199 protein-coding genes and 1 tRNA gene (1 of these 200 cut by a window edge) are annotated in these 230,686 nt (G+C 44.4%); 110 read left to right on the forward strand and 90 right to left on the reverse strand.

Features of this window, described 5'->3' with window-relative positions; all coding sequences use genetic code 11:
- The first annotated feature begins 319 nt into the window (after nt 1-319).
- Nucleotides 320-535 (forward strand): hypothetical protein, encoded by a 216-nt coding sequence (locus AC3WS5_RS00005; RefSeq protein ID WP_492465129.1) that lies wholly within the window; start codon nt 320-322, stop codon nt 533-535.
- A gap of 199 nt (nt 536-734) precedes the next feature.
- On the opposite strand, the gene AC3WS5_RS00010 is transcribed toward AC3WS5_RS00005, so the two are convergent.
- A complete protein-coding gene (locus tag AC3WS5_RS00010; RefSeq protein ID WP_492465130.1) occupies nt 735-929 on the reverse strand; it encodes a nucleotidyl transferase AbiEii/AbiGii toxin family protein in 195 nt (64 codons plus the stop codon).
- A 268-nt stretch (nt 930-1,197) separates the two neighbouring features.
- Here AC3WS5_RS00010 and AC3WS5_RS00015 point away from each other — a divergent pair, with 268 nt between their 5' ends.
- From AC3WS5_RS00015 to AC3WS5_RS00075, 13 genes are all read left to right on the forward strand, one after another.
- Nucleotides 1,198-1,785: an RNA polymerase sigma factor gene (locus tag AC3WS5_RS00015; RefSeq protein ID WP_492465131.1), complete on the forward strand. Its 588-nt coding sequence runs from the start codon at nt 1,198-1,200 to the stop codon at nt 1,783-1,785.
- A 248-nt stretch (nt 1,786-2,033) separates the two neighbouring features.
- The gene (locus AC3WS5_RS00020) at nt 2,034-3,071 is read left to right on the forward strand and encodes a FecR family protein (protein ID WP_492465132.1); all 1,038 of its coding nucleotides are present in this window, start codon (nt 2,034-2,036) and stop codon (nt 3,069-3,071) included.
- A gap of 230 nt (nt 3,072-3,301) precedes the next feature.
- Nucleotides 3,302-6,745, forward strand: a complete 3,444-nt coding sequence (locus AC3WS5_RS00025) for a TonB-dependent receptor (RefSeq protein WP_492465133.1) — start codon at nt 3,302-3,304, stop codon at nt 6,743-6,745.
- Nucleotides 6,746-6,757: 12 nt separating this feature from the next.
- Nucleotides 6,758-8,518 carry a RagB/SusD family nutrient uptake outer membrane protein gene (locus AC3WS5_RS00030; RefSeq protein ID WP_492465134.1) on the forward strand — a complete coding sequence of 587 codons (1,761 nt, stop codon included), beginning with the start codon at nt 6,758-6,760 and terminating at the stop codon, nt 8,516-8,518.
- Between the two features lie 40 nt (nt 8,519-8,558).
- Nucleotides 8,559-9,965, forward strand: coding sequence for a sulfatase-like hydrolase/transferase (locus AC3WS5_RS00035; protein ID WP_492465135.1), 1,407 nt, complete (start codon nt 8,559-8,561; stop codon nt 9,963-9,965).
- Between the two features lie 210 nt (nt 9,966-10,175).
- Nucleotides 10,176-11,585, forward strand: a complete 1,410-nt coding sequence (locus tag AC3WS5_RS00040) for a carbon-nitrogen hydrolase family protein (RefSeq protein ID WP_492465136.1) — start codon at nt 10,176-10,178, stop codon at nt 11,583-11,585.
- Between the two features lie 263 nt (nt 11,586-11,848).
- Nucleotides 11,849-14,140: an alpha-amylase family protein gene (locus AC3WS5_RS00045; RefSeq protein ID WP_492465137.1), complete on the forward strand. Its 2,292-nt coding sequence runs from the start codon at nt 11,849-11,851 to the stop codon at nt 14,138-14,140.
- Between the two features lie 171 nt (nt 14,141-14,311).
- Nucleotides 14,312-15,073 carry an SDR family NAD(P)-dependent oxidoreductase gene (locus tag AC3WS5_RS00050; protein ID WP_492465138.1) on the forward strand — a complete coding sequence of 254 codons (762 nt, stop codon included), beginning with the start codon at nt 14,312-14,314 and terminating at the stop codon, nt 15,071-15,073.
- Between the two features lie 185 nt (nt 15,074-15,258).
- Nucleotides 15,259-16,566, forward strand: a complete 1,308-nt coding sequence (locus AC3WS5_RS00055) for an MFS transporter (RefSeq protein ID WP_492465139.1) — start codon at nt 15,259-15,261, stop codon at nt 16,564-16,566.
- Between the two features lie 35 nt (nt 16,567-16,601).
- Complete coding sequence (locus tag AC3WS5_RS00060) at nt 16,602-18,035, forward strand: sulfatase family protein (RefSeq protein ID WP_492465140.1); 1,434 nt, start codon at nt 16,602-16,604, stop codon at nt 18,033-18,035.
- Between the two features lie 44 nt (nt 18,036-18,079).
- Nucleotides 18,080-18,772, forward strand: a complete 693-nt coding sequence (locus AC3WS5_RS00065; protein ID WP_492465141.1) for an RraA family protein — start codon at nt 18,080-18,082, stop codon at nt 18,770-18,772.
- Nucleotides 18,773-18,842: 70 nt separating this feature from the next.
- A complete protein-coding gene (locus tag AC3WS5_RS00070; protein WP_492465142.1) occupies nt 18,843-20,057 on the forward strand; it encodes a mandelate racemase/muconate lactonizing enzyme family protein in 1,215 nt (404 codons plus the stop codon).
- A gap of 42 nt (nt 20,058-20,099) precedes the next feature.
- Nucleotides 20,100-20,378, forward strand: a complete 279-nt coding sequence (locus AC3WS5_RS00075; protein WP_492465143.1) for a UBP-type zinc finger domain-containing protein — start codon at nt 20,100-20,102, stop codon at nt 20,376-20,378.
- 34 nt (nt 20,379-20,412) lie between these two features.
- Here the strand turns inward: AC3WS5_RS00075 and AC3WS5_RS00080 are convergent, their stop codons facing one another.
- Together AC3WS5_RS00080 and AC3WS5_RS00085 are read right to left on the reverse strand one after the other, a co-directional pair.
- A complete protein-coding gene (locus tag AC3WS5_RS00080) occupies nt 20,413-21,315 on the reverse strand; it encodes a DUF5996 family protein (RefSeq protein WP_492465144.1) in 903 nt (300 codons plus the stop codon).
- Nucleotides 21,316-21,502: 187 nt separating this feature from the next.
- Nucleotides 21,503-22,399: a helix-turn-helix domain-containing protein gene (locus AC3WS5_RS00085; protein ID WP_492465145.1), complete on the reverse strand. Its 897-nt coding sequence runs from the start codon at nt 22,397-22,399 to the stop codon at nt 21,503-21,505.
- A gap of 364 nt (nt 22,400-22,763) precedes the next feature.
- On the opposite strand from AC3WS5_RS00085, the gene AC3WS5_RS00090 reads away from it, so the two are divergent.
- From AC3WS5_RS00090 to AC3WS5_RS00100, 3 genes are all read left to right on the forward strand, one after another.
- Complete coding sequence (locus tag AC3WS5_RS00090) at nt 22,764-23,501, forward strand: carboxymuconolactone decarboxylase family protein (protein WP_492465146.1); 738 nt, start codon at nt 22,764-22,766, stop codon at nt 23,499-23,501.
- 18 nt (nt 23,502-23,519) lie between these two features.
- Complete coding sequence (locus AC3WS5_RS00095) at nt 23,520-24,566, forward strand: alpha/beta hydrolase (RefSeq protein ID WP_492465147.1); 1,047 nt, start codon at nt 23,520-23,522, stop codon at nt 24,564-24,566.
- Between the two features lie 83 nt (nt 24,567-24,649).
- Nucleotides 24,650-25,054 carry a cupin domain-containing protein gene (locus AC3WS5_RS00100; RefSeq protein ID WP_492465148.1) on the forward strand — a complete coding sequence of 135 codons (405 nt, stop codon included), beginning with the start codon at nt 24,650-24,652 and terminating at the stop codon, nt 25,052-25,054.
- Nucleotides 25,055-25,177: 123 nt separating this feature from the next.
- Here AC3WS5_RS00100 and AC3WS5_RS00105 read toward each other — a convergent pair.
- The 3 genes from AC3WS5_RS00105 to AC3WS5_RS00115 form a co-directional block, all read right to left on the reverse strand.
- Nucleotides 25,178-25,249 (reverse strand) — tRNA-Arg (locus AC3WS5_RS00105).
- A 353-nt stretch (nt 25,250-25,602) separates the two neighbouring features.
- Entirely contained in the window at nt 25,603-27,414 is a 1,812-nt protein-coding gene (locus tag AC3WS5_RS00110) for a hypothetical protein (RefSeq protein WP_492465149.1), read from the reverse strand.
- A gap of 193 nt (nt 27,415-27,607) precedes the next feature.
- Nucleotides 27,608-28,357 carry a LytR/AlgR family response regulator transcription factor gene (locus AC3WS5_RS00115; protein ID WP_492465150.1) on the reverse strand — a complete coding sequence of 250 codons (750 nt, stop codon included), beginning with the start codon at nt 28,355-28,357 and terminating at the stop codon, nt 27,608-27,610.
- A gap of 507 nt (nt 28,358-28,864) precedes the next feature.
- Here AC3WS5_RS00115 and AC3WS5_RS00120 point away from each other — a divergent pair.
- The 28 genes from AC3WS5_RS00120 (at nt 28,865) to AC3WS5_RS00255 (ending at nt 58,578) form a co-directional block, all read left to right on the forward strand.
- Nucleotides 28,865-29,347 (forward strand): UpxY family transcription antiterminator, encoded by a 483-nt coding sequence (locus tag AC3WS5_RS00120; protein WP_492465151.1) that lies wholly within the window; start codon nt 28,865-28,867, stop codon nt 29,345-29,347.
- 34 nt (nt 29,348-29,381) lie between these two features.
- Nucleotides 29,382-30,458 carry a dTDP-glucose 4,6-dehydratase gene (rfbB, locus tag AC3WS5_RS00125; protein WP_492465152.1) on the forward strand — a complete coding sequence of 359 codons (1,077 nt, stop codon included), beginning with the start codon at nt 29,382-29,384 and terminating at the stop codon, nt 30,456-30,458.
- Nucleotides 30,459-30,515: 57 nt separating this feature from the next.
- Nucleotides 30,516-31,379, forward strand: coding sequence for a glucose-1-phosphate thymidylyltransferase RfbA (gene rfbA, locus AC3WS5_RS00130; RefSeq protein ID WP_492465153.1), 864 nt, complete (start codon nt 30,516-30,518; stop codon nt 31,377-31,379).
- Nucleotides 31,380-31,535: 156 nt separating this feature from the next.
- Nucleotides 31,536-32,849 (forward strand): UDP-glucose dehydrogenase family protein, encoded by a 1,314-nt coding sequence (locus AC3WS5_RS00135; protein ID WP_492465154.1) that lies wholly within the window; start codon nt 31,536-31,538, stop codon nt 32,847-32,849.
- 38 nt (nt 32,850-32,887) lie between these two features.
- The gene (locus AC3WS5_RS00140) at nt 32,888-33,868 is read left to right on the forward strand and encodes a UDP-glucuronic acid decarboxylase family protein (protein ID WP_492465155.1); all 981 of its coding nucleotides are present in this window, start codon (nt 32,888-32,890) and stop codon (nt 33,866-33,868) included.
- A 343-nt stretch (nt 33,869-34,211) separates the two neighbouring features.
- A complete protein-coding gene (locus tag AC3WS5_RS00145) occupies nt 34,212-36,668 on the forward strand; it encodes an SLBB domain-containing protein (RefSeq protein ID WP_492465156.1) in 2,457 nt (818 codons plus the stop codon).
- A gap of 5 nt (nt 36,669-36,673) precedes the next feature.
- Nucleotides 36,674-37,819 (forward strand): Wzz/FepE/Etk N-terminal domain-containing protein, encoded by a 1,146-nt coding sequence (locus tag AC3WS5_RS00150; protein ID WP_492465157.1) that lies wholly within the window; start codon nt 36,674-36,676, stop codon nt 37,817-37,819.
- Between the two features lie 19 nt (nt 37,820-37,838).
- Complete coding sequence (locus tag AC3WS5_RS00155; RefSeq protein WP_492465158.1) at nt 37,839-38,876, forward strand: NAD-dependent epimerase; 1,038 nt, start codon at nt 37,839-37,841, stop codon at nt 38,874-38,876.
- Nucleotides 38,877-38,887: 11 nt separating this feature from the next.
- Complete coding sequence (locus tag AC3WS5_RS00160; protein ID WP_492465159.1) at nt 38,888-40,057, forward strand: glycosyl hydrolase family 28-related protein; 1,170 nt, start codon at nt 38,888-38,890, stop codon at nt 40,055-40,057.
- 10 nt (nt 40,058-40,067) lie between these two features.
- On the forward strand, nt 40,068-40,478 hold the full coding sequence (locus AC3WS5_RS00165) for a sugar 3,4-ketoisomerase (protein ID WP_492465160.1): 411 nt from the start codon (nt 40,068-40,070) through the stop codon (nt 40,476-40,478).
- Nucleotides 40,478-40,897, forward strand: a complete 420-nt coding sequence (locus AC3WS5_RS00170) for a sugar 3,4-ketoisomerase (protein WP_492465161.1) — start codon at nt 40,478-40,480, stop codon at nt 40,895-40,897. Before AC3WS5_RS00165 ends, AC3WS5_RS00170 begins: the two co-directional genes overlap by 1 nt.
- Nucleotides 40,878-41,453 carry an acyltransferase gene (locus AC3WS5_RS00175; RefSeq protein WP_492465162.1) on the forward strand — a complete coding sequence of 192 codons (576 nt, stop codon included), beginning with the start codon at nt 40,878-40,880 and terminating at the stop codon, nt 41,451-41,453. Before AC3WS5_RS00170 ends, AC3WS5_RS00175 begins: the two co-directional genes overlap by 20 nt.
- Nucleotides 41,453-42,556 carry a DegT/DnrJ/EryC1/StrS family aminotransferase gene (locus tag AC3WS5_RS00180; protein ID WP_492465163.1) on the forward strand — a complete coding sequence of 368 codons (1,104 nt, stop codon included), beginning with the start codon at nt 41,453-41,455 and terminating at the stop codon, nt 42,554-42,556. The genes AC3WS5_RS00175 and AC3WS5_RS00180 overlap by 1 nt, the downstream gene beginning before the upstream one ends.
- Nucleotides 42,553-43,134, forward strand: coding sequence for a DapH/DapD/GlmU-related protein (locus AC3WS5_RS00185; RefSeq protein WP_492465164.1), 582 nt, complete (start codon nt 42,553-42,555; stop codon nt 43,132-43,134). The genes AC3WS5_RS00180 and AC3WS5_RS00185 overlap by 4 nt, the downstream gene beginning before the upstream one ends.
- A 15-nt stretch (nt 43,135-43,149) precedes the next feature.
- On the forward strand, nt 43,150-44,466 hold the full coding sequence (locus AC3WS5_RS00190) for an O-antigen translocase (protein WP_492465165.1): 1,317 nt from the start codon (nt 43,150-43,152) through the stop codon (nt 44,464-44,466).
- Nucleotides 44,450-45,448, forward strand: coding sequence for a glycosyltransferase family 2 protein (locus AC3WS5_RS00195; protein WP_492465166.1), 999 nt, complete (start codon nt 44,450-44,452; stop codon nt 45,446-45,448). The genes AC3WS5_RS00190 and AC3WS5_RS00195 overlap by 17 nt, the downstream gene beginning before the upstream one ends.
- Nucleotides 45,449-45,698: 250 nt before the next feature.
- Nucleotides 45,699-46,214 (forward strand): FkbM family methyltransferase, encoded by a 516-nt coding sequence (locus AC3WS5_RS00200; RefSeq protein ID WP_492466458.1) that lies wholly within the window; start codon nt 45,699-45,701, stop codon nt 46,212-46,214.
- A complete protein-coding gene (gene asnB, locus AC3WS5_RS00205) occupies nt 46,215-48,062 on the forward strand; it encodes an asparagine synthase (glutamine-hydrolyzing) (protein ID WP_492465167.1) in 1,848 nt (615 codons plus the stop codon).
- A gap of 49 nt (nt 48,063-48,111) precedes the next feature.
- A complete protein-coding gene (locus AC3WS5_RS00210; RefSeq protein WP_492465168.1) occupies nt 48,112-48,933 on the forward strand; it encodes an FkbM family methyltransferase in 822 nt (273 codons plus the stop codon).
- A 31-nt stretch (nt 48,934-48,964) separates the two neighbouring features.
- The gene (locus tag AC3WS5_RS00215; RefSeq protein ID WP_492465169.1) at nt 48,965-49,993 is read left to right on the forward strand and encodes a glycosyltransferase family 2 protein; all 1,029 of its coding nucleotides are present in this window, start codon (nt 48,965-48,967) and stop codon (nt 49,991-49,993) included.
- Nucleotides 49,993-51,045, forward strand: coding sequence for a CgeB family protein (locus AC3WS5_RS00220; protein ID WP_492465170.1), 1,053 nt, complete (start codon nt 49,993-49,995; stop codon nt 51,043-51,045). Before AC3WS5_RS00215 ends, AC3WS5_RS00220 begins: the two co-directional genes overlap by 1 nt.
- Complete coding sequence (locus AC3WS5_RS00225) at nt 51,032-52,393, forward strand: hypothetical protein (protein WP_492465171.1); 1,362 nt, start codon at nt 51,032-51,034, stop codon at nt 52,391-52,393. Before AC3WS5_RS00220 ends, AC3WS5_RS00225 begins: the two co-directional genes overlap by 14 nt.
- Nucleotides 52,394-52,441: 48 nt before the next feature.
- Nucleotides 52,442-53,569, forward strand: coding sequence for a glycosyltransferase (locus AC3WS5_RS00230; RefSeq protein ID WP_492465172.1), 1,128 nt, complete (start codon nt 52,442-52,444; stop codon nt 53,567-53,569).
- Between the two features lie 23 nt (nt 53,570-53,592).
- Nucleotides 53,593-54,633, forward strand: coding sequence for a polysaccharide biosynthesis protein (locus tag AC3WS5_RS00235; protein WP_492465173.1), 1,041 nt, complete (start codon nt 53,593-53,595; stop codon nt 54,631-54,633).
- A gap of 1 nt (nt 54,634) precedes the next feature.
- Nucleotides 54,635-55,051, forward strand: a complete 417-nt coding sequence (locus AC3WS5_RS00240) for a WxcM-like domain-containing protein (protein WP_492465174.1) — start codon at nt 54,635-54,637, stop codon at nt 55,049-55,051.
- A gap of 42 nt (nt 55,052-55,093) precedes the next feature.
- A complete protein-coding gene (locus AC3WS5_RS00245; RefSeq protein WP_492465175.1) occupies nt 55,094-56,212 on the forward strand; it encodes a polysaccharide biosynthesis C-terminal domain-containing protein in 1,119 nt (372 codons plus the stop codon).
- Nucleotides 56,213-56,220: 8 nt separating this feature from the next.
- Nucleotides 56,221-57,354, forward strand: a complete 1,134-nt coding sequence (gene wecB / locus AC3WS5_RS00250; protein ID WP_492465176.1) for a non-hydrolyzing UDP-N-acetylglucosamine 2-epimerase — start codon at nt 56,221-56,223, stop codon at nt 57,352-57,354.
- 6 nt (nt 57,355-57,360) lie between these two features.
- Nucleotides 57,361-58,578 (forward strand): glycosyltransferase family 4 protein, encoded by a 1,218-nt coding sequence (locus tag AC3WS5_RS00255; protein WP_492465177.1) that lies wholly within the window; start codon nt 57,361-57,363, stop codon nt 58,576-58,578.
- A gap of 44 nt (nt 58,579-58,622) precedes the next feature.
- Here AC3WS5_RS00255 and AC3WS5_RS00260 read toward each other — a convergent pair whose 3' ends face one another.
- The 33 genes from AC3WS5_RS00260 to AC3WS5_RS00420 form a co-directional block, all read right to left on the reverse strand.
- Nucleotides 58,623-59,645, reverse strand: coding sequence for a Gfo/Idh/MocA family protein (locus AC3WS5_RS00260; RefSeq protein WP_492465178.1), 1,023 nt, complete (start codon nt 59,643-59,645; stop codon nt 58,623-58,625).
- A 76-nt stretch (nt 59,646-59,721) separates the two neighbouring features.
- Nucleotides 59,722-60,984 (reverse strand): MFS transporter, encoded by a 1,263-nt coding sequence (locus tag AC3WS5_RS00265; protein WP_492465179.1) that lies wholly within the window; start codon nt 60,982-60,984, stop codon nt 59,722-59,724.
- A gap of 174 nt (nt 60,985-61,158) precedes the next feature.
- Nucleotides 61,159-61,758, reverse strand: a complete 600-nt coding sequence (locus tag AC3WS5_RS00270) for a plastocyanin/azurin family copper-binding protein (RefSeq protein ID WP_492465180.1) — start codon at nt 61,756-61,758, stop codon at nt 61,159-61,161.
- 4 nt (nt 61,759-61,762) lie between these two features.
- Nucleotides 61,763-62,377, reverse strand: a complete 615-nt coding sequence (locus AC3WS5_RS00275) for a 3-keto-disaccharide hydrolase (RefSeq protein WP_492465181.1) — start codon at nt 62,375-62,377, stop codon at nt 61,763-61,765.
- Between the two features lie 78 nt (nt 62,378-62,455).
- Nucleotides 62,456-63,463 (reverse strand): formylglycine-generating enzyme family protein, encoded by a 1,008-nt coding sequence (locus tag AC3WS5_RS00280; RefSeq protein WP_492465182.1) that lies wholly within the window; start codon nt 63,461-63,463, stop codon nt 62,456-62,458.
- A 20-nt stretch (nt 63,464-63,483) separates the two neighbouring features.
- A complete protein-coding gene (locus AC3WS5_RS00285; protein WP_492465183.1) occupies nt 63,484-64,233 on the reverse strand; it encodes a 3-keto-disaccharide hydrolase in 750 nt (249 codons plus the stop codon).
- 17 nt (nt 64,234-64,250) lie between these two features.
- Complete coding sequence (locus AC3WS5_RS00290; protein ID WP_492465184.1) at nt 64,251-65,537, reverse strand: Gfo/Idh/MocA family oxidoreductase; 1,287 nt, start codon at nt 65,535-65,537, stop codon at nt 64,251-64,253.
- Nucleotides 65,538-65,641: 104 nt separating this feature from the next.
- Nucleotides 65,642-67,291: a RagB/SusD family nutrient uptake outer membrane protein gene (locus tag AC3WS5_RS00295; RefSeq protein ID WP_492465185.1), complete on the reverse strand. Its 1,650-nt coding sequence runs from the start codon at nt 67,289-67,291 to the stop codon at nt 65,642-65,644.
- 27 nt (nt 67,292-67,318) lie between these two features.
- Nucleotides 67,319-70,636, reverse strand: coding sequence for a TonB-dependent receptor (locus tag AC3WS5_RS00300; protein WP_492465186.1), 3,318 nt, complete (start codon nt 70,634-70,636; stop codon nt 67,319-67,321).
- A gap of 209 nt (nt 70,637-70,845) precedes the next feature.
- Nucleotides 70,846-72,021, reverse strand: coding sequence for a FecR family protein (locus AC3WS5_RS00305; protein WP_492465187.1), 1,176 nt, complete (start codon nt 72,019-72,021; stop codon nt 70,846-70,848).
- Nucleotides 72,022-72,278: 257 nt separating this feature from the next.
- Nucleotides 72,279-72,863: an RNA polymerase sigma factor gene (locus AC3WS5_RS00310; protein ID WP_492465188.1), complete on the reverse strand. Its 585-nt coding sequence runs from the start codon at nt 72,861-72,863 to the stop codon at nt 72,279-72,281.
- Nucleotides 72,864-73,041: 178 nt separating this feature from the next.
- Nucleotides 73,042-74,418 (reverse strand): sulfatase family protein, encoded by a 1,377-nt coding sequence (locus AC3WS5_RS00315; RefSeq protein WP_492465189.1) that lies wholly within the window; start codon nt 74,416-74,418, stop codon nt 73,042-73,044.
- 135 nt (nt 74,419-74,553) lie between these two features.
- Nucleotides 74,554-77,154: an alkaline phosphatase family protein gene (locus tag AC3WS5_RS00320; RefSeq protein ID WP_492465190.1), complete on the reverse strand. Its 2,601-nt coding sequence runs from the start codon at nt 77,152-77,154 to the stop codon at nt 74,554-74,556.
- Between the two features lie 39 nt (nt 77,155-77,193).
- Entirely contained in the window at nt 77,194-78,672 is a 1,479-nt protein-coding gene (locus AC3WS5_RS00325; protein ID WP_492465191.1) for a RagB/SusD family nutrient uptake outer membrane protein, read from the reverse strand.
- A gap of 15 nt (nt 78,673-78,687) precedes the next feature.
- Nucleotides 78,688-81,759, reverse strand: coding sequence for a SusC/RagA family TonB-linked outer membrane protein (locus AC3WS5_RS00330; protein ID WP_492465192.1), 3,072 nt, complete (start codon nt 81,757-81,759; stop codon nt 78,688-78,690).
- A gap of 10 nt (nt 81,760-81,769) precedes the next feature.
- On the reverse strand, nt 81,770-82,837 hold the full coding sequence (locus tag AC3WS5_RS00335; protein ID WP_492465193.1) for a FecR family protein: 1,068 nt from the start codon (nt 82,835-82,837) through the stop codon (nt 81,770-81,772).
- Nucleotides 82,838-82,882: 45 nt separating this feature from the next.
- Nucleotides 82,883-83,389 (reverse strand): RNA polymerase sigma factor, encoded by a 507-nt coding sequence (locus AC3WS5_RS00340; protein ID WP_492465194.1) that lies wholly within the window; start codon nt 83,387-83,389, stop codon nt 82,883-82,885.
- A gap of 287 nt (nt 83,390-83,676) precedes the next feature.
- Nucleotides 83,677-85,263 carry a sulfatase family protein gene (locus tag AC3WS5_RS00345; protein WP_492465195.1) on the reverse strand — a complete coding sequence of 529 codons (1,587 nt, stop codon included), beginning with the start codon at nt 85,261-85,263 and terminating at the stop codon, nt 83,677-83,679.
- A gap of 316 nt (nt 85,264-85,579) precedes the next feature.
- Nucleotides 85,580-85,732 carry a RagB/SusD family nutrient uptake outer membrane protein gene (locus tag AC3WS5_RS00350; protein WP_492466459.1) on the reverse strand — a complete coding sequence of 51 codons (153 nt, stop codon included), beginning with the start codon at nt 85,730-85,732 and terminating at the stop codon, nt 85,580-85,582.
- A gap of 31 nt (nt 85,733-85,763) precedes the next feature.
- Nucleotides 85,764-86,507: an SDR family NAD(P)-dependent oxidoreductase gene (locus AC3WS5_RS00355; protein WP_492465196.1), complete on the reverse strand. Its 744-nt coding sequence runs from the start codon at nt 86,505-86,507 to the stop codon at nt 85,764-85,766.
- An 83-nt stretch (nt 86,508-86,590) separates the two neighbouring features.
- On the reverse strand, nt 86,591-86,950 hold the full coding sequence (locus AC3WS5_RS00360; RefSeq protein WP_492465197.1) for a putative quinol monooxygenase: 360 nt from the start codon (nt 86,948-86,950) through the stop codon (nt 86,591-86,593).
- Nucleotides 86,951-87,171: 221 nt separating this feature from the next.
- Nucleotides 87,172-88,590: a DUF5689 domain-containing protein gene (locus tag AC3WS5_RS00365; protein ID WP_492465198.1), complete on the reverse strand. Its 1,419-nt coding sequence runs from the start codon at nt 88,588-88,590 to the stop codon at nt 87,172-87,174.
- Nucleotides 88,591-88,612: 22 nt separating this feature from the next.
- On the reverse strand, nt 88,613-89,530 hold the full coding sequence (locus AC3WS5_RS00370; RefSeq protein ID WP_492465199.1) for a hypothetical protein: 918 nt from the start codon (nt 89,528-89,530) through the stop codon (nt 88,613-88,615).
- Nucleotides 89,531-89,541: 11 nt separating this feature from the next.
- Nucleotides 89,542-91,044, reverse strand: coding sequence for a hypothetical protein (locus AC3WS5_RS00375; protein ID WP_492465200.1), 1,503 nt, complete (start codon nt 91,042-91,044; stop codon nt 89,542-89,544).
- A 47-nt stretch (nt 91,045-91,091) separates the two neighbouring features.
- The gene (locus tag AC3WS5_RS00380) at nt 91,092-94,589 is read right to left on the reverse strand and encodes a TonB-dependent receptor domain-containing protein (RefSeq protein WP_492465201.1); all 3,498 of its coding nucleotides are present in this window, start codon (nt 94,587-94,589) and stop codon (nt 91,092-91,094) included.
- 47 nt (nt 94,590-94,636) lie between these two features.
- Nucleotides 94,637-95,635, reverse strand: coding sequence for a FecR family protein (locus AC3WS5_RS00385; protein ID WP_492465202.1), 999 nt, complete (start codon nt 95,633-95,635; stop codon nt 94,637-94,639).
- Between the two features lie 192 nt (nt 95,636-95,827).
- Entirely contained in the window at nt 95,828-96,418 is a 591-nt protein-coding gene (locus AC3WS5_RS00390) for an RNA polymerase sigma factor (RefSeq protein ID WP_492465203.1), read from the reverse strand.
- 279 nt (nt 96,419-96,697) lie between these two features.
- Nucleotides 96,698-97,060 carry an RES family NAD+ phosphorylase gene (locus AC3WS5_RS00395; RefSeq protein WP_492465204.1) on the reverse strand — a complete coding sequence of 121 codons (363 nt, stop codon included), beginning with the start codon at nt 97,058-97,060 and terminating at the stop codon, nt 96,698-96,700.
- Between the two features lie 34 nt (nt 97,061-97,094).
- Nucleotides 97,095-97,454 carry a bleomycin resistance protein gene (locus AC3WS5_RS00400; RefSeq protein WP_492465205.1) on the reverse strand — a complete coding sequence of 120 codons (360 nt, stop codon included), beginning with the start codon at nt 97,452-97,454 and terminating at the stop codon, nt 97,095-97,097.
- Nucleotides 97,455-97,480: 26 nt separating this feature from the next.
- Entirely contained in the window at nt 97,481-98,386 is a 906-nt protein-coding gene (locus tag AC3WS5_RS00405; RefSeq protein WP_492465206.1) for a nucleotidyl transferase AbiEii/AbiGii toxin family protein, read from the reverse strand.
- Nucleotides 98,370-99,149, reverse strand: a complete 780-nt coding sequence (locus AC3WS5_RS00410) for a type IV toxin-antitoxin system AbiEi family antitoxin (protein ID WP_492465207.1) — start codon at nt 99,147-99,149, stop codon at nt 98,370-98,372. Before AC3WS5_RS00410 ends, AC3WS5_RS00405 begins: the two co-directional genes overlap by 17 nt.
- 238 nt (nt 99,150-99,387) lie before the next feature.
- Nucleotides 99,388-99,618, reverse strand: a complete 231-nt coding sequence (locus tag AC3WS5_RS00415; RefSeq protein WP_492465208.1) for an RES family NAD+ phosphorylase — start codon at nt 99,616-99,618, stop codon at nt 99,388-99,390.
- A 289-nt stretch (nt 99,619-99,907) separates the two neighbouring features.
- Nucleotides 99,908-100,438, reverse strand: coding sequence for a helix-turn-helix domain-containing protein (locus AC3WS5_RS00420; protein ID WP_492465209.1), 531 nt, complete (start codon nt 100,436-100,438; stop codon nt 99,908-99,910).
- A 562-nt stretch (nt 100,439-101,000) separates the two neighbouring features.
- Between AC3WS5_RS00420 and AC3WS5_RS00425 the strand changes: the two genes are divergently transcribed.
- From AC3WS5_RS00425 to AC3WS5_RS00435, 3 genes are all read left to right on the forward strand, one after another.
- Nucleotides 101,001-101,609, forward strand: a complete 609-nt coding sequence (locus AC3WS5_RS00425) for a TlpA family protein disulfide reductase (protein ID WP_492465210.1) — start codon at nt 101,001-101,003, stop codon at nt 101,607-101,609.
- Between the two features lie 78 nt (nt 101,610-101,687).
- Nucleotides 101,688-104,822, forward strand: coding sequence for a SusC/RagA family TonB-linked outer membrane protein (locus AC3WS5_RS00430; RefSeq protein WP_492465211.1), 3,135 nt, complete (start codon nt 101,688-101,690; stop codon nt 104,820-104,822).
- A gap of 56 nt (nt 104,823-104,878) precedes the next feature.
- Nucleotides 104,879-106,207: a RagB/SusD family nutrient uptake outer membrane protein gene (locus AC3WS5_RS00435; protein WP_492466460.1), complete on the forward strand. Its 1,329-nt coding sequence runs from the start codon at nt 104,879-104,881 to the stop codon at nt 106,205-106,207.
- Between the two features lie 39 nt (nt 106,208-106,246).
- Here the strand turns inward: AC3WS5_RS00435 and AC3WS5_RS00440 are convergent, their stop codons facing one another.
- From AC3WS5_RS00440 to AC3WS5_RS00450, 3 genes are all read right to left on the reverse strand, one after another.
- On the reverse strand, nt 106,247-106,633 hold the full coding sequence (locus AC3WS5_RS00440) for a hypothetical protein (RefSeq protein ID WP_492465212.1): 387 nt from the start codon (nt 106,631-106,633) through the stop codon (nt 106,247-106,249).
- 108 nt (nt 106,634-106,741) lie between these two features.
- Nucleotides 106,742-107,197, reverse strand: coding sequence for a MauE/DoxX family redox-associated membrane protein (locus AC3WS5_RS00445; RefSeq protein ID WP_492465213.1), 456 nt, complete (start codon nt 107,195-107,197; stop codon nt 106,742-106,744).
- Nucleotides 107,198-107,644: 447 nt separating this feature from the next.
- On the reverse strand, nt 107,645-108,637 hold the full coding sequence (locus AC3WS5_RS00450) for a helix-turn-helix domain-containing protein (protein ID WP_492465214.1): 993 nt from the start codon (nt 108,635-108,637) through the stop codon (nt 107,645-107,647).
- A gap of 766 nt (nt 108,638-109,403) precedes the next feature.
- Between AC3WS5_RS00450 and AC3WS5_RS00455 the strand changes: the two genes are divergently transcribed.
- Nucleotides 109,404-110,801, forward strand: coding sequence for a Fic family protein (locus AC3WS5_RS00455; protein WP_492465215.1), 1,398 nt, complete (start codon nt 109,404-109,406; stop codon nt 110,799-110,801).
- 113 nt (nt 110,802-110,914) lie between these two features.
- Here AC3WS5_RS00455 and AC3WS5_RS00460 read toward each other — a convergent pair whose 3' ends face one another.
- Both AC3WS5_RS00460 and AC3WS5_RS00465 read right to left on the reverse strand, forming a co-directional pair.
- Nucleotides 110,915-111,775 (reverse strand): aldo/keto reductase, encoded by an 861-nt coding sequence (locus AC3WS5_RS00460; protein WP_492465216.1) that lies wholly within the window; start codon nt 111,773-111,775, stop codon nt 110,915-110,917.
- An 89-nt stretch (nt 111,776-111,864) separates the two neighbouring features.
- Nucleotides 111,865-112,824 carry a Fic family protein gene (locus AC3WS5_RS00465; RefSeq protein WP_492465217.1) on the reverse strand — a complete coding sequence of 320 codons (960 nt, stop codon included), beginning with the start codon at nt 112,822-112,824 and terminating at the stop codon, nt 111,865-111,867.
- Between the two features lie 115 nt (nt 112,825-112,939).
- Between AC3WS5_RS00465 and AC3WS5_RS00470 the strand changes: the two genes are divergently transcribed.
- Together AC3WS5_RS00470 and AC3WS5_RS00475 are read left to right on the forward strand one after the other, a co-directional pair.
- Nucleotides 112,940-113,842 (forward strand): DUF488 domain-containing protein, encoded by a 903-nt coding sequence (locus AC3WS5_RS00470; RefSeq protein WP_492465218.1) that lies wholly within the window; start codon nt 112,940-112,942, stop codon nt 113,840-113,842.
- A gap of 2 nt (nt 113,843-113,844) precedes the next feature.
- A complete protein-coding gene (locus tag AC3WS5_RS00475) occupies nt 113,845-114,660 on the forward strand; it encodes a DUF8758 domain-containing protein (RefSeq protein WP_492465219.1) in 816 nt (271 codons plus the stop codon).
- A 76-nt stretch (nt 114,661-114,736) separates the two neighbouring features.
- On the opposite strand, the gene AC3WS5_RS00480 is transcribed toward AC3WS5_RS00475, so the two are convergent.
- The gene (locus AC3WS5_RS00480; protein WP_492465220.1) at nt 114,737-114,955 is read right to left on the reverse strand and encodes a hypothetical protein; all 219 of its coding nucleotides are present in this window, start codon (nt 114,953-114,955) and stop codon (nt 114,737-114,739) included.
- A 13-nt stretch (nt 114,956-114,968) separates the two neighbouring features.
- Complete coding sequence (locus AC3WS5_RS00485; RefSeq protein ID WP_492465221.1) at nt 114,969-115,136, reverse strand: hypothetical protein; 168 nt, start codon at nt 115,134-115,136, stop codon at nt 114,969-114,971.
- Between the two features lie 342 nt (nt 115,137-115,478).
- On the opposite strand from AC3WS5_RS00485, the gene AC3WS5_RS00490 reads away from it, so the two are divergent.
- Nucleotides 115,479-116,099, forward strand: a complete 621-nt coding sequence (locus tag AC3WS5_RS00490; protein WP_492465222.1) for a DUF4433 domain-containing protein — start codon at nt 115,479-115,481, stop codon at nt 116,097-116,099.
- Nucleotides 116,100-116,109: 10 nt separating this feature from the next.
- Nucleotides 116,110-117,141, forward strand: a complete 1,032-nt coding sequence (darG, locus tag AC3WS5_RS00495) for a type II toxin-antitoxin system antitoxin DNA ADP-ribosyl glycohydrolase DarG (protein WP_492465223.1) — start codon at nt 116,110-116,112, stop codon at nt 117,139-117,141.
- A gap of 3 nt (nt 117,142-117,144) precedes the next feature.
- Here the strand turns inward: darG and pdxA are convergent, their stop codons facing one another.
- Nucleotides 117,145-118,236 carry a 4-hydroxythreonine-4-phosphate dehydrogenase PdxA gene (gene pdxA / locus AC3WS5_RS00500; protein ID WP_492465224.1) on the reverse strand — a complete coding sequence of 364 codons (1,092 nt, stop codon included), beginning with the start codon at nt 118,234-118,236 and terminating at the stop codon, nt 117,145-117,147.
- 229 nt (nt 118,237-118,465) lie between these two features.
- On the opposite strand from pdxA, the gene rsmA reads away from it, so the two are divergent.
- From rsmA to AC3WS5_RS00525, 5 genes are all read left to right on the forward strand, one after another.
- A complete protein-coding gene (gene rsmA / locus AC3WS5_RS00505; protein WP_492465225.1) occupies nt 118,466-119,218 on the forward strand; it encodes a 16S rRNA (adenine(1518)-N(6)/adenine(1519)-N(6))-dimethyltransferase RsmA in 753 nt (250 codons plus the stop codon).
- Between the two features lies 1 nt (nt 119,219).
- Nucleotides 119,220-120,149 (forward strand): NAD(P)-dependent oxidoreductase, encoded by a 930-nt coding sequence (locus tag AC3WS5_RS00510; protein WP_492465226.1) that lies wholly within the window; start codon nt 119,220-119,222, stop codon nt 120,147-120,149.
- A 194-nt stretch (nt 120,150-120,343) separates the two neighbouring features.
- A complete protein-coding gene (gene greA, locus AC3WS5_RS00515) occupies nt 120,344-120,817 on the forward strand; it encodes a transcription elongation factor GreA (RefSeq protein ID WP_492465227.1) in 474 nt (157 codons plus the stop codon).
- Nucleotides 120,818-121,078: 261 nt separating this feature from the next.
- Nucleotides 121,079-122,413 carry an AAA family ATPase gene (locus AC3WS5_RS00520; RefSeq protein ID WP_492465228.1) on the forward strand — a complete coding sequence of 445 codons (1,335 nt, stop codon included), beginning with the start codon at nt 121,079-121,081 and terminating at the stop codon, nt 122,411-122,413.
- Nucleotides 122,388-123,083: an RloB family protein gene (locus AC3WS5_RS00525; protein ID WP_492465229.1), complete on the forward strand. Its 696-nt coding sequence runs from the start codon at nt 122,388-122,390 to the stop codon at nt 123,081-123,083. Before AC3WS5_RS00520 ends, AC3WS5_RS00525 begins: the two co-directional genes overlap by 26 nt.
- Nucleotides 123,084-123,101: 18 nt before the next feature.
- Here the strand turns inward: AC3WS5_RS00525 and AC3WS5_RS00530 are convergent, their stop codons facing one another.
- From AC3WS5_RS00530 to AC3WS5_RS00555, 6 genes are all read right to left on the reverse strand, one after another.
- Nucleotides 123,102-123,938, reverse strand: coding sequence for a ThuA domain-containing protein (locus AC3WS5_RS00530; RefSeq protein WP_492465230.1), 837 nt, complete (start codon nt 123,936-123,938; stop codon nt 123,102-123,104).
- The gene (locus AC3WS5_RS00535) at nt 123,935-125,290 is read right to left on the reverse strand and encodes a DUF6807 domain-containing protein (RefSeq protein ID WP_492465231.1); all 1,356 of its coding nucleotides are present in this window, start codon (nt 125,288-125,290) and stop codon (nt 123,935-123,937) included. Before AC3WS5_RS00535 ends, AC3WS5_RS00530 begins: the two co-directional genes overlap by 4 nt.
- A gap of 99 nt (nt 125,291-125,389) precedes the next feature.
- On the reverse strand, nt 125,390-126,823 hold the full coding sequence (locus AC3WS5_RS00540) for a Gfo/Idh/MocA family protein (protein WP_492465232.1): 1,434 nt from the start codon (nt 126,821-126,823) through the stop codon (nt 125,390-125,392).
- A 240-nt stretch (nt 126,824-127,063) separates the two neighbouring features.
- Nucleotides 127,064-128,935 (reverse strand): RagB/SusD family nutrient uptake outer membrane protein, encoded by a 1,872-nt coding sequence (locus tag AC3WS5_RS00545; RefSeq protein WP_492465233.1) that lies wholly within the window; start codon nt 128,933-128,935, stop codon nt 127,064-127,066.
- An 11-nt stretch (nt 128,936-128,946) separates the two neighbouring features.
- A complete protein-coding gene (locus tag AC3WS5_RS00550; protein ID WP_492465234.1) occupies nt 128,947-132,090 on the reverse strand; it encodes a SusC/RagA family TonB-linked outer membrane protein in 3,144 nt (1,047 codons plus the stop codon).
- A gap of 68 nt (nt 132,091-132,158) precedes the next feature.
- Nucleotides 132,159-132,977, reverse strand: a complete 819-nt coding sequence (locus AC3WS5_RS00555) for an SDR family oxidoreductase (RefSeq protein ID WP_492465235.1) — start codon at nt 132,975-132,977, stop codon at nt 132,159-132,161.
- A 273-nt stretch (nt 132,978-133,250) separates the two neighbouring features.
- Between AC3WS5_RS00555 and AC3WS5_RS00560 the strand changes: the two genes are divergently transcribed.
- On the forward strand, nt 133,251-134,261 hold the full coding sequence (locus AC3WS5_RS00560; RefSeq protein WP_492465236.1) for a LacI family DNA-binding transcriptional regulator: 1,011 nt from the start codon (nt 133,251-133,253) through the stop codon (nt 134,259-134,261).
- A gap of 50 nt (nt 134,262-134,311) precedes the next feature.
- Nucleotides 134,312-134,701 (forward strand): HIT family protein, encoded by a 390-nt coding sequence (locus AC3WS5_RS00565; RefSeq protein ID WP_492465237.1) that lies wholly within the window; start codon nt 134,312-134,314, stop codon nt 134,699-134,701.
- A gap of 35 nt (nt 134,702-134,736) precedes the next feature.
- On the opposite strand, the gene ruvC is transcribed toward AC3WS5_RS00565, so the two are convergent.
- A complete protein-coding gene (gene ruvC, locus AC3WS5_RS00570) occupies nt 134,737-135,300 on the reverse strand; it encodes a crossover junction endodeoxyribonuclease RuvC (protein WP_492465238.1) in 564 nt (187 codons plus the stop codon).
- A gap of 27 nt (nt 135,301-135,327) precedes the next feature.
- Between ruvC and AC3WS5_RS00575 the strand changes: the two genes are divergently transcribed.
- Entirely contained in the window at nt 135,328-136,329 is a 1,002-nt protein-coding gene (locus AC3WS5_RS00575) for a lysylphosphatidylglycerol synthase transmembrane domain-containing protein (RefSeq protein WP_492465239.1), read from the forward strand.
- Nucleotides 136,316-137,140, forward strand: a complete 825-nt coding sequence (locus AC3WS5_RS00580) for a DUF3108 domain-containing protein (protein ID WP_492465240.1) — start codon at nt 136,316-136,318, stop codon at nt 137,138-137,140. Before AC3WS5_RS00575 ends, AC3WS5_RS00580 begins: the two co-directional genes overlap by 14 nt.
- On the opposite strand, the gene AC3WS5_RS00585 is transcribed toward AC3WS5_RS00580, so the two are convergent.
- From AC3WS5_RS00585 to AC3WS5_RS00605, 5 genes are all read right to left on the reverse strand, one after another.
- Nucleotides 137,137-137,997: an MBL fold metallo-hydrolase gene (locus tag AC3WS5_RS00585; protein WP_492465241.1), complete on the reverse strand. Its 861-nt coding sequence runs from the start codon at nt 137,995-137,997 to the stop codon at nt 137,137-137,139. The two genes, AC3WS5_RS00580 and AC3WS5_RS00585, sit on opposite strands and share 4 nt — an antisense overlap.
- A gap of 87 nt (nt 137,998-138,084) precedes the next feature.
- On the reverse strand, nt 138,085-139,416 hold the full coding sequence (locus tag AC3WS5_RS00590; RefSeq protein ID WP_492465242.1) for an MFS transporter: 1,332 nt from the start codon (nt 139,414-139,416) through the stop codon (nt 138,085-138,087).
- A gap of 97 nt (nt 139,417-139,513) precedes the next feature.
- Entirely contained in the window at nt 139,514-140,335 is an 822-nt protein-coding gene (locus AC3WS5_RS00595) for an undecaprenyl-diphosphate phosphatase (RefSeq protein WP_492465243.1), read from the reverse strand.
- 83 nt (nt 140,336-140,418) lie between these two features.
- The gene (locus AC3WS5_RS00600; RefSeq protein WP_492465244.1) at nt 140,419-140,649 is read right to left on the reverse strand and encodes a DUF3098 domain-containing protein; all 231 of its coding nucleotides are present in this window, start codon (nt 140,647-140,649) and stop codon (nt 140,419-140,421) included.
- A gap of 108 nt (nt 140,650-140,757) precedes the next feature.
- A complete protein-coding gene (locus AC3WS5_RS00605; protein WP_492465245.1) occupies nt 140,758-141,630 on the reverse strand; it encodes a cell division protein FtsX in 873 nt (290 codons plus the stop codon).
- 72 nt (nt 141,631-141,702) lie between these two features.
- On the opposite strand from AC3WS5_RS00605, the gene AC3WS5_RS00610 reads away from it, so the two are divergent.
- Both AC3WS5_RS00610 and ruvB read left to right on the forward strand, forming a co-directional pair.
- Entirely contained in the window at nt 141,703-144,711 is a 3,009-nt protein-coding gene (locus AC3WS5_RS00610) for a leucine--tRNA ligase (protein ID WP_492465246.1), read from the forward strand.
- 223 nt (nt 144,712-144,934) lie between these two features.
- Nucleotides 144,935-145,969, forward strand: coding sequence for a Holliday junction branch migration DNA helicase RuvB (ruvB, locus tag AC3WS5_RS00615; RefSeq protein WP_492465247.1), 1,035 nt, complete (start codon nt 144,935-144,937; stop codon nt 145,967-145,969).
- 72 nt (nt 145,970-146,041) lie between these two features.
- On the opposite strand, the gene AC3WS5_RS00620 is transcribed toward ruvB, so the two are convergent.
- Complete coding sequence (locus AC3WS5_RS00620) at nt 146,042-146,740, reverse strand: response regulator transcription factor (protein WP_492465248.1); 699 nt, start codon at nt 146,738-146,740, stop codon at nt 146,042-146,044.
- Between the two features lie 414 nt (nt 146,741-147,154).
- Between AC3WS5_RS00620 and AC3WS5_RS00625 the strand changes: the two genes are divergently transcribed.
- From AC3WS5_RS00625 to murI, 7 genes are all read left to right on the forward strand, one after another.
- The gene (locus AC3WS5_RS00625) at nt 147,155-148,696 is read left to right on the forward strand and encodes a helicase HerA-like domain-containing protein (RefSeq protein WP_492465249.1); all 1,542 of its coding nucleotides are present in this window, start codon (nt 147,155-147,157) and stop codon (nt 148,694-148,696) included.
- A gap of 234 nt (nt 148,697-148,930) precedes the next feature.
- Nucleotides 148,931-150,139 carry a glycine C-acetyltransferase gene (kbl, locus tag AC3WS5_RS00630; protein WP_492465250.1) on the forward strand — a complete coding sequence of 403 codons (1,209 nt, stop codon included), beginning with the start codon at nt 148,931-148,933 and terminating at the stop codon, nt 150,137-150,139.
- 5 nt (nt 150,140-150,144) lie between these two features.
- A complete protein-coding gene (uppS, locus tag AC3WS5_RS00635; RefSeq protein WP_492465251.1) occupies nt 150,145-150,918 on the forward strand; it encodes an undecaprenyl pyrophosphate synthase in 774 nt (257 codons plus the stop codon).
- A 185-nt stretch (nt 150,919-151,103) separates the two neighbouring features.
- Entirely contained in the window at nt 151,104-153,842 is a 2,739-nt protein-coding gene (locus AC3WS5_RS00640) for a BamA/OMP85 family outer membrane protein (RefSeq protein ID WP_492465252.1), read from the forward strand.
- A 159-nt stretch (nt 153,843-154,001) separates the two neighbouring features.
- Nucleotides 154,002-154,511 carry an OmpH/Skp family outer membrane protein gene (locus tag AC3WS5_RS00645; RefSeq protein WP_492465253.1) on the forward strand — a complete coding sequence of 170 codons (510 nt, stop codon included), beginning with the start codon at nt 154,002-154,004 and terminating at the stop codon, nt 154,509-154,511.
- A gap of 56 nt (nt 154,512-154,567) precedes the next feature.
- On the forward strand, nt 154,568-155,134 hold the full coding sequence (locus tag AC3WS5_RS00650; RefSeq protein WP_492465254.1) for an OmpH/Skp family outer membrane protein: 567 nt from the start codon (nt 154,568-154,570) through the stop codon (nt 155,132-155,134).
- Between the two features lie 312 nt (nt 155,135-155,446).
- Nucleotides 155,447-156,274 carry a glutamate racemase gene (gene murI / locus AC3WS5_RS00655; RefSeq protein ID WP_492465255.1) on the forward strand — a complete coding sequence of 276 codons (828 nt, stop codon included), beginning with the start codon at nt 155,447-155,449 and terminating at the stop codon, nt 156,272-156,274.
- 30 nt (nt 156,275-156,304) lie between these two features.
- Here murI and AC3WS5_RS00660 read toward each other — a convergent pair whose 3' ends face one another.
- A complete protein-coding gene (locus tag AC3WS5_RS00660; RefSeq protein ID WP_492465256.1) occupies nt 156,305-157,420 on the reverse strand; it encodes an acyltransferase family protein in 1,116 nt (371 codons plus the stop codon).
- A gap of 506 nt (nt 157,421-157,926) precedes the next feature.
- Here AC3WS5_RS00660 and rpmH point away from each other — a divergent pair.
- Nucleotides 157,927-158,082: a 50S ribosomal protein L34 gene (rpmH, locus tag AC3WS5_RS00665; protein ID WP_492465257.1), complete on the forward strand. Its 156-nt coding sequence runs from the start codon at nt 157,927-157,929 to the stop codon at nt 158,080-158,082.
- 53 nt (nt 158,083-158,135) lie between these two features.
- Here rpmH and AC3WS5_RS00670 read toward each other — a convergent pair whose 3' ends face one another.
- The gene (locus AC3WS5_RS00670) at nt 158,136-159,710 is read right to left on the reverse strand and encodes a hypothetical protein (protein WP_492465258.1); all 1,575 of its coding nucleotides are present in this window, start codon (nt 159,708-159,710) and stop codon (nt 158,136-158,138) included.
- Between the two features lie 1,050 nt (nt 159,711-160,760).
- A complete protein-coding gene (locus AC3WS5_RS00675) occupies nt 160,761-161,702 on the reverse strand; it encodes a lipid A-modifier LpxR family protein (protein ID WP_492465259.1) in 942 nt (313 codons plus the stop codon).
- Between the two features lie 313 nt (nt 161,703-162,015).
- Here AC3WS5_RS00675 and rlmN point away from each other — a divergent pair, with 313 nt between their 5' ends.
- A complete protein-coding gene (gene rlmN / locus AC3WS5_RS00680) occupies nt 162,016-163,050 on the forward strand; it encodes a dual-specificity RNA methyltransferase RlmN (protein ID WP_492465260.1) in 1,035 nt (344 codons plus the stop codon).
- A 188-nt stretch (nt 163,051-163,238) separates the two neighbouring features.
- Here rlmN and proS read toward each other — a convergent pair whose 3' ends face one another.
- A complete protein-coding gene (gene proS, locus AC3WS5_RS00685) occupies nt 163,239-164,717 on the reverse strand; it encodes a proline--tRNA ligase (protein ID WP_492465261.1) in 1,479 nt (492 codons plus the stop codon).
- A 203-nt stretch (nt 164,718-164,920) separates the two neighbouring features.
- Here proS and AC3WS5_RS00690 point away from each other — a divergent pair, with 203 nt between their 5' ends.
- Nucleotides 164,921-165,868 (forward strand): hypothetical protein, encoded by a 948-nt coding sequence (locus tag AC3WS5_RS00690; RefSeq protein WP_492465262.1) that lies wholly within the window; start codon nt 164,921-164,923, stop codon nt 165,866-165,868.
- Between the two features lie 49 nt (nt 165,869-165,917).
- Nucleotides 165,918-167,429: an OmpP1/FadL family transporter gene (locus AC3WS5_RS00695; RefSeq protein WP_492465263.1), complete on the forward strand. Its 1,512-nt coding sequence runs from the start codon at nt 165,918-165,920 to the stop codon at nt 167,427-167,429.
- A 131-nt stretch (nt 167,430-167,560) separates the two neighbouring features.
- Here AC3WS5_RS00695 and AC3WS5_RS00700 read toward each other — a convergent pair whose 3' ends face one another.
- The 6 genes from AC3WS5_RS00700 to AC3WS5_RS00725 all read right to left on the reverse strand — a co-directional run bounded on the left by AC3WS5_RS00700 (nt 167,561) and on the right by AC3WS5_RS00725 (nt 172,036).
- Complete coding sequence (locus tag AC3WS5_RS00700; RefSeq protein WP_492465264.1) at nt 167,561-167,971, reverse strand: OsmC family protein; 411 nt, start codon at nt 167,969-167,971, stop codon at nt 167,561-167,563.
- A 10-nt stretch (nt 167,972-167,981) separates the two neighbouring features.
- Nucleotides 167,982-168,794 (reverse strand): segregation and condensation protein A, encoded by an 813-nt coding sequence (locus tag AC3WS5_RS00705; RefSeq protein ID WP_492465265.1) that lies wholly within the window; start codon nt 168,792-168,794, stop codon nt 167,982-167,984.
- A gap of 125 nt (nt 168,795-168,919) precedes the next feature.
- A complete protein-coding gene (gene mscL / locus AC3WS5_RS00710) occupies nt 168,920-169,342 on the reverse strand; it encodes a large conductance mechanosensitive channel protein MscL (RefSeq protein WP_492465266.1) in 423 nt (140 codons plus the stop codon).
- Nucleotides 169,343-169,408: 66 nt separating this feature from the next.
- Nucleotides 169,409-170,164, reverse strand: coding sequence for a PPK2 family polyphosphate kinase (locus AC3WS5_RS00715; RefSeq protein WP_492465267.1), 756 nt, complete (start codon nt 170,162-170,164; stop codon nt 169,409-169,411).
- Nucleotides 170,165-170,237: 73 nt separating this feature from the next.
- Nucleotides 170,238-170,801 (reverse strand): ribosome recycling factor, encoded by a 564-nt coding sequence (frr, locus tag AC3WS5_RS00720; RefSeq protein WP_492465268.1) that lies wholly within the window; start codon nt 170,799-170,801, stop codon nt 170,238-170,240.
- A gap of 89 nt (nt 170,802-170,890) precedes the next feature.
- A complete protein-coding gene (locus tag AC3WS5_RS00725; RefSeq protein WP_492465269.1) occupies nt 170,891-172,036 on the reverse strand; it encodes a glycosyltransferase family 4 protein in 1,146 nt (381 codons plus the stop codon).
- A gap of 199 nt (nt 172,037-172,235) precedes the next feature.
- On the opposite strand from AC3WS5_RS00725, the gene AC3WS5_RS00730 reads away from it, so the two are divergent.
- The 13 genes from AC3WS5_RS00730 to AC3WS5_RS00790 all read left to right on the forward strand — a co-directional run bounded on the left by AC3WS5_RS00730 (nt 172,236) and on the right by AC3WS5_RS00790 (nt 189,498).
- Nucleotides 172,236-172,613, forward strand: coding sequence for an START-like domain-containing protein (locus tag AC3WS5_RS00730; RefSeq protein ID WP_492465270.1), 378 nt, complete (start codon nt 172,236-172,238; stop codon nt 172,611-172,613).
- 61 nt (nt 172,614-172,674) lie between these two features.
- The gene (locus AC3WS5_RS00735) at nt 172,675-174,483 is read left to right on the forward strand and encodes an LptF/LptG family permease (protein ID WP_492465271.1); all 1,809 of its coding nucleotides are present in this window, start codon (nt 172,675-172,677) and stop codon (nt 174,481-174,483) included.
- A gap of 43 nt (nt 174,484-174,526) precedes the next feature.
- Nucleotides 174,527-175,540 carry a cation diffusion facilitator family transporter gene (locus tag AC3WS5_RS00740; protein ID WP_492465272.1) on the forward strand — a complete coding sequence of 338 codons (1,014 nt, stop codon included), beginning with the start codon at nt 174,527-174,529 and terminating at the stop codon, nt 175,538-175,540.
- Nucleotides 175,541-175,576: 36 nt separating this feature from the next.
- Entirely contained in the window at nt 175,577-175,984 is a 408-nt protein-coding gene (locus tag AC3WS5_RS00745; RefSeq protein WP_492465273.1) for an RrF2 family transcriptional regulator, read from the forward strand.
- Between the two features lie 507 nt (nt 175,985-176,491).
- Nucleotides 176,492-177,127, forward strand: coding sequence for a peroxiredoxin (locus AC3WS5_RS00750; protein WP_492465274.1), 636 nt, complete (start codon nt 176,492-176,494; stop codon nt 177,125-177,127).
- Between the two features lie 71 nt (nt 177,128-177,198).
- Entirely contained in the window at nt 177,199-177,900 is a 702-nt protein-coding gene (locus AC3WS5_RS00755) for a phosphoadenylyl-sulfate reductase (RefSeq protein ID WP_492465275.1), read from the forward strand.
- Nucleotides 177,901-178,116: 216 nt separating this feature from the next.
- The gene (gene cysD, locus AC3WS5_RS00760) at nt 178,117-179,022 is read left to right on the forward strand and encodes a sulfate adenylyltransferase subunit CysD (protein WP_492465276.1); all 906 of its coding nucleotides are present in this window, start codon (nt 178,117-178,119) and stop codon (nt 179,020-179,022) included.
- A gap of 59 nt (nt 179,023-179,081) precedes the next feature.
- Entirely contained in the window at nt 179,082-180,323 is a 1,242-nt protein-coding gene (locus AC3WS5_RS00765) for a sulfate adenylyltransferase subunit 1 (protein ID WP_492465277.1), read from the forward strand.
- A 74-nt stretch (nt 180,324-180,397) separates the two neighbouring features.
- The gene (gene cobA / locus AC3WS5_RS00770; RefSeq protein WP_492465278.1) at nt 180,398-181,276 is read left to right on the forward strand and encodes a uroporphyrinogen-III C-methyltransferase; all 879 of its coding nucleotides are present in this window, start codon (nt 180,398-180,400) and stop codon (nt 181,274-181,276) included.
- Complete coding sequence (locus AC3WS5_RS00775) at nt 181,266-182,993, forward strand: diflavin oxidoreductase (RefSeq protein WP_492465279.1); 1,728 nt, start codon at nt 181,266-181,268, stop codon at nt 182,991-182,993. Before cobA ends, AC3WS5_RS00775 begins: the two co-directional genes overlap by 11 nt.
- 88 nt (nt 182,994-183,081) lie before the next feature.
- Nucleotides 183,082-184,749: an NADPH-dependent assimilatory sulfite reductase hemoprotein subunit gene (locus tag AC3WS5_RS00780; protein ID WP_492465280.1), complete on the forward strand. Its 1,668-nt coding sequence runs from the start codon at nt 183,082-183,084 to the stop codon at nt 184,747-184,749.
- A gap of 49 nt (nt 184,750-184,798) precedes the next feature.
- Complete coding sequence (locus tag AC3WS5_RS00785; RefSeq protein WP_492465281.1) at nt 184,799-186,370, forward strand: TSUP family transporter; 1,572 nt, start codon at nt 184,799-184,801, stop codon at nt 186,368-186,370.
- A gap of 179 nt (nt 186,371-186,549) precedes the next feature.
- On the forward strand, nt 186,550-189,498 hold the full coding sequence (locus AC3WS5_RS00790; protein WP_492465282.1) for a carboxypeptidase-like regulatory domain-containing protein: 2,949 nt from the start codon (nt 186,550-186,552) through the stop codon (nt 189,496-189,498).
- Nucleotides 189,499-189,500: 2 nt separating this feature from the next.
- Here the strand turns inward: AC3WS5_RS00790 and prfA are convergent, their stop codons facing one another.
- Complete coding sequence (prfA, locus tag AC3WS5_RS00795; RefSeq protein ID WP_492465283.1) at nt 189,501-190,565, reverse strand: peptide chain release factor 1; 1,065 nt, start codon at nt 190,563-190,565, stop codon at nt 189,501-189,503.
- A 120-nt stretch (nt 190,566-190,685) separates the two neighbouring features.
- Here prfA and AC3WS5_RS00800 point away from each other — a divergent pair, with 120 nt between their 5' ends.
- Complete coding sequence (locus AC3WS5_RS00800; RefSeq protein ID WP_492465284.1) at nt 190,686-191,831, forward strand: amidohydrolase family protein; 1,146 nt, start codon at nt 190,686-190,688, stop codon at nt 191,829-191,831.
- 18 nt (nt 191,832-191,849) lie between these two features.
- Here the strand turns inward: AC3WS5_RS00800 and AC3WS5_RS00805 are convergent, their stop codons facing one another.
- Nucleotides 191,850-192,824, reverse strand: a complete 975-nt coding sequence (locus AC3WS5_RS00805; RefSeq protein WP_492465285.1) for a deoxyhypusine synthase family protein — start codon at nt 192,822-192,824, stop codon at nt 191,850-191,852.
- A gap of 194 nt (nt 192,825-193,018) precedes the next feature.
- Between AC3WS5_RS00805 and AC3WS5_RS00810 the strand changes: the two genes are divergently transcribed.
- Both AC3WS5_RS00810 and AC3WS5_RS00815 read left to right on the forward strand, forming a co-directional pair.
- On the forward strand, nt 193,019-193,684 hold the full coding sequence (locus AC3WS5_RS00810) for an acyl carrier protein phosphodiesterase (protein ID WP_492465286.1): 666 nt from the start codon (nt 193,019-193,021) through the stop codon (nt 193,682-193,684).
- Nucleotides 193,685-193,761: 77 nt separating this feature from the next.
- Nucleotides 193,762-194,391, forward strand: coding sequence for a DUF2911 domain-containing protein (locus AC3WS5_RS00815; RefSeq protein ID WP_492465287.1), 630 nt, complete (start codon nt 193,762-193,764; stop codon nt 194,389-194,391).
- Nucleotides 194,392-194,454: 63 nt separating this feature from the next.
- On the opposite strand, the gene AC3WS5_RS00820 is transcribed toward AC3WS5_RS00815, so the two are convergent.
- The 4 genes from AC3WS5_RS00820 to atpA form a co-directional block, all read right to left on the reverse strand.
- Nucleotides 194,455-195,057, reverse strand: a complete 603-nt coding sequence (locus AC3WS5_RS00820; protein ID WP_492465288.1) for a DUF937 domain-containing protein — start codon at nt 195,055-195,057, stop codon at nt 194,455-194,457.
- A gap of 456 nt (nt 195,058-195,513) precedes the next feature.
- A complete protein-coding gene (locus tag AC3WS5_RS00825; protein WP_492465289.1) occupies nt 195,514-197,679 on the reverse strand; it encodes a response regulator in 2,166 nt (721 codons plus the stop codon).
- A 21-nt stretch (nt 197,680-197,700) separates the two neighbouring features.
- Entirely contained in the window at nt 197,701-198,417 is a 717-nt protein-coding gene (locus AC3WS5_RS00830; RefSeq protein ID WP_492465290.1) for a LytR/AlgR family response regulator transcription factor, read from the reverse strand.
- 108 nt (nt 198,418-198,525) lie between these two features.
- Nucleotides 198,526-200,106: a F0F1 ATP synthase subunit alpha gene (atpA, locus tag AC3WS5_RS00835; RefSeq protein ID WP_492465291.1), complete on the reverse strand. Its 1,581-nt coding sequence runs from the start codon at nt 200,104-200,106 to the stop codon at nt 198,526-198,528.
- A gap of 283 nt (nt 200,107-200,389) precedes the next feature.
- Here atpA and AC3WS5_RS00840 point away from each other — a divergent pair, with 283 nt between their 5' ends.
- Nucleotides 200,390-200,971, forward strand: coding sequence for a DUF6580 family putative transport protein (locus AC3WS5_RS00840; RefSeq protein WP_492465292.1), 582 nt, complete (start codon nt 200,390-200,392; stop codon nt 200,969-200,971).
- Nucleotides 200,972-200,985: 14 nt separating this feature from the next.
- Here the strand turns inward: AC3WS5_RS00840 and AC3WS5_RS00845 are convergent, their stop codons facing one another.
- Nucleotides 200,986-201,921 (reverse strand): helix-turn-helix domain-containing protein, encoded by a 936-nt coding sequence (locus tag AC3WS5_RS00845; protein WP_492465293.1) that lies wholly within the window; start codon nt 201,919-201,921, stop codon nt 200,986-200,988.
- A 105-nt stretch (nt 201,922-202,026) separates the two neighbouring features.
- Here AC3WS5_RS00845 and lpxA point away from each other — a divergent pair, with 105 nt between their 5' ends.
- The 3 genes from lpxA (at nt 202,027) to AC3WS5_RS00860 (ending at nt 204,007) form a co-directional block, all read left to right on the forward strand.
- The gene (gene lpxA / locus AC3WS5_RS00850) at nt 202,027-202,893 is read left to right on the forward strand and encodes an acyl-ACP--UDP-N-acetylglucosamine O-acyltransferase (RefSeq protein ID WP_492465294.1); all 867 of its coding nucleotides are present in this window, start codon (nt 202,027-202,029) and stop codon (nt 202,891-202,893) included.
- A complete protein-coding gene (locus AC3WS5_RS00855) occupies nt 202,874-203,494 on the forward strand; it encodes an ABC transporter ATP-binding protein (RefSeq protein WP_492465295.1) in 621 nt (206 codons plus the stop codon). Before lpxA ends, AC3WS5_RS00855 begins: the two co-directional genes overlap by 20 nt.
- 102 nt (nt 203,495-203,596) lie before the next feature.
- Nucleotides 203,597-204,007 (forward strand): VanZ family protein, encoded by a 411-nt coding sequence (locus tag AC3WS5_RS00860; RefSeq protein WP_492465296.1) that lies wholly within the window; start codon nt 203,597-203,599, stop codon nt 204,005-204,007.
- A 361-nt stretch (nt 204,008-204,368) separates the two neighbouring features.
- Here the strand turns inward: AC3WS5_RS00860 and AC3WS5_RS00865 are convergent, their stop codons facing one another.
- The 6 genes from AC3WS5_RS00865 to gcvH form a co-directional block, all read right to left on the reverse strand.
- A complete protein-coding gene (locus AC3WS5_RS00865; protein ID WP_492465297.1) occupies nt 204,369-204,941 on the reverse strand; it encodes a hypothetical protein in 573 nt (190 codons plus the stop codon).
- 37 nt (nt 204,942-204,978) lie between these two features.
- Nucleotides 204,979-205,206 carry a hypothetical protein gene (locus AC3WS5_RS00870; RefSeq protein WP_492465298.1) on the reverse strand — a complete coding sequence of 76 codons (228 nt, stop codon included), beginning with the start codon at nt 205,204-205,206 and terminating at the stop codon, nt 204,979-204,981.
- Nucleotides 205,207-205,477: 271 nt separating this feature from the next.
- Nucleotides 205,478-207,286 (reverse strand): translational GTPase TypA, encoded by a 1,809-nt coding sequence (typA, locus tag AC3WS5_RS00875; protein WP_492465299.1) that lies wholly within the window; start codon nt 207,284-207,286, stop codon nt 205,478-205,480.
- A 175-nt stretch (nt 207,287-207,461) separates the two neighbouring features.
- The gene (locus AC3WS5_RS00880; RefSeq protein WP_492465300.1) at nt 207,462-208,097 is read right to left on the reverse strand and encodes a helix-hairpin-helix domain-containing protein; all 636 of its coding nucleotides are present in this window, start codon (nt 208,095-208,097) and stop codon (nt 207,462-207,464) included.
- Nucleotides 208,098-208,436: 339 nt separating this feature from the next.
- The gene (locus tag AC3WS5_RS00885; protein WP_492465301.1) at nt 208,437-209,486 is read right to left on the reverse strand and encodes a COX15/CtaA family protein; all 1,050 of its coding nucleotides are present in this window, start codon (nt 209,484-209,486) and stop codon (nt 208,437-208,439) included.
- Nucleotides 209,487-209,542: 56 nt separating this feature from the next.
- Nucleotides 209,543-209,920: a glycine cleavage system protein GcvH gene (gcvH, locus tag AC3WS5_RS00890; RefSeq protein WP_492465302.1), complete on the reverse strand. Its 378-nt coding sequence runs from the start codon at nt 209,918-209,920 to the stop codon at nt 209,543-209,545.
- A 221-nt stretch (nt 209,921-210,141) separates the two neighbouring features.
- Here gcvH and AC3WS5_RS00895 point away from each other — a divergent pair, with 221 nt between their 5' ends.
- Both AC3WS5_RS00895 and AC3WS5_RS00900 read left to right on the forward strand, forming a co-directional pair.
- Nucleotides 210,142-212,613 carry a TonB-dependent receptor gene (locus tag AC3WS5_RS00895; protein WP_492465303.1) on the forward strand — a complete coding sequence of 824 codons (2,472 nt, stop codon included), beginning with the start codon at nt 210,142-210,144 and terminating at the stop codon, nt 212,611-212,613.
- Nucleotides 212,614-212,874: 261 nt separating this feature from the next.
- On the forward strand, nt 212,875-213,309 hold the full coding sequence (locus tag AC3WS5_RS00900) for an Hsp20/alpha crystallin family protein (RefSeq protein WP_492465304.1): 435 nt from the start codon (nt 212,875-212,877) through the stop codon (nt 213,307-213,309).
- Nucleotides 213,310-213,610: 301 nt separating this feature from the next.
- On the opposite strand, the gene AC3WS5_RS00905 is transcribed toward AC3WS5_RS00900, so the two are convergent.
- Both AC3WS5_RS00905 and AC3WS5_RS00910 read right to left on the reverse strand, forming a co-directional pair.
- Nucleotides 213,611-214,306 carry a peptidylprolyl isomerase gene (locus tag AC3WS5_RS00905; RefSeq protein WP_492465305.1) on the reverse strand — a complete coding sequence of 232 codons (696 nt, stop codon included), beginning with the start codon at nt 214,304-214,306 and terminating at the stop codon, nt 213,611-213,613.
- Between the two features lie 3 nt (nt 214,307-214,309).
- Entirely contained in the window at nt 214,310-214,654 is a 345-nt protein-coding gene (locus AC3WS5_RS00910; RefSeq protein ID WP_492465306.1) for a hypothetical protein, read from the reverse strand.
- 51 nt (nt 214,655-214,705) lie between these two features.
- On the opposite strand from AC3WS5_RS00910, the gene serS reads away from it, so the two are divergent.
- Both serS and AC3WS5_RS00920 read left to right on the forward strand, forming a co-directional pair.
- Entirely contained in the window at nt 214,706-215,989 is a 1,284-nt protein-coding gene (gene serS / locus AC3WS5_RS00915) for a serine--tRNA ligase (protein WP_492465307.1), read from the forward strand.
- Between the two features lie 116 nt (nt 215,990-216,105).
- Complete coding sequence (locus AC3WS5_RS00920) at nt 216,106-216,417, forward strand: c-type cytochrome (RefSeq protein ID WP_492465308.1); 312 nt, start codon at nt 216,106-216,108, stop codon at nt 216,415-216,417.
- Between the two features lie 137 nt (nt 216,418-216,554).
- On the opposite strand, the gene AC3WS5_RS00925 is transcribed toward AC3WS5_RS00920, so the two are convergent.
- Both AC3WS5_RS00925 and AC3WS5_RS00930 read right to left on the reverse strand, forming a co-directional pair.
- Nucleotides 216,555-217,946: a BatD family protein gene (locus AC3WS5_RS00925; protein WP_492465309.1), complete on the reverse strand. Its 1,392-nt coding sequence runs from the start codon at nt 217,944-217,946 to the stop codon at nt 216,555-216,557.
- Between the two features lie 31 nt (nt 217,947-217,977).
- Nucleotides 217,978-218,676, reverse strand: coding sequence for an SDR family NAD(P)-dependent oxidoreductase (locus AC3WS5_RS00930; protein WP_492465310.1), 699 nt, complete (start codon nt 218,674-218,676; stop codon nt 217,978-217,980).
- A gap of 289 nt (nt 218,677-218,965) precedes the next feature.
- Between AC3WS5_RS00930 and AC3WS5_RS00935 the strand changes: the two genes are divergently transcribed.
- The 5 genes from AC3WS5_RS00935 (at nt 218,966) to AC3WS5_RS00955 (ending at nt 223,233) form a co-directional block, all read left to right on the forward strand.
- Nucleotides 218,966-219,661, forward strand: coding sequence for a YjjG family noncanonical pyrimidine nucleotidase (locus AC3WS5_RS00935; protein ID WP_492465311.1), 696 nt, complete (start codon nt 218,966-218,968; stop codon nt 219,659-219,661).
- A 386-nt stretch (nt 219,662-220,047) separates the two neighbouring features.
- Nucleotides 220,048-220,410, forward strand: a complete 363-nt coding sequence (locus tag AC3WS5_RS00940) for a hypothetical protein (RefSeq protein ID WP_492465312.1) — start codon at nt 220,048-220,050, stop codon at nt 220,408-220,410.
- 267 nt (nt 220,411-220,677) lie between these two features.
- Nucleotides 220,678-221,673, forward strand: a complete 996-nt coding sequence (locus AC3WS5_RS00945; protein WP_492465313.1) for a pseudouridine synthase — start codon at nt 220,678-220,680, stop codon at nt 221,671-221,673.
- Nucleotides 221,670-222,425, forward strand: a complete 756-nt coding sequence (locus AC3WS5_RS00950) for an RluA family pseudouridine synthase (RefSeq protein ID WP_492465314.1) — start codon at nt 221,670-221,672, stop codon at nt 222,423-222,425. The genes AC3WS5_RS00945 and AC3WS5_RS00950 overlap by 4 nt, the downstream gene beginning before the upstream one ends.
- 52 nt (nt 222,426-222,477) lie before the next feature.
- Entirely contained in the window at nt 222,478-223,233 is a 756-nt protein-coding gene (locus AC3WS5_RS00955; RefSeq protein ID WP_492465315.1) for a glycosyltransferase family 2 protein, read from the forward strand.
- Nucleotides 223,234-223,279: 46 nt separating this feature from the next.
- On the opposite strand, the gene meaB is transcribed toward AC3WS5_RS00955, so the two are convergent.
- Together meaB and AC3WS5_RS00965 are read right to left on the reverse strand one after the other, a co-directional pair.
- Entirely contained in the window at nt 223,280-224,191 is a 912-nt protein-coding gene (meaB, locus tag AC3WS5_RS00960) for a methylmalonyl Co-A mutase-associated GTPase MeaB (protein WP_492465316.1), read from the reverse strand.
- Between the two features lie 172 nt (nt 224,192-224,363).
- Nucleotides 224,364-225,242, reverse strand: coding sequence for a glycosyltransferase family protein (locus AC3WS5_RS00965; protein WP_492465317.1), 879 nt, complete (start codon nt 225,240-225,242; stop codon nt 224,364-224,366).
- Nucleotides 225,243-225,398: 156 nt separating this feature from the next.
- Between AC3WS5_RS00965 and AC3WS5_RS00970 the strand changes: the two genes are divergently transcribed.
- The 6 genes from AC3WS5_RS00970 (at nt 225,399) to AC3WS5_RS00995 (ending at nt 230,407) form a co-directional block, all read left to right on the forward strand.
- Complete coding sequence (locus AC3WS5_RS00970) at nt 225,399-226,046, forward strand: LON peptidase substrate-binding domain-containing protein (protein ID WP_492465318.1); 648 nt, start codon at nt 225,399-225,401, stop codon at nt 226,044-226,046.
- 81 nt (nt 226,047-226,127) lie between these two features.
- Nucleotides 226,128-226,856 carry a type III pantothenate kinase gene (locus tag AC3WS5_RS00975; protein ID WP_492465319.1) on the forward strand — a complete coding sequence of 243 codons (729 nt, stop codon included), beginning with the start codon at nt 226,128-226,130 and terminating at the stop codon, nt 226,854-226,856.
- The gene (locus tag AC3WS5_RS00980; protein ID WP_492465320.1) at nt 226,849-228,243 is read left to right on the forward strand and encodes a hypothetical protein; all 1,395 of its coding nucleotides are present in this window, start codon (nt 226,849-226,851) and stop codon (nt 228,241-228,243) included. Before AC3WS5_RS00975 ends, AC3WS5_RS00980 begins: the two co-directional genes overlap by 8 nt.
- 171 nt (nt 228,244-228,414) lie before the next feature.
- Entirely contained in the window at nt 228,415-228,975 is a 561-nt protein-coding gene (gene lptC / locus AC3WS5_RS00985) for an LPS export ABC transporter periplasmic protein LptC (RefSeq protein ID WP_492465321.1), read from the forward strand.
- A gap of 11 nt (nt 228,976-228,986) precedes the next feature.
- A complete protein-coding gene (locus tag AC3WS5_RS00990; protein ID WP_492465322.1) occupies nt 228,987-229,808 on the forward strand; it encodes an SDR family oxidoreductase in 822 nt (273 codons plus the stop codon).
- A 308-nt stretch (nt 229,809-230,116) separates the two neighbouring features.
- Nucleotides 230,117-230,407, forward strand: a complete 291-nt coding sequence (locus AC3WS5_RS00995; RefSeq protein ID WP_492465323.1) for a hypothetical protein — start codon at nt 230,117-230,119, stop codon at nt 230,405-230,407.
- 79 nt (nt 230,408-230,486) lie between these two features.
- On the opposite strand, the gene lptB is transcribed toward AC3WS5_RS00995, so the two are convergent.
- Nucleotides 230,487-230,686, reverse strand: the end of a protein-coding gene (gene lptB, locus AC3WS5_RS01000; RefSeq protein WP_492465324.1) for an LPS export ABC transporter ATP-binding protein. It continues 628 nt past the right edge of the window; 200 of the gene's 828 nt are visible here — the last part of the coding sequence; its start codon lies off the right edge, out of view — the gene reads right to left on this strand; its stop codon occupies nt 230,487-230,489.

Here is a 230,686-nt window from a genome sequence, read left to right on the forward strand (position 1 = left end):
GCCGCTTAGTGGATAAAGCATTTGAAAAGCTGAAAAACTCTAATTGACACTGGCCCAGTTTTAGGGGAAGCTTACAGACCCACTACAGAGTAGAAAATGGAGCGGCAAATATCAAAAGAAGATTATCGGTGCAAAAGAAGCAATTGAACAATATAAGCTTATCAAAAGCAGAATAGAAAAATCAATAATAAACTCTAACAGGAATCGATATTCTTTAGCTCTTATGTACCAGATCAATGAATTACAAATATATCCGGCCAAGTTGCTCCTTTCTTTAGAAGAATATGATTGTACTTCTCCATCAAATAAGCAAGCGGAAATGAACCATATCAGAAAATACGTTAACAGCTTTACCGATATCAGAAAGAATTTCGAGAAAGTATTTTCGGAAACCAGGATACTACCTAATACAGGGAATAATGATCTTATTTCTACTTTCCCACATCACCTGGCCAATGCTACGGTTAATGGCGATTGGATGTATCTCTTTGAACTTGCAATGAACCGTAAAATTTTGCAATGGATATCCCGATAGCCCCTAATAATCCGCTGTGTTTGCTCAAAAACAACTGGGAAAATCCGTGCCTTTCGGTATACAATCTACGGTACTTTCACACTTAACGCCTTCACTATGTCCGATAAGTTCCTTGTAATAAAGACGAATGCCACCACTATTACATTTTCGGGTATCATCAAATGCCGTGTAGCACTCGACACCGATGTGCCACCAATCTTTATTTCTGAAGCAAGCTGATCGTAGTACTTTTTTTGTTTTCAATATTGCCTGCCTTTTTGTTATTGGGTTTTTTATTGATACCCAATCCTTTGGGCGTATCAAAGTGTATATCAATATCCTCACTGATTCTGTCAATGATACCAAATCCATTAGACAAAGTTGTGCCGCCATTCAACTGAAATCCGTACCTCATCAGTGTGAGTCCATGAAGTGAATCATAACCCAACGGTCATCAAAAATATCCGTACTAAGAGGAAAAAACTCAACATAAATACAGAAGTCCTCATTTTGGAGAGGATTGTAAGCAACTCATTTTCATCGCGCCAGGAACGGTCAAATAGAATCTAAGGCAGGCTTTTCACCGAAACAATACCTGGGGGAATTGAAACAGGATTTGATACACTTGACATTTTTTTTATTATCTTTAGCTATTAAAGTATGGTGCCAAAAGATCAACGAATATGCCAAAAGATTTATCCTATATTACTCAATTGCTAAAGCAGTTGAGAGATGGAGATGAAAAAGTTTTTCGTCTAATCTTTGATTATTATAAAGCACCTTTCTACGCCGCGGCTTATAAAATGACGCGTTCTGCGGATATTGCTGAGGAGATTACTCAGGAAGTTTTCGTGAACCTTTGGTTAAAAAAGGAGCTGATAGCTGCGGCTGAAAAACCGAATGCCTATATATTTGCCATCCTCCATAACGGTATCTACTCCCATTTTAGAAAACTCGCTCAGGAACGTCAATTGAAATTAAAATTTGAGCAGGAAATAGAAAATAACGAAAACTCAATCGAAATCCTATTGGATGAAAAGGAAAACAGAGACAAGCTGGAAAATATAATCAACCGACTGCCACCTCAACAAAAACTGATCTACAAATTAGCCAAGCAGAAAAATATGAATAGAAATGAAATCGCCAGGCAACTAAATATTTCTCCTAATACCGTTAGAAACCACTTATCTTCTGCAGTCGAATTTGTTCGAACCTGTTTAAGAAAAGAGTTTCTAACCATAATATGGATTGCTATCCTGATACAACGATAACTTTTTTATCACTCTACTAGTACATTTTGACCTACTCTTTCATCTTTACTATGAGAGGGATAATAATTTAAAAAATCAACATAAGAACTTCAAAGAACAAACTATCCTATTTATTAGAGGTTTACTCTAATGGTAAAGCGACTACAGAGGAAGAGCAGGATCTTTTTAAATGGGTAGCGCGTGGGGGGAATGACGTACTCATAAAAAGGCATATTGAAGAACTAGTTTCTCTGTATAATTCCGAGGAAGTGCTTCCAACGGTCGATTGGGAGCATCTTTACCAGAATATTATTGAAGAAAAAAATAGCCGAAATTCTCAGCCGATAGTACATAAAATAGCATGGGCTCGTTGGGCGGCCGCAGCGGCCATAGCTCTGTTATTGGGAACAGGACTTTATTTTTTTACTACGACCCAGAAAGAGCAAAGAGATTTGGTGGATATAAAAAAATCAAGGCAGAATGACATCGCGCCGCCGAATAGGATCAAAACAGTACTCACTTTAAGTAATGGGCAAGAGGTCATTTTAGATAGTACCGGCAATGGGATGTTTGCGACGCAGGGATCAGTGAATGTAATTAAGCTGTCGGATGGTCAAATTGCCTATAGTGGGACTAATAAGGAAATACAGTATAATACGCTGACCAATCCAAAAGGGAGCAAGGTTGTTAGTCTGATGTTGACTGACGGTACCAAGGTCTGGCTGAATACCGCAAGTTCGATAAGGTACCCGACGGCTTTTGTAGGAAAGGAAAGAAAGGTTGAACTAACCGGAGAGGCTTATTTGGAAGTGGCACATAATCCGGCTATGCCTTTTATCGTAAGTAAAGGAAACACAAGCATAAGAGTATTGGGAACTCATTTTAATGTGAATGCTTATGATGATGAAAGTTCCTTGAATGTTACGTTGTTAGAAGGAAGCGTGAGCGTTACATCCAAAGGTAGCAAGCAAGGTATAGTAATAAAACCGGGTGAACAGGCGCAGGTAAGTAAAAACGGCTCAATTGGACTTCTCAATTCCGTTGACCTAAATGAGGCGACAGCGTGGAAGAATGAGGTATTTTCTTTCGATGGGGCTGACATTGAGAGTATTATGCGACAGATATCCCGATGGTATGATGTGGAAGTGGTTTTTGAAAAGAATATGCGCGTGTCAGAGAAATTTTATGCTGAAGTTTCAATGAGTACCAGTATCTCAAATATATTGAAAATGCTGGAAACAACGAAGGCTGTACGCTTTAAAATTGAAGGGAAAACGATTATTGTGATGCCGCCGATTTCGCCCTAAAATCCTTATTTATCAGAAAGGAAATTAAAACGATTATCAAGATTAGCTTAAGAAAAAAGCCAGATCCTCTGGAACAGGAACTGGCTGGGCGTTTGAGCTAACTCAATAGTTATAAAACAATTGGTACTGTCTTACTATTTCATCAACACAAACAAAACAAAGTTATGCTAAAAACTTTTTACCGATCGTTTTTTTTTCAAAGGCGATCTGTAACCAAAATTCTGGGGATTATGAATATCACGGCCATTCTCGTTCTCGTATGCTGCCTCCAGGTTAATGCACGCGTTAATTCCCAAGGAATAACACTTCATGTGAGGAATGTGCCCTTGCAAAAAGTTTTTCAGGAGATTAAAAAACAAACTGGTTATACATTTATGTACACTGAAACTATGCTGAAGAAGGCAAACAGAGTAAGTATAGCAGTAAAAAATTCTTCTCTTGATGAGACTTTGGCCATCTGTTTTACCGGCCAGCCATTTACTTACAAAATTATTAATCGGACTGTAGTGGTTCAGCCAACAGAGAAAGAAAAGGTCCATCAAGATATAAAGCATACAATTAATGTGACTCCATCGCCGCCCCCGCCAGTTAAAATTTCTGGGAAAGTAGTCAATTCACAGGGAATGCCTTTGCAAAATGCATCAGTAATTATATCAGAAACTAAAATAGGGACTACCACGGATAATGAAGGTCGTTTTACATTAACCGCCCCGGATAATAAGAATATTGTTCTGGAAATTTCCAGCGTTGGATATCAAACGGTTAAGGTGAATGTCGGAAAAGAGACAGAAATTAAAGTTACGTTAAACCAGGATATCTCAGGGTTGGAGGACATAGTGGTTGTTGGATATGGAACGCAGAAGAAAGAAAATCTTACTGGTTCAGTCACCCAAATTGATGTATCATCGCTGGGAAACAGACCCACGTCTGATGTGGCGACTCTTTTACAAGGTGTTGTTGCCGGGTTAAACATAAATTCCCCGATCGGGGGAGAGCTCGGGGCGGAACAAGCTATTAATATACGGGGAATAGGTTCTCTTTCTGGTAACAGCAGTCCTTATATATTAGTAGATGGAGTTCCGATGGATTTGAGTGCAATCGATCCGAATCAGGTTGAGAGTGTAACAGTATTAAAAGATGCAGCAGCATCTGCTATATACGGCTCAAGGGCGGCATTCGGAGTAATTCTAATTACCACTAAGAATGGAAAGAAAAATAAAAAGCCCGTAATAGAATATTCGGGGAACTATGGATGGCAGACACCTATCGACTTGCCCAAATCCCCAAACTCGCTAGACTTTGCGAATGCGATAAATTATTCTTCTCAAAATTCCGGAGCCAGCGCAGTTTTCCCACAAGAAACTATTGATAGAATAATTAAGTTTCAAAAGGACCCTACGAACACGCCAAATATGATACCTATTCCTGGTATGGATGTATGGCCGGGAACAGGTAATTTGGGGCAAGGTTATTCAAATGCAAATACCGATTGGAGCAAGGTCTTTTTTAAAAATCGTTCTGCCAGACAAAGTCATAACCTTGCCATAACGGGCGGAGGAGCACATTCGAGTTATTATATCGGCACAGGTATGCTGAAACAAGATGGACTTTTCAACTTTGTCAATACAGGATACACCAGATACAATTTCACTGCAAATATCGAGGTCAGTCCGACAACCTGGTTATCAACGGCAATAATGACCAAGTACATGCTCTCCGACTATGCATATCCTGTCGGAACCAGTACTAATCCACCAAGTCCGGGCGATATAAAGGGAGGAATTAACAATGGCAACGGCGCCTGGCCTACCTATCCTGTTTATAATCCAAGCGGAGATATAGCGTTCAATCGCCTCAAGGTGATGGTTCAAGGGGGAGAAGATTTAAGACGTAAGAACCAATTAATTATTTCCCCTGAGGTGAAAATCAAGTTTACAAAAAACTGGAAGCTAACTGCAAATTTTGATTATCATTCAACTAATGGCAGACAATTATATACAACCCGACAATTATTTGATATAGCGCCTAGTGGGAAATCAATTCCCATGACGTGGAGAAAGTTTTCTCAAGTATATCGATATTTATCAAATGACGAATATCTTTCAACTAATATTTTTTCTGACTTTACTAAACAGCTAGGCGACTTCTCTTTCAAGGCAATGGTCGGGTTCCAGGCTGAAAAATATAAGTCGGAAGCATTAAATGGGTGGAAAATGAATCTTATTTCACCCGACGTTACAGCCATCAACGCCGCAACGGGCAATTACGGAGTTGGCGACGCACTTTCTCAGTGGGCTACTGAAGGTTATTTCGGACGCATAAACTTTAGCTATAAAAATAAGTACCTTTTAGAGACTAATGGAAGGTACGATGGTTCTTCCCGGTTTGCGGCCGCCGACCGTTGGGGATTATTCCCATCGGCCTCATTAGGCTACATCATATCAAAAGAAAATTTTTGGAAGCCTTTACTGAATGTAGTTGATTTTCTTAAATTAAGAGTATCATACGGATCCTTGGGAAATCAGAATGTTCCGGGAAATTTAAGCTATATTTTAGTGCCGACGTATGCGAATCTAAACTACATTTTCGACGGCATGAGGCCAGCATATGCAACCGCACCAGGATTGGGTAGTTCGGGCCTGACATGGGAGTCTATTAGAACTAAAAACCTCGGAATTGATATTACAGCTTTACAAAGCCGACTCAGTTTAACCGCTGACATTTTTGACCGGAAAACACTAAATATGTTCGGACCCGGTGAAGCGATTCCAAATTTACTCGGAACCAGCGCCCCGCGAAAAAATAATGCTACTTTAGGCACCAAGGGTATAGAAATTTCAGCAGGATGGCGCCAAACATTAAATAATTTCAATTACGGTTTTACACTCAACTATTCAGATAATAAGTCAGTCGTTCTCGAATATAATAATCCTACCAAGATTCTGACTACATTTTATGAGGGTATGACAATAGGAGAATTATGGGGTTTTAAAAGTGTGGGCCTCTTCCAAAATGCTGAAGAAATTAATAATTCCGCGAGTCAAAAACAACTTTTCGGGAAATGGAGCGAGGGAGATGTCAGATATACCGACATAAATGGAGATGGCAAAATTACATATGGTAAAAATACCGCCACTGATCCTGGAGATCAGGTAATAATTGGCAATAGCCAACCCAGAAAGGCTATAGGACTAAGTGCATTTGCAGGCTATAAAGGATTTGATTTCAAAATTTTCTTTCAGGGAATACTTCAAAGAGATGTCTATTTGAACGATATTATACTCTTTGGATTTAGTTATCAAGGTATTAGTCATACAGGTTTAAGAGATTATCAGATGGATTATTGGACTCCAAATAACACGAATGCCTACTATCCAAAACCATATGAAACGAATGAAAATCTAAAGAATCAACTTGTTCAGACAAGATATCTTTTAAACGCCCATTATTTAAGATTAAAAAATCTCCAGATAGGATATAATCTTTCAGACAGGTTACTGAGTAAAATGCACTTCCAGAAATTAAGGCTGTATCTAAGTGGGGAAAACCTTCTAACCTTTTCAGGCCTCCCAAATGGAATTGATCCGGAAAGTACTTATACTCCCAGAACATCAGAGAAATCACCAGATCCCTTTTATAAATCAATAACGTTTGGTATTCAGATCTCACTTTAAATTAAAAAAGTTATGAAAAATATTATTTGTTTACTTGGGCTGGTTTTTATATTTGGTTGCAGTAAAGAATTCTTGAATAAACCACCCTTAGATCAAGTTACTGACGGAGCCTTTTTTACTGTACCTGAAAACCTCAAGACATACATGAATCACTTCTATCCTGTATTCTATTCTTATAAGGGTAGAGGTAGGGGAATATATAGTTTTGATTTTAATAGTGACAACATGGCCAGAGAGATACCCGATTCCAGATTAGCTGGATTGCTTGTACCCCCGAACGATGCCGGCAGAAGTCACTATGACGAAACATGGTACACGAAATTCGATGTAGCTTATAACTTTGATTGGATTAGGGACGTAAATATTTTTTTAGCTAAGTATACTTTGGCCAAAGGCTCGTGGGACGAAATAAAACAATATGTTGGAGAAGCCCGCTTTTTTAGAGCCTATTTATATTTTGATTTGCTAAAGTCTTATGGGGATGTGCCATGGATTAGTAAACCATTAACACCGGAATCTAAAGAATTATATTCCCCACGAATTTCCAGAAGTATTATTGCGGATTCAATCCTTAACGACTGCGATAGTGCTATCCAATACTTATACAAGAAAGGAAGTGTGAGTGCATCAAGACTAAACAAAGAGATAGCCCTGCTATTAAAATCACGCGTTGCTCTTTATGAAGGTACTTGGGAAAAATATCATAAAGGTTCGGCTTTTGGCGTTGAAAAATCCAGGGAGAATGAGTACTTGAGAATCGCTGCAGAAGCTGCAAAACAACTTATAGATATGCACAGTTACCGCATATACAATTCGGGACATCCAAATGAAGACTACCAAGTTCTATTTAATCAGATTGATTTTTCAGGTAATCCGGAGATAATGCTCTGGAAACGCTATTCGATCAGTTTAGACTTGTTAAATAATTCACAGATGGGATTAATAGCCCAGGACGCATGGCTAGGTTACGGTGGGGTCACTAAGTGGCTTACTGAAACTTATCTTTGTACAGATGGATTGCCGATTTCAGTTTCGTCCTTGTATCGTGGCGATCACACGTTGGAAAACGTAGTAACAAATAGGGATCCGAGGCTGGGACAAACAATATTTAAACCCGGAGATGCCATAGAAATCAAACCAGGCAACGATACTGCTCAAGTTTTTACAAAACCTACTTTTAATATTACTTTTAATAGCAGGACCGGATATAGATTAAAGAAAGGTCTGGACCCACATAATTCATTGCCCGGGAATAACAGAGGAGAATACGCCCAAGTATTATTTAGATACGCAGAATGTTTATTAAATTATGCGGAGGCAAAAGCCGAATTGGGGACTGTTACACAGAAGGATATTGATGAAACGATCAATGTGCTTCGAGATCGGGTCAACATGCCACATTTAGAAATAAATAATATTACCGCTGATCCCGATTGGAGGTTCCCTACCCTCTCTCCTATAATAAATGAAGTTAGAAGGGAACGAAGAGTAGAACTCGCATGTGAAGGTTTCCGTATGGATGATTTAATGAGGATGGCCGCTGCCGGTTTGTTTATCGGCAAAAAGCCCCAGGGAGTATTTTATCACCCATCGGATTATCCAACCGTCAAAGTGGGCAAAGATATATTTGTAGATAACCAGGGATATGTCGATATCTACCAGAAAATTCTACCCACTGGCTTTCGTTTTAACCCCGGACGCGACTATTTATTGCCCATTCCAATTAATGAGTTAACCTTGAATGCTGCGCTTAAGCAAAACCCGGGTTGGTAATTTGTATTTTGAATTCTGAGTTCTTTAATAAAGAATTAAAATGTTGAAATCGATTGTCAGTATTTTATTTGTAGGGCTTACCCTGTTGCCCACCAGCCTATTTAGTCAAGTGGCTGAAAAGGAACATATAAACATTATATTAATTGTGGCTGATGATTTGGGATATGGGGATTTGAGCTGTTATGGTTCTCGTGATATATCTACCCCGAATATTGATCAACTTGCAGGCGAGGGAGTACGTTTTACCAATTTTTACTCGAATAGTTCTGAATGTACTCCGACCAGAGCAGCTCTGCTTACCGGAAGATATCAGCAAAGAATAGGAGGACTTGAGTGTGCGATAGGACTTAACGGTATTGGGAGATATCCAGACGCAGCAAGGCTTAACAATCTTCATCAGCTTGGCCTACCAGTCAAATATAATGCCCTGCCGTCTATACTAACTTCAGCAGGATATAATAAGGCCATCATCGGGAAATGGCACTTAGGATATGAGCCTGAGTTTAGGCCTTTAGCCCAAGGGTTTGATTACGCAGTAGGCCCATTAGGTGGAGGAGTAGATTATTTTATGCATACTATTCCGGAAGGAATATTTATGGGGCACTGGGAAGCTGCGAAACACGACCTCTCCAGAAATGGCACTGAAATATATCCCGATGGGTATTATTTAACAGACTTTTTGACGGATAATGCTGTGAGCTGGCTAAACAATCAGAAAAAGGAAAGGCCTTTCTTTTTGTATCTCCCATATACGGCCCCTCATCAGCCGAACCAGGGCCCAGGCGACTTTACAGGTAAGAGCCTAACCGCCGAAATGTTTGGGGCAAAGGGGTTTTCAAAAGAAGGATATGTCGCCAATGTTGAAGAGTTGGACAGGGGAGTTGGCGAGATCGTGAAAAAAGTGAAACAGAAAAATATGGAAAATAATACTATAATTATATTTTTTTCCGATAACGGGCCTGCCCCCCCGGGAAGTGCGATGCCGTTTCGTGGCCACAAGGGGCAGATGTTTGAAGGAGGTATCCGGGTACCGTGTATTATAAAATGGCCCGGACATATCAAGGCGGGCACTGTAAGCGATCAAGTATCAATCAGTATGGATCTGACCGCGTCGATTGCAAGAATATCACATTCATCACCTCCAGAAGCCCTGCCGTTTGACGGTGTGGATATTATTAAAGATATAGAGAATAACAGACCCGTTTATCCCCGAACGTTATTTTGGAGACTGCAACGTTCACCAATGATAAGAAAAGCGGTTCGGGATAACTATATGAAATATGTTATCGACATCAACGAGAAAAATAAGACATCGGAAGAATATCTTTTTGATTTGAAGAAAGATCCAGGAGAGAAAGAAAATTTAAAAGACAAACTTCCTGAAGAATTATCAAAGATCAAAAGAAAGCTGATAGATTGGGAAGAAATGGTAAAACCGGTTAGATAAACAGCCGTTAATTTTCCTGGTCGTTTTAAAAAAGGTCGCAATTAGTCTTTTCTTACGCGCGTAAACATTATCGATAAAAAACCGGATCAGTTACTCTTAATCTTGGATTTGGACATTTGAGAGTGTTAATCACCATCGACGCGAACAAAATAACCAGATAATAGATGTAATAATGCTGTTAGGATTAATTATATACTAAAATAGATAATTATGCGGACAATAAACTTAGTAATTGGGATCCATATAATTGGATTTTTAATTCTGTTTGGATTGAGTTCTTGTACCAGTTCAAAAACAACCAAAGTTATATTACCTATAAATGATTCTATTGAGGGTTGGATGCCGGGTGCCATAAGACCCTCTTTGAGGCCCGAATTTTCGTATTCGTCTCGACAGGGGTATAAAAACGAAGGCAATTTTATCATTTCGATGGGGAATAAGTCCGGTTTACAGGGCTATTGGGCGAAAACTTTTAAAGTGAAAAGTGACCGGTACTATCGTTTTACGGCATTCAAAAAAACCAAGGATGTCAAAAACTCCGTTAAAAGCGCTTTTGTAACTATTGAATGGAGAGATAGCGAGGGTAAAAGCGTTGAAGTGGATAGCTCAGTACACCTTTTAGGCTCCTCCACTTTTGACGATGGGAAAGTATCCCGATGGGCAAGTATCATTAAATACGAATTTCCGAGCGATCAGGCGGATAAGGTAGATGGCTGGACAAAGGTTTCTAATGTTTATAAAGTTCCATCCAGGGCAACGCAAGCGGTTGTGCGACTATATTTAATGTGGGCTCCGCGTGGTTTAGTAAAATGGTCAGGTATAACATTCTCTGAGACCGACATGCCGCCGAAGAATATAGTCCGTATTGCCACTGTTCAATATGGACCCGTAGATACCATCGCAAAGACAACACAAGGTGCTATCTCTCTTTTTGAGCCAATGATTAAGGAGGCATCACAAAAAAAGGCAAAAATTATTTGTCTTCCTGAGTTCCTCACATCAAAGTTTTCCTCGGTAGGTTTCGTCCAGTCAGCGCATCCGATTCCGGGGCCGGATTCCAAATATTTGGGCGAGCTCGCAAAAAAATATAGCATTTATATCGTAGCGGGACTAATTGAATCTCAAGCGGAACAAATATTTAACACCGCTGTGTTAATTGGCCCAGACGGGACTTTAATAGGAAAATATAGGAAAGTAGCTATCCCTACAGATGAATATTTAACCCTAGGAATCTCTCCCGGGAATGAGTACCCTGTATTTCAGACTTCATTTGGGAAAATTGGAATGATGATATGTTGGGATGGGCAATACCCATCAATAGCACGAAGATTAAGAGACAAAGGGGCAGAAATTATCTTCCTACCCGTCGCAGGAATCAACCCGAAGCTTATCAGTGCAAGCGCAATAGTAAATCAGGTTTATATAGTATCAAGCACTTTTAGCACCATGAAAAACTGGATACGCTCCGGGATATTTGATTATGAGGGAAACATGATTGCATCGGGAAAATATAAAGGAGAAGTGGTTATCGCAGATGTGGATCTTAACTCCCCTAAACTCTGGGTACATATCGGTGATCTTAGGGAAAAAACTGTCCGACAACGACCAGACCCCGAGTGAGATGTATTATACATATAATACACACCTTATATATGATACCAGAGTTTGTTTAAAGGGGCCCCGGCTATTTTTCCAGACATTCTTATTCTTTATTAATACCTTATTTGAATACCTGAATTGTCTGATGTTATAGCGCTAAATTTTCTAAACTCTTTTCATATCAAATTCGCACCAGGACATGTAAAATATTCTGCAAGAATGTAACGAAATATTAATTCATAATAAAGATCAAAATAAATAAACAATTAGCCTAAGTATTCCAAATGAAAAAAAGAAATAATCCTTCACGACGCGACTTTCTAAGGACATCAATTCTTTCAGCCGGAGGTATAGCGACCTTTGGGGTCATTAAGATTCCAACAGAACTAACGGCGCGTGATGAGACTGTAACGGGCAAGACTACTTCTTTACGATTCCTGGGAAATATAGATAAAGGAAGCCAACAGGATTGGTTACAGACGGCACGCGTTTTTCTTTTGGATGCCTATCAACCCCCCATAGTACCCCATCTTCAATATGACGCACCCGCGTGGGCCGAAATGATGTCGGAGATGAATGTGAATGTGATTCGTTTTGGAACTATGGGCAAATATGCTACAGTACAGGGCGTTCGTTTTAGCACGGCCCCTGATCAGGGAAAACGTGATTTACTACAGGAAACGATAGACGCATGTCGGCCTAAAGGTATTGAAGTGCTTCCTTATATTTCGACGGGCCATAAGCTGGCCTGGTCCATGGTAACCAAGGATTATCCGGAATATGGGCAGAAAACTACGCCTGGTGGTCTTCCCGGTCGGGATCATATGTATGTCGGGGAAGATATGGGTACAGTTTGTTGGCAGACACCATACAAAGAAGCGTGGTTCGATTATGTGGCACATATAGTCAGGGATTATAATATTAACGGCATGTATTTTGACACTTTCTTTCCTTTTTATTTCTGGAAGGGTAAAAAGGTATGTTATTGTGACTGGTGCAAGAAAGGATTCTACGATGCCAGAGGACTTCACATTCCCTATAAGGAAAATGAAAGTGATTATTCAAAGGGAGAGCTTGAGATTATTGACAAATATCATGACTGGTACACCGAAAGATTTATGACCGAAGTTGTACAGAAAGTTCGACCATTAGTAAAGTCATACAAAGATGTTCCGCTGATGTCCAATATCAATGATCCGCAAAAAATGGCTTCAACCGACTCCCGGGTTCTGAAAGTTATGGATGCATTCTTATACGAGCGCGGAAAATCCATGTTGGAGCGCGCTGAAGCGATAGGAGTGCCTAGATCCACCGGGTTATATATTTGGCCCTACGTCGGGTCGTATCATAACTGGCCGCGGCTGGCCTTCCAGGGGTTTAACTACCAGCAGGAAATTTTTATCAATTTGATGTTTGGCGCAGGTTCTATAGTTGCCCAGCCCACAGGATATATTAACGATACCGAAAATAGAAAATACGTCAGCTACCCTTTTAGTATTATAAAAAAGTACAATGATGTTTTTAAAGGATTACGTAATTATCCGTATATAGGTGTTTTATTTTCATACAACAGCCCGACAGAATATGTGAGAAAGGGGTGGCACACCGGAGTTACCGATGCCCGTACTTCAGGATTGGGTGCATTTTCGGCTTACCTCCATAATCATCTTCAAGTAAGTTCGATTAGTGAATTTGTGCTGGATGATCCGGAAGAGCTTAAAAGGTATCCGGTACTATGTCTTGCAAACGTACCCTTTCTTAGTAGCGAAAGAATAAAAAACATTAAGAACTATGTAAAAAATGGAGGACACTTAATTTTAAGTGATGCGACTACTTTGTATAATGAGCAAGGAGAACGTCAATCAGCTTTCGGGCTGGAAGAATTAATGAGCGTCAAGCCCGTGGAACCAAAAGGAGAGTTATTGGAGATAATGAACAACTACACGTCAATGACGGGAGGTCCCAATGATCTGTATCTGTTACCTCGAACAAATAATACCAGTAAAAAAATCTTTAGCGAGAAATGGCAGGGTAAATTATTCCCCTTATGGTATTATCAACCTGTAAAGGCATTGGAAGGAGGAGAAACGATAATGGATATTGTTACCGGATATAATAGAAAGACAATTCTCCCGGGGGTTGTTTTATCAAGGTTTGGAAAGGGAAAAGTTCTCTACTGTGCTTCATCTTTGGAGGCTTTCTATAATCATGACAAACCTAAAATTATAGGCGAATTATTAGTAAAGTTTGTGAGAATCCTTTCTGATGAAACTCCGCCCTACACGTTAAATGCCCCAAATGGTTTATTCGTCAATCTTACCCATAAAAGAAATCTTTTAGTCTTGCATCTGACAAATTGGACGGGCAATAAGTATGAAGAGAGCTTAATGAACGAGTACTACCTCCCTCCAGTAGAAAATGTATCTCTAAAACTACGCATCCCGAAGGGGAAAGAAATTAAAAATATATCTACATTAATAGAAACCAACTATAATAAAAAGGTCTCTGGGAAAGACCTGGAAATATTTTTCCCCAGGATTGAATCTTATCAGGCGGTCGTTATTGAACTGTATTAGTATTAACAAGGTACTGTCAATTTTGTAAATGCGGCTATAGCCACAAAATGGCGAAAACTGAACCACCAAATTATTTTACACTTAATCCGAGAATTATGAATAAAAATACAGTTAAACTTTTGGGAACAACGTTAGATAATATACATAAAATTAACTTTTAATCAATAAAAAATGGGAAGTCTTAAGGGAAAAAATGCCTTGATAACAGGGACCTCACAGGGGATAGGCGAAGCTATATCAAAAGAACTTATTGAGAAAGGATGCAACGTTTGTCTGCACTATTTTAGTGCTCAGGAAAATCCAGAGAAACTTAAAAAGCTAGCAGAAGCGAAGGGAAGTAAGGCACTTTGTATTAAAGCCGATTTAACGGTTGAGGAAGAAGTAATAAAGTTCATTAAACAAGCAACAGCTTACCTCAGGTCCTTTGACATTCTTGTAAACAATGCCGGCTCTTTGGTCGAGCGTCGCTCAATTCGTGACATTGACACCAAATATTGGCAGAAAGTCGTAAATCTCAATATGACTACTTTAATGTTGGTTACAAGAGAACTTCTACCCTATTTGAATACGAATGAGGGTAGCAGTATTATAAATATTTCATCTTTGGCAGGGAGAAAGGGCGGTCACCCCGGATCACTTGCTTATTCATCAGCGAAGGGCGCAGTATTGACCTGGACCCGGCATCTTTCAAATGAACTGGCTCCTCAAGGTATTCGGGTAAATGCCGTTACCCCCGGCTTTATTGAAGGGACACGTTTCCACGAAAAATTCACTTCACAGGAATCTGCTCTTAAAACCATCCAGGGAATTCCTCTTGGACGTTCGGGTATGCCCGAAGACATAGCTCGTACTGTATCTTTTTTAGCATCGGAATATGACGGATTTATCACCGGTGCGACCATTGATGTAAATGGTGGAGTCTATTGCATGTAAACCCGGTATTTTAATCCCCACAAGTCAGCATCATTAAAATACCCTTCCAGTTGGGTTTATGGTTAGGCCCAAAAGATTGGTTATTGAATTTCGAAAGAATTTAAAGAATGAATTCCGAAAGGAAAGCTGTGGGCTCACTGCCAGCTTAAATATAGTATAATCCATTTTATTTTAGACTTATTTTAATGATACAAGATATCATCCGTTCAAGTAATAGAAACTCTCCAAAGACTCGCTGGTTAATGCTGTCATTTGCGTTGGTAGCTACAATACTGAACTATATTGACCGATTAGCATTTAATTACTTAAGCGCTGATGGCGCTCTTCGAAAGTTAATCTCTGATGAAGCTTTTGGCTATATTGGTACTGCCTTTTTTATGGGCTATATGATTTCCAATTTTGTTTCAGGCTTCGTAATCGATAAACTCGGCACAAGACTAGGGTATTCTTTAACGATGGCTTTCTGGACCACAGCATCCCTTTTACAAGCATTTGCAACTCTACCCTTACATTTTGGAATATTCAGAACTTTATTGGGCATTGGGGAAGCTGGAAACTGGCCCGCCGGCATAAAGCTAGCGACTGAATGGTTTCCCCCTGAAGAACGTTCCACAGCTACCGGGATATTTAATAGTGGTGCTGCAATGGGAGCTATAATCGCCCCCCCATTAGTAATCTGGCTTGGAAGTGCTTATGGCTGGCGGGAAGCTTTCATTGCCATTGGCGTCTTAGGCTATATTTGGCTAGCAATATTCTGGTTCATCTATTATACACCTGAGCATTCATTGAAAGAATCAAAGGCGAGGATTATAGCACCCTGGAAATTAATGAAAATACGTTTTGTATCCTGGTTCACACTCTCCAAAATATTTATCGACCCCATCTGGTATTTTATCTCATTTTGGATTGGCCGTTATCTTGTAGATGTCCATGGTTGGGGGCTGAAGGAAATAGGATGGTTTGTGATACTTCCATTCGTTGTAGCCGACATAGGAAACATATTAGGAGGATTGTTTACTCAATATATTATTAAAAAAGGAATGCCCGTGCCAAAGGCAAGAAAAGTATCTGTTGGCATATTTGGTTCATTAATGGGTCTCTCGCTAATTATAGGACCCTTACTGATTAGTTCTACAGCTTCTGCTCTTGTTGTTTTTTCCCTCGCAGGATTCGGATATGCAGCATATACATCAAATTCAATGGCCTTCCCGGGGGATGTTGTTCCACAAAGTGCAACCGCATCAGTTTGGGGAATTGCAAGCGCGGGAGCTGGCTTTGGAGGTATGATTTTTCAATCAATCTCCGGTATCACTGTCAAGAATCTTTCCGCCGCTTATAATTATTCGACAGCATATAATGCGATGTTTATTGGTTATGGGATTTCGGCGCTAATAGGGCTTGCAATTGTATTATTCTTAATGGGGCCGATTACCAAAAACAAGGAATTGCACGAATATGTAAACCATGAATTTTTGAAATCTGAGCCAGCTTAGTCACTTAAGCTTATAACCATATTAATAAAAACGTTATGAAAAAAAATGCAAATGTTACCGAGAATAAAAAGTCAATTTGTCTAATAATTATTTTATTAATTATTAGTTTTGAACAACCAGTATTCTCTGCGCCACTTAAAGATACTATTCCGCCAAATATTATTCTGATAATTTCTGATGACCAGGGCTGCAATGATTTAGGCGCTTATGGAAGAAAAGATATTCAGACACCTACGCTGGATAAATTGGCTGCGGATGGGGTGCGCTTAACCAGCTTTTATGTAACCGGTTCAACTTGTACCCCTTCCAGAAGTGGGCTACTCACTGGAAGATATCCTCAGAGGAATGGCACTTATGAACTTTTTCGGAACAATGAAGTCAATTATGGACACAGATATACCGAATATGAATATAGTGTTTCCCCGGAAAGAGTATTGGGTACTGATCTTAGGGAAGTCTTTATTTCTCAAGTATTGAAAAGCGCCGGGTACATAAATGGATACGTTGGCAAATGGGATTTAGGGCAATTAAAAAGGTTTCTGCCTTTACAACGAGGGTTTGATTATTATTACGGCTTTGCAACTACCGGGATTGACTATTTTACGCATGAGCGATATGGCGTACCACAAATGCTTGACGGGAATACGCCTACAACAAAGGATAAAGGAGTGTATTCCACATATTTGTTTGAAAGGGAAGCTATTAGTTTCTTAAATAAAAATAAGAATTCCAAGAAACCTTTCTTTCTTTATTTATCCTTCAATGCCCCACATGTTGCATCTACCCTTGATTCCATAGAAGTACAAGCGCCTGAGGAATATCTTCAAAAATATCCAAAAGGAACTACAAAAGCTGAAAATGATCGTAGAAAGTACATGGCTGCCGTAACCTGTATGGATGATGCCATTAAGAATATTTTGCAAGTATTAAAGGAAAGTGGTAAAGAAGATAATACGCTGGTGATCTTTCTATCCGATAATGGAGGATCTAAGGGCGCTAATAATTCTCCATACAGAGGCGGAAAAACTTACTTCTTCGAAGGCGGAACGAGGATGCCTTGTATCATTAAATGGCCTGGATATATTAAACCAGGAACAGTAAATGATGGTTTTTTAACCTCGCTCGAACTTTTCCCTACTATAGTCTCCGCAGCAGGGGCACAATTGCCACACTCAGTTATTTATGACGGATTTAATATGTTACCCTTTTTGGAAGGAAAGGTGGATCATTCAGCAAGACGAAAAATGTTTTGGGAAGCTCGTGGAGATCATGCCGCCAGAATCGATAATTGGAAATTAGTCGTATCAAAACGAGGTGGGGGACTATTTGATTTATCAAATGATATAAGTGAGAAGAATGACTTATCAAGTAAACACCCCAGAGTCTTAAAAATGGTCAAATCAGAATTTGAAAAATGGAAAAAGGAAATGGAAGATGCTTCGCCTCGTGGGCCATTTAAAAATTTTTAGCCATAAAGTAATCACCAAATATTTTTTATCTACAGCAACAAAATATGATACCTCAATGGAAAAATGACGACGAGCTTTTTTCAATGACTCGCAAAGAACTCTTTACAGCCGTAATTGGGGATGTTATGGATAAACTTGGCTTACAACATCAGTTTTTGTCACCTCAGTTACAAGCCTTGCGAAATGATATGTTTGTTGTGGGAAGGGCTATGACTGTCTTAGAAGCAGATGTTTTTGAAGAGTGTGGGAGTAATCATAACCCCCTATTGAAGCAGCCTTTTGGCTTAATGTTAGAAGCTTTAGACGATCTAAAGAAAAACGAAGTTTACATCTGTACCGGTTCTTCACCTAGATATGCACTTTGGGGTGAGCTCATGAGTACTCGTGCGTTAAAGTTAGGTGCAGTTGGTGCCGTTGTTGATGGATATTCAAGAGACACGAACGGAATTCTGCAACTGAATTTTCCAACTTTTTCGAGAGGCCGCTATGCGCAGGATCAGGGACCAAGAGGAAAAGTGCTTGATTTCAGGATCGCTATAGAAATGGAAGGGGTAAAAATCAGAACAGGTGATATTGTAGTAGGCGACATAGATGGTGTGTGTATAGTTCCTAAAGAAGCTGAACAGGATGTCTTTCGCTTAGCCATTGAAAAGGCAAGAGGCGAAAAGTTGGTGCAGCAAAAAATTTTAGAGGGCATGGGTGCGAAAAAAGCCTTTGATACGTATGGAATCATCTAATAGGATAATGCTCCCCTCTATCGGCTAATATAAAAATCAAGTCATTATTTGACGCAATGAGATCGACACAATGAAAATTACCAAAATAAGCACGGCAATTGTTGAAGCCAACTTTCAGTGGACATATGTTCGTATATACACCGATCTCCAGGGAGGACTTTATGGCACAGGGGAATGTTTTTTTGCACCAGGTATTCAATATATTATTCAGGAATTTTCGTCTATATTAATAGGGGAAGATTTTAGAAATATAGGTAAGTTGATTGAGAAAATGAGTTGGGCTGCTTCGGGGGCTGGGTCCACCGGCGGTATCATTATTAATGCAATTACGGGCATTGAAGCTGCACTTTTTGATTTAAATGGTAAATATGCCGGCATACCGGTATATCAATTCTTCGGCGGGAAATTCAGAGATGATGTTCGCATTTATCTTGACTGCCATGCAGGAAATTCTTTAGAGGCTTTAGACACCTTACTTCAACCCCATAAACCGAAATGGGACCGAAGCTCACACCATATCGCAGAGACCATGGAATCGATACTTGATTCAGCGCCGGAAAGAGCAGTAGCCATGGCGAACCTCGGATATGATGCCTTAAAATTTGATTTGGATATTCCAAGTTCTTCTTTCGATTCACCTACCGGATATTCCTTGTCAAAAAAAGAAATTGATTGGATGATTGAACTCATTCACCGGGTACGAGACGCCGTTGACGATAAAACTGACCTTGCTTTTGATGCTCATTGGAGATACAGAGCACATGAAATTATTGAAGTATCTAAAGCTGCAGAAAACTGTCATCTATTATGGCTGGAAGACCCGTGCCCGCCCTCTGATTTCGAAGGATTGAAGTATCTACGTAATCATAGTCATACTCCCATAGGCACAGGAGAGAATCTTCAGCTTATGAACGGTTTTCAGCAGCTTATCGAAAAAAATCTGGCTGATGTAATTACACCGGATTTACAAAAGGTAGGCGGATTGCTGGAAGGAAAAAAAATTGCGGATTTAGCTCATGCATATAATAAGCCATTTGCTCCGCACATGATTGGCAGCCCAATAGCATTGATGGCGAGTTGTCATTTATCCGTTGCCGTTTCTAACTTCCTGGTATGTGAGTTTCATGCGCATGATGTTCCATTTTTCCACGAACTGGTAAACGATAGCGCAGAATGGTTTAATAAGGGCAGAGTAACACCTTTGGAAAGGCCAGGCTTTGGCATTGAACTCAATGAAAAAATTGTAGCAAAATACTTATGCGATAATTCAAAATTATTCGCATAAAAAAATTCTGTACTAATTTTACAACAGTTAAATAAAATTTTTATGGAAGTACAACAGCCCGTTTGCGAACATATCAGGAAAATAAAGTCACTAAAACAACCCAAAGAATTGGTTTGTGAAGAATGTATCAAAACGCATAGCGAATGGGTTCATCTGCGAACCTGCCAGACTTGCGGGGTTACATTATGTTGCGATGCTTCGCCACATAAACACATGACGAAACATCACAATCATACGCAGCATCCGGTGATAATCTCCGCCGAACCGGGCGAAAAATGGCTTTGGTGTTATGTGGACAAGGTATTTTCGGAATATGAGTAAAGAAACTTTTAATGAAAATACCGGAAGAACTTAATCAATCTTCCAGCATTTCTCTGTCCCAGTTTGCCAAATCAGCACCTGCAACATATGTGCTCTGCAAAAATTCAAGCAATTTTGTTTCAGCATCTTTTGCTTGCTGCACAGCCGAATAAGGTAAAATAAACTCTCTGAAAGTAGCGTTGTAATATGCCTCCGAAGGCTGCACTTTTGCAATCCAATATCCTTCGGGTTCAGGATATAAATAACAGTAGAACACTGCCTCAGCAAGCCCTTCGCCTCCTGTCCAGAAACCACAACTACTTACTTCGCGGCAATAGGCCTCTTCCGCGACCCAGTCGGGCATGCCTGGAATTCCCCCCGGATGTTTTGGCGCTCTCCTCCCAGAAAAAAAAGATAACGCTAAATCAAAACCTCCCCAGAAAAAATGAATCGGGCTGCACTTTCCTTTAAATGTACTTCGAAACTTCATAAACACATCCTGTATTCTCAACAAGGCATTGTGAAAAGCAGCCACCTGCTCATTTACATAACTTTTATGAATCACATCTTTTTCAAAAAGGACCGGATCCGCTATTTCTGAAGGGATCGAATCTATTTTTACATCAATTTTTAAATCACCAAGCAATTTGAAAATCTTTCTATAAAAATCAGCAACAGAAATTCCGTGCAGGCCAAATTGACGAAGTTCGCCCTTGCTTGTTTTTATTTTTAATTGATGTTCGATAAAATTGAAATCAATTTGAAAATTCTGATCTTTGTAAGGCATGGTTTGGGTTGTCAAACCGTAAGGCACGATATGTAAAGTAACATGCCATGAATGATTGACCCATGGAAGGATTGCCAATTTTATTTTCCCCACAATCTGTGTAAACATGTGTAATGTGTCGTACGTTGCTTTGCCTTTTTGATAGGAAAGGACAGGCCATTGTTGTTGCATCTTTTTAGATTTAGATTTAGATTATTACACAATTAATTCAATTAAACAAAAGCAACATTCATTTATATCCGGGATAATAATTATCTGAGAGGACTTCTGGCAACTTCTTTTCTTTTAGCCGCTGTGCTTCTGCCGTGAACAATTTTGAGTAGTTATAAAACCGTTTGTTCATTTAAATCATGAAAGCTTAGTTTAAATTTCTGTATTCATTCGGCGACTGACCTACACGCTGCTTGAATAATCGGCTAAAATGCTGGGTATATTTGAAACCTAAATCATACGCAACTTCGCTGGCAGTTTTGCCGGGTTCAAAAAGTTTCTCTTTTGCTAAGTCAATTACTTTGTCTTGTATATGCTCCTGAGCCGATTTGCCTGTTTCTTTTTTAACCAAATCCCCAAAATAGTTTGCCGAAAGATGCAGTTCCTCTGCACAATAACTTACAGTTGGCAATCCGATAGTGTGTGGTTTATCTGTATAGAAATAGTTGTTTAGTAGTTGCTCAAATTGCTCAATCACACCTTTGTTCACCTTGTCTCTGGTAATGAATTGCCTGTCATAAAAACGAATGCAGTGATTTAAAAACAATTCAATAGTAGATACAATAAGCATTTTACTGTGTTTGTCCACCGCATGACTTAATTCAAATTCAACCTTTTTAAAAAGGTCTAAAACAATCTGCCGTTCATAGTCCGATAAATGAAGCGCCTCATTCACCTCATAAGAAAAAAAAGTGTAGTTGCTCATGTGTCTGCCAAGCGTTGTGCCGTGTATCAGGTCGGGATGAAAAACTAAGGCAAGACCTTGCGGTTGATAATATTTCCCGGGATCGTTAGAGCCAATCGCCTGTCCGGGTGCAAGAAATATCAGCGTTCCTTCTTCGTAGTCATAGTAGTCGCATCCGTACCGAAGATCACCACATTTTATCTCTTTCAAAAACACGGTATAAAAATTATAACTCATTCGCCGTGCTTCCCGTGGTTCTGCCTTTGAAAGGTCAACCACACTCACAAGCGGGTGCAACGTTTCATTTTTGTTAAAGGCGTTGTATTGACCAATGGCTGTAAACTTCAAGATCTCTTCCATGTGCCTGTCTTTTAAAAAGTTGATATACAAATTTACGGCTCCTCTGATAGGTAAAAAAATACCAGAAGGACAATCAGTGATTTTGGTACAGAATACCGTGATGCATATACATGTCAACATCTTTTTTGTGCTGAACTTTGCATGGTCAAATTAGATAAACAAAATCTTTAAATATGAGAAACGTGTTTCTTTATTTGGCGATTAGCCCTGCTCAAAAGGGAGGTACCGTATGGCTGTAAAAAGTAACCGATGAAGAATATTATGGCAAAAACCCATCCGATAAAAAAGATTAGTGTCAAAACAGCACGTAAAATGAATACTACCCGGCTTTATTAGAACAAGGCACTGATTGAAAAATGTTGTTATGAGAAAAATAAAATGGTTTGTTCTGTTATCGCTTTTCCTGGTTCAATTTGTTTTCGTAAGCAAAATAAACGCTCAAGATAGTATGCAAACCAATCAGGTATTAGATGCCAGGCAACTGGCCATCATCACTATTTCTGCCTACACGGCCAAAGGAGATTTGGTACAATTGCAAAAAGCATTCGAGCGTGGGTTGGATGCAGGGTTAACCATCAACCAAATCAAAGAAGCCCTTGTGCATCTCTATGCCTATTGCGGATTTCCCCGCAGCATCCGGGGCCTGCAAACTTTTATGGAAGTGTTAAACGAACGCAAAGCAAAAGGCATTGCTGATAATGCAGGCAAGGAAGCATCGGCCATAAAAGAAGATAAGAATAAATATGAGAGAGGCAAGAAGATTTTGGGTGAACTAACAAAAATCCCACAGCCCGATACGCTTACAGGCTATTCGGCATTTGCTCCTGTAATAGACACTTTTTTGAAAGAACATCTGTTTGCAGACATTTTTGAAAGGGATGTTTTAAACTATGCTGAAAGGGAATTGGTAACGGTTTCCGTAATCTGTGCAATTGGCAATGCAGAACCTATGCTTCGTTCACATCTGACCATTTGCCTCAATGTGGGTTTGACTCCGGAGCAATTACAACAATTCGTGAACATCATTAAATCATCTATAGGGAAAAAGGAAGCAATAGCAGCCCAAACCGTATTGGATGGAGTGCTTAAAAACAGAGGATAACATTAAAATTATAGTAAAATGAAGCAGATAACATTAATTCTAATAGCAATTTTTATGACAACAAGTATTATATCTTCAGCACAAACCAAAAATCCCTTTGGTTTGATCTATGGCGATGCCATTACGGAAAATGTAAAGGGGAAAGTGAATATCCACCCAGTAGCTTACAAGCTGAACGGGATTGATATAGCTGCGAATGTTTATACACCTGCGGATTATGACCCGTCAAAGAAATACCGGACAATTGTAGTAGCGCATCCCAATGGCGGTGTAAAAGAACAAGTAGCCGGTTTATACGCGCAGCGCTTGGCAGAAGCGGGTTATATAACCATTACTGCGGATGCAGCATATCAGGGAGCAAGCGGCGGACAGCCTCGCAATGTGGACAAGCCTCAAAACCGTGTTGAGGATATACATGGAATGGCTGATTTTATTTCCGGGTATAAAGGAGTTGATATGGCAAGGCTTGGGGTACTTGGTATTTGCGGTGGTGGTGGCTATACCTTAAAAGCGGCCCAATCTGATAAACGCTTTAAAGCCGTTGCCACATTAAGCATGTTTAACTCAGGAGAAGTAAGACGTAATGGATTTATGAACTCGCAGGTTGCAACTATCCAGGAAAGATTGAAAAAGGCCTCGGATGCACGTGCACAGGAAGCAGCAGGAGGTAAAGTTTTATATGCTTTCCCCGATGCACCGCCTTTGACGGATGAGCAAATTTCAAAAATGCCATTTGACTTATACAGGGAAGGTACTATCTATTACGGCAAAACACACAAGCACCCAAATTCAAGTGGAAATTATACTTTAAGCAGTCTGTTTGATTTAATGACTTGGGATGCAACCGACCAAATTGAACTGATTAACCAGCCACTACTAATGATTGCAGGCAGCAAAGCCGATTCAAAATATATGACTGATGAAGCATTTAGTAAGGCAACCAATGCAAAAAATAAGGAATTATTTCTAATTGAAGGAGCTACGCATATACAAACCTACTGGAAACCGGAATATGTATCGCAAGCTGTAAATAAATTGCTTGGATTTTATAAATCAAACCTATAAGCTCAAAGGTGATGAAAAATAATTTTTGGTATATCCTGCCACTTGTAGTTGTCTTTTTTACTGCGTGCAAAAACCATCAAAAAATGGAAAAAGCAAACCAGCAAAACAAGCTTGTGTTTCCGCAAGGAGAAAAAATTACCAATTCAAATTTCACAGGAACAGCCTACCTGCAATTGCTGATGGATGCTGATAGTCTGAACGCCATATCCGTTGGAAATGTAACTTTTGAACCGGGTGCCAGGAGCAAATGGCACACACATCCTGCAGGGCAAATACTATTGGTAATCGACGGCATAGGTTATTATCAAGAGAAAGGGAAACCCAAAAAAATATTGCGCAAAGGAGATGCTATCAAGTGTCCGCCCAATGTCCCACATTGGCATGGAGCGAGTGCCGAGACGGCTTTTGTACAGATAGCAATTACCGGAAGAGAAAAAGGTGAAACTGTTTGGCTGGATGCCGTAACTGATGAAGAATACAATAAATAAAAGTAACACCATTTATCTGTAAATGTTTCCCTTTAACGACGTGGGCTCAAAATAATTCCTGAACGTAGAAGTAATAATTTCCAACCAATAAAAAACCGGAAACATTAGCTGTTTCCGGTTGGGTAGTCCCGACAAGAATCGAACTTGTATCTAAAGTTTAGGAAACTTCTATTCTATCCATTGAACTACGGGACCAAAAAAAAATCTAATTAAAGATCTGAAAACTATTCTATCCCCGCCCGAACGTACCGTTCGGTACGCCCGCCCGGACGATGCGTCCGATTCGGACGGGGGCGGGCATTGAACTACGGGACCAAAAAAGAACTTTAACCACCGCCTAACGAGTTGCTGGTTATCGCTCCCAAAAGGGCGACAAAGATAATAAAATACCGCATTCCCCCCTCGTTTTTTAAGTGAATTTAAAAGGTGTACAGACAGCAAAGTCCCTCCAGTATTTGTTTAACCTCTCCCCTCTCCACTTATAACGAAACAAGCCGCCCAATGGGCGGCTTGTTATAATAAGCTTTAAAAAATGTTCTAAGAAACGCTTAGTTTACAGCTTTCAGATAATCCTTAGCCACGATGGTGTTAACCTGGCTGGAAGGAATCAACTGAATCTTCAGACGAAGCAGCTTGTCACCTTGAATAGCAGCCAAACCTCTCGCACTTGTAGCCTGATAACTACCAGTAAGCGTTTGAGCAGGACATGCCGTAGGAGGACCATAGAAAGTAGAAGTCCAGTTTGTTACTGCCGGAGGAGCCACGCTCGTTCCACCATCTGAAACAAAGTAGTTCACCTTGATCCAGCCATTCTTAAGGGTGATACCCTTATCAGGATAAGCGGTACTGGTTGTAGCTTTTGTTGGGTCATACGCGCTAAAAGCATTGAAGGTATAAACCGGAGGAGTCAGGTTATATTTAAATCCAACCAATGCTCCAGGGTTATAGTCATTCACCGGACCATTTCCATAGACAGTACCAACTGAAGAAGATGCCCCAATATCATTCAATGAAGTCCAACCCTTTTGTAAAAGTGAAAAATCAAAAGGTACAGAACTTGGAGCCCCAACACTGGCACCGAGCTGGTAATTACCAGTAATAGCTGCCGCACCAGCGATTGCAGGATATTGCATTTGCATGAAAATATTCCCGCTGTCTTTTACAGGCTGCCATCCAGGAATCAACGTATTCAGGTCTATCGTTTTTTGTAATGTATAATCCCATCCTGTTACACCATTAACACGAGGTGCTTTCATCATCAACGGATAGAAATTAACATAACCTCCAACTGTTGGAACACCAGTTTCCACACCAGCAGAATTTGCATAAACAGCTTCAGCATACATCCAGTAACAGAGTGGGTTGTATGTTACTCCTGATACATTAGATGCCAACCTCAGTGAATCTTCTGCTGAGAAAGTGAAAGACTGACCTGCAGGAACTGTAATTGCGTCAAACGCAACCAAGTTGGCGGCGGCAAGAGCTGTTCCGTAGGTCTTTCCACCAGCTGCCAGATAAGCTGTCATGAACGCTGCGTTCCTAGGATCCGCCGTATAAATAAACTGTGCACCAACCGTGCTAGTCAAGTCAGTGGCCAAAGCAGGAATCATACCTCTCTTGGCTCCGGAAATAAACAGCACTTCACGACCATTTCTGTTTTTCCAACCAGCATAATACTGAATCCTTTGAGCTACATCCGTATTATTCAGGGTGTAAGAAGAACGAATAACCGTTGAAGGATCTTTCATAGTAAGCGTATCCACGTATGCCTGAACAGAAGAACCGGCAACTGTAGCAACGCCTGACATAGAAATGTCAACGTAGTAAGTCCGCGGAGTAGCAGTTACGCCAATAGCGCTTCCGCTAGCAGGCCAGGCACCACCAGCTTTAGGCCCATATAACATGGACGCAGCCGTATCGAAATAGTAGTCTCCGTTAGCACCAACCGTAGCGGTAGGAGCGCCGGCTCCGGCCAGAAAGCTAGTACCATTAGTACCATTAGTACCGTTAGCACCGGCAGGACCAGTTGCACCAGTAGCACCAGTAGCACCTTTCAGGGAAATTTTAGTTGCACCAGACCAGGTAGCACCAGTCTTGGGACCATAAAGTTCGCCGGTTGCGGTGTTTAAATAAAAATCATTTACAGCACCGGTTGCATCTGCAGGAGCAGTTGCCCCGGAATAAATTTTGGTGCCATCAGCACCTTTGGCACCAGCAGGACCTGCAGGGCCAGCAGCACCGGCGGTACCCGTGGGACCAGCAGGACCAGCAGGACCAGCAGGACCGGTATCGCCCTTTTTACATGCATCTAAGACCATGATTGTGCTTAGAATCAGGATTGAGAAAAGAATTCGTCTCATAAAGTTAAAAGTTTAAAGATTAATGCCTACTCTCTTCACTGCTTTTCGGCTTTCGCATTGTTTTTGGTGACTGTTTTAAAATAAAGATTTACACACAAGATTACTGATTAAATTATTATATTTTTAACAGATAGGACATAAACTGTTAAATTAAGGACGAAGCTAATTTGATCAACATTTCGTCCTAAAATAATCAGGACTTTTGGGTTAATTTGTGGAGCCTTTCCACCCCTGTGTGCGTGAGCGATTTCGTAATTTCATCCCCGCTCATCAGCCGTAAACGGCAACTTTTATTGTAAATATCACTGTCCAGAAACACGATTCTGCCGAGGTGAAGTATGGTGCTTTTATCGATACGTACAAGCTGTTTAAGGGACAATCGCTGCTCTATCGAGCTGATGTTTTCATTGATGGTCTTGACCATGCCATCCTTTAAAGTGAGACTGCAGATATTCCGGCTGGATTCAATATAGACAATATCGTCCTGGTTGATCATCAACCGCGAACGGTTAGAACGCAGCGTGATGAATTGGCCCACGGGCCGATCTTTCAGACCTGCCTCTTCTACCCGGGATACCACCCTGGTTAAAGTCTTCTTCAGATCCTCGGCGCTCACAGGTTTAATAAGCAGTCCGGCAATGCCGATCTCGACGATCCGGCGGATCATGGGTAGCTGGTTTTCGGTGGCGATAATCACCATCTCCAGTTTTTGGGTGCCTGAGGACAACAGGCGTTCTACTACATCCAGGTGGTGGTTATCGAACATCTTGATATCCACCAGTACGATCCGGGGTTGGTGTATGAAAATAGAACCGATGGTTTCGGCTGGATTAGAGCAGGAAGCTACAATACTCAACTGACTGTCGAAAGCCGTTTCAATCTTGAATTTGATCAAGTCCCGGGATGATTTATTTTCATCAGCAATGATCAGGCTATAGCTCATCTGGGTGCGGTTAATTTTTACTACCGGCGAAAAATTCAACCATCTGGTGCCACACAAGTCTAATTTCCGGTTAATACGTAAAACTAATCAATACGAGTTAGTTAACAAAATTTTAATTAATTACGAATTACCGAACTACGAATTGCGAGGCTCGAGATAATTACAAATTGCAGAATTACGAGGCTTAGATGAACTAAAAATGAAAATGCGGGTCCCAAACTTCATCGAATACAACATTCTCAGACAAAATTTCCTTTGCTACGAATCCATTCGTAATTCGTCATTGAACATTCGTAATTAAATGAACAACTTCAATAGCATGTACTCGATCCAATTTTCCCCCTTCTATTTCAATAATACCCTCCCTGAATTTTTATTGTAACCTGACAGACTGCTATATTTGCAAGCCGATGCCGGAACTTCGCCACCCGGCACGGGTATGGGTTTGGTCCGCATTTTTTCAAAACAAATGGGACTGAGAGGGCGAAGCTGTAGAAAATAGATCCGATGAAATGGTATGTGATATATTGCCGGGCCAGGTGGGAAAAGAAAGTCCAGGGACTTTTGACCGAAAACGGCATGATCGCGTGGTGCCCCCTAAACCGTACATTCAGAAAATGGAGCGACCGCCTCAAACTGGTTGAAGTGCCATTATTTACCTCTTACGTCTTTGTTCGCATAACCGAAGCCGAAAAAACAAAGGTGAGAGAAACACCGGGAGTCGTCAATTTTGTGATGCACGAAGGTAAACCCGCCGTTGTCCGCGAAAAGGAGATTGAAAGGATCCAACGCTTTCTGGACGAATACGACGACGTGGAAGCCATTCATCACATCGAAAAAAATCAACGCGTGACCGTCCAAAAAGGACTGTTCGTGGAAAAAGAAGGTCGCGTCATCGATTTCCAAAACAGCAAAGTAAAAGTGGTCATCGACAGCCTCGGGTACACCCTGGTCGCACTTTTCGATAAATCCAAACTCACTTCCAAATAAACACTAAAAACAGGATCTCAGATCCCCTGACTAAATGACTAAAACCATTATTATTACGGGTGGCGCCGGTTTCATCGGCTCGCACGTGGTGAGGCTGTTTGTGACCAAATACCCCTCCTACCGCATTGTGAACCTGGATGCCCTTACCTACGCCGGCAACCTGGAAAACCTGAAGGATATCGAAAAGCTGCCAAACTACGTTTTTGAAAAAGCCGATATCGTAAATGCGGACCGGGTAAACGAAATCTTCTCCACTTACAACCCCGACGGGATCATCCACCTGGCGGCCGAAAGCCATGTGGACCGCTCTATTTTATCACCCCTGGATTTTGTGTACACCAACGTCATCGGGACGGTCAACCTGCTGAACGCGGCCAGGAATGCCTGGAAGGACCGCTTATCCGCGTCCGGTACCGGCGTTACAGGGCCTCGTTTTTATCATGTATCCACCGATGAAGTGTACGGCGCGCTGGGCGCGGAGGGCTTGTTTACCGAATCCACCCCCTACTCGCCCAATTCACCCTATTCCGCTTCCAAAGCCTCGTCGGACCATTTTGTACGGGCTTATGGCGAGACTTTCAACCTGCCTTATGTGATCAGCAATTGCTCTAATAACTACGGTCCCAATCATTTCCCGGAAAAGCTGATCCCTCTATTTATTAATAATATTATTCACAAGAAACCGTTGCCGGTTTATGGCGATGGCAAGTACACGCGCGACTGGCTGTATGTGAAAGACCATGCCGCCGCCATCGACCTGGTGTTTCACCAGGGAAAGAACCACGAGACCTACAACATCGGCGGGTTCAACGAATGGCAGAATATCGATCTGGTGAAACTGCTGGTGAAGAAAATGGATGAGAAGCTGGGCAATCCGCCCGGTACCAGCGAGTCGCTGATCACCTACGTGAAAGACCGTCCCGGCCACGACCTGCGTTACGCCATCGACGCCACCAAGATCAATAAAGAACTGGGCTGGCATCCTACCGTAACCTTCGAAGAGGGCCTCGCCCTCACTATCGACTGGTACCTGGGGAATGAGGAATGGCTGAAAAGTGTCACCAGTGGTGAATATCAGAAATACTATAAGAATCAGTACGGGGGACTCTAGCATCCCCGCCCGAACGTACCGTTCGGTACGGGCGGGTAATATCTAACGTCTAAACAAATGAAAGGTATCATTCTCGCCGGGGGTTCCGGCACACGATTGTTTCCCATTACCAAGGCGATCAGTAAGCAACTGATGCCGATTTACGACAAACCCATGATCTATTATCCGCTGTCGGTGCTGATGATGGCGGGCATCCGGGAAGTGCTGGTGATTACTACACCGGAAGACCAGGCAAGTTTCAAAAGACTGCTGGGTGACGGATCATCGGTGGGTTGCAGGTTTGAATTTGCCGTGCAGGAAGTGCCTAACGGACTGGCACAGGCCTTCGTGATCGGAGCAGATTTCGTGGGTAAAGATAAAGTGGCGCTGGTCCTGGGCGATAATATTTTCTACGGCACCGGTCTGAGCACCCGCCTCAAATCCCTGGCAGATGTAGATGGCGGATATGTTTTTGCCTACCGCGTCTCAGACCCGGAGCGATATGGTGTGGTTGAGTTTGACGAGAACATGATTGCCGTCTCCATTGAAGAGAAACCTCAGTCGCCCAAATCAAACTACGCGGTACCGGGACTCTACTTCTACGATAACGATGTGATCCGCATCGCCAAGGAACTAAAACCCTCACCGCGCGGTGAGTATGAGATCACCGATGTCAATAAAAAATATTTGGAGCAGAACCGGCTGCACGTCGCCGTCCTGGACCGTGGCACCGCCTGGCTGGATACCGGTACCTTCGACTCCCTCACCGACGCCTCAGAATTTGTGCGGGTGATCGAAAAAAGGCAGGGTTTGAAAATAGGCTGCATCGAGGAAGTCGCCTGGCGCAACGGATTCATCTCCACCGGGCAACTGGAAGTCTTAGCGAACGAACTGATCAAAAGCGGATATGGATCTTATTTGAAGAGACTGATAGCGGGCTAAGACGCTAGACACTAGACGCTAGATACTAGACACTGTTACACAATAGAATAAATATAGGGCAAACGGTTAAACCGCGCCATACACTTCAATGTCTAAATACTAAAATCTAACATCTAGTATCTAAATACTAGTATCTAGATACTAATATCTCAAAATATGAATATTACCGTAATAGGAACCGGATACGTGGGACTGGTGACAGGCACCTGCTTCGCGGAGAGCGGCAATACCGTTACCTGCGTGGATGTGGACGCCGCGAAAGTGGAAAAGCTGAGAAACGGTGCGCTTACCATCTATGAACCCGGACTTGAACACCTGTTCAACAGAAATATCAAGGAAAAAAGACTTTTCTTCACCACGGATATCAATGAATGGTTTGATGCGGCAGAACTGATCATCCTGGCCCTCCCTACCCCATCCGGGGAAGACGGCTCGGCAGACCTCAGCTACGTGCTGGCCGTGGCCGACCAGCTCGGCAAAATGCTGAAGGATTATAAAGTGATCGTGAACAAGAGCACCGTCCCGGTGGGAACAGCCGATAAGGTTACGGCAACGATCCGCAAGCACTACAGCGGCGAATTTGATGTGGTTTCCAATCCCGAATTCCTGCGCGAAGGCGTGGCCGTAGACGATTTCATGAAACCTGAACGCATTATCGTAGGAACCGGCTCCGAAAGAGCAAAGGCCGTGATGGAAGAATTGTACGCTCCATTCCTGCGTCAGGGGAACCCGCTGATCTTCATGGATGAAAGATCTTCCGAGCTCACCAAATACGCCGCCAATACCTTCCTCGCCATGAAGATCTCTTTCATGAACGAGATCGCCAACCTCTGCGAGCGGCTGGGAGCCGATGTGGACATGGTGCGCCGGGGTATCGGGGCCGATGAGCGGATAGGCAAACGTTTCCTGTTCGCCGGTATCGGCTTCGGGGGAAGTTGCTTCCCCAAAGACGTGAGAGCACTCGTGAAATCATCTGAGGATGCCGGGTACGATTTCCGGATCCTGAACGCCGTACTGGATGTGAATGAAGACCAGAAGCTTTCACTGCTCCCAAAAATCCTAAGCTATTTTAATAATGACTTAAAGGGTAAGAAGATCGCTCTCTGGGGACTGGCCTTCAAACCCAATACCGATGATATCCGTGAAGCGCCAGCCTTGGTGCTGGCGGATGCGCTGCTCAAAGCCGGCGCTGAAGTCACCGCCTTCGACCCGGAAGCCATGGGCAATGTGAAAAAGGAATGGGGCAACAGGATCCAATACGCCGCCGACCGCTACGAGTGCCTTAAGGGCGCCGATGCCCTGGTGATCGCGACCGAATGGAATGAATTCCGCACGCCGGATTTCGGGATCATGGCGAACAACCTGAAACATAAGGTCATCTTCGACGGCCGCAACCTCTTTACCCTGAAAGAAATGAAGAAATACGGTTTCCATTACGAAAGCATCGGCCGGGCCAGGGTGGAAGCGTGAAATAACTGACTGACACTGAAACTTTACTATCAAACGACATGAGTAAACGCGTTTTAATAACGGGGGCCGCCGGATTCCTGGGCTCCCACCTCTGTGACCGGTTTATCCGCGAGGGTTATGAGGTGATCGGGATGGATAACCTGATCACGGGCGATCTGAAAAACATCGAACACATATTTCCCCTAAGAGAATTTGAATTTTATCACCATGACGTGACAAAATTTATTCATATCTCGGGCAACCTGGACTATATCCTGCATTTCGCGTCGCCGGCATCGCCGATCGATTACCTGAAAATTCCTATTCAGACCCTGAAAGTGGGCGCCTTAGGTACTCATAACTGTTTAGGCCTGGCCAAGGCCAAGAAAGCCCGGATCCTGGTGGCGTCTACCAGCGAAGTGTATGGCGACCCGCTGGTGCATCCCCAGAACGAAGCGTACTGGGGCAATGTAAACCCCGTGGGACCCCGCGGCGTGTACGATGAAGCCAAACGATACCTGGAATCCATTACCATGGCCTATCACAATTTTCACCAGGTGGATACCCGCATCGTCCGTATTTTTAACACCTACGGTCCCCGGATGCGGCTGAACGACGGCCGCGCGCTGCCCGCTTTTATCGGTCAGGCCCTGCGCGGCGAGAACATCACCGTCTTTGGTGATGGCTCCCAGACCCGCAGCTTCTGTTACGTGAGCGACCTGGTGGAAGGCATCTACCGGCTGCTGATGAGCGATTACACTGACCCGGTGAACATCGGCAACCCCGATGAAATTTCGCTCAAAGAATTCGCTGAAGAGGTGCTGGCACTCACCGGGAGCAGCGTGCGTATCGTTTACGAGCCACTGCCCGCCGACGATCCCAAACAGCGCAAACCCGATATCACCCGGGCCCGCCAACTCCTGGGCTGGGAACCGCAGGTCTCCCGCGCCGACGGCCTCCGCATGACCTGGGAATACTTCAAAAATCTACCGAGTGAAGAATGGTATAAACAGCCGAAGGAGTTTGAAAGGAGACACTAAACGCCGGACAACAGACTTAACCTTCCCATCTAATAAAACAGCCCATCCCCGCCAGCTAACCTGCACATGCTTATTTCCCCGAAACCAGCCTGGCTTTATTTACCGGCAATCAAAGCACCTGCCTTTGTTTGCTGGAATTACCACAATCGGTTGTTTCGTTTTTTCTGAAACGGTCAACTACGTTTATATTTGCACCTCATTCAATGCAATGCAGGCCTTGAGTGATTTCTGAGTAGTCGTAGCCTGATCTGTGACTGAGTTGGCGAAGCTGTGATTTGCCGGTTCGATTTTCACCTTTCAGGCCGCATGACCTTTTTAATAAGATTTTTAATATATGCAATATATGAAAGTCAACATCATCCTTGTTTCTCTTCTGCTAGCTATTGTACTGGCTATACTGCCCGGTGGTCATGCCCAGGCGCAGACAGATTACAGTAAGGTAAAGGTGGACGAGATGTCAGATGCCCAGGTCAAACAGATGATGCAGCGGGCTTCTGAATCCGGATATTCAGACAAACAATTGGAGGAAATGGCGACAGCCCAGGGCATGAAGCCCGAGGAGGTGCAAAAGTTGAGGCAAAGAGTAGAGAAGATCAGGAAACAGCCTTCCGGGGCCGCCGAACCAGGATCTTCCGAAAAGACAGAGAGTACGGGCAGGGAGGTGTCTGGAGCTGGTGAAACAGGCAAACCTGGCGCCAGTACTCCAAAATCAAGGATTTTCGGGGCTGAACTGTTTAGTAACAAGGCTATCACTTTTGAGCCGGACCTGCGCATGGCCACACCGATGGGCTATGTAATCGGTCCGGATGACCAACTGTTGGTGGATCTCACCGGAGACAACGAAGCCGCCTATAAATTGAAGGTTAGTCCCGAAGGATTCATTCAAATGGAATATGTGGGAAGGATTTCGGTGGCCGGATTGACGATTGAGCAGGCTGCGTCCAAGATCAGGTCTGCGATGGCAGGCACCTATCCCGGTCTGCGTTCAGGAAGAACGAAACTGGCCGTTAACCTGGGTAATATCCGCAGCATCAAAGTCATTATTACCGGGGAGGTGAAAACGCCGGGGACCTACACGTTACCTTCTTTAGCCACTGTCTTCAACGCCTTGTATGCATCTGGCGGGCCTTCAGATAATGGGTCTTTCCGCAAAATCCAGCTCATCCGCAATAACCAGGTAGTCAGCACCATTGATGTATATAACTTCTTGCTAAATGGAGTGCAATCCGGCAACATGCGTTTACAGGATCAGGACGTGATCCAGGTGCCGGTATATGATACCCGTGTGGATGTGGTGGGAGAAGTGAAGCGATCAGCCATTTTTGAGGTATTGCCCCATGAAACCTTTAGTGATATTCTCCGGTTTGCCGGCGGATTTTCGGATATGGCCTACACCGCGAGGGTGAAGGTATTTCAGAATACACCCACGGAGCGCAGGATAGTGGATATAGCCGCCAATGATTTTGCATCGTACCATGCCAAAAATGGAGATAAAATCACCGTGGAGCCCATCCTGGAACGGTTCGAAAACAAAGTGGAGATCGAGGGCGCGGTTTTCCGCCCCGGTACTTTTGAGCTTACAAAAGGGTTGACGCTTTCCCAACTGATTAAGCAGGCGAGCGGTTTGAGGGAAGATGCCTTCATGAACCGTGGGTATATCATCCGGCTCAATGCGGATAATACAACCTCCATCGTACCCTTTGATGTGGCTGAGGTCTTAAAGAATTCTTCCGCCGACATAGCCTTGCTGCGGGAGGATGTGGTGCAGATCTCATCGATATTTGATCTGAGGGAAGAATATAAAGTCAGCGTTGGTGGTGAGGTTCGTGCTCCCGGAACTTTTGGGTACGCGGATAATATGACCGTAAAAGACCTGGTGCAAATGGCCGGCGGCTTTAAGGAAGGCGCAACGCCCAAACGGATTGAGGTATCACGCAGGATAAAGAGCGCGGACCTTTCACAGAAATCCGCTGCAACCGCAGAAGTGTTCACCGTAAATATAGACAGCGCGCTTGGTTTGGCGGGCAATGAATTTTTGCTGAAGCCTTTTGATATCGTTTCGGTTCGTTCAGAAGAAGGTTACACCCAGCAGCAGCAAGTGCGCGTTGAGGGAGAAGTGCTTTATCCGGGTATTTACACGGTGAATTATAAAAATGAGCGGATCTCTGATATCATCAAAAGAGCTGGTGGTCTTACGGCTTTCGCCTTCGCGGAAGGGGCTTCTTTGAAACGCCCGGGCGCTGACGCGGGTAAAAGCAAAAACATAGTCACCGATCAGGAAAAGAGTGAGTTAAACCGGTTGAACCTGAAAAGGCTGTCGCAGGCGGGGGCAAAAGATAGCATCAGGCAAATAGCGGAGAAAATAATTGAGTCGGACCTGGTGGGAATCGACCTGGAAAGGATCTTAAAACATCCGCAATCCAGGCGGGACCTGATCGTGGAAGACGGAGACATCATTCGGATCCCACGCTTATTGCAAACGGTGAAAGTCAGTGGCGAGGTATTGAGGCCTAACAGCGTGGTATATGTACCTGGCAGAACACTCGCCTATTACATCAACAGCGCCGGTGGCTTTACCCAGCGTGCGCTGAAGCGCCGTTCCTTTGTAACCTATGCCAACGGCGAGGTGCATGGTACAAGAATGTCTTTATTTGCCAGAAGCTATCCTAAGGTTCTGCCCGGATCGGAAATTTCAGTACCCCAAAGAGCGGAGCGTGAACGAATGAGTGCGCAGGGATGGGTCGGTATTGGCACCGCGGTGGCTACTTTAGCGGCGTTGGTGATCTCTATTATAAAGTAAATAGCATGCAGGAAAACACAAAGACTGCCACAGTACAAGCGAACCAGGATGAAATATCCTTAAGGGAGCTCATCCTGAACATACAGCAATGGTCTCGCTACCTCCTTTCGAAATGGTATATCATCCTGTTATTTGGATTATTGGGCGCAGCCATTGGATATTGGTATGCGGCCTCAAAGAAACCGGTTTATACGGCTACCACTACTTTTGTTTTGGAAACGGGCGATGGTAATGGATTAAGCCAATATGCTGGTATAGCTTCTATGGTGGGAGTTGATATTGGCGGGGGTGGTGGAGGTCTTTTCACGGGAGATAATATTATTGAGCTCTATAAATCCCGCAGCATGATCGAGCGCACCCTGCTTTCGTCTTTGGTTGACCAGAGAGATAATCAATTGCTGATTCACCGTTATATTGATTTTAATAAGCTCCGGGAAAAGTGGAAAAAGCCGGAATTGCGCAATATTCATTTTACGTCTGATAACAAATACAGCACCGGTAAAGAACAGTTGTTACATGATAGTATTGTAGGTACAGTTGTAAAAGATATTAGTAAAAACTATCTTATTGTTGCCAAGCCAGATAAAAAAATAAGTATTATTAAAGTGGACGTAAAAGCAAAAGACGAACTTTTTGCCAAAGCATTCAATGAGCAGTTGGTGGCGAGAGTGAATGATTTTTATGTGACTACCAAGACTAAAAAATCACTGGAGAACGTAGCCATCCTGCAGCATAAGGCAGATTCGGTACGGGGTGTAATGACGGGGGCTATTTACCGAGCGGCGAGAGTGGCGGATGCTACACCCAATCTGAACCCTACACGACAAACCCAAAGGGTGGCACCCATACAAAGCGCTAAAGTAAGCGCAGAAGTTAACCAGGCTGTTTTGCCGGAGTTGATTAAAAATTTGGAATTGAGCAAAATATCTCTGAGCAAGGAGACACCTTTGCTACAAGTGGTGGACAAGCCGGTATTGCCTCTTGACAGTACCAAAACTAGCAAGATGAGATCAGCCATCATCGGAACGTTGATTGGGCTACTACTGATATTGGCTTTTCTATTACTCCGCAGATTTGTACAAAGCATTATGAACAATGGGCCTGTTGGCAATCAGGGAGGCCAATCCGGATTAAAGACCCGTAACGCATAACCTAATTATTCAGCGTATTTTGAAAACTAAAATATTGATAACCGGGGCTGCCGGCTTTATCGGCATGCATCTGGTTTCGCGGTTGATCCAAGAAGGGCATAATATCGTTGGGTTGGATAACCTTAACGACTACTATGACCCGGGTTTGAAAAAGGCGAGACTTTCGGAACTGGGAATACAGGACGCCGATAAAGCAGGAGAAGTGATCAGTAGTAAGTATCCGAATTTCAGCTTTATAAAAGCGGATATTACAGACAAGGAAGGGCTTTTGAAAATATTCCGCCATGGTATTTTTGAACTTGTTATTCACCTGGCGGCCCAGGCAGGGGTAAGGTATAGCCTGTCAAACCCCGGATCCTATATTGAAAATAATTTGGTGGGGTTTTTTAATCTGCTTGAGGCTTGCAGGACTTTTCCGGTAAAGCACCTTCTTTTTGCCAGCAGCTCCAGCGTGTATGGTATGAATCAGAAGATACCCTTTTCAACACTGGATAAGGTTGATCATCCGGTGTCGCTGTATGCTGCCACCAAGAAAAGCAACGAACTAATGGCCTATACCTACAGCCATCTGTACCGTATTCCGGTAACCGGCATGCGCTTTTTTACTGTGTATGGCCCCTGGTACCGACCGGATATGGCGATGTTCCTGTTCGCCGATGCCATCTTTGCCGGGAGACCTATAAAAGTATTTAATAACGGGGAAATGAAACGGGATTTCACTTATATTGATGATATAACGGAAGCTGTTAAAAGATTGATCGATAAGATCCCTGGTGAGAATGAGAAGTATGTGGATGAACAGAATTCCAGTTACAGGGTGCTAAACATCGGCAATCATAGTCCGGTAAATCTGCTGGAAATGATAACCGTGCTTGAGGAAAAACTGGGACGGAAGGCCGTTAAGGAATTTCTTCCCATGCAGCCCGGGGATGTACCGGTAACTTACGCCGATATTGATGACCTTCATCAATTAACAGGTTTCAGACCGGAGACGGATTTAACGAAAGGTATTGCAGCGTTTGCCGATTGGTATAAGTCATACTTTCAGTTACATTAAACGTATTTTTTATGAAAGGATTACTTCGTTTCCTGTTATTAGCTTTGGCAATAAATGGTAGTTCTGTTTTTCCGGGAGTGTCGGCACAGAATGCACAGTATATTTCAGTAAAAGATTATGGCGCAAAAGGGGATGGCAAGACTGATGATACTAGAGCAATTCAGGCAGCGATTGATTTCGCCGAAAAAGAAGGGTTTAGCCGCCCGTCAATACCCGGCATTTATGAGAAAAATACAGTTTATTTTGGTGCAGCAAAAACCGTTTTTTTTCCAGTGGGTACATATTCAATTTCCAGATCTCTTAAAGGAGGGACATATCTCCGTTTCATAGGAGAAAAAGCGGTATTGATACCGGTAAGCAGCCAAGTGAATAAAATGGATGCTGTTCAGGCGGTGGGATGGCAGGCGTCAATTGAGGGACTACAGTTCATTGCCTTTAGAATTGCTCTGAAGCTTAATAATAATAATGTTGACGCAGGAAAGATATCAATTAGCGACTGTGATTTCATGAATAACTATACTGCCATTGAACTGAATTCCAAGTCTGCAGTTAATATTATTCGTGAAAACCGGTTTATTAACAATAGTAAAGTTTTGGATATTATTTACGGCGATAAAGTTGATATGTATGATAATTGGATTACTGCTGCACCTTTATCCGGACAGTATGGAGCCCAGATAATTAACAGAGGAGTGCTTCATTTCGATAAAAACTTACTGGTTCCTGTACCCCCTCAAACGGGGGCCAAAGAACCTGCATGGATTAACAATTATAACCTGGTAACCATTGACGGAGTTCGCCAGGGAGGAGAACCTGGCTCTTTCACCCTGGTTAATAACTTTGCGGAGGCAAACACTACATATCCGGTCTGGCCAAACGGGGTGGTGATTTCCAATAGTGATTGTTATGCTGTTTACGGTTCCTCAGGTTCCTATAAAGCGCCGGCGGCATTGCGGCTTATTAATATTCCCAATAATATGGTTTTACAGAATCTGAGAGGATTTGTTGATGCAAAACTTTTGGATTTTACCCAGGATAGAGATAAAAAGTTACAGATTGAAAAGAAAAACTATCCGAAGAATTCAGTAATGATGCGGGTGGAAAATATTCAGGTACCACCGTTTAAGCACCCTAATGGCAGCGATGTTCCTGAAGAGCTATTGAAATTTGTAGTAAAATGAGTATTATCAAATGTTGTTGAACACGGTAAAAGAAATTCAGCTTCCCAAAATTCTTGACGATCGGGGTAACCTTTCTTTTCTGGAAAACCCTGCGCATATCCCGTTTGAGATAGAAAGAATTTACTGGATCTATGATGTGCCGGGAGGTGAAATCAGGGGCGGCCATGCTTACAGAACTTTATATGAGTGCATCATCTGCCTTTCCGGAAGTTTTGATCTTGTATTAAATGATGGGTATTCAAAAAAAAAGTTTTTCTTAAACCGGTCATATAATGCCATATTGGTTCCGCCCATGATTTGGAAGCATATGGAAAATTTTTCAACCAATTCCCTGGCACTTGTATTGGCGAATCAGGTCTATGATGCTGATGATTATATTAGGAATTTTGATGAGTACAAACGCATACAAGTAGAATCATAATGACTGTTTTTGATTGTTCGATTTTAACTTTCCCCAGGCTGAAGAACCGTTCGGGAAACATTACACCAATCCATAACGGCATTGACATTCCTTTTGATGTTAAACGAATTTTTTATCTCTATGACATCCCTGCAGGGGAGTCGCGAGGGGCTCATGCACACAAATCATGTCATCAGGTACTTATTGCTGCCAGCGGAAGTTTTGAGGTATTACTCGATGATGGGAATACTAAGCGACAAATTCAGCTTAACAGGCCGTTTCATGGGTTACATGTTCCTCCCGGAATATGGGCAAGCGAAATAAATTTTTCGAGCGGCGCGATATGTCTGGTGCTTACCTCGCATGCGTATGATACCTCAGACTATATCAGGGAATACCAGGATTATCTCCACTATATAAATGATGAAAAGAGGAAATAAAGATTATATGATTCATCCCACAGCCGAAGTTCAAACTGAGAAAGTCGGGAAGGGAACGACTATTTGGCAATATTCTGTCATTTTAAAGAACGCCCGGATAGGGAATAATTGTAATATAAATTGTCATACTTTTATCGAGAACGACGTAGTTATCGGAAATAATGTTACCATCAAGAGTGGCGTGCATATCTGGGATGGTATTGAAATTGAAGATGATGTTTTCATCGGCCCATCAGTCGTTTTCACAAATGATCTCTTTCCGAGAAGTAAAAAAAGAGTAGAATTTGCAAAGACTAGAATTAAAAAAGGAGCATCTTTGGGAGCAGGGAGTATTATAAAGCCCGGTATTACTATCGGACAATTTTCTTTATCCGGTATTGGATCTGTTGTTACAAAAGATATTCCGGATTATGCCCTCGTTTATGGAAATCCTGCAAAGCAACATGGATGGGTGGATGAGGATGGGGTCAAGATGACAGCATTACAGAAGGGGAAGTGGCAATCAGCTTCAGGAGCAATATTTTTAGAGACGGAAGGGAAACTAAAAAAGATATAATGAAAGTTCCATTTTTGTCATTCGATAAAATTAGCGATACGATCCGGGAGGAAGTATCCGGAGTTTTTAACTCGTTTTTTGAAAGCAAATATTATGTTCTTGGTCCGCTGACCAGGCAATTTGAAAAGGATTATGCTGCATTTTCACAAGTGGCTTTTACTACCGGAATAAGCAATGGATTGGACGCTCTCCATTTAGCGTTACTTGCTTTAGGTATAGGGAAGGGTGATGAGGTAATCGTACCCTCAAATACGTATATTGCCACCGTTTTGGCGATATCTTATAGTGGTGCCACACCTGTATTTTGTGAACCGGATGAGGGAACCTTTAATATTGATCCTCAAAAAATTCCTCCTTTAATTACTCCGAAAACAAAAGCTGTAATGCCGGTTCATCTGTACGGTCAATGCTCGCAAATGGATGAAATAATGGCGTTGGCCAAGGAGTTTAATCTGTTTGTGATAGAAGATAATGCCCAATCCCAGGGCGCTGCCTACAATGGCAGGCTCGCCGGTTCTTTTGGACACCTTAATGCCACGAGTTTCTATCCGTCTAAGAATCTGGGTGCCCTGGGCGAAGCAGGCGCTATCACAACTGGCGATGAATTGCTTGACCAAAAAGTAAAGGTATTGCGCAATTACGGTTCTCAGAAGCGCTATTATAATGAAGTGAAGGGGTTTAATAACCGAATAGATGAATTACAGGCGGGAATTCTTTCCGTGAAACTTAAGTATCTGAACCAATGGAATCAGGAGCGGCAAATACTGGCCAAAAGGTATCACGATGAGCTTTCTGATATTAATGAACTGCGTTTACCTAGATTAGCACAAGGGGCTTCTCATGTATATCATATGTTTGTCATTAAAACAAACAAAAGAGACAAACTGCAATCATACTTACACGATCATGAAATCAGCACCCTGATACATTATCCTGTTCCTCCGCATTTGCAGGATGCCTATAAGGATTTAAACTATCATACCGGCGATTTCCCGATTGCGGAAAAGCTTGCCGCAGAATGTTTAAGTATTCCACTTTTTATTGGAATGAGGGAAGATCAACAACAATATATTATTAGTAAATTGCGATCTTTTTACAAATGAGTTCTAATACAAAGTTTAAAAACTATTATTGCTTTGGACTAAACAAGATCAGATCTTTCTTTTATTCTTTCGGTTCAAACAAAAAAATTGTAGACGGGAAACCTTTTTTTAATCAACCAACCATAGTGAGGGGTGAGGGAAAAATCGTTTTTGGAGCTGATGTTGCATTTGGCCAGATTGATAGTCCTTTTTTTTTATCAGGAACCAGTTATCTCGAAGCTCGTTCTTTGGGCTCTAAAATTATCTTTCATAACGATGTTTCCTGTAATAATAACCTGACAATAATTTGCGACAGAACTTGGGTTGAAATCGGTCCAAAAGTCAGAATCGGAACTGGCGTGCAGATAATTGAATCAGACTTTCATAATGTCGATCCATTAAAACGAAACGCTTCTGATTACTTGTGCGAACCTATCAAGATTGGGGCAAATGTGTGGATTGGGAATAATACAATTGTATTGAAAGGGGTAAAAATTGGTGATAATTGTGTAATCGCTGCTGGATCGGTCGTAACTAGTAGTTTTAAATCTAATCACCTGATTGGAGGAGTACCAGCCAAAATTATTAAATCCATTTAGCTTTAGGGAGTTACCATGTTTCATCAATTTATTAGAAATCTGAAAGCAAACAAGAAACTTCTGTTGGTTTTTAGCTGGACTTCAATTTCCACGGTATTGAAAGTTATCACAAGTTTTATTACAAACAAGGTTGCGGCCCTTTTTCTCGGTCCTTCCGGGATTGCCATAATGGGGCAAATGAATAATTTAATTGTAAGCTTTAATGCGTTGGGAACTGCCGCAACTGATACCGGGATTACTTCTTTAGTAGCCGAAAACGCAGACAATAGCGATAATCTTAAAGTTATTATTCATAATATTTTCAAGTATTGCCTGATTTTTTCGGTAGTTACTGGGATTTGCCTTATTTTATTCTCTGATCCTCTCAGTTTAATATTGTTTCAGGATAGTGGGTATAGAAAGTACTTTGTTGCACTTGGGACTTTTGTATTTTTTGGTTCGGCCGCCAATTTAACTGTATCTATCATCAATGGGTTGCGACAATTTAAGGATTTAATTATCCTCAATATAATTTCAAATGTTTTGGTGCTCATCGCAGTTACCGCATCTATTTTTTCTTTTGGCCTGAATGGTGTTTTATATGCTTTGATCTTTGCTCAACCTGCTTGTTTTTTTGGTGTTTACTACTTCATGCGAAAAAAATTTCCATTTTATAATAAAAATACTCTGTTTAAATCTCAACCAATTACAAAATCTTTGGTAAGAAAATTGACAAAATTCAGCGTAATGGGAATTATTTCTATTTTACTTATGCCATGGATTTCCGTCATCATCAGAACAATAATAATAAGAAATCAGAATTTAGAACAGGCAGGTTACTGGGATTCGATAACCAAGATCGGATCGATGTACACTATGGTAATTACGGCCGGGATTAGTTTTTACTATCTTCCAATTTTATCTGGTTTAAAGGAGTACTCAAAAATAAAGGCCGAAATATTTAATTTTTTGAAATTAGTAATGCCCGCCCTGGCCCTTGCAGGAATCCTGCTCTATTTATTTAGGTCTGAAGTTACCCTGATTTTGTATTCCCCGAGGTTTAGCGTTATTAATGAGTTTTATTCTGTCCAGATATTAGGTGAGCTGGTTAAAATAGTTACATGGTTGTTCGGTATGATTTTTTGGGCAAAGGCAAGGGTATTTGATTTCTTTTTAGCGCAGGTAGTATTTGCGATTACTTATATTGGTATCACCTTTTATTATGTTGGCAAACTTCAGGTTGGAAGCGCTGTTTGGGCTTATCTGTTTGCCAATTTGTTTACCTTAATCACTACAATCGTTTTATTGAATATCCGGGAAGGTGCAAACTTGAAACATGAAAGATTATCCTAAAGTTTCGGTCGCTATTGGCACTTGGAATCGTTTCGAAATGGTCAGCGAGGCCATACAGGCTGTGCTTGATCAAACGTACCCGGTGTACGAAGTGGTTGTTTTTGATGATTGCTCACCGGATAATTCATACGAAAGGTTAAAAGAGAAATATTGTAACGAGCCTCGCGTTAAAGTCTTTAAGCAAACGAAAAACACCGGTGGGGTGCCAAATTGGAACGCTGCCATTAATGCCTGTAGCGGAGAATATATAGCTTGGTGCAGTGATGACGACCGTTTCTTTTCTGACCATATTCAATACGCTGTGGGTTACCTGGAGGAACATCCGGATATTGGAATGGTTCACTCCGAGTTTGCAAGTGTTTTTGAGAATGGTTCTACCCGGAGAAAGTTTAATAAAATTGACGGGTCAATTTTGTCGCAGGTTCATATTGATTCAAGGAGGTTTAATGAGCCATACCAGATCAATGCTGACAATTTTTTCGAATATTATCTCAAATATTTCAACTGGCCTTTTCATCCTTCTACGATGGTTTTCAGAAAAACGATTTGGGCAGAGGTGGGGGAATTTGACCCTGATTATGAATTATCGGATTCAGATTGGTATATCAGGGTTGCTGGGAGTTTCAAAATCGTTTACCTTCCTCATTTTGGCGTTTTAAACCGCCGGCACGAGGGCAATTGGAGCTCGAGAATGGGTACGGCTAATATGCAGGACGAATTTTTCGATATGATCTATAAGTATCTTGATCGTCCCGCATACTTTTCAACCTTCGAGAAAAGAGCACTACTTAAAAAGCGATGGGAAAATTTTCACTTCAAATTAATGCTTAGAATTTACATTGCTAAGAAAAGGCGCGGAGAACATGGTGAAGCAATGAAGGTCTCTAAAATGGTGGAAAGTAATTTTTATGGGCCCAAGATTCTTATCTTTAGGATTATTTCCGCATTAATGAGTCCATTTAGTTTAATAAAGGGAAAATGACGTATAGGCAATTTTAAATTATCTTAAAGAGTATAATACGGTATGGCATTAAAAATGCATGGAGTATAATTAAAGTACTAATCAATGTAAAAGGTGTTCAAATGCAAGAGATCTTGTAAAATTCAGGATCAGTAAATATGATCTTGAAATTCGCTTAAGAAAGGGCACTTCGGATTGGCTGGTTTTTGTTGAAATATTTTTTGATGAAGTATATAAAATCGAACCTGGAAAAAGATCTGTAAATACTATCATAGATACCGGTGCAAATATTGGGCTTACCTCATTGTACTATTCTGTAAACTATCCGAACGCTAGAATAATTAATTTAGAACCTGAGTCAGGAAACTTTGAGTTATTGAGGATAAATTCTTCACAAAGACCTAATATTTCAGTTTTTAACTGGGTACTTTCTGGTGAGGATGGGGAAGTAACCATAGTTGATCAGGATTTTGGGGATTGGGGGTTCAGAATTGGTGAAGGCGAAAGCCAAAAAGTAAAAAATCGGGTTGATGGTTTTTCGATGTCCACGATCATGCGTAAGAATAGTATGGATGCCGTTGATATATTTAAGATAGATATTGAAGGCGCGGAGAGGTTCGTTTTTAATGCGGATATCTCATTTCTTGACCTAACTAGTGTTATAGTTATTGAATTACATCCTGACGTTGAAGATAGTGTGGCCTCTTATTCAAGATGTCTTGCAAAACACAACCCTTACTCCATTCATGGCAAAGGGGAAAATTTGATAATAAAATTCAGGAATTGAATGTGCGGGATACTTGGGGTACTAAAAAAAGGCAAGATTAATAAGGAAACGTTTCAGGAACAACTTGCCTTGATAAATCACAGAGGCCCTGATGATCGGGGGGTGTGGTTTAATGACGATAATAATATCGGATTAGGTAGCGTAAGGCTTGCGATACTGGATCTGTCGGACAATGGCCATATGCCGATGCATTCGCCAGATGGAAGATTCGTTATTGTCTTTAACGGGGAGGTTTATAATCACCAGGAGATTAGGAAAAATTTGATTCCGTTGGGCTATAAATTCATGTCCAGCTCTGATACAGAAACGGTTTTATATGCGTATCTGGCCTGGGGTCCGAAAGCTCTTACCCATTTTGTGGGAATGTTTGCTATAGCTATTTATGATAGGCGGGAACAAAAATTATTCCTGGCAAGGGACAGGGCGGGAGAGAAACCATTGCATTACTGGCAACATGCCGAGGGTTTCTCGTTTTCATCAGAGTTAAAACAATTGCTGCCCGACGAAAACCTGCCCCGAAAACTCAATAAACTCGCGCTTAAGCAGTACCTTGAGGATGGGTTTTTAAAATCGGGTGAAACATTTATTGAATCCGTCTTCAAACTTCAACCTGCCCACTACCTGATCTACGATGTACCAACCCATACTTGTACTATCCAATCCTACTGGGACTTGCCGGGAATGGAACGCGAAACGTCGGCCGGTGAGGAATTACTGGAAAAACTGGATAGTTTATTGTCTTCTGCTGTAAAACGGCAACTGATTTCTGATGTACCCCTAGGTATTCTATTGAGCGGTGGTGTGGATAGTTCGCTGGTGACTTCCTACGCAGTTGAACATGCTTCGGAAAAAGTAAAAACCTTTCATATTTCTTTCGAAGGGTTCGGTAAATACAATGAGGCAGCATATGCCCGTCAGGTAGCAGCATATTTTGGAACCGAGCATATTGAGCTCAGCGGCAATGAGATCGGCTATGAAATGATAGATGAGCTTCTCAATTATTATGACGAACCACTAGGTGACAGTTCCATGCTGCCCACCTACCTGGTTTCACAGCTTACTCGGAAGCACGTTACAGTAGCGCTGGGCGGGGATGGCGGCGATGAACTTTTTGGAGGATATACTACCTACAGAACTTTATTTGAACAGCACAACAGCTGGGGGCGAGTCCCCGATTTTATTAGAAAGGGAATGGCCGGGGGTGCATCCCTGTTGCCTGTCGGCTTTAAGGGAAGGAACTTCTTAAAGAATCTGCCGGGTGCCGGACTCGTGCGTTTCCATCATAACCGGTTGTTTGACGCAGACACCATCGCAAAAATGATTATTCAGGACTGGAGGCCAAAGATGAGGAAGCTATCATCCAAGCCAGCATTGGAGGATTCAGGGCTGTTGGCATACGACATGGGCCGTTGCGATTTCAAATATTATCTTCCAGAGGATATTTTGGTAAAGGTTGATCGCGCCAGTATGGCGCATTCCCTGGAGATGCGGGCGCCGTTTTTAGACAGGGACCTTGTTGAGTTTGCCTTTTCAGGAGTTCCGGATCACCTGAAAGTTACCAATACAGAGCTGAAAATACTTCCCAAGAAGCTTTTGAAAAAGCGAATGCCGGTTGATTTTGATGTGGACCGCAAGCAGGGCTTTTCACTTCCTTTGAATGATTGGATTGCCGATAAATGGTTTGATTTCTTTATGGACGATCTGCAAAATCATCTACCTGAATTTCTAAATAAGGACTTTGTGCTTACTTTGTGTAGGAATGTAAAAAAAGGTTACGCAAATTCCTCAAGACTTTTTGCTGTGCTAATATTAAGCAAGTGGGTCAAAAAGTATAACATTAAATATTAAGAATATGTCGATTGCTCTCGTAAAGTTGTATGCACGACTGCATGAATTCGTGCATGAGAAATTTAAAGTAAACATTCCGGGACTTGGATACTTATATAGGCGTGTTAATAAGGACTCTATTTTTAAGGTTAAAGGGAAGAAACTTTTTTTTAATCATAGAATTGCGGATAATTATGGCAACCTTATCAATGGCCATTTCAATGAAAAAGAGACGCACTTATTTTTAGATCTTGTTTTTGCCGGTGAAAACGGAAATAGCTACCATTTTGTGGATATTGGGGGGAATGTTGGCGAATTTGTTCTTGATTATGCATCAAATCCCGGTGTAAAGAAAGTGACTGCTTTTGAACCCCAGCCTGAGCAACAATCAGCTATTGAGAATACAATAGAATTGAACAACTTCCATCATGTCAAACTGATTAAATCCCCGGTTTCTGAAACGGCAAAAGACATTTTGTTTAATTTTAATACAATAAATTCGACTGCATCGGGTATAACAGAAGACATTTCCATTGGGAAAACACTTCGTGCCACAACCATTAATAATGAATTTGGTAGTACTCCCGAAAACGAAGTTTACGTTTTTCTTATTGATACTGAGGGGGCGGAATTGGGAATCATGAAGGGAGGAGCTGAGTTTATAAAAAGGAGAAAGCCTCTGATAATTTTTGAATTTAATCACGTAACCCGAAAGCATTTTAGTATTGATGATGTCAAGACTTTTTTAGGAGGTGATTATACTGTGTACCGACTTAGGATGGATGGAAGGCTGGATAAGGATTTCAGCAGGACCTGGAATCTTGTAGCGTTACCGGATAATATTGCTTTTGATCACCTCAGGAGTCTTATTGCAATTGATGGAACCAAATAAAACATCCAAAGAAATCGAAAGTTAATTAATAATGGCGGGACCGTTTTTATCTATTTGTGTGCCTTCATATAACAGGCCCGAGCAACTCATAAGGCTTCTAAAGAGCATTGATGCAAAAGATAGCGCTGAGATTGAAGTAGTAATATGTGAAGACAAAAGTCCTGCCAGGGCTGCTATTCAAAAGCAAGTGGACGCCTTCAGGGAAAACAGCCTCCTTCCCTGTCACTTATTCCTGAACGAAACGAATCTCGGCTATGATGAGAACCTGAAGGAACTGATAAAAAGGGCATCGGGGAAATATATGATGTATATGGGCGATGATGATATTTTTCAGCCCGGCAGGCTGGATGAGTACATCGGGTTCCTGAAAACATACCCAGATCCGGCTTATATTCTGAGGAGATATGCGGTCGTCCACCGAGATAACGGTTCTGAGGACTTTCGTTATTTCTCGGAGCATACTTTTTTTCAACCCGGTGAGGAAGCTTTTGCAACCTTATTTCGGAAATCAGTTTTTATTTCCGGCTTTTGTTTTCGCAGGGATTTTGTATTGCCCTGGTATAATACAGAACGGTTTAAGGGTACCTTATTATATCAGTTATTTCTGTGCGCAAAACTCGTATTGCATTATCCTTCTGCCTATTGCGATATTCCTATAACATTAATGGATGAAAGTGCACGCGGTATTCCCGAGTTTGGTTCATCGGAAAATGAGAAAGAAAAATATACGCCGGGAAGGATTAGTGTGGATAATTCCATCAATTTTATGAAATCTTTCCTAGTGGTAACCGGCTATTTTGACGAACACGAAGGCATTAGCGCAACAAACATATTTTTAACGGATTTATCAAAATATGCATATCCTGTGCTTTCCATTCAAAGGCCCAATGGGATAAGGAAATTCCTGGAGTATGATAAAAGACTGCGTAAAGAAATTGGCATGAATCGTACCTACCATTATTATCTGTACTATTATGCGCTTTTATTCCTGGGAAAGGAGAACTGTGACAAACTCATAAGGGGAATAAAAAAGATACTGGGTAAAACCCCGAAGTTGTGATGGATAAATTGAAATTTCTGGTCGTGGGCGATTTTATATCTTCCATACACGAGCAAGCTGTTTGTAATGCTCTGGAAACAATGGGAGTTGATGTAGAAAAATTTGTGCTTAGAAAATATTTTCAGAGGAAACAGTTGCTGTTCAGGAAGTTTTATAATTTCCAAAAGAAACGTTCATGGGGCCCATCAGTTTGGAAGATCAACAGGGATTTAAGGCGGTGGGTAAACAAAGAAAGTTTTGATTGTATTTTTTTTTACCGGCCTGTTTTTATCAAAAAGAAAACCCTCTCCGAATGCAGCGGAAAAAGCGTCGTTTATTTTTACAACAATGATGATCCTTTCAGCAGCCATTATCCAAAAAGATTTTGGAAGGACTTTTTCGCAGGATTACCGTACTGCACGCATATATTCTACTACCGGGAAAAGAACAGGCAGGATTATATAAATGCGGGTTACCATAACATTAGCCTATTACGGTCTTATTTTATCCGGACGTTGAACTTTAAGATGGATGTTCCCAAAAAATTTGATGTGATATTTATCGGGCACTATGAGAACGATGGACGCGATGAATGGATAAAATATTTACTAGAACAGGGAATTAGTTTGAAACTCTACGGGCCTGAATGGCACAGAAGTAATAGCTTCAATTACTTTACTAAAAAAATGGGACCTATTGCGGCGCTAGGAAAAGATTATAATAAAGTAATTAATGAAGCAAAAATTGCCCTGGTTTTTTTGTCTACCCTTAATTCGGACACGTATACCCGCCGGTGTTTTGAAATTCCGGCCACCGGAACATTTATGCTTTCACAGTACAGTGCGGACCTTGCGGGTATGTTCGAGGAAGGCAAAGATGCTGATTATTTTCGGTCAAAAGAAGAGCTAAAGGAGAAAATCAGATTTTATCTTGTAAATGAGAAGTTAAGAGAACAAATTGCGAGAAACGGGTATGATCGTGTAAACTATGATAAACATGAAGTAACCGATCGGGTCAAAATAGTTATGAATCAATTGGCCAAAGATCAAAAAGCGGGAATTGAAAGAGGTTAAACATATTCTATTTTATGCTATAAAAGGGCTGGCGGTAACTGTACTGGCCTTTTGTGTAATGGTATATTTTAATCTTGCACCGGTTCGCGCCCTTTCGGTCTTGCTGGTAATTTTGCAATTTCTTCTTATTCTTGAGTACAGAAAATTTAAGCCTTTTGCATTCTTTCTTATATTCATATTGCCTTATACACTTGTTGCTTATTGGCATTTTGCTAATCCAGAATTTCCGTTAAGCCTGGTTGAGGACCTGGATTTTGATAAGGAGGTTTACCACACTGGCGTTTTTATCATTTTATCGGTATTCTGGGCTGTTTTTGTATTGTTATTGCCAAAAATTCACCGCCCTGTCGTCTTAAGAAACTACATAAACTGCGATAACCGGCCAATGGTTTTTTATTTTATTCTGATTGCCCAAATTTTAATTTTGATTTTTGGCAGGACTGGTGGGACAATTTTCGAAGCTGGAGGTTATGCAACGGAAGCATCAACAACAAAAAATCTTGGTGGTACTGCAATTTTTGAGTATTTTTTGGTACTATATCCGATCGCTTTTTATTTTTCCGGAAGAAATCGTATAAGAATACTGTTATTAATCGCAATAGCTGCTCTTTATTGCCTGAAAGCAATATTATTGGGCGGCAGAATTGAGATGTTGCAATGCCTGATACTGGTTTTTATACTTCATTTTGATAACGCACGTACATCACTGTTTAAACTGATCTTGCTGGCATTACCATTTGTTGTTTTTTTTATTGCCTTCGGATTCTTCCGTAGCGCTCCCGACCTGAGCTTTCATGAACTTTACAATTTGGTTACGGAAAATTTGAAGGTTGCTGGTTACAGTTTTTTTGGTAACCAGATCGATGTATACTACAGCTCTTCCAGATTATATGGTTTCTGTACAGATGGTATTTTGAGTATCAGTGAAAGATTGTCCATATTTCTCTATAATATACTTGCAGTAGTTGTACCATACAGTTGGCTGCCACCCCAGGCCAACCTGGCGGCCTACCGCCAGGCCGATTATTTTTCGGGAGGAGGAGGGTTTATTCCTATATACTTCTTTGTATACCTATCCTATATTGGAGTACTTTTTTTGAGCATATTTATTGGGACAATTCTCAGAAGAATTATAAAATATCCGGATAGAGCATCAATTTACCTTCAGATTTATGTGGTGATGGTTTTGGCTACCTATCCGCGTTGGTATGCATATAGTGCCAATGTCATCTATAAATTCTGCGTATATTCTGTACTGTTACTTTTGATTATACGAGTATTAGTCCGGTTAACTAATAGATCAGGTGCAATTTCTAAGATCGAAAAGCCTTTAATGCCCTCAGAGTAACCCTGAAAATTCCTTAAAAAAATTATCGTTACTTTTAGAAGATTGCGTGTGAAGAAAAGGATAATCATCAATGTTTCAAATCTTCAGAAAGGGGGTGCACTTCAGGTGGCAGACTCCTTTGTACAGGAAGCCTCAGGGGTTAAAGATTTTGAGTTTTACGTGATTCTGGGAACGGCTTCTTCAAAAGTAATTTTTCCGGAGAAGTACAAGGGTGCTAGTCACATGCATTTTTTAAATGTAGATATTCATCCTTCCGAATCAATGACGAATTTTTTTCGATTCCGGAAACGGCTTTCTGAGTTTGAAAATAATATAATGCCGGATGCGGTTATAACCGTTTTCGGGCCATGCTACTGGAAACCAGAGGCTCCCCATATCATGGGTTTTGCAAATGGGTACCTTTTATACGAGGACACCTATTTCTTTAAAATCTGGAAAGGATGGAGGACCCTTAAGTACAGGATTAAGAAAAAGTTCCAACAGTATTTATTAAAAACAGAGGCATCAAAATACTGGACCGAAACAGAGGACAGCAGAAAAAGGCTTGCGCGGTTTTTGGGGAAGAAGGAAGAGTGCATTGTTGTTGCGTCCAATAATTGTAGTCATTTTTTCAGGGAAGTTTTTTTTGAAGAATTACCTGGTTTGCCGGAGAAAAAGTATCAGAGGCTGTTGTATATCTCAAGTTATTATCCTCACAAAGGTTTTGAATTAATACCACCCATGTTGCGCCTTTTGAAAGAAAAGGGTATTTTAGTGGAGTTGGTTGTTACCATACGCCAGGAAGACTTCTTGCGAATTTTTAATGGTATAGATAATGTAATTAACCTGGGCAATGTGGCTCCAAAATATTGTCCTTTTTTATACCGGGAATCAGATATTGCTTTTGCCCCAACTTTGCTGGAAACCTTCACAGCGGTTTATCCAGAAGCCATGTACTCAGGAAAGCCAATTCTTACGACAGATCTCCCGTTTGCAAGGGCTATCTGTAAAGACGCAGCGGTTTATTTTGACCCTGAATCACCCGAGGACGCGGCGGAAAAGCTGGTACGGATTCTTAATGACCAGAGTTTACAGGATAAGCTGGTAAAAAAAGGAAAAGAAAGGGTTCGGGAATTTGATCTTCCCCGAGAAAGGTTTGGAAAAATAATGAATTTCCTACTCGATTCAATTTTATAGTAAATACTTTACATAGATAAAACATGTTTCAAAATAAAACTTTATTAATTACCGGCGGTACTGGTTCTTTCGGGAACGCAGTGATGCAAAGATTCCTTAATACAGACCATTTCTCCGAAATTCGGATTTTCAGCCGGGATGAGAAAAAGCAGGATGACATGCGTAACCGGTTGAATAGTCCGAAACTTCGGTTTTATATAGGCGACGTGAGAGATTCGCGGAGTGTGGAATACGCCGTGAAAGGAGTGGACTATATTTTTCACGCCGCTGCTTTAAAACAAGTACCATCTTGCGAGTTTTTTCCGATTGAGGCAGTAAAGACCAATATACTGGGCACAGAGAATGTATTAACAGCCGCTGAAAAGTATGAGGTTAAAAGGGTGGTAGTTCTGAGCACAGACAAGGCTGCATATCCCATAAACGCCATGGGCATGAGCAAGGCATTGATGGAAAAAGTTACTATAGCCAAGTCCCGAAACCTGGATGATAGTAAAACCGTTTTTTGCGCAACCCGCTATGGCAATGTAATGGCTTCGCGCGGATCGGTCATTCCATTGTTTGTAGACCAGATAAAAGCTGGAAAGCCATTAACCATCACAGATCCGGGTATGACGCGTTTTATGATGACCCTGGAGGATGCCGTGGATCTGGTACTTTATGCTTTTGAACACGCCCGGCAGGGGGACCTCTATGTACAGAAAGCGCCAGGCGCTACAATAGAAACGCTTGCTAAAGCCTTGCTGGAATTATATAATAGTAATAGTGAGATCAAAATTATTGGAACCCGACACGGTGAAAAGCTATACGAAACCCTGGTGAATAAGGAAGATATGGTGAAGGCTGAAGATCTGGGTGATTACTACCGTATCCCCGCTGATAATCGTGATTTGAATTACGCACAGTTTTTTTCCGAGGGTGATACAAAAGTCGGTGCCATTGAAGAATATCATTCGCATAATACGCACCGCCTCGACCTGGAAGGGATGAAAAACCTGCTGAAGACACTCCCGCTGATACGTGAAGATGTTTTAGGAGAAACCAATGTAAATCATTATCCTGCTTAACATGGAACCCTATATTCTAAAAGGAGCTATCTCGAAAGACGAAAGAGGCTCAATCAAGCATAACAATACTTTTGATCTGTTAGGCGTTCGCCGTATGTACATCATACAAAACAGGGACACCGAATTTGTCCGAGGCTGGAAGGGCCATAAAGTTGAAAGCCGGTGGTTCGTTGCGCTGAGCGGGAGTTTCACCATACGCATGATTAAAATTGATCAATGGGAAAACCCTTCACCAGATTTAGAGCAATTAACCTTTCAGCTTTCTTATGATTTACCGGACGTTTTGTATACACCTCCTGGCTACGTTACAGCGATCGTCGCAAACGATGAGGGATCATTACTGTTAACCATGTCAGATTACCTCCTGGGTATTACAAATGACGATTGTATTTACCCGATTGATTATTTCAAAGATTGATAAATTATATTAATCAAAAAGAAGTTAAGGAACACTCCACTTATGATAAAAGTCGGCATAACCGGTCAGGAAGGATTTGTAGGGACCCATTTATTTAATACACTTGGGTTGTGTATCGGTGATTTTGAAAGAATTCCGTACAATATTTCTTTTTTTAACAAACCCCAATTGTTGGATAGATTTGTCAGTGATTGCGATGTGATCGTTCACCTGGCCGCATTGAACCGTCATCCGGACCCGCAGGTACTATATGATACCAATATTGAACTTGTTCAAAAATTGATTGGTGCCCTACAAAAAACGGGTTCTAAAGCCCACGTTTTATTCTCTTCTTCTTCCCAGGAAGAAAGAGACAATCTCTATGGCAAATCTAAGAAAGAAGGTCGGAGGATGCTGTCAAACTGGGCAAAAGATTCCGGCGGCACATTTACCGGCCTGGTGATACCAAATGTGTTCGGACCCTTTGGGATGCCGAATTATAATTCCTTTATTGCTACATTTTGTCATAAGCTTACCCATGGTGAAACGCCGGAGATACACCAGGACGCAGAAGTAGATTTGATTTACGTGGGGGAATTAGTGAATGAAATTATCGAGCAAATAAAAAAAGGAGAAACCCGGGAAGAATACAGAGTGCCTCATACCTCTACAAACAAAGTATCAGAAATATTAAGAAAACTAAATTATTTCAAAGAATTATATTTTGAAAAAGGGGAAATTCCGGTGCTGGAAAGTTCGTTCGACATGAATTTGTTTAACACGTTCAGGTGCTATTTTGATTTACAAAGTTATTTCCCGAGGAAGTTTACACAACATACTGATGCACGTGGTGCATTTGTGGAAGTCGTTCGCCTGGGTATAGGGGGGCAATGCTCCTTTTCGACAACGGTGCCCGGCATCACAAGAGGTAATCATTACCATACCCGTAAAATCGAGCGTTTTGCCGTTATAAAGGGGAAGGCCCTTATTCAGTTACGAAAAATAGGGACCGGCGAGGTACTGGACTTCAACTTAGACGGCGTAGAACCCGCTTATGTGGATATGCCGATCTGGTACACACACAATATCAAAAATACAGGCACCGAAGAGTTGTATACCATATTTTGGATCAATGAACCATATGATCCTGAAGATTCAGATACCTACTTTGAAGAAGTTTAAATACCAGCATGAAAAAGTTGAAAGTACTCACGGTTGTTGGCACCAGGCCAGAAATTATCAGGCTTTCGAGAGTCTTGGCTGCCCTGGATAAATCCGAAGCCATTGAACATACCGTAGTCCATACCGGCCAGAATTATGATTATGAGTTAAACCAGGTTTTCTTTGAGGACCTGGGACTACGTAAACCCGATTACTTTTTGGAGGCTGCCGGAAAAACGGCGACCGAAACAATTGGGAATATCCTGATTAAAATCGATCCGGTATTGGAGGAACTGAACCCTGATGCCTTTTTGGTATTGGGCGATACAAATAGTTGCTTGTGTGCGATTCCGGCAAAGAAAAGAAAGATTCCTATTTTCCATATGGAGGCGGGAAATCGTTGCTTTGACCAGCGTGTACCGGAAGAAACAAACCGGAAGATTGTGGATCACATCTCAGATGTCAATTTAACCTATAGTGATATTGCCCGGGAGTATTTGTTAAGGGAAGGGCTGCCTGCGGACAGGATTATAAAGACAGGCTCGCCGATGTTTGAAGTGCTGCATTATTATTTGCCTCAAATCAGGAAGTCGGATGTTTTAGCGCGACTGAATCTTGAAAAAGGAAAATACTTCGTGGTTTCTTCACATCGTGAAGAGAATATCAATTCAGAGAAAAATTTCGAGGGGCTGATTGATACGTTGAATGCGATAGCAGAAAAATATCAATACCCGGTTATTGTATCTACCCATCCACGCACCCGCAATATGATTGAGAAAAAACAGGTTGTGGTAAGACCGGAAGTGCAATTTCTAAAACCCTTGGGGTTTCATGATTACAACGCTTTGCAGATGAATGCGTTTGCGGTGCTGTCGGATAGTGGAACCATTTCTGAGGAGAGCTCCATATTAAATTTTCGGGCGCTGAATATTCGCGAGGCACATGAGCGCCCTGAGGCAATGGAGGAGGCTAGTGTGATGATGGTGGGCCTTTCCCCCGAAAGGGTCATGCAGGGGTTGGTACAGTTAGAATACCAAAAGACAGGAGATGAAAGAAATTTCCGGCAGGTATCAGATTATTCTATGCCGAATGTTTCTGAGAAAGTTGTGCGAATAATTTTGAGCTACACGGATTATATTAACCGCGTAGTATGGAGTAAATAGTTAAGAATGAAAGAAAGGATGTGGCTGATTTCGGAAGTATTTTATCCGGATACGGATATTGCTACCGGGAATATTGCCACTGAAATTGCCGTCAGGTTTTCGCAGCAGTATGAAGTGCATGTAATCTGTGGCCCGGCGGATTATGATGGGAAAAAAAATAGGGTTGAAAAGGACGGGTTGAACGGGCAGGTCATCCTGCACCGGGTTACTCACTTTAACTTCGATAAAAACCATCCGGTCAAAAGACTATTTCGCGTTGCAGGTATTTCCTCCGGATTATTTTTGAAAGGCTTCGGGATCAGAAAAGGGGAAAAGGTATTTGTTGTTTCTAACCCCGCCTTTATCATCCCGTTGTATTCGTTTCTAAGGGTTTTTAAACGTTTCAAATATATCGTTTTAATGCACGATGTATTTCCGGAAAACCTGGTTACGGGCGGATATATTAGGAAATGGAGTTTAGTATATAAAATTACCAGGAAGGTTTTCGAGTTATGCCGGAAAGTACCCGATCAGATAATTGTAATAGGAAGGGATATGAAGGACCTGTTATTAGAAACCTTTCCTTTATCCCGGGCCGGTGATATCACCATTATTCCTAATTGGGCGGACGTTGAAACGGTGAGGCCTGATCCATTACTTTTCAATGAGGCGGTTAAACAATATGGGCTGGAGGGTAAATTAATCATATTATTTGCCGGCAATCATGGGGTCTTGCAGAATCTGAAGGACTTTTTGGAGGTCCTCAAAAAAGTCAATAACCCATCGTTGCACTTTGTCTTTGCGGGGGGAGGTTCTGAAAAGCCGGTCCTGGAGGCGTTTGCCAAGGAGATGGATCTTAGCAACACAACGTTTTTGCCGGCCTTTCCAAGAAAAGAACTCAACAGAATGCAGAATTCCTGCCATATAGGGTTAGTTAGCCTCAAGGATTCGTTTTACGGTGTTGGTGTGCCTTCAAAATCCTATAATATTCTGGGTGCAGGCAAACCAATCCTTTTTATTGGTAATAAGGAGACCGAGATTGCTCAGTTCGTCGAAGAAAGTGATACCGGCTGGGCCTTTAATTACTCCGGCTCACAGGAGATTATTAACTTTTTAAACAGTTTATCCTTCGCCAGCGTTCCGATGATTACCGAAAAAGGCAACAGAGGGCGGCAGATCGTTGAGGACAGTTACAGTAAAGAAAAAGTACTTGAAGCGATCATGACGCTCGTTACTCATTCCTGATCAAATGCAGGGAGAATATAAAACAAATTGCGTACATGTCGACACTATAATCTAACCATCTTTCCGGTAGAAGCAGACCGGTCAGCAGCAAAAATGATTTCGTGTGTTTTGATCGCATCGTTTAAACCAGTTAAAGGCATTTCCGTCCCATCAAGGATTGCCTGAAAAAAAGTGTCAAACTGAAGGCGATACGGATGATCCGCAACGTCACCTGAATCCACCGCTTTCATTGACATTTCACTCCACTTAAATTTATCGGATTTGAGCTTTTCAGCATGAAGCTTATTATCTAATAAGCTACCTTCGCTCCCGATCAGGTGCGTATGAAAATAATACGGCTGGAGGCAATCAACACTTACCGCACATTTTGCTATTCTTCCACTTTCAAATTTTAGTATCGTTACACTTGTCGTTGCGTATTCGTACGGCTCAAAAATTTTACTTTTTGAGCGGGTGTCGTAACTGGTCACCTCAACTACATCACTCCCCATATACAAAAGAAGGGCATCTAATGCATGGCATCCTGCAGTCAATAACGAACTGCCACCGCCGCTTTTCTTTGCGTTCCAATAAAACTGCCCATACCACGGCCCTATTCCATGAAAATAATCAACCTCACCATAGTGTAAATCCCCAATCAACCCCTGATCAATAATCGCTTTTGTGGAAATAGCCTGATTTGAAAACCTTAATTCGAATCCGATACACAATTTCACATTTGCCTTTTCTACTTCATGTTTTATGGCAAGGCAATCATCCCAACTGAGAGCCATTGGTTTTTCCAATATGATGTGCTTGCCCGCTTTTGCTGCAGCAATTGCATGTTCTTTATGCTGATAAGAATAACTACAAATAGAAACAGCATCTAGTTCTTTATCACTGAGCATCTTGTTTAAATCAGTATAAGATTTAATCTCCGAGCCCCACTTCCCCCTTAGCTTTCGGTCATCTAACTCACGGGAAGAATATATCGCTCTCACTTGTCCAAGCCCTCCGCTATTGATCGTAGTAATGTGCGCCGTGGCCACCCATCCATACCCAATAATCCCAACATTTAATTTTTTCATAGTCTATTTCATTTTTTGAATGACTTATTTTATCTTTCGATTAACCAAAGTATTTTGAATGATCCTCACATTTTTTTTAAAGCAGTTCCGCGCCTTCTCCTTTTAGCTTTAAGCCCGCAGACGGTATAGCCTTGCTTTTGGGTTCACGAAATGAAACCATAAAAATAACCAGAACAATAACGGCCGCCAATGCCGGATAAATCCAGATTCCCCGCCAATCATGGGCAATACTACCACTTAATGACGTCAATGTATGCGAAGCTAAAAAAATTCCGGCTATATGAGTTCCCACAAATGCACCAACACCCCAAAGGATAAATGCTATCAACCCTTGAGCCGCACCCCGAATTCGCTCATTTGCTTCGCTATCCACATAAAGCTGCCCTGTAATAAAGAGAAAATCATAGCAGACTCCATGAAGTAAAATTGCGGCGTAAACAAACGTTGTCTGTAACGAACCTGCATCAACACTGCCCGTCAATAGAAAATATCGGGCGGCCCAGGCAACAATTCCAATAGCAACGGTCTTTTTATACCCAAAACATCTTAAGAATAATGGCAATAAGAGCAGAAAGACAAACTCAGACACCTGAGCCAGTGACATTTTTGCGACTGTATATTTCCAACCTAATTCCGTAACGTACAAGTTCATGTTGACAAAATAAAAGTAGAGAGGAATACAAATCAGAAACGTGCATGCAATAAAAATGGCAAAGGAAGGCTTTTTTAGAAGCGCCAGGGCATCCAGCCCCAATACATCGCGAAGCCTCACATCTTTGCCGGTTTTCTTAGGGGGCGTGTGTGGCAACACGAACGAAAATAAACCAAGAAATAAGGAGGCTGTTCCTGCAATATAAAATTGCGCAGCCGATTGCTCAGCGTCAAATACCACACTCAACGTTACCCCTCCCGCAATAAATCCCACCGCAGAGAATGCTTTAACGAGAGGTAGATCCCGCTTAGGGTTGGTAAGGTGGTGAAGAGATAACGAAGTGGCCAGGGCGAGTGTTGGAACATATGATCCACAATAGATGATCAGAACTGGATAAAATGAGGCAAATGCCGTGGCTTGAGGAAGAATAAACAAAAGCAAGCCACCGACAATTCCGAGTACAGCCAATATTTTTTCCGAGGCGAAATACCGATCTGCAATCAAGCCCACAAAAAATGGAGAAATCATAGCCCCAATTGCAAATGCCCCATAAGCCAGGCCAATTTGTTCACCTCCAAATTGCAGCGTTCGGCTTAAATAAGTCGCCATACTTACATACCACGAACCCCAGACGAAATATTGGAGAAACATGAAAAAGCCAAGCTTGGCCTTGAGTTGTGTTTGCATAAAAGTGAAGGCGGTTTTATTACGAATTAATCATTTTGAATCACAGTCCGGCATGATGCTATTTCATTAGCTTCAATTAGTGCCATAACTCACCTTTTATCAGGAAGCATTAATAGAACTGCGCAAATGAGTGGTAGCAAACCAAAATATATCAATAATATTGATTATACCAGACTAGTGATGCATTTTCATCCCCACAATAGGACCTTTTTTTCTTCGAATAAGAGGAATATTAACATCAGTTCCGATTTCGGGCATGTTTCCGTGTGATTGCACATACAGAGCTCCATACATAACTGATCCATGACCCGGCACAGTGCATACGTATGGATAAACCCCAGGCTGCTTTGGGGCGACAAACGTTACAGAATCCTTCTCACCAGGCGAAAGAAGGCGAATTGTCCATAAAACTTCACTTTTTTCAGGAATATAATTCATAGCCTTGCCCTTGGGTCCCAAGCGCAAAGCAGCATTAACTATAGATTGACGCGCTCCAGATGCGGTAACGATAAGGTTATGCTCCTCCTTACTTTTATTAGTCAGTATGATCTTAACTTTTGCCCCGGGTCTAACCTTGAACCGGACAAGGTCATACTGTAGTCCATCAACCGCACTCATGACCACCTTAACCGTAGATTTCGTATTATTTTTTTGTGCAATCGCTGTAGTCCAAATAGTTTGCGAGATAAAAAACAAAAGGGTCAGTTTAATATAAGTTCTATTAATAAATAATCTATTTACAGCTTCCTGTAGCCATGTATTTTTATACTTCATACGTTTAAAGCTCTTTGATTTGAATATTTTTCCATCTAACTTTGATACCACCTCCGCTATGAATCTGCAGCGAAATCTGCCCCTGCCCTTTCCCAAACTTCGCGTCCTTAAGATGAACCATTTTTACCCCGTTAAGCCAGGAGGTCAATTTATTCCCTTTTACTTTAATTCGCATATGGTTCCACTCGCCCTGTTTCAATACTTTTTCTTTTTCGGAGCTTGGTTTTATCAACCAACCCCGACCACCACGTCCTGATTCATACACCCCTCCTGTATGCAAGCCCGAAGGAGCTACTTCCACCTGCCATCCGGTAATATTTGGGCCATACTTGCCGGTGCCTTCGATAGAGGAACGGACAAACACCCCGCTGTTACCATTTGCTTCCTGTTTAAAATCAAGATCAAGTATAAAATTTTTATACACCTTATCTGTTCCGAGATAGCCGTACTTTTTTTCAGGCCCGCTCTCGCAAACCATATTGCCCTCATTATCCACATACCATTGTTCGGTTCCGTAGATATGCCAGCCCGACAAATCCTTCCCGTTAAATAAACTCGTATATTTTTGAGCATTAGCATTAAGACTCCAAAAGCAAACAACTAAAAAAATATATTTCATAGCCCTTTGATTATTTAAAAAATATGATTTAACATTTAAGATAAAGAACGACAAATCCAGTAGACCCAATATTTCACCCTAATAATCCTCCATTTTTACTGTCCAATATTTATTAATCTCATCTGCAGGAGGAGTCACTTTAGGCCTAACCAGTCTGAATCCTACAAAAGGCGCACTAGTTAACCACCAAAGACTTTTTGGAATCTGAGGATCAAGTTGTTTCCAGGCTGCGGACGATCCCACCCGACTGGCACAGCGTAAACTGTCAGCCCCATCCATCCAGGAGCCACCCCGCACCGACCGAGGATAGAGCTTTGTAGGCTTAACCCAGGGATTATCCGCAGGATTACCCTTCAATTGCTGAAAATAATTCTCGTCAAACTGATCCATCGTCCATTCCGACACATTTCCTAACATGTCATAAAGCCCAAATGCATTTGGTTTTTTCTGGCCTACCTTACTGTATCCATCTTTAGTATTATCTTTAAACCAGGCATAATCTTTTAGCTTACTGGCATCATTACCAAAATAATAGGCTGTGGTCGTTCCGGCACGGCAAGCATATTCCCACTCGGCTTCTGTTGGAAGCCGATAAAAATGTCCGGTCTGTACATATAACCATTTGGCAAACATAATGGCGGCATAATTAGTCATGTTTACCGCGGGGTAACCTCCTTCCCTACCCATTCCAAAACTCATGTCAATATACTCCGCAGTAGGCGATGTAACACCGTCTACCTCAACCTCTTTACCTTTAATTTTAAACTTTTTGTTTTTTAGATTAGCATTTATAAACTGCTGAAATTGATCCCAGGTGATCTCATAAGCGCCCATCCAGAATGAATCAACTTTTACCAGCCGCTGTGGCCCCTCATCGCTGTTTCTTTTCGGCTCATTATTTGGGCTACCCATCGTGAACGATCCTCCCGGAACAGGAATCATCTTTATGCTCTCTTTTGAGCCGGGAATCAGTTCAGCATAGGATGCAAAATCAGAATTATCCGGGGTGCTATGGGGAACCTGCGCCATTTGAAAAGACAAAAGAGAAAAACTGATGGCAATCCCAAAGATCAATATATACCTCATTTTAAAAATACGTTAATAAATTAAAGGATAGGAGCTGATTGTTCCGGGGAGGTTATTCCGGGTGGCAGTTCAATAATTTTAAAGTTGCGAAAATGAATTCTTCCACCTTCGGACTCTATACAAATGTATCCTTTCTTTTGAGAAGCCTTACTAATCCCATTAACAAATTTTCCGTTTACTGCGAGCTTAATAACGCCATCTACGCAAACGACGTCATAGACATTCCATATCCCATGGTCTTTGACCCTATACTCAAGCCCCTTACTTCTTTCACCCCTGGGGTTATCCGGAGTAGTTATTAAGCCATTTACGCCCCACATTTCACCACTGATATAAGCTTTCGTTTGAGGCTCACCGTCTTTAGTCTTGTGAATATTTATCCAATCAGGATCCAGTATCTGTACTTCTACACCATTAGGATAAGGATTCCCTTCTTTTACGGTAGCCCCATTACTCCACACAAAAACACCGGAATTTCCACCGGGATCCAGGTGCTTCCATTCAACATGTAGTATAAAGTTTTCATATTGTTTCTCAGATCTGACGACCCCTATTGGTTCACCGGAATCAATCAGCAAGCCGTCCTTCAAAGACCACGTATCTTTCCTGGTATTTACATTGATCCATTTTAAAGGTTCCCCTTTCTTATTGTTTTGTGAAAAAACAGACTCAAACTTCAGCGATTCGCCAAACACAAATTCAAAATTTGATTGGGCCCGGCATAATCCATCGCCAAACACCAGAAGCAGCACCATAAATAAAATCTTCATAAAAGGAATTTTAAATGTCAAATTAGTACATTAGTTACTCCGGGAACCGCAATGCCCGGCCCCACGTACTTTAAATCCCTGCTATACTCTTTGGGTCCGAGCACCTGGTCACTATTTATTGCTTCATCCCAGCTAATTGTCTTCCCACTATAACCAACCATTCTCTGTAATATAGCCATCATTGTGCTGTTGGCAGCCCTCTCCCCATCATTGATGCCCTTGCCATGCCGGATAGAATTAAAAAGCACGTTATGCTCTTCCTGATACATGTCATTCGCTTTCCCTTGAAAACTCCAGCTATTTTCGCCAGTTATTTTCTGTGCATTGCCAGTATAGTAAGCGTTCCCCTTGGTGCCAAAGACTTCTACGGAATTACGGCCGGAAGCGCCTTTTTGCTGTCTGGTATTAGCAAACGCCCTTATTCCATTTTCATATTCAAATTCGGTGGCAAAATGATCGTAAATATTACCATATTGCGCAGCAGTTCTCTCCTGCCTCCCGCCTGTTCCAATAGCACGTATAGGCACTTTATCCCCCAATACCCACGAAATCTGATCCAGACTATGCACAAACTGCTCTACGTTAAAATCACCTGAAAGCCAATTGTAATAATACCAATAGCGAATTTGATATTCCATATCGGTCCAACCAGCCTGCCGCACGGGTTCATGCCAGGGACCACCATAACGAATAGCAGAGACTACTTTAATATCTCCGATTGCCCCTCCCAATACTTTTTCGTAAATAGCCTGGTTTACAGAATTGTAACGAAAACATAATCCACAAACAAGTGAAAGATTTTTTTCTTTAGCCTTCTTCGCCGCCGCTTTTACCATCCGGACGCCGGGAGCATCAATGGCGACGGGCTTCTCATAAAAAACATGCTTACCCGCATTTACACTAGCGGCCAGTTCAACAGGCCTAAACGCAGGGGGAGTAGCTAAAAGAACAACGTCCACAGAATCTATAACCTTCTGATAAGCATCAAAACCGGTAAATCTCCGACTTTTATCAACCTGAACCTTCTTACCATGTATCTTTTCCAACGCAGTAAGAGAATCATTTATACGATCCTCAAATATATCAGCAACTGCATAAAGTACAACATTAGGATCCGCATTCAAGGCTTGATTAGCCGCACCGGTACCTCTTCCTCCACATCCCACCAGCCCGATTTTTAAGGTATTGTCACTTTTGGCAAATGCGAGATTAGGAAATCCGAAACCTAATGCGGCTGCGCTTCCTATTACGGTTGTCCCGGTTGATTTTAAGAAAGTTCTACGGTTTATACTACTCCGTTCCATGATATCGTTTTTTTACTATATTTTTTGAAATAAAATGTTTAATACTAAATTTCATCAATTCCCTGACAGCTCCCCAAACCATCCAATTTCAATTTGGGAGACAGCTAATATCCGGGGTTTTGTTCAAGATCAGTCTTCTCCATTTCACTCCTGGGTATCGGTAAATAATAGAAGTTAGGCTTGAACACCCTTTTTTGGAAAACATCAAAGCTGTAAGTCAATTGACCATTTGGAGCCAATTTGCCATTTTGATCTAACTTTTTCCAATTTATACCTACTGCCGGTTTGTTTTCGGTCTCCATAGCAATCATCCACCGGCGCACATCATAAAACCTGTAACCCTCAAAACACAATTCTATTCTCCGCTCATGCTGTATATCCTTAAAAAGCTGGTCACCAGAAGAACTGATATCAGGTAAATGAACTCTGTTACGCACCTTATTAACATATTTTCTAGCCTCGGCTTCATTTCCCAACTGATATTGAGCTTCAGCATAAACAAGGTAAATGGTTGCCAGTCTTAGCCGGGACCAAATAGCACTCATATTATTTATCAACAGTGTTTCATCGAGAAATTTCCTGACGGGATACCCAGTCGTCGTAAACTTTAGATTCACATCATACCCATCCGGATGTACAAGTTCCCATGCCACATTTTTCCATACACTTCCGCGATGATTAATATTTGCATCAAACCGTAAATCACGGTTGCTATAGATTGTTTCCGGAGACGGATCATAACCAGAGCCGGCATCAGAAATGCTTTTCCCGTTTGCCATTTCATAATCATCAACTAAACCCTGGAGAGCCTGAGTCTCCATCCAACCTCCTAACCTTGGGGGGCCATTCACCTCGTTGAGTCTACCACCTGCTTGAAATTCAGTCGAATAAACTCTGGCAAATATTATCTCGGAATTTGGACGAAGAAAAATATTCGCATAATCTTTCGATGTCTCAACTTTCTGAAGTTCATACATGGGCATGTCGATTACTGCTTTCGCTGCATCAGCACAATCCCGCCATGTATTCTTATCATAACTAAACAACTTACCCTTAGGATCTGAAGTTGGCTTATGAAGCTTACTGTTTGCGTGAAGCAGTACTTCCGCCTTTGTACCCAGGCATATCCCTTTAGTGATCCTGCCCCATTTATCTGCGGGCCTTGATAAAGGAACTAATCCCGTTGCTTCGTCTAATTCCTTAACAATCCAATCAACCAGTGGTTGATACCCATCCCTGGGTACCTGAAATTCGTCGTTCAACTTAAAGACTTTAGTAATAAGTGGAACTCCTCCGAAATTTTGTATTAAATCAAAATACATTTTTGCCCTGAGAAACTTTACCTCACCTTTCAATACATTCCTTTCTTCGGCGGAACCCAATTTTACTTCATCTATTTTCGATAAAAAGATATTAGCCATTCGGATATACTGATATCTCAGTGTCCAGATATTTCCGAATGCCCCCGTCGCATCCGGGGAAATATTCCCGACATTGATATTATAAGCGTCATTGAGATTTTCTGCGGACATCGCTTCATCACTGTAAGACGCCAACATAATATTACCAGCATCTCCCACACCCCATGAGCCCAAACCCTCGTAAATCCGGTTCTCAAACTGTTTTATGAGCCCAAAGTCATTCCAGACATCCGCTTCTGTGAAGAAATCTCTCGGGGGTTTGTCCAAAACTTGTTTTTGGCATCCGGCTCCAATTAGCAAAACAATAAGAAATAGTATATTGATTTGTTTCATTTCAATTAATTTTAATAGGTTACAATTTTACAGTGTGATGTTTACTCCTACGGAATACGTAACTAATTGAGGGTAATATCTTGCTCTACTGCCTCGCTCGTCCGGCGCAAGAGGGACTTCGGGGTCAAAAATCTTTACGTGATCCAAAGTCCACAGATTTCGTGCCCGTAAGAAAATACGGAACTCCTGGAACACTGTCTTTGACACTAAACCTGAAGACAAATTGTAGCCTAATTCCAGATTTTTCAGCCTGATATAAGAAGCATCTATAAAGTTAAAGGTTGATAAGAGATTCTGCGGAGAACGCCCCTGCATGGCCCGCGGCATTTTAGCATCTTTATTTTCTTCTGTCCATCTGTCGGTAAATAGTTCTACAGGCTTTGTTCCATCATCATTAAATCTTAGTACCGTTGTTGCGTTAGTCTGTCCCTGAAACAATGCAAACAGATCAAATCCCTTATAACTTAAAGAAGCATTTAATCCGGCCTGAATTTCAGGGGTTGAACTGTTATAGAACCTTTTTCGGTCAGCGTTGGTAATTTTGCCATCCCCATTTATATCCAAATACTTTATATCTCCCGGTAATGTACCACCCAGGTGCGGATAATTATCTACTTCTGCCTGAGATCTAAAAAGTCCCCCCGATTCATAAGCAAGGAAAGAATTGACCGGATGCCCCTCTTGTCTCTGGTACCATGGAACATTCTTTGGTTCGTCCATATAGACGATCTTGCTACGATTGAAAGTGAAATTGCCTCCAATTCGATAATTAAAATCTCCGGCATTATCTGCATAGTTCGCGCTAAATTCCACTCCCCAGTTATCCACTTTACCCAGATTCTCAGGAGGTAAAGCCATTGCCGTATAAAGTGGCACCGATAGAGAGCGCGTAATCAAAATTCCCCTTCTTTTTTCCTTAAAATAATCCATTGTGATACTTAATCTGTTGTTTAAGAAGGTTGCATCAAGACCAGAGTTCAACATATTTGATGTCTCCCACGTAATATTTGGATTCGGTATGTTTGCAATAGATATTGCCGGATTATAGGTACTCCCTGTACCAAAAATGGCAAAAGTACCCGTTGTATATTTGGATACGTATTGATAATTGGGTATCCGATCATTGCCCATTTTACCATAGGAAAATCTTAATTTTAAATTATTTACTGTCCTATTTATCTCAGCCATAAAGGGTTCCTTCGAAATATTCCACGCTGCGCTCATACCTGGGAATACGCCAAACCTGCGTTCTGGCGGGAAATTGAATGACCCATCATTTCTTATTGTAAAATCTACCAGATATTTTCTCTTGTAATCATAAGAGAAGGTTCCAAAATAATTTACCCTGCCACCTTCCGAGGTACTACCGCCAACAGTACGCCCATCTTCCTGTCCGGCAAATAATTCGATTTTATTCTCACTAAATAAATCTCTTCTGCCGGCGCTCGTTACCTGGTATCTCGTTTCATCTTGTTCATAAGCTGCAAAAGCACTGACACCATGATCGCCAAACCTTCTGCTATATGCTAACCTTGTATGATATAAGTAATCACTGGATACGCTGCTGGATTTGTTAAGGCTCACATGACCTCCTCCCGGGTATAAAGTCTGGTGTCCTACATATTCTCCGGTAGCAGGATTATATTTATAGGTCGTTACAGGCTTTTGGAAAAGAGTACTTTCGCCCAAATTATAATTAAAAGAAGCGTACCCGATAAGCTGCAACCCTTTAGTGATCCAATCCATATTTAAATCAAAAGACAATCGGGGTTGTACTATTCTCGCTATCTGTTCATCATAACCCGTTTCAAAGCTATTGATCACCGTAGTATTCCCGTCTTCATGAACAGTGCCAGGGAGGCCATTTGGGAAGCGAGCTACCTCTGTTGGATAGTTAAACCAGGCTCTATGAGTTATACCGACAATTCCAGCGGGAGGTTGACGGTTTGCCTCCATTCTAAGACTGATATCAGCTCCCAATTTCAAATATTTGTTGATCTGGGCATCCACATTGCTCCTTAACTGATATCTACGATAGTACCCATCATTTGACGAATAGTTTGTCCCTTCTTCATGATAGCTCCCGCTAAGAAAAAATCTGACTTTCTCACTTCCCCCTGAAACATTTATATTGTGATCGCTTGTATGGGCGTACTTTTTAAAAGCAGCGTCATACCAATTAGTATTTGGATGGGTTAACGGATCAGAACCACTCTTATATTTTTCCAGATCTTCTTTACTAAAAGGCAATGGTAATCCACGACGCGCAAACGCTTCATTTCGGTAGGTTGCGTATTGCCAGGAATCCATCAGTTTGGGATCCCGGGTTAAAGAATTAACACCATAACTTGAGTTAATTTGCAATCTGGTTTTCCCCTGACTGCCTCTTTTGGTTGTTACTATAATAACCCCATTTGCTGCCTGTGCCCCGTAAATGGCAGCAGAAGCGTCTTTCAACACACTGACTTCTTCAATGTCATACGGGGATAATTGCGTTATACTTTTTTGAGGGACACCATCAACAACAAATAACGGACTATTATCTCCCAGGGTGTGAGTCCCTCTGATAAGTATTGTTGCATCTTCTCTGCCAGGCGCTCCCCCGGCATCTTTTATAATTAAACCAGGCACCGTACCTTGTAAACCCTTTACCAAATTCGTAGTACGATTTTTTACGAGGTCATCATTGTTAATAGAAGCTATTGAGCCAGTAACTTCTCCTTTCTTTTTGGTTCCATATCCTACCACCACGATCTTGTCCAACGCAGATACTGTCTCCTCCAACACGACTAGTAGCGACGACCGGCCGTTAACCGGCATTTCTTTCGTTGCAAATCCCACATAAGAAAATACCAGCGTCCCATTCATGGGAACATCGATAGAATAATTTCCGTTTCCATCCGTTGATGTACCAATGTTCGATCCCTTGATGGTAACACTGACACCCACCAATGGCTCTCCCTTTGAATTGGTTACTCTCCCCTGAACAATATTGGCGACTACGATCGGAATGTCTATATGTGAAATCGTTTGAACCCTGCCAAACGATATCTCCCTAGCCCTAATCACTATCGTATTCCTCACCAGAGAATAAGTCAGACCCTGTCCATTCAAACATGCTGATAGTGCCTCGTCTAATGTTGCGCTTCTGATGGCAATATCAATGGGGCGGGTGTTTTTAAGCAGCACCTTGTCGTAAAAGAAATGATAGCCGGATTGTCGCTCGATTAACTTAAAAACCTCTGCTAAACGAACATTGCTTTTCACAATAGTAATTCTTTGAGCATAGCCATCGGCGTTCGCCTGGAGAGTAAAAAATAACAATAATGCAATTGTTAACTTCATAATCATCCCTATTTTGGCTTTTGGTGATCCCTCAGATCTAATTTGGCAACTTCTCGTTAAAACCATAATTTTGACTTGATTTTTAGGTGATAAATTTTGTTCAACAGACAATATTTAGCCTTTCAACCAGCGATGCCGCGAACATTGCTGGTTTTTTACTTTTCTGCTACAAGGCTTGATAGCATAGACTCGTTAACGGCCTGCGATCGTTATTCGACGATAATTTTCCTCCCTTCCAATCTGAATTTTACATTACTCAGTTCTAATATGCGCAGCACGTCCGATAATTGAGCATCCCGGCTTATCTTCCCTTCGAATCTCCTGACCGGCACGTCGCCTGAGTAGACGATAGTCACATCATACCAACGGCCGATCTGATTCATGATACTTTTTAAATCTGCCCCATCAAACTGAAACAACCCATTTTTCCATGCCATCACTTCTTCCAAATCCGCATCTTTTATCTCAACCTTCTCTTTGTTTTTTGCCAGGATTGCCTGCTGCCCCGGTCTTAATAATCCACTCACGCTTCCTCTTGTTATATTTACACTGCCTTCAAGCAAACTCGTCTTTATGGAACTCTCATCCGCGTAAGCGTTCACATTAAAATGCGTTCCCAGAACATTAATCGTCATCTCTCCTACCTTCACGTGAAATGGCTTTGCCTTATTCTTTGTTACTTCAAAATAGGCCTCACCCATCAGCTCCACCTCACGCTGATGACCCCGAAAGGCTGTGGGGAAGCGGAGTGAAGAAGATGCATTCAGCCAAACTTCGCTGCCATCAGGCAAAACCACTTTATAACTGCCACCTCTCGGCGTAGAGAGCGTGCTATAAGAAATTTCCGCTGCTGAAGCGGGCGTGTGTGCAAAAACCAGAAGTCCGTCTTCCTTAGTGATATTCAAATTACCTTCCCGAATTCTTCCATTGTCGACGCTATCTAAAATGATCCTGGTTCCATCACCCATAGTAAGAACCGCATGATTGCCGCCCGGCAAAATTTTCGCCTGCTTTTCCTGTACAATTTCGGTTGTTACACTTCTTGATTTGCCATCCTCATTCTTTGTGTTGACATACCAATAACCGGCGCCAGCAAGAAACAGGATCGCAACTGCGGCAATCTTCATCCACTGAGGCCTCCAGGATCGTTTGATTGGAACGATCCGGCCTTTTCCCGTATCCAGAATATCCCGTAAGATAGTAGCAGCCTTACCTTCCGGCATTTCCGTACCCGTTTCTTCATGAATAGCCTTGTCTATTAGAGAACGGACTATATCCTCATTTTCAGGTAAACTTATTAAGGCCATGAACTCCTTCTCTTCTACCAAAGAACATCTGCCAGCCACGAAACATTCAAACAAATATTCTACACGCGATTGATCCATATGTCTTATTATTTACACTACAAGCCAGCAGTTCATAAATAAGAGTGCCTAACCAGAGGCGATGGGTGAGTTAGTCGGAAAATTATTTTTTTGATCAGGGTTGAACATTTGCAAGGAGATAAGCGCATACTTCAAGGCAATTGTTTTACGGTTCTCCTGAACTGACAGCATCTTCCCTCTCCGGGAAATACGCCACCAATTTCCCGCGGGTGCTTCTGTCCTGTTATTCAAGGTTTTACATCAACCTCTAAAATAGGTCAGCTCAGAATGATCATCACTCCAATGACAATGTGTAAATGAAGCAAACAAAAATTCCGAACGTTTTTCATTGCCTGCGCAAGATGAGACTTAACGGTCTCAGGATGTAAATTCAGAAAAACTGCAGCTTCTTCCCGCTTCAATCCTTGCTCCTTTATGAGTGTATAAACCTGCTTTTGCTGATGTGGCAGCCGGTCAACTGCCTTGCGTAGCAAGGTGGAATATTCCTTTTCCATCACATATTGTTCAGAACTATTTTCAGTAAGAACTTCGTTTTCTTTATGTAAAACATGCTGATAGTTCCTGGCGATTTGTTTCATTACTCTGTAAACGTCATTGCGTGCGATGGTAAAGAGATAAGCCTGTAGATTTTCGACTTGCATCAGATCAGCCCGCTTCATCCATATTTTTAGAAACACATCCTGCACAATCTCTTCTGCAATCGAAGTCGAATGAGTGAGCTTAAGGGCAAGTCCATAAATCCTGTTTTTGTAATGATGATAGAATGTAGCAAAGGCATCCTCATCCCCCTGAATGACAAGGGCAATCACTTCCTCCTCCCGGTATATCTGATGATTAATCACAATACGGTCTAGAAAACGTTAATGTCTTTCAAAGTTAGGAACTTTTAAATACCAACCAATTCCATTTTTTCTCAACGGCACGCTCGATTTTCATCCGCTTCAGTCAAATACTTTACGGCTCAATTTCAAAAATGATAATGGCCTTTGCGCCATTTTCGCCTGTAATAATCAGATATAACTACTTAGGCAACCAAATCTTTTCTTCGGGTATCTGACCTTTGTCGCCGGTTTTTCTTATCCAATTATTTAAAATATCCCGCATCCTTTTCAGCTCCTTTGTGTATTGAGCTTTGCCGGCAAGGTTATTCAACTCAAAGGGGTCTTTCACAATATCGTATAATTCTTCAGCCGGTTTCGTGTCAGCCGTAAACAGAGCCTGCGCTGGAGTAAGCTCTCCATCTGCTTTTAGCTCTTTCAGCAAATTCCAAACGGGATACTCCGTCTCCTTATATTTATTGGGCTGCATGTAAGGCCTCTCAGGGTAGTAATTTTTTATGTATTTAAACCGGTCGTCCCTCACAGCCCGCATTTTATCTACCGTTTCATCCATACGATCGCGTGCGGCTATTATATATTGCCTCTTTCTTACTGCTTTTCCAATAAAGGGACGACCTTCTATATAAGACGGTACATCAACCCCCGCAATGGCTAAGACAGTCGCCGATATATCAATGGAACTGTGCAGATCATCGTCTATCGATCCCGGTTCCATTTTCCCGGGCCATCGAATAATACACGGGATCCTGATACCCCCGTCATACAAAAACTGCTTGTCCCGTACCATACAGCGACCATGGTCACTGTTAAAGATCAACACAGTATTTTGATCCAAGTTCTCGTCTTTCAGGCGTTTGACCAAACCGCCCACATAGCTGTCCATCAGTTGAATCGACTCCAGATAGTTCGCCCAGTCCCTCCTGGCTACCGGATGGTCGGGATAATAAGGCGGTAGTTTTAAGATATCCGGATTTATTTGAGGTTGGTGTTCCTGCACCTCCTTGTACCACACGGGACCACGATGGGTGACCTGAATCATCACCTCCGCGAAGAAGGGCTGTCCCGGTTTTCGGGTCGACCAGTCAACCCCGTCAAAAGGCTCCTTATCTAATACAAAGTTATAATCTGTTTTACCCTTCCCTTTAATCAATCCCCCCGCGTGCAATGTCCCGTTACTCGTGTAATAGCCGGCCTGCCTTAAATACTCCGTGATTGGCTTCACAGGAGCCGGAAGATGATAATTGTCGTCCCGGTGGCTACGATGATTATGAGCGCCTATGGTTGTCTGGTACATGGCCGTTATCATAGCCGAGCGACTTGGAGAACATACGGGAGCCGTTGAAAACATTTTTGTATAAAGACGACCTTCAGAAGCAAGCTTGTCGAGATTAGGCGTCTTAACATACGGATCCCCGTAACAACCGAGCTCAGGACTGATATCTTCCGTTATGACCCATATGATGTTTGGTTGATTGGTCTTAGTTTGTTGTGCCGTTGAAGAAAGAACTATCACCACACAACAAAAACAAGCCAGCGCAATTTTAATACTATTAAACATCCTGCATTCTTTTAAATCGCAAAAACATGATCAAGATAGGGAAAGTCCTCCCAACATCACGCATACAAGTCGATCACTTAGCCCAACAAAACTACCTGAAATACAAAAAATGATATGCCAATAAAATTAATTCATTTATTTGATTAACATTCGACCATATTCGTCGCTATGCGGGTAAGGTGTCTGATAACCTTTCGCATGATGCCACAGAATCTTATTCAGTGTAATTTCGTCTTTCTCACTTAAATCGTCATTTTCTTTTAAATTCAATTCCAACGACTTTTTTGCCCAATATAATTGTTTCCCTTTTAATGCCGATAACGGCGGATTCATTCTGTCAAGCGGAATATTATTGGGCACACTTTTATAAGGCGCAAAATTTGGATTGCTCGTAAAACAATCGGTCATTGGATTGGCCAACAGATCAAAATACGTCATCGGCGGCAATCCCAAAATTAACTGGATGGTACGGAGCAAACTGTTCTGATTGTAGTTCGTACTGACCACCGCGTTCCGTTTTGTATACGGACTTATGCACAATGAAATGGTACGATGGCCGTTTACGTGATCAAATCCGAACTGCGGATCGTCCTCAATAACTAAGATAGCCGTTTCTTTCCAGAATTTGCTGTTGCTAACCGCTTCCACAATCCGGCCAAGCGCCAAATCATTATCTGCAACCATTGCCTCCGGCGTAGGAAAGCCGGGCTGCGTACCAGAGGTATGATTATTGGGTAATGATACCATCATCAAATGAGGAAAAGAATCCGTTTTTTCAAACTGCCTTAACTCCTTGATGAAGACATCTGCCTTGTACTGATCGTTTATTTCTCTGGGGCCTCCGGTATATGATGGGCAATAATGGTTTTTGAGTGTATGGACCGTCGGTGTTGCAATGATTTTAATTTTATGAGCACCCGAAAGATAATCCTTGTAAATATCGGTCCAGGTCGAGTTTGCCGGCACAATCTCATCAAAAACAAACTCACCATAAGTCCTGAAGCGTAAACCGGCGGCCAGCACATAGTCCCATATGAATCCTGATGGCGAATAGTTAATGGCGTCCCCGCCGTTCCAGGGATAACTCCTGACAAAAGAAGGATACATTTTTTCCAGGTAGTCGGTAACGTACCCCTGGCTCGCCCAATTGTGCCCCTCTGCGCTTTTTAAACCATTACAGTATGTATTATCAAGCAGCACAAATTCTTCGGCTAACTTATGCTGGTTGGGTGTGATATTTCTCCCGTACATACAGAGACTGCTATCGCCATTACCCTGAGGCAGGTCTCCAAACACCTGGTCGTACGTTCTATTCTCTTTAATAATATATATAACGTGCTTAATGAATGATTTTTCTCCAGGCTGCGTCGGAACGGGAACCCATTTTTCTTTTACTTTCGATAAATTAAACGCTTCGTTGATCTTGGGTAACCTCAGGTTCTTCCCGGCACGAACCGTATAATCTTCAAGTGAGTCTTTGGAGAGATCGATGAATGAAACGGAACCTAACTGATCGAGCACGTTGTACCCCTTTTCTTTCTGATCAAACTTTTGGATACCCACACCCTTCATGTTTCCAACCACCATGCTTTGCCCGCGGCGCGATATTGCAACAGAACCGGGATACCATCCCGTTGGAATCAATCCGATCACCTGATGATTCAACAAATTAATCACGGCTATAAGATTATCACCCGCATTTGCTGAGTAAAGCGTCTTTCCATCCGGAGAGATAGCCAGCGCATCAGGCGCTGAACCAAACGGCAGCCCCTTCATCGGTTTTACACTAAAAGACCTCACTAATTTATCACCCCGGGTATCAATCTCTGAAATTGAATCGCTGTTAGCATTTGCAACATAGAGTAAAGACTGGTCTTTTGAGAATACCATTGGACCCGGATGAAGCCCTACTTCAATTTCCTTCACTTCTCTCCTATTAGCCAGATCCACAACCGACACCGTTCCTGAGGCGGCAACGCCGTTCTTTTTATTAATAGCCACCAATGAACCAGAACTGAGAGCCGACAAATCAGATCCTTTTGGATGCCTGCCCCCCCAATTTGAAACGTAGGCCTTGTGGCCTTTTACTAAAACAGCGTAAGGAGCTACCCCAACGGGAATCTGCGCTTCAATCTTTGACGTCTTTAGATTTACAATCATCAAAGTATTATTTCGATTTGACGCCACGTAAATCATCCCGTTTTTTTCATCGAGATGAAAGCCTGTCAAATATGAACTCTTCTTATCGAAACCACTTACAAAAATTTCGTCCTTCCATTTAAACAAACCATCTCCATCTTTTTCGGCCGATCGCAAATAACCATGAGCATCCGTAATCCAGATTTTCCTGTCTCCCGCCTCCCAGACAATGCCCATAAAGCTGGTCCCCAGTCCACCCCCCGAATTTTGTTTGGGTAAGTAGAGTTGTTGGATAACCTTCCTTTCTTTAGCACTAAAAAAGATGATCCCATCAGAATTCTTGACTGCCAGCACAGATTCATCAGAGTTGAATGCCATATCTTTTGGCCTACCGGGAAAATCGATGGTAGTACCAACCGGCTGAACAAACTGTGAAGTTGGGACAACATACGACCCATCCTTTTGCAAGCCTACATTTTGCCTCGTAAGACTTTTAGATACTTCTTTTGTTTTGATGGATTGCGCCTTTGAAACATTACCTGTGGTACAACCCACTATGAGCAGGAGTGAAAATATACTGAATTGAGAGCATTTCATCGACATGTCTTTTAGATCATTTAAACCATTGAATAATTCCTACGGGTTCTGCACTAGTGCAGGATTGAGATTAATTTCAGCTTCAGGTATAAACGGCACAATTAACGGGGAATTTGGCGACACTGACCTTGGACCAGACCATCCTTCACTTAACGTAAAGCTTCTATCCAACACCCTGTTATTTCTGAAAACATCAAAGGACCGCTGGCCTTCCCAGGCTAATTCAAGCCTTCTTTCATCCAGCACCGCATCCAAAACCGAAGTGTATCCTCTTAAATTATCTACCGAAAACAATTGATCGCTTAATCCCGCCCGCTGTCTGATGATGTTAACCATTTCAATGGCTTTAGCTTCCTGACCAGGCGTCTTTGCAAATGCTTCTGCCTTATTAAGATACATTTCCGCCAATCTGATAACCACTGGTGAATACAACAGTGGTGTATTGTCCTGTAAGGTATATTTCAGGCTATAGTACATCGGATAGTTTGACCTCTTGGCAACTTTATATCCTGACGGCTCAGCCGGATCAACAATCTTGTTCCCGGAAGCATCCAGTACATAATTCGGATCGATATACTTGATTCTGACATCCGCAGCGTTCTTATAAATCAATTTTTTCAATGTTTCCGAAACGTAAATCTCACCCCATCCTTCCCGACAGTATAAAGAACCAATTCCATTTTTCCCCAGATTTTCACTCGAAATATATTTTATCGCAAAAATCGTTTCAGGATTACTTTCGGGTGAAGACTTATAATAGTTCGGCAGTTGCTCCGTAGTCAGCAACTTAAACTTGTTAGATGACAAAACTTTATCAGCATATTCAATAGCTTTATCATTTTGCTCCATATAAAGATACATGCGCGATAACATGGCGAAGGCAGCTTCTTTGGATGCAAAGATATTAGACTTGGAAACAGTCATCAAGTTTGAAGCTTTTAATAAGTCCGAAACGATAAAATCGTAGGTTTGTTTTACCGTACTTCTTGCTATTAGTCCGGATTTCGCGGAACTATCCATCACTATAACACCTAAATTAGTCTGCGGAGACTGCGAGTATGGTCTTGCAAAAATGCGTACAAGATCATAATGCATCAAGGCCCTTAAAAAAAGCGCCTCCCCTTTTAATTGCAACTGGGCCTTCGGCGCATCATCCTTAATATTCTCAATAATCTTATTGGCCTGAAAAATTCCGTAATAAGCTTGTCTCCAAAACTGAACGCACGCAGTAGAATTCACCAGTCGGTTATAATTGTAGGCATTTTGGATGTTATCTCCGCTACTTTTACACCAGGCCAGATCATCACCCGGTAATTCCTGCAGGAAATGCCTGAGTCTTGAATAATTAGGATCTTTCAGGCGACTATATACGCCGATTGTTAAAGTGGAGAGAGACGACGGGGAGGTACTTATTTGTTCGTCTGATAATTCATCGGATGGAAAATATTGTTTTTTGCAACCCGCTGAAGATATCAGGCATATTAAAAGTAGGATCGTGATATATTTATTCGCTTTCATTGTAAATGTTTTGGATTAAAGATTAATATTCGCGCCCAGGATGAATTTTCTTGAGGCCCCATAATTAAGGGATCCTTTATCCTGCTGTGCAACCGCAGATTCTATATTAACATCCGGGTCTGACCCACTGTATTTAGTAAATACTGCCAGATTATCAACACGAAAGAAAAGAGATACACCCGACAATACTTTGGGGATTTTATAGCCAAGCGTGACGTTTTGAATCCTGATATAACTGGCATCTTCGAGGTATCGGGACGATGGTCTGTTTGAGTTAGCGTTGCCTCCGAGCAGTAAACGTGGATGGGTGGCAACGTCACCTGGCTTTTGCCAGCGAATCCAATCTTTGTAAGCGACCATTTGATTTTTGGATAGCACCGTTCCATCATCATCAATTGCCTCTCTCTGTCCAAAATAGATGGTCTGCCCAACTACAAAATTACACAATATACCCAGCGAGAAATTCTTGTAAAAAAAATCATTGGAAAGCCCTCCGGTGAATTTGGGATAAGCGGACTTTATAAATAAATTGCTGGCGTCATTATAACTGGAAGTCGTCGAAACTTTTGACGGATCCTTTCTATCTGCACCGTGAATAATTTTTCCGTTTTCATCCTCCCATCTTACCCACAATGGGGCGCCGGTTTGAACATCAACCCCTGCCCATTCTTTCATGTAAAAATATCGTAATGGTTTGCCAACACTAATGCGCATGGAACCACTTGTAATGTCCTGACTATTGTTTAACCCAAGTACGGTGTTTTTATTCAGGTTAACATTAAAATTGGTCTCCCATTTAAAAGCCCTGTTTATATTTAAGGTGGTCAGGTTTATATCCACTCCACGATTTCTGACTGAACCCACATTTCGTTGTTGGCTTGCAAAACCCGATGTAGCCTGCAGGGGCACACTTTGAAGCAAATTCTTATTGTCTCTGTTGTAAAAATCTAGTTCAAGCCTTACTCTCGATAACACGGACAGCTCCATGCCTAGGTTAGTGGTGTATGCCGTCTCCCAGGTCAGATCGGGGTTCCGCAACCTTGCAGGTCTTGCACCTGAGAGCCCGTTATAGGTATTAGTCCTGGAAAAACTATAGCTGCCGATTGACAGGTAGGGAGAAATATTTGCGTTCCCGGTCGTTCCATAACTTCCCCGTATTTTTAATAGATCAAGCCATTTGACATCCTTCAAAAAATTTTCTTTATTTACCAGCCAGGATGCCCCAATTGAATAAAACGTACCCCACTTATTATTAATCCCAAATAAAGACGATGCATCTCTGCGTAGTGACCCAACGACAAAATATTTATTAAGATAGCTATAATCTACCTGACCGAAATAAGACAAGAAATCAGTTTCATCCCTTGCGCCCGCAACGGATTTTGCACTTGCTGCGGCATTTAGCACGTCTAAACCCAGGGGCAAATCATTACCAACGGCCGTAACATTTGATGAGTAAAGGTAATTATATTCCTGACCCAAGATGGCGGCAAGATTACTATTGCCAATACCACGGCGCATCCTCAATAAATTTGAGGTAATAAATGAATAGTCCTTATTATTTGATTCTGTAAGCCTTCCATTTTCAAAACTTGCACCAAAATATAATTTATCCAGCAACTGACTTTGCTTTCTGTCAATCATTCCTCCCCTATTTGCGGTGGAGAACGACAGCCAATCCGTTATGTCAACGTTCAGGGTAATACTACTGTTGAGGTTTATCCGCCGCGTATTATCTGAATAATGCCGGCTATCGTAAAAATAGTTAGCCTTGTTGTTACCAAACCAGGGGCCTGAGGTATAGGGGTTGTAGGGCGTTACACCCTCTTTTTCATAGGCGGGATCCCATGGGACATTGATTACCGACTGAACCATCACGGCTTCCTGTGCCGATTGAGGATCATTGGGGTTTCGCTCAAGTCCGCCATTTATTCGCCAGGTCAGTCCGATTCTATCCGATATTTTATGGCTTATATTAGACGTTAAATTATAATCTGTAAATTTCTCACCTACCAGGGTTCCTTTTTCCTGAAAGAAGTTACCACTGAGATAGAAGTTCGTTTTTGCATCGCCTCCAGATACAGAAAGATAATGCTTATTAATATTGCCGGTTCGATTGAGTAGTGTTGGCCAATAGCTGTTTGTATTTAATACGGATGCCGGAATTACTGATTCGAGATACTGTTCAAAAGTCCTGTTCGTAAAAGACGGATTGTTGGCTTTAATTTGGTTATCATAATAGTTCTTTGCGGCTTCCTTTCTGTTTTCATACAGTTCCGCAGAATTCATCATTCTTAAGTTGCCCCGTTGATAATAGGAAAGCCCGGTTGAACCTGAATAGTTAACTTTTGTCTTCCCGCTTCTACCGCTTTTTGTTGTAATAATGATGACGCCGTTTGCTGCCCTTGATCCGTACAAGCCTGTCGCAGCGGCATCTTTAAGTACAGTAATCGATGCAATATCATTCGTTGCTGCGGTACCACCGATGATACCATCAACCACGTACAATGGCGCATAACCGGCACCAATTGAACCTACACCACGAATGACAATATTCGCGCTTCTTTCAGGATGTCCGCTACTATTTGACACGACTAATCCCGGCACTTTCCCCTGCAACATTGTTCCAAGATCTTCAGACATAACCCCATCCTGCAACTTTTGAGCGCTTACAACCGAAACGGATGAAGAAAGCTCGGATTGTCGCTTTTTATTATATCCCACAACGACCACTTCATCCATGGACGAGGACTTTTCCTTCTTAAGCCTCATTAGGACATTATTTATTTCGTTCCTATTAACGACGAAATTTATAATAGAGTCCCTTCCATAGGAAATGTGTGAAAAATACAGGTTATACCTGCGTCCCACATTGAGTTTGCGAAACTCAAAAATACCAGTCGAGTCGGTAGTTACGTTTAAGTCAATATTTTCTTCGATCGATTTAAGGTTAACGTTTGCTGAAACAACAGGTATGCCCTCTTCGGATAAAACTCTTCCCCGAACCGAGGACACATCCTGGGCTTTTGTTTTGAATGCTGTCGTCAGGAGTAATAAGAAGGTGAAATAAAATAAAACCCTTTTCATACTTTTATTATTATTTTGGTTTAACAAAAATTGAATCTCCTTTTTGAGTATAGTCGAGATTTGCGAGATTACAGAGCGTAGGGATAATGACATCCAATCTATCGCTATACATGATCTCTCCGGTAAACCGAACATCTCTGATACTCGCTGTATCAATTACAATCACTACTTTATACCTCTTCGATATCTTATTAAATACATCGATAAGAGAGGCCTTACTCGTAGTATATGATTCATTGGTCCAATCGTTAATGGCTTTTGTTTTTTGCTCGTTAAGAGCCGAACCCGAGAACTTGTTATCGTCTTTTTCAGCAACCGACAAACTGACTTCTTTGTTTTGCAATGCGTTGACTTTGGTCGTTCGGCCTTCAATTCCATAAATTAATTCTTCGCCCGCCTTCAGATACGTCTCTGATTGTTGAGCGGACCGGGGATGAAAAACAACGACTTTACCCTCCAGTAAAGTAACCCGTATTGTTTGGTCGGCATTTTGCATGGAGACTTTAAACTCGGTGCCCACTGCTTTGGTCTTAATAGCTCCGCTTTCAACGATGAACGGATGAACCGGATCTTTCGCAACCTTAAAAACTGCGTTACCCGTCAAAACAATGTAACGGTCATGCTTAAAATCTTGTCCAATGACCATTTTGGAAGATCCTGATAAAACAACCCTTGATCCATCGGGCAGGAGGAAGGAGGAATCTACTCCGCTGTTATTAGCAATGGTGAGCTTCCCGACTAAATTATTTGGGTCAGTTTTCGGCGCAGAAGGAGTTAGCCAAACAGAAACACCGAAAAATAAAATCACACTCGCGGCGGCTGCTATAGCGATGCTTATGATCGTAGTCGGGGTTCTTCTTTCTACCACCGACCTGATTTTTCCTCGGATGTTTCTACTTAATTTATCTGTATACAGATGAGACTCTTTGCCGACATATTCTTCAATATCCAGCAAAGAATCCAGGATTTCCGGGTGTTCAGCAAGAAACTCGGCAATTTCATTTGCTTCATTTACATCGACACACTGGTTGTCAAGGAATCGTTTGATCTTTTCTTTTGTTTCGCTATTTAGCTCCATCTAAAACTAATACCGTCTAAGAAGAAAAAATCCCTTAAAAAAAACTCAGCTTAACTTTTTGATAATCTTGAGGGCTGTGTATAGTCGGGAATCGACCGTTCGGATGGGGATATTAAGCATATCGGAAATCTCTTTATAAGATAACCCTTCAAAATAGTGCAGCAGGACTACTTTTTTGTGCTTCGTTGATAATTGTTGTGTAGCCCATTTAATTTTTTCGAGTTTGGCGGATGTCTCGTCATGCTCATCGGGACCTACTTGTCCTTCCGCATGCGCTATCAGTTTACTCCTTTTTACCACTTCCTTACGAAGCCAGTCGATATAAAGTTGTTTGGCCTTTTGAAATAATTGCGCTTTGATGGGGATGCTTTCTTTGAGGGTTTCCCTGTATTTCCAGATGCTTAAAAAGGTCTGTTGAGTAAGGTCTTTAGCTTCTTCAACAGATTTTGTTTTGTTGTAAAAAAAGCTGAAAATAGTCTTATCCCATTCAGTATAAAAGTCAGTAAAGGCTGAATGGTCTCCAACAATTATTTTCGAAGTGATCTTATCCATCACGGACTAAAATTACAAGTGGCAATAAAGTAAAGTTGTTGATCTCGTTTTGTTAATACTAAAATAATATCCAGACAAACATTGGCTTAAAGTTAGCGAAAAACTATATCTATTACAAAGACAGTTAAGACATTTATAATTTTACAATTTATAAATTATTTAGGATCAATATTTTATACCGAATTAACAAAAAAATGAGCAATCCTCTTTTTCATACCGGCTGTATCATCTCGTTTAAATGAAGCTGTCCCCCTAACCTATTTCTTCAAGGTATCTGCTTAGGCGCCTCATTCATCATCATTTAACCTGAGAACTTTTGGGTCGGTTTCATAATCTTCTTTATTCACCCATTTTGTGGGCGGCGCTTCACCGTTCAAAAACAGGTTATAAAAATTCAATCCTTCGGTCGGCGGATATATATCAAATACATATCCTTTGCCAAACATCCTGGGGTCGCCTTGTGCTTTTAGCGCAGTAAACAATTCCGTTTTCAGAGAAGTTTTTATTTGTTGATATTTTTTATTGGCTGCGAGGTTATTCAGACATAAATAATCGGTGGCAAGATGGTAGAGCTCTTCCTGGGGCCTCTTTCCAAAATTCATCTTCCAGTAGTAGGTTAAAGTCGGACTTTTCCGGTTCTGATTCAATATGACTGATTTCACAGGCCCACCGTCGGTATTCAAATACCCTGTTTCAGGGTTCCCCTGCGGCCATCGTCCGGGCTCGAAATTGTGGATATACATATACCCACCTTTGATAATGGACCTGATCGGATAACCCACTTCGTTTGGCCTGCCCACATCATGGCGCTCCTGTCCTAGCAAAACACGATCTCTTTTAGTCTCCACCCATCCCTGCTTTTCTGTTTTAAGCAAATTCAGTAAACTTTGACCCTGCGGTTTGTTGTATTTGTCGGTAGGAGAAGTGGTGGCGGAGACCTCAAAAAACGTGGGTGCGAAATCAATAAAACTCACGTAATCTTTTATTATGCGGCCCGGTTTGTTAATCCCATCTTTCCACATGATGGCCAGGGGCATGTGGTTTGATTGTTCGTATTGCTGACCTTTAACCCGTGGAAAGGCCATACCGTTGTCCGATGTAATAACTATAATCGTGTTATTTAGCAACCTTTTTTTCTCAAGTAAGCCGATCATTCGCCCCACAGTTTGGTCAAAATATTCCACTTCAACTGCATAATCGAGCAAATCATTGCGGACACTGTCCGTATCGGGCCAGTACTTAAAAACAGACGGTATGGAGCGGGTTTGTTTTCCACTTTTTAATCCAGAGCCGTATTCAAACTCCCGGTGGGGCTCATGGCTTCCAAACCAGAAAATAAACGGTTCATTATTTTTTCTGTCGTTCAAAAAATCTTCAAAATTGGCAGCATAGTCTGTGGTGCTGATGCCTGAAGTGGGCGCTATTAACTTTTTAGCGTGGTAGCCAGTACCTGTAAGAAGATGAGGTTTGCCGTTCACAGTCATCGCAACACCCGGAGCCCATCCCTTTCCTGTAAAACCTGCTTTATAACCATTGGCGGCGAGTCGCTCCCAGGCAGTAAGGTATCGTGCTGGCCAATAGGCAAGGTGGTTACCCAATTCCTCCAATTGCCATGAATTTCTGCCCATTAGAACGCTTGCGCGCGATGGGGCACATTTGGCATTAGGCGTGTAAGCATTTGTAAACAGCAAGCCTTCTTTCGCTACCCGGTCAAACTCAGGGGTTTTCACCCATTTGCTGCCGTTAGCCCCAAAATGTTCGTACGACGCATCATCAGCGATACAGAAAAGGATATTGGGACGCTGGGAAAACGAAGCAAACGAGACGAGGGCAAAAATGATTGTTAGCCGTATTTTAAATTTAGCAATTGCCATCTGATAAATTAATTTTTCCAAAATTATCTGATATTGTTCCGTTCACATCATCTCTTTTAAGAAAGGTCGTTTTTTTCCCACTGCTCAGCAGGCGAAAACATTTGTCTCCGGGATTTCATCTGATTGACATGACCACGAAAATAATTCGTCTGCATGGTAATAATAATATGGCTTTGTTGGTGGGATACTTAACAATGCTCATTCGGAGCTTATACTCCATCGCTTATAACTATCCCTGGCACGCCAAAAAATGCCCGGCATCAACTGCCGGGCGTAAATAATAATTAAAACTTTAAGGAAGGATGATCGAATACCGTCAATAACCGGGGTTTTGAATGAGCGCGGGCGCATTCCGGTCAATTTCTGTTTGGGGAATTGGCCAGTATTCGTACTTGTCCTCATATTTTAGTTTAACATTGGGGGCAAAAGCCGGATTTGGAACATAGCCATTTATTTTTTGAGTTTCAATCCCTTTCTAAATCAATAATCAACAAAGTCATCTATGATTGATGGTACATTTTTATTACCGGCTCTCTTAATGCAGCAGCCTTATCACCGGAATAAAAAGAAATGACACCGGCAATTTGCTCAGGCGTTACCCACGTGCTGAAATCTGCTTCCGGCATGGATTCCCGGTTCTGAGGCGTATCAATAATGCTGGGAACGATTACGCTTGTTACCACGTCTTTTCCCTTGGATTCTGCGTTTAATATTTCTGCCAAACGAAAGATCAGCGACTTTGATAAAGCATACGCAATAGTTCCTTTTCCTTTTGATACTTCTAAGCCTGCACGCGACCCAATTAAAAAAAGGCGACCGCTACCTTGTTTCATCATTTGGGTAAATATGGGCCTTGCCATATTGTAGGCGGTTTCAAAATTTAGCTGATATTGTTTGTAAATATCACTGGTTTTTGTTGAAGAAACGTTTCCCATTGTAAAACCTCCGGCAGTTAAAACTGCCACATTTATTGCACCCCGTTTTTCGACAACATCATGTACGAGCTTTTGAGCATTTTCTTCGTTCAATAAATCCAGTGACACTTCTTCAAAATCATTTTTCGTAAAATTAGTTGCGGCTGATTTCTTAAGGATGGTTCCTATCACATGGTATCCTTCATCAATAAATTTCTTTGCTACCGCTTGCCCCAGGTTGCCTGCAGCGCCTGTTATAATTGCTATCTTTTTCAAAATTATTTTTTCAAAATTTTTAGATGACGCAAAATTATTATATAATACCCCCAAATTTTAGTACCGTCAGGGTTGATTGCTAAGTTAAGATTTCTTTCTTTTTCATTAGGCAGCTTTTTGAATTGATTGCAGATATTTTACCTGTTTAGCTTTTTAAAGATCAGCGATGCCGTTTCCCAATCCAACACATCCATATCCACAAGCTTTAGCGATTTGACCATGCGCAGAGTTGTTGTTTTGTATTCCAGAAAATGGCTGGTTTTTAAATGAGACTGGTAGGCAGTTTTGTTTTGATAGATTTCCAGTATCCGCACCTGCGTCGGGTTTTCCTTTTGAAACATCGGGAAGATAGCGACAACGCCTTTTTCCAGTTTTACGGATGCGGCTGATTCCTGCTTTAGTATTGTTTTATATTCCTCCAGGTGTTGCGGGTATATCTCAATTTCCGAGATACGGGCCATCATTGCCCGTTGCTGGGCATGGATAGTATTGCTCATACAAAAAAAGAGGATAATTGCCAGCGCAGCCTTAAGAGACCGCCTGAAACAAAGTGGGTTTTGAAAAACAGATCCGGCCATGTTACTATGGTTTGTTTGTCAGTTAAATGTTCATGGATGGTTGATATGACTCCTTCCCGCACATTTGTTAGCCTTCACGCTAAACCATTTCCAGCTAATCGTTTAAAATTAGCCTAATAAAGGTAGTAAAACTACCCGTTCTAGAACAGATACTCCACCTTTGTAACCACAATTGGCGCAAATATGTTACCCCAACGTCCATTTGTCTGGAGGTCTTTATCACGGGTAGAAGCATTATACAGGGTAAAATTTGGCGTATTGAAATATTCGTCAGCCCATTTCTGTTCGTAATACGTAACCATGCCGTTAGGATACCTGATCTTTTTGATCCATTCGGCAGGAGTTAGGAGTTTAAATACAACGGTATGTTCTGTACCCGGCGCGTCATATTTTGGAGATACCAAACCTACATTGCCATAACCCAGGCGTAGTTGAAAATAATCCTTCACCGGATCAAAGGGATATACGGAGAAACTATATTTTCTTCCATTCCAGCTAACGTAAGACGCTATCTCCCCTTCTACTTTGCTACCGGCAAAACTAACCCTGATCTCTTTTACGCCTGCCATTTTACTACCGCCGAAGGTAGCGATAGTCGCAGGTCTCCAGCTTACACCGGAGAATGTATACAGAAACGGTTTTGTGCCTTTTGAGAAAGAAGTATCCGCGTCATAGGATGGACGGTATCCCCATAAACCATCACTTGCCCCATATTCCTGGAACGGGGTTACAAATCCACCGTTATAATAAATGTTTGGTGTAACAATTCCGGCATTATTTCCGCTAACAATTATTTTCATGTTGCTCCAGTCTTCTAACACCGAGCGGGTAATGGCTGCATTTAATACATCGGTGGTGTCACGCACGGCAATATAGGGTTCCGTACCATTCATTCTGAGGATACCGGTAATAATGCTTACACTATCCGGCGCTGGCCTGTTTTCAAAAGTTGCCCCGGGAAATACCTTCACCCCAATACCGGCTGTACTGTATTGTTCATTATAACGGATGGTGCCACTATATTTTTTATTGCTTAAAAAATCGCCGCCATAAAATCTCACCAAGGTGCCGGCATAAGCAGATGGATTGTTTAAAACTGTCTGCAGCGGCGGACTCATTGGTGTAACATTCAAGCCCGCTCCTTTTTTGGTAACCCTGCTTAATGACACCTGGCTCAGCGTAAGCTCTCCGTTTTTCTGCACCAGTTTCTGTCCACCTGCATTAATGGCAAGGGCATCCCCTGGCTTAAAATTATGTGGTGCATCAAAACTCACGATGATGCCTGCTGTATCTCCTTTGTTTCCCTGTAAAACCAGGGTATTGGCCTCTATATTTTTCGCCGCAGCGTCGGAAATTACAATCCCATTGATCTGAATGCTGTCAGGCAGCGCTATTTCCTGTGGGGTACTATACTGCCTTAATTTTTTGATGGCCGTGTTTTTCACATTGCTGATCAGAAGCGGGTCCTGGTTGGGCATTTCATCCTTCTTGCAGGCCGCAACAGCTACCAACATCATCAAAGCAAGAAAAAGAAAATTATATTTTTGTTTCGGGTTCATATATTTCTATCGTTTTTTATAATTACCAAATCTGCCTGATCTCGGCTCTTAAATCGGCCGTTACCCTGGCATTACCGTAAACCAATTTTTTATCCGCGCCTACACTCCTTGGCACACTGAAATTCCTTGTCTGTCCAAATCCCGTAACAGACAAAATATAAGAGTGACCGCTATTGGCGGGGATAGCTGTACGCAGATATTCCTTTCCTGAGCTTACCCCTGTAAACCGAAGGGCAATCAAACCTGCCCGTGCTTCTTTGGTATCCAGCAGTATTTTATCTGAAACCGAGGCATAGGAAAGTGACTGTGGCATTCCATTGGAAGCAAAACTGCCGTCCGCTTTGGAGTAGGCGACCTGCAGGGGTTCGGTACCCGGACTTTGATGAACAATTTTAACCAGCACCTTTCCACTGTCCAGCCGCAGGGAACGTTCCGCATCAATCGTGAGTAATTTAAAAACCGGTGCGGCGCTGTCTTTACCAAGTGGACCATCTATCAGATAGGTAAGTGTGGCACTACCGGCTGGCATATTGAGTGTGGTATCAATATACCCAACGGTAAATACCACGCCATACGAACGGGAAGCACTGTCCGGCGCCATATATCCCATTCTTAAGCGATGACTGCCGGCGTAAGCAGGCATATAATACAGTCCAGGCGATCCATAGATCAATGGAAATTCATTTCTGTTATTGCCATTCTCTGTTTGAAAATTTGGTATCGCAGAACTTGTTCCGGTAAATGTATTGTAGGGTTCTATGTCCATAAATATGCCAATGCCGCCAATTGAATAATTCTTTAACACATCCGACACCGCTTTAAAATTTATTCTGGCTGGTTCTCCGCCGGCCGGCACGTCAGACGAAATATCCTTGTTACAGGAAACGCCTAATGCAATGCCTGCGAATAAAAAAGTTCTAAACAAAATACATCTGTACATAACACTTAAGCTTATTTGTTAATGGTTTTTACAATTTTTCTTCTTCCGTTTGCGGTTGAATAAAGATTACCTTCTTCATCGCTGTTCAACAGCTCGTCTTTGAATATACTGCCACGTGAAAAAGAATAACTGGCAATATCCGCACGATCAGGCGAGTATTGATAACTGCGGCTTTCCATAAAATCGAAAAGCATCCATTTGGGTCCGCCTACCTGGCCGTTATAATTTCCCCAGTCCGAGCCTCCGATGTATTGATACAGCAAAAAGCTAAGGCGGTAATGCTTCATCGGCAACCACCCAAAGCACACCTCAGACGCGCTTGCAAGATCATATACCGGCAATTTGATGCTTTCCAGATCGCCATAATAATTCTTTGGGAGTACTCCATATTGCTCCTGTCTGATCTGCACTTTTTTGATCAGTGACCTCAGCAACAGGTCATATACATAAATCTGACTTCCCTGAAAAACATACAGCGCCTGCTCATCGGGTTGAATGCGTATGTAGCCTATATTTCCCAGTGCTGGAGCAATTGTCCCCGGGATATCGGCAGGAACATATTGGCCTCTGAACTGATAGCTGAGCGTTTTATCGTTGGAGTTATACCTGGCCAGCGCCACCATACCCTCATCATTGTAAGAATTGCCTTTAACCGCCATGTACACATTACCCGCGGAATCTGCATACATAAGGGTGGACTTAATGTTTACTCTGTCAATTTGTCCGGTATAGGGTTGTTTTGCAATAGAATCTTTTGGTGTACTGTTAAGAATAGTTGCTGCCTTGCTTGCCAGGTTGGCTTCTATAATGCTGAAACCGGAAGGGGTTTGTACAGAGATCCAGGCCCTGGTTCCCTGCGGATTTACCGTACCCGCGATATAACTGGTAATGGAAGTTTGTCCACCTGTAATCTGGCTGGCCGTGAGCAGGGTTTCCACTGCGCCACCTTTTTTAATATGTACAAGATTTCCTGTGGAGGCGTCTATATAATATAGATCTCCTTTACCATTCGGGCACTTCAGCATCAGGTTCTGGAAATCAAACTCAGCTATATAATCCGTTATTTTCAATGGTTTATCAACACCGCCCTTTCCTTTGGTGGAATAAATAGTAACTGCATGTCCAAATGTGGTAAACCCACCTGAAGTGATGCTCACCGGAATATTCTTACCGGAACCCATAGAGTCATTGATCAGGATTTTCACTCTGTCCATCCGCAACAGAGAGGTATCCTGGAAGCTGTCGTGGTACTTTTGTGAAAACGTATCACTGGCAACTATACGCGCAATGTAGTCCCCGATCTTTATCTGCAGGTTATTCTTTGGATTGAAGACGCCTGTGATTGTCATCGTATCCCCAACAGTGTAGGAGTTTTCGTAAGCATATTTTAACCCATTGTCTACCTGCGGCAGCGTACTCAGTTGCGCGTGAAAGTTTTCCGCTTTGTAACAACCGGCCAGTAACAACAGACCCAAACCGGCCGCAATAAATGGCTTTAATTTAAATAGTTTCATTTTATATATGATTTTCTCAATTTGAGGGTTTTTCGAACCAGATCCATTTAGAAGGAGTATAATAAGGACAGGATGAAGTGTCTCCCGTAACGGTACTGGTTATTGATCAGATCACCGGTAAACCGTTTGTTGATGACCTCATTGCTGTTGTATCCTGCCTTCTCATATTTATAGCTAAAATTTTCATCTTCCGCCATGCGTACCTGCTGATCGAGCAGGTTTTGCACACTGAATTTCAATTGCAGGCTTTTAATGATACGCTGCGTAACCGCCAGATCAAGTGTTTGCCTTTCCAGTTCAATGGTACTTCCCAGATCACCCGGCGTGGGATAGAACAATTTTTTTGCCGTATCTACTGCAGCGGCTGTTACTCCATTCGCGGCGGCATAGATGCGTGGCCCGATAACATTCCATGTCACGGCCACACGGGTACCCAAACCCGCATTGTCGTAGAAAAGTCCAAGGTTGGCAACATAAGGCGCCTGTCCCTGGAGTTGACGGGTGTAATGCGGGTTAACTTTCGGATCCGGATTTTTCAAAACGGAGGTATCAAGGGTTTTATTTACAGTACTATTGATGAATGAAACGTTACCAATAACCGAAAGCTTCTGAAAAAAAGAAACGGGTATAAATCCAAGATTCTTTCTTAAGTCTATCTCAAGCCCTCTTACGATCGCTTTATCTGCATTGGCATAGCTAATGACAATCGGACTGTTGCTGTATAACGACTGGGCGATGGTTCTTTCAATTGGAGATTTTAATTCCTTATAAAACGCTCCAATGCTGAATGTTTCTCCCTTGTTATTGTTTTTTGGATAGAGCTCTATTCGGGCATCGTAATTATCCACCCTGGCTGACTTAAGCAGATAGTTACCTTTTACATATTGGTTGTTGAGGTAATCTAATTCTGTGTAAGGAGATAATTCCCTGAACTCCGGACGGTTTACCGTTTTACCAAAAGCAAAGCGAAATACCAGTTGTTCTGATGGTCGATAACCGATGTTTACAGAAGGCAGATAATCAGTGGATTTATTGTCGGCCAGGACCGGACGATTTACACCCCCCTGATAGCTGGCAGGTACAGCGCTTGATACTCGCTGGCGATCATATTCTACCCGCAATCCGCCATAGATATCCAATTTGCCTTTAAAGGGAAGCAGACTTACAGCAGCATACCCGGTATTCAGTTGCTCCGTGGCGGTATAGGCATCGCTTCCACTGGTAGCATCAAATACTTTTAACGCGGAACCATCGTCTTTCAGGTAATCCGTGCTCCATACCCTATTAAGATCCTGCTGAAAGAAAAACACCTTGCTTATGTCCATATTCGGAGAAGTGGATCCAATTGCGGCATAGGCATTGTCTGCATAGCCCACACTGTTCAGGTCACCTTCATTCAACCTGTACACCCTTCTGAAAAGTATCCGCTGTTTCCATTGCTGGTACGTGCCGGCTTTAACGGTAACCCAGGGTTTCCATTTAAAGGTATAATCAGCCGAAGCATTATAAAGGTTCTCGCTGTTTTGTGTCCAGGTACGGGAAACAATCCCTCTCTCAACGCTGTTGTCAGCCGTTTCTTCATCCGGCGCTATTACATGGCGAAAGGCCGCTACCCAATTCAGGTTGGAATCGGTGGGAAGCTTTGCATACCCAATCTCTCTACCGCGGTTCTTACTTAAGCGGATCAGGCGCTGGTCTGGTATTTGCTGGCGGCTGTAGGTATAGCCGAGGTTCCAGTCGAGGTTCCCCTTGTTTTGTTGTAATGGATGGCTACCTGTAAGGTTGCCCGAGTACAGAAACCGCTGGGTATAACTCAGGATAATATTTCTTTCGTACGGACGGTAGCCTACCGCGTCATCCTCCCAGGGAAGGTTTCCCAGTTTAGAAAAATCATAGTCCTGATTTTTGCCATAAGGAAGCCGCTGTCCGGTTTTTGTGGTACGGAGTACAGTTCCGTTTTGTCCCTGTTGAAGCAAGTAATTCTTAAATGCGATGGAGCCTTTATTTCTTAACCTGTAGGTAAAATTTTGCAGTAATGTGATCTGTGCAGTTTGAGTTCCCTGCGTTTCGCTGGATGTGGAATGAAAACGTTCGCCATCCGTATTCTGACTTTTGGTCCGTTCTACATCCATTTGCTGGCTTTCGTTCTTATAGCTAAGTGAGGTCAGCGTATTTAATGTCCTCCCTCCTATTTTGATACCATTGTAATAGTTAACGGTAAGCTGCATGGTTGGCAACCCATGGGTATAACCGTAATTGAGGTTTGGATTAAAATGTTGCGCGTAAGATTTCTGAGATATCTGCGCCCTGGTGAAATCGCCATAGCCTGGTAAAACAGCAGGCAGTTTACGCAGGCCGTTGTCAAATCCAAGAAAATCGGTTCCGCTACCCTTATTGGTCAGGAACCTATCGTTGAAAGTTGTATTGGAGCGATACCCAAGCTGAAGCTCTACATCAAAATGTTTTACATTCACCGCGTCTTTGGTAAAGATCTTAACCGCACCGCCGGTCATATCCGCCATCAGGTCGGGCGCAGGTGATTTATACACCAATATGCGGTCGATGATCCGGCTGGGAAGCAGGTCAAGTGCGAATGCGCGGCTATACAACTCTGTTGAAGGTGCAATATTTCCATTAAGATAGGTAAGGTTATATCGCTCATTCATTCCGCGGATAACGATGAACTTATCATCCCTAACAGAAACCCCCGAAATTTTGCGAACGGCCTCTGAAGCATTACGGTCGGCGCTCTTGCTGATCTGTTCTGAGGAAATACCGCTTACCACACTGGCCATATTCTTAATGCTTGTCACAATCTGTTTGTCGGTGGTATGGGTAACCGTACGCACTTTTTTCCCGGCGGTAGTAATCAATACATCGGTGAGGGTTTGACCATTTCCCGCTTGCATTTTTACATCGAATGTTTCGTTTCCGTGAAGCTTCACGCTTTCCAGAAAATTGGCATACCCTGCGTAGGAAACGCTAATGGCTACCTCCTGCTTTCCCAGGTTAGAAAAACTATAGTAGCCCTTTTCATCTGTAAGGGTTGTTTTTCCTACACCCTGCAAATTAACGGTTGCTCCAACAAGCGGTTCGGAAGTTTCAAAATCCACGACACGGCCTTTGAGAGAAATTTTGCCGGTGGGTGCGGCCCTATTTACGGGAACCTGATCCATTTCATCCGCTGTTGTTCTTTTACGCACCGCAAACCCGGACTTTAGCGCTACAAATTCGAGGGGTAATTTTTTACAAAGCTGATCCAGGGCTTCTTTCACGGAAACCTTGTGTACGATAAATTCATTGAGCTTAAGGGTTTGTAATTCTTCGGGTGAATAGATAAGTTGAACGGAGGACTGTTTTTTTACCTCTTGCAGAATCGCTGCTGCATTGGTATTTTTTAGGGAAAGGCTAACTGTTTTCGTTTCTTTTTGAGCAAATAGGCTTGCCTGGCAAGCCAACAATAGCCACAGGAGCACGGGCTTTATAAATGAACGCAGTTTTACTTTTTGGATGATAACATCCAATTTGCTAATTTTATTTTCCATTTAAAAGAGATTTCTTTTAGGAGGATTGTTGACGCAATCCTCTTTTTTTATTTTAGAACGATTGTTTTTTGCTGAATAGTAAAGTCAATATGATTGATGTATAGGATGCCGGAGAGCATGTCTTCCGCGCTTTGGTCATTTTCAAAATGGATGGTAACCGGCCTGGCTTCATCCTCGGGGGACAAACTTCCCTGTAAAACATAGCCATGTTGACGACAGATGCGTTCCAGTACGATCTTCAGAGGTGTTTCCTTAAAATATGTTCTGCCATCGGTCCAGGAAGCATAGCCGGACACATCTTCCTGTCTGATATCAAAGGAATTGCTACCAGTGCGAAGGCTGCCGGTTTGTCCGGGCTGAAGTCCGCCTGGCCGGATATTTTTTGTTTCGCTGCTAAGTTCTACGCTGCCTTTTAACAGGGCTACCCTTACCTGGTTTTCCCAGGAATAGGCCTCCACATTAAATGCTGTGCCGGTCACCCTGGTAGTAACCGTTTTTGCTGTTACCAGGAAAGGATGCGCTGCATCTTTCATTACTTCAAAAAAGCCTTCGCCATCTAATGCAACCTGACGATATTTTTGACCGAATTCCTTTTTCCATCTAAGTGTTGAACGCGCATTCAGCCAAACGGTTGATCCATCGGGCAAGGTTATTTTTTTTGGAGACGAAGCATCATTATAAACTGTATATACGAAGGGTGTAAGCGTGGTTTTCTTTATTCTATCAGATAAGAATAGAAAACTACCCCCAGCGACTATCAGAAAAATAATGGCTGCAACAGCGGCTTTGTTCCGGAAAAGGTGAACCAGTTTAGATTTCGCTTTTTTAACCTGAAGTTTTTGGTCATCATAACCGGAATTTATGCGATGAAGTATGGCAGCTTCCAGCCTTTGTCTCAAGGCTTCGTTGTGCAACGGGTTACTGGTTCCGGAGGAAAGGTTTATTTGGTCATACCAGTTTCGGAGGATTGCTTTTTCCGCTTCCGTGCACTTTCCCCGTTGATACTTGTCGAGTAATTCTTTTGCTTTATTGATATCGCTGTGCATGTGTTCCAAACTAAATAGAATGTTTCTACTGATAAGTCGGCAAAAAGGAAGTTTTGTACTCCTGATTTTGCATTACCAAATTGTTATCAACCAGGAAACGAGCGAACTGTTCCGTGGCATGTCTTCACCCGGGAACGGGTAATGAGATCAAAATGATTTTACGCTTAGGGTGCTATTACTTGTTAAGCAGGATCAGTTGAGATAGCACAACAATAACGCAAGGGCCAGGTTTCCCGTTGCGTCATATAACATGGCAACTGCCTTGCTATATGCGTTGCGGGCAGATTGGGGTTTGATGTTCAGCAATTCGGCAATTTCTTCATAACTATAACCGGTACGAGCCCGCAATGTATATATCTCCCGAATCCTTTCCGGAAGTTCTTCCACCGCGGTCTCAAAAACCTGTTCCTTTAACTCCCGCTCTTTCAAATAATCCGGGGTTGATTCTTCTATTGCATCATTTTTGAGCAAATGACCCAGCCTCGCCAACAGGTCATCATGCTTTTGCGATGTCCTGTAAAAGTCAAATATTTTGTTTCTGGCTATCCGGCTGAGGTAAGCATTCACAGAAAGGATATTAACCAGCCTATGGCTATTTTCCCAAAAATGTACAAAGATTTCCTGCACAATATCCTCGGCTAGTGCGGCATCCCCTGTTTTTGATATGACAAGTTGGTACAGTGCATTGTAGTGTCTGCGAAACAACAATGTAAAGGATTGTTGGTCTCTAAATAAGTGTATATTCTCCAGCAATTCGGCATCACTAGTTTCCTCATTTACCATAGAGCCATGAAAAATTTGGAGCAAAAATAATGGTATTACAATGACATAAACAGCGGATTCAAACGGGATTTACTGAATTTAATTCAGGCTCACTTTGAAATACAATTGATTACCGCAAGAGAACCATTGGATTAATTTATTATTAAATCTGCGTTTCATTTTCCTTTTCACTTCATGCAAACAGATCAATGTCTATCGTTTTGGTTGCCATTAAATTAAATTTTATTTTCTTTCGTATGGGCTGTCGGCACCTCCCGACTTGCTAATTCGTTCATCAACTTACAACTTAAATTGCTGGTCAAATTCCATTTTTCTGGTGTGAATAACCCGGATGCGTTTGATGTCCTGATGAAGCGGGTTGATTAGATAATTGAATTCATCAGGAATAATACTGCTGGGGACTTTTAGAACGGCAGCTTCATTGTAATAGACAAACTCATCCCCCATGATCTGGGTGGAAGGCATAGGCGGCTTGGCGTTCCAGTTATCGGGGAGGTCTTCTATTGACACTTCCTGGATGAGGAGATCGTCGGGTATTTCTATTTCGACGTAATAGCAGTCGTGTGGTAAATCTTCACTGAGATCTAAATGAACAGCTATTTCCAACGTTGCCAGAGCCCTGCTTTCGGCACATATTGCCAAACAGCTTTTTGGGTGCTGCCGTTGTTTGTCGTTATTAGCTAGCACTCTGTCCGAAAGTCAATAAATTGCCGTCAGGGTCAAGCAATGCAAATTCTTTTTGCCCCCAAGGTTTTGTCTGTAATTTTCCGTTTGGGTGAATGTTTACTTTGTTGTCCAATAATGATTGATACAAATTGTCTATGTCGTCTGTTCGGATATAAACTTGTCCGTAGTTTTCTTTTGGGTCAAGTTCCTTGAACTCAAAAAAGTGAATTTGAATGTTGTCTTTTTCAACCATTAGATAGCCGTCAAAATCCGCACTTCCAAAGTTTCGGAAACCCAACTTATTCACATAAAAGTCTTTTGTTGCGCTCTTGTCCCGCATTGGTAATTTTGGGTTAATGTCTGTCAGCATACTTTTTAGTTTTTGTTTGTTAAAGTCTAATTGATTCTATTCAGTTTCTCTTTCAGCAACTCATATTGTTCTTTATGCTTGCCAGGGTTCTTGTCTTTTAGCTTTTGAAGGTTCTGCAATTTCCAGTTGATTGATGGGAACCGCTGAAAATCATAGATCTCCCAATCGGGCGCTAGATTCTTAATACTTAGCAGAAACTGCTTATCCGTATCCGTTAAATGCTCATGAATGGTTGAAATGAGCTTTTCTCGAATGTTTTCGTATTGTTCATAGCTAAACTTTTCATTCGTCATACCTGAGAATTGATTCGCAAGCGCAGATTGCTGATCAAGGCGGTTCGGCGCAATTAATTCGTTTATTGGTCTGTCACTGCATAGTAAACAAAGTAGAAAACCTTCTTTTATCTGTTTCGTGAAACCCTCCTTTTCTAAAAGATATTTTACATCGAACAAATCCCGGGGATGTTGACGATCAAGCGCTGCTACTATTTTTCCACCGAATAGTTGACCTAGTGGTACTACAGGTATGGAGCAAAAGGCTTCAAATTCTTTTTGGGCCTTCCCGCACAACGTCAGTGCTATTGGGTCTGATAAAACCCCCCGATTAACCAGATTGACTTCGAGCTTTATATCAGCTCTGTTTGCCGAAATTTGGAGCTTACCTGCATCAAATCGCGATGCAATCCGAACGCCTGGAATAATTTTTTCAACCCGTATTTTTAATCTTCCCAGCGCTCTGGCGATGTTATTTAACGAAGACTCTCTGTCCTCAATTGGGATATAAGTTAGATCAATATCAACTGACAATCGTGGCATATCACGAATAAAAAGATTAATGGCCGTACCACCGTGAAGTGCAAAACATTCTTCCCTGGCCACTTCAGGCAACACGTTCAGTAATAATGCAACCTGTTGTTTATATACTTTTTCCATGTTCTTCCAATTCTTTCGGAACTGTTATCCCGTACTTATCAATAAATACTCCATTTTTTACGATGCTACGTTTGCCCTTCCCCAAATCTACCTTTGTCAAATCAAGTTGTTTTAACCAACTGTGATCCGCTTTTTCGGCCAGGTAAAGAAATAAACGCTTTACTTTCACCGACTGGCAGTTTTCGAGCAATGTTTGAACTTGTTTTGGTGGAAGATTGTTTAATCCCTCCATAAGCTCGTAACACTCCGTGAGCTCCTGTTTTAACGGGGTCAAGTATAAACATTCCAGAAGCGCACGGGCTGCGCCTGAAACTTTTATCGAAAAACTTCTTATCTCAATTTCTGAAAGACCCAAATCTGGAGGAAGAAATGAGGTTTCGTAGTAGTCAATCTTCACACCCCAGTCATGCTTTTTAAACCAGGTCGGGAGTGTCTCGCCTGCGGTACCAAACAAAGTGACTCTCTTTGATGCTAATTCCAGATAGTGGGTTCTACCCAATAGAGAAAGGGCAGTCCTGCCTCCGGGATGTATGGTGAGTTTAGCTTGTCCTTGCAGGGCGTATATTGCCCCCTCGTAGCCAACCTTATCACCTGCTCTTATTTGGGCCCCCGTACCGACAGATTGAAGCCAGTTGGTTTTTCGGTAGTGCTTCTGCAAGTCGCTGCTGTATCCCCGCTTTGCAAGCCAAGAGGTCAGAAGTACAACCCCTGGTGGCTGTTCGTGTAGAAGCTTGTTTATTTTTGTCTTATTTTCAGTAGTCATACTTCCTTTTTGGCACTTATTTTAAACTAGCTTGACTTGATAGTTTATTTTTACCTAAATAAAGGTAGTATAACTACCGTATTTAAGCAAATTTTAAACTAGCATAGTACGCATTTGTATAAGCCACCCAAATATGGTAACAGCGACTATCTCTTGAAAGATCGCCAAAAAGGGAAAGAAGGAGCGACATAAAAAGGCATGGCAGGTCAACATAGATCAGAATCAATCGTCAATTTATCTACAACTTAAACCGCTGATCAAACTCTATTTTTCTGGTGTGAATAACCCGGATGCATTTGATATCCCGATGAAGCGGGTTGATTAGATAATTGAATTCATCAGGAACAATACTGCTGGGGACTTTTAGAACTGCAGCTTCGTTATAATAAACAAACTCATCCCCTACGCTCTGGGTGAAAGGCATAGGCGGCTTGGCGTTCCGGTTATCGGGGAGGTCTTCTATCGACACTTCCTGGATGAGGAGATCATCGTAGTTCCCGTTCTTATTATCAGGCCCCTGCTTGTATGTTCTTGTAGATCAAGTGTTGCTCCGGGCTTACTCATGCTGTTTATCGTGTATATCAAATCTACAGCTTTATTCTGATGCTTTCACCTTTCCGTTTGTTTCGGCGAGATACATGTGGAATCCGTCAAACATTTCGTCAGTTACTGTCAGTCGAAAGATCGCTGACCAGGTGAACGAGAGAACACATCTGGACAGAGGGCATAAATCTACATTTTTTTTACTGGCAAGGATCCTAAACTTTCTGATAATAAAATCTGTTGGTTCCCTTTATCGGCCTACGTTTTATCTGTTGCTTTTCTTCCCTCCGCTTTAGTATGTTGCCAATATCATCGCCTTTCAAAACGACAGAATATTCATGTTTACAATATTCCACGATCTCCTTCATTTCTTTGGGTTTATTAAGGAAATCAGTTTCCATGATTTTATCGACATAATAAGCTGTTCCTCGTTTCTTTTTAAAAAGCATCTTAAAATCAACGTCGAGTTTGTTTACTTTAATGTGCTTTTTAATGGCGTCCCTGAGTTGCGACTCCGTTGGTACCTCGAAGTTCTTGCTAACGAGGCCTTCAATCTGATAACCAAAAACCCGTGCAATTTTTTCCAGATTTTGAAATTCAAATGATTTTGCACCATTTTCCATCCGTGAGATTGTCGGTTCTGATACTGATGACAACATGGTGAGTTCTCTTTGAGACAAGTTGGAAGTCTCTCTCAAAGCGAGCAGCCGTGATCCAATATTTATATTTTCATGTTCCTCCAGCACTTTACAAAAGGAACATTTAAAAAAATTATTGCATTTTCTTTTGTGAAAAGAAAATAATCATTATATTCGCTTTGAATTAGCTTGATAACATTGCTATAATCAGATTGATTCTGGATATTATTCGAAGAGTCTCGTTTTCCGAAAACCGCCAGTTTTACCGGAACCACGAGATGGTAGGACACTAATCCTCATTTTGTATCTAAGATATGGAATGGGTTCCTATCAGTTTGTTGGTTTATGACTTCTGACGGTACTGTAGACAAAACAAAACGGAGTCTGTTTCATTTTTTTCTTGCCAAGAGACTCCTCAAAGCCCTGACGATGAGTGCCAAAACATCATATTATTTTATTCTTGTCCATGCAATTGCATACCGGGTTCTTTATGCCTGCAAGCCTCGTCTGCCGGAATGAACCTGCGCCGGGGTAACGGAGCTGTCCCGCCGACTTACATACTCCTTTATTTCGGCAGACCCAGGGGCAAGGCGTACCCTCTAAACCTAATCGGATACCTATGCCCCATTCTTAGCTAAATCACATTACAAAACGAATCAATTCTTTAAGTATGAAAAAATTAACGCTGCTGGGCGTAATGGCAGTGCTATGCCTTCTTGTGAACACAGCGCTCAGTCAGGGAAATGCTGTTGACCTTCGTACAGCCCCGTCCCCAGTCTATATAGGAGAGTGGATCAGTCAGGACATGCCTTTTGGAAAAGTAATAAACTATAAGAGAAATACCATTTCACTAGCACATTTCAAAAATAAAATGGTAATAATGGGGTTTTGGTTTCCCTCTTGTACGCCTTGCGTTGCACAATTCCCCAAAGAATTGGCCTTGCAGCAAAAGTTTAGCAATGAGATACAGTTACTGTTGGTTACTTATGAACCAGAACAAAAAATCAGGATGTTTATTAAAGATTGGGAGCAAAAAAACGGTATCAGTTTTACTCTCCCCCTTATCGTGGAAGATACGTTGTTAACAAAAGCTTTTCGTGTTCGCTACAATCCACATTACGTATGGTTTCTCCCCGGCGGCAAGGCAGTGGCACAAACGGAGCATTATATGGTTACTGAAGATGCGATAAAGAGTATGTTGCCAGCAATTAAGGAAATGAATACGCACCTGGAAAAGTGGAAATCAGAAAGTGTTGAAAAACAATTACCTAACCATTGAATTTACTATATGAAAATTAGCTTATTAATAACTATACTTCTATCCACGATGCATCTTAGCGCCCAAAATGAACGCATAATGCATGGCCGTGTCGCTGATTCAACGACCGGCAAAGAGATAATTGGCGCAACAATAAGTTCGTCTGGCGGACATACCGCGCAAAGCCAAGCCGGAGGTGTTTTCACAATTGTCGCAAAGGAGGCGGACTCTTTAACCATTACGCATATCCACTATGAGACAAAACGAGTATTAGCGAAAGAACTGGAAAAAGCCAGTTTAATTTGGATGCAGCCAAAAACTAATCTACTTGATGAAGTAACAATAAACACTGGTTACCAGTTACTCAAGCCAAATCAAGTAAACGGCGCAGTGACTGTCATTGACAACAAACTATTGAACCAGCAAATGGGGACTAATATACTAAAACGATTGAGCGGGGTAACAAGCGGTCTCGCATTTAACCAGGGATTTACAAACCGGAATTTTACCAATAAGACAGGCATCAACATACGTGGTATGGGCACCATAAATGGTCCATTGGACCCCCTGATAGTGCTGGACAATTTCATTTACGAAGGCGATATCAATAATATTGATCCAAATGATATAGAAAACATTACTGTGTTGAAAGATGCTGCAGCAGCCAGTATTTGGGGCGCTCGGGCAGGTAATGGCGTAATTGTATTAACAAGCAAAAAGGGCAGACTGAATCAAAAGCCCAGGTTAGAATTCAACACCAACCTGACCGTCACTGATAAGCCCAACCTCTATGCACTTAAATTTATGAGCAACGCTGATTATATTGGAGTGGAACAGTTTCTGTACAACAAGGGATATTTCAATTATGCCATCAGTACAAAATATATGCCTGTTCCGCCGGCTGTCGAAGTATTCCTGGCCCGCAAGACTGGCAGTATTTCAGCAGCGGATTCTGCAGCGCAAATTATGGCTCTGATCAACACAGATACCCGAGATCAATATATGAACCACATCTATCGAAAACCGATTGCTCAGCAATACAGCATCAATGCCAGTGGGGGCACAGCAGTACAGTCATGGCTACTTTCTGCTTCACTACAGCGCGATATAAGCGCATTGGATGCAACAGGTGATCGATTAAACCTGCGTTTTAATAACACGTATGAGCCATTTAAAAAGATGCGCATCAATTTAGGAGCATCTCTTACACGAAGTAATACGGTTTCCGGAAAGTATGACTATACAGCTGTAACCCGGATAGGTACCCGAAGCCTGCCATATGTCGCACTAATGGATGAGCAGGGTAATTCATTACCGACAGCTCAAAATCTGCGAAAGGCTTATACCGATACGGCGGGCGGCGGCCTACTTCTTGACTGGAATTATTATCCATTGGAAGATTATCAGTACAGCCGATCTAAGACCCTCATGGATCAACTTATCGGAAACCTTGGCCTATATTATCAATTGGCCAAACCCCTTTCCATCGAGTTCCAGTATCAATACCAGTTGCAACGCACAGGATCCAGAAAAACTGCGGAGTTGGAAAGCTTCAGTACCCGCAACTCTATTAACACTTACAGTCAACTAAACCGGAAGGCGGGCACAGTAAATTACATAATCCCTCCTGGTGCAATCGTAACTGTAGGAGACAATACGCTAAGTAGCTGGAACTTCAGAGGTCAGCTTAACTTCAATAAACGCTGGTTGGTCCATAAGGTTTCCATGATGGTTGGGGCCGAAGCCAGGGAGGTGAAAGGAGACGGAGAATCGAGGACACAATACGGTTATAAGGATAATCCGGTGACCTATGCCAACCTGGATCTTAAAAACAACTATCCAAATTTCATTACCGGAGCTTACCAACAAATTGGATTGAACCCATCACTCGTCAAAACCAACAACCGGTTCGTATCATTTTTTTCTAATTTCTTCTATGGTTTTAAAGAGCGGTATTCCTTTTTTGCAAGTGCCCGGAAAGATGGGTCAAATTTGTTGGGCGCTACATTCAACGACAAATGGAAGCCGCTCTGGTCGACGGGTTTAGGCTGGGAAATTTCAAAGGAGCATTTCTATTCACTTCAATACCTTGAATTCCTCAAAATACGCCTCACATACGGTTACAGTGGTAACGTGGATCTGACAAAGACAGCTCTGCCACTTGCTCAGTACTATACTGATGCCAATACTGGACTAACCGCAGGCTTGATCAATACCATTAATAACCCCGGGCTCAAATGGGAACAGGTAGGTCAGACTAACCTGGGTATCGATTTTCGAACTAGTGACGGTTTACTCTTCGGATCCTTGGATTACTACTTCAAAAAAGGCAGCAACCTGTACGCACCCACACCCATTGACTATACCGCTTGGGGGCTGGCCAACACCGTCGTTAAAAATGTAGCTGACATGAAAGGAAGAGGTATTGATTTCCTCCTGAACATTAAATGGTTAGACCGGGCAATAAAGGCAAGCACGCAACTTTTATTTAATCATGTAGATAACAAAACAACAGCCTATTACGGGGACGCAGCCTTGCGGCTTACCTCCATGTTGGGTAGCGGAACAATAGTTACTCCTGTAATTGGCAAGCCTCTTTACTCAATGGCAGCATACAAATGGGGCGGATTAAACAACCAGGGTAACCCGTTGGGTTACCTAAAAGATCAGCCAAGTACAGACTACAATGCGATAAGTCGGGAAGCCTCTTCGGGAGGTTTTGAAAGTACAAATATTGTGTACAAGGGAAGCGCAGCCCCTGTGTATTTTGGGTCGATAATCCCAAATTTCGAATATAAGGGATGGCTTGTCAATTTCAACGTGAGTTATAAGCTGGGCTACTATTTTCGTCGACAGGGAATACTCTACAATAACCTCGTAAGGGGAAATTTCATCGGCATGTCTGATTATCCGAAACGTTGGCAACAACCCGGCGATGAAATAATAACGGATGTACCTGGCTTTGTATATCCGGTGAATAACTCGCGCGATGCATTCTACAGCAGCTCGGAAATTAACGTTCTGCGGGCAGACCAGGTTCGTCTGCAATATATCAATTTATCGAAGCAGCTAAGAACCCCGGCCTTCCTACCCTTTAGAGATGTCTTGATTTACTTGAATGCAGCCAATCTTGGGTTGCTCTGGAGGAAAAATAAGGAAGGTCTCGACCCCGACTATGTAAACGTCGTACCTCCTTCAAAGTCATTCACATTCGGCATTCGTACTGCTTTCTAAATTTTAAAAACTTGGTTATGCACAATTTCAAATTTCAATATATATTGATATCACTAATGATAATAGGGCATTTTTCCTGTAAAAAGTTCCTTGATGAAATACCCGATCGCAACAAGAACGTACCACAATCTTTGGAAGACCTACAAGCTTTATTAGATAACACGTCAAGAATGAATGATAAAACGACTCCATCATTTGGAGAATCCTCCTCTGATGATTATTTTATGACGGGTTCCGACTTTGAATCGAGGGGTGTAGAGCAACAATCGATTTATATTTGGCAGCGGAGTGACTATTTTATCGGCAATGATTGGTCTGCAGGCTATCTTCCGGTATATCATTCAAATTACTGCCTGGAACGACTAAAGACGGTCGCAAAGAATGCATCTAATACAAAAGCTTGGAATAATGTGTACGGTTCGGCGTTATTTTTTAGGAGTTACAGTTTTTTGAACCTGCTCTGGAACTACGCGCTGGCTTACGATGAAAAAACGGCAGCCACCGATAAGGGCATCGTGCTGCGAGAAGGCACTGATTTGAACGTCCGCTCGGTCCGTTCAAGCGTGAAAGACTGCTATCAGAAAGTCATCAATGAAACACGCGAAGCTTTGCATTATCTTCCCGAAAGATCAGTAACTATAATGCGTCCATCCGCGGCTGGCGCTTACGGTCTACTTGCCCGGACATTCCTCTCTATGCGTATCTACGACAGTGCCTATAAATATGCAGATCTTTGTTTATCAATTAACGACAAGTTAATGGATCTGAATACGGATCCTTTTGTGAATTTGTCGGCTGGGTTTACTTTTCGGCGCTTCAATCGTGAAATTATCTTTTTCTCCGAGATGACCTCGTTCTTGGATGCACTATACAACCCCGGGTACTCATCGTATATTGATACTTTTTTATTGCGCAAGTATGATGAAAATGATCTGCGTAAACAAGCTTATTTTAACAGACAATCGGAGTTTTTCAAATTCAAAGGAAGTTATAGCGGCAGGTCGCAAAGTTTTTCTGGATTGGCAATAGACGAAATTTATCTAATTAGAGCCGAGTCTGCTGCGAGAATTGGCAAAAAGGCGGAGGCTATGCATGATTTAAACAAACTGCTTAGGAGTCGTTGGAACAGTGCTGTGCCGTTCATCGAAAGGCTCGCCAATACTGACAAGGAAGCATTGGAGCAAATTTTAATAGAACGGAGAAAGGAACTATTAATGAGGGGCTTGCGATGGATTGAAATTAAAAGACTCAACAAGGAGGGAGCAAATATAGTTCTAAAACGTGTAGTTGGAGGTGAGGTTTATACGCTTGAACCCAACTCAGCCTATTATGCGTTGCCTTTGCCGGCAGACGTTATCAGAGAATCAGGGATTGAACAGAACTAGCAAAGAACCGACCTTTCGAGGGCCGGTTCTTCCAAATACCTAGTTCAGCTTGTTGGAATAGGTCGGTAATGCACTCCCCGAAATTCCGGAAACATGGATATTTGGCGCGCTACCAAATTCCGTCACTGAAACCGTACTGGCGTTCAACACCGGGCTGGGGCCGCTAATATCTACGTCTGCCGATGCCGCAAAAATACGGCACGCTTTCACATCATCATTGCTGCATTGAGCCTGATCCATACCGATGTATTTCCAGTTGCTCAGATTCTGAACTTCACCGGCTATATATTGGCCCTGAAACTCAAAAGTGTACTGCCCAGCTAATTTTTGATTTGCCGGCTTTGTGCTAAAAGCAGCAGCCCCCAACAAAATCCCCAATGCTGCGACGGCCACCAGATTTCTCTTTAAAAATCGTGCGATTTTCATCTCATGGTCTTTTTTATAATTCAAAAAAAGATTACCAATAAAAAACTTTAAATTTAAATTCAGATTAATTGGTTTGCCTTTTGGCCGGCCAGCCTGTAGCGCCCACTGTCACTGACGGTGGACGTTGCTTTTTGTTATTTGTTTCAATCCATAGGCATTCAGAATTAGAAAAGAACAATTAAAAAGAAAATGTTGTCGCCAGCTCATACCGCTGATCACTGAACCGCAACTGCAGGGCACCTGCCCCCATACACCCAAGAGGGCCAGCCCTACGTAGACGGTGAATGATAGCAATAGTCCAAAGGATAGCCAATAGCCCACTTTGCGAGTTCGAAAAGGAATCAACAAAAGCACAGTAGATATTTCCAGGAATAACAAAAGGTACACGAGAACGCCAAGAAGCCATCCGGGTAATGGCTGTTGCATTATCCCTGCCTTAAAATTTGCAAATTTTGTGACTTTATCGAACACTACCGGAATCCACAACGTCAACAGCAAAATTGTGATTGCAGTAGTGACAAAATTTCGCCGAACAGGCATTGTTAAACTTATTCTGTTATTCATCTTAATTGCTTTAGCGGGCCGCTGACCCGGTTGCTTTCACTCCCGAGCCGCGCGGGCCATGATTACGATCAGTCTGTCGTATCATAATTTTTGTTCTTGTGTTTAGGCAATGCGATACCACGGGGCAGTCCCCACCCCCAACGTTTCCAGGGTCATTTTTTCCTGGAGCGCTACGTTTATGAAAATTGAAACAGGCGCCGGCCGCCTTTACACTGAAATCTGTATATCCGGGCTCTTTGGGTGATTGAAGGGCCCCTCACCCTGCTAGTCCTATTGCTAATAGTATTTCCGGTCGTGGGTTATTTTTCTTTCGTTACTTTTTTTGTTTTGCTGTTTGCTGAGATAAAGATACATCGCCAAAAAGCCGGAAACAATACCGCGAAACGAAAAAATTTCGATGAAAATCGGCGTTTTTGTGCATTCCGACATAAGTTTTGAAAAAATATGTCACCGCTCAACGATCCCTGAGGCTTTGCTTGGCGGGACCTGAAACCGTTTCCGGAACTGCGCACTGAAGTGGCTGGGATTCTTGAAATTCAGCCTTTCGGTGGCCTCAGCAACAGTACATCCCTCTACCGTCAGCAAGTACAAGCCATACTGTAACCGCAGTTCCTTAAACCCGGCCCGCGGCGCTCCGGTTTTGCTCCCTGTAACCCAATTGTGCCGGAGCGTTGGGGCCTCCACAAAGAATTGTGCCTTGATGGCTCTTATAATTTCCGGAACGGGCAGATCTATAAGGCTGGCAATAGACGCGTAAATCGAGGCTGTAAGATCTTCCCGGCTTACTAACCGATCCTTTTCACCCAATTGCCGGTGAAACTCCCGGAAAAGATCTAACACAATTCCGGCCAGGTCTAACCGCCTGCCCCCGTTTCCTGCTGGCAGGTCCCCGAAGGATCTGATAATCGCTCTCAGGTTACTGGTGATGGGAAGCCGAGTGGCCAGGGCGCCCACCTCGTGCGAATTTTTGAGGAACTTCACCAGTTTCTCGAGGGTGGGGTATGTTGACGACATCGTATCCAGGTAGCTCCCCGGTATCAGGTACAAAAAGTGATAGGTGCCCGGGACAAATAAAACCTCGTATTCCCCTTCGGGAACATACTGCAGCGTATAAGTATTTTCAAAAAGCGGCAGACACCCGTGACCCTCCAGCTTCGCAAATGCAAATCCCTGGAGCGTATACAGCATTTCATTCATACTCTCCTTAAACCGTACTCGAAGGATACTGCACCGACTGAGGCGGATGGTGACCAGCGAAAGTTGAACACCAGTCCCTTCACAGTATTGCTGCAGGATGTAGTTTTCGTTTTCATCACCCCAGGTTTGCAGGTAAGGCTCCGCGAATGGGAGTATCAGGGACTGATCCCGGGGGATCTCATTTCGTTCTCTAAGCGTGTGCCTCCGGCTCACCGGGATTTTTAACTTCAGGGGAATTTCCATATGTTTCCTGTTTTGTTAATCGCTATGCAGACGATTCGGTTTGATCAAATTCACGGCAAATCGTGATCCACGGGCCATTTTGCCGATATTCAAAAGTAAACAAGCCTGGTTCTGTTTCCGGTTTATCCCAATATTTGCATAAAATGGCAACAAGGGTTTTTGCAAAATAATAGGCCCAAAAATGCATGACAATCAACAGAAGGCTTATTTCATTGTCGATTTAGTCAATGATTGCTTGAAAATGAAGATACGAAGAAAATCTGTCACGGACCTGATCACATCTGTTGAAGTCAATCGTTAAATCTGTTCTTAGCCCGTTTCCCGTTATTCCATCAATCCAACAAATTCCACCAGGTTCAAGTATTAGCAGCCACATATTTTCTCCAGCCTCTTCGCGGTAACCGATTTTAGTCGACGAAATTCGTCAAATTCGTCGCGTTAGCCTAGAAAATTCTACATTAACCGAGTTTTAGTCGAAGAAATTCGCCACTTTCGGGCCTTTGGCACTTTTTAATCTAAGAAATTCGTCAAATTTGTCGTTTTAGTCTAGAAAATCCTACCTCAACCCGATTTTAGTCGACGAAATTCGCCACTCTCGGGCCTTTGGCACTTTTTAGTCTAAGAAATTCGTCAAACTCGTCGTTTTAGTCTAGAGAATTCTACCTTTGGTCCAGGAAATGCAAATTTTAGTCTACAATTTTCTCCAACTATGAGCAATCTTCATGAAATAGTTTTTACCTCTTCTGACAACACAATTTCAAGAAAGATGCATCGGCAACTACAGGCCGGACAACTCAGGGAAATTGCACCCAGAGTTTATACAACCAACCTGTCTGATAATCCGGAAAAAATAGTGCTTCGAAGCTGGTATTTAATCCTATCCCACCTATACCCGGGTGCCTTCCTAAGTCATCGCAGCGCGTTGGAAAGCAAACCCGTGGATGGACATATATTTCTCAGTCATTCTTCAACAAGAAATGTACAATTACCGGGGCTCAAAGTACATTTATTAAAAAGTACAGATCATGTGGCCGGTGTCATGCATTTTTTCGAGGATCTGCATCGGTCCTCCGAACCGAGAGCTTATCTTGAAAATATGCAATCCACACGTAGCACTGCAGATTTCCCAAAAACGCTAAATCGCGAAGCAATAGAGGGAAAACTGGAAATGGTTATCCGTACAAGGGGAGAAAAAGAGCTGAACAAAATACGGGATGAGGCCAGGACGCTGAGCATCACATTAAACATGCCCAAGGAGTTTGAGCGTTTGAGTCGTTTGATCAGCGCCTTGCTTGCTACCAACACTTCCAAGATTCTAAACAGTGATGTGGCCAGGGCCAGGGCACATGGCGAACCGTTTGACCCGGACAGGGATTCCCTCTTTAGTCTTCTATACGACTATCTTGCCGACAAAGAATTCAGAAATTATCCCGACCCTAATATTACCGACAAGGCCTACCACAATTTTGCCTTTTTTGAAAGTTACTTCTCCAACTTCATTGAGGGAACCGAGTTTACCATCAGTGAGGCCAAAGAGATTATCACCACAGAAACGCCGATGCCCCTAAGGGATGAAGATTCCCATGACATATTGGGCACCTATCAGGTAGTCAGCGATCGAAAGGAAATGAGCATCACCCCTCAATCACCGGATCATTTTTTAGCATTGCTGCGCGCGAGACATGAAGTACTATTACGCGCCAGATCCCGCAAAAATCCAGGACAATTTAAAGACAGGAACAACCGGGCAGGGGAAACTGAGTTTGTGAATTGGGAATTAGTCGCCGGCACACTCAAAAAAGGGTACCAATGGTATTCCCTTCTACAGGATCCCTTTGCAAGAGCAGCATTTATGATGTTTCTGGTGGCTGAAGTGCACCCTTTTCTGGATGGCAACGGCCGGATCGCCCGGGTCATGATGAATGCTGAGCTGACAGCAAAAGGAATGTCTAAGATTATTATTCCCACAGTTTACAGAATCGACTACCTCGGTGCAATCCGAAAGCTCACACGTAAGCAGGACCCGGAAACCTATGTAAATATGCTTAGCCGCGCCTATGCCTTCAGCGCCACTGTCCATGGTGAAAGACTAGATGACATTGAACAATACCTGAGGCAATGCAACGCGTTCGAGGAGAGTGAGGAATTTATCCTCCGGTTCTAAAGCTAAACGCTTCACCCTTAGGATCCGTTCCGTTCTTTTCCCCCTATTCAGAATACGCAACCAAAGAACGTCTCAACCTGTGCAGCCGATTTTTTCTACTGACTTACTCTAGTTCATTTCTTCCAAAAAACAGGAAACTTACTTGCTTCGCCGTAATCGGTTATTGGTTTGATATTTAGCAAAACTTCCATATCATTTGCGGATATTTCAAAATCGGCATCCGCATTGGTTTTCATATTTTTTGGACTGACTGTTTTTGGCAGGGGTAACAATCCCAGTTGAATGCAATAACGGATGGCCAGCTGTGCCACGCTGACATTATATTTTTCAGCCATCTTAACCACTTCCTCATTCCTGAACAACTCCCCATGCGCCAGGGGCGAATAGGCTTCCACCAGGATATTGTGCTGCTGGCAGTAATCGATCAACCCTTTGGGTGTATTACTGATATGAGTTAATACCTGATCCACCATGGGCTCAACGGTAGCTTTTTCAGTTAACTTCACAATGTCCACAATCAAAAAGTTTGATACCCCGATAGCTCGAAGCTTACCGGCTTTGTAAGCATCTTCAAGGGCCCGCCACGCTTCCAGGTTTCCTTCAAAATACCTTTCCTCACCCCCAAATTCCGCCCAGGGTGTCGGGCTGTGAATGATCATCAGATCAACATAATCCAGCCCCAGTTTTTTGAGCGATTGATCAATGGAAACAACGGCTTTGTCGTAGACTTTTATATCTGCTGCAAGTTTGGTTGTGATAAACAACTCTTCCCTTTTTACGCCACAGGCCCTGATACCCTTCCCAACGCCTCCTTCGTTATGGTAAGACTGGGCGGTATCAATATGCCGGTACCCGATCGCTACGGCTTCAACTACAGCCTTGGCAACGGTTTCATCAGGAATGAACCATGTTCCAAACCCTATTTTCGGAATTTCCACACCATTTGACAAGGTGTATTTTTCATTTAGAATCATAACTAATTTTTTTATATATTATCGGATATGTTTACCTGTTTAGCTCTTTGAAGATCCGCGATGCCGCTTCCCAATCCGCTAATCAGCGGTTATATGTATCGATACAAAGTCATTCGTCGCTCTCCCGTCTTAACCAAAATTCCTTGTTTTATCGCCCATGCCAAATCCCGGCTTGCCGTTGGCGCGGAGATATTTTTAAAATATTGCAAATACTTGCTTCTGCTGAACGTATTTCGTCCTGCTTCCCCTGCAAAAAGAGCTATCCTGTCCGCCATACTAAGGATTTTAGTTTGAGATTTCAATAGCTCCTCCATAGCATCCAAAATGATCCCGAGCATAAACTCCACGAACACCGTTGAGTTGCCTTTCTTATCTGATTCTGAGAGTCTGGAATAATACTTATTCTGCCTTTCCTTGATTAAACCTTCTATCGGTAGATATTCAAAAACTGGATTCACTTGCATCAGAATCAATGTTTGCCATAGCCGGCCCATTCTGCCATTTCCATCTGTAAAAGGATGGATAAACTCCAGCTCATAATGGAAAACGCAACTTTTGACCAGGATCAGATCTTTATCCTTTTTCAAATAGTCGAAAAGATCCTTCATTAAACCCCTGACCATGGTCCCACCCGGAGCTATATGTTCCAACTGAGTACCTTTTAAGATACCAACGTTTGTCGTCCTTAATTTACCTGCATTAGAGACCAACCCATGCATTAATATGGAATGGGCCTGTTCAAAATCCTTTAATCTATAAGGATTGAACCGGTAGATTTGTTCATATACTTTAATTGCGTTTTGGACTTCGATAATATCCTTCTGAGGAGCCAATACCCGTTGGTTTTCAAGTAATGCGGTAACTTGTTTTTCTGAGAGAGCGTTCCCTTCGATCTCCAGCGAAGACTGAATCGATCTTATCCGGTTTCTCTTTCTCAGTTCGGCTTTAGGTTTTTGCAAATGAAAAGCTTTAATCTCCCCTAACTTCTCTGAAATTGAAGCCACCAGAGCCATTATCCTGTCTGTTATCTGATAGGGCGGTTTTGACATGATAGTATCATTTGATACTATCAAAATTAAGCGAAAGCTGGCACCAATCTAAAAAATGCCAGGGTCATTTGCGATTATCAAATAATACTAAAATACTTAGCATTTAATTGAGTTAATGTCTTATCTTTACTTTATGTTTTATCGGAGAAAGATCATACTGGCCATGCTTCAACAGATGGGTGGAACCATAGAGAAGATTTCGCTGCAGAAACTGCTATTCCTATTTTCACAACGACAGCAGACTCCGACATTTGATTTTATACCCTACAAATACGGCTGCTATTCTTACTCTGCCGTTGCTGATTTAACGACAATGTCCAGGAAGGGCTTGTTAACAGAGGATGATGCTCGTGTAACGATTAACAGTACGCAGAACTATATCCATGAGCTGCAAGTTACTGATCAGGAACGCCTGATTGAAATAAAAAATCTTTACGGTAATTTGAGCGCTAACGCTTTGATGAGGCACACTTATATAAACCATCCTTACTGGGCGATTAATAGTATAAAGGCCTCAGAATTACTTAACCTTCAGCAACTCCAGCAGGTACAATTAACCAGACCTAAGGGCGACCAGACCATCCTATTTACGATTGGTTATGAAGGTATTTCATTGGAGGAATACCTGAACCGCTTGATCCGTCATGATGTAAAAGTGCTGGCTGATGTACGCAATAACCCAGTGAGCATGAAGTTTGGATTTAGCGGTAGCCAACTAAAACGTTATTGCGAGAATCTGGGAATTGGTTACTTGCATTTCCCGGAGGTCGGCATAAAATCCGAACAAAGGCAGCAACTGAATGCGCAATGTGATTATGATAAACTATTTGAGACCTATAAAAAAGAAAACCTCAAAAGAACAATTAATACGCAGGAGAAGATTTATCGTCTGCTCATGCAATACCAACGCATTGCATTAACCTGTTTTGAAGCCAATATTTGCCAGTGTCATCGTAAGCATTTAGCAGAGGCGATACAGGACCTGCCGGGGTTTACCTATGAAATTAAGCATATTTAAATATGGCCTTAACTAAAGTTTTAATAACCGTCAAAACCTATCCCACATTATCAGCGAAATATGATGAGCTCGTGTGTACCGCAGGCTTCAGAGAGGATGGTACATGGATAAGAATATACCCGGTGCCCTTTCGGAAAAAGGCTTATCACGAACAGTATAAGAAATATGACTGGATAGAATTGGATCTTGTAAAAAACGAAAAAGACTTCAGACCTGAAAGTTATCGTCCCAAAACATTAGAACAGGAGATAAAAGTGGTAGGGCATATTGACACCCTTAAGAATTGGGAAGAAAGAAAGCAAATTTGCCTTGGCAAAGTATATGATGATCTCGACAGACTAATTTCCGAAGCATACAACAAGAACAGGGGAACTTCTCTGGCGGTCTTCAAACCGGTAGAAATTATTGATTTTTACTCGCAACCAGCGGAACGTGAATGGTCCCGGAGTAAGATCGAAAAGCTAAAGCAATACAATCTCTTCGAGACCAACGATGTGGGCAGATTTGACGTAGTAAAAAGACTACCTTATAAATTTAAGTTTAGGTTTAAAGATAGTAAGGGAAAAGAAAGCCTATTCATGATTGAGGATTGGGAAACAGGCGCTTTATACTGGAAACAACTGGTAAAATATGAAGGCGATGAAAGCAGGGCTATTGCCGATGTGCGAAAAAAATACTTGGAAGATTTTGCCAAAACCAAGGACCTCTACTTTTTTCTGGGGACCACTCAAACCTTTCACGCAAGGAAGGCGCCCAACCCTTTCTTGATAATTGGCACATTTCATCCGAAGCTGGAATTACAAGGCAGGCTGTTTTGAGACCATTTATCCTATATATAACCTAACTCTCATTATCCGCCCCATTTCAAGATTTTTCTTGGAACAAAAAATCCCCTTATACAATTGGGGTTTCGTACACAGATTTGTATGTGATTTTTATCCCGAAAACCTGTGCCCGTTCAAAATTATTCTCCCAAAAATAAAATCCTTTCCCAAGCCAGTCAAAATCGTTTTCGCTCGCTTTCAACATCAGCTCACCAGAAACGATAGAATCCCTTACGCTTTGGTCGCACCCGTGAAAGCCAATAATCAATCCTGGCTTTATACTGTACATATCCTATTTATTGTCAAGCGGATTTTACGGCAAGTTTTTTTGCAGATTTCCCTTTGGGCACAAGCAAATGAGTAACACCCTTCTTTTTCAAAAAAGCACTTGCGGCGGCTTTCGAAGAAGAAACCTCCCTCTTTTGTTTTTCAAGTGCAGCCTTAAGTGTATCGTAATCTTTCTTATTCACTATGCTACGAAATTACCGTTAATTCCTCATTTTATCAAATTGACACTTCGAAAGCCAATATCCTACGGGCCATTTGATATAGTTGCTTTGACATGATAGTATCATCTGATACTTTCAAAATTAAGCGAAAGCCGGAACCAATCTTAAGAAATGTCAGCTTCATTTGCGATTATCAAATAATACTAAAATATTTAGCATTTAATTGAGTTAATCTCTTATCTTTACTTTATGTTTTGGCGTAGGACGATCAAGTGGATCTAGCAATGTACCGTGAAAGGGTTAAAACCGTAAATAGCGATTTATACAAATATGCAATTAAGTGATATCAAATTATTTCGTATTATGCATATTGGAAACGTCCCACATATGCTACAAAACGGTATCACTCATATTTCGACAAACTCCAACCCAGAGTATATTTCGATTGGCGATATTAGCATGATCAATTTCAGGAAAGAAAAAATAGTGACAGTCGACAATGGCGACTTTCTAAGCCAAAATGCCTACACCATCAGAATCGGCGATTTTATTCCTTTCTATTTTGGATTGAAAATGCCAATGCTATTTGTTACGCAAAAGGGCGGGAATTTTGTGACCGCCCCTACTCCGGCAGAAGATATCATTTACATTGTTTGTTCGCTTCAAAAAATTATAAATTCGCCCGCAGAGTTCTATTTTTCAGATGGGCATTGTGCAAATAAATTTACTTCGTTCTACGACAAGACAAAAATCGAACGGCTCCCAACGATCATTGACTGGCGTGCAATCAATTCGACATATTGGGGTGGGGACGATAATCTGACCTTAAAAAGAAAAAAGCAGGCGGAATTCCTCGTTAAGAATGAAGTGGCAAAAGAATTAATAATTGCTTTTGTTTGTTACAATGAAAAAGCAGCGAACCGGTTGATTAACATGGGCGTAGAAAAAGGAACGATCAAAATCACAAAATCAGCCTATTTTTAAGGTCGTAACAATGATACAATACCTCACAGGAAATATTTTTGAGAGCCCGGCAGAAGCTCTCGTAAACACAGTAAACACCAAGGGTGTTATGGGTAAAGGCATTGCCCTGCAGTTCAAAACATACTTTCCAAATAATTATAAATCGTATGTGGAGGCTTGTAAAGCTGGAGAGGTCGTTACAGGGAAAATGTTTCTGACCCGGGATCAAAATATTGAAGCCAGAGAAAAATGGATCATTAATTTCCCAACGAAACATGATTGGCGGAAGCCTTCGGAATATCATTTCATAACTTCTGGATTAGATGATCTTGTCCGAGTTATCAGGGATAAACATATAAAAAGTGTTGCAATTCCCCCCCTTGGTGCAGGCAACGGAGGACTTGATTGGCGGAAAGTAAAGAAAATCATCCAGGAGAAATTGGGTAATCTGGATCAGGACATATTTGTATATGAACCCTACAACGAAATAGCGGAACACCTGAAAAAAGAGCGCATCAGACTTACTGACGCCCGTGCACTATTATTGTATGTTTTGTATGATCTTGTCCGAAACGGAGAATTTGCGTCTGAGTTTTCAAGTGAAAAAGTGTGTTACTTTTTACAACGATTTGGGGCTGAGAAATATTTTAGACTTGAATTCGAACCTTATTTCTATGGACCGTATTCCGGTAAGGTTCGCTTTGTATTAAACGCACTTAATGGTAGTTATATCATGGGGTTCAGCGACATGAATAAGAGACCCTTTGACCCTTTAACGCTTATCGCCGATGGCTATGAAACGGTAAGGGCTCATGTTGAAAGCAATCCAGAATTGTTTGCAATAGCCCGTAAGACGATTACTTTTCTGGATGGCTTCTATTCGGATTTTGCTCTCGAGTTGCTTTCCAGCATTGACTATATTGTACAAAAGACAAAAAAAATAGACCGCAATCTAATCAGTGAAGAATTGAAAGCGTGGAGCGGCAGAAAGCGCACGCTATTTAGTGATCCGAAATACCTGGATATATCCATTAGACATCTCAAGCAAAATCTTACAGTATAGCATCTACTCCTCAATCTTCTCATCCTCCAGCCGCGACGTGACTTCCGGCATGACCTTCTTCAGAGGATTGGAACGGTTCTCATCGTATTCGAGCCGGTTATCAATAATATCCATGCAGGAAAATACCGCCTCCCGGAAAGAAGCCGGATCCGCCTGGTCCTTACCCGCTATATCAAAAGCTACACCATGATCAGGTGAAGTGCGGACAATCGGTAACCCCGCGGTGAAATTTATTCCCTCGCCGGCAGCCAGCGATTTAAACGGTATCAGTCCCTGATCATGATACATGGCCAGCACCGCATCAAAATGTTCAAAAGAACCACGGGCAAAAAAAGCATCGGCACTATAAGGCCCAACAGTCAGGATATTATATCCATTCCCTTTCGCCTGCCGGATCGCCGGCTCTATCACCTCTATCTCTTCCCGCCCAACCAAACCATTATCACCGGCATGCGGATTCAGCGCCAGCACCGCAATCCTGGGTCGCTGGATGGAAAAATCACGTTTCAGACTGGCATTCATGATCGACAGCTTGCTCAAAATTGCAGCCGTTGTAATTTCAGGCGCCACCCCATGAATCGGCACATGCTCCGTCACCAGCGCCACACGCATATTGGTCGCGCACATCATCATCACCACATCATTCGCCTTAAATGCCTGCTTCAGATAAGGGGTGTGGCCGGTATAACTAAACTCTTCTGACTGTACATTGCTCTTGTGAATAGGAGCCGTAACCAGCCCATCAATTTTCTGCTGCTTCAGAAAATCTACCGCCGTGCGCAGTGAAATAACCGCGTATTTACCACCCGTTTCGTTAAGCTCGCCCGGTGTGATCGTCACCTCATCCTCCCAACAGTTGAAAATATTGACCTGCTTGGGATTCAGCTTATCGATCTCCTTTGTATGAAAAAAAGTGAAATTTGATTCGGCCACCGTCTTACGGTAAAAGTTGACCACTTTATTACTGGCAAAAATAACAGGCGTGCACAACTCTGTAAGCCTCGGGTCTGAAAAGGTTTTGATGATCAGTTCAATCCCGATGCCGTTCAAATCGCCGCAACTGATACCAATAACCGGTTTTTTTCTGTTTGTCATAATTTCTGAAAGACTGTAAAAATACACAATTTGATCTCAACATTTACAGGCGTCTGCAAATCAAAAATTATCGGAAAGTAGTGGAAGCACGGTGCGTCCTGACTCCCCGGCATATAATTAGGACGCCAGCAAACCATAAAAGCCACGAAAGCATGGGACGAGCCGGGCTCATACCCAACCCTTAACCCCAGCTGCCCCATAAATCACCGAAGGCCCGTATTTTTGCGCAATGTATGTGCTGAAGAAATCCTTAGGGCAACATTTTCTGACAGATGAGAACATCTGCCGGAAGATCCTGTCTGCCCTGGAACAGGAGCATTTCACACAACTGCTGGAAGTGGGACCCGGTGGCGGCGCACTCACAAAATACCTGGGAAAATCCACCGGGTTTGATTTCAAAGCGGTAGAACTGGATGATGAAAAAGTCGCCTACCTGTCAAAGACCTACCCGGAACTATCCGGAAAACTCATACACCAGGATTTCCTGGATATGGAACCTCCATTCACCGGCGAATTTACCGTGGTCGGAAATTTTCCGTACAACATTTCCACGCAGATACTGTTTAAAATCCTTGACTGGAGACAGCAGGTACCGCTGATGCTGGGGATGTTCCAGAAAGAAGTGGCCCAGCGCACTGCCGCACCGCCCGGCAACAAAGTATACGGCGTGCTGAGCGTGCTGATCCAGGCCTTTTACAACCTGGAATACCTTTTTGATGTACATGAAAATAGTTTCAACCCGCCGCCCAAAGTAAAGAGCGGCGTTATTATTTTGCGACGCCGGACAACAATTCCGGGGATGGCCAGCGAGAAAAAATTCTTCCTCCTGGTGAAAACAGCTTTCGGACAACGGAGGAAAACCCTGCGGAATGCAGTCAGACCACTTTTCACGGACGAGGTACTCACTGAAGAAATATTTAACAAACGTGCGGAGCAACTTTCTGTGGATGATTTTGCCGCACTGACTTTTAAAATGAATTAGCGTGAACAATAAAGTTTTTATCACGGGCAATGCCCACCCCTTTTTACAAAAAGCACTGGCTGAAAACGGCTACGATGTGGTTTACGCCCCCGCAATAACCTATGAAGAGTTGAAAGCTCAGATCCATGAAGCACGTGGCCTGGTGCTGACAACCCGTATCCGCGTGGACAGAGCCCTGATCGATGTAGCACCCTCCCTTAAATGGATCGGCCGGCTGGGAAGCGGTATGGAGCTGGTAGATGTTCCCTACGCACAAAGTAAAGGTATTCAATGTGAGAGCAGTCCGGAAGGCAACCGCAATGCCGTTGCCGAGCACTCCCTGGGCATGCTGCTGATGCTGATGAATAAAATGAATATCGCCACACAACAGGTAAAACAGGGGATCTGGGAGCGAAGTGCCAACCGGGGCACCGAACTGACGGGCAAAACCGTGGGTATCGTGGGATTTGGCAATACCGGGGGCGCCTTCGCTAAACTGCTGGCTTCCTTTGACCTGACCGTCCTGGCCTACGATTTGTACAAGAACGGATTCGCGCACGATTACATTAAAGAAGCCTCCCTGGAACAGGTCTGCCGCTACGCGGATATCATCAGCTTTAACCTGCCGCTAACAGACCTCACCTATCATATGGTGAACCGGGAACTGATGGCATCCATGAAGAACAAACCTATTATCCTGAACGCCTCCAGGGGGAAAGTGGTGCATACCGCCGACCTGATCCACGGTCTCAAAGAGGGACTGATCTCAGGCGCCTGCCTGGATGTGCTTGAGAATGAACGGTTAAGCACCTACAATCCCACGGAAAAAGAGCAGCTCGACTGGCTATGTGCCCAGCCTAATGTGATCATAACCCCGCACATCGCGGGTTACAGCCACGAGGCTTTCCTCAGGATGGTGACCGTGCTCCTCAAGAAGCTGGGAATCGGATAGTCCCGACAGTTTTGCAGTGCGCCCGCTCATTCAGAACCCTTAGAAGGAACCCATTTTTGATGCTTTTTAAAAGGGCTGAATTATTTTTTTGTTTCGGAATAATTGGATATATTTGTAGTTAATGTATATGCAACGCTTCGGTGTAAAACCTGAGGCGTTGTTATTTTTTTCTGTTATCTATAAAGAAAATGGTTATGAATGGGATTCATTATGTAACAAAAGAGACCCTGGAAATAATGAAGGAAGAGCTTCAGCACATGAAAGCGGTCGACAGGCCGGCGGCCAGCCGGGCTATTGCAGAAGCCAGGGAAAAAGGTGATTTAAAGGAAAATGCAGAATATGATGCAGCTAAAGAAGCGCAGGGTTTGCTGGAAGCAAAAATCGCTGCTATGGAGGGCGCACTTGCCAATACCCGCATTGTAGATGCATCCACGATCGATACCAGCAAGGTCTCCATCCTGACCAGGGTAAAACTCACCAACATGAAAACGAAAAAACAGGTAACCTACCAGTTGGTTAGCGAGCAGGAAGCAGACCTGAAGGCCGGCAAGATTTCTGTCGCCTCACCGATCGGCCAGGGAATCCTGGGTAAAGAAGCCGGCGAGGTCGCCACCGTTCAGGCGCCTGCAGGGATTCTTGAGTTTAAGATTGAAGAGATCAGCCTTTAACATCCCGGGCGGAAGGACCGCCCAGGCACCAATGATATTGAACCGGGCATTGCCCGGTTTTTTGATGCTAACCACTATCTTCCCCACTAAAAATTAAGATTTTTGTTCGTTTAGATGCAGCTTAGAAAAAATGACAACTATTTACGTTTTTGTAGAATAGAAATATTTTTCGGTGTTAATTCTACAATAAATGTATTTATTTTACATTTCCCGTAGAATTATTTACTATATTCGTGTGGTTAGTCTAAAACAATCAAGGTTATGTTAGTCCTTTTTTCACTAAAAAACTTTAGAACTTTCAAAGAGAAGGTCACTTTGAGCATGGTCGCTTCAAATTACGATAAAGTAACACGAGAAAGCGACAATGTGTATGATTACCAAACACATGGATTGAGGTTACTCAAGAGTGCCGTAATTTACGGCGCGAATGCCAGCGGAAAGAGCAAAATAGTGGAGGGTCTTGGATTTATGAGTTACTTCGTCATAAATAGCTCCAAAGAGAGTCAGGAAGGTGAAAAAATTGGAGTCGAACCGTTTAGCCTTTGTGCGGAGACAGAAAATCAGGCGTCTGAATTTGAAGTAGTTTTTATCCATGAAAATACGCTTTACCGGTATGGGTTCGAAGCTACGAGAAACAAGGTCGTTTCTGAATGGCTCTATTATAAGCCAAAGACTAAAGAGATAGAGCTCTTCTATCGGGATGGCAATGATTTTGATACACATTCGAGAATTTTTACAAAGGGACGGGCAGTGATCAAGGAGGGGCTGATCAGGGATAACGCACTTCTGGTTTCGGTTGCAGCACAATTTAATGAGAGAACAGCCATTCAGGTCATTGAGTGGTTTAAACGGCTTAAGATACTTTCGGGATCAGATGAATCCAGCTACCAGGGATTCACCATGCATAAAACCGAGAGTCCCACACACAAAACAAAAATACTAGAATTATTAAAGGCTGCGGATCTCGGCATTCAGGATATTGAACTTCAGAAATTAGACATTAATAAATTACCTAAAAACATGCCAATTGAGTTGAGGAACAAGATCATCAAAGAAGTTAAAGAAGAAAAGGCGGAGTACATTTCGGACGTACTTACAACTCATAAAAAATATGATTCCTCAAGGAATCCGATAGGGCGCGTTAATTTATCCATGGATGGCGATGAATCATCAGGCACCAGGAAATTTTTTGCTCTAACGGGACCGACCCTTGACGTGATGGAAAACGGCTACACGCTGGTAGTGGATGAGCTGGATTCAAAGTTGCACCCGAACCTGGTTTGTAAAATTGTTTCATTATTCAATTCTAAAGAACAAAACACGAAGAATGCCCAACTGATTTTTAACACGCACGACACCAATTTACTGAGCTCTGGGCTATTCAGGCGCGATCAGATCTGGTTTACTGAAAAAAACAAATACGGCGAAGCAACACTCTATTCTCTGGCTGATTTCAAGTCTGACGACGTTAGGAAAAATGATCCTTTTGAAGAAAATTACATCAGGGGGAAATATGGAGCTGTTCCGTACTTAGGTTTGTTTGAAGATTTAAATACGAGATTATTGCGATATGAAAATGAAGAACAAAAAAGCTGAGCAAATTGCGGCAAAAGAAAAACATAAGGAACAATTAAAAATTAAGCGAAGATCTCAATTCAACTTGGAGAGGCCTCCGGCAACATTACTGGAAAAGCCATTAATTCTAATTGTCTGTGAGGGGGAGAATACAGAGCCGTCTTATTTTAATCAATTCCGGTTGTCGTCTGCAACCGTAATATCAGTTGGAGAGGGCTTTAATACCACTTCATTGGTAAAAAGGGCCAAGAAACTCTCAAACAACGGAAAATATGACCAGGTCTGGTGCGTATTCGATAAAGACGATTTTTTAGACAAAAACTTTAATAACGCAATCAATTCCGCACATTCACAGGGTTTTCATGTGGCATACTCCAACCAGGCATTTGAATACTGGCTAATACTTCATTTTGAAGATCACCAAGGGGGGCAAATGCATCGATACGATTATTCTAAAAAAATCGAAAAGATCCTCCAACCGAGAGGGCTTACATTTGAGAACAAAATAATAGACGAAGGCTTTTTTGAACTATTAAATGAAGAGGAAAAAAAGACGAAGAGACGGAGGGTTAACCTGGCAATTGAAAGAGCAGAAAGAAACTACAACAATCTCAACCATGAAAATCCCGCTCAAGAAGAATCGTCTACAACCGTGTTCAAATTGGTAAGGGAACTTTTGAAATTTGTTTAGTTTCGTGCGGCCATAATGTTAGTATCTAACCTCCTCATCATAACTCACCGCATACGCCTTGCTGAAATCGACTTTCTTTACTTTCCCGGCAATAAAGCTGATACCACCGAAAATGTGATTGATGAACGTAGGATCGGAATAGTCTTTTTTGTCATGCCCCAGCGTAGTGCACCAGGTGGATCCGCCGTCGAAATCATACTCCCAGGCCGATGGGAAATAACGCGCAAACAAACCGGCATGCAGTTTCAGCAATTCTTTCTGCTTCGCATCACTGGTATCGATCGTTGAAAAATCATTCACCATCAGCGTACGTGGACCCGGATAAAGCTCCTTGGCAAAATAACACTCGTCCTCCTTCTGCCAGACAGCCGGCGTTCCCTTCATCGACGGATGTTTTGGATCAATCACCCTGACCGTGAACTTCTGAAACTTCGCATGCCAGGAAAAAGTACCGCCAAGCAACATCTTAAACCAGGTCCATTTGCGTTCAGTGCCCGTAACAGAATGAATGCCTACAAATCCCCCTCCCGCTTCAATATACCTCCGGAAAGCCAGTCGCTGCGCATCCGTGTCAAATACATCGTTGTTGGTACTGGGAAAGATCAGCATGCTGTATTGCTGCAGGTTGCGCTCCGTCATCACGGCGGGGTTTGACGAACTGTCGACCCGGAAGCCAACCTTTTTCCCTAAATCCATGATCGCCCTCGCGGCAAAGGGAATATTATCATGTACATAGCCTTTTCCGTTCTTTGTATAAACGAGGACGCGAATATTCTTCCATTTGACTTTCTGGCTAATTGAATCAGCATTAAAAAAGAAAATAGCGATCAGTAAGAAGCAAAAATATTTTTTCATTTCGGTTGAATCGTTTTGATGGTAATGATAGGTGGATTTGCAAACGACTGCCAGGCTTCCTCGGCTTCATCCTTTGACAGCCGGCCGTCATAGACCAGGAACCGGTACCTGAGAATATATTCTTTACCGGGCTCCAGCAGCCAGTTCTTGTTCTTGGTGGGAGAAAAATTCAAAAACACATCGCCCCGGTTATTCATATTCTCGGGCCAAACCCTCAACGGTTCAGGATGATTGTAATTTGCCGGAAAGCTCATCATCTCCAGTCCGCCGTAATCATTGCCCAGGTTGCCTTGCGTGAGGCACCAGCGCGCCAGACTGCCATCGGCTTCCCTCCGGTTCTTTCCCTCAGAGGTCAGGGTCTCGCTATTGTTTTTGTTCCACAATTCTGTCGCGCGTATTCCCAGCCCGCCATAGCGATACTCCAGTAACAGTACGGGGCTGGATGAAGCACAACTCAACTGTGCCGTGAAGTCCATCAGGTAATAATGACTGTTCGGCCCAGTTCTGTAAATTCGTACCGTTTGCAGCTCATTGATGGCGGTCTTTTCACCCCCACCCCTTTTAAAAGCTACGTGCTCGTGCAAAGCGCTGAACCCGGCATAAACACCCCCGGCTTCGATGGCGCTGAAACCGGCGAAACGAACAGTACCTTTCCGGTCGCGCAGGTTCCAGAAATCAACCGTATCTTTTTCAAAGAGCACATGCGTCCAGGGGTTCCACATGCCCCAGTGGTGATAATGATCAGGTGCGTTGATGCGGGTGAGCGCTTTACCACCAGGCGTGTTCAGCGGATGTATAAATCCACTCCGTTTATAAGCAGTGTCGATGCCCGCAGGCGGATAGACCGTCTTAAAATTGTACTGAAGAAAATCCCTCACGCCATCACCCAGCACTACGGCGCCATCGTTCTCTATCGCCTTCATGAGCATAACTGAACGTACGGCTGTTCCTTTCACCAATTCATAAACCCGCTGCCTGGTTTTCGAAGACTCAACAATCCAGTGGAGCTGCCGGCGACCACTTGCTTCGATCTGGAATCCAACTGGATAATGCCTGCCGCTTTTTACCTCCACCAACTGCAATACGCTATCCGGCAAATACGTGACCGCATCCAGATCAATCATCACCGGTATGGGATATTTCTCTGTCCCTTTGGTGGTCACCTGCAGACTGGCGATGGTCTGGGCGCCGGCTGATGCCGCTATCATCATCGCTGTTACCAGCGACAGGGTCTTCATGATGTGCATCGGGTGCCTTATCAACTCGTGGCAATTCCGTGATACCTGCCCATCCGGAACGCCTTTGCTGTTACCACCGAGTAATTGGTAACGCAATATTGATGCTGACTTCATTTGTTTCAATGTTGTTCCCCTCCATTTTCCCATTTGATCTGAAAAATATTATTAAATTATCAACAATCAGTTACGTTTTGCAAATCACCTTATCGGTTCTTATTTCCCCCGTTTGAAATTTACATAATTGGTACCATAGGGGTGCCGCTGCGGCCTCGATAAAAGCTTATTGGCCTCCACGTTGTCTTTAAATACTTCTTTTACCGGATCCCAATACAGTTTGGTACCCAGTTTCATAGCCGCGAAAGCAATCAGGCAGGCGCTGCAGGAACGGTGAGCTACTTCGGCGGGACTGATCGTCAGCTTTTTAGTCTTAATACAATCCAGCCAGTTGCCATGCTGTTCCGGGCTTTCATAAAGCCTGATCTCCTTTGGACCAATGACTGATCGAAGTATCTCCGGGTTACTCGCATTGAATGCTTTGTTCTGCGATGCCGCTCCCGAAGTTGGATCGGAAGCCGTTACACCCACATCACCGCGTGACACGAAGATCCATCCATCAGTGCCCACAAATTTCACTCCGTTGGGATTCTCGCTGTTTATGAGCATTGAAACTCCGTTGGCATATTTTGCTTTCACCTCATAATCACCATGCACATTCCAAAGCCCTGTCTTAGGATATTTGGCCCAGCCTTCAACTTCCACCGGACCTGTATGCTCCGTATTCATTCCCCAATGCGCGATATCAATATGATGGACACCCCAGCCCGTGATCATGCCGGCACCAAATTGTTCAAGCCTCAGCCAGCCCGGCCGGGAGTTGACGTCCGTCTGGGAATGCACGCGATCGAGCGTATAGTAGATATAGGGGGTTGATCCCAGCCACATGTCATAGTTCAGGTTTTCAGGGATCGGCATTTCGGTAGTGTTCCCGCCGGCAGGGTCAGATGGTAGCCCCACATGCACTTCCCTCAGTTTGCCGATACGCCCGTTCCTAACGAGCTCACAGGCTCTTTTGAACTGAGGCCAGGGATTAAGGGAGCGTTGCTGACTGCCCAATTGAAATACGACCCCAGACTTGCGCACTACATCGCTCATCTGGCGGCCTTCTTCAATAGTGAGTGAGGTGGGTTTCTGCAGATAAATATGCTTACCAGCCAAAGCCGCTTCGATGGCAGGTTGCGCGTGCCAGTGATCGGGTGTGCTGATGATCACCGCATCGATATCTTTATTAGCCAGCAGATCATGATAATCATCGTACAATTTTACATCAACATAATTTGCGTTGCCGGTTTTTTTCGTGTACCATCCCTCAATCAGTTTTTTCCCGGATTCCTGCCGCTTCCGGTCCACATCGGCAATAGCCACGATCCGGGCTGCATCGTACTTAAAAGTCTCGGCAAGATCATGGGTACGGGCAATTCGCCCGCATCCAATCTGACCAATATTGATTTTATTACTCGGCGCATTCCTGCCAAATACCGTTGAAGGTACAATGGTGGGCGCCCCCTGAAGGATCATCGCTCCCACCGAAAATTTCGCAGTGTTTTTGATAAACTCCCTGCGGGACCTGCTATTATTTTTCTTACTCATATATTTATGATTAATTAAAGAATCTCTTAATTTGTTTGTCAGACGCCACTTGTCTTGCAGACACCAGAGTGATTAACAGATTGACAGGAAAAGAAAGCATCCACTTTCAAAATACGTAACTGTATACTGTTCTGACAATCCTCGTCAAAAGTCGCCCAGTTGATTCAAACGCCCTTGCCCAAATCCGGCCGATATCATCCGTTTGTCATCATCTAAGACCATTTGCACTGCCACTCCCATTTACTCAACTTTCAAAGGCTTTACATTGTTCTCCGCACCGGGATATCCAATATTCTGATTGATCACCCCTTTCAGGTTTGTATTAATCACGTTTGCCGGTACCGGCCAAAGAATGTGATGAACGCTCACTTTATACTCAGCCCATTTATGCTTTAGACCCTTATTGTAGAAGTTGCTTTTATCCACAACCCTGTCATACCAGAAATTTACACCTGCCTGTTTGATGTTGGAGTTCGTGCCACCCGGGCCACTTATATTCTCCAGGTTGTAAATGCGGCCCCCGAAAATTTCACAGGGCTTTTTCGTCTTCGCATAAATATAGGAAATCCTTACCAGTTCGATATGCCGGTTCTCTTCGTAATACAGTTCACGGGCACGCTCATCCAGGATCTCCCCGATATTCACATCGGCCGCTGTAAGCGGACTGGCACCTGCTCTGGTCCTGACCTCATTCAACGCTGCCGCGGCCTGTGGCAACTGGTTCTTCCAATAATAGCTCTCAGCCATTAACAAATAAACTTCCGCGGAACGGTAGATATACCAGGGCGTTTCACCACCTGCCCATTGGGTGTTGAGCGGATCTGGAACAAACAACTTGTAATGCGGCCAGGAATACCAGAGCCGAATGGTATCTTCTACGCTCATCGCCGCGGGTTTTACAAAATGTTTTCCGTACCAGGGACTATTAGCCGATTTCAGACTTGGGTTATTATACCTCAGATCCTCCATCCTGCGCCAACTGTCATGGTTTAAGATACCCCGCATGTCGTTGGCTTCCTTATCTGCACGCCAGAGTTCATTGGTATAATACCAGGTGGGGCGGAGTCGGCCAATTCCCCGGCCGTAGTTTTTATTCAGATCCAGCGAAAGATCGGTTTCATTGGACGCAATAGCAATGCTGGTTCCTGTACGGCCATCGGGCGTTTTGATATTTCCGCTGTTCCAGAAGGGTACGCCGTTGCGCATGGTCTGGATACGATCAGATCCTTCAATTTCCGGGTAAGCAACCACATACATCAGACCTTCTGTATTGGACATGTCGAGTTTCGCTTCCACGCTGTGCAGGTCAAACATCAGGTTGGTGTTGGGTTTGTTTTTGTTAGCTGTAAACCGGTTCCGCATCAGCGGGTGTTTGGCCACGATTTCCGTACCCACCTCTATGGCCCGGTCAAAATCAGTAAGGGACATGCAAACTTTCATCAACAACACACCGCATGCAGCTTTTGAAGTCCGGCCGCGGTCCACGTTTTCCGGCACCCATTTATACGCGAATTCAAGATCTTTTTTGATGTGCTCCAGGATGCTCCATCTGTCGTGAGAGTAAAAATCGTACTTTGGCTCGTTGATCTCCACGCCTATAAAGGGTACGTCGCCAAACTGATGGGTGAGCTTAAAATAACGGTAGGCTCTGTGAAAATAAGCCGAACCCAGCACGGCATTCTTTTCATTCTCATCTTTGAATTTGGCATTGCCGATCCTTGAAATTACCGAGTTGGCGTATTTAATGCCTTTGTAACCCTCATACCAGTACCAGCCCACTTTCGTTGTATTCACAGAATTCAGGTTGGCATCCGGTAACAGGGAAATATCCATATTCATTTGGGGACCCGCTTTGTCGGTAGTGCCTTCCACAGCTACGTCAGACTGAATCATCTCGGTAAGTATGGGCGCGCCATCTCCAAAAAATTCATGCCGCATATTCCTCTCGCAGGTTGTAATAGCGGAATACATACCCTGTGCGTCCGATAAAGCGATACTTGGTTCATAAAAAGACAAAGGCTTTGGTTTTAGCCAATCTTTTTTACAGCCAACCAGTGAAATGATCAGCACAGAAAGAACCGTAAGTTTTATATTGAATGTATTGTGTCTCATTTTCAGCGATATTAAAGAGTGATGTTGAGGCTTAAATTATAAGTACGGGGAGTGGGATTTCCTCCTGATTCAGGATCTCCGAATGTCCAGTATGGCGCCCAGAAAGCCACATTTCTAACTGAAGCGGAGATGGTAAGACCCTGAGTTCTAAACCTGGTCAGCAGGTCTTTGGGTACAGAATAGGAAAGAGCCACATTATCCAGGCGAATGAATGACCTTTCCACGTAATTACTTCCTATGTTTTTAGATCCGATACGTCCGTAATCATTGATGGGATTCTCCGGGGTCCACCTGGGAATGGCATAATCAGTGGACCTGTCTGCAAAATTCGCGTTGTTAGCCGCCCGGTTGTAACCGTCTGTCTGACCCCAGTTGGAATACATAAAGAGGGAGAGGATCAGTCTCTTGTAAGAGAATTCATTTCTCCATGACCAGCGAAATCTCGGTGATGTATAATTTTGAAAGATCCGGTCTTTGTCGGTCATCACGCCATCTCCATCCTGGTCCTTGTATTTGAAGTCACCCGGCTGGTTACCAAATTTTGCTGCTTCGGCTTCTTCACCGATCTGCCATACGCCGATACGCTCGTAACTCCAAATCCGGTCCGGATCCTGTCCGATAAACCAGCGATTCTTGATATCATCGGCTTCCCGCTGCCCAATTACATTACCATTGGCGTCTTTAATATCCACCATATCGCCGTAGAGGTGTTTGATCTTTCTACGATTCAGCATAAAAATCAGCGAGGAGTTCCAGTTAAAATCGGTTTTCCTGATAATATCACTATTCAGTGTAAATTCAAACCCTGTGTTTTCCAGTTTACCCAGGTTGGCGGCGACACTGTTAAAGCCAATGATCTCGGGAAGCGCCCGGTCAACCAGCAAATCTTTTGTCTCTGCAATGTAGGCATCAACAGATCCGCTAAGACGACCCTGGAACACAGAAAAATCAAATCCGACATTGTAAGATTCTTTACTCTCCCATTTCAAGCCGAGGTTCGCCATCCGGTTCACATACAATTGCGAATACAGGTATAAATTCCCCTTCTGGTCGATATAGGGATGGAGTCCTGAGGTCATATCGGATAAAGCCTCATATTGGCCAATATCCCTGTTTCCGTTTTTACCCCAGGAAAGGCGCAGCTTGCCATAGTCCAGCCAGCCTTTGGTTGATTTCATGAAATTCTCGTCGGAGAAACTCCAGCCAAGGGCTATCGCCGGAAACGTCGCTCTCGGGTTTTCTGCGCCAAAGGCAGAATAACCGTCCCTACGTACGGATGCCGTCAGCATGTACCGGTTCCGGAAAGAATAGAACAATCGTCCCATCAGCGCGTCGCCGGTCCGGTAGGTATCATTGCTTTCGTTCAGGGGAACCGTACCCGCCTGGATCCGGTGCCAGCCAAGGACATCACTGGGACTGTAATTAGACGCTGTTGCCTTTGTCCGCCAGAATTGCCCCTTTTCAGCGTTCTGCAATAAAGTCACTTCAAAATTATGTTCGTCAAATCGCTTTTTCCACCTCAGCACATTATCGATCTGCCAGTTGAAGGTTTTTTCAAAAGTTCGTTCGCTGCTACCTCCCCTGGCTGCCCATTCAGGGTTTTTGGACGATTCATGGTTATAGTATTCATGCCACACGAATGAAGGCGTGTAATTAGACTGGAATTCAAACCCGTAAGGGAGCGTGAGCACCGCGTATATACTTGAGTTCAGCGTATTGAAAATATCTTTCCGGTCGCGGTACAGGTTATCGTGAAAGGGGTTCACCGGCGTTGGATCACCGGTTGGAAGCCGCTGGTAAACTCTGGTGGGATCGTTCAGGTTATTGGAACCATATGGTGAAATTACTGCCGATTGTTTCCAGTCTGCCTGAAGAAAGCCTTCATCCCTGACTGCAAAATTGGTATTCGCGCCTACTTTTAAAAACGATGTCACTTTGGATTCAAGATTCAACCGGGTCCTGAAGTTCTTGTAGCGGTTCCCCACGATGATTCCTTCCCGGTCGACCTGGTTCAGTGAGAAATAGTAACTGGAGGTCTCATTTCTGTTTGAAACACTGGCCGTGTAATCCTGTTGAAACCCTCTCCGGAAAACAAGGTCCTGCCAGTTAGTAATATGATTCTCCAGATAATTGTCGATTTCAGGTGTTTTAAGTTCCAGTCTGGACAGCCAGGTTCTGATCAGTTGCTCATCGGTAACCGAGGTCACCGGCGTTTTCTGGTCATAATTATACCAGGGCAGTTGTTGTACATTGGTCAGTTTGCGCGGATCCACAAACATTTCCGGATACTTCTCGTGATAGGCCGCGGTCCTTCTGCCCATTTCATAATCGTAGCGATATACCAGAAACTCATCGGCCGTCATCACACGCGGCATTGCGGCGTTTTCGACCATCCCCAGGTTTCCGTTGAACGTGATCCGGGGTTTCCCGGGTAATCCTTTTTTGGTTGTAATCAATACGACGCCGTTGGCCGCCTTAGCCCCGAATACGGCGGTAGCGCTCGCATCTTTTAAGATATCGATAGACTGAATATCATTGGGGTTCAGATCGGTAAAGGATCCATCGAAAATGACGCCGTCCACCACATTCAGCGGGCCGCTTCCGGCTTTGAGCGTACCCTTGCCCCTGATCAGGAGTGATGCGTCTGCCTTTGCGTTATTTCCCTGGCCGATAATGAGCCCGGCTGCATTACCTCTCAACAGGTCCTGTATGGACCGCGGGGCCTCCTTTTCCAGCTCCCTGGTTTGCACCGAGGCAACCGCACCTGTCAGGTCCTTTCGCCTGGCTGTACCGTACCCGATCACCACGACTTCATTCAGTGATGAAGCAATCTCCGTGAGGGATATATTATGAATATTCCTACCCTGAACCGGAGATTCTACTTTTTCGTAATTCGTGAAACTAAAGACCAGCACTGCGTTATCCGGCACATTGGCAAGCGTGTAATGCCCCTGGTCGTTAGTGACCGTGCCGATCGTTCTTCCTTTAACTGTTACGCTCACGCCGGCCATTGGGTAGCCTTTGCTATCTACAACATCGCCGCTGACACTGAGCAACGATGGTTGCGCCATCAGAAAAGCAGGCCAGAGTAACAGCAGGGCCAATCCTGTAAGCAGACCAAGCCCTCGTTTCTGCATTTGTTTTGTTTTTCTCATTTTGTTGTTTTTTAAGCGTATTAGTCGATTTTGTTATATATACGATAAAGAAAAATACTAGCCCCGCATTACACGCCGCTGAATATGGAGAACCCTCCATCTACGTTAATGATCGTACCGGTGACAAATTTTGAAGCATCGCTCAGCAACCAGATCAGGGCCCCGTTTATTTCGGCGGGATCGCCCAATCGTTTGAACGGCGTGTGATCCACGACCAGCTCGCCTCTCTCGGTATAGGTTCCGTCTGACTTAGTCAGCAGCGTCCTGTTCTGCTCTGTCAGGAAGAAACCCGGCGCTATGGCGTTCATACGAACCGCATCGTTATAACGGTCGCCCAGTTCCATGGCAAACCATTTTGTATAGCTGTCAATGGCGCTCTTAGCCAGACTGTAACCCAATACCCGGGTAATCGCGCGCTGCGAAGCCATTGAAGAGATGTTGACAATACTTCCACCCCCGTCACGTGCTATTTCTGCACCAAACACCTGGGTGGGCAATATCGTCCCGAACAGGTTGAGCTCCACCACTTGCTTAAGGGCGTCGATATTGAGCTTAAAAAGATCTGCACCCGGTTGAACAAGCGCCTCAGGCATGTTACCACCAGCCGCATTCACTAACCCGTCGATTCTGCCATACTCTTTCAGGACCTTCTCTCTGGCGCTAAGCAACTGGGCTTCCACGGTTACATCTGCGATTAATGCGATGGCTTTGCCTCCGTTTTCACTAATCTCCCTGGCCCGCTCCTGCGCCACAGCTTCGTTTCGCCCCAAAATACCTATGGCACCTCCTGCGCCTGCTATAGACTTGATAAAAGATGCACCTAAAATTCCGGTGCCCCCGGTGACAATAATGGTTTTGCCGGTTAAATTAAAATCATTCATATACATGCTTCTCGTATGCTTATTTGTGGAAAAAGTCTAACCTTATTCCGGATTACTGAATTCCTGCTCCCTGACGGTGATATGGCTGCTAATCTGCTACAGTCAACAAAACAATCCTATCCTCGGTTTTTCTCTAATTCCGGTCCAAGGTAGTCGTTTAGAATGGGTTTCCACACCCTTTCGGGGCATAAGTGTATTTACAACGTTTGAAATAAATAGTACCTTGCAGGAAAAGCAAAAATATCCAGGTTTTACTGGTAAAAAGGATGGTTTCCGCTCATGAAGAAAGGTGTAACGATCAAAGATATTGCCCGAAAGCTGAATATGTCGGTATCTACCGTATCGAAGGCGCTCAATAACAATCCGGTAATTGCTGTGCTTACCCGGGAACGGGTACAAAAATTCGCCAAGGAGTGTAACTATATACCCAACGAGGCGGCACGCCATTTTCAGCAAAATAAATCCATGAACCTGGGTGTGATCATGCCGGATTTATTAGACCAGTTCTATGTGCTGGCGGTTAACGGCATTGAAGACATCTCACAAAAAACCAATTACAACGTAATCGTATCTCAATCGCATGAAAAATTAAAAAAAGAGGAATTAGTGATTGAGAATATGATCAGGAACAGGGTTGACGGCGTGATCATTGCGGTTACAAAAAATACCACTAGTACGGAAAAAATTAAACGGCTGCTTCAAACCGGGATACCCGTGGTGTTTTTATCCAGGTCGTTTTCTGAGCCTGCCTTTGATTATGTGTGCGCCAATAATGAAGACGGTGCGATGAAAGCCATGAAATTTCTGTTTGGGCGCGGGCATCGGCGGATTGCTCATTTAATGGGACCCAAAACATTCCAGACCAGCTATTTGAGGCTGGACGGTTATAAGAACGCGCTTAGGCGCGCGGGGATTGGATTCGACGAGGGGCTTGTAGAAGAAGTTGATTTAACGCCCGGGCAGACGACCGCAGCGGTAGACCGCATGATGCACCTGGAGGATCCACCCACTGCTTTTTTCACCTTCAAAAACTATATAAGCCTGGATGTAATCCGGCACCTCAATAAAAATTATCCCGGGATAGCGAATAAAATCGACGTTGTTGGTTTCGGTAACCTCCCGTTGCTTCAGCATCTGGATCATAAGCCGGCGGCCTCTATCGATGAAAACTCCTATCAGATGGGCGTTAAGGCGGCGCAGCGGATCTTCCGGAATATTCAGTTGAAAGAATCCGGCGAGGATTACACACCCTGCTTTATTCGAGTACCTTGCACGCTCGTCGTACACTGATGATCAATTACGAATTTTTAATATTTATACAAAAAATCAATACGCAAAACATGACCATATTTTCTAAAATCATCGCGGGTGAGATCCCTTCCTACAGGATCGCAGAGAACGATTGGTTCATCGCCTTCCTGGACATCATGCCCCTACGCCGGGGACATACCCTGGTAGTGCCTAAAATTGAAATAGATAATCTGTTTGATCTGCCGACGGAATACCTTTCAGAATGGCTGGTCTTCGCCCAACCAATCGCCAAAGCCATTGAAAAATCATTCGACTGCAACCGATGCGGCATCAGCGTGGTAGGTATAGAAGTCCCGCACGCCCACATGCACCTGATCCCGATCAACACAGCCAATGACCTCAACTTTGTTCAGCCCAAACTGAAACTGCCTGATGAGGAAATGCGTGAGATACAGAAAAAAATAACAGGAAATCTCTGAGATCAGTGGATGCACGAGCCTTTGCAGCATAAACATTAAGGTTTCCTTACGCGGCCCGGATTGTTTTTGATGAAATCCTCCCAGCCTTTTAAATCTTTCCTCACCTGAACGGGAGATTCCAGGCTGTAGTGATGGCACATGGCAACCGCCAGCGCATCTGAAGCATCCAGATATCCTGGCGCTTCCGTCAGAGAGAGCAACTGCTGCAACATTTTCCAGACCTGCTCTTTACCGGCATTACCGTTACCTGTGATGGATTGTTTGATGCGTCGCGGAGAATACTCGGTCACGGGAATATGATACTGCATGGCAGCCGCTATCGCCACACCCTGCGCCCGTCCTAGCTTTAACATACTTTGAACGTTCTTACCATAAAAAGGAGCTTCAATCGCAAACTCATCGGGCCGAAATTCCAGGATGAGTTTATTCACGGTCTGAAAGATCAGGTGAAGCCGTTCGTAAGCCTGCATCCGACTGCTAATTTTTAAGACTTGCATCTCCAGTAAGCTGATCCTGCGCCCCGAACAAGCTATAATCCCATATCCCATCACCAGGGTGCCGGGATCAATTCCCATGATTATTTTATCCGTCTTTGTCAAACTGAAGTTATTTTTGCGTCCTGATTTATGAAGATCAACAAAAATATCAAAATATTTTTCAACTACTTTTTTGCGCCCCTACTGTTTTTATGGCTGGGCTGGTCTATTTACCACCAGATCCGGCGTCAGCCCGACCTGATTCAATCCTGGCGGCAGATCCGTGAAACGCTGGAAGCCACTGGCTTCTACTACCTGGCGCTCGTTCTGGTGCTGATGTTATGTAATTGGGGCCTTGAATCCTACAAATGGCAGCTCGCTGTGAAACAGGTACAAAAAGTGAGTATTCTGCGGGCTAATATGGCCATTTTTGCGGGACTGGCCTTTTCCATCACCACGCCAAACCGCATCGGGGAATATGCCGGGCGGGTACTGTACCTGGATGAGGGGAACAAAATAAAAGCGGTCTCGCCGACCATCGTGAGTAGCCTGAGCCAGTTGATCATCACGATCCTGATGGGATTACTGGCCCTGTTTTTCATACGTGAGGAGATGATTGCTGGCGGCATTCTGTCGCCTATCTGGTACCAAACCATCTTCTTCAGTACCTTTGCAGGGCTGGGCATTTTAACGTTATTTTACTTCAGACTGGCATGGTTGGTGAAAATAATAGATAACCTGCCTGCATTCAGGAAGTATCGGTGGGTGCTGGAAGCGCTGGAAAAATTTGATGCAACGTTGTTGCTCAGATTTCTGTCCATATCTGCAGGGAGGTTTTTGATCTTTATCTGTCAGTATTTCCTGTTGTTTCACCTGTTTGGTGTGGAAGTTGATTTCTGGCAGGCCTGGATGACACTCAGCGTTATGTTTTTGATCATGGCGCTGATTCCCACGATTGCCCTGTTTACGGATCTGGGGCTGAAAAATGAAATTAGTCTGAAACTACTGGGGTTATACAGCGCTAATCACCTGGGCATCAGTTTAACCTCATTGAGTATTTGGTTTATAAATTTGGTGATACCCGCAATCATTGGCAGTCTGCTTATCCTGGGTATCCACAAAATTTTTAAGAATAATTATGAAAACGCTTAGACTGGCATTTATCCCTTTCATACTGTTTTTCCAGCCCGGTGGAAAAGAAATTCCCGGCGGCGATGGACAACTCGCTCCGGCAGCGTCCTGCTCCATCGCAAATACCTCGTTCAATGCGGGAGAACAGGTCGCTTTTAATGTTTACTACTCCGTAGGCAATGTATACGTACTTGCAGGTTCGGGCTCTTTTGCTACAACAATGGAACGCCTGAACGGCCGCCCGGTTTACCACATCGTGGCCGAAGGCCGTACCCTCCCTTCCTACGAGTGGGCCTATAAAGCCCGCGATCTGTATGAAACCTATATGGACGTGGAAACGATGCAGCCGCTGAAATTTGTGAGAAATATCAACGAAGGCGGTTACAAGAAATACGAGAATGTGAACTTCAATAAATCAGCTTCCACAGCTATTACGAATGACGGTGTTTACAAGGTCCCTCACTGTGTGCACGATGTGGTAAGCTCTGTATTCTACGCACGGAACATCGACTACAATAAATTACGTGTTAACGACAGGGTGCCTATCAACCTGTTCCTTGATAATGAAATCCACAATATCTACGTCCGCTACCTTGGAAAGGAAGTGATCAGCACGAAGTACGGCAAATTCAGAACCATCAAATTCAAACCACTCACGCTCCGGGGAAGTATTTTTGAAGGCGGCGAGAAAATGACGATTTGGGTGACCGATGATGCCAACAAAATGCCGGTCCGCGTAGAGAGCCCGATCATCGTCGGTAAGGTGAAGATTGATATGATGGGATTTCAAAACCTTAAAAGCCCCATGACCGCGCTGATCCGGAAATTCTAGATCTCAGAAAGCTTAAAAAAACTTTTCGGCCGGATACCCCTTTCAGTTTGCTGCAAATCGCAGCACTCTAATACAGGATCGTGCTCAAAGAAAAGGATATAATTCCCTTCCAGCGCTTCCTGCAGAAACCTGCCTTTCTCTTCCATCGTCAACAGGGGGCGGGTGTCATAAGCCATCACATAAGGCAACGGAATATGTCCCGCTGAGGGCAGCAAATCAGCCATAAATACAATCGTCCGGCCCTTATACTGAACCTGAGGCAACATCATGGCATCGGTATGACCATAAGCAAAACGAACCGTCATGCCCGGCATAAAATCAGCCTGAAAATCCTTACCGTCAACAGAAGACTGATGGATTACCCATTGCAGTCTGCCGCTTTCCCGAATCGGCAGGATATTCTCTTTCAAAAAAGAAGCTCTCTCCCTGGGATTAGGCTCCGTGGCCCATTTCCAGTGATCCTGATTGCTCCAGTAAACAGCATTTTTAAATGCCGGTTCAAACCGGTCGCCACGCTTTTCAATAGCCCCCCCACAATGATCAAAATGTAAATGTGTTAAAAAAACATCGGTGATGTCATCGCGGTTGAAGCCGTGTGCAGCCAGACTTTTATCAATCGTATCATCGCCGTGGAGGTAATAGTACCCGAAGAATTTTTCGCTCTGCTTATTCCCCATCCCCGTATCCACCAGGATCAGCCGGTCGCCGTCCTCTATCAACAGGCTGCGCAGCGCCCAGGAGCACATATTATTTTCATCCGAAGGGTTCAGGTTTTGCCAGATACTTTTTGGCACCACGCCAAACATGGCTCCGCCATCCAGCTTAAAATGCCCGCCATTAATAGTATAAAGATTCATATATATTTATATCGTAATGAACAAGATGGGACATATCCGGGGATATCACCCCAAAGACCTGAATATACGAATTTCGGGAAATTTGCTTCAGACTGCAAGTCTCTTTTTAGCCCGGAGGGCTGAAAATAATCCCACAAGACCGGCAATAAAAAAAACCATCAGCGTGAGTACGCTGGAACGCTGCGAACGCGTTAGTTCATTGATGAACCCAAAACTGAACATACCGATCACGATGGCGATCTTCTCCGTTACATCATAAAAGCTGAAGAACGATGCCGTATCTTTCGTCGGGGGCATCAGTTTACTGTAGGTGCTGCGGCTGAGCGACTGGATGCCTCCCATCACAAAACCCACCAACAGCGCAAGTCCGTAAAACGCCATGACACCACCTTTGGGAAGGATATACCCGATGTAGCAAATAAGGATCCACAGAAAAACAACCACAATCAGTGCACCGAAATTACCGATCTTCTTAGATAACCAGGAAACGCTGTAGGCGCCAGGAATAGCAATGACCTGAATAAACAGTATAGCGAGAATGAGATTGGTCGTTGGAATCGCTAGCTCGCTCTTCCCATACAATGTAGCAGCCAGTATAACGGTTTGCACGCCCATGTTATAAAAAAAGAAGGCCAACAGGTATCTTTTCAGCACCGGCATCTTCGAGACCTGCCCCCACACTTTTTTCAGCTCGCGGTATCCGTTGATAATGACCCGCCCGTTTACGTGATTACCTGACGCAGCCGCCGGCCGCGGCAACCTGCTCAGCGAAAACTGCCCAAAACCCCACCACCAGAGGCCCACCAGCAAAAATGAAAGACGGTACTGAATAGTGCTATCTTCATTTCCACCGATCAGTTCGGGCTTGAACACGAAAACAAAACAAATGACCTGCAGGATCACACTTCCCACGTATCCGTAAGCATAGCCCCGGGCGCTGATCCTATCCCTGTCCTGCGGAGCCGCAATTTCTAGAAGGAAAGAATTGTAATAAACCAGGCTTCCCCAGAAACCAATACAACTGATCACCATGCAAAGAATCCCCAGCCAGAGCCGTTCGCGGGTGAAGAAGAAAAGGACCATGCACGCCACACTTCCCATGGTCAGAAAGAAATTCATAAAAGATTTCTTGTTACCCTTGTAATCGGCAATGGAAGATAACAGGGGTGAGATAATGGCCACTACCAGGAAGGCAAAAGCAAGCGCGTAATTATACAATGCGGTGTTGATGAAGACCCTTCCCAAAAACCGGACCTCTCCCAAAGCTAAGCCGGGCGCGGGATCCCTGGTTACCGCTTCAAAATAAGCGGGGAAAATTGTGGAAGTGATAACCAGGCTATAAACAGAATTAGCCCAGTCATACATGGCCCAGCCGTTAGTCACCCTGCGCGGAGCCGTCGTCATAGCGCCACCATCCATATGATTAATTTAGCATTTAATCCGGAAAGAAGCCGATAACCGCCCTTACCGGAAATTACCGGAAACACGCCGGGTACGCCGGTAAGCAGCTTCCAGGTTAGTGAATTTCGCCCATATACAACAGCACCAGCAGGATCACGCCCGCCACAATACGATACCATCCAAATAATTTAAACCCGTGTTTTTTCAAATAGTCGATAAAAAACTTAATAGCCAATAAAGCTACTAAAAAAGCCACCACATTGCCCAACACGAATGCCATCAGATTTTCTTGCGACTGCATGATGAGCTGATACCCTTTAATCTCGGTACCGTTCGATAGCCATTTCTTGATGAATATGGAATACAGTGTAGCTGCTGTCATTGTAGGCACCGCCAGGAAAAAGGAAAATTCTGCCGCCACATTCCGGGAGAACTTTTGTTGCATCCCCCCAATGATAGAAGCAGCGCTGCGGCTGACGCCGGGAATCATAGCCACACATTGCCAAACCCCCGTCATAAAAGCCATTTTGGGGGTGATGTCTTCATCCCTGTGGACCGTCTGATGATTAAATGCCCGGTCTATAAATAATAGGACGATTCCGCCCAACAGCATGGAGATGACCACCACCAGCGGGCTTTCCAGCATCTCATCAATTTTTGAAGAAAACAGGTACCCCAGCACCACTGCAGGGATCACACCAATCACCAACTTCAAATAAAACTGCCAGCGCTTGAAATCTAAAAACTTTTTCCAGTACAAGACAACAACAGCGAGGATGGCCCCAAACTGAATGGCCACCTCAAAAAGCTTGGTGAATTCGTTTTTATTGATCCCCAGAAAAGAACTGGTGATGATCATGTGGCCGGTGGAGGATATCGGAAGATACTCGGTGATCCCCTCCACAATAGCTATGATGAGGGCGTGTATTAAGCTCATGGACTTGTTTTAAATAATAAAGCGGCTAGATTTCATGTCAGGCCGCCCGTAAGGTATCAGAAATTCGTTGAAATAAAAATCAGTTACTTTTTAAAAATGGCATAGATCTCCAAAGCCAGACCTGCCAGTATCACCAGTGGCGCTACTGTGATCCGCCTGAAACTATAAACAGCACCTGCATCAAAAACTGCAGGATTGTCACTCTTGCCTCCCGCCATCAGGAACATGCCCAGCGTGATGAGGATAGCGCCCGCGAGCATCCAGCGGTAATTTTTTTTATTGAACATGGTAGTTTCACCTTGATTCTGACTCATGCCTGAATTTTAAAAATGCAATATTAATATTAGTTACACAATTCTTTTATTAATTTTTGATTGTGAGCATCCTGACGCCACATTGCTAGACCTGCACCTGCCACCTTTTTAATAAAGATCATCCAGCTTCTTCCGCAGGTACTTGAGCACGCTGCTATGCGTGCTCAACAGCGTTATCAGGATACCCAGAATGATCATCCCCAAAAACAACAGGATCATTGAGGTGTTGTTCCGGATCGCCTTCAGCTCCGGCACCCAGTTCTCCGTAGTTTTTATAATGGCATAGACCGCCGCCACTGCGATTGCACCACTGAGGGAACCGTTCAAAATGGCGCGGATATCCATCGGCCTGGCAATAAACCCCCTGGTGGCGCCTACCATCTGCATGGTTTTGATGGTAAAACGATTACTGAACATGGCTAACCGGATAGTATTATCTATCAAAAAGATCACCACCAGGCCCAGCAGGATGGCTACTCCCAGCAAAACCCAGCTCACTTTATTGAGGTTGGAGTTCAGGTTGCTGACAAGCTGCTCCTGGTATTGCACGCCCGAAACATAAGTTTGCTTTTCCAGGTCGGCCTTGATGGACTTCAGCGTGTCGGGATCTACAAACCCCGGCTTCAGTTTAAAATCGATGCTGTTAGGGAGCGGATTCTCGGTAAGCACCTGGCTCCAGTCTTCATTCCCGTCTGCCATGTATTTTTTCTTGGCCATTTCCTTGGTCACGAAGACGTATTCCTTAACATAGGGCCTGGCCGCAATATACCTGACCAACGATGCACTATCCTCGGGATTCAGCGGATCTCTCAGATACACATTAACCTCCACGTTCTCTTTGAAGTGCTGGCCCAATGCACGGGTATTGATCAGGAGCCAGCCGATAATACCTAACAGAAAAAGTACCAGCGTCACCCCCATAATCGCCATGAAATAAGACGCCTTGCCCCGCTTGGTCGTCGTTTTTTCCTTTTCGGTCATATATTAAAATTCAATAATAAATTGAAGCCCGTTTAGCTGCGTCCAGGCAAATTTAATGGATTCAACCCTACAATGCTTAAATTTGTCGCCCTGGATCTTCAGGTTTCTTTTGCAGGGAAGAACGGTTTCCGGATCATTATGAATTCCGGCTTTGAATCAGTAGCTTCCCGCAGGCAGATCAACAAGAGTATGGAATACAATTTTAATGAATTAGAGAAAAAGTGGCAGCAAAAATGGGTGGAAAATAAAACCTACCTGGTTTCCAATGAAAGCACAAAACCCAAATGCTATGTTCTGGATATGTTTCCCTATCCCAGTGGAGCGGGCCTACACGTAGGTCACCCGCTGGGTTATATTGCCAGCGATATTTACGCCCGGTACAAAAGGCTGAAAGGCTTTAACGTGCTGCATCCTATGGGTTACGATGCCTTTGGATTGCCCGCCGAACAATACGCGATTGAACACGGTATTCACCCGGCTATTTCCACGGAAAACAACATCAATACTTTCCGGAAACAACTGGATAAGATCGGTTTTTCTTACGACTGGAGCCGCGAGGTGCGCACCAACGACCCCGCTTATTATAAGTGGACACAATGGATCTTTTTGAAATTGTTTAAAAGTTGGTTTAACCGACTAAAGCAAAAAGCCGAACCTATAGAAACGCTGATCGGGATTTTTGAAGCAGAAGGGAATACAAACCATCCGGTTCCGGACGAGAAGTTCCCCAACAAAAAGTTCACATCCGATGAATGGAAAGGCTTCAACGAAGCCATCCAACATGATATCCTGATGCAGTACCGGCTGGCCTTTTGCGGATATGGCGAAGTGAATTGGTGCGAGGCGCTGGGTACGGTACTTGCCAACGATGAAGTGATCAATGGTTTCAGTGAAAGAGGCGGTTTCCCGGTTGTGCGAAAAAGATTACGCCAGTGGTACCTGCGTATCACCGAATATGCCGACCGGCTGCTGGAAGGCCTTACCCGCGTGGATTTCAGCGATGCCATGAAGGAAATGCAGTCTAACTGGATCGGCAAAAGCAGTGGCGCCGAAATTGACTTCAAAATAAAATATCAGCCTCTGGCTTCGATCGTTCAGGTTAATGACAGCAGCGAAGGAACTGATTTGATGCTGCGCGTCTACACCACCCGGCCCGACACCATATTCGGGGTGGATTTCATGGTGATCGCCCCAGAACTGGATCTGGTAGATATCATAAAATCTGAGGGGCAGGCGGCAGCAGTGGATGAATACGTAAACTGGGTGAAAAGCCGGAGCGAAAGAGAGCGCATGGCCGAAAAGAAGATCTCGGGTGTTTTCACCGGAGCATTTGCCATCAACCCTTTTAACGGACGGGAAATTCCTATATGGACCAGTGAGTACGTGCTGGCAGGCTACGGCACAGGAGCCATCATGGCGGTTCCCTGCGGTGATGAACGTGATTTCAAATTCGCGCGCCATTTTGATATCCCCATTACCAACATCATCGGATCCGCGTTCAACGGCCAGGAAGCAAATCCCACAAAAGATGCCATCCTGGAAAATTCTGATTTCATCAACGGGATGGTCATGCGCGAAGCCCTGGAACTGGTGATCACTGAACTGGAAAAAAGAGGCATCGGCATTAGAAAGACCAATTATAAAATGCGCGATGCCGCTTTCAGCAGACAGCGTTACTGGGGCGAGCCCTTCCCCGTTTCCTGGAAGAATGGGATCGTCTATCCGCTTGACGAAAGCAAACTGCCCGTTGAGCTTCCGGAAATGGAAAATATCAGACCCGGTAAAGACGGACAAGGCCCCCTGAGTAACAATACAGCCTGGCTGGAGTCTCCCCTGTTTGAAGGCGGGCGTGGAGAAGATTCCACGATGCCCGGCTATGCAGGCAGTAGCTGGTATTTCCTGCGGTATATGGATCCGCGCAACGACCAGGCCTTCTGCAGCCGGGAAGCCAGCGATTACTGGAACCAGGTAGATCTTTATATTGGCGGTACGGAACACGCGGTGGGACACCTGCTGTACAGCCGCTTATGGACAAAAGTACTGGCAGACCTGGGCTACCTGGGATTTGACGAGCCCTATAAAAAACTCGTTAACCAGGGAATGATCCAGGGCAGCAGCAGATTTGTGTACCGGATACACGGTGAAAATAAATTTGTATCCAAAGGCCTGCTTAGCAAAGACCTGGAGTATGACGGCAAGTTGGTTGACAGGATCCATGTGGACGTTAATATGGTTGAAGGATTTGCACTGGATATCCAGAAATTCAGGCAGTGGCGGGGCGGCGAATTTGCAACAGCAGAATTTATCCTGGAAGATGGAACGAACTATGCTCCCCCTGCATCGGGCGAAACGGCCGTTCCCGGCGTTTACCTGTGCGGATCGGAGGTAGAGAAAATGTCCAAGTCAAAATTCAATACGGTTAATCCCGATGACCTGGTCAGGAAATACGGCGCCGACACCTTCAGGATGTACGAAATGTTCCTGGGACCGGTAGAAATGAGTAAACCCTGGGATACCAAAGGTATTGAGGGCGTGCACCGTTTTCTGAAGAAATTATGGAGATTATTCTACAGCGGCGAACCGGAAGCCGGCATGTTGAGCCTTGCGGGTACACCAACGGCAGCCGAACTGAAAGTCTTGCACAAAGCCATCAAAAAAATTGAAGAAGATACTGAGCGATTCAGTTTCAACACCGGCGTAAGCGCTTTCATGATCCTGGTCAATGAACTCACTGAATTGAAATGTCATAAAAAAGAAATCCTGGATCCGATGCTGATCATGCTGGCACCCTATGCCCCGCATATTGCCGAAGAGCTATGGCATGCATCTGGTAACAATACCAGCGTTCTGGATGCATCGTATCCTTTATTCGAAGCGAAGTACGTGCAGGAAAGCAGCAAAGAATACCCCGTTTCGGTTAACGGGAAACTGCGGACTACGATCCAAATTAAACTGGATGCAAATCAGGAAGAAGTAGAAGCGCTGGTGCTGGAAAACGCGATCGTGAAGAAATGGATGGACGGAAAACAACACAAAAAAATCATATACGTAAAAAACAAGATGGTTAATGTCGTTGTTTAGGATGCCGATTCATAATTCATTCAATTACGAATTACGAATGGCCCGTAGATGAGAGAACCGCATGTAAAATTGAGGCTTCCAACCAGTTCAGAAACACGCATGGATCATTTCTTCTTCGGGTTCCCGCTCGTAATTCGTAATTCCGTAATTCGTAATTCTCCCAGCCTCGTAATTCGTAATTCTCCGTGCTTCTTCTCCTGAATAGAATTACCTTTGGATTCAAATGAACAACCCCAACCTGAACAGGGAGAAACAAGGGCTGAACGCCGTTGACAGGGATTTTGAAAATACCATCAGGCCCTCGTATATCAAGGATTTTTCCGGACAGCCGCAGCTTATTGAAAACCTGCGGATTTTCATCAAAGCCGCCAAGATCAGGGGTGAAGCGCTCGATCATATTCTCTTTCACGGCCCACCCGGTCTGGGCAAAACCACTCTGTCGAGAATTGTCGCCAATGAACTCGAAGTAAATATCAAGGAAACCAGCGGGCCGGTCGTGGAAAAACCGGGCGACCTCGCCGGACTACTCACTTCCCTCGAGCCACGCGATGTGCTGTTTATTGATGAAATCCACCGGCTTAGCACCGTTGTAGAAGAATACCTGTATGCCGCGATGGAGGATTACCGGCTCGACATCCTCATCGACTCCGGCCCGAACGCCCGAAGCATCCAGCTTTCCCTCAACCCCTTCACATTGATTGGCGCCACCACGCGAAGCGGACTGCTTACAGCACCACTGCTATCCCGTTTCGCTATAAAATCGAGACTGGAATATTATAATGCAGATGTCCTGACGTCCATCATCTTGAGGTCTGCCCATATCCTGGACGTAGATATTTCTAATGAAGCGGCGGCAGAAATTGCGGCACGCAGCAGGGCCACGCCAAGGATCGCCAATGGATTATTACGCCGGGTACGGGATTTTGCGCAGGTGCTGAACGACGGGATCGTGGATATGGGTATTACCCGTCACGCCTTGAAGGCGTTGAACGTGGACGAATACGGACTGGATGATATGGACAACCGGATACTACTCGCGATCATTGAAAAATTTAAGGGAGGCCCGGTGGGCATCACGACCATTGCTACCGCCGTAGGCGAAGAACCGGGAACCATCGAAGAGGTTTACGAACCGTTCCTGATCCAGGAGGGCTTTTTGCAACGAACACCGCGAGGGCGCGAAGTAACCCACAAAGCTTACGAACACCTGGGGAAGAAACCCCGGAGTTCCGCGAATTCCCCGGAACTGGACTTCTGAAAAAACGAAAAACCTGCCTGATTTCTCAAGACAGGTTTATTATTTCTCAATCTGAGCCTAAGCCAAAATTTATCACTCTTGCACCACAAGCCTAAAACCGTTTCCGTGAATATTCACGATTTCAATCTTTTCATCGTCTTTTAAATACTTACGAAGCTTGGCGATATAGACATCCATACTGCGCCCGTTAAAGTAAGTATCACTACCCCAAATCTTCTTCAGTGCCTGCTCGCGGGGTAGAAGATCGTTGAGATGTTCCGCCAGCATCTTCAGCAACTCATTTTCTTTTGGAGAAAGAGTCTGCGTATTGCCATTGTGACTCAACTGCCGCAATTTAGGATTAAAATGGTAACTCGCCAAATTAAATTCCTTATTTTCTGACTCTTTATTTAATTCTTCATTTCTTTTCAGAATAGCCCTGATTTTCAATAGCAATACCTCGCTGTCAAATGGCTTGGTGATATAGTCGTCTGCACCCAGCTTATAACCCTGGATGATATCCTCCTTCATCGTCTTGGCACTGAGAAAGAAAAGCGGAATATCAGGATCTACATCCCGGATCTCCTCGGCCAAAGTAAATCCGTCCATATGCGGCATCATCACGTCCAGCAGACAGAGATCAAACCGTTCCCGCTGAAAGGCGGCCAGCCCAAGTCGACCGTCCCTCTCAAGGGTCACCTCGTAATCGTTAAGCTCCAGATAATTCTTCAGTACATTTCCAAGATTCAGGTCGTCCTCACACAATAAAATTCGGGGTTTTTTAGCTTCCATAGTTTCTGTTTTTTTACCGTTCCCGGCAAATAAAGTTAATGCATTTTTCACTTATTAACAAGTGGTAACCAATTTTTTGTTAAAAACCAACAGCCAATAATTCCGGCCGCAAATTACTCCGCTTAATTGTCCCGCAAAACCAGGTTTGTTTCTGAAACATGACATCTTTTTTCCATCTGGGCCCTGGAATCTATAGCCCTGCTTCCAGAATCCGCCGAGGTTATACATTCGCTGCCCAAAGCGTCCTTCAGGAAACGCTTCCCGGACAATAAGCCCGAGATAGGACGCACTATCCGATTGCCTTCTTGAATTCTTTTATACCGGCTACCGCCAACTCCTATCAATAATTGAATGGCAAGAATTTAGCCAAACTTATCAGTTATTTTCGGACATTTATCCAAATAAATCAAACCCATGGCAGATTCAGCTAAATTCTCGGAAGAAATTAAAACCGGATACACATTTAAATCTGAAAGTTATAAAATCGGAAGGGCGATGCTCGATGGGCAGGTGGTACCCGGAGCCGATGTGTCGATCCCCTTCAAAACGCTCAACCGGCACGGTCTGATCGCGGGCGCCACAGGTACCGGCAAGACCAAAACCCTGCAGGTTCTGGCCGAAGGATTCAGTGATGCCAGCATTCCGGTCATTATGATGGATATTAAAGGCGACCTGAGCGGTATCGGCGCCGAGGGAACGCTGAACGACAAGATCACCGATCGCTGTCAAAAACTGGAAATCGAATTCAAGCCCACGGCATACCCTGTCGAGTTTCTGACACTCAGCCGGGAACCAGGCACCAGGCTGAGAGCCACCGTTTCTGAATTCGGCCCGGTGTTACTTTCCAAAATCCTGGACCTGAACGATACTCAGGGTGGCTTTGTCGCCATGATCTTTAAATATTGCGATGACAATCAGCTACCACTGCTCGACCTGAAAGACTTTATCAAGGTCCTGCAATTTGTGAGCGATGAAGGAAAAGCCGAACTGGAAAAAACCTATGGCAAAATTTCAACTACTTCCACGGGGACCATCCTCAGAAAAGTAATTGAACTCCAACAACAGGGTGCCGATATGTTCTTCGGAGAACCCAGCTTTGAAGTAGATGATCTGATGCGCATTAACAACGATGGAAGGGGGATGATCTCCATCCTGAGGGTCACGGACCTCCAGGATAAACCCAAACTTTTTTCCACATTCATGCTGCAATTATTAGCTGAACTGTACGCAGTCAGCCCCGAAGCCGGCGATTTGGACAAACCCAAACTGGTGATGTTCATTGATGAAGCCCACCTCATATTCAACAACGCGACCCAGGCGCTGCTCGACCAGATCGAAACCACCATTAAACTGATCCGCTCCAAAGGAATCGGTATATTTTTCTGCACCCAAAATCCGATGGACGTGCCGGCGCCGGTGCTGGCTCAACTGGGACTTAAAGTGCAGCATGCACTGCGCGCTTTTACCGCAGCCGATCGTAAAGTGATCAAACAGACCGCGGAAAATTATCCCCTGAGCACATTCTACAAAACCGATGAGCTGCTGACGCAGGTCGGCATCGGAGAAGCACTGGTCACCCTGCTAAACGAAAAAGGTATTCCCACACCCCTGGTTCATTGTATGGTCAGACCACCCCAAAGCAGGATGGATGTCCTGTCCGACGGGGAAATCAGCGCCATCGTGGGTAAATCCAGGATCGCTGGCCATTACAACCGGGAAATCGATCAGCAAAGCGCATATGAGATCCTGACCGAAAAACTGGATGCTGCCGCCGCCCGCGACCGCGCGGTTCAGGAGCAAAAGGACGCGGCCCGACCGCAAGCACGGGAAAAAGGTATCCTGGACGATCCGCTGGTCCGCAGTTTCGCCCGAACTGCCGGAAACACCATTATCCGGTCGATCCTCGGCGCCATCGGCATCGGCAGTAGCAGGAGGCGAACCAACCGTCTCTTTTAGGAAAATTAAAATCCAGGTTTCGTGCCGGCTGCAATTTCGGGCCCGGAAAAACCAGGAATAGGATAATTTTAATTGCTCGCCTTTAAACACTCGCCGCGATAAGTGTTTAGCGATGATGCCGGTTTGTGAAGAATATTTCCCCGGGTTTCGGCAGAGTCGTTACATTTATGCGTGGATTTTACGGTGAACAAACTAAACTAAGACCATCCCATAAGGAAAAACAAATACATTGATATGAACAAATCATTTACCAAACGCATTGCCGGAGAAATTGAAGAAATCAAGTCTTCGGGACTCTACAAAACTGAAAGAATCATTGAAAGTCCGCAGGGCGCCGAAATTCTGGTTAACGGGAAAATTGTGCTGAATTTTTGTGCCAATAACTACCTAGGACTCTCTTCACATCCCGATGTAATCAAGGCAGCCCACCAGACCATTGACAGCCGGGGCTACGGCATGAGCAGCGTACGATTCATTTGCGGCACGCAGGACATCCACAAAACCCTGGAAAAAAAGCTTTCTGAATTCCTGGGCACCGAAGATACGATCCTTTATGCAGCGGCCTTTGATGCGAACGGTGGTGTATTTGAACCTTTGTTCAACGAACAGGATGCCATCATTTCCGATGCCCTGAATCATGCCAGCATCATCGATGGTGTCAGGCTCTGTAAAGCCCAGCGCTTCCGGTACGAGCACAATAACATGGAAGACCTTGAACAGAAATTACAGGATGCAGCATCAGCGCGCAACCGGATCATCGTGACCGATGGCTCTTTCAGCATGGATGGAACGATTGCACAGCTTGATAAAATTGTAGCGCTGGCCGAAAAATATGATGCCATCACCATGATCGATGAATGCCATTCATCCGGATTCCTGGGTAAAACCGGGCGGGGAACCCACGAATACCGCGGTGTGATGGGCCGGATTGATATCATCACCGGCACCCTGGGTAAGGCGCTGGGAGGTGCATCAGGTGGATTTACATCCGGTAATAAGGAAATTATTGACATGCTCCGCCAGAAATCAAGACCATACCTGTTCAGCAATACCCTGGCGCCATCGATTGTAGGAGGTTCCATCGCCGTGCTGGATATGATCACCTCTTCAACAGCATTGAGGGATAAGCTCGAATACAACACAAAATATTTCCGCGAACAGATGACTGCCGCAGGGTTCGATATCCGCCCGGGCGATCACCCCATTGTTCCGATCATGCTCTACGATGCAGTACTGGCAGCCGATTTTGCAAGCAAGCTCCTCGATGAGGGTGTTTATGTAACTGGGTTCTTCTTCCCGGTTGTGCCAAAGGGACAGGCAAGAATCCGTGTACAACTGAGCGCGGCGCATGAACAGACGCACCTGGATAAGGCCATTGCCGCCTTCAAAAAAGTTGGCGCTGCCCTTGGTGTGCTGAAAACCCGCAATTTCACCGGCATTTAATATTTTTGTCTGACGATATTAATGAGATGCAGGAGTTTTCCGATCAAATAGACAGATCCCGTTTGCCAAAACATGTGGCCATCATTATGGATGGGAACGGGAGGTGGGCCGTCGAACAGGGTCATGACCGGCTTTACGGTCACTACCAGGGCGTGGAAAGCGTACGCGATGTAGTGGAAGGCTGTGCCGAGATTGGCATTCAATACCTGACCCTTTACGCTTTCAGTACAGAAAACTGGGACCGCCCGAAGGATGAAGTAACCGGCCTGATGGAACTTCTTGTCTCCACCATCCGCAAGGAGGCCGAAACCCTTCATAAGAACAATATCCGGCTGCATATGATTGGCGACATGGACATGCTGCCACCGACTGCCCAGGAAGAGCTGAACGACGCTTTCCGCCTTACAGCCGGGAACACCGGTCTGAACCTGGTGATGGCACTCAGTTACAGCGGCCGCTGGGAAATTCTGGAGGCTGCACGAAAGCTGGCTATCGATGCCAGGGCAGGCAGGGTAAACCCGGAAGATATCAATCAGGATAATTTCGGTCGGTACCTGTGCACCGGCGACATACCCGACCCGGAACTGATGATCCGAACCAGCGGGGAATCTCGGATCAGCAATTTCATGCTTTACCAACTCGCATACGCCGAGCTGTATTTTACCAATGTCCGCTGGCCTGATTTCAGGAAGAAAAACCTTTATGAGGCTCTGCTGGATTATCAAAACAGAGAACGCAGGTTCGGTAAAACATCAGGTCAATTGCATCCGGATCACTAAAAAACAGCCTTTCCCCATAAAACCCAATGAAATATACAAGTTCTTTTTAACATTCAGTTTCCGGAAGTTTCCGAATTTTACCGTTAATTTGCCGCCGCAATAGGATGGAACCATTTATTTGAACTCGTGAAAACTTTCCTGCTGTGTTAAAATAAAAATTGATTACCGACATCACTTATCATTTTATGCGATTTTTTTATCACAGGGTTTGCTCTATAATCATATTGTTTGTAACTGTAAATTCTGTCTATGCACAAAATGATACGATCCCGACCACTTCAGTGGACCCACATCTGATGCAATGGCTTAATTCCAAACAACCCAAGGAATACACGATTGCAGATGTGAAAGTAAAAGGCGTTACCTATCTTGATTCCAATATCGTTTTATCCGTTTCCGGCATTCAGAAAGGGCAAAAATTTGTGTACCCTGGGTCTGATATTTTTTCCAGGGCTATCGCCAACCTTTGGAAGCAAAGGTTATTTGCAGACGTGGAAGTGTACGTAACCCGCGTTGTGGACGACAAGATCAGTGTGGAATTGCAGGTTGCTGAAAGACCCCGCCTTGGAGATTTTAAATTTGAAGGGGCCAGGAAATCAGAATCTGAAGAACTGGTCAAGAAGATCGGGCTGGTCAAACAATCCATCCTTTCCGAAAATATCAGGCGCAACACCCAGGAAGTGGTCAAGAATTTCTATACTGAAAAAGGATTCTATGATGTGCGGGTGAACCTCGAAGAAAAAAAGGACCCCCTCTATCCCAATTCCAATTCCCTGATCATTCATGTTCATAAAGGGAAAAAGGTAAAAATTGACGGTGTAAACTTTTTTGGTAACCAGAATGTGGAAAGCCCCAGGCTGAAAAAGAAAATGAAGGGTACCAAAGAAATGGCAAAAATATCCCTGTACCCAACTGATTACCAAAGCCCATACGGCCCCATCAAGCGCTATACCTTCCAGGAATATATGCATGATGCGGGATTTCTGACCGGTAGCAAGACCCTGAACCTGCTGAACCCCTATTTCAGGCCGAATTTCTTCGTAACCTCTAAGTTCAATCAGAAAAAATACCTCGAGGACAAGGATAAGGTAGTGAAATATTTCTATTCCAAAGGTTATCGCGATGCCCAGATTCTGCAAGATACCCAGGTGATCCACCAGGGAAAAATGTATGTGGACATTAAAGTAACTGAAGGAAGCAAATATTACTTTGGAAATATCACGTGGAAAGGGAATTCAAAATTTTCTGATACCCTGCTGAATAACCTGCTGAGTATTCAAAAAGGCGATATTTACGATGCCAGCGTACTTTACAAGAAGCTGGGACTGGAGCCCAGCCAGGATGGCGGTGATCTGACGACAGCCTACCAGGACCTGGGTTACCTGTTCTTCAACGTGACCCCTGTAGAAACGGCAATTTACAACGACACCATCGATTATGAGATCAGGATTGTGGAAGGTCCGCAGGCGCGGATCAAAAACGTGACCATCATGGGTAACGACCGCACGAAAGATCACGTGATCCGGCGCGAGCTGCGTACCCTGCCTGGCGAGCTTTTTAGCCGTAGCGACCTGATCAGGTCTGTAAGAGAGCTGAATGCGCTGAACTATTTTGAGCAGGAATCCATCAATCCCCAACCGGTGCCCAATCAAAATGACGGAACCGTTGATATCAACTGGAAGCTGAAAGAGAAATCTTCGGACCAGCTTGAGCTTTCCGCGGGATGGGGAGGAGGAATCGGTCTGACCGGTACCCTCGGTGTAACATTCAACAACTTTTCTATCAAAAATATCTGGAGAAGATCTGCCTGGGATCCGCTTCCTGTGGGCGACGGCCAGAAACTGAGCCTGAGGGTGCAGTCTAATGGAAAAATGTACCGTTCCTATAACTTCTCCTTTACTGAACCCTGGCTGGGAGGGAAGAAGCGGAATTCATTGACCCTTGGTTATAATAACACCAAGATTATGGATTATTACTACAACGCCAACAGGATCAAAACGGTTGACTCGGCTTATCTCAAGGTGAATGGCTTCAGTGTAGGCTTTGGCAAACAACTGAAATGGCCCGATGACTTTTTCACTTTTGGTGTTACCCTGGCTTATACCCGTTATGATGTAAAAAATATGGGGCAGCGGAGTTATGGTCTGCCGTTTAATTCAGGTCTGTCAAATAACCTGAGCCTGAAACTCGGCCTGCAGCGTTCGTCAGTTTTTGATCCGATCTTCCCCCGAAGCGGTAGCGATATTTCAGCCAGCGTGCAGTTTACCCCACCCTACTCCCTCCTGAAATCAGGGAGTGAATCTAACCTGCTGGCCAATCAGTATAAGAATGTTGAGTACCACAAGTGGAAGTTTGGGGCCCAGTGGTACGTACCCCTCGGCAGACCAAAAGGTACCGATAAGAACCGTCAGTTCGTGATGAAACTGGCCGCTAAATACGGGTTTATGGGCCGGTACAACTCCTCTCTTTCGTACTCTCCCTTTGAGCGGTTCCAGGTGGGGGACGCGGGTATGACGAACACTTACGCCCTGACAGGTTTTGACATCATTGCCCACCGTGGTTACCCGATCTATGACAACTCAGACCCGTCCATCAATCCGGACAATAACACGGGTTATAATACCGCCAATTTATTTACTATTTTCAATAAGTACCAGGCTGAGCTTAGATATCCGCTGGTGGTTAATCCGGGAAGCACTATATTCGGTCTGGCATTTTTTGAAGCTGCGAACGGATGGCATAATTACCAGGAGTACAACCCTTTCAAGCTGAGAAGAAGTGCAGGTCTGGGTATGAGGTTCTACCTGCCGATGTTCGGGTTGCTTGGATTCGATTACGGTATTGGTCTGGACAGGCTGAAGCCCGGGCAGGGGCTTAAAGATGCGGGCAGGTTTACATTTATGCTTGGATTTGAACCCGAGTAAACCTTTTGGTCGCCCGGATCATCTAGTCATTGATAAATACGTATTTTTTATGAAATAGCCAAAAGCAAAAAGTTGCAAACAGACCCCGGATGGTCATTTGGCGTATTCTCTGCCTGCCTCCCTTCGGGAGTGACCATTAAAAACATAAAAAGTAAACACATGAAAAAAATATTGATCTTAACCGGTTGCGTCCTGTTCACTGTCGCAGCCTTTTCCCAGAAATACGTCGTAATCGATACGCGATATATCTACGAAAGGATGCCGGAATACAAACAGGTTCAAAAAACCGTTGACGACACCGCTGCGGGCTGGCAGAAAGAAATCGACACCAAACAGGCAGCATTAGACAAACTTTATTCAGATTATGACTCACAATCCGGTATGATGGCTGAGGCCACCCGGAAGAAAAAGGAAGACGAGCTCTTTCTGAAAGAAAAAGAACTTAGGGACCTGCAAAAGAAACGCTTTGGTTTTGAGGGCGATCTGTTTAAAAAAAGAGTGCAATTGATGGAACCTTTACAAACACGGATCAATAATGCTGTTAAAAAACTTAGCGCAGCTAATGGTTACGACCTGGTTCTGGACAAAAGTGAAGGGAAAACCATTATATTTGCCGACCCAAAATTGGATAAAAGTGATGAACTTTTGAGGGAGCTGAGATCGAGATAAACCCATCCGTATGCCGGCACCCGTCGAACATTGACTATTAAAAAAATAATGAAAGAATGAAAAAAATCAAAATTTTTACCCTTGTGCTGGGTGCGGTAATTGGCGGAAGCCTGGCTGCAAATGCACAAAAAATTGGTTTTGTAAACGTAGATGCGCTGGTTTATAACCTCCCGGAAGCTCAAAAAACCCAGGAAACCCTCCAGAAGTGGCAAGTGGATTCTGTTGGTGGTGAATATACCCGTCTGATGAAAGAATACCAGGAAAAAGACAGCGCCCTTAAGAAAAACCCGGCGCCTTCTGTAAAGCAATTACTGGAAAAGGACATGAAAGATCTGGAATACACTCTGGCTAACTGGCAGCAAATTGCGGGTCAATACAGTCAGGCCAAACAGGGAGAGCTTTTCGGACCACTTTATGACAAAGTAATGAAGGCCATCAACACCTACGCCAAAGAGAAAGGATATAGTTACGTCCTAACACAGGAAGCGGCGGTGGTGGCACCCGATGCCGATAACCTGTCGCTGCCGATAGCACAGCGCCTCGGTATCAAGATCAACCAGAATCAGCAACACGAGCCAACGCATGGAGCGCCTGCAGCTCCGAAAGCAGCACCAAAAAAGTAAATAATCAATTTAATTCTTTTGTGAAACCTCGGTTAGCGCCGGGGTTTTGCTTTTTATGGGGCTATCAGGAATTCCAAAACTTCTTAGAATCACTGAGATCACGCCGCTCAAGCCGCAAATCAAGCCATCAGAAATTCCAAAAACTTCTTTGGATCCCCGATGGATCTTTTTTCTTTTTAAAATTGTGTGGCTCACTACCGGCCATATTTGACCTGGAAGCCCCGAAGGAGCGCAGTAAACGTAGCCTTTGAGCTTTAAATGCGTCATCTATGACGTGTAAGCCGTACATTCATAGCTGAAAAATAATACTGAATGATACAAAGAGCTGCTCCAATAGGTGTATTTGACTCGGGATACGGTGGGTTGACGGTACTCAAGGAATTCGTAACAAAGCTGCCGGAATATGATTACCTGTACCTGGGAGATAATGCCAGAGCACCCTATGGGACCCGGTCTTTTGAAACCGTTTACCATTATACCCTGCAGTGCGTGAAATGGTTTTTTGAACAGGGTTGCTCACTGGTGATCCTGGCCTGCAACACGGCATCTGCCAAGGCCCTGCGCAGCATTCAGCAAAACGACCTCCCCCGGCTGGCGCCCGACAGAAGGGTGCTTGGCGTGATCAGACCAACGACGGAAGCTATCGGAAATTATTCAAAGAATAACGCGGTAGGCATACTGGCCACATCCGGCACGGTAGCTTCTCAATCCTATCCTATCGAGATTCAGAAATTTTTCCCGCAGATCCAGGTTTACCAGGAAGCTTGTCCCATTTGGGTTCCGCTGATTGAAAACAATGAGATGGATAATCCGGGGGCTGCCTATTTCATCAAGAAACATTTGGATGCACTGTTCAGCAAAGGAAAAGAAATTGATGTGGTATTACTGGGCTGTACCCACTATCCATTAATGCAAAAGCAGATACAGGAACAACTCCCCGATGGAATCAGACTCCTGGCACAGGGAGAGCTGGTGGCAGAAAGCCTGAAGGACTACCTGGAACGCCACCCTGAAATTGAAAAGAGATGCAGCAAGGGCGGCACTGTTCAATTTTACACAACAGACTCCACGGAGGATTTTGATAACCACGGCGCTCTTTTCTTTGGGGATACCGTAAAGAGCAAACACCTCGATCTCTAATATCCGGCTGAATTATCGATCACTGCCCGGCTACAGCTTAAAGAATATTTTTCTTTTATATAACCAATAACATATATACCATAACACCAATAATGAACAACAGGCGGTCACTAGTGACTGCCACAGATTATCAGCTCCCAGCAGACCCGCAAATCCTCCCGTGAAAATGCCGACAGTTTTATTCAGCCACTGGCTGCCCACGGTCTCGAAAAACAAATAAATAAAAATTGAATTCATCCCCACGATCACAAAAATCCCGGCCAGGCGTTTGTTATTCTCTAGGTCTATCAACCAATAAAGAAAAGCCATGATAAGGATGACCCAACCGCCGGAATAAAGCACGAAGGAGGAGGTTGCGATCCGCTTAATGATGGGTGTGACACCCAGTGCATCCAGCGAAAACCCAAGTGCAACGGCGGATAAACCTGCGATGATCATAATCTTCATTTTATTTTTTTCCTTCATACTGCTGCTAATCAGTTTGCCTGTCAACGATCCCCAAATGGTATGCGCGGCAGTGGCGATTACGTTGATGGCTACCCAGCCTCCGCCGGGGTTAAGTTTGCCCATGATCAGCATATCAAACCAGGAACCGAAATTCTGATCTTTTACAAAAGGCTGATCGTAGCCCGGGATATGGGTATAACGGTACAGGAGTTCGGCCAGCAGCAAAAGCCCGAAACTCCAGGCAAGTTGGGTCAGGTAAGAACTCCGGATGATCAGGTAAGCGATGACGGTGGTCACAGCGAGCTGAGTCAGGACATTCCACAGTTCCCAAACCAGTTTTCCCTTGAAGACGCAATGCAGCGCAACGCCAAGCAGAAATAACTTAAAACATCTGACGAGAATATGTTTATAGTTTTGTTTCCAGGTAATACCTTTTCGTGTCTTGCTGTTATAAGATATATACAACGCTACTCCGGCGATGTACATAAATGCCGGTTGCACCATATCCCAGAACCGGAAACCGTGCCACGGATGGTGAAAGAACTGCCCGACCAGCATGCCTATCAATCCTTGTTGCTCAAACTTTGATGCTGCATGGTACAATCCCGCACTTTCTGCTGCGAGCAGGATCATGATCGCGCCCCGCATGACATCCAGGGAAATAAGCCTCTTATAATTAGATTCAGGTATCGATCCCATTAAAAAAAAGTTTATATTATTTTATCGTGATTGTTGCCGTTAAATCGCTATTCACTGCCCTTACAACCGTTTACCGTTATTTCAAGCGAATCGTATCCCGAGGGCTGCTGGTAACCGGACCGCAATTGCAGTATGGTAAAGATACAATTTAAGTGATGCAAATTGCAGATCCTGAAATTAATTAGGGGAAGGGCTTTCAATTTCTTCAGGATCCGGCGTTTCAGACCTGGCCAACCCCTATTGCTACCAGCTCCCGTTTAAGGATTGCCTGAGCTGAAAAATGGCGCTGGATTTGTCCTATCCATTTTTTTAGAATTTTCGATTTTTACGGCGACTTATGGAATTCTTTCAAAAAAACTCCTTGAATTTATTCCTCAAATCTCTTACCTTTGCAATCCTTTCATCCGCGCCGGAGGCGGGGGAGTGGTACCCTCCTGCTGTAAAGCAATTTGAAATTAGCATGTTCTCCCATGCATATTGGTCAAAACATGAAAAAATAAGTTATTATGAAGCGTACATTTCAACCCCACCGCCGCCGCCGTAAGTCTGTTCACGGGTTCCGCAGTCGTATGGAATCTGCAAATGGCCGGAAAGTACTGGCGAGACGCCGTGCGAAAGGTCGGAAAAAACTCACTGTTTCTGACGAAAGCAGGCTGAAATAAAATTCAAGAATTTAAGAGTTCGTTTACTGAAATGTCCCGCTTCGCGGGACATTTTAATTTTCTACTGTTTCCGCAAGGGTATGACTCCTCTTGTTCTTGAGGTATTTGGCATGAATCACTTCACTCATCGTTTTGCCCTGCACCTTGCTTTCCAGCCACGAAATGATATCAAAGTATGCAAAAGAGCGGGTTTCGAATCGGTTGCCCTCCAAATGCTTCACTTTCTCAAGGAAACTCTCAAACTCAGGTTTTAGCTGATGGCGCGTAAACTTGAATGAATTCCTCAAAAACCGGAATATTTCCTGCTCTATAACAGTCAGATTTTTCATTTTCGAAAAATATCTGAAAACAGACCGGGTGAGGTAGTCCATCAGATCCAGGTTCCCCATTTCATAATGAGCCAGCAGATGCATCAGCCGGGCATACGACTGAAGATCCGTTCGCAATCCCGATGCGTCATTAATAATTTTCTGCAGATAATCGATACTTGTGCTAAAGTCACCTGATCCAAAATACAAATAAGCGATCTTGTAATTGATCACCATGACCCGATGGCTCACCAGGAAGACTGAATACTCTTCCAGCTTCTTTTCAATACCGGGAACTTCCAGGAGTCCTTCCTTAAACCGACCGGTAATGGAATAATAATTCATTTTGGCGCCCGCCAGGTAAACGAATGACTGAACCCGGAAGTTTTCGTTTTGAAGGACTCTTTTAGTCTCGCTGAATTCTTCAAAAGCCTTCAGGTCTTCCCTGAAGCGGTTAAAGTTGAGCAGGTCATAATGGGCATTCAGCAGGTTGTGATAGCCTTTAATAAAGTGGCCGGTTTCCACTCGTTTCATAGTAGGCATCTCGTGAAACAGGTCTACCCATTTCTGTGTATAATGGTAGTACATCAGGAAATCCTGGCGTATAAAAGCATACCATGTGCAGGCTTGGTAATAATATAGTCTCTCATAAAATCCCTTTTGGCTCCCTGAGCCCGAAGGCAGGTTTTTACGGAAAAACTTCTTCACATCTTCCTCTTCCCATTCATTGCGGGCATGACCGTTGGTAATAAAGAAGCCATACATCTGAAGCGCCAGGTTGGATAGCCTGGTGATCATATCGACTTTAGTATTAATCCGGTTTGACTCTTCACTAAGCGCTTCTATCCGGCTGCTGAAAGTATCTGTAACGTGCAGCGCTTCTATTCGTTTTTCCAACGAGAGAAGCTGGGGCAGGAAGAAAAACTTCTGGTTCTGCCGGGCCATTTCTTTTGCCCGGTCAATCATCCGCAGGCTTTGGAAAAACAGACCCTTTTTATATAATATGTGGGCAGAATCAAACATCTCATTCAACTGCAGATCCAGGCTGTCTCCCGTTTTAAGCAGACGAAGGCTTGCGAGCAGTTCCTTATACAGATGGGATTTCAGGTTTGAAAGCTGGGGTTTGGTTACGCCCTTGAGCTTTTTTAATAATAATTTTTCGTCATATGGCATCAACTTATCCATTGCATCAAAAAGCTTCACTATCTTCAGGTCCTCATTTCCGGAACTGCGTTTTATATACAATTTAAAGTGCCTTTTCTCAGCTTTCTCAAGCGAATGAATCAGTTGGTACAGGATGTCGTTGGGTCTGTTAGACATATTTTACAAAATTAGACGGTTAATTAAATAAACGAAAATATTCTTTGGACATCATAGCGGGAAATAAGCGAAAGTCAGGTCTACCGGCCATTTTGCATTTTTTATAACAGTTTTGGCATCCGCTATCTGGGAAATTCTTGATTTGGAAACAGGTTTCAATTACTATTATCTTTGTGAAACAATTGCAGGGGATACCACCCCGGTAGTTGAGAAGAGAAAGAAAAGTGAGATAAAAGCTGTAGGCAGCACAAGTTCGTATCAAGATTTTTTCATATGGCAAGCAATCGTTAGAGGTCAGTCCGTTTCTACGGAAGGACCTTTTTTGTTTTCAGGACGTTTCAACTCTTTTGGTGCCTGTGTTTTTTATACACATTAAAATGTTAGTTGCCCCTGAACCCTTGAACTTTTGCTTTGTTCTAAAAATCGGGTGCGGTCCTCTTGCGACATAAAATAAAACTCCCCCATCGGGAGGGAGAGTCTTCTATAAATTTCCTTGAAACTGCTACCACACACACGGCTAAGCAATCGTCAGAGTCAATCAATTAGAGGTCTGTTCTTATCACGATTTGATCGGCATCAATTGACCAACCATGATTGTTTCACACTATTCAGGCAATCATAAGAGGTCTTGAATCTGACGTTCAAAAAAAAACGCCGGACTAAAGTAATGTTAATTTATTATATAGCGCGAATTATTTTATTTTTTTTTACAGTTTGTGATTAAAAACATACCTCATGGGGAAAAAACATCCTCTGATCAACATTTCCGGAGTTTTCAAGGACAAAAACGAGGGGTGGAAATCAGTGTAGAAACTAACCGAATACACGGATTTTCAGGAGATTGGGTGGTCCAATTTACGACTGGTGATCCTATAATTAGCAAAATATTATGATTTTTAACGAGTTAACGGCTGTATATTTGTACAACAAATGCTGAGAGCATTTAAAAAAGAGTTCGTTTAAAGATTTTTTCATATGGCAAGCAATCGTTAGAGGTCAGTCCGTTTCTACGGAAGGACCTTTTTTGTTTTTGGACCTTTCTAAGCCAGTTTACCAGATATACCCCAATTGAATACTTCCGTAGTGTTGTCCCTTCCGCTGCGTGAGGGACTGTTTATTTTCCGCCACCAGGGAGTAACCAAAATAGAACTTATTGCCGGAATAGAGGAAGCCCAGCCTCCCCTGAAGGAAGAAAGGGTTTAGTCTGCCTTGAATGACCTCCGGTTCTTTCTTGAACATGGTACCCTGCACCGTAGCATTATATGCCTGTAAATAAAGTGAAGGATAAAAAAACACAAAAAACTCGCGATTCTTTTTCTGGCTACCAGCATGGTTCCCCCAGAAAGCGGTAGAGCTGTTATTATTGAATCTGCCCAGGAGCAGCGCCGTCCCCACCATGGCATGGGTAAACATATTACCCACGGCTGCCCCCGCTACAGGCTTAATATCGAAGTGCCGGACGCGCGAAGGATCGAGCAAACGGGGGGACCAGATTGCTGATCCAGTCAGTCCCCATCCCGGTTTCAGTTGGTAGGGCCACTGCGGCGTTTCGTAAAGTTCCAGTTCACGGTGAATAAAATTCTGTACTTGCTCCCCAAAAGCCGGTTTCCCGATCAATCCGAACGACACGTCCCAGCCAAGCAGGTCTTCGCGCCGGTTAAAGTGGCGCTGACGGTAGGTCCCATATAGATAACCCGTGACCGGCCTGTCAATTTTACTGAAATTATAATGTCCATCCTCCGCGTTGTAAAGAAACTGCCCGATCTCAACCTGCTGTAGCTTCCGAGACAGGGCCGTATCACCCTGTTTGCGGCGCCATTGAAAATTTAGTTTGAGGCCATTCGTATAATATCCATCGTTATTGATGGAACTGTAGGAATCATTTTCTGTAACGATGCCGAACTGGTGGAAAAATTTTTTGTCCTGAGCTTCAACTTTTAGGGCGATTATAACCGGGAGTAAATAAAAAACCAATCGGAAAATGCTTGACATTGGAGATATCGGAGATCTGAGGAAAACGGGCAATATCACCCAATCTACAAATATATTGACAGGGAGTCATTATTTGGAACAATCCAGGGGGATTTAAATAAAAACACAGTATGAATTACGAATTATGGGATTACGAATTACGAGCCGGAACCTAAGTAGAAGTAAGCTAAACGAGTTCCTAACTACATCAAGTGCGTCATTTTTAGACGAAATCCACATCTTTAAAAATCATTCGTATTTCGTAATTGAATAGATTTCCCTTCACAGCTTAGTCTCCCTGGCACAGGAGCTAATTCCGTCGTATCTTTGCAGGATGAATCAGCGAAACATCCGCGACCTGGACGCCACAGAACTGGAATCCTATTTTTTATCGATCGGCGAAAAGAAATTCCGCGCCAGGCAGGTTTACGACTGGCTCTGGGTAAACCCTGTGCAGGATTTTGACGCCATGAGCAATGTCAGCAAGGAACTCAGGGAGCGGCTCCGGTCAGATTTCACCCTGCCGACACTCGCGACCGACGTTCTGCAGCGATCAGAGGACGGTACCCTGAAGTACCGCTTCAAAACGACTGAAGGATTCCTGACCGAAGGTGTGCTGATTCCCACGGAAGAACGCAAGACCGCCTGCGTAAGCTCTCAAATCGGCTGCAGCCTGAGTTGTAAATTTTGCGCAACCGGATACCTGGAAAGAAAACGCAACCTTCATTTCGATGAGATCTTTGATGAAGTGGCAATGATCAACAAGCAATCCCTGGACCTCTATGGCACGCGGCTTACCAATATCGTTTTCATGGGAATGGGCGAGCCCCTGCTTAACTACAGGAATGTGTTGAAGGCTATCGAAAAGATCACCTCACCCGAAGCCCTGGCCATGAGCCCGCGCCGCATCACAGTTTCCACAGCCGGTGTGGCCAAGCAAATCAGACAGCTCGGTGATGATAAAGTGAAGTTTAAACTGGCATTGTCACTGCATGCGGCAAACGATAAGAAACGCCATGAGATCATGCCCATCAATGATACGAATAATATAAAATCGTTGGTGGATGCCCTCAATTATTTCTACAAACAAACCCGTAATGAGATCACTTTCGAATACATTCTGTTCAACAATTTTAATGATTCTCTGGAGGACGCAGATGAACTGATCAGGATCTACCGCCAGGTACCGGCCGACCTGATTAATATTATCGAATACAACCCGATTGAGTTTGCGAGCTTCACCAAACCACCTGAAGAAAAAGTAAATGCCTTTATGCGGTACCTGGAAAAGAACCGGGTCAACGCCCGCCTGCGCCGGAGCAGAGGCAAGGATATTGACGCCGCCTGCGGACAACTGGCTAATAAGTAGGAAAATAAATTTAAAGGAAGCATTACCACACCCCTCTTCGGGGAACGCTCGCCATCACCCTGCGCCAGAGTTGAAATTTGGACTGACAATCCACCATATATTCTATGAGCATATATATCTAACGTCCCCGCCCGAACGTACCGTTCGGTATGGGCGGGTAGTATCTAACGTCTTTCACGAACCCCATACTAATACGCCCGGGCGAAAAGTACTCTTTGTTTGGACGGTTTGCCGCTCAGGATACAGACACCATCTTCACGCTGGCTGTCATCCAGCGGAACACACCGGATAGTGGCCTTTGATTTTTCTTTTATGATGGCTTCCGTTTCAGCGGTTCCGTCCCAGTGAGCCAAAACAAAACCGCCTTTTTCATCCAGTATCGCCATGAATTCATCCCAGGTATCTGCCCGGGTGATATGTTCGTCACGGTACAGTTTTGCCTTATGGAACATATTGTGCTGAATATCGCCCAGCAGCCCATCCACATACTGTGCAATACCATCCAGTTTCACGGTCTCTTTTTCTTTTGTATCTCTTCTCGCAACCTCTACCACATTATTTGCCAGATCACGGGCGCCAAGGGCCAGCCGCACGGGCACTCCCTTCAATTCGTATTCAGCAAATTTCCATCCAGGGCGGGCATTATCACTGTCGTCGTATTTGACTCGCACACCCAACCTCTTTAGTTGCTCCATGATTTCCAGTGCCTTTGCATCTATCTGGTCTTTTTGTTCCTGACCTTTGTAGATCGGCACAATCACGGCCTGTAAAGGCGCTATTTTGGGCGGCAGGATCAACCCCTGATCATCACTGTGCGCCATCACCAGCGCACCTACCAGCCGGGTACTTACCCCCCAGCTTGTCGCCCACACATATTCGAGTTGATTGTCACGATTCAGAAACTGCACATCAAAGGCCTTTGCAAAATTCTGACCCAGAAAATGGGATGTCCCTGCCTGAAGGGCTTTTCCATCCTGCATGAGGGTTTCAATACAATAGGTTTCTACCGCTCCTGCAAACCGCTCGCTTTCCGTTTTAACGCCTTTGACAACCGGAACGGCCATGAACTCTTCCACAAAATTCGCATATACATCCAGCATTCTAAGCGCTTCTTCCACCGCTTCCTGCTCGGTAGCATGCGCGGTATGCCCTTCCTGCCACAAAAACTCTGCAGTACGCAGAAATAACCGGGTCCTCATTTCCCAGCGAACCACATTTGCCCACTGGTTGACCAGCAAAGGCAGATCGCGGTAGCTTTGAATCCAGTCTTTATAAGTGTTCCAGATGATCGTTTCGCTGGTTGGCCTGACGATAAGTTCTTCTTCCAGCTTTGCAGCAGGGTCCACCACCACTCCACCCCCATCCGGGTCGTTCATTAACCTGTAGTGCGTAACCACGGCACATTCTTTGGCAAAACCTTCCACGTGAGCTGCTTCTCTGCTTAGAAAACTCTTGGGTATGAAAAGGGGGAAATAAGCATTCACATGCCCTGTATCTTTAAACATCCGGTCTAGCGCGTCGCGCATGTTTTCCCACAGGGTGAACCCGTAGGGTTTAATAACCATGCAACCTCTTACGGCTGAATAATCTGCCAGCCCTCCCTTCAGTACCAAATCGTTGTACCACTGGGCATAATCCTGTGCTCTTGGAGTAATTTCTTTGCTCATAAAACTTTGTTAATCGCCTAATGTTGTGATTAATAGCGTTCACCCCGGAAAGTATGTTAATTAACACCATGTTATGCATCCTTTTTGGAGAAAACACGTCAATATTAACGTAACTTTATGCCGGAAATAAGCAAAAATAGATTTTTACGGGTAAAGACGGGAAATATTGGTTACATTTTGAACAAACATAAATTAGGCCACAAATGAAAACTTCAACCTTATTGCTGCTGCTCGGCTTTGTCATCGTTTTTGGCGGATGCACCACCGCATACAAAACCGGTCAGACACCAGACGATGTTTATAGTTCCCCCGCGTCACCAGAATCAGAATACGTGAAGGCGAAAAAGACGGACGACAGGAGGTATCGCCAGTATGATGGAGAAGAATACCAGGATTATGAAGACTATGACGACCGTTATCTCCGGATGAAGGTGCGGAATCGATACCTGTGGAGTGACCTGGATGACTGGTACTACTATGGCAACAGATATAATTTCAGCTATTATAATAACTGGGGCTACTGGAATGACCCCTGGTACTGGAACAGTCCATGGTCACCGGTTAGCTACTGGAACATGTATTATAACCCTTACTGGAGCTCCTGGGGATGGGGCGGATTTTATGGAAGTTGGGGTATGAATTTCGGTTGGGGTGGCCGGTTTGGGGGATTCTGGGATCCTTGGTACAACCCCTGGTATAACCCCTGGTATGGAGGTTACTATGGTTGGGGTGGATACGGCTATTGGGACCCCTATCTTTATGGACCGGGTTACTGGACCGGTGGGACCAGGGCGGTTTATGGCCCCCGCGCGACTAATCTCAGGACTTACGACAGGAATATCGTGGGCCGAAATTCAACCGGAATTGACAATAACGGCGGATACCGGAGTACCTATGGGGTACGTAACCAGTCCAGCGTGAATACCAATTCCTCCAATTCCTCCGCCAGCGGCAGAGGGGCTAGCCTTAGGGAACGCTTTGGGGTGAGCAATAATGATTACAGAAGGCCTACTGAATCTTATAGCCGGCCAAGTAATATCGGCTCTTCCTATCCTTCTTCCTCCGGTTCATCGGTTGGAAGTGGCGGCAGTAGTTCTGGCGGCGGATCCCGCGGCGGCGGTGGTGGCAGCGCGCCCGGAAGGAGGTTCTGATCCGGTCCGTCAATCAAAACATGATCAATTACTCAATTAACCTTAATAAATGAAAAAATTAATTATTGCCACCCTTGGATTGTCTGCCTTTTACCTATCCTTCGGACAAACCCCGGAGGATGCCCTGAATGTATCGCGAACTACAGCTTCCGGAACCGCGCGGACACAAGCGCTGGGAGGCGCATCAGGCGCCATCGGCGGCGAAATTTCCACCATTTTCTCCAACCCGGCCAACATCGGTTTTTACCGTACCGGGGATGCCGTTCTTAGCCTGGGCTACAACGGGAACAGCACCAAAGGCACGTATTTCGGTACTACGGACAAAGCGAACAAGGGTAGTGTATTTTTAGGAACCTCGGGCGTCGTGCTCGGTAGGCCTTCCTATCGCGGTGGTGCAATAAAAAGTTCTGCCTTCGGTATCGCGGTGAACAGAACAGCAGATTATAATAATGATATTTACTATCGGGGTGAGAACAGGATCGGTTCTATGGGCCAGATGTGGATCAACGATGTGAAAGCCTTCGGTTACAACCAGTTCGGCTCAGACCTGGCATACCGTACTTACTGGATCGATAGTGCCAACGGCGGCCTGTATTCCCCGGCTCAGCAGATCATCAAATCCGGAGGATCACTGTTACAGGAACAAAGTATCAAAACCACCGGCGGTATCACCGAATTCGCTATTGCCGGCGCAGCAAATATCAATGACCATGTACTCCTGGGAGCTACTATCGGTTTACCTACGTTAAGATATGAAAGGGCCAGGGCCTTCACGGAGGCTGATAAATCCACTGCGAGCAATCATTTCGATTATGCTTATTTTGACGACGAGCTGACTACCCGCGGAGCTGGTATCAATGTAAAAGCAGGTATTGTTATCACACCGAATCAAAATTTCAGGATTGGTCTGGCAGCGCACACCCCAACTTTCTACTCTTTAACGGATCACTACACCGCCAGAGCCGGAGCTAAGACCGAAGGCCTTTCAGGTACAAATAATGAAGTAACGGCAGCCTCGGACGATGGGTCTTACCGGAATGACGGTGTTTCCGTATCGGACTACAATCTCCAAACGCCTTACCGGATCATCGGCAGTTTCGCGTGGATGCTGGGAAATATGGCGGAGGTTTCGGGACAGAAAGGATTCATCACCGCGGACCTGGAGTATGTCAACTATATGTCATCTAAGTTCACTTCGTCTGACAATAGTTACTCCAGTTATTTCAGAAATCTTAATACCTCGGTAAAAAATGCTTACCAGGGCGCCCTGAACGCGCGTGTAGGCGCTGAGCTGAAGTTCAATACCGTGATGGCCAGGATTGGGGGCGCTTATTATGGCAATCCATATAAAGATATTGCGGGTGAAAAAAGTGAACTCTACCAGGGAACGGCAGGCGTTGGATACCGTAACAGGGGCTTCTTCGTGGACCTGGGATTTGTACAGACTTTCGGGACAGATGTCAATTTTCCCTACCGCCTCGAAAACCGGAATTCTTTTCAGCCGGCGACCCTCAAGCCCAGTAACTCAAGGGTGTTGCTGACTTTAGGTTTCAAGATCTGACGTATATGAATTGCCTGATTAAAATAATCCAGGCTTGTACCTAATTTTGAGGCCCCCCGGTTCTGATCAGAACCGGGGGGCCTCATTTATTTTGGAACACCGCGGGTAGGCCCGCCGCACTCAATGTACACTTAAACCAGGGTAGCTTCCGCCGTAATATTGGTCTTCAACAACAGGCTTATTGGGCAGTTTTCCTTAGCTTCCTTTACACATTCCTGGAATTTAGCATTATCAATCCCCGGAACTTTAGCCGTCGTTTCCAGGTGGCTTCCTACAATGACCCCATTTTGGAAGTCGATGGTGCATTTGGTGTCGATGTTATCCGGGACAAATCCGGCTTCATTTAAAACAAAACTCAATTTCATCGTAAAACAACCGGCATGAGCGGCCGCTATCAGTTCTTCAGGATTGGTTCCCACGCCTTCCTCGAACCTGCTTTTGTAAGAGTACTGGACATCTTTCAATGCACCAGACTGAGTTGAATTAGTTCCTTTCCCATCCTTACCGGTGCCCTGCCAATTGGCGGTTGCATAACGTTTCATAATCTAGTATTTAAAGGTTATTAATAAAATCATCTTCTCGGTTCACTTCGATAGATTCCCTTTCGGGATCACGATCTTCCGGCTCCACCCATTCAAGTATAAAATTGTTCTTCCCCTCCCCGATCATAATCTTCAAATAATTTAACTGTACCAGTTCCAACAGCGCTAAAAAGAGAAAAATCGCGTGTACCCTGTTTTCGGCAACCACAAAGAGTTTCTCAAAAGAAACATTTTTTTCCTGCCCCGCAAGATCCAGCAAGTAATTGCGGCTGGCCTCCATCGTATAATTATAACGGACAACCGTATGCACCGGCTTGTTGATCTTGTCGCTGTAACGTTGCAGCGCTTTTTCAAACGCACGCATTAGCTTATAGAGGGATATAGCCTGAATTTCTGTACCTTCCCCGGCGTCTTCCCCCACCCTGGACAGTTCATGTTGTATATTACCCCGCTTCACCATCAGCATGCGGGTCGCTTCCAGCTCCGCCATTTGTGCCGAGGCCTCCTTGAACTGTTTATATTCAAGGATCTTGTTAACCAGCTCCAGTCTCGGATCAATTTCATTGCCCTGTGCATCCAACTCTTTGCGGGGGATCAGCATCCTGGCTTTGATACGCATCAGGGTTGACACGAAAAGTATAAACTCGCTCGAAAGCTCAATGTTCAGCGTTTCCTGCCCATGTATATAATCGAGAAAATCATTGGTGATCTGAGTTATAGGAATATTATAAATATCCAATTCATCCCTTTCAATAAAAAATAACAGGAGATCAAAAGGTCCCTCAAACTGTGATAACCTGATCTGGTAGGTAGGCGTTGCCAAAAGTTGCTTGTTTAAATAAATCTAAAATCTAACGTCTAACATCTAAGGTCTCAAAAAATAAAGCCCTACTTTAGCAGCAGGACTTTACAAATGTAATGAAATTAGGATTTCCCACCCCAGAAGTATTATTTCTGTAGTGCGTCCCTGATCTCAGTGAGTAATTTTTCCGATACTGTTGGCTCGGGGGGCGGTGCCGGCGCTTCCGATTTCTTCATTCTGTTGATGCCCTTTACCATCCAGAAAATAACCAGGGCCAGGAGCAAAAAGTTAATGGCCACCGTAATAAAATTTCCATAGGCGAAAATGGTGACATCGGCAATTTTTCTCGCCTCCTCCAGTTTGGTCCCCGGGGGAACACTGCCCTTCAGGACCAGGTACAGGCTGCTGAAATCCGGTTTGCCGATGATCGCACCTACAATGGGCATGATCAGGTCATCAATAACACTGGTGACGATCTTTCCAAAAGCCGCACCGATGATAACACCAACGGCCAGGTCAATAGCATTGCCTTTAACGGCAAACTCCTTGAATTCTTTTACCATTCCCATGTTACTAAGTTTTTGTTTGTGATTTAAAAGATTTTGAGATCTTAAAAATATGTCTTTTCAATCAATTTATTTAGGGCTGGCGGACAAAACCGGAAATTTCATATCCAATTTCTTGAGCATGTCCCTCAGGGATTTAGCTATAATGTGTTCTTTATACCAATTCTGATCAGCGGGAACAATAATCCAGGCTGGCTTATCGCAGCGCTTGAAGCAATCTTCATAAACGGCGTAGTATTTATCTCTCAGGCCGGCTTCCTGAAAATCACGGGCATTATATTTCCACATCTTGGTTGGATCGGAAACCCTTTCCTTCAGGCGTTCCTCCTGCTCCTTTTCGGACACATGGAGATAAAACTTCAGGATATGGGTATTACCGTGTTCCATCAGCAGTTGCTCGAAACCATTGATCCGCTCCATTCGTTTCGCAGCCAGTTCATCATCACACCAGCCGTGAACCCTGGTTACCAGCACATCTTCATAGTGCGACCGGTTGAAGACCTGTATCCTGCCTTTGGCCGGCGTGTTTTTATGAATTCTCCAGAGAAAATCGTGCGACAATTCTTCATCAGTGGGCACTTTAAAGGATGTTACATCCACGCCCTGCGGATTCATGCGCCCAAACACCTTGCGGATCGCACCGTCTTTTCCGCTGGCATCCATACCCTGCAAAACCACCAGGATGGCATGCTTGCTCTCCGCGTATAAAAGGTTTTGAAGATCATCTAGCTCCTGAAGGATCTTTTCCGTCTCGGCACGGGTGGACTCTTTGTCGAAGCCCTTTGGCGCACGGGTATCCGTTTTTCTTAAGTCAATGGCCGGCATATTGAATATATTTAGCTAAAAAAACCTAAGTAAAAAACCGGGAGGCTACAATCCTCCCAAAAGTTCTAAAATGCTAAATCGCCATAATTTCCCTTTCCTTGTTCGCCAGGTGCTTTTCAATCAGGCTGATGTAGCGGTCGGTCAACTGCTGCACCTTTAACTCCGCATCCCTTGCGCCATCTTCACTGAGCCCATCTTTCTGCAGTTTTTTGATCGCTTCAACGGCGTCTCTGCGCCCACTGCGAACACCTACCCTTGAGGCCTCTCCTTCGTTGTGGCTCTTTTTTACAAGCTCTTTCCTCCTTTCTTCCGTAAGGGGCGGCAGGAACAGCCTGATATTAACCCCATCATTCTGAGGGTTGATACCAATGTTCGCCGCGATGATGGCCCTTTCGATGGGTTGAAGCATATTCTTCTCCCAGGGTTGAATATTCAGGGTTCGGGCATCCAGTACAGTAACATTGGCAACCTGATTAATGGGGACATGGGCTCCGTAATAATCAACAACAATACCATCTACAATCTGAAGCGAGGCTTTTCCAGCTCTTATTTTAGCAAGCCCGGCCTCCAGATGCGAAATGGCCCTCTTCATACTCTCTTCTGCAACTTCCAATAGCGTGTTTAAACGGTCTTCCATGATATCTAATGGGTTTGGTGAACACAAATGTAACTAAATCCGGGTGATGGCAAAGGGGGCGGCAACACCATGCAATTTAATTCCGGTGATCATTGCGCATTTCCAGAGTGCAGTTCCTCTTTGGAGTCGATATTGATGACTTTGGAAGAAAATGATCTCATCCCCCGCATTTTTTCGGAATATCGCGACGTTGCAGTGATTCGTCGTCCCGGATGGGTCAGGTGGAGCACACCCATAGACATAAAGCAAACGAAAAATAAACCGGCTATGATCCACGTATCGCCAATGCCACGAAGCAGGTAAGCAGCAGCAATCAGGACGATGTTCGCCGTTACGCATATGAACGTGGCCGTTGAGTGCCTGAAGCCGCGGTCGATTAACAGATGGTGCACATGGTTCCTGTCGGGAGAAAACGGTGATCTTCCCTTCAGCATCCGGATCATAAACACCCGTATCGTGTCGGCCAGCGGGAGAATAAGAACCGAAATACCAAGGGCGACCGCACTCCCCAATGGCAATCCAGACGTAGGTGAAGTTGCCTCTGAAATAAACTTCAGCGAAAGCACGGCGAGCACCATGCCTACCAGCAGCGAACCGGAATCTCCCATGAATATCTTAGCAGGCTGATAATTGAAAATCAGAAATGCCATCAGGCTACCGGAAAGAGCGAAGGCGAAAGCAGCATACGCGGGCAACCCCGCGAAATAAAAATAAGTGCCGAAAAGCAGGCTGGACAACAGGCCCAGGCTGCCTGCCAAACCGTCAATGCCATCAATCAGGTTGTATGCATTGATGATCAGGATAATGGTGATATAGGTCAGGGGAACCCCCAATGAGGGCTCCAGCGTTTCAATGCCGGCTATTCCGTAAAGGCTTGTTATCCGGATCCCTGCCATCTGGACGATCAGGGCAGCGGCAATGAACTGTGCTACGAACTTCTTGGTGGCAGAAAGCGCAATGATATCGTCCTTTAAACCGATAAAAAAGATTAGAAAAGCGGCAGCAAACAGGTATTGAAAATGACCCTGACCTGAATAATCCACACCAACCAGGTTCCCGAAAATGAAACCCAGAAAAATACCGATACCTCCTAGAGAGGCGATGGGCTGTGTGTGCAGTTTTCTCCGGTCCGGCACATCATACAACTTCTTCTTATCCGCGATCAGAATAATAACCGGCATAGCCAAAAAAGTGACTACGTAGGCAATTAGCGTTGTAATCAGTGTTTGAAACATCAGATAAGGTTTGGGCAAAAGTACATAATGCACCTAATAAACGATCCCCTAGACGTTCTATTTTTTTTGAATCCGTTAAAATTAGGTACAAACGGTAGGTTTAAAGATACGGCATTCCGACATTTGAAAAAAAGATTTTGAAAGTATAATAATTTTTATATTATTGTGGCTAATTGAAATTAATTAATATCCCGAAAAAATGAGTAAACAGTTGTACAGCCTGGAATATCCCGTTCGTTGCTCTCCGTCTATTTTGTTCGAATTTCTGGCGACAACCACCGGCCTCAGCGAATGGTTTGCGGAGTCGGTTGACGAAAGGGACGGCACTTTCTATTTCGGGTGGAATGGTTCATATGAGGAGGCAGAAGTCGTGGATCAGGAACAGGATAAATTTATCCGTTTTCGCTGGACAGCATCGCCTAAAAATGAATACTTCGAATTCAGGATCGAGAAATCTGAGATCACTAACCAAACCATCCTGGTCATTACAGATTTTGCCGAGAAAAGAGAGGTCAAAGATCAAACCCAACTCTGGGACTACCAGGTAAAAGAACTCTTTCACCGGCTCGGAAACTGAGTTCCGGGATACCGGGTTGACCCAGACTATCCAGATAACCGAAACAATTTAATCACCGCGCTTGAAAAAGTTAGATAAACTTATTATCAAATCTTTCATTGGGCCTTTCGTGGCTACTTTTTTCATTACCCTCTTTGTGCTGGTGATGCAGTTTTTCTGGTTGTGGATCGATGATTTTGTTGGCAAAGGCCTTGATGCGCTGACTATTCTGACTTTCATCTGGTATCAGAGCGCGGTACTGATACCGCTGGCGCTGCCACTGGCGGTGCTTCTTTCCTCACTGATGACCTTTGGAAACCTGGGCGAAACCTTTGAGCTGGTTGCGATCAAATCGGCAGGGATTTCCCTGCTGCGGTTCATGAGCCCCCTGTTTGTAGTTGCTGTTGCCATCGGTATCGGCGCATTCCTCTTTTCCAATTTCGTGATACCCGTAGCCAACCTCAAGGCCCGGACCTTACTCGCCGATATTGTGTTGGCCAAACCCGCATTTGCCATCCAGGAGGGCGTATTTTATGATAAACTGGACGGATTTGCCATCAAAATCGGTACGAAAGAACCCAATGACAGCGTGATCAGGGATGTTATCGTGTATGAGCAAAACAATTCACTCCAGGACAATTTCATCGTGGCGAAAAGCGGAATCATGAAACCCTCGCCAGATAAGCATTTCCTGGATATCCATTTCAAAAACGGCTGGAGATACCAGGAGCGGGGCAACCCCTCAGACTCATCCACGGAATATATTCGACTGGGGTTCAAAGACTATAAAAAACAGTTCGATATCAGCTCTTTCAATTTTAAAGCTTCTGCCGACAGCAACAACCGGAACAATGAGAGAGTTTACAGCATGCGGCAATTGGATGTAGCCATCGATTCTATGTCCAGATTCGCGAAGGCGGATAAGGAAAGATTCGACCTGAATATGATGGCCAGTTTTGGATTGTTAGCTTATCCCGACAGCGTAACTCAGGGCAGTTCCATTCCTGATTCTGTATTTAATTTCAGAAAAAACAGGGCCGCTTATATGGGCATCACCGGCTACCGGCGTGCGATGGCCGGACAGGTGGCCGACAGCCTGAAACGGATACTGAAAAACGGCCCTCAGGTCCGGAAGAAACCTAAAATCGCCGTTCCAGATACGCGCAAAACTGTTTTAACCCGTGTGGACACAGCGTCAAAGCCGCGGACAGACGCCAAGCTCGCCGCCGTTACCGCGAATGACAGCGCCGCCGGCAAAGTTACCGGGAAAGACAGTGCTACGGCCAGGAAGACAGATTCGGCTCATTCCCATGCTGCATTACTGAGCACGAAGAAAGAAACGAGAGATCCCGCCTCTTTCGATGCTATCCTGCCCGACAGCGCCCGGCAGTCAATAAACGAGCGGGCTCTTGGCGTGATTTCGTCGGCCAAAAGTAATATCGAGACAAATGAAAACACTCTCGGAGAACAATTCAAAGATTTGAGGAGATACAAGATCGAATGGCACCGGAAGATTTCGCTGGCTCTGGCATGTGTGGTCCTGTTCATGATCGGGGCGCCGCTGGGTTCCATTATCCGTAAAGGAGGCTTGGGTACCCCCCTGATTTTTGCGATCACCTTTTTTATGATCTTTTATTTTGTCTCCACCAGGGGTGAAAAACTGGCTAAGGAAGGCGTCATTACTCCTTTCCATGGCATGTGGCTGGCTACTTATGTACTGGTGCCCATCGGGTTGTTCCTGACTTACAAAGCCATGCACGATTCAAATTTGTTTAATAAGGAATTTTATGTCCGCCTAAAACGCAATTTACTTCGTTGGGTGGGCAGAATAAAATCAGGTCGACAGGTGAACGGTCAGGAGAACCTTAAGGAAAATGATGGGGTCTCATAATAGAAAACAATTTTCCCGGCGGATGAATTGATTTTATATATAGATGGAAAAAGAAAATCCGGCGAAGCAGAATTTTAAGATCCAGAAAATCGTGGCTACGGTCTCCGTGACCCTGCTTATTGTAAAATTTATTGCCTATTATCTAACCGGGTCCATCGCCGTGCTTTCAGATGCTCTGGAAAGCATCGTGAATGTGGTCGCCGGGTTTATAGGCTTGTACAGCCTGTATGTAGCGGCGCTGCCGCGGGATTTCAACCACCCCTACGGCCACGGGAAGGCCGAATTTCTGTCTGCAGGCGTCGAAGGAACGCTGATCGGCATCGCGGGGATCACGATCATCTGGAAGGCAATCAGCCAGCTTATCAACCCTCAGGAATTAAAACAGCTTGACCTGGGTATTTACCTGATTGGTTTGACTGCCATTATTAATTACGGTGTAGGGACCTACTGCGTGCTCAAGGGTAGGAAGAACAATTCCATAGCTTTGCAGGCCAGCGGAAAGCATCTCCAGACCGACACCTATTCCACGGGTGGGGTTGTGGTCGGGCTAATCCTGGTCTACTTCACAAAAATTGCATGGATCGATGCAGCAGTAGCTATCCTGCTTGCCCTCTATATTCTTTCTGCAGCTTATAAGATAATCCGGGAATCTGTGGCAGGCATCATGGACGAAGCAGACTCCAGGCTGCTTGTGGGGCTGGTCAGTACGCTCAACCGGAACCGACAGGAGAATTGGGTGGACCTTCACAACCTGCGGGTCATCAAGTATGGCAGCGTGTACCATATAGATTGTCACCTTTCGGTCCCATGGTATATTAATGTGCACGAAGCACACCGGGAAATTGATAAACTGACGGAACTGATCAAGAAACATTATGGTGAAAGCATTGAGTTATTTGCCCATGCCGATGGTTGCCTGGAATTCCAATGCCCCATTTGTAATAAACAAAACTGCCCCGAAAGAAAACACCCTTTTGAACACCGGATCGAATGGACCCTGGAAAACGTTGTTTCCAATAAAAAACATAACTCTCCGGAAAGTTTATTAAATTTATAGACTAATATTCGTTTGTAATCAGAACAATTGTAATTCATGCTATCTAAAAAATCGCAATATGCTATCAAAGCCTTGTCATACCTGGCCTCCAGGCAACAGGAAGGTCCGGTTCTGATCTCGGAAATTGCGGCTAAGAAAAAAATACCGATCAAGTTTCTTGAAAATATTCTGCTGGAACTGAAGAAGGGCGGTATCCTGGAAAGCAAGAAAGGCAAAGGCGGCGGATATTATTATAAAATAGATCCATCGACGGTGAAAGTGTCGACCGTCCTCCGCATGATCAACGGGCCCATTGCTATGCTTCCTTGCGTAAGCCTTTACTTTTATGAACGATGTAAGGATTGTGACGAAAAGCAATGCACCCTCCACGACCTGATGATAGAGGTCCGGGACGTTACCCTCGCTGTCCTGGAAAACAGGATGCTGAGCGATCTGAAAGATTGAGATTCATCTAGGATATTACCACATTTATTTATTCGATAATTTTTTAATGAAAATATGGTTGGTGATTTTAAAGGGTTCAATCACAAACGGCCTGCAAAATAAACGGAATGTTATTTTTGAGAGAGTCACGGCAAGTTGCTATAAAAGTCGCAATCTGGTATAACTTCTAAATATACGATATTCTGGCAATATAAAAAAATAAATTTGGCCCATCGTAATAGATTGATTATCAGCTATTCATACCCAGACGACCGCTGCGTGTTTCTGCATTTGTGAATTTCAGGCCGAAAAAAGTGTATCCCTAGGAGCGCGACCTTCGGGGGCAAAACCCTGCCTGCCTGCATCAGGATTTCATGCAATAGTACATTCATGTCTCATTGATAATCATTTGCTTAGATACTCCCATTCAAAAAAATGGTGGTTTTTTTAAAAAAATAATAGTCCATCGGATTGGTAGATTACTAAAAGCTTTAAATTTGCATTCTTTAACTATTAAAATCTGTGTTTATGTCATTAAGATTAGGTGATATTGCCCCCGATTTTGTTGCACAATCCACCGAAGGTGAAATCCGGTTTCACGAATTCCTCGGAAACGGCTGGGGAATTTTATTCTCGCACCCCGCAGACTATACACCCGTTTGCACCACTGAACTTGGCCGTACAGCACTTCTGAAGGATGAGTTCGCAAAAAGGAACACTCGCGTGCTTGCAGTGAGTGTAGATCCGCTCGACAGCCATCTGGGTTGGAAAAGCGATATCGATGAGACCCAGCATTGCCACGTGGATTTCCCCATCCTCGCAGATCCCAACAAAGAAATCGCCACGCTTTATGACATGATTCATCCTAACGCGTCTGCAACAGCTACGGTACGTTCCCTGTTCGTCATCGGCCCCGATAAAAAAATAAAACTGACCATTACTTACCCAGCATCTACCGGCAGGAATTTTTATGAGGTTTTGAGGGTACTGGATTCTCTGCAGCTTGGAGCACAATATGCTGTGGCAACTCCGGCAGACTGGCAACCGGGCGAAGACGTTATTATTTCGACTTCTGTGAGCACGGAAGACGCACAACAAAAATTCCCGAAAGGCGTTAAAGAAGTCAAGCCCTACCTGCGTTATACGCCGCAGCCAGGCTCGTAACTCATAACTGATTGATCCGGCACGCCACCCGGTGGATACTCATCAAAATGGCATGCCTTTAAATATAATCTTTGTTTACACAGGAGGAAATAGAACAAATAGACCAGGCTTCGTTGCCAGATGCGCTATCGCTGGTCGTAAACCGGTTCCCGGAGACAACCGTATTCTCCTCGTCCCTGGGACAGGAAGACCAGGTCATTACAGATGCTTTGGTTAAACAGCATCTTCCGGTCAGGATATTCACCCTGGACACCGGCAGGCTTTTCAATGAAACCTATGAGTTGCTTGAAAGGACGAACGCCCGTTATAAGATCAATATCCAGGTTTACTTTCCAGAAGCAGCCGATGTAGAAAAATATGTGAATACAAAAGGCGTGAATGCTTTTTACGAGTCCGTAGAGAATCGGAAGGAATGCTGCTATATCCGCAAGGTGAAGCCGCTTAACAGGGCCCTGAAGGGCGCCGACATCTGGATCACCGGGCTACGTAGTGAACAAAGCGACAACCGGAAGGAGATGTCCATACTTGAATGGGATGAAGCGCGGAACTTGTATAAATTTAACCCGCTGATTCATTGGTCGTACCAACAAATGCTGGATTACATCAAAGACCATAATGTTCCGTACAACCCCCTGCACGACAAGGGCTATATCAGTATTGGTTGTGCGCCCTGTACAAGGGCCGTCGGGCCCGGCGAAGACCCCCGCTCCGGAAGATGGTGGTGGGAAACTTCGCAAAAAGAATGCGGCTTGCACAATCGGTCCAATTCCTGATTTTATGAGATCCGATTCATCAATAAGAACCGCATCCAACTGGCATCAAGTTTCAATTAAAATACTGAAAGATCTCAAAAACCCGGCGTTCAACGCTTGCCGGGAATTTCTCCGCTCAGCTACAGATATTTTCAGATTTAAATGGCATAATTAAGATTAATGATTTCAACGTCCCGGTCCGGGACGACCATCCCTTGAATAAAAAAGAAGCTACTAGTGGTAACTACACTTAAATATCTCGAACAACTGGAAGCCGAAAGCATCTATATCATGCGTGAGGTAGCGGCCCAGTTTGAAAAGCCCGCGCTGTTATTCAGCGGCGGAAAGGATTCCATCACGCTCGTGCAATTGGCCAAAAAAGCGTTTGCCCCCGGAAAAATTCCTTTTCCGCTGGTACACATTGATACCGGACACAACTTTCCTGAAGCGCTGGCCTATCGCGACAAACTGGCCGCGCAACTCAATGCCACCCTGATCGTGCGTAAAGTAGAGGACACGATCCGTCAAAGAAACCTCAGTGAGCCCAAAGGGAAATTTGCAAGCCGGAACTGGCTTCAAACCCATACCCTGCTCGATACCATTGAAGAGTTCAAGTTTGATGCCTGCATCGGCGGCGCACGGAGGGATGAAGAAAAAGCAAGAGCAAAAGAGAGAATATTTTCAGTGAGAGACGAATTCGGGCAATGGGAACCGAAATTACAGCGCCCCGAACTGTGGAACATTTACAATGGACGGATTCATAAAGGAGAAAATGTAAGGGTATTCCCTATCAGTAACTGGACCGAACTGGATGTCTGGAATTATATCCGAAAGGAGAAAATTCAGCTTCCTTCTATTTATTTTGCTCATTACCGCGACGTCATTGAATACGAAGGTCAGTTGGTTGCCGTTTCCGATTTTATTCAGATCGATGAAAGTGATGTTATCCTGAAGAAAAAAGTTCGCTACCGTACTGTCGGTGATATGACCTGCACGGCAGCGGTGGAGTCGAACGCGGCGACCCTGGATGAAGTGGTGAACGAAATTATTGCCACACGGATCTCAGAACGCGGTGAAACCCGCATCGACGATAAGGTGACTGAAGCAGCCATGGAGGACCGGAAAAAAGGCGGATATTTCTAGATTATAGTCTGAAAAAAATCATAAATCCTTCCGCCCCGGCGGAACTTAAAATTAAAAAATTGGATATTCTTCGATTTATAACCGCAGGTAGTGTAGATGATGGGAAAAGCACGCTAATAGGTCGTTTATTGTACGACAGTAAAAGTATCCTGGTGGACCAACTGGAGGCCCTGGAAAAACAATCCAGGAATAAAAACGCCGATGGCATTGACCTGGCGCTGCTGACCGATGGACTGCGCGCGGAAAGGGAACAGGGCATAACCATTGATGTCGCCTACCGTTATTTTTCCACCCCAAAGAGAAAATTTATCATCGCCGACGCTCCCGGACATGTGCAATACACGCGTAATATGATCACCGGGGCATCAAATTCTTCGCTGATCGTTATCCTCATCGATGCACGGGCTGGTGTCATTGAACAAACGCGGCGCCATTCCATCATTGCCACCCTGCTGAAAATAAAACACGTTGTAGTGGCGATTAACAAAATGGACCTGGTTGACTACGCAGAAGAAACCTTCAACCAGATAAAGGAAGATTACGAAGGAGTAGCCAGGCAATTGCGGCTGACTAACGTAACCTATATTCCAATTTGTGCACTGAATGGTGATAATATTGTAGATCCTTCAACCCATATGAGCTGGTACACCGGACTGCCTTTGCTGCAGTTCCTGGAGGAAGTGGAAGTTGCCGAGGATATCAATTACACTGATCCGCGTTTCCAGGTACAGTATGTGGTGCGCCCCCAGACGAAAGAACTGCCGGATTACCGTGGCTATGCGGGGGAAGTGATCAGCGGCGTTTACAAAAAAGGCGATAAAATAAAAGTGCTTCCACAGGAAATTGAAACGACGATCACGCGGATTGAGTCGGCCGGTACAGAAGTAGAAGAAGCAATAGCCGGGCAACCCGTTATCCTGCATATTGAGCATGATATCGATATCAGCCGGGGTGACACTTTTGCGAACGTGAATAACCTGCCAAAAGTGGCGAATGAGCTGGAAGTATTATTGTGCTGGCTGGACAACAAGCCGCTGACACAAGGCAATAAATACTACCTGCAGCATAGAACAAAGCTGGTGAAGACCATTGTTCGTGAAATTGAATACAAAATGGATGTGAACTCGCTGAAACGGACGGAAGTGACCGAAAACGTCAGACTTAATGAAGTCGTAAGGGCCCGGATCAAAACGGTTACGCCGATTGTGTATGACTCTTTTGAGCAACTCGCCGATACCGGCAGCGCCATCCTGATTGATGAAACCAGCAACAGCACCGTAGCAGCGGTTATGTTCGTATAAAATCCGGGCTATTTCAATGACCCAAACCCTCAGAAATCTTTCATCCACTTTTAGTCCATTGAAACAGTAGATTAATGATCATACCCTACCGTCAAATAATTAACCCGGATCCATCCGGCCGGAGAGGACAAGTCATCATTGCGGCCGCAGGACCTGGCGACCCTGACCTCATTACCGTAAAAGCGGTAAATGCCCTTCAAAATGCCGAAGTGGTTTTGGCAGACAGACTGGTGAGCGAAGTGATTTTACACCGTTACGTGCCTGCTGCTGCTGAGATCATCCGGGTTGGTAAAGAATGCGGTAAGAAAGGTTCTACCCCTCAGGAGTCGATCAACAGACTCTTGGTGGAGTTTGCCCTGGAAGGCAGGCGGGTTGTACGCCTGAAGGGAGGAGACGTTTCTATTTTCTCCAATATCCTGGATGAACTCAGGACCCTGCTCTGGCATAAAATTCCCTATGAGATCATCCCTGGGGTAACCGCGGCGCTTGGCGCGGCAGCCTATACGGGAATACCTCTCACTGCAAGGGGGTATGCGAACGCCGTACGTTTCCTGACACTGTACAAACCCGAGCTTCTTGGCGAAGCTGATTGGAAGGAACTGGCAGCGACTTCTGATACCCTGGTGTTTTATATGTCTGCCTCTACCCTTTCAACAGTGGTGGAAAAAATGCTGCTGTCCGGAGTCTCGCCGGAAGTCCACCTGGCCGTCATCGAACAGGCTACAACCTGTTATCAGCAAACGTTTACCTGTAATATTTACCAGTACGCTGAAAATTGCAGTGGCAAAAAATTCAGCTCCCCTTCCCTGGTAATTATCGGGCGCGTTGTACAACTCCACAACGAGCTCAAATGGCTGGCAGAACCGGAAACACATGAGCATTACTTTACATCTGTACAAAATCAACATTCAGAACCCATTGAAACCGTTAAACCCTTAAAACATGTTGTCTGAAACCAAGCTTAAATCAATCCAGGATTTTACGTCTACGCTGACCCGGGACGAAATTATCTGGCTGAACGGTTACCTCGCAGGCCTGGCCGGACCTATTCACGCGGTAGCAGGTGATACTTCTGCTGCCCCGCCTCCCCACCTGAACGGGAAGAAGCCTCAAACAAAGAAGATCACCCTGGCTTATGGTACCGAGACCGGCAACGCAAAATCCCTGGCGACCCAGTTAGCCGGAGTAGCAAAAAAGAAGAATGTGCAGGCAAAACTGGTAGGGCTGGATCAGTACCGGCTGAGCGACCTGGCCAGGGAGGAACATTTTTTTGTGGTGATAAGCACACAGGGAGAAGGAGAACCGCCCGCACTTGCGCGAAAATTTTATGACCATATCCACGAGAATGAATTTGACCTGAAGAAGATGAAATTTGGCATACTCGCCCTGGGTGACTCTTCCTACGCGCAGTTCTGCCAGACAGGTATCGACCTGGATTCCCGCCTGGACGCGTTAGGTGCAAAACGGATTGTACCTTTGCGGAAATGCGATGTTGATTACGAGCAGGAGGCCTTGTACTGGCTTGACGAGCTGGCAGATGCACTGGAACCAGGCAGTAGTCCCGCCCCATCAGCACCCGCCCAAACCGTTCAAAAAAAATCAGAGGGCAAACAAATGTACAGGGGACAGGTCATCAATAGTATCAACCTGAATGATACAGGAAGTAAAAAGAAGACATTTCATATTGAGATAATATGTGATGACCCGATTGATTACCAGCCGGGAGATTCCCTGGGCGTAATCCCCAGTAATAAACCCTCCATTGTAGCTGAGATACTTGCCCTGACGGCGATAGATCCTTTAAAAGTGATCGAACATCCGAAAATGACGGCTACCGTGCAGGAATTGCTGTCTGGTCGCCTGAATATTGGATACCTGCTAAAATCCACCATTAAACAATACGCCGGGATCGTACAAAAAGACATACCAGATGTCAGGCTAAGCCTTTTTGATCTGATTCGCCAATACCCGCTAAAAAATCCAGAACAGTTTGAGGAAGTCCTGAAACTCTTAACGATCCAGGCACCCCGCCTGTACTCCATTTCATCCTCACCGGAAGCCCATGGCGACAAGGAAGTACATATCACGGTAACGGTGGACAAATTTTTTGTAGGTGAACAAATGAGGTCGGGTGTTGGGAGTCGCTATCTTTCCCTTCTGGAACCGGAGTCTACTTTTGAATTCTTTATCCAAAAGTCAAAACATTTTAAACTTCCGGCGGATGAGAAAGATGTCATCATGGTAGGACCCGGCACCGGAATAGCCGCCTTCAGGTCATTCCTGGCAGAAAGAGAAGCCAGGAGCGCTTCCGGAAGAAACTGGCTATTTTTTGGCGAGCAGCATTTTTTGTCGGATTTTCTTTACCAGACCGAAATTCAATACTATCTGGAGTCCGGAGTACTCCAGCGGCTGGACCTGGCTTTTTCGAGAGACCAAAAAGAAAAAATCTATGTACAGCACCGCATGAAAGAAAAAGGTGCGGAACTTTTTCAGTGGCTCGAAAACGGAGCCAGCTTCTACGTAAGTGGGAAACGGGACCCAATGAGCAAGGATGTAGAAGAAACCTTGCTGGATATCATCCGGGAATTTGGCGGGAAAACAGAATCTGAAGCCCGCGACTATCTCAGAGCATTGAGCGATGAAGGACGATACAAAAAAGACGTGTATTGATTTTCCGCCACTCTTCAATTTAAACAATTCTATAATTCACCAAATGGTGAACTTTTGCAAGGATTAACGCTAAACAACAGAATCTATTATGAGCGAGAATAAATTATCTGGTGTAGAAAAAATAAAGATGGCCAGCAACGGGCTCCGTGGTACACTGATGGAGAGTATGAAAGATGATTTCACGGGTGCAATAAGGGAGGATGACCGGGCGCTGATAAAGTTTCATGGTATGTACCAGCAGGATGACCGTGACCGCCGTGAAGAACGCAGTTCAAAAAAACTGGAATGGCTGTACTCGTTTATGTGCCGACTCCGGTTACCCGGAGGTTTTCTGAAGCCCTCGCAATGGATCGCGCTGCATCACATTGCAGGTGAGCATTCCACAGGGGTCATCAAGATCACTACCCGACAGACCATTCAGTTACATGGCATTCTGAAATCAGATATCCGGCCCACCATGCAGGCATTTAACACTGCGGGCCTGGACAGTATCGCCACCTGCGGCGACGTGAACCGGAACGTATGTTGCACGTCCATCCCCCCGCAATTGGAAGCACACGAGGAAGTGTTCAGGTATGCCGCAAAGATCAGCGAGATGGCGAAGCCCAAGACCCGCGCCTGGTATGAAATATGGATAGGCTCGGAGAAACTGTCCGACACAACCCAGGATGACCCTTTATACCAGGATCGCTACCTGCCGCGGAAATTAAAAGTGGGACTGGCGATTCCGCCGCATAACGATATCGATATCCTGATCAATGATGTTGCACTCGTTGCGATCATAGAGGATGAAAAGCTGGTCGGATTTAATATCGGCGCTGGTGGCGGGCTCGGTTCTACCCATGGCAATGAAAGTACCTACCCCAGACTGGCTACCATGCTGGGCTTCGTGGAAAACAATGAGGAAAAAATACTGAAGGCCATTTATGAGATAATGACCGTGCAGCGTGATTTTGGAAATCGAAGCGACCGTAAACAGGCCAGACTGAAATATACCATCGACAAACTGGGCGCCGACCGCCTCAGGGAGGAAGTTGAAGCAAGAACAGGGTTCAAATTTGACCCCATCAGGCCATTCACTTTTACGGACAGGACAGATCAATACGGCTGGCGCAAAGACTATAAAGGCAACTGGCACTACACCGTATATGTTGAAAACGGTCGTGTACTGGATGATGAAAAAATTGCCCTGAAAAAGGCGTTGCTGAAAGTGGCTGACAGCGGAAAAGCCAATTTCAAGTTTACCGTCAACCAAAATGTAATTCTGACCGATATCGGCCCGGACGACAAAGAAGCTGTTGAAAAAATTCTTATTAAATATGGTGTCATCGCACATACAGAACAAGCGGGCGCCATTCGTAAGAACTCAATCGCGTGTGTGGCGCTGAATACCTGTCCGCTCGCTCTGGCCGAAGCACAACGCTACCTGCCCCTCTTGATTTCAAAAATAGAGCCGTTGCTACTAAAACACGGATTAGAAAAAGAAGACATCATCCTCCGCATGACGGGCTGTCCGAATGGTTGCGGCCGCTCGCCGAATGCTGAGATCGGGTTTGTAGGGACCGCCCCAGGCAAATACAATCTTCATATAGGAGGAGACCGGCTGGGCCTTCGACTAAATACAAAATACAAGGACAACCTGGGGGAATCCGAGATACTGGCCAGCCTGGATGATTTATTTGGCGTTTATGTGGCAGAGAGAAACCAGGGAGAAACCTTTGGCGATTTTACGCATCGAAAATATATTGCTGTATAAATTCAGTGTTGGGGTAATGCCAACTTGCACTAATTTTGATCTACTAAACATGGAATCTGAGACTGCAAACAAACCGGTAATTGAGAATGGTTCCAATAATTTATTCCCGGTATTCATCAAACTTGAACACCTGAAGTTGTTGATCATCGGCGGGGGCGAAATAGCCCTGGAAAAATTGAACGCCGTGCTAAGCAATGCCCCTGCCACTCCCATCCGCCTCGTGGCAAGGGATGTAGATCCGGAGATCAGGCTGCTCGCTGAAAGATACAGTAACCTGGATTGGGAGGAAAGGCCTTATACGCCAAACGATATCGAACAGGCAAGTCTTGTCATAGCGGCGGTAAATGACCTCGATGTTGCGAAACGGATTTATGAGGATGCACAAGGTTTACAGAAACTGGTAAATATTGCAGACAAGCCCGAATACTGCGATTTTTACCTGGGCTCAGTAGTGAAAAAAGGACATTTGAAAATCGCGATTTCAACGAACGGGAAATCCCCGACCATCGCAAAAAGACTAAAAGAAACTTTCGCTGCAACGGTGCCGGAAGAACTCGATGAAGTCATTCAGAATATGAGCGTTATCCGCGACAAACTGAGCGGCGACCTTAGTTATAAAGTTAAAGTCCTGAACGAAGTCACCAAGGGCCTTGTGGAAAGTCCGGATGAACGACTGGCGGAATTTGCTGCTGAAACACCCGATGCCGCCGAAATTGTGGAAACCAAGGAATTGGTTAAAAAGGTACAGCGAAAAGCAAACTGGTATTTGCTGGCACTGGGCATCGTGCTGGTGATCGGTCTGAGCATTTTTGCGCTCTATGAATTCGGTGTTATGGGCGATCTGTTGCAATTCCTTGCCAAAGACTCGCATATTTTTTACTGGATGCTTCTGGCAGGCTTTATCGCAGAGATCGTTGCGGGGTCAATGGGAATGGGATACGGCGTGATGTGCACGACCACATTATTGATGCTAAATATCCCTCCGCCTGTTGTGAGTGCCAGCATTCACTCTGCGGAGAGTTTTACTACGGCTGCAGGCAGTCTGAGTCACTGGAAGCTTGGAAATATAAATAAAAAGATGACCTGGGCGCTGGCTGTGCCTGCCATTTTTGGCGCTATCGCCGGGGCGCTTCTACTGTCATACCTGGGTGAGAGATATGCGCGGATCACCAAACCATTTATTGCTGCTTATACGCTTTACCTCGGTATCAAGATCCTGACCAATGCGATCCGACATAAGCCCCGTTCGGCTACCAGAAAAAAGACAAATATCACTATGCTGGGACTTATTGGCGGGTTTATTGATTCTTTCGGGGGCGGGGGCTGGGGCCCGCTTGTAACAGGTACGTTTATTAAAAACGGCCGGACTCCCAGGTATGTTGTGGGAAGCTCAACCGTGGCAAAATTTATCCTGACCGTTACCAGCGCCATCACTTTCATTTTCACCATCGGTATCCATCACTGGAATATAGTGGCCGGTTTACTTATTGGCGGTATCGTTACTGCACCATTCTCTGCTATGCTGACGTCTAAATTACCCACAAAGAAAATGTTCATCGTCGTGGGAATAGTGGTCATTACCATGAGTTTTATTACGATCTATCGCGCAATTTTTCTCTAATCAGTGAATTTAATCAATATACAATATCCGGCAGACCAGGTCCCGAAAGACCGGAACCTTCCCGGTTCGGGCTTGCATGAACCTTATCCCTGAGATTCGACGAAACGCTTTTTTTTGCTTATTTAGTCCACTGTTTTAATAGACTAGAACAATCAAAACTCCGCCTAAAAAGTTCCCCCATGTACCCATCTAATCATATTACGATAAAACTGCTTATGATTTTAGCAAATATTTTCTCGATCGCTCTCAACGCGAGATCACAGGAAGATCATATACTCATTATTTCCGGACTGATCACCAACGAAGCGAGTCACGAACCGCTTGAAGGTATTACCGTCACCGTGAAAGAAACCGCGTACAGCACAGCTTCAGGGACAGATGGCAGGTTTACCATCAGGGAAAAGCACAGCCTGCCACTGACGCTGGTTTTTTCCTCCGTTCAGTTTGAGAAAAGGGAAATTCTTTTACAGAAAACCGGTTCCAATCTGCAAATCTCTCTCACAACCCGGACCGTGCTGGCCGACGAAGTAGTTGTAACCGCATCCAGGGTACCGGAAAATATACTCAGGTCACCTGTAGCCGTCGAGAAAATTGATGTACGTTCGATTCGCGAAACGGCTTCGCCTGGTTTCTATGAGGCCCTTGCAAATGTAAAGGGCGTTCAACTGACCACCAGCAGCCTGACCTTTAAAGTACCGAATACCCGTGGGTTCAATGTCCCAAATAATTTTCGTTTTGTACAATTGGTGGATGGCGTTGACATGCAGGCGGCTACACTGGGCGTACCGCTCGGTAATGCTATCGGTCCGACTGAACTCGATATTCAAAGTGTTGAAATCACTCCCGGTGTGGCTTCCGCACTCTATGGTATGAGCGCAATTAATGGCATGTCTAACCTGATCACCAAGAGTCCTTTCGTCACTCAGGGGTTAAGTATTTACCACAAGACCGGCATTAACCATGTTGATGGCAAGGATCATGTCCCGGCCCTGCTCACAGAGACTGCGCTTCGGTTTGCGCGATCCTTTCACGACAAATTTGCTTTCAAAATAAACCTGGGGTACCTCCAGGGAACCGACTGGCGTTCCAATACCAGGCTAGATCAGAATCCTAATAATCTGAAGAGTGCCAACCCGCAATTTCCCGCGCTTGACGGATCGGCAAATGCAGCTTTTGATGGCTGGAATAAATATGGTGATGACGCGCTCGCCGGCAGCAACCTGGTTTCTATCAGCGGGCTAAATATCGATGGCAGGGCCAACCAGACCCTCCGTGTTTCAAGAACAGGTTACTGGGAAACAGATCTGGTCAGTCCACATGTGCAAAACCTGAAACTTGATGCCTCCCTTCACTACAGGTTTAGCCCCGACCAGGAACTTTCGTACACTTTTAGGGGCGGCAAAATGGACGGCGTTTTTCAGCGGGGGAATAAAATCAGACTAGAAGGTGTATCTGTGCAAAATCACGCCCTGAAATTCAGGGGCAGAAATTTTATGGTGATGGCCTATGCCTCCTTTGAAAACACCGGGCACTCCTACAACGTAAAGCCGCTGGCAGACAACATGGATCTGTACACCGGCGGCAGTAATAACAACTGGGCAACGAAATATAAAACGGCTTTAAATGAATATGCCGCGCAACACGAAGGAAGGCTCACCAGCGAAAACCTGGCGGCAGCCACCGCCTACGCGCGGCAAAAAGCAGATGCTTCCAGGGCTGAGCCCGGTACAGAACGGTTTTTAAATATAAAAGACTCCATCATTTCTGTAAATAATTGGGATATCCGATCAGCGGCGATACCCAACGCCCCTGTAACCGGGGGCGCTGCGTTGATTCAAAAAAGCAGACTCTACCATGCCGAAGGTCAATGGAACCTGAGTGAACGGATCCATATTTTCAACCTCCTGCTGGGAGCGGACGCGAGGATATATGATATCATACCCGATGGGAATAATTTTGTCGATTTCTCGAGGCCGATCCCTGAACGAAACATAGCAATGGATGATGGGAGTTTTGGGAAGGATTTGTATTATAAAAAATTTGGTGCATTTACTCAGGTTTCAAAAACCCTGGCTCAGGAAAAGCTAAAGCTTTTCGGTTCACTTCGTATCGATTACAATCCCGATTTCGACCCCAGGGTCACGCCGCGGGTCGCTGCTGTGTACACCGCCGCCGAACGCCACCATTTCAGGCTTACCTGGCAAATGGGTTACAGGTATCCGGCAGTTTTTGAGGCACTTTCTTACGTAAACAACGGACGCGTTAAGCGCGTAGGCAGTCTGCCCTTCATCAATCAGGGACTCGGTTACCTGGAAAACAGCTATACTCAGATATCTGTAATCCGTTTCAACGCAGCCGTGAGCGCTGCCGGAAACACCGATGAAGCAGCACTGGCAAACAGAAACTTACTGGTTGTGGCTAATCTGCCGAAAGCAGCTCCGGAAAAAATAAGTTCCCTGGAAGCAGGCTATAAATCAATCCTGCTGGATAATTGTCTTGTTGTTGATTTTGATACCTATCTGAACAAATACAACGGTTTTCTGGGACAGGTGCAGGTATTTGTTCCCAATGGAGAAAAAGTGGGTTCAGATGCCGCGGTTTTAGCGATGCTTGACCGAAACAGGGATGCAACGCCCGCAACGTCACAGTCAGCAGCCAGCAAGGGGCAGGACAGATACCGCGTTTACACAAATGCAAAAAACGCCTATACTAATTACGGCGCAGCATTGAGCCTGACCGGCAACCTTCCCAGGCAATTTCTTATAAAAGGAAATATCGCCTTCAACAAACTGATCTCAAACGCACAGGACGATATTTTTGTGACCGGATTCAACACCCCATTATGGACGTCAAATCTGAGTTTCGGAAGCCGAAAAATACTACCAAATGCCGGGTTCAATATCACCTGGCACTGGCAGGACGCCTTTCTTTGGGAGAGCCCGCTTGTGACCGGCAAACTGCCTGCTTTTAATACACTGGATGCCCAGGTAAATTACAGAGTAAAACCTTCGGGCACCACCTTGAAGCTGGGTGGCGCCAATCTACTGAATAACCGGCACCTTGAATATGCCGGCGGTCCGACAATCGGAACGCTGTATTACCTGGCTGTCACGATTGCGGGAAACTAATATTATTCCTGCCTGGTTAACTTGGCGGCATTCTCGGCAAACTGGAGCTTGTCGATAAACTCCTGTATATCCCCGTTGATAACAGCATCCAGGTTGTAAGAAGTGAGGTTAATCCGGTGATCTGTTACCCTGCCCTGCGGGAAATTATAGGTCCGGATCTTAGCGCTTCGATCGCCGCTACTTACCAGGCTCTTTCGGTGGCGGGCAATTTCTTCCTCCTGTTTCCTGACCTGCTCTTCATACAATTTCGTACGCAGCATCTGCATAGCTTTTTCCCGGTTGCCCAATTGGGTTCTTTCTGTCTGGCAAATGACAACCGTTCCGGTTGGGATATGGGTTAGCATCACTTTCGTCTCAACCTTGTTCACGTTCTGGCCGCCGGCGCCACCGCTGCGGGAGGTTTCCATTTTTACATCGCTTTCCTTCAGTTCAAAATCGATCTCATCCGCTTCCGGCATCACGGCTACAGTCGCAGCCGAAGTATGCACGCGGCCCTGAGTTTCAGTGTTGGGAACCCTTTGCACGCGGTGCACGCCACTTTCAAATTTCAGCGTACCATATACTTCGTCTCCGGTGACTTCAAGCTGAATTTCCTTGTATCCGCCCACGGTCCCTTCATTTTCGCTAAGTATTGCCGTTTTGAATCCGTGTTTCTCAGCGTATTTAGTGTACATCCGCAATAGGTCGCCTGCGAAAAGGCTGGCCTCATCGCCACCGGTTCCCGCCCGGATCTCCATAATTACATTCTTTTCATCCTGAGGATCTTTAGGAATCAGTAGCTGCCGGATATGTACTTCTATGGTCCGCTTTTTTTCCTCTAATCCCTCTGACTCTTCTTTGGCCAGTTCCCTGAGCTCAGCATCATCGCCATGTAGCGCTTCTTTGTTGAAGGCCAGGTCGTCCAGCACTTTTTCATATTCCTGAGAGGCCAGCACAATCTTCTCCAGGCTGCGGTATTCTTTGCTGGTGGCAGCAAACTTCTTGTTATCCCCCACAATCTCCGGGTTGGTCAGCGCAATAGCCAACTGGTCGTACTTCGCGCGAATAGCTTTTAATTTGTCTAACATCTGATATTTTATTTTTCGCAATCCGATTACTGGTCGGTTCACGGTCCTGCTTTTTGCTTACCTTGCTTCCCGCAGCCGGAATCAGTCAAAAAGGGCTGCAAAGTTAAATTATTTTGATTGATGAGTTTTATCAAGTTTGGAGCAGATCAGATTTTTGATGGATACCGTTTATTGACCGGGAAGGTCCTGATCCTGCGTGAGGATGGTACGATTGAGGATCTGATCACGTTGGAAGATGCGGGCAGCGATATTCAATATAGAAAAGGCATTCTTTCGCCCGGGTTTATAAATTGCCATTGCCATTTGGAGTTAAGCCACCTGAAAGGCCGGATTGAAGAGGGAACAGGATTGCCCCGCTTTGTGCAGTCGGTGATGCGGAACAGAACTCCCGAACCCGACACTGTGCAGCAAGCAATTGCGGACGCGGAAACCGAAATGCGTGACAATGGGATTGTAGCCGTAGGAGATATTTGCAATGGTACAGACACGATTTATCAAAAGTCGAAACAGAACCTCTCTTACCATAATTTTATTGAAGTGATGGGAGCCGATCGGCAGCAGGTGGAAGCCAATTTTCTAAAATATAAGCAGCTTTCCCTTCATTTCTCTCAGACTCCTGATGTTGGCCCCGCGTCACTCACACCACATTCACCCTATTCGCTGGCCGATGCCCTCTTCGAAAAAGTAGCCCGGTATCCTGGCTCGGGTCCGCTTAGCATGCATAACCAGGAGACTGCCGACGAGAACGAGTGGTTTAGGCAGAAGACTGGCGCATTTGTAGAAATGTTCCGGGAAATGGGTATCAGTCAGGAGTCATTCCTGCCATCGGGGAAAAGCAGCCTCCAGACTGTCTTGCCGGAACTTCCGGCAGACCGGCCACTGATATTAGTGCATGATGTATTTACGAGTGGGGAAGATATCCGGTTCGCTATGTCCAGCCATCCGCAGATCTACTGGTGCCTTTGTCCAAATGCCAATCATTATATTACCCGAAATCTGCCCCCTGTTCCGGAATTTATGAAACAGGGAGCAACCATGGTGCTGGGTACCGACAGCCTCGCCTCCAACCATAAATTATCACTATGGAGTGAAATTCAAAGACTCCGGGACTCTTTTCCGGAAATTCCGCTGGAGACCTTTCTTAGCTGGGCTACAATAAACGGAGCCCGCGCCCTTCAAATGGATGCAAGACTAGGCAGCTTTGAAAAAGGTAAAAAACCTGGTTTCGTAATTATTGACCAGGACGCTAAAAAGTTAGAAATCTGATACCCCCCCGGTCATTGATCACCAGCCAAGAATCCATGCAAACATCAGCGGTGCAACAATTGTGGCATCACTCTCCACAATGAACTTGGGCGTATCGATCCCCAGTTTACCCCAGGTGATCTTTTCATTGGGAACCGCACCAGAGTAAGACCCATAGGAAGTGGTGCTATCGCTGATCTGGCAGAAATAACTCCAGAAAGGCACATCATGCCATTCCAGATCCTGGTACATCATGGGTACTACGCAAATGGGAAAATCGCCCGCAATACCGCCGCCAATCTGAAAAAAACCAACGCCTTTCCCACCACTGTTGGCACGGTACCATTCTGTTAAATAGACCATATACTCGATACCGCTCTTTACTGTGCCCGCTTTAAGCTCACCTTTGATAACATAGCTCGCAAAAATATTTCCGGTGGTGCTGTCCTCCCATCCGGGTACGATGATAGGGATATTCTTTTCAGCAGCCGCGATGATCCAGCTATCCTTCGGATCGATCTCGTAATAGGGTTGCAGATCACCGCTTAATACTGTTTTATAAAGAAATTCATGCGGAAAATATCGCTCCCCCTTTGCTTCCGCTTCTTTCCATTGTCGTTCCAGGTGTTTTTGCAGCCTGCGGAACGCTTCTTCTTCGGGAATGCAGGTATCCGTAACCCGGTTGTAGTGATTTTCCAGCAGGTCCCACTCTTCCCGTGGGGTCAGGTCGCGATAATTTGGTACTCGCTTATAGTGTGAATGAGCCACCAGGTTCATAACGTCTTCTTCCAGGTTGGCTCCGGTACAACTAATGATCTGCACCTTATCCTGACGGATCATTTCTGCCAGTGAAATGCCAAGTTCTGCTGTACTCATTGCCCCTGCTAATGTGATCATCATTTTCCCGCCTTCGTCCAGATGCGCTTCATAAGCTTTGGCTGCATCCATTAAAGCTGCTGCATTGAAATGCCGGTAATGGTGTTTAATAAAATTTGAAACGGGTCCTTTTTTCATTGATTCGATTTTTAGGGCCGCCTTCAGATCATAAAAACATGAGACAGTGCGGGACGCAAAGTTAAGGCTTTAAAAAAGTAAGCACTGACCCGAATATTAAAGCTGGCTTGGACGGGTGATCAATCGGAAAATTAAGTGTATATTTATAGTATTGCGCCTGGAACGGGGTATTAAATATCCTGCTGGTTAGCGTCATGGCCGTCTGGATCGACCCGGGCATTATCAGGCCGGGCTGCAATATTTATTTTCCGGCAATGAACTACCTGGCCCACGCATACCTTTCATTTGGTGACAAGAATATTCTGGTGGGGAATATGATCAGTGATTTTGTGAAGGGTAACAGGCAATATCAGTATGCCGAGCCGATACGCAAGGGGATTATATTACATCGTTTTATTGATACATTCACAGATACACACGAAGCCACGCATGAGGCCAAATCCGTATTCAGAAGCGCTTACAGGCTTTACAGCGGTGCGATGGTGGATGTAATCTATGACCACTTCCTGGCTAACGATCCTGCAGAATTTGCGGGGGACAGACTCTATCAGTTTTCCCAGGAAACCTATCGTTCCCTGACCGGATACGAAGAGCTGATGCCCACCGTCTTTAGAACCATGTTCTACTTTATGCGTTCGCAGAATTGGCTGTTTAACTACCGCACCCGCGCCGGTACTCACAAGGCACTGCGGGGAGTGGTCCGGCGAGCGTTGTATATGGACGACGCCGAACCTGCCATCGGAATTCTTGAAGAACATTACGATTTTCTGAATGCTTGCTACCGGCAATTCTGGGAGAGTGCGAGACCCAGGATTTATGAAAAATGGGAGGAACTGAGAGAGATGCCAACAAGTTTTTGAAATAACAGAAACAGGTATTAACTTGGACGCTGGGAAGCGACCCAATCCTGTACGCCTCCCAAATTAATGCGGTACATATGAAGCTAAATGCTTTTTTGATTTTATTCGTCCTGGTAATAACTGCCTGTAACCAAAAACCTGCCGGCAACCCCGGCAATGACTCGCTGGTTATCACACACCCCGCCTATCCATCGGTTCAAAACCCTAATCCACTTGACCCGCTGGACATTTCACCAATGGATATGAGTTATTTCCCGCCTAATTACCCGCAATTACACATGACCGGCCAGGTAAAAACACCTCCAGTTCTCCGGGTTATTTATAGCCGCCCTCACTTACAGGGAAGGAAGCTATTTCACGGCTTACTCAAGTACGGGGAAATATGGCGACTGGGCGCCAATGAAGCAACCGAACTAAACGTTTTCCAGCAGGTTTTTATCCAGGACAGGAAGTTTGAACCGGGAAGATATACGATGTACTGTATCCCGGAGGAAGATCACTGGACCATCGCGATAAACGGAAACATCGACACCTGGGGGCTGATGACCGACACAAGTAAAGATATTCTTCGCGTCCGTGTTCCGGTTACTGACGGGAATCCCTTCCTGGAATACTTTACGATGGTTTTCGAAAAAACAGGACAGGGAGCCGACCTGGTCATGGGTTGGGGCGAACTGGTTGCCCGGCTACCTGTAAAAATTCCGTAGCTGCCCTTCTCATCTGTTTTCAATAATCGTATTACTGCAGCTTGAAAATAGTATGCCCGCTTTTCAGGTGTTGAAGAAAACTAGTATCCTCTGAAAGAATTTTTGCTTCTTTAATCTTTTCGGGGTTCTAAGGGTGTCCTCAGGAAAAAAAGGTACCAGCGCTTCAGGCAGGGATATTTTAAAGGCCACTGAATAAAGGAACATGTCAAATCCCGATGAACCTTCATTGTTCTCAAGGTGAAATATCCTGTTTAATACCGAGAGTGTCACCGGAGTAAGCAGAACGAAAAGTTTATTGACCGTGCCTGCTTTCAGCGATGAAACAACGGCTGCCTGCCCTACTAACTCATTAAAATTTCTACCAAAAAGCTCGGAGATATATCCCCCGCCTTTTACCATAAGTTGGGTGTTCGTAAAATATCCCGCCAGCCTGCCATTCAGATAAATTGACCTGGCCTCCCTGGCCATATGGTGAATTTCGTTTGCTTTATCATCGTCCTGAATATGTGTGGCCAGACTCTTGATAATGACGTTGATCACAATCTGGGTACCCGTTTTGATGTTCTCCTCCTGTTCGCCAAAATACCCGGTCGCAAACCGGTTAAAATCCTCGTCGGAATTTATGACCTTTAATATTTGCCGTATGAATTCAATCCTTTGAACCATGTGTTTCCAAATCTGTTATTCAAAATACAGACTATTCAAATCCCGTTTACCTCTCTCTGATCAACGCACCGGATCCGGATTTGATCCCCTGTTCACCTGCTGGTGACCATTGAACGAAGCTGTTTGTCTCCTGAAAAAAGGACCTAAAAAAAGAGGGGCTTTCGTCTGATCTGGAAAGATCCCGAAGCCCACTCTTAAGCCCTCTAAACCGTTGTAAAAATAGCAAGCGCTAAAACGCATTTTCTTAAAATTCGATGAGTGCCTAAGTTTTTAAGCTGAATCACCGGATAATATAGTTGAACGAAATCGGGAATGCTGACTTTTCACGATTACCCCCATACGGGGGCTTTTACCGCCCTAATGGCAATGATAAATGATACAAAAAAATAATCTGCTGAATACATAATCCCGTTTGCCGGTTCACCTTTTAATTTACATTCACTTTCGAATAATCGATCATACTAAATGCTCTTTTAAAATCGGATTAATCGATGTGTTTATCTGATCAATCATTTCCCTGGATTCAGCCAGCGCGGCTCCTTCATCAGCTTCACCGCTCACCTTTCGGGAACTCATTTGGATCAGCTCATAAATCTTATGATCGGGCCCAAGTGGCGAAAAAGTGGATTTCATCCTGTGAAAGATACGTTTAATTTCTTTAATATCACCTGCGGATACCGCTATTTTAAAATCTGCGCGGTCGATTTCCCATTGCGTTTTCATCTCCGTCAGAATCTCCTGAATCGCATTTTGATCACCGCCAAGCAGATTGTTGAGGTATCCGAGATCGCTGCCGACAGGTAGTGGCAACTGCATAACAGCATATTTTGACAATTTTTCTACAAGCAGGTGTTCCTCAATTGGCTTTGCCAGATAGTCGTTAAATCCCGCCCTGAGGCATTTTTCCACTACATTTTCCGACACATAGGCTGTCATGGCAATCACAGGTGTTTGAAGTTTCATTTCTCCGCGTAGCTTGCCGATCGCCGTGTACCCATCCATTTCGGGCATTTGAATATCCATCAGAATCAGATCAAACGGTTGCTTCTCCAGGATTTGCAGCGCTAAGAGTCCATTTTCCGCAAAAGCCAGGTTTAGATTGAATTTATTGAGTATATGTTTTAAGAGGACCTGGTTAGCTTTGTTATCTTCCACTAAAAGTACCCTGAGATCGCTTAAAGTTGCGCCCGTCGAGATTGAACCTGTGTCAATGTCGGCTATAGGCCTGGCGTCGGCTCTGTCAAACACGCAAGTGAAATGAAACTCAGAACCAGCTCCAACTTCACTAAAGACTGAGATCGTACCCCCCATATTCTCAACCAGGCTTTTCACAATAGTAAGCCCTAATCCGGCCCCGCCATGTGACCGTGTTGCCGTACCCTCCAATTGCTCAAAACGCTCAAAGATTACGGGAACTTTACTCGCGGGTATTCCTACGCCGGTATCTTTCATGGTAAAGCCGAGCTTAAAACACTTGTTTTCCTCGTCCTGCCATACTATTCCCACGTTCAGGCTAACCATTCCGTGGTTGGTAAATTTGATGGCATTACCCAGGAGATTCACCAGTATTTGCTCCAGACGATTTGAATCCCCGATCAGCGTTTCCGGGATATCTTTTTCTACCTCCCAATCGTACCGCAGGTTCTTTTCCATCAGCGCCTCTGAAAACAAAAACTCCAGCTTCCTGAGCAACACAGATAATTGAAAGGGTTCCCTGGTTATTCTGAGCTTCCCTGCTTCGATCTTTGACAGGTCCAGGACGTCATTCACGATATTCAGCAGGTTGAAGCTGCTGGAATTGATAATACTGACAAATTCCTGTTGCTGTGGATTCAGCGGGGTATCTTTAAGCAAGTTACCAAATCCCACCAGTGAGTTTAAGGGTGTTCTTAACTCATGACTCATATTTGCCAAAAACTCTTCTTTGGCGTTTTTACTTCGCCTGGCTACCATTTCCGCTTCTTTCAGGTTCTCAATTAGTTTCTGTTGCTGGAATTGCCTCTTGATAATAATATTCGCCATGATCACAATGGCTATGATGGCCACAATTGCAAGAATCCGGCTGTAATTGGATAGCCTGCCAACTAATATTGAATTGGAATCCAGGGTTTCTTCCAGGTTGATCTCAAGCTGTCTTTGTACCTCCAGACATTTCGAATTAATCTGTACATCAACGCGCGAATTTGTGAGGGAATCGGCGAACAGCGCCTGCCGGCTCTTGTTCCCGCTATTAAGCGCTACGAGGATTTGGTGCGAAAGTTCAATCTGCCTGCTCACCAGTTGATTGAGCTCATCAGCAAGATGCGGATGTCCTGATTTTGCAATTGCTTCCGAAAGATTATTGGCTTTGAAGCCTAGTATTATGACCGAATCTGACAGCCTCGCAGATCTGATGCTGTCGACAGGCACATCAGTTTTACTTAGTTTCGAAAACAGGCCTTGGGACAGGTTCACGACTTCCCGGTTGCTATTGCTTAGTCTGAAGGTCTCAACAGCTTCCTGATTTCCTTGATTCAGTTTCCTGGTCGATTGATTGGTAAACAACTGCGTAATAACTATCAGCGCCATAAGCGCAAGCGCCAGGAAAATCATAGAGAAAAGACTGAAATCTTTCTTTTGCACCGGTTGATAGGATTTAGAAGATTACAACAAATGTAAAGACTTTAGTAACCCATCCTTGTAGGTATCAGAAATGGGAATAGCGTGGTTATGGACGTAAGCCACGCTGTCCTCTATATAATCAATTTTGTTTACGGCAAGAATATAACTCCGGTGCACCCGCACAAACCGAACGCCATCAAACTTCTCCTCCAGGTTTTTCAAGCTTGCGTGAATCACGAAATTCTTTCCGGATACAACCTGGATGCGGACATAATCGCCTTTCGCCTCCATCCAGAGAATTTCATTTTGATCAATTTTCCGAATTGTTTTACTATCCTTGATAAACAGCACTTCCTCTGAATTTTCCTGACCAAGGCGCACATCCCTGCTGTCAACGATTTCCATCACCCGCTGCAGGGAGATCATCAGTCTGGACAGGGAAATCGGCTTTACCAGGTAATCCACTACATTCAGCTCAAAAGCTTCAACTGCATAACCCTGTTTGGCTGTGATCAGAATGGTGAGGGGGCGGGGCGTAAGCAACCTTAGTAATTCCAGACCGCTGATCTCGGGCATTTCGATATCCAGGAATAAAATGTCTACAGCCTGCGTTTCAAGGAACTTTTTTGCAGAAAGGGCATCTTCGCATTCTCCGGCGATAATTACATTTCCCATTTTTTCCAATAACTGCCGAAGCATTAACCGGGCTACCTTACTATCATCGACGATCAGACAAACTGGAGGACTAAGGGCTTTCATAATCGTTAATATAGTCTAAATATAAACATTTTTGACAACAAATAAAAAAAAGAGCCCCGCAAGTGGAGCTCCTTAAATATTTGATCGAATCTTTGATTCAGATAAATGTTATTTCTTATAATGTGGAATGATTGAGCTCGCCAGCTCACGCAGTTTCACCAACCCATCTTCCGGCAGGTTTCCTTTCTTGAATTCTGCCAACACTTCCGGCAGTTTATTCTCCATTTCCAAAAGGAAATGTTCTTCAAATTCCCTGATCCTATCCACAGGCACGTCGCGAACCAGCCCATTGGTTCCAAGATATATAATGGCTACCTGCTTTTCCACGGGATACGGAGAGTATTGAGGCTGCTTCAGGATTTCCACATTACGGGCACCTTTATCGATCACAGCCTTGGTGGCAGCGTCCAGGTCACCGCCAAATTTAGAAAATGCCTCCAACTCCCGGAACATGGCCTGGTCAAGCTTCAGTGTCCCAGCCACTTTCTTCATTGATTTGATCTGAGCATTACCTCCTACACGGCTAACGGAGATACCTACGTTAATAGCCGGACGTATTCCCGACAGGAACAAACTTGATTCAAGGAAGATCTGACCATCTGTAATCGAAATTACATTGGTGGGGATATAAGCAGATACGTCGCCAGCCTGTGTTTCAATGATCGGAAGCGCCGTTAACGAACCTCCTCCTTTTACCAGGTGTCTGATCGAATCCGGCAGGTCGTTCATTTTTTTGGCCACCTCATCGCTGTCGATGATTTTGGCGGCCCTTTCCAGCAGGCGGCTGTGTAAGTAGAACACATCTCCGGGATAAGCTTCACGTCCGGGTGGCCTGCGCAACAACAGAGAAACTTCCCGGTAAGCAACAGCCTGTTTAGACAGATCATCGAATATAATCAGGGCGGCCCTGCCGGTATCCCTGAAATACTCGCCGATCGAAGCGCCGGCGAAAGGCGCGTAAAACTGAAGGGGTGCGGGATCAGAAGCAGAGGCGGCCACGATCGTGGTGTATTCCATGGCTCCATGATCCTGCAGGGTCTTCATAACACCCGCAATATTGGATGCTTTCTGGCCAATAGCCACATATACACAATATACGGGCTTGCCAGCCTCGAAGAATTCTCTTTGATTGATAATTGTATCGATAGCGATCGCAGTCTTACCAGTCTGGCGGTCACCGATGATCAGTTCCCGCTGTCCCCGGCCGATGGGAATCATGGCATCTACGGCTTTTAACCCCGTTTGCAGGGGTTCTTTTACCGGTTCCCTGAAAATTACTCCCGGAGCTTTCCTCTCAAGCGGCATTTCATATAGTTCCCCCGTAATCGGCCCCTTGCCATCAATGGGTTCCCCCAGGGTGTTAACCACACGTCCGGATAAACCTTCACCCACGTTGATGGACGCGATCTGCCCGGTGCGGCGTACCTTGGAGCCCTCTTTGATATCAGTGCCCTCACCCATCAATACTACCCCAACATTATCTTCTTCCAGGTTCAGTGCGATGGCTTTGACGCCATTGTCGAACTCAACCAACTCACCATACCGGACATTTCCGAGGCCATACACGCGGGCAATTCCATCACCTACCTGCAAAACAGTGCCTATTTCCTCCAAATCCGCCTGAACATTGAAATTGCTTAATTGTTGCCGCAGAATGGCACTAATCTCATCCGGTTTAATTTCTGGCATATAAATTATTTTTTGGTATTCCCCGTTAAATCAATGGTTTTTTAACCATTGTATTTTCAGGCTGCAAAAGTAGTGCTTCGAAGCTTGAAAACAAAAAAAACGGGCCGCGCTTCACAAAATTAACAGCCGTTTCAACATCGATAAAAACTTCAGTTTAGCCCACTATCAAAAGAGTCACCCCGAATTCACGACGGGCGGAAGGTTTATTGGCAGGGTTGCCAGATTTTTTTTATTTTTGTCTAATACAATTACCTTCGCTTTTTTGTTAAATACACTTTATATTATGCAAAAAATAAATATAAGATTTGGAATTGTGGTGGCTATGATTCTCGTGGCAGCACTTAGCAGGATATTGCCTCACCCGTATAATTTCACACCTATGGTGGCCATCGCGCTGTTTGGAGGCGCCCAGATTCGCAGGAAGGGGTTAGCCTTTGCGATTCCTCTGGCTGCATTTTTCCTTTCGGACCTTGTCATCAGCGGGTTGGGTGGAACTGGATTTTATGGCATTTCCCAGGTTTTTGTGTACGGCTCCATGATATTGATCACCGCACTGGGAAGTACGCTTGGGAAACCTGGTGTTTTGAAAGTCCTGGGATATTCACTCAGCGGGTCCGCGATTTTCTGGTTACTGTCAAATTTTGGTGTTTGGGTAGCCAATCAGATGGCCGCCGGGTCGGTTATGTATGAGCCGGGTCTGACACTGGGAATGACCTACCTGAGAGCATTGCCATTTTACAATCTCTATAGCAATCAGCTTTTCCTGGGAAGTTTCGGTGGTGACCTTTTCTACACAGGCGTTTTATTTGGAATCTTTGCCCTGGCAGAAAGGAATTATCCCGTATTAAGACTTGCGGGTAAATAAACTGATTAAAGACTTTACTTCAGTAATTCACAGGGCTTTAGCCCTGTTTGTTTTTTAAAGGCGGTACTAAAATGAGAAATGGAAGAATATCCCAGCATCTGGGATACCTCGGTCACACTTACACCTTTCTCATATAGCAGATACCGGGCGTGCGCCATACGCTGGTTCTGATAAAATTCGAAAATGGTGGTTCCGTACATCTCCCTGAATCCTTTCTTAAGATAGCATTCGTTAATGGCCACTTTGCGACTCAGATCCTTGATGGTTATAGGCTCTCCAATATGTTGCAGCAATAATTCGCGCGCCAGCATGACTTTTTTTCGCCCATCCTCGCTCGCGAGAAACCGGCAACTACCCGGTACCAGTTCCTCCGTGCATCCTTCCGCCGCATCTTCGATACTAAAGAGCAACAGTAGTTGCAGCTGTGCATTTACATAAATATTTTCAAAACTTCCGGAATAATTGTGGTTGAGTAACCCTTCTACAATATTTCTGGTTTTGCAGCAGAGGGTAAGCGGCTTTTCAAAGGGGACTTTTGAAAAAAAGCCGGATGTGCGTTCCTGTTTGGTCCCGTTTGCCGGATGTTTTGAGAACTGGGTAAACTGATCCGGCCCGTAGGACACGCTTAACATATCCAGGGAAGGTACACTTTTCTCACACTGCCGGGCCTGTCCAAGACTGCATTTTGAGCAGTCAGGCTGGTCGCAATACATATTCCCGGCCAGGCAAAATTTCAGCTCCAGGGAATCTTCTTTGTTAAGTTTTGACTTACAGCTATATTTGATAAATCCGGACTCTTCCCAGGCAAGATCGGATTCCCTGCCAAAGCGCTTGATCGTAAAATCTACGGCTCCGGGGACCCTGTATACTTTCTTGGTCAGCGGCTTAGCTCCGGGTATTCTTTTTCCTCCCGGGATATCAAAAGATGGTATAGAGATAGTTTCCTTCATGGTTTCTGCAAAAGTAACAAAATTCGTCGAATGAGGTTGAATCGGAGGCTCACCCACACGCTACTATTGACCTCAGCTACTTAATGTAATAAAAAAAGGGGCGGGATGCCCAGAATATTTAAATTTGCAGGCAACAAATCACTTTTCAGTAAGATTGACAGTTTAATGATACATTTCAACGCCTATATCCACCCCAATGCAAGGGTGGCCACTAATGTGAAAATTGACCCATTTACTGTAATTCATCCTGACGTAGTCATCGGAGAGGGAACCTGGATCGGTTCAAATGTTACTATTCTGGATGGGACGAGAATTGGCAAGAACTGTAAAATATTTCCAGGCACGGTAATCGGTTCCGAACCACAGGATAAAAAATACGCGGGAGAAAAAACAACCGTTGAAATTGGTGATGATTGCGTAATCCGGGAATTTGTGACCATTCACCGCGGTACCAGTGACCGGATGAAAACCGTAGTGGGAAATGGTTGTTGGATCCTGGCTTATAGCCATATCGGACACGATTGCATCATAGGCAATTATTGCACGCTCAGCAACAGCACCCAAATTGCCGGCCATGTAATCCTGGGCGATTATGTAGCTTTCGGCGGGGTGTGCGCTGTGCATCAGTTCGTGAAAGTAGGGTCCCATGCCTTTATCAGCGGGGGATCGCTCGTGAGCAAGGACGTCCCACCATTTATCAAAGCAGCCAGGCAACCCCTAAGTTACGGGGGCGTGAATTCAATCGGCCTGAAAAGGAGGGGCTACACGATTGAAAAGATCAATCATATCCTGGATATTTACCGCATTATCTACAACCGCGGAATGAATGTTACGCAGGCGGTGCTTTATATTGAAGAAGAAATCCCTGCATCAGATGAAAGAGACGAGATCCTCACCTTTATACAGGAAAGTACCCGCGGAATTATCAAGAGATACAGTAAATCCAACGGGGATGAGGATATTCTTGGATAACGCCGGAAAACGATTCAACCGGGAATGGATATTCCGGCAAGTTAACCTTGCGCTTGAATCAGGCCGTTCCTATGCAATCACCGGAGCCAACGGATCCGGTAAAAGCACGCTGCTCCAGGTGTTGAGTGGAGCGCTGATGCTGAACGAGGGTCGTTGTACCTGGACTGAAAACAATGAAAAACTCCGCGAAACTGAAGTCTATACCAGAATCTCTCTCTGCGCCCCGTACCTGGAACTGGTGGAGGAAATGACACTCACTGAATTCCTGGCTTTCCATCAATCTTTCAAGCCCTTCCTTCCGGGGATGGGCATCGAGGAAATTATTGCTGAAATTGGTCTGCAGAAAGCTTCGTCCAAAAGAATTGGACAGTATTCAAGCGGAATGAAACAAAGGGTGAAGCTGGCTCAGGGAATCTTCTCCGATACACCGGTAGTGCTGTTGGATGAACCCTGCACCAATCTGGATACCGAAGGCATCGAACTATATAATAAACTGATCGGGAATTACTGTGCTCACCGACTGACTGTAGTCAGTAGCAACGATGAGACCGAATACCAATTCTGTAACGAGATCATCAATATTATGCATTATAAATCTTAGTCGTGATTTTAACCATTTCTTTCCCCCAAGTAACCGCTAAATCCGCTTTCGGGAACGGAAATTGATCCCCTGGCTCTTTAACTACTTAAAAACGTCCTTTGAATGACAAGAAAATACTTTTCCCGTTTTATTCCCGCCCTTGGCTGGCTTTTGATTACGATTATTTTATTTACGCTTCCCGGGTCCGATCTGCCCAAAGTAAGCTGGATGGACGGGTTGCACGTGGATAAACTGGTTCACGTTTTTCTGTTCGCCGTACTGGTCTGGCTGTTTTTCCGGGCAATTGTTGGGGTCAAGGGAAAAATGACCGCCGGACGCACATGGATTCTGGTTCTGACGCTGCTCGCTGCCGGTATTATTTACGGACTAAGCATTGAATTTGTGCAAAGGGATTTTATTCCAAACCGCTCCTTCGACCTATGGGATGTCGCGGCTGATGCCGTGGGAAGCCTGATCGGCTTATACCTAAGCCTGAGAAAGTACCTAAGACCCAGGGACCGGGAAAAGCACTGACAAAACCAACAAATGAAAATCGGGAGAGAAACCCAAGAGCAACCTGGCTAACTCGTTGTTTCCTTTCAAAATAAATCAGGACGAAACGTTGAAAAGAGACAGCGCAACAGGCACTTGTATATAAAGATAGACCCCTGTAGAAACAGGGGTCGCAACCAAAACTAACTGCTTATGAGAAAATTGACTATCTTTTGTAAAATTGTTCTTCTAACTTAAACGCAAATCCCCTGCCATTGTTTTAACTTAATTGTTAAGAAAAAACTAATTCAACAGTTCGCATCACTCAGGGAATCAGCCATTTATTTTAAGAACTACAATTAAAAATCAGCACAAATCATGCCAAATGGTCTTATCAGTAAAATTATTTAAAGAATCCGCTGATGAGATCTGTTAACCCGCCGGATTTCTGTTGTTCACTGCTTTGACGGCCTACTTCGCCTGCTACTGCATCAGAGACTCCTTCTCCTCCCCCGGTGAATTTATGTAGCATTTCCTGAAAATCGATTCCTCCCGAGCCTGCACTGCCACCTCCTGTTAAAGAAGAAACCAGATTATTCAGATTAAAAGAAGCATCCTCAGGTTTGTCGCTAATCGTTCGCTGGGACATATTCTCCAGCACGCCGGGGATCAGGTTCGAAGAGACACTACCAGCGGCTTCGGGGCTCAGATTAAATTTACTGACCAGGTTTCCCGTCAGCTTTTCGACCAATCCACCCACTAATGGATGACTCAAAAGTCCGGAACCACCTCCGCCTCCGAATAAACTCATAACTCCCTGCAGGTTTCCGGAGGATAACGCGTTCTGAAACCCACCAGTAATCGTATGGGTTGCCTCTTCCATGACCTGGTTATTCAATTCATTGGGGACTTCGGGGTTTTCCACAACTTGTTTTTGGCCGAATTGCTGGACCAATTGCGCAATCTGTTCTAACATTCAATTATGATTTTGGATGAAAAAAAACGACGAAAACTTATTCTTCCCGCTTCGCTTTCTCACTCTGCCACCATCTGAAACTGATATACCCAACAATTGCCAGCGGTACAAAAGCTAGGTAAATAATACCTGAATTCATTCCGGCAGCCGGACCATCTCCCAATTGCTGGGCCGTTTTTGTGCACACAGAACACTGAGCATTCGTTTCCCAGGTTGCCAAAACAACTAAAAGAAACAAAAACAAAAGCCGGAACCAGGATTTCATTTTATGAATATACGCAATTTTTGTACCAACACCAAGACTTTCGTTCGTTATTTTAATGTGAAATGCGCATGAACGACTCGAAAAAGAAGTCCGCTAAAACGCAACTGTTTCCGATCTGAAAACTACCAGGGACTCAACCTTGCTCACAAGGCCGGTTTTCATAGGTAAAAAACTCTCCCCAAACGGAACTCAACACGGATCGGGGATACTTATTTATTAAGCGCCCAAAGACTGAAAATCTGCACGCTTTATCGAGTCTGGCAGGTATCCATCAAACGGCCATCGCAACTCTCTTTGCCTCGCGTGTTCTTTCGAGTTCATCCAGGATTACCTTCCGCATCCGTATAAAATTCGGCGTTACCTCAATACTCTCGTCCTGTTCAATGTATTCCATGCATTCCTCCAGGCTCATGACGGTCTTGGGAGCAATCCTGGCTGCGTCATCTGCACCGCTGGCCCGGTGGTTTGTGAGTTTTTTTTCCTCAATAGCATTTACTACCAGATCCCCGGGTTTAATATGTTCTGCCAGGATCTGCCCTGCATACACTTCCTCTCCCGGATTGACAAAGAATGTACCGCGGTCCTGTAACTTATCAATCGAATAAGCGGTTGTCCTACCCTGACTTTTAGCGATCAATACCCCATTGTTCCTGCCGGGTATCTGACCCTTCCACAGCTGGTAATCAGTAAAGCGATGGGCCATCACAGCTTCGCCGGTGGTTGCTGTCAGAACCTGCGTCCTCAGCCCGATTAACCCGCGGGAAGGAATTTCAAATTCCAGGTGTTGCAGATCTCCCTTAGTCTCCATGACCATCAACTCACCCTTCCGGCGTGTTACCAGATCAATCACTTTACTGGCAAAGGCTTCCGGTACATCCACAACCAGGTTTTCATAAGGCTCATATTTATGTCCGTTTTCCTCTTTTACAATAACCTGAGGCTGTCCTACAGTCAGTTCGTACCCTTCCCGCCGCATGGTTTCAATCAATATTCCCAGATGGAGAATACCACGCCCGTAAACCAAAAAGCTATCACCACCTTCGGTCTCTTCAACCCGAAGGGCGAGATTTTTTTCTGTCTCCTTCATAAGCCGGTTCCTGAGCTGCCGACTGGTGACAAATTTGCCGTCTTTTCCAAAAAATGGAGAATTATTAATGCTGAAAAGCATATTCATGGTGGGTTCATCCACATTGATCTGCGGAAGCGCCTCCGGGTTTTCAACATCGGCAATGGTGTCACCTATGTTGAAGTCCTCAATGCCTACCACCGCGCAAAGGTCTCCCGCCCATACCTCCGTCACCTTCTTCTTACCCATCCCTTCGAATACATACAATTCCTTTACGCGAATCTTGCTGATCTTTCCTTCCGCACCTACCAGTGCAACCTGCTGATTTTCCTTCAGCATGCCACGACTCACTTTCCCGATCGCGATCCGGCCCAAAAAAGAGGAATAATCCAGTGAAGTGATCTGCATTTGCAGATTACCCTCCTGCACCATGGGCGGTGGCACAAATTTCAATATGCCATCGAGCAGGGGGTGGATATTTTCAGACGGCGTAAGAGAGTCGTTAAACCAACCCTGCTTCCCCGACCCGTAAAAAGTGGGGAAATCCAACTGCTCTTCAGTTGCGCCCAGGTTAAAGAAAAGGTCAAAAACCGCATCATGCACTTCCTCAGGGCGGCAGTTGGGTTTGTCCACCTTATTAATGACCACGATGGGCCTCAGGTTCAGTTGCAGCGCTTTCTGCAACACAAAACGGGTCTGCGGCATAGGCCCTTCAAAGGCATCGACCAACAAAATAACGCCGTCTGCCATTTTTAGCACACGCTCAACCTCGCCTCCAAAATCGGCGTGGCCGGGCGTATCTATTACATTGATTTTCGTATCTTTATAGGTTACCGACGCATTTTTACTGAAAATTGTAATCCCTCTTTCTCTTTCCAGATCATTATTATCCATAATCAGCTCTCCCGTTTCCTGGTTATCCCTGAAAACGCGGGCGGCATACAGAATCTTATCTACGAGTGTGGTTTTCCCGTGGTCAACGTGGGCTATAATTGCGATATTCCTTAAATTCATTCAGTTGATTTACTTTTTTGGGAGGCGCAAAGTTACGCCAATTCCGTAGCGTCACCAAATCTGGTACTACTTTTTCACAGGTTAACCCGACAGGAACACAAGGTCTCCGCCCTTACTGCCTGAAAATGAGAGTCCAAGCCAGATCATGCAGGTTGATTCTCACCAAAATTTAACGTTACCTCCCGCCTTTAAGCGTTTCTTGAAGCTTTGCCAGCTTTTCCCATTTGTTGTCAGCCGCCAGCCTGGCCTGTTTCGGCCAGCTTGCGGGGTCATGCACATTGAATTTTGGACCTGCCGCGGCCAGGATGGATTTTAGTTTCTTGACCGGAGTTTTTGACAGGTCAGAAAAACTCAGGATATTTTCAGCTTCCAGAAGCTTCTCAATTTTTGGACCTACCCCTTCAATCCGGGTAAGCTTATCTTTTTTACCTGCAGATTCTTTTTCTGCTGTTTTTATCTTTCCCTTTTTTGATTTTGCTTCAGTCGCCTTTTTCGTCGCCTTGCCGGCACGCGATGGCTTGGATTTAGGTTCAGCAGGCACGGTGATCACAGAGTTCTCAATTTGAAAATCCTCTTTGTAAGCATACCCCTGTGCAGCCTCGTCGTTAATCCACCTACCGTCACTCAGCAGGTAGCGATATTCGTATGTGTTACCTTCTTCCAATTGTATCGTAGCCTGAAGTAAACCTTCTTCTACTTCGATCAGGTCCACAGCCTTTGTCTGGTCCCAATTGTTGAAATCTCCCAGTAACTGTGCCGATTCGGCTTCGCCCAGCGCTTCCAGTGGCAGCGAAAACTTAATTTCTTTCATTTGTAAGGTTCTAATAGTTTTTTAAATATACCTCCCGCAGATGCGGGGATCGGATACCCTATCCTGGTAAGTGTTTCTCCGGTATCCTGAAATATCCATATCTATAAGATATATGATAATTCGCAAAGATATGACTATCGCATCACAAAAGGATCATATCTATATTATTAAAGTGTGAAATACTTGGGTCTGAATTCGGCGTTCCGCACGGGACTCATAGTGCCGGGATTGGCGGCCAGGGGGCTGCGGTGGCATGTCAATGCGGAGAGAATTGAAATAGTGACCGCCGAATGTAAGCGAGGAATTTGTCCCAAAAAACCGGGGCCTGGGGTCATTTCATCAACGAAATGATCCCGAATATTTTCTTCCGCGGCAAAAGTAGGCCGTCAGCACGAGGCTTACCAGTAGCAACATTCCGAATAACTGGTGCAACAGGCTAAGCCAGATCATATGTGACCCAAGGTAATTGACCAGGGTGATAACTCCCAAAATGATCTGTACAAATACCAGCGCCAACGGCAGGTTCCTGAGCTTATAAAGGCGTTCGTTTCTGGGCTGAGCATACAACGCCACGGTATACACCACGATCAAAATAAACAGGAGGTAAGCCAGGTTGCGATGGATAAACTGCACGGCAACGGGTTCGTAGAAAATTCCTTCCCACTCGCTTCCGGTTATAAGTGCGGGGAAGTAGGTCCCGTTTATCGACGGCCAGGTAACAGCAGCTTTGCCCGCATGGGAACCGGCCATCAGTGCGCCGTAAATGAGCTGAAGGGCCAGTACGGTCAGGATTATCAGGGTAAACCTAAAGAGCGCAGGGGCATAGGTCCGTTCCCCCTCAGACACCGAGATCTTGAGTGCAAACCAAATAATATACACCAGCAATATCAGGGCCGCCATAAAATGTATCGCCAGTCTGACCGGGCTCACATAGACCAGGTCTGTGCCGATACCACTCCGGACCATGATCCAGCCGATTGCGCCCTGCAGGCCTCCCAGCAGGAATAATATCAACATCGGCCAAAACATGCCGCGATTGATTTTGCCTTTAAACAGGAAATAAATAAACGGTACCAGAAATACCAGTCCCATCAACCTGGCCCAATTCCGGTGAAACCATTCCCAGAAATAGATAAACTTGAAATCAGATAGCGTGAAGTAATTGTGAATATACTTGTACTGGGCAATCTGTTGGTACTTTTCAAAGGCCCGCAGCCAGGCTGCCTCATTTAAAGGCGGCAATGTACCCAGGATCGGCTGCCATTCCGTGATCGACAAACCAGAACCTGTCAGGCGGGTGACCCCACCTATCAGCACCTGAATCATAATCATGAACGCCCCGATGAATAACCAGATGGCTACAGATCTGTTCTTTCTGATTAATGTCATCCGGCGAAATTAGTTAATAGCCCGGATTGGAGAAGCATAACCTGAATTTAACAGGATCATCCAACCATAGCCTCGTAAGATGCAGCATCCATCAGGCTATCCACGTCGGCCGGGTTATCCACTTTCATCTTGATCATCCAGCCCTCGCCATACGGATCTGTGTTAACGAGTTCCGGTCCGTTTGTCAGTGCCGGATTCAGCTCCTGAATCACACCACTAACCGGCAGGTAGAGGTCGGATACCGTCTTTACCGCCTCTACGGTACCAAATACTTCTCCCGCCGCGAGGACTTTTCCAATAGTCTCCACCTCCACATAAACGATATCGCCCAATTCGCGCTGGGCAAAATCTGTTATTCCAATTACAGCAGTGTCGCCTTCAAGCCTGATCCATTCGTGATCTTTTGTGTAACGCAATTTTTCCGGATAACTCATAAAATCAATTTAGATAAAACAGGAAGTAAAGGAATTAAATATTTCCCTATCGTCAAAATTTTTTCGCCGAACCCGAAGAGAACGAGCATTTGCCACCACTGGTTGGCCAGATCAAAACCGCCATTCATCGGTGATATATTTCCGTTTGGCGGTGCGGACTTCCCCAAAATGCCGACCAGGACTAGCTTTGGCTCCACAACAATCTGGAATACTATTTATTTATGAAAACATTTTTATCTGCCTTCTTTATTCTGACAACATGGTTGCATCAGGTTAACGCAGGAAATATTTCGGGATATGTAAAAGACGCCGAGCACAAACCCATTGCATCGGCGACCGTATTACTTCTCCAAGCGAAAGACTCCTCTGTCGTGAAGATGAACGCTACCGATCAGACAGGCGCCTATTCCTTCGAAGGGATCCCTTCGGGAAACTACCTGATCAGCACCAGCAGCGTAGGCTATTCCAAAAGCTTTTCGAAGCCGGTTAAAGTGGAATCCGGAAGTACTAAAGTACCCGATCTGCTATTGGAGAAAGCGGGTACTCAACTGGAAAACGTGACTGTAACCACCAAAAAGCCATTGGTGGAAGTCATGGCCGATAAAATGATCGTCAACGTCGAAGGCACGATCAACGCCACGGGTAATGACGCCCTGGAACTGCTGAGACGCTCACCCGGCGTACTGGTCGATAAGGATGATAACATCAGCATGTCGGGGAAAAATGGCGTGGAGATCTATATCGATGGAAAGCCCTCGCCGCTAAAGGGCGCCGACCTGGCCAATTACCTGAAGTCATTATCCTCCTCCAATGTAGAAGCGATCGAGCTGATCACCAATCCATCTGCAAAATATGAAGCGTCGGGAAACGCCGGTATTATAAATATCAGGCTCAAAAAAGATAAATCGATCGGTACAAACGGATCCGTGAATGCAGGTTACAATATTGGCGTCTATGGGCGGTACAACGGCGGACTGTCATTGAATCACCGAAACAAAAAAGTCAATGTCTTTGGAAATTACAATTATTTCAATGGGTTGTTCTATAGCAACCAGACAATTTTCCGCGACCAGGCCGACAGCCTTTTTTATCAGTCCCAGCAAATGAAAAACCTGCGTTCCAGCCATAATTATAAAGCCGGGATGGATTATTTCATCAATTCAAAAAATACAGCCGGATTTATGGTCAATGGTAATTTCAACGATGGAGAACTGGATATCAATGGGCCTATGACCATTTCACCCAAATCAACCGGGGCAGTCTATCGAATCCTGAAGACCAATACCGACGCGCATTTCAACAGGGAAAACCTGAATGCAAACCTGAATTACCGTTACGCCGACACCAGTGGCAGGGAACTGAACCTGGACCTGGATTACGGGAATTTCAACAACAAATCCAATCAGTACGTCCCGAATGTTTACTACAGTTCCGACGGGACAACTGAACTCTTCAGCAACAATTACCGAATGATTGCCCCAAGTGCGATCAATATCTATTCAATCAAAGCTGATTATGAACAGAAATTGTGGAAAGGCAAACTTGGCTTCGGAGGGAAAGCGGGTGTCGTGGAAACAAATAATGACTTCAAGCGATACAGCGTCATCAATCAATCTGACATTTATGACAGGGACCGGAGTAACCATTTTGACTATTCTGAAAACATCAATGCGCTTTACGTTAACTATAACAGGCCTTTCAAAAGCTGGGTTCTGCAGGTGGGGTTAAGAGGAGAAAACACTCATTCGGAAGGCAGATCAACCGGCGAAAAATATAATCCTGCTTCCGGTCAGTACCTGAAGTATGATTCCAGCATGAAAAAGAGTTATACAGATCTTTTCCCAAGTGCTTCTCTTTCATACAATAAAAACCCCGCTAATCAGATCAGCATCAGTTACAGCCGTCGCATCGACCGGCCGCGCTATGAAAACCTGAACCCGTTTGAATTCAAGCTGAATGACTACACCTATGGCAAAGGAAACACCGAACTGACCCCCCAGTACACCAACAGTTTTGGGATCAGTCACACTTACAAATATAAACTGACCACCCGCTTGAACTACAGCCACGTGAAGGGGATGTTTGTCCAGGTATTGGAACCGGTGGAGAACAGCAAGCTGTACCAGACGACCAGGAACCTCGCGACGCAGGATGTGGCCAGCCTCAACGTCAGCTATCCTTTTACATATAAGTCGTTTACCATGTTCAATAATCTTACCGCCAACTATTCTTACTACAAGGCAGATTTTGGAAGCGGGAAAATTATCAACAGGGATGCCTTCAACGCGCAATACTATGTACAGAACAGTATTAAGTTCGGGAAGAAAAAAGATTGGACCGGCGAGCTTACGGGGCTGTATATGTCGCCTTTTGTATGGGAGGGCGTTTTCAAGGGAAAAGCGATGGGATTTGTAGATCTGGGCCTGCAGAAAAATATCCTCGATGGCCGTGGCACCATAAAAGCGTCTGTCAGCGATATTTTCCGGACCATGCGATTTAAAGGGGATGGCACTTACGCGGGCGTGTACACCAGGGTACAGAATAACTGGGAGAGCCGCCAGGTAAGACTGAACTTCAGTTACCGTTTTGGCAGTGCACAAATTAAATCTGCCCGCCAGCGTAAGACCGGTCTTGAAGATGAAAGCGGCCGTGCAGGAGGAGGTGGTGGCACTCCCGGCCAGCAGCAACGATAGTCTCAGGTTTGATGTGAAAGGTTAAGTTTGAATTTTACACAGCATGTAAAATTGGGGTTGAAGGTTGGCAGTTGTAAACTGTCAACCTTTCTGTTTTGACAATCTTTCTGTTTGTTTTGACATCTTTCCTGACATTCCTGCACTGGAGCAGCAGTTTTGATTACCGGCTTTGAATGGAACCGAAATGGCATATTTTTTTCTTGTATCTGTAGAGAATATTTATTTATATCGAATATTTAAAATTTAAAAAAGGAGGAATTTATGAGTAACCTGATCAAACGACCCAGTTTAGACCCCTGGTTAAGGGATTTCTTTGATGTGGAAAGTATGTTCCCCGGCAGATGGAAAGCCGTAACAGCAAACGCTTTTCCCGCAGTCAATATTTCGGAGACCGACAAGGATTTCAATGTCGAAGTTGCAGTTCCGGGATACAAGAAAGAGGATTTTAAAGTAAATGTAGATGATGATATTCTCACTATCAGTGCCGAATCAAAAAGCGAGACTGCCGAAGAGGGTGACGGAAAACAGTATAGCCGCCGTGAATACAGTTTCAACGCGTTCACGCGCTCCTTCCGGCTGCCTGAAAATGCCAAGGATGACGCGATTTCTGCTTCTTACAAAGAAGGTATTCTCTCACTGACGATCCCAAAAACCGAGCAAGAAACTAAAGTAAAAAAGGAAATTCAGGTAGGTTAAGAGGGCCTGTCTCTGTCATTGAGGTCTCCCTGGGGAGACCTTTTGTCGTTTCATGTGTTAATTTTTATATTTTTTGCGGTCACATGGAATTTACCTTGAAAAATTTTATAAGTATTGTTTGTTATTTATTTTGGCGCTTATGAGCGCTTCGCGGTTCATCGCAAGTGGTACAAACTTGCTCGAAAATTTTTATGGACATTTTATCCCTTTTGCTGATTCCCGCTGTAAACCAGGCGGGGCCTGCCCGCGGGGAGGAGAGCCTGTGCAATTTTCCAGCAACCGGACTTGCAGAACAACGGCTTCACTTACGTTTAACCATGCTTGCGCGGATGACCTTTACATCTTTCAGCGGTCTGTCTTTGTCGGGTCCTTTACTGGTTGGTACCGCAGCGATGCTGTCTATAACCGGGATACCCTGTATCACTTCCCCAAAGACGGTGTAGTTGCCATCCAAATGAGGCACTCCCCCAATGGTCGTGTACACCGAACGATATCTTTCGGGAATCTTTTTGCCCATCAGCCGGCCCCTTTCCAGTGAGTCAAGTCCCGCCTGAGTAAAAACTTTCCCCTGCGTCAGGTAAAACTGGCTGGCACTGCTGGCTTTGGACGGGTTGATATCATCCCCTTCCCTGGCCGCCGCGATCACTCCTTTTTTATGAAAGAGTTCTGTTCTGAATTCCGCGGGTATGGTATATCCCGGCCCACCATCGCCCAAAGGTTTGCCGGGAGGTGCATTACGGCTGTCGGGATCGCCAGACTGTATCATAAAATGATTAATGACCCGGTGAAACAGTAACCCATCAAAATAATGGGTTTTGACCAGCCTGATAAAATTATCGCGGTGCCGTGGTGTCAGGTCGCTGAGCCGGACCGTAATTTCACCCATCGAAGTCTCCAGCAAGACATCTTTTCGCAGATCGCGGGAGCTAACCTTTTTCTGCTGTGCGCATCCTACCAGGAGCACAGCGACGGCCAATAAAATGAACGATATCTTCATGACTTAAAAATCGTTTTCCTCAAAATACAACAGGACATGATCTTTCAGAAAGTTCTCCTGCTCTATCGGATTCATCGTGGGCATAGCTTTGAGCTGGCTGTAATGCGGCCAGCCATCTTCATCTTTTCTTTCCAGTAAATAATAACCACTGGGCATCAATACCCTGCAAACGGCAATATGCATCAGGTCCTGTTTCTCTTCCTTGGAAAATTCCTGTCGAAGCTGCCCAAGTTCCTGTATCCCGATCAGGTACAGAACAGTTTCCAGGTCTGGCTTCTTGCCAAACCGGTTCATCAACCGGGTTTCGAGGGCCCACCACCGGGCCTGGAGATCATCTTGTATAAACATGGGACAAAAATAAGGTAATGATCTGCCTATCTTTGCCCAAAACCTCTTAAAATGTTACAATTACAGGTGTTGCGGCAGAATGTGCAGGAAGTGAAAGAGCGGCTGGCCGTAAAACATTTCAATGATTTGAATCTGGTCGATGAAATTATCGACCTGGATGACCAGCGGAAAAAACTGCAGTTGGAATTTGACAATACCCAATCAAGGGTAAATAGCGCTTCGCGGGAAATCGGCAAACTGATGACTTCCGGGGGCAAAGAAGCCGGTGATTCGTTAAAAAAAGAAGTAGCAGCACTGAAGGAGAGACTTCAACCGATCCAGGAGCAACTGGCAACGACTGAAACCGCTTTACAAGATAAGCTGGTACTGCTGCCGAACCTGCCTTCATCGCTGGTACCGCGGGGAGATAGCGCTGCGGATAACGAAGTTGTACGTGAGGGTGGTACGAAGCCCGTCCTTGCCCCGTCTGCAGTACCTCATTGGGATCTGATCAAACAATACGATCTGGTAGATTTTGAAACAGGTGCCAAAATCACCGGCAGCGGATTCCCGCTGTATAAAGGCCAGGGCGCAAAGCTACAGCGATCGCTGGTGCAATATTTCCTGGATTACAATATTGCAGCGGGATACACGGAGTATCTTCCCCCATTCATGGTGAACGAGGCTTCTGCTTATGGAACCGGACAGTTGCCCGACAAAGAAGATCAGATGTACCATATGCCATTGGATAATTTTTATTTGATCCCGACTTCAGAAGTACCGGTTACCAATATTTACAGGGATGAAATATTAAAACAAGATGTGTTACCTGTTAAAATGACGGCTTACTCGCCCTGTTTCAGGCGTGAAGCTGGCAGTTTCGGAAAGGAGGTACGCGGTTTGAACCGGGTCCACCAGTTTGAAAAAGTTGAAATAGTTCAGATCGTCCATCCCGACAAAAGTTACGAGGTGCTGGATGAAATGGTGGCGCATGTGGAGGGACTGCTGAAATCTCTTGAACTTCCCTATCGCATCCTCAGGCTATGCGGAGCTGACATGTCATTTGCTTCCGCCCTGACCTATGATTTTGAAGTTTACAGCGCAGCTCAGGGGCGATGGCTGGAGGTTAGTTCCACCTCAAATTTCGAAAGTTTTCAGACAAATCGGATGAAAACCAGGTTCAGGGATGAGAACGGTAAGACCCGGCTAGTGCATTCGCTGAACGGGAGTTCGCTGGCACTCCCGAGAATTGTGGCATGTTTATTGGAAAATAATCAAACAGAACGGGGAATATTACTTCCGAAAGTGTTACATTCATATTTCGGAAAAACGCTCATTGAAGCGAAAGCAAATTAACAAAATTTATGAAATGGTGAGGCGTCGGAAGGATGGTGCTGAAAAATCTTTGGAATAAATTTGAAATTAACGATCGGAAATATTTTTACTGAATCGACAACCTAAAAAACAAACAAATGAAGAAAGTATTACTTTCCGCCCTTGTAGCAGGCAGTGTGCTGGTAGCCTGTGCTCCGAAAGCTTCACCCTCAGCCACGAATGCGTTGATCCCTGCTACGGCCAGCACCAGCCATGAGGCTATTACCGCAGGCGAAGTAATTTTTACCAATCAGTGTACCAAATGTCATACGGCTAAGACGCACTTTGTGAGCACACATAGCTATGAACATGTACGTCCAACCCTGGCGGTTATGGTTCAGAAGGCTAAACTTTCTAAACAACAAATTGCGGAGGTCTCTGCCTACGTAAATTCCATTGCAAAACAGTAGGTCTACCCAGGCACAAAATAGAATTAAAGCAGAAAGAAAATTCCGTTCCGCTGGAAAGGGGGAGCAATATGCCTTTCGCCCGATCTTTAATTTTCTTCTTGTTTTCCTAGAAAATCACCAACCAGTGATAATCGCTACTATTGAAGTTGTCTCAGAAGCTGAGTGGTTTTGTCCAGCAACCTGGCGCGGTTCGCATCAAGTCCGCCCCCACTGTAAATATTCATTTCAATTTCAGTCAGCAGATTTAATACATCCTGCTGCAGGCCGGAGTTCCGGCCGTCGTCATTCATCACTTTCTGAAGGGAACTTCTGTTGAACAGTGCTGCCGGAAGTTCATATCTATCCTCGAAAAAATGGATCACCCCTTGTTTTAGTTGATTGAAAAAAAGATTTCCCTTTTGATGCAGGCTATCTGTGGCGGACTTAAGATAATTTTCTACCGGCTGTACCCCAGGTTTTGCCGGAAGCGGTGTTTCATTTACTGACGATACCCGCCTTCTAACCGGGCGCTCCTTTTTTCTCCGGATCAGAAGAAGTATGAGCAGCAGCCCCGCCACGACGGCTGCGCCTGCCAGCAGCGCAATTCTGTTCTGGTCGTTCCCCAGCACATGGTCAATGCCGGTCTGAGCTGCAGAGGTCGGTTCATCGATATAAAAAGTAAGGGGCTTGTATGTTATGGTATTAAACCGGCGCATATTTTCATCGAAATAGGAGAACTTTACAGGCATCAGCGTGTATGCTCCCGGCTTGCTGCCAGTGAAGACAATGCCAAACACTTTATACCCGCTGCTGTTTGAATCCCCTTTGGTATAGTTTCCGCCGGTTTTCGCCGGGAACACTTTAATTCCTGCGGGCCATTCGATCTGCGGAAGCGCCACTTGATCAAAGTTCCCCTTCCCTACAACGGTGATGGTCAGCATACCTTCCTCATCCGGCTGAAATCTATCTTTTGAAACCCGGATATTCATACTAAAACTTCCGGTTGCACCTTCGTAAGTCGGAACCTTCGATGAAGCTGGTGCGGGGAGTACTTCCACGTCTATGGGAACTGACGAAATGTTCAACCCATAGTTTCCATTTTGCGAAGAAAAGTCTCCAGCTATCCCGTTCAGCAAAGAGATCTTGTTCCCCTGCGAATCCACCAGCCGGATCTTGTTCGACATCACCAGGGGATCAAGCCTTAGCACACCCTGTTCCACCGGTGTCAGTTGCAGTTTCCGGATGATATGCACATCGAAATTTACCCCATCAATAATCTCACGACCTTTGGACTTATCCGCCGGTCTGACAAGGTCGCGAACCTGGAAACCACTGAAAGCGGGGTTTTTTACTACCTGGGAAACGGCTTCCACGCTGGAATAGAGCTTGTAGGTCGCAATGATTGGTTCGCCAATATAGCATTTTGTCTTATTGACGGCCACCTCCAGAAAAATACTATTCTTCAATCGCCGGTCGAGCTCGGTATTTCTATCCTGACCAAAAGCCGGGAACAGGATCATCAGAACAAAAAATAGGGATATTGGCTTCATGTTGCTGATATCAAAACAAAATATGAAATTTTTACAAATCGCCCAGTTGGGGTCTTACAACAATATCCTCTACACAAGCTGCGGGAGAGAGCAGGGTGAACGTGTAAACCAGTTTTGCAATATCCGAAGCTTCCATGATCCGATGGTCCCGGTTATCAAAATCGCTCCACGAGTCGGTCTTCACTGCGCCCGGTAAAACGGCCGTTACTTTAATGCCAAGTGATCTCAGCTCATGACGCAGATTCCTGGAAAAGCCATACAGCGCATGTTTACTGATGCTATATGCACCGCCTCCCGGATATGCCTTGAGGGAGGCCACCGAGCAAATGTTGAAGATATGCCCCTCACCTTTACTCTTCAGAGAAGGCAATAAAGACCTTGTGAGGTGGTAAGCACTATAAAGATTGCTGGCCATCTGGCTCTCCAACACGCCGGCCGGTTCATTCCCAATCTCACCCGGTTCAAATACACCAGCGTTATTTACAAGTACGGCGGGTGTCCCAAACTGAAGACACCATTGCCCGAAATCCTGCGCCTCCTGCGCGATGGACAAATCGCAGGGCTTCGCATGTATCTCGATTCCGCTATAGACTGCCTGTAATTTCTCTACGGCCTTATAAAGCCGGAATTCGTTCAATGAGGTCAGAATCAAAGGGTGACCATGTTCAGCAAATACCTCTGCCACAGCGAATCCTATTCCGCGGGATGCCCCGGTAATCACTACGTTCATATACTTTTACATTGAAAAACTACATCTGCTACGAGTCTTCGTTCGGCAGCTTTCCGCGAATCAAATCGAAGGAGTATAACCCCTGTCTGCCCCTTTATTTTTGCAGAACGCAGTCCCCGAAGCCGTAATGCGAAGTAAAACAATAATTCAGTAATTTCAAAGGCAACCCCGACACAGCTCCGGAGCAAATAGTGCCGAAAACCGACCTTTATTCATGCAGAAATACAGGATCCGGTGTCAATAACCCTACCTTCGCAGCGGAAACTGAGGACTCCCGAAAAAAATATTCATGACCTATCGCCATCTTTTCTTTGACCTGGACCATACCCTTTGGGACTTTGATACCAATGCCAGGCTGACGCTCCAGGACTTGTATGAAACGCTGGCACTCCACGAAAGAGGAGTGAGTGCGTTTGAAAAGTTCCATCAAAATTATTTGCTGCACAACCAGCAACTTTGGGCAAAATACAGGAATGGCCGGATCAGCCAGGCCACCCTCAGGGTTCAGCGAATGGAGCTGACCCTGCTTGATTTCAAAATTGCAGATAAAGCGCTCGCAGAAAAAATGAGCACCCAATTCCTTGAGAAGCTTCCTTCAAGAAATACCCTTTTTCCTTATGCGATCGAAATCATGGACTACCTTACCAAAAAGGACTATCGCCTGCATCTCATTACAAACGGATTCGAGGAAATTCAGCATCACAAGATCCGCCATGCAGGCCTTGAAAAATATTTTGGGAAAGTCATTACGTCAGAGGGCTCCAATAGCCTCAAACCGGAAAAAGCCATCTTTGATTTTGCATTGAAATCAGCCGGCGCAACTGCCGATGAAAGCATTATGCTGGGCGATGATCTGGAAACAGATATCATAGGTGCCAGCCGTGCGGGTCTGGATCAGGTTTATGTCAATCACATCGGAGCGGAACCCGACTTCCAGCCTACCTATATGGTCCACAGTCTAAAAGAGTTGGAAGAGATCTTCTGACGACCGTTCTCTGTTTGAATTTTTCCAGGAGCAAGCCGGCCATAAAACCAAAACTTTTTCAGGGTACGAGCCGTCGTCCGGAATACCCGGGATCGCCTCAGGCCGTCCGATCGTTTTCCATTACTTAACCGAAAAATATTCTTAAAATACCCATCTAATTAAAAGACCAACTTAAACACACTGGTGTTTTCGCCAGGCTTCTGGACATTTTAGCAAAGGCAGGTGCATTAAGCTAAAAAAAACCAAATTAACAAAGAAGTTAGAAATATCACCGTGGAGAGAAGCGTTAGACTTGATATCTATGGTTTGGATTTGCAACGTGTAAGTACGGGGTTTAAAAAACCAAAGGGGCTATTTTAGAATTTTATCAATTAAAATATACAAACATGAAAAAATCAGTTTTGATTGTCGCTTTATTCAGCATTTTTGTAATTAGTTCCGCGAATGCTCAACAAAACCGCCCGACCCGTGGCGATGGCAACGCGATGGCTCAAAAAATGAAAGCCATTTATAAGGACCTGGACCTAAACCAGGATCAAATGGACAAATTGAAAGCCCTGAATGAGACCAACATGAAAAAAATGCAGGAACTCAAGGGGGATAGCAAGCTCACAGAGGAACAACGAAAGGGAAAAATGATGGAATTCTGGAAAAGTCAGCAAGCTGCCAGAGACTCCATCCTGACTCCTGAACAGGCCACTAAATTCAATGAAAAAATGCGCGAAATGCGGGGCAATCAACCTAAATAAAAATTGGAATTTTAAATTCTAAATTTGTACCCTTATCCCCGGATCCTCCGGGGATTTTTTTAATATGAACCTGATACCTATATTGGCATTCTGGTTGAAACACACCCCTTAACTTTGCAGTTCATACTGTTGAACCCAAATTTTGCAATTAGCTGCAAATCGACTAAATCCGGGTCACCGGAATTTTTCGCACAGGCGGCATTTCTTCCGGTAGTGGCCGGACGGCTATTTCGAAATCCCGGTTTTAAAAAACAGCATGCTCATAAAATGAAGAAAACAGATCCGCGGTTCGAAAAATTTGCGAACAAAAAAAGCAACGCCGCCAAAAAAGAAGCGTTCAGACAGGAAAAAAGAAAATACAAAAAGGAAAGAGCCGAATTTTTTGACAAACAAAAATCAACTTCCGGTCAGCGTTCAGCCGGCACCAGTAATAGACCACCCATAAAAGAAGCTCGTCCCACCAGCCGGTTTTCAGATAGGCCTGCGGAAAAAATGCCGCTGAATAAATACCTGGCACATTGCGGGATCAGCTCCAGGAGGGATGCCGCAGAACTCGTGAAAACAGGCAAGGTGAAAGTAAACAACGAACCCGTGCTGGATCCGGGATACAAGGTAAAACCAGGTGACAGCGTTTTCCTGAATGGCAAAGAACTTCACGTGGTCCAAAACCTGGTTTACATCCTGGTGAACAAACCGAAAGATTACCTTACCACGACAAGTGACCCGCAAAAGCGAAAAACAGTGCTCGATCTGATCCGAAATGCAGGAACCGAGAGGGTTTATCCTGTTGGTCGCCTCGACAGGAACACTTCCGGTGTATTATTATTGACCAACGACGGTGACCTTGCACAGAAGCTTTCACATCCCAGTAATGAAGTGAGAAAGATTTATTCAGTAACACTCGACAGACCTCTTGCGAAAATTGATTTTGACAAGATCCTGAAGGGTGTTATTCTGGAAGATGGACCGGCGCCGGTGGATGCGATGGCCATCAATGACCCAGCCGACAGCACACGCGTGGGACTGGAAATACATTCCGGCAGGAACAGGATCGTGCGCCGAATATTCGAATCGCTGGGCTACAAAGTAAAAAACCTGGACCGGGTTATGTTTGCGGGGCTGACTAAAAAGAACATCGAAAGGGGCAGATACCGGTTCCTCACAGAAAATGAGATCAGAAACCTTAAATACCTGGGCAAGGGCAAAAAATTAAACCTAAAAAAAACTGAATATCATTCACCGGCAAAAGATTCTGTCAAATGACTTCAAAACTCCCCGGCCTAAAACTTTCGGAGCTGATCCTTTTCGAGAACGAATCCCTGGTAGCACTAAATAAACCATCCGGTATTTTGTCAATTCCAGACAGGGAGGGGAAACAATATTCCCTGAAGGAGCTGCTCAGGGAAAAATACGGTGATGTGTACACTATACACAGACTTGACCGGGAAACCAGCGGACTGATCATTTTTGCTAAAACCGCAGAAGCGCACCGGCATTACAACAAACAGTTTGAAGAAAGAAAGACCATTAAAATTTATCACGGACTTTTAATCGGCACACTATCCGAAAAAAAAGGGAGCATCCATTTGCCGATTGCCGAAAACAGGGTAAAAAGAGGAACGATGCTTACTCATCAGCGTGGAAAGCCGGCGCTCACTGATTTTGAGGTGGTACAGGATTTTGGTTATTACTCCTGGGTTCAATTCAGGATACATACCGGGAGAACTCACCAGATACGGGTGCATGCTAAAGAACTTGGGCACCCGATCGTCTGCGATACCCTGTATGGCGACGGGAAACCATTCCTGCTTTCGGGGATTAAGCCCGGTTTCCACCTGTCAAAAAAAGAGGAAGAAGAAAGACCGATACTGAACCGGCTGGGCCTTCACGCGTCCACGCTCGTAATAACCGATGAAAATAACAAACAGATTAAGCTGGAAGCGCCCTTGCATAAAGACCTGAAAGCAACGCTCCGGCAACTTGAAAAGAGAAGCAATTCGTTAAGGATTCATTAATCCGCCAGGCATTAAAATCTTCGATCCTTACCTTTAACTGATTATAGGGAACATGCAGCAGATTTCGGTAATTATCCTGACAAGAAATTCAGAAGCCACGGTCGAAAAGGCGATCAATAGCGCCTCTCTCATCAGCCAGGATGTACTGATTGTGGACAGCGGCAGTGAAGATAATACCCTCACCATCGCATCAAGACTGAAAGCCAGAATCCTTTATATTACCTGGCAGGGATACGGGCGGGCAAGAAATGCAGGTGCGCGGGAAGTCTTGTACGACGATGTGTTTTGCCTGGATTCAGATGAAGTGATCACCGGAGAACTTGCCGCGGCAATACGAAGACTGAAACCCGACCCCAACACCATCTACGGCTGTAAAAGATCTAATCTTCTGGGAACAAAGATCATTAAGCACGGTGACTGGGGAAGCGATACCGTCTATCGGCTTTACAACAGGCAAACCACTTCCTGGAGCCTGGATGAAGTCCATGAAACGCTGACCGGTCCAAGGTTGAAGAAGAAGAAAATAAAAGGAACCCTATTGCATTACACCGCGCCGGATATCGTCGATTTTATAAAAAAACAGGAGCAGTACGCCAAACTTAGCGCCGTCAGGAATTTCAGGAAAAACAAAAAAGCGAGTCTCATTAAAAGTGCCCTGGCCCCTTCATTCCATTTTTTGAAAAACTATATTTTAAAACTTGGGTTTTTAGATGGACGCGAGGGCCGGCAAATTGCCATCGCCGGTTTTAATTATACCCGTCAAAAATATCGGGAACTCAGAAAATACTGGCGGGAAGCCACGGGTTGATTTTTCTGCCTGTTCAATTTCGTTTGTTCAACATTATCAGTTTGACTTAATTTTTCCTTTCCGATTTTTCCTGGACAAACCGATAGAGGTTGAAAGCGGCATCTCTGACCAGTCCTTCAATTTCATATTTCAGGCTTTCTTTATGTATATCGGTCATCCTTTCTTTCTGAATGAGCTGAAATGCTTTCTCAGCCAGCAGCCATACTTTCCTTTCTTTGTGTCGCGGGGTATTCAGTAGCTTCTGAATATCGTGATAGAGCTCAGAAACGCCTTTATGCTGGCTGGCAACGGTAGCCACGACGGGAACTTCATACTGGTTTTTTGAAAAAGCCGGCGCCAGCATCATCCGTAGATTCCGCAGAAACCGGTCTGCTCCCGGCCGGTCGCTCTTATTGACCGCAAATACATCAGCAATTTCCATCAGTCCCGCTTTCATCGTCTGGATCTCATCGCCTGCCTCAGGCACCAATACGACAACGGTTACATCAGCAAGACCGGCTATTTCAATTTCACTCTGACCTACGCCAACCGTCTCCACGATGATCAGGTCATATAAAGTGGATTTTAATATATCGGTGATCTCAATGATTTTTGGATTTAGCCCGCCCATGGATCCGCGGCTGGCAAGTGAACGAATAAAGACCCGGTCATCGGTGTACCAACGGCTCATCCGGATCCGGTCGCCCAGAATCGCTCCCAGGTTAAAGGGTGACGAGGGGTCAACGCATAGCACAGCAACTTTCCGGCCTTCATCTACGGCCTGCCCGATCAGGCTGTCCGTAAGTGTACTTTTGCCTGATCCCGGGGGACCTGTGATACCCACAACCCTGGTCTGACCCGCGCGTAGAGACTGCAAAAACTCCCTATAACCAGGCAATTCATTTTCCACCAGTGAAATACTTCGGGCTAATGCTCTCGTATCGCCATTGTTCAGTTTTTCTGTTAATTCGGCCCACATGTTCGTTTTCGCGTTTTAGTGTGTGGATGTGACCTTTTGAGGTCTCCTTTTTCTAAGATGTCATCCCCCCCGCAAAAATAGGCGATCCGGTGAATGAACACTGGGTTTCACTAGGGGAAATAGGAATAAATGGGGTCAACAGGCAGAACCGGAGCTTTATTTGATCAGCCGGTTATTTGATCAGCCGATAGTTCTGGTATTCAAAAGGCATCCAACCGGTCCATGCAGCGATCTTCCTCTTGAACCAGTCTTTGCGCGAGGTGTATTTGAAGTCCGGGTCGGGGTTGAAGGGCCAATCATGTAATTTAATCCGCTCCGTCATCACAGCCGGGTGCGTCCCATCGAAAGGGATCACGGGTTCTTCTGCCTTGTCGTAATCGAATACCCGGCCCTCGTGGATTTCCTTATCTATTTCGCCGCCATGGTATAAGGTCTCACTGGACACCAGTTTCCGGTGTTGTGCCCCCGGATCCCTCACCCAGCCGTAATGGTATATGCACGCATCGATCTGTTTTACATTTAATTTCTGATTATCCGCTTTTCTGAAACCCTGGGCGTCGCGGAAAGAAAAAATATCCTTCCGGTTACGTACGATCCGGATCTCGCGCCGATACCTGGAGTGTTTGGTACCCACATAATCGTAAGATCCGAAAAAATGCAGGTAGTTAAATAATAATCCATCCACATCCAGATTAGGCAAGTTATCTTCCATCACCTTTTGTACCACCGGAATATAATGTTCATGCAGGACTTCATCGCCCTGAATATAAAATGCCCAATCGAACTCCGTGGGTATTGCGCGGAATGCTTTATCCGTCTCATCGGCAAAAACACGGCCCCCTTCTTTCAGGTTCTCGTCCCAGACGGTTTCTATTACCCTGATCCTGGGATGCAGGGACTGTACTGCCGCAAGCGTTTCATCTTCCGACTTTCCCACCGCCACAATGATCTCATCACAAAGGGGCAGAATGGACAGCAGGGCTTCCCGGAATGGATAATCGAATTTAACGCCGTTTCTAACAAATGAAAAACCACAAACCTTCATCATCATTACACTTGGGCGCCAAAATTAGCGCTTGCAATGTAACCGTAACTTTAAATTTTTGCCCCGGCAATGGCGCAAACTGCGAATTCTTGTCTTATCGGCTGCTATCTCCCGCGAAATTCGCTGGTCGGGAGGACCCGCGTTTTTAATGTATGTTTGCGCATGACTAATTTCATTCCCATTTTTCCTTTGGAAATTGTGGTGTTCCCCGGTGAATTTCTGAACCTGCATATTTCTGAAGTCCGGTACCAGCAATTGGTCAAGGACTGCCTGGCTCAGAAGAAGCCCTTTGGGATCCCCGTTGTACTGGAGGAAAAAGTAATGGAATTTGGGACCCTGCTTCACATCGAAGAAGTTAGTCACACCTACGAAGGCGGCAAAATGGATATTAAAACGCGGGCGGGAGACATATTCAGGGTGCTCGAAATCATTGCAAAAATCCCTGAAAAGCAGTACAGCGGCGCAATCGTGAATTATCCGGAAAACTCAACCGATGGCAGTAAGTCGGCCATGAGAACTTTGGTCACCCAGGCCAACCTGGTTTTGAAGCGCTTGGGTATCGAAAAATCTTTCCTGAAAGCCGAAGGAGTCGTTTCGACCTATGACATTGCCCATTTCGCCGGCCTGGGTCTGCAGCAGGAATACGAGTTCCTGCAACTGACTACGGAAAGACAGAGACAGGCTTACCTGAAAAGACATTTTATGGAAATTCTACCTACGGTTACTGCCCTGCATCTTCTCAAGGAGCGAGTTCAGATGAACGGTCATTTCCGTCATTTGAAAAGTTACAGAGGTCCGTACCCTAAGTGACCGCAAATTCCCGGAAGTTTAATTATATACTACTTATATACTACTTTTCCTGAATCCTGAATTTTAACCTATTTTCACGAAATGTCTGTAACTATTTGTTTTGATTTTGGCAACACCCGGAAAAAAGCCGCAATTTTCAAACAGGATAAAATCGATAAAATATTAGTATTGGAGGATGATAGCACGCGCACTTTTCAATCTTTGATTGAGACCTACAAACCTGATAAGACTATTTTATCGTCCGTGATCGACCACAACCCTGAGATAGAGCCTCTGCTGAGGAAGCACTCCCGCTTTCACCTGCTGAACCATCTGTCGAGCCTCCCATTAACAACACCCATTGGTCAGCCTGCATCAATCGGGGCTGACAGGCTGGCTCTGGCGGCGGGTGGCGTACACTTTTATCCCGACTGCAATCTCCTCATTATCGGTCTTGGAACCTGCATCACCCTAAATTTTCTCAATAAATACCGTGAACTGGTGGGCGGGTCGATCTCCCCCGGACTAGAAATACGGCTCAAATCGCTGCAGTACTACACGGCAAAGCTTCCGTTGATCGAGGCACAGGCCGACGTGCCCCTGATCGGCTATGATACTGAAACAAATATACTATCCGGCGTAATCCTGGGAATGGCCTATGAATTAGATGGTTTTATCTCGGAATACAGTGCTAAATTTGACAACTTTAACGTGGTATTAACCGGGGGGGATTTGCAACATTTGGCATCACACCTGAAAAGCAGGATATTTGCCGACCCAGAATTATTATTTAAAGGACTTTATGCGATCAGTGAAGTTAACAATGCTTAGAAAATTCGACCGTATTTCTATACTCTTCCTGTTGATGGTTTTACTGTTCCCGGGGCTTCGTTCATCACTGCATGCCCAAAACAATTCACCTTTTTCCCGGTATGGGTTGGGTGACCGGGCGCCTGGAACAAACATCATGACACGTGGAATGGGCGGCGTAAGCGCTGCTTCGAACGACTATTTCAACATCAACTATTCCAATCCTGCTACTTATGCCTTTTTCTACTCCACGAATGAGGAGAAATCCAGGAAACTTTCGTACGGACGTGCCGTACTGAATATTGGGGTAAACTATGAAGGGCGCCGGACCATTGATCCGGGGACGAACAAGAGTTTTACATCGAATAATATTATTTTCAGTAATGTTGGTCTCGGCCTCCCCCTGCGAAAAAACTGGGGCCTGGCCTTTGGATTGCGACCTGTACACGCGATAGATTATAAACTAATCGACAGCAGTCAGATCACTGACGCGGCGACAGGAAGGGTTATCGACAAGGGACAGACCCTTTACGAAGGAACGGGAGGATTGAACCTGGGTTACTTCGGTACGGGCGTTAAGTTCAAAACCGGTGAGAATTCGTTTTTAGGGCTCGGTATGAACGGCGGATACATGTTTGGAAAGAAGGATTATACCACACGCAGATCCATTCATAATGACTCAATAAATTATGCAAATGGATTCCGCAGGACAAAAACGGCCCTTGGCGGTTTGTATTTTGATGCAGGCGTTCAGTATCAGTTTAAAATCAGTTCTAAAATGTATCTCGGCCTGGGCGCTTTCGGAAACTGGCAGCAAAAACTAAATGCCACGCGTGACCAAACGGCCGGTACCTATGTCTATAGTAGCACCTCTGGCTACGCCGTGGTAGATACGGTATTAAACCAAAGCGGCATCAAAGGAAATCTGATTTACCCTGCCGAGGTTACTGCCGGATTTCTGCTCCAGAAACCACAGGATATGATGGGGAAAGAATCCGGATGGCTTGTTGGAATCGATTTCACCCGGAACAACTGGGACCAGTACCGGTTTTACGGACAACCCGATAGCTCAGTAAAATCCAACTGGACTGCGAAGTTCGGTGCCGAACTACGACCGGCCCGCAAAGCAAACTATTTTAGCAACGCAGCCTATCGCTTCGGCGTTTTCACGGGTCCTGATTATATTTATCCGTCCAAAACGCTTTCCACCTATGGGCTTACGGTGGGGATGGGCTTACCCCTGGCTAATTACAACCAACAGGCAAAAGGACAGGCCAGCCAGATCAACCTGGCTTTTGAATACATAAAACGGGGAAGTAACAGCAATGTGATGAAAGAGGATCTGTACCGTCTTTCCGTTGGATTCTCGCTCACTGACTTCTGGTTTATCAAAAGAAGGTATGAATAGCTCGGGCCGGGATAATATTCTTTCCGCCTGCGCGTGCAATCTGGTTATGAAAAGAAGTTAGGAGACTTTTTCTCACACCGGCGAATGTATAAGCGAAGTTCCCTGTTTACCAAAAAGGCAGGCATTCGACCATATCACTAGCCGCCGAAGGCAGTGAAATAAAATATACGGATGAAAAATCTTGTCAGATATCTGGTTTTTCCGGCATTCCTGATGACCGTGTTTTCTTCCTGCGAGAACAGCGAGAAAGATATTGCTGCCCTGCAAAAACGGGGTCCTATGATTGATCAGGCTACAAATATTCAAAGCTTTTTGTCACAGGGTGGCAAGGTCAAAGCCAAACTCACTGCACCGGTCATGCTACGCGTTATGACCGATACGATGTACACCGAATTCCCCAAATCCCTTCATGTGGATTTTTACAACGATTTTAAGATCGTGGATACCCGTCTCGATGCCAGATATGGTAAGTATATGGAAAATACGAATAAGGTTTACCTGCGCGACAGCGTAAGAGTGATCAGTGAAAGAGGCGATACAATCTACTGCAAAGACCTTTGGTGGGATCAGAATAAAGAGTTGTTCTATACAGATAAACTGGCACTTTACCGCTCACCCACTCAAAAGCTGGATGGTAAATATGGTCTGGAAGCAACGCAGGATCTTAAGAAGATCACATTCAAAAATGTAACCGGGGAGATACAAACCGGTGAAGGCGAAATTCCCCGTTAAAACAGGACCCTATGCAATTCAGGAACAGAACCCTCTTTATTTCGGGCGGCAGCAGGGGAATCGGAAAAGCCATTGCTATCCGTCTGGCGGGCGAAGGTGCTAATATTATCCTTGCGGCAAAAACGGTTCAGGAACATCCGAAACTGGAAGGCACTATATATACCGCTGCCAGCGAAATCGAAGCTGCCGGTGGCAAGGCTTTGCCTGTGCCCTGTGACATCCGCTTTGAGGATCAGGTTGCGCATGCCGTGTCTGAAGGTGTGAAAACATTCGGAGGTATTGATATCGTGATCAATAATGCGTCCGCGATCGCACTGACCGGCACGGAGAATACGGAAATCAAAAAATTCGATCTGATGTTCGATATCAACGTCAGAGGAAGTTTCCTGGTTGTCAAGACCTGCCTGCCTTATTTGAAAGTCTCAGACCACGCACACATACTGACCCTTTCCCCACCTTTAGATATGGATTTAAAATGGCTGGCTAAGCATCAGGCTTATACGATCTCGAAATATAATATGACGATGATGGCGCTTGGCTGGGCTGAAGAATTTAAGCAGATACCCATTGCGTCCAACACATTATGGCCCAAAACCATTATCAATACTGCAGCCATCAGGCAACTCCCGGGTGGAGAGGATCTTTTAAAGATGAGCCGAAACGCCGGCATTGTTGCTGACGCTGCTTTTCATATTCTTTCCAGTGCGCCAGGTGCCCGAAGCGGGAACTGTTTTATTGATGAAAAAGTCCTCTTGCTGGAAGGAATTTCCAATCTCGACAAATACGCGGTAACGCCGGGCGCTCCTCTCTTTCCCGACCTGTTCCTCGATTGAACAATCACTTAAAACCAGCTTATAGCTGTGAGACACGGCTATAGTTGTTAATTGAACTGTTAAACCTTGGGAAGTCATACAAATTTTGAAAGGTGCGCTGGATCCGGAATGTGGAGATATGGTTAAAAATCCCAAATTAAAATTCTTTTGCATGGTATTTGTGCCATTTCCGGAATAAGCGTAGTTCCCGGACTTTGCCAAATTCCGGAAATGACCGGGCGTTTGATAACTGACCCTGAATGCCGCGAAATTTCTGGTTCACAAGATTGAGCAGACGGGCAATTTAATTTAACTTAAAATGTTTTCTTATGGAAAAACGTGAAAAGTTGGGTATAATGGATAAGATTTTAAGAGAGTTGGAAGACCTGAAAAACAGTGAAATATCTATCCTTAAGAAAGTGGTTCAAATTGAAGCAGAAAATATCAACCTGGGTGCCGGTTTATTGGATCAAAAAATGCCTGACCTGCATCAATCTTCAGACGAGGCGCTGGAAACCATTGAAAGTATAATCCAGGATTTTACCGTTTATCGAAATAAGTTTTCGGCAGACAACAAACTGGAAGTTTCTGAAGAAGAATCCGCAAATTCTGTTCCCTGACTCTTGAGCATCATCTAATCCTTTGACAAGCGGCCTGTCCCCGGGGCCGTTTTTATTTTGTGCTGACGCAGGCGCGGCATTAGATTTCAGCATCCCGGGAATTTTCCCTCAGAGCCTCTTCGTGCAGGTAATCTTTGCGTTTAAGTTCAAAATTCCGGCCGAGGTAGAGTTTTCGAACCTGCTCATCTTCCGCAAGATCTTCGGCAGTGCCACTCTTGAAAATTTTTCCCTCAATCATAAGGTAGGCCCTGTCGCAAATAGATAAAGTTTCGTTTACAT

The organism is Niabella sp. CPT15-335-S11 (assembly GCF_058792415.1).

Excerpts from the sequence above, each read along its gene's own strand:
- AC3WS5_RS00465 (WP_492465217.1), bottom strand. The coding sequence starts at position 112,824 with ATGTCAAAACCGCCCTATCAGATAACAGACAGGATAATGGCTCTGGTG.
- AC3WS5_RS00005 (WP_492465129.1), top strand. The coding sequence starts at position 320 with ATGAACCATATCAGAAAATACGTTAACAGCTTTACCGATATCAGAAAG.
- AC3WS5_RS00725 (WP_492465269.1), bottom strand. The coding sequence starts at position 172,036 with ATGTTTCAAACACTGATTACAACGCTAATTGCCTACGTAGTCACTTTT.
- rfbA (WP_492465153.1), top strand. The coding sequence starts at position 30,516 with ATGAAAGGTATCATTCTCGCCGGGGGTTCCGGCACACGATTGTTTCCC.
- AC3WS5_RS00975 (WP_492465319.1), top strand. The coding sequence starts at position 226,128 with ATGTCTGTAACTATTTGTTTTGATTTTGGCAACACCCGGAAAAAAGCC.
- wecB (WP_492465176.1), top strand. The coding sequence starts at position 56,221 with ATGAAAAAGTTGAAAGTACTCACGGTTGTTGGCACCAGGCCAGAAATT.
- AC3WS5_RS00025 (WP_492465133.1), top strand. The coding sequence starts at position 3,302 with ATGAATATCACGGCCATTCTCGTTCTCGTATGCTGCCTCCAGGTTAAT.
- AC3WS5_RS00555 (WP_492465235.1), bottom strand. The coding sequence starts at position 132,977 with ATGTATATGAATGATTTTAATTTAACCGGCAAAACCATTATTGTCACC.
- AC3WS5_RS00405 (WP_492465206.1), bottom strand. The coding sequence starts at position 98,386 with ATGGAAAAAGTATATAAACAACAGGTTGCATTATTACTGAACGTGTTG.
- AC3WS5_RS00385 (WP_492465202.1), bottom strand. The coding sequence starts at position 95,635 with ATGCACAGCGATATCAATAAAGCAAAAGAATTACTCGACAAGTATCAA.
- AC3WS5_RS00435 (WP_492466460.1), top strand. The coding sequence starts at position 104,879 with ATGATAATAGGGCATTTTTCCTGTAAAAAGTTCCTTGATGAAATACCC.
- AC3WS5_RS00565 (WP_492465237.1), top strand. The coding sequence starts at position 134,312 with ATGACCATATTTTCTAAAATCATCGCGGGTGAGATCCCTTCCTACAGG.
- AC3WS5_RS00100 (WP_492465148.1), top strand. The coding sequence starts at position 24,650 with ATGGAAAAAGCAAACCAGCAAAACAAGCTTGTGTTTCCGCAAGGAGAA.
- AC3WS5_RS00990 (WP_492465322.1), top strand. The coding sequence starts at position 228,987 with ATGCAATTCAGGAACAGAACCCTCTTTATTTCGGGCGGCAGCAGGGGA.
- AC3WS5_RS00900 (WP_492465304.1), top strand. The coding sequence starts at position 212,875 with ATGAGTAACCTGATCAAACGACCCAGTTTAGACCCCTGGTTAAGGGAT.
- AC3WS5_RS00335 (WP_492465193.1), bottom strand. The coding sequence starts at position 82,837 with ATGGAGCTAAATAGCGAAACAAAAGAAAAGATCAAACGATTCCTTGAC.
- AC3WS5_RS00550 (WP_492465234.1), bottom strand. The coding sequence starts at position 132,090 with ATGAGAAAAACAAAACAAATGCAGAAACGAGGGCTTGGTCTGCTTACA.
- lpxA (WP_492465294.1), top strand. The coding sequence starts at position 202,027 with ATGCCCAGAATATTTAAATTTGCAGGCAACAAATCACTTTTCAGTAAG.
- AC3WS5_RS00575 (WP_492465239.1), top strand. The coding sequence starts at position 135,328 with ATGAAGATCAACAAAAATATCAAAATATTTTTCAACTACTTTTTTGCG.
- AC3WS5_RS00270 (WP_492465180.1), bottom strand. The coding sequence starts at position 61,758 with ATGAAGTATAAAAATACATGGCTACAGGAAGCTGTAAATAGATTATTT.
- AC3WS5_RS00625 (WP_492465249.1), top strand. The coding sequence starts at position 147,155 with ATGGCAGATTCAGCTAAATTCTCGGAAGAAATTAAAACCGGATACACA.
- atpA (WP_492465291.1), bottom strand. The coding sequence starts at position 200,106 with ATGCCAGAAATTAAACCGGATGAGATTAGTGCCATTCTGCGGCAACAA.
- AC3WS5_RS00170 (WP_492465161.1), top strand. The coding sequence starts at position 40,478 with ATGACTGTTTTTGATTGTTCGATTTTAACTTTCCCCAGGCTGAAGAAC.
- mscL (WP_492465266.1), bottom strand. The coding sequence starts at position 169,342 with ATGGGAATGGTAAAAGAATTCAAGGAGTTTGCCGTTAAAGGCAATGCT.
- AC3WS5_RS00980 (WP_492465320.1), top strand. The coding sequence starts at position 226,849 with ATGCTTAGAAAATTCGACCGTATTTCTATACTCTTCCTGTTGATGGTT.
- prfA (WP_492465283.1), bottom strand. The coding sequence starts at position 190,565 with ATGTTAGACAAATTAAAAGCTATTCGCGCGAAGTACGACCAGTTGGCT.
- AC3WS5_RS00140 (WP_492465155.1), top strand. The coding sequence starts at position 32,888 with ATGAGTAAACGCGTTTTAATAACGGGGGCCGCCGGATTCCTGGGCTCC.
- AC3WS5_RS00010 (WP_492465130.1), bottom strand. The coding sequence starts at position 929 with ATGAGGTACGGATTTCAGTTGAATGGCGGCACAACTTTGTCTAATGGA.
- AC3WS5_RS00530 (WP_492465230.1), bottom strand. The coding sequence starts at position 123,938 with ATGAAAAAATATTTTTGCTTCTTACTGATCGCTATTTTCTTTTTTAAT.
- greA (WP_492465227.1), top strand. The coding sequence starts at position 120,344 with ATGAATGGGATTCATTATGTAACAAAAGAGACCCTGGAAATAATGAAG.
- AC3WS5_RS00700 (WP_492465264.1), bottom strand. The coding sequence starts at position 167,971 with ATGAAACGTTATGCAACCGCCAATTGGCAGGGCACCGGTAAGGATGGG.
- lptC (WP_492465321.1), top strand. The coding sequence starts at position 228,415 with ATGAAAAATCTTGTCAGATATCTGGTTTTTCCGGCATTCCTGATGACC.
- AC3WS5_RS00235 (WP_492465173.1), top strand. The coding sequence starts at position 53,593 with ATGTTTCAAAATAAAACTTTATTAATTACCGGCGGTACTGGTTCTTTC.
- AC3WS5_RS00590 (WP_492465242.1), bottom strand. The coding sequence starts at position 139,416 with ATGGATGGTGGCGCTATGACGACGGCTCCGCGCAGGGTGACTAACGGC.
- AC3WS5_RS00455 (WP_492465215.1), top strand. The coding sequence starts at position 109,404 with ATGCATCGGCAACTACAGGCCGGACAACTCAGGGAAATTGCACCCAGA.
- AC3WS5_RS00840 (WP_492465292.1), top strand. The coding sequence starts at position 200,390 with ATGCAAAAAATAAATATAAGATTTGGAATTGTGGTGGCTATGATTCTC.
- AC3WS5_RS00740 (WP_492465272.1), top strand. The coding sequence starts at position 174,527 with ATGGAAAAAGAAAATCCGGCGAAGCAGAATTTTAAGATCCAGAAAATC.
- AC3WS5_RS00340 (WP_492465194.1), bottom strand. The coding sequence starts at position 83,389 with ATGGATAAGATCACTTCGAAAATAATTGTTGGAGACCATTCAGCCTTT.
- AC3WS5_RS00220 (WP_492465170.1), top strand. The coding sequence starts at position 49,993 with ATGGATAAATTGAAATTTCTGGTCGTGGGCGATTTTATATCTTCCATA.
- AC3WS5_RS00370 (WP_492465199.1), bottom strand. The coding sequence starts at position 89,530 with ATGTACAGATGTATTTTGTTTAGAACTTTTTTATTCGCAGGCATTGCA.
- AC3WS5_RS00115 (WP_492465150.1), bottom strand. The coding sequence starts at position 28,357 with ATGAGCTATAGCCTGATCATTGCTGATGAAAATAAATCATCCCGGGAC.
- AC3WS5_RS00490 (WP_492465222.1), top strand. The coding sequence starts at position 115,479 with ATGCATATTGGAAACGTCCCACATATGCTACAAAACGGTATCACTCAT.
- AC3WS5_RS00955 (WP_492465315.1), top strand. The coding sequence starts at position 222,478 with ATGCAGCAGATTTCGGTAATTATCCTGACAAGAAATTCAGAAGCCACG.
- AC3WS5_RS00920 (WP_492465308.1), top strand. The coding sequence starts at position 216,106 with ATGAAGAAAGTATTACTTTCCGCCCTTGTAGCAGGCAGTGTGCTGGTA.
- AC3WS5_RS00785 (WP_492465281.1), top strand. The coding sequence starts at position 184,799 with ATGGAATCTGAGACTGCAAACAAACCGGTAATTGAGAATGGTTCCAAT.
- AC3WS5_RS00865 (WP_492465297.1), bottom strand. The coding sequence starts at position 204,941 with ATGTTAGAACAGATTGCGCAATTGGTCCAGCAATTCGGCCAAAAACAA.
- AC3WS5_RS00040 (WP_492465136.1), top strand. The coding sequence starts at position 10,176 with ATGCGGACAATAAACTTAGTAATTGGGATCCATATAATTGGATTTTTA.
- cobA (WP_492465278.1), top strand. The coding sequence starts at position 180,398 with ATGATCATACCCTACCGTCAAATAATTAACCCGGATCCATCCGGCCGG.
- AC3WS5_RS00775 (WP_492465279.1), top strand. The coding sequence starts at position 181,266 with ATGTTGTCTGAAACCAAGCTTAAATCAATCCAGGATTTTACGTCTACG.
- AC3WS5_RS00810 (WP_492465286.1), top strand. The coding sequence starts at position 193,019 with ATGGCCGTCTGGATCGACCCGGGCATTATCAGGCCGGGCTGCAATATT.
- AC3WS5_RS00240 (WP_492465174.1), top strand. The coding sequence starts at position 54,635 with ATGGAACCCTATATTCTAAAAGGAGCTATCTCGAAAGACGAAAGAGGC.
- AC3WS5_RS00460 (WP_492465216.1), bottom strand. The coding sequence starts at position 111,775 with ATGATTCTAAATGAAAAATACACCTTGTCAAATGGTGTGGAAATTCCG.
- AC3WS5_RS00730 (WP_492465270.1), top strand. The coding sequence starts at position 172,236 with ATGAGTAAACAGTTGTACAGCCTGGAATATCCCGTTCGTTGCTCTCCG.
- AC3WS5_RS00880 (WP_492465300.1), bottom strand. The coding sequence starts at position 208,097 with ATGAAAGAAATTAAGTTTTCGCTGCCACTGGAAGCGCTGGGCGAAGCC.
- AC3WS5_RS00045 (WP_492465137.1), top strand. The coding sequence starts at position 11,849 with ATGAAAAAAAGAAATAATCCTTCACGACGCGACTTTCTAAGGACATCA.
- AC3WS5_RS00060 (WP_492465140.1), top strand. The coding sequence starts at position 16,602 with ATGAAAAAAAATGCAAATGTTACCGAGAATAAAAAGTCAATTTGTCTA.
- AC3WS5_RS00970 (WP_492465318.1), top strand. The coding sequence starts at position 225,399 with ATGACTAATTTCATTCCCATTTTTCCTTTGGAAATTGTGGTGTTCCCC.
- AC3WS5_RS00965 (WP_492465317.1), bottom strand. The coding sequence starts at position 225,242 with ATGATGATGAAGGTTTGTGGTTTTTCATTTGTTAGAAACGGCGTTAAA.
- AC3WS5_RS00165 (WP_492465160.1), top strand. The coding sequence starts at position 40,068 with ATGTTGTTGAACACGGTAAAAGAAATTCAGCTTCCCAAAATTCTTGAC.
- AC3WS5_RS00445 (WP_492465213.1), bottom strand. The coding sequence starts at position 107,197 with ATGAATAACAGAATAAGTTTAACAATGCCTGTTCGGCGAAATTTTGTC.
- AC3WS5_RS00065 (WP_492465141.1), top strand. The coding sequence starts at position 18,080 with ATGATACCTCAATGGAAAAATGACGACGAGCTTTTTTCAATGACTCGC.
- AC3WS5_RS00325 (WP_492465191.1), bottom strand. The coding sequence starts at position 78,672 with ATGAAAGCGAATAAATATATCACGATCCTACTTTTAATATGCCTGATA.
- AC3WS5_RS00870 (WP_492465298.1), bottom strand. The coding sequence starts at position 205,206 with ATGAAATCCTGGTTCCGGCTTTTGTTTTTGTTTCTTTTAGTTGTTTTG.
- AC3WS5_RS00255 (WP_492465177.1), top strand. The coding sequence starts at position 57,361 with ATGAAAGAAAGGATGTGGCTGATTTCGGAAGTATTTTATCCGGATACG.
- AC3WS5_RS00650 (WP_492465254.1), top strand. The coding sequence starts at position 154,568 with ATGAAAAAAATCAAAATTTTTACCCTTGTGCTGGGTGCGGTAATTGGC.
- AC3WS5_RS00145 (WP_492465156.1), top strand. The coding sequence starts at position 34,212 with ATGAAAGTCAACATCATCCTTGTTTCTCTTCTGCTAGCTATTGTACTG.
- asnB (WP_492465167.1), top strand. The coding sequence starts at position 46,215 with ATGTGCGGGATACTTGGGGTACTAAAAAAAGGCAAGATTAATAAGGAA.
- AC3WS5_RS00940 (WP_492465312.1), top strand. The coding sequence starts at position 220,048 with ATGAAAAAATCAGTTTTGATTGTCGCTTTATTCAGCATTTTTGTAATT.
- AC3WS5_RS00675 (WP_492465259.1), bottom strand. The coding sequence starts at position 161,702 with ATGTCAAGCATTTTCCGATTGGTTTTTTATTTACTCCCGGTTATAATC.
- AC3WS5_RS00070 (WP_492465142.1), top strand. The coding sequence starts at position 18,843 with ATGAAAATTACCAAAATAAGCACGGCAATTGTTGAAGCCAACTTTCAG.
- AC3WS5_RS00315 (WP_492465189.1), bottom strand. The coding sequence starts at position 74,418 with ATGTTTAATAGTATTAAAATTGCGCTGGCTTGTTTTTGTTGTGTGGTG.
- AC3WS5_RS00470 (WP_492465218.1), top strand. The coding sequence starts at position 112,940 with ATGTCTTATCTTTACTTTATGTTTTATCGGAGAAAGATCATACTGGCC.
- murI (WP_492465255.1), top strand. The coding sequence starts at position 155,447 with ATGATACAAAGAGCTGCTCCAATAGGTGTATTTGACTCGGGATACGGT.
- AC3WS5_RS00055 (WP_492465139.1), top strand. The coding sequence starts at position 15,259 with ATGATACAAGATATCATCCGTTCAAGTAATAGAAACTCTCCAAAGACT.
- AC3WS5_RS00110 (WP_492465149.1), bottom strand. The coding sequence starts at position 27,414 with ATGAGACGAATTCTTTTCTCAATCCTGATTCTAAGCACAATCATGGTC.
- AC3WS5_RS00595 (WP_492465243.1), bottom strand. The coding sequence starts at position 140,335 with ATGAGCTTAATACACGCCCTCATCATAGCTATTGTGGAGGGGATCACC.
- AC3WS5_RS00670 (WP_492465258.1), bottom strand. The coding sequence starts at position 159,710 with ATGTCTAACAGACCCAACGACATCCTGTACCAACTGATTCATTCGCTT.
- ruvB (WP_492465247.1), top strand. The coding sequence starts at position 144,935 with ATGAACAACCCCAACCTGAACAGGGAGAAACAAGGGCTGAACGCCGTT.
- proS (WP_492465261.1), bottom strand. The coding sequence starts at position 164,717 with ATGAGCAAAGAAATTACTCCAAGAGCACAGGATTATGCCCAGTGGTAC.
- AC3WS5_RS00390 (WP_492465203.1), bottom strand. The coding sequence starts at position 96,418 with ATGGTAAATGAGGAAACTAGTGATGCCGAATTGCTGGAGAATATACAC.
- AC3WS5_RS00910 (WP_492465306.1), bottom strand. The coding sequence starts at position 214,654 with ATGTTTATACAAGATGATCTCCAGGCCCGGTGGTGGGCCCTCGAAACC.
- typA (WP_492465299.1), bottom strand. The coding sequence starts at position 207,286 with ATGAATTTAAGGAATATCGCAATTATAGCCCACGTTGACCACGGGAAA.
- AC3WS5_RS00265 (WP_492465179.1), bottom strand. The coding sequence starts at position 60,984 with ATGCAAACACAACTCAAGGCCAAGCTTGGCTTTTTCATGTTTCTCCAA.
- darG (WP_492465223.1), top strand. The coding sequence starts at position 116,110 with ATGATACAATACCTCACAGGAAATATTTTTGAGAGCCCGGCAGAAGCT.
- AC3WS5_RS00450 (WP_492465214.1), bottom strand. The coding sequence starts at position 108,637 with ATGGAAATTCCCCTGAAGTTAAAAATCCCGGTGAGCCGGAGGCACACG.
- AC3WS5_RS00885 (WP_492465301.1), bottom strand. The coding sequence starts at position 209,486 with ATGACATTAATCAGAAAGAACAGATCTGTAGCCATCTGGTTATTCATC.
- AC3WS5_RS00545 (WP_492465233.1), bottom strand. The coding sequence starts at position 128,935 with ATGAGACACAATACATTCAATATAAAACTTACGGTTCTTTCTGTGCTG.
- AC3WS5_RS00175 (WP_492465162.1), top strand. The coding sequence starts at position 40,878 with ATGATGAAAAGAGGAAATAAAGATTATATGATTCATCCCACAGCCGAA.
- rsmA (WP_492465225.1), top strand. The coding sequence starts at position 118,466 with ATGTATGTGCTGAAGAAATCCTTAGGGCAACATTTTCTGACAGATGAG.
- AC3WS5_RS00245 (WP_492465175.1), top strand. The coding sequence starts at position 55,094 with ATGATAAAAGTCGGCATAACCGGTCAGGAAGGATTTGTAGGGACCCAT.
- AC3WS5_RS00085 (WP_492465145.1), bottom strand. The coding sequence starts at position 22,399 with ATGGAAGAGATCTTGAAGTTTACAGCCATTGGTCAATACAACGCCTTT.
- AC3WS5_RS00195 (WP_492465166.1), top strand. The coding sequence starts at position 44,450 with ATGAAAGATTATCCTAAAGTTTCGGTCGCTATTGGCACTTGGAATCGT.
- AC3WS5_RS00610 (WP_492465246.1), top strand. The coding sequence starts at position 141,703 with ATGCTTAAATTTGTCGCCCTGGATCTTCAGGTTTCTTTTGCAGGGAAG.
- AC3WS5_RS00780 (WP_492465280.1), top strand. The coding sequence starts at position 183,082 with ATGAGCGAGAATAAATTATCTGGTGTAGAAAAAATAAAGATGGCCAGC.
- AC3WS5_RS00640 (WP_492465252.1), top strand. The coding sequence starts at position 151,104 with ATGCGATTTTTTTATCACAGGGTTTGCTCTATAATCATATTGTTTGTA.
- AC3WS5_RS00160 (WP_492465159.1), top strand. The coding sequence starts at position 38,888 with ATGAAAGGATTACTTCGTTTCCTGTTATTAGCTTTGGCAATAAATGGT.
- AC3WS5_RS00995 (WP_492465323.1), top strand. The coding sequence starts at position 230,117 with ATGGAAAAACGTGAAAAGTTGGGTATAATGGATAAGATTTTAAGAGAG.
- AC3WS5_RS00645 (WP_492465253.1), top strand. The coding sequence starts at position 154,002 with ATGAAAAAAATATTGATCTTAACCGGTTGCGTCCTGTTCACTGTCGCA.
- AC3WS5_RS00600 (WP_492465244.1), bottom strand. The coding sequence starts at position 140,649 with ATGAGTCAGAATCAAGGTGAAACTACCATGTTCAATAAAAAAAATTAC.
- AC3WS5_RS00075 (WP_492465143.1), top strand. The coding sequence starts at position 20,100 with ATGGAAGTACAACAGCCCGTTTGCGAACATATCAGGAAAATAAAGTCA.
- AC3WS5_RS00660 (WP_492465256.1), bottom strand. The coding sequence starts at position 157,420 with ATGGGATCGATACCTGAATCTAATTATAAGAGGCTTATTTCCCTGGAT.
- AC3WS5_RS00320 (WP_492465190.1), bottom strand. The coding sequence starts at position 77,154 with ATGAAATGCTCTCAATTCAGTATATTTTCACTCCTGCTCATAGTGGGT.
- serS (WP_492465307.1), top strand. The coding sequence starts at position 214,706 with ATGTTACAATTACAGGTGTTGCGGCAGAATGTGCAGGAAGTGAAAGAG.
- AC3WS5_RS00090 (WP_492465146.1), top strand. The coding sequence starts at position 22,764 with ATGAGAAAAATAAAATGGTTTGTTCTGTTATCGCTTTTCCTGGTTCAA.
- AC3WS5_RS00095 (WP_492465147.1), top strand. The coding sequence starts at position 23,520 with ATGAAGCAGATAACATTAATTCTAATAGCAATTTTTATGACAACAAGT.
- AC3WS5_RS00365 (WP_492465198.1), bottom strand. The coding sequence starts at position 88,590 with ATGAACCCGAAACAAAAATATAATTTTCTTTTTCTTGCTTTGATGATG.
- AC3WS5_RS00440 (WP_492465212.1), bottom strand. The coding sequence starts at position 106,633 with ATGAAAATCGCACGATTTTTAAAGAGAAATCTGGTGGCCGTCGCAGCA.
- AC3WS5_RS00905 (WP_492465305.1), bottom strand. The coding sequence starts at position 214,306 with ATGAAGATATCGTTCATTTTATTGGCCGTCGCTGTGCTCCTGGTAGGA.
- AC3WS5_RS00860 (WP_492465296.1), top strand. The coding sequence starts at position 203,597 with ATGACAAGAAAATACTTTTCCCGTTTTATTCCCGCCCTTGGCTGGCTT.
- AC3WS5_RS00585 (WP_492465241.1), bottom strand. The coding sequence starts at position 137,997 with ATGAATCTTTATACTATTAATGGCGGGCATTTTAAGCTGGATGGCGGA.
- AC3WS5_RS00695 (WP_492465263.1), top strand. The coding sequence starts at position 165,918 with ATGAAAAAATTAATTATTGCCACCCTTGGATTGTCTGCCTTTTACCTA.
- AC3WS5_RS00480 (WP_492465220.1), bottom strand. The coding sequence starts at position 114,955 with ATGTACAGTATAAAGCCAGGATTGATTATTGGCTTTCACGGGTGCGAC.
- AC3WS5_RS00945 (WP_492465313.1), top strand. The coding sequence starts at position 220,678 with ATGAAGAAAACAGATCCGCGGTTCGAAAAATTTGCGAACAAAAAAAGC.
- AC3WS5_RS00925 (WP_492465309.1), bottom strand. The coding sequence starts at position 217,946 with ATGAAGCCAATATCCCTATTTTTTGTTCTGATGATCCTGTTCCCGGCT.
- AC3WS5_RS00520 (WP_492465228.1), top strand. The coding sequence starts at position 121,079 with ATGTTAGTCCTTTTTTCACTAAAAAACTTTAGAACTTTCAAAGAGAAG.
- AC3WS5_RS00380 (WP_492465201.1), bottom strand. The coding sequence starts at position 94,589 with ATGGAAAATAAAATTAGCAAATTGGATGTTATCATCCAAAAAGTAAAA.
- AC3WS5_RS00930 (WP_492465310.1), bottom strand. The coding sequence starts at position 218,676 with ATGAACGTAGTGATTACCGGGGCATCCCGCGGAATAGGATTCGCTGTG.
- AC3WS5_RS00605 (WP_492465245.1), bottom strand. The coding sequence starts at position 141,630 with ATGACCGAAAAGGAAAAAACGACGACCAAGCGGGGCAAGGCGTCTTAT.
- AC3WS5_RS00120 (WP_492465151.1), top strand. The coding sequence starts at position 28,865 with ATGAAATGGTATGTGATATATTGCCGGGCCAGGTGGGAAAAGAAAGTC.
- AC3WS5_RS00215 (WP_492465169.1), top strand. The coding sequence starts at position 48,965 with ATGGCGGGACCGTTTTTATCTATTTGTGTGCCTTCATATAACAGGCCC.
- AC3WS5_RS00185 (WP_492465164.1), top strand. The coding sequence starts at position 42,553 with ATGAGTTCTAATACAAAGTTTAAAAACTATTATTGCTTTGGACTAAAC.
- kbl (WP_492465250.1), top strand. The coding sequence starts at position 148,931 with ATGAACAAATCATTTACCAAACGCATTGCCGGAGAAATTGAAGAAATC.
- meaB (WP_492465316.1), bottom strand. The coding sequence starts at position 224,191 with ATGTGGGCCGAATTAACAGAAAAACTGAACAATGGCGATACGAGAGCA.
- AC3WS5_RS00895 (WP_492465303.1), top strand. The coding sequence starts at position 210,142 with ATGAAAACATTTTTATCTGCCTTCTTTATTCTGACAACATGGTTGCAT.
- AC3WS5_RS00820 (WP_492465288.1), bottom strand. The coding sequence starts at position 195,057 with ATGGTTCAAAGGATTGAATTCATACGGCAAATATTAAAGGTCATAAAT.
- rfbB (WP_492465152.1), top strand. The coding sequence starts at position 29,382 with ATGACTAAAACCATTATTATTACGGGTGGCGCCGGTTTCATCGGCTCG.
- AC3WS5_RS00305 (WP_492465187.1), bottom strand. The coding sequence starts at position 72,021 with ATGGATCAATCGCGTGTAGAATATTTGTTTGAATGTTTCGTGGCTGGC.
- AC3WS5_RS00535 (WP_492465231.1), bottom strand. The coding sequence starts at position 125,290 with ATGAAGTCAGCATCAATATTGCGTTACCAATTACTCGGTGGTAACAGC.
- AC3WS5_RS00830 (WP_492465290.1), bottom strand. The coding sequence starts at position 198,417 with ATGAAAGCCCTTAGTCCTCCAGTTTGTCTGATCGTCGATGATAGTAAG.
- AC3WS5_RS00855 (WP_492465295.1), top strand. The coding sequence starts at position 202,874 with ATGAGGATATTCTTGGATAACGCCGGAAAACGATTCAACCGGGAATGG.
- AC3WS5_RS00845 (WP_492465293.1), bottom strand. The coding sequence starts at position 201,921 with ATGAAGGAAACTATCTCTATACCATCTTTTGATATCCCGGGAGGAAAA.
- AC3WS5_RS00050 (WP_492465138.1), top strand. The coding sequence starts at position 14,312 with ATGGGAAGTCTTAAGGGAAAAAATGCCTTGATAACAGGGACCTCACAG.
- AC3WS5_RS00035 (WP_492465135.1), top strand. The coding sequence starts at position 8,559 with ATGTTGAAATCGATTGTCAGTATTTTATTTGTAGGGCTTACCCTGTTG.
- AC3WS5_RS00475 (WP_492465219.1), top strand. The coding sequence starts at position 113,845 with ATGGCCTTAACTAAAGTTTTAATAACCGTCAAAACCTATCCCACATTA.
- AC3WS5_RS00425 (WP_492465210.1), top strand. The coding sequence starts at position 101,001 with ATGAAAAAATTAACGCTGCTGGGCGTAATGGCAGTGCTATGCCTTCTT.
- AC3WS5_RS00150 (WP_492465157.1), top strand. The coding sequence starts at position 36,674 with ATGCAGGAAAACACAAAGACTGCCACAGTACAAGCGAACCAGGATGAA.
- AC3WS5_RS00410 (WP_492465207.1), bottom strand. The coding sequence starts at position 99,149 with ATGACTACTGAAAATAAGACAAAAATAAACAAGCTTCTACACGAACAG.
- AC3WS5_RS00275 (WP_492465181.1), bottom strand. The coding sequence starts at position 62,377 with ATGAAATATATTTTTTTAGTTGTTTGCTTTTGGAGTCTTAATGCTAAT.
- AC3WS5_RS00750 (WP_492465274.1), top strand. The coding sequence starts at position 176,492 with ATGTCATTAAGATTAGGTGATATTGCCCCCGATTTTGTTGCACAATCC.
- AC3WS5_RS00745 (WP_492465273.1), top strand. The coding sequence starts at position 175,577 with ATGCTATCTAAAAAATCGCAATATGCTATCAAAGCCTTGTCATACCTG.
- AC3WS5_RS00790 (WP_492465282.1), top strand. The coding sequence starts at position 186,550 with ATGTACCCATCTAATCATATTACGATAAAACTGCTTATGATTTTAGCA.
- AC3WS5_RS00260 (WP_492465178.1), bottom strand. The coding sequence starts at position 59,645 with ATGAAAAAATTAAATGTTGGGATTATTGGGTATGGATGGGTGGCCACG.
- AC3WS5_RS00800 (WP_492465284.1), top strand. The coding sequence starts at position 190,686 with ATGAGTTTTATCAAGTTTGGAGCAGATCAGATTTTTGATGGATACCGT.
- AC3WS5_RS00290 (WP_492465184.1), bottom strand. The coding sequence starts at position 65,537 with ATGGAACGGAGTAGTATAAACCGTAGAACTTTCTTAAAATCAACCGGG.
- AC3WS5_RS00560 (WP_492465236.1), top strand. The coding sequence starts at position 133,251 with ATGAAGAAAGGTGTAACGATCAAAGATATTGCCCGAAAGCTGAATATG.
- AC3WS5_RS00375 (WP_492465200.1), bottom strand. The coding sequence starts at position 91,044 with ATGAAACTATTTAAATTAAAGCCATTTATTGCGGCCGGTTTGGGTCTG.
- AC3WS5_RS00285 (WP_492465183.1), bottom strand. The coding sequence starts at position 64,233 with ATGAAGATTTTATTTATGGTGCTGCTTCTGGTGTTTGGCGATGGATTA.
- pdxA (WP_492465224.1), bottom strand. The coding sequence starts at position 118,236 with ATGACAAACAGAAAAAAACCGGTTATTGGTATCAGTTGCGGCGATTTG.
- AC3WS5_RS00690 (WP_492465262.1), top strand. The coding sequence starts at position 164,921 with ATGAAAACTTCAACCTTATTGCTGCTGCTCGGCTTTGTCATCGTTTTT.
- rlmN (WP_492465260.1), top strand. The coding sequence starts at position 162,016 with ATGAATCAGCGAAACATCCGCGACCTGGACGCCACAGAACTGGAATCC.
- AC3WS5_RS00080 (WP_492465144.1), bottom strand. The coding sequence starts at position 21,315 with ATGCAACAACAATGGCCTGTCCTTTCCTATCAAAAAGGCAAAGCAACG.
- AC3WS5_RS00300 (WP_492465186.1), bottom strand. The coding sequence starts at position 70,636 with ATGAAGTTAACAATTGCATTATTGTTATTTTTTACTCTCCAGGCGAAC.
- AC3WS5_RS00015 (WP_492465131.1), top strand. The coding sequence starts at position 1,198 with ATGCCAAAAGATTTATCCTATATTACTCAATTGCTAAAGCAGTTGAGA.
- AC3WS5_RS00190 (WP_492465165.1), top strand. The coding sequence starts at position 43,150 with ATGTTTCATCAATTTATTAGAAATCTGAAAGCAAACAAGAAACTTCTG.
- AC3WS5_RS00715 (WP_492465267.1), bottom strand. The coding sequence starts at position 170,164 with ATGCCGGCCATTGACTTAAGAAAAACGGATACCCGTGCGCCAAAGGGC.
- AC3WS5_RS00360 (WP_492465197.1), bottom strand. The coding sequence starts at position 86,950 with ATGAGCAATACTATCCATGCCCAGCAACGGGCAATGATGGCCCGTATC.
- AC3WS5_RS00540 (WP_492465232.1), bottom strand. The coding sequence starts at position 126,823 with ATGAGTAAGAAAAATAATAGCAGGTCCCGCAGGGAGTTTATCAAAAAC.
- AC3WS5_RS00280 (WP_492465182.1), bottom strand. The coding sequence starts at position 63,463 with ATGAGGTATATATTGATCTTTGGGATTGCCATCAGTTTTTCTCTTTTG.
- AC3WS5_RS00935 (WP_492465311.1), top strand. The coding sequence starts at position 218,966 with ATGACCTATCGCCATCTTTTCTTTGACCTGGACCATACCCTTTGGGAC.
- AC3WS5_RS00135 (WP_492465154.1), top strand. The coding sequence starts at position 31,536 with ATGAATATTACCGTAATAGGAACCGGATACGTGGGACTGGTGACAGGC.
- AC3WS5_RS00180 (WP_492465163.1), top strand. The coding sequence starts at position 41,453 with ATGAAAGTTCCATTTTTGTCATTCGATAAAATTAGCGATACGATCCGG.
- AC3WS5_RS00950 (WP_492465314.1), top strand. The coding sequence starts at position 221,670 with ATGACTTCAAAACTCCCCGGCCTAAAACTTTCGGAGCTGATCCTTTTC.
- gcvH (WP_492465302.1), bottom strand. The coding sequence starts at position 209,920 with ATGAGTTATCCGGAAAAATTGCGTTACACAAAAGATCACGAATGGATC.
- AC3WS5_RS00805 (WP_492465285.1), bottom strand. The coding sequence starts at position 192,824 with ATGAAAAAAGGACCCGTTTCAAATTTTATTAAACACCATTACCGGCAT.
- AC3WS5_RS00815 (WP_492465287.1), top strand. The coding sequence starts at position 193,762 with ATGAAGCTAAATGCTTTTTTGATTTTATTCGTCCTGGTAATAACTGCC.
- AC3WS5_RS00400 (WP_492465205.1), bottom strand. The coding sequence starts at position 97,454 with ATGCTGACAGACATTAACCCAAAATTACCAATGCGGGACAAGAGCGCA.
- AC3WS5_RS00580 (WP_492465240.1), top strand. The coding sequence starts at position 136,316 with ATGAAAACGCTTAGACTGGCATTTATCCCTTTCATACTGTTTTTCCAG.
- frr (WP_492465268.1), bottom strand. The coding sequence starts at position 170,801 with ATGGAAGACCGTTTAAACACGCTATTGGAAGTTGCAGAAGAGAGTATG.
- AC3WS5_RS00030 (WP_492465134.1), top strand. The coding sequence starts at position 6,758 with ATGAAAAATATTATTTGTTTACTTGGGCTGGTTTTTATATTTGGTTGC.
- rpmH (WP_492465257.1), top strand. The coding sequence starts at position 157,927 with ATGAAGCGTACATTTCAACCCCACCGCCGCCGCCGTAAGTCTGTTCAC.
- AC3WS5_RS00330 (WP_492465192.1), bottom strand. The coding sequence starts at position 81,759 with ATGAAAAGGGTTTTATTTTATTTCACCTTCTTATTACTCCTGACGACA.
- AC3WS5_RS00295 (WP_492465185.1), bottom strand. The coding sequence starts at position 67,291 with ATGAAACAAATCAATATACTATTTCTTATTGTTTTGCTAATTGGAGCC.
- AC3WS5_RS00345 (WP_492465195.1), bottom strand. The coding sequence starts at position 85,263 with ATGGCAATTGCTAAATTTAAAATACGGCTAACAATCATTTTTGCCCTC.
- AC3WS5_RS00525 (WP_492465229.1), top strand. The coding sequence starts at position 122,388 with ATGAAAATGAAGAACAAAAAAGCTGAGCAAATTGCGGCAAAAGAAAAA.
- AC3WS5_RS00620 (WP_492465248.1), bottom strand. The coding sequence starts at position 146,740 with ATGGAAGCTAAAAAACCCCGAATTTTATTGTGTGAGGACGACCTGAAT.
- AC3WS5_RS00430 (WP_492465211.1), top strand. The coding sequence starts at position 101,688 with ATGCATGGCCGTGTCGCTGATTCAACGACCGGCAAAGAGATAATTGGC.